Source organism: Sphingomonas sp. LT1P40 (genome assembly GCF_036663835.1).
Lineage (GTDB): Bacteria > Pseudomonadota > Alphaproteobacteria > Sphingomonadales > Sphingomonadaceae > Sphingomonas.
The window spans coordinates 1585088-1815773 of sequence record NZ_JAXOJT010000001.1; the positions used below are offsets into that span (position 1 = coordinate 1585088).

Below are 230686 nucleotides of genomic sequence, written 5' to 3' on the forward strand. Positions count from 1 at the left end.
CCTGCACTTGTCGCGCGTTTCGGTCCGCGTATCGTCATCTCCAGCTATGTCCCGGTCGGCAGCGAAGCCGACCCGACTGCCATCGCCTGGGAAGCCCGCGCGCGTGGCTGCACCATCGTTCTGCCGCATGTCACCAGCCGCGCTGATCCGGTCCGCTTCTTCGCATGGGAGCCGGGCCAGCCGCTGATCGACGGCCCGCTCGGCCTGCAACAACCCTCGCCCGACGCGGTCGAACTCGACCCCGAAATCGTCCTCACCCCGCTCCTCGCCTTTGACGCCGAACTCAACCGGCTGGGCCAAGGCGCTGGCCATTACGACCGCGTGTTCGAGCGTCTGCCGAATGCCTGGCGCATCGGTGTCGCCTGGTCGGTACAGCGCGTCGAATCCCTCACCACCGACAGCTGGGATGTGCCGCTCCAGGGAGTCGTTACCGAAGCCGCCGCCTATGGCGAGGCAGCGGCGTGAACCCGTCATGGCGCAAGCCCGTCGGCGCGCTCGGCATCGTCGCGCTGATCGTCATCTGGTGCGTCCTGATCGCCAGTTTCTCACAGACGATCGGCACTTGGCCGGTCCTGCTTCAGCTGCTGTTCTATGTCTTCACCGGGATCGTGTGGATCATGCCGCTAAAGCCGTTGCTACAATGGATGGAAACCGGCAGCTGGCGTCGCCCGCAATAACACGTTCGGTTGCGGTTCACCCGCCATCGGCTTAGCACGCCGCCATGCGTATCCTGTCCCTCGCAGCCTTGCTGCTCGCCACCGCCGCCGCGCCCGCTTTCGCCCAGTCGGTCGCCCCAATCCTGACCACGCCCGAGGCGAAAGACGTGTGGACCTATGCCCGCCCCGCTGAGGCGCGCGTCACCCATGTCGGCCTCGACCTGAATGTCGATTTTACGAGCAAGACGATCGGCGGCACCGCAACGCTCGACGTGCTGGCGGCGAAGGGTGCCAAGCAAATCATACTCGATACGCTCGACCTCGACATCGCCGCGATCACAGACGAACGCGGCGTGAAACTGGGCTGGTCGGTCGGCGCGAAAGACCCGCAGCTCGGCAGCCCGCTGACGATCGAACTCAACGGTGCGAAGAAAATCCGCATCGCCTATACCTCGAAGCCCGGTGCTCGCGCACTGCAATGGCTCGCGCCCGAACAGACCGACGGCAAGAAACTGCCCTATCTGTTCAGCCAGGGACAGGCGATCAACAACCGCAGCTGGATCCCGACACAGGACAGTCCTGGCATCCGTCAGACCTGGTCCGCATCAATCACCGTGCCGGACGGCTTTGTCGCGGTGATGAGCGGCGCGATGCGCGACGGCGAGCGGGGCGAATTGCTGCCCCATCAAAAGCGCCGTTTCCGCTTCAGCATGGACAAGCCGGTCCCGCCCTATCTGATCGCCATTGCGGTCGGCGACCTGAAGTTCAAACCGATCGGCCCACGTTCGGGCGTGTGGTCCGAACCCGGCCTGCTCGATGCAGCGGTCAGCGAATTCGCTGATGTCGAGAAGATGATCGATGCTGCACAGGCACTGTACGGTCCCTATCGCTGGGGCCGCTACGACATGCTCGTCCTGCCGCCCAGCTTCCCGTTCGGCGGCATGGAGAATCCCAACCTCACCTTCCTCACGCCCACGCTGCTGACCGGCGACCGCTCGAACACCGATGTCGTCGCGCATGAATTGGCGCATAGCTGGTCGGGCAACCTCGTCACCAACGCGACCTGGGCCGACAGCTGGCTGAACGAAGGCTTCACCACCTATTTCGAGACGCGGATCATGGAGGCGCTGTACGGCAAGGAGCGCGCCGCCATTTACGCCGACCTCGACTACACCGGCATGGTCCGCGACGTGAAGAACGCGGGTGGCGACGCGGCCAAATCGACCCGCCTTCACAGCGATCCGGGCAACAGCGCGGGCCAACTCGATTACCTCAAGGGCAGCACCTTCCTGCGCACCATCGAGACGGCTGTCGGCCGCGCCAAATGGGACGTGTATCTGCGCGGCTATTTCAACCGCCACGCCTTTCAGCCACAGACCAGCGCCGGGTTCCTTGTCGATATCCGCAAGCACCTCATCAAGGGCAACCGCGCGCTGGAGGCCAAGCTCCAGCTCGACCGCTGGGTGTATCAGCCCGGCATTCCATCAAACGCCATCCATGTGAAATCGGCCACGCTGGCCAAGGTCGATACCGCGCTCGCCGCGTTCAATGCAGGCGGCCCTGCCTCCGCCATCGATACCAATGGCTGGCAGACCCAGCAGTGGAAACGCCTGCTCGACGGCCTCCCCCGCCAGCAAACCGCCGCACGGTTGAAGGAACTGGACGACGCGCTAGGCCTCACGAAATCGACCAACGCCTATATCCAGTCGGCATGGTTCGATCTCGCCATCGCCAACCGCTACGATCCCATTATCCCCGCACTGGAAGTCTATCTCACCCGCGTCGGCCGCAACCTGCTCGTGACCCCGCTCTATCGCGGGCTGAAAGCACAGGGCGAATGGGGCGAGCCCATCGCCCGCCGCATTTTTTCAAAGGCAAAACCCGGATACCATCCGGTGACGGTCGGCGCGGTGACGAAGATCCTCGACGCAAAATAGTGCGTCTATAGCGTTATGACATCACACTGATTTCCGCGTCACCCCGCGCTTGACCCGGGGTCCCGCTAATGGCGACCGCCCGAAGAAGCGGGACCCCGGGTCAAGCCCGGGGTGACGGGGTTAAAGCTGAATCATCATGCCGTGAAGGGAAGGATGCGATGGATCAAACCACCCGCTTGCTCTTCGTCCGCCCGGTCAGGTGAAACAGCCGACACCGATCGCACCAATAGGCCCGCAAAGGCACGCTCGCCCGCACCGCAACCGCCAGCGCATCCGCCTCCGACCCGAACCGCGTCTTGCGCCGACAAACGCTCAGCCGCGTGCGCACATCACCTCACCGCGCTCCACGCCAGCCACAACCACCCGGCAATCAGCAATATCCCACCAATCGGCGTCACCGCCCCCAGCACACGCGGCCCACCCAGCGCCATCGCATAGAGCGTCCCCGCGAACAGCGCGCCGCCGGCAACAAACAGCCAGCCCGGCCCCTTCGCCCCCATCTGCGCCGCGACCAGCGCCGCCACCGCATGGATCAGCTGATACTGCCCGCCGGTCTTCAACCACTCCTGCGCCTCGCCCGACGCGCCATGCGCCCCGAACGCGCCCGCACCCACCGCAACCGCCCCCGACAGCGCCGCCAATATCGCCAGCCAGTTCATCGCATCCACTCCATCCATTCGGCCGCCTGCGTCACCATCAGCGCGATTCCGACCACCAATGCCGCGATACTGATCGTCAGCACCGCGCCCGCCAGCATGTCCTTCGCCGCCTTGATCTCCGGGTGCAGGCCGGGGTGGAGCAGATCGATCACCGCCTCCAGCGCCGAATTGATGAGTTCCAGCGCCAGCACCAGCGCGACCGTCACCGCGACCACTGCCCACCAGAGCGGATCGGGCCGCAGGATCAACAACGCCACCAGTGCGACCCCGGCTATCGCCATTTGCGTGCGGAAACTCGCCTCGCGTCGAAATCCGGCGCGCAACCCCGCCAGCGCAAAACCCAACCGCTCACGGAACGGACGGTTCTTCACCCCGCCCCCGTATCGCTCGCCGGTCGATCTGGCAGCGGTTCGGGCTGCTCGCGCCCTGCGCCGAAACGAAGGTCGGGCCGTGCCTGGATCTGCTCGCGCGCCGCCGTCAAACCACCTGCGTCCATCTGGATCTTCAGCCGCTCGCGGTCGCGCTGGCGATAGAGCGTCTCGGTGCGGTCGATCTCGTCCACATCGACGCCCACTTCGGCCATCGCCTGCCGCGCCATCGCAACTGCGGATTCCAGCACCTCGCGGAACACCCCGGCAACCGGGCCATTTTTCAGTTTCAGCACCGCGCGCCGATCGTAACAGCGCACGAAGATCGCCGCATTGGGGAACGCGGCATGCACCGACGCCATCAACTCACCACTCAACTGGTCTCCGTCGATGCAGAACAGGATCAGCTGCGCTTCGCCCGCCCCCGCCTGACGCAGCATCTCGATGCGCGTGCCGTCGCCATAATAGACCTTCGCACCGAACTGCCCGGCAATGTCGATCATCTCGATATCGGTGTCGATCAGCGTCACGCCGATCCCCTGTGCGGCCAGCATCTGCCCGACCGTCTGCCCGAACCGGCCATAGCCGACGATGAGCGCGCTCGACCCGTCGGACACCGGCCCTTCGCGCGTGCCGTCCGCCTCGACCGCCTCGGCGCGGAAGCGTTTGGTGAACATCATCAGGAACGGCGTGGTCGCCATCGACAGCGTGACGACGGCGCTGAACACGCTCACCGCCTCGGGCGCGATCAGCTGTGCCGCCTGCCCCTGCGCGAACAGCACAAAGGCGAATTCGCCGCCCTGGCTCAGCAACAAGCCCAGCGCCAGCGCCGACCGCCACGGCATGCGGAATGCGATGCCAAGGGCGGTAATCACCGCCGTCTTGGTGGCAATCAGCGCCATCGCCATACCAATGACGAAGATCGGCCGCTCGGCAATCGCGCCCAGGTCGAGCATCATGCCAACGGCAAGGAAAAACAGCCCCAGCAGGATCGAGCGGAACGGCTCGATATCCGCCTCGACCTCATGCCGGTACGGGCTGTCCGCCAGCATCACGCCCGCGATGAACGCCCCCAAGGCGGTCGACAGCCCCAATGTCTGCATCAGCGCCGAGGCTGCCACCACCGTGAACAGTCCGGCGAACACAAACAGCTCGCGCTCGCGCCAATGCCCGATCAGGCGGAACAAGGGGCGCAGGATATAGCGCCCCGCCAGCACCAGCCCGACGATAGCTCCCACCGTATAAAGCGCGAGTTGCCACCCTGACGGCCCACCTGCTTCCGCCGGATTGCGGCTCAGCACGGCGATGATCGTGATGAGCGGGACAATCGAAATGTCCTGAAACAACAGGTTCGAGAACGCCTTCTCACCGAATGGCGTGCGCAGCCGCCCGGCCGATTGCAGCATCGGCAGCACCTGCGCGGTCGAAGACAGCGCCAGCGGCAGCCCCAGCGCCAAAGCGGCAGCGATCGAGAAGTTCGCGCCGTATCCGATCACCACGCTCAGCGCGATTCCGCACAGCACGACCTGCGCCAGACCGAAGCCGAAGATATCCCGCTTCATCTGCCACAGCCGCGTCGGACTCAGCTCCAGCCCGACCAGAAACAGCAGCAACGCGATGCCCAGTTCGGCCACCGCCATCAGCTGCTCGCCCTCGCCCACCAGATTAAGCAGTTGCGGCCCGACCAGCGCACCCGCGACCAGAAAGCCCAGCACCGACCCCAGTCCCAGCCGCCGGAACAGCATCACGAAAAACAGGCCGAACCCGAGCAACGGCAGCCCGTTGGTCAGCAGGGAGAAGCCTTCATGCTCCATCAGGGTGCGCCCGTTTCGATCGGCTCGGGCGCGGTCGATATGTCGATCACCTGTCCCGCCCGCTTCGGCCGCACGAACGGTTCCGGCTGCGGCGTTGCGGTGTTGTTGCGGATCATCACGCGCCCTGCTTCCAGCCCGCCGAGCAATTCCAGTTCGCGCCGTTCCTCGTCACGCTGTCGCACATCGGCAACCGCGTCCGCCGCGTCGTCCTCGTCGAAACCCAGCCCCTCCAGCACCGCCTGCCCGAACGCCAGCGCGGACTCGAACGTCTCACGGATCTGATAATCGACCCCGGCCTTCACCAGCCGCAGCACATGGCCACGGTCATATGCGCGAACGTACAGCTTCGCCTGCGGGAACTCCGACTGGCACAGTTCCACGATGCGATCCGCCGCTTCCTGCTTGTCCACGCATACCAGAATGGCCTCAGCCCGATCCGCCCCCGATGCGCGCAACGTGTCCAGCCGCGTGCCGTCGCCATAATAGACCTTGAACCCGAACGTTCCCGCCACCTGGATCATCTCGACATCGGTCTCGATCACCGAAATATCGACGCCCCGCGCCAGCAGCGACTGGTTCACGACCTGTGAAAAACGCCCGAAACCGATCACCAGTACACGCGAATGCAGCCCTTCGGGTGTCTCGACGCCCTCCATCGATGGTGCTTTGCGGGGACGGTGCTTCATCGCCAGCAGCACGAGCGGGGTCAGCGCCATCGACAGGATCACGATGGCACCCATGATCGCCCCGATCCGCGCGTCGAACAGCCCCACGCCCAGCGCCGCCGCATAGAGGACGAACGCAAACTCGCCGCCCTGCGCGAACAGGGCCGCGCGGCTCAAACTCTCGTCATGCGACGCGCCGAACAGCCGCGCGACGGCGTAGATACCCGCCGCCTTGACCGCCATGAACGTTGCCACGCCCGCCAGCACCCAGCGCCACTCCGCCGCGACCACCGACAGGTCGAGCGACATGCCGACCGACAGGAAGAACAGTCCCAGCAAAATCCCGCGAAACGGCTCGACATCCGCCTCAAGCTGATGCCGGAACGTCGATTCAGACAGCAATACGCCTGCCAGAAACGCACCCATCGCCATCGACAGCCCGGCCCAGTCCATGAACAGTGCCGCGCCGAGCACCACCAGCAACGCCGCCGCCGTCATCACTTCGCGCGCGCCCGACCGCGCCAGAATGCGGAAGAACGGATCGAGCAGCCAGCGCCCCACCGCGATCGTCACGGCAATTGCGCCGATGCCGATGGCGATGCTTTCCCAGCCGCTGCGCGTCGCCTCACCGCCCACGCCGTTCAGCGCCGCCCAGAACGCGACCAGCGCCAGCAACGGAATGATCGCCAGATCCTCCAGCAACAGGATCGCCACCGCGCGCTGGCCCGAAGGTTCGACGGTCTCGCCCTCCTCCTCCAGCACCTGCATGATTACCGCGGTGGACGACAGCACGAACCCCATCGCGCCCACCGCCGCGACCACCGGGTCCAGCCCCGCCGCGATGCCCACGCCCGTCAGCAACGCCCCGCACGCCAGCACCTGCGCCGCGCCAAGGCCGAATATCGCCCGCCGCAGGCCCCATAATTTGGTCGGCCGCATCTCCAGCCCGATGACGAACAGGAACATGACCACGCCCAGTTCGGCGACGTGCAACAACGTCTCGGCATCATCGAACATGCCCAGCCCGAATGGCCCGATCGCCAGCCCGGCGGCGAGATAGCCCAGAATCGATCCGAGCCCCAGCTTGCGAAACACCGGCACTGCAACCACCGCCGCGCCCAGCAGCACGACCGCATGCCCCAGCTGAATCCCCCCCGCTTCGGCCATGTCAGATCGCCTCCCGCGTACGTGCTGCCTGCGCCGCGGCCTCAGCCACTGCCTCGAACCCCAATCGGATCGACGGATGCCGTGCGCTGTGCGGCAATGCAGGGGCGAATACCGCCAGCCCCGGCCAGTCCGGCGGGTTATCCCGCTCGCCCGCCAGCCACGCGCCGAGCCCATCGCAGACCACCGTAAGTTCCGTCGGCGATCGCCCGATCGCATGCGACGCCATCAGCGAAGCGGATGCCTGACCCAACGCACAGGCACGCACCAGCAGCCCGATCGCGCTGACCCTCCCGTCGGCATCGACGTTCACATCCACCGTCACCCGGCTCCCGCAAACCGGCGAGCGCGTCTCCACACTCGCCATCGGCGTAACCAGCCGCTCATGATGCGGGATCGACGCCGCCAGCCGCAGGATTTCGGTGTTATACAGCGGTGCGCTCATGTCCCGCAGATAGGAGGGCCAACGCCGTGGCGCGACCGAAAAATGCTGCGCCGCCGGAATGGATCACTTCGCCTTGGATTTGTCCTCACCAGCGGCATCGATGTCGGTCCGGTTCACCAGATCGGCCTCGCTCGACACATTCTCGAACACCGGCTCGCCGCGCCGCCGCCGATCGACGAACTCGGCGATGCTGGCCGACGTCGCGTTCAACAGCGGATAGCTGCGTGATTGCGTCATCCAGTCGGGTCGCTTCGCCGGACCACCGCTCACCGTATCCACCACCAGCGCAATCAACAGGAACACCAGGCTGACCAGAATCAACCCCTTCAGCGCCCCGAACCCGATCCCCAGCGCACGATCGACCGGCCCCAGCAAACCGCTGCGTGTGCGCGATCCGATCGCGTTCGCCACCAGCCGCCCGCCGAAATAGGTGATCCCGGCGATCAGCGCGAACGCCAGCACCGCCGCGCCCTGCACTGTCCCGACCGGCTCGGCCAGCATCGCGGCCACCGGCGTGTGCAGCACCCGCAGCGCCAGCACCACGAACAGCCACGCCATCAGCGACAGCACCTCGGTCACGAACCCGCGCAAAAATCCCATCACCGCCGCACCGCCCACGGCCAGCAGCACCAGAATGTCGATCGCGCTCAGTCCCATTGCTTCCGGCCCATGCTCTTCTCGTCTTCTTGCCCGTTCCGCTCATACCGCTCGCACGCCGCTTGTCGAAGCCCCGTTTTTCGTTAGAGCGACCCCGCGACCCGCTGGAGGGGAGGCCGCGCCTTCACGCCAATCGCAGGAACACCGCCATGACCGCCCCTCACCCCCTTCGCGGCACTGCGCTGTTCATGGTCGGGCTGGCGATGTTCGCATGCCTCGATGCGACCACCAAATATCTGACCGCCCATTACGACGTGCCGCTGATCGTCGCCGCACGCTATGGCGTTAACCTGTTGCTGATGGTCGCCCTGCTGGCGCCGCGCCATGGGCGCCAGATGCTGACGATCCAGCGCCCGCGCTGGGTGATCGTCCGCGCCCTGTCGCTGTCGGTGGCATCGGTCGCGATGGCGCTGGCGCTGCAACGCATGCCGGTGGCGGAGACCAGCGCGATCCTGTTCTTCGCGCCGGTCGTCGTCATCCTCGCGGCAGGTCCGCTGCTGGGTGAGCGCGTCGGCGCGGCAGCGCTGATCCCCGCAGCGCTCGGCTTTACCGGCGTCCTGCTGATCGTCCGTCCGGGCAGCGGCCTCGACCCGACCGGCATCCTGTTCGCGCTGATCGCAATGGCCGCGAACGCCACCTACCAGCTCTTGTCGCGACACCTGATCGCGACCGAACGCAACATCGCCTTGCTCTTCTACACCACGCTGACGGGCACGCTGATCTTCTGCGCGCTCGCCCCGTGGTTTCTCGGCCATCACACCCCCTCTGCGCTCGAACTGCTGCTGTTCTTCAGCCTCGGCGTCTATGGCGGCCTCGGCCACTTCCTGTTCACGGCCGCATTCCGCGAAACCTCCGCCTCCGTGCTGGCGCCGATGAACTATGTGCAATTGCTGTTCGTCGGTCTGCTCGGCTGGCTGGTTTTCGGCCAGCTACCCGACGCGATCAGCCTGCTCGGTATGGCGATCATCGCGGCGTCGGGGGTGATCGTCGCGTTTCGGACACGCAAGCCGCCCGTGAAGCGGTCGGTTTAGGCCAATCGCACCACTAATTTTTTATTTTTTACAGCCTGTTAGCACCTATCTCCTAAGCAAAACGGGTCAGGAGGCGTGTTGTGTCAACAGGGTGTCAGGGTTGTAGGTCACAGGCCGATTATTTCGATATCGCAATGGCATTCCAGCCCATCGTCGATATCGAAACCGGACGCGCTTTCGCTTACGAAGCGCTCGTGCGCGGGAGCAATGGCGAGGGCGCCGGCGAAGTCCTTGCGCGAGTAACACCCGACAATCGCTATGCGTTCGACCAGCAATGTCGGGTGGCTGCAATCGAAAATGCGGTGGCCGCCGGCATTCTCGACACCGACGCCCGGCTGTCGATCAACTTTCTGCCAAACGCCGTTTATTCGCCGCTCGCGTGTATTCAGCTGACGCTCAAGACCGCACGCGCAACCGGACTTCCGACCGACCGGCTGATCTTCGAATTCACCGAGAATGAGGAGATGGCGGACACCGACCACGTCCGCAATATCGTCGATTCCTACCGCAAAATGGGCTTCGGCACGGCGATCGACGATTTCGGTGCGGGCCATGCCGGTCTCGGGCTGCTGGCCAAGTTCCAGACCGACTATATCAAGCTCGACATGGAACTGGTGCGCGGGCTCGACGCCAGCATGCCGCGCCGCCTGATCGTCGAGGGCGTCCTGCGGATCGCGCAGTCGCTCGGTATCACGGTCATTGCTGAGGGGATCGAGACCGTCGGCGAATATGATGTGCTGCGCGCACTCGGTGTTCGATACATTCAGGGTTATCTGCTTGCCCGCCCCGGCTTCCGGACGTTGCCGGCTGTGACCATGCCCGACCGGAGCCTCGCCGCCGTCGCGTGAACTACCGTCCCAGCATGTAATCCACGAACCCGCCGAGATTACGGAACCCGGTCAGCGCCATCGTCCCCTCCTTCGCCTGGTGCGACGGCACCATCGCGCGTGTGAACCCCAGCTTCCCCGCTTCCTTCAGCCGCAACGCGCCATGCGCCACCGGGCGCACTTCGCCCGACAGCGCGATCTCGCCGAACACCACCGCATCCGCCGCCACCGGGCGCTCGGACAACGCCGAAATCAACGCCGCCGCCACCGCCAGATCCGCCGCCGGGTCCTGCACGCGATAGCCGCCCGCGATGTTCAGATAGACTTCGCTGGTCGAGAAGCTGAGGCCACAGCGCGCCTCCAGCACCGCCAGCGTCATCGCCAGCCGCCCGCTGTCCCAGCCGACCACTGCGCGCCGCGGCGTCGCGCCGCTGGCCAGCCGCACCACCAGCGCCTGAATCTCCACCAGCACCGGCCGCGTCCCCTCCAGCGCGGGAAACACCACCGTCCCCGTCACGCTCTCGTCGCGCGATGTCAGGAACAGCGACGACGGATTCCCCACCTCGCTCAGCCCGCCCGTTTCCATCGCAAACACGCCGATCTCGTCAGTCCCGCCAAAACGGTTCTTCACCGCACGCAGGATGCGATATTGATGGCTGCGCTCCCCCTCGAACGCCAGCACGGTATCGACCATATGCTCCAGCACGCGCGGCCCGGCCAGGCTCCCGTCCTTGGTGACATGCCCCACCAGCACCACCGCCGTCCCGCGTTCCTTGGCAAAGCGAATCAGCTCCTGTGCCGACGCCCGCACTTGGCTCACCGTCCCCGGCGCGCCCTCGATCAGGTCAGAATGCATCGTCTGGATCGAATCGATCACCAGCAGCCGGGGTGGCGAGGCCCCGCCCAACGTCGTCAAAATGTCCCGCACCGACGTCGCCGCGGCCAGCTGAACCGGTGCATTGCCCAGCCCCAGCCGCCGCGCGCGCAACCGCACCTGATCCGCCGCCTCCTCGCCGGAAACATAGGCAACGCCCATCCCCGCCAGCGCCATCTTCGCCGCCGCCTGCAACAGCAAGGTCGACTTGCCGATCCCCGGATCGCCGCCGATCAGCGTCGCCGACGCCTCGACAAACCCGCCACCCAGCGCCCGGTCCAGCTCTGCGATCCCCGTCGCCATCCGCGCGGGCAGAGGCACATCCGCGTCCAGCCCGGACATCGAAATCATCCGCCCGCCGCCTTGCAGATTATGCTTGGCCTGAAACACCGTGGTCACTGCCCCGGCATCCTCGACCAGCGTGTTCCATTCCCCGCAATCGGCGCACTGCCCCGCCCATTTCGACGAGACCGATCCGCATTGCTGACAGACATAGCGCTTCTGGGGTTTTGCCATGCGAAATGCCCTAGCAAACCCGGAACGATACGGGAACGTTATTTCGCATCCAGCCCCTTCTGCCAGCGATTTCGCAGTGCGGCCGGCCGATCCGGATAGCGCTCCTCCACGAACACCGCACCCTCGATCCGGTCAAGCCGGAACATCCGGAAATCCGCGCGCAGCTCGCACCACGCGAACACCACGCGCACCGCATCGCGATAACCGATCAGGAACGGCCACACCGTCCGCTGCGACCGCCGCCCGCCCTCGTCGCCATAGTCCAGATCGAGCTTCATCCCGCGCCGGCACCATAGCCGCAGCTGAGTCATGTCGATCCGCTCGACCAGTTCCTCGCCCCAGCGCGGCGACGTCGCCACCACCGGCTCCAGCACCAGCCCGCGCAAACTCTCGGGCACGGTCGCCGCCAGCTTGGCGATCAAGTCATCCGCCGCGCGTGACAAGACGCGGTCGCCTTGCGCCTTCACCCATTGCGCGCCCAGCACCGCCGCCTCGACCTCGTCGGTGGTCAGCATCAACGGCGGCAGATCGAATCCGCCCTCCAGCACATAGCCGATCCCCGCCTCGCCCCGGATCGGCACACGCTGCGCCATCAGCGTTGCGATGTCGCGATAGATGGTGCGCTTCGACGTCTCCAGTTCCTCGGCAATCGCGTCCGCAGTCACGGGTTTGCGGTGCCGCCGCAGCAACTGGATGATCTGGAACAGGCGGTCGGCGCGTCGCATGGAGGTTTCCTATCGCTATCTTTTCTCGACCTAGTGCCATGCTGCTGACACCATGTTGGCAGTAGGGTGGCAGTAGTCAAGTTCTCGACGGCGGCGACCAGCGTTGGCCGGACATGGAAAGGAACCTGACAATGCTCACCTTCTATCACGCCCCTCAAACCCGCTCGGGACGCACCATGTGGCTGCTCGAGGAGACCGGCCTCGATTACGAGACGCGCTATGTCACCATCCAGCATATGGACGGCCGCGGTGAGCGCGATGCTGCCAATGTCCACCCGGATGGCAAGGTGCCCGCAATTGTCCATGACGGCGCGCTGCTCGCCGAAAGCTACGCCATCGCCATCTACGTCACCGATCTCGCGCCGCAAGCGAACCTCGGTGCCCCGGTCGGCTCGCCCGAACGCGCCGCGTTCCTCACTTGGCTGGCTTGGGCCGCGACCGAGTTCGAGTCCGTCATCTTCGCCCGCCTCTATGGCGGTGGCGGCGATCCAAAGGCGTATGACGCCGTCGTCCGCCGCCTCGACGCCGCGCTCGCCAGCGGCACCTATCTGATGGGCGACCGTTTCACCGCCGTCGATATCATGATCGGCTCGACCCTTGCCTGGGCACGTCAGGCATTGCCCGAAAGCGCAGCACTCGACGCCTATCTCGCGCGCATTGCCGATCGTCCCGCGCATGCCGCCGCCTGTGAGAAGGACGCGCCAGCCCTCGCAGACGCCTGAACCCGGAGCGGCGAAGGGTTCAGCCCTTCGCCGTCACCTGCAACCCGCGCTGCACCGCCGGCCGCGCCAGACCGCGCTCAAGCCACGCCGCGACATTGCGGAAATCGTCGAACCCGACCAATTCGCGGGCCTCGTAAAAGCCTATCAGATTGCGTACCCAGCCAAGCGAAGCGATGTCGGCGATCGAATAATCGTCCACGATCCAGTCGCGCGCCTTCAGTCGCTCATCGAGAACCCCCAGCAACCGCCTGGATTCCCCGACATAGCGCTCCAGCGGCCGCTTATCCTCATACGCACGACCGGCGAATTTGTGGAAGAAACCCAGCTGCCCGAACATCGGCCCCAGCCCGCCCATCTGCCACATCACCCACGCGATCGTCTCGTACCGCTGCGCCGGATTGAGGAACTTGCCGGTCTTCTCGGCCAGATAGAGCAGGATCGCCCCGCTCTCGAACAACGCCAGCGGACGCCCATCCGGGCCGTCCGGGTCGATCATCGCAGGAATCTTGCCATTGGGATTCAAACTCAGGAATTCCGGCGTCTTCTGATCGTCGGTCGCAAAGTCGATCAGATGCGCCTCAAAGGGCAGTCCGGTCTCCTCCAGCATGATCCCCACCTTCACCCCGTTCGGTGTGGCGAGTGAGTAAAGCTGGATGCGATCGGGATGCTGCGCAGGCCAGCGCTGCGTGATGGGAAAATCGGACAGATCGGTCATGGCGCATCTCCGCAATTTACCGCGACATAGTAACGCCGTAATCGCTGCGCTATGGCCGCTCCGATGAATCCGACCGACCTCCGCGTCGCCCTGTTCAGCGGCAACTATAACTACGTGCGCGACGGAGCGAACCAGGCGCTGAACAAGCTTGTGCGACATTTGCTCGACGCCGGGGTGCAAGTCCGCGTCTATTCGCCCACGGTCGAAAAACCCGCCTTCGCGCCAACCGGCGATCTGGTCAGCGTCCCTGCCTTTGCCATGCCCGGCGGGCGCGGGGAGTATAAGGTCGCGTTCGGCTTGCCCAAGGCGCCGCGCGAGGATCTCGAGGCGTTCAAGCCCAACCTCGTCCATGTCTCCGCGCCCGAATTTCTCGGCCACGCCGCCGCCGCCTGGGCAAAAAAGAACGGCGTGCCGACGGTCGCCTCGCTGCACACGCGGTTCGAGACGTATCCGCGCTATTACCATATCGGCTTTGTCGAGCCATGGATGGTGCGCGGCCTGACCCGCTTCTACAACAAGTTCGACCGCGTCATGGTCCCCGGCAACTCGATCGCCGATCTGATTCGCGGCTGGGGCGTCACATCGCCGATCGGCATCTGGTCACGCGGCGTCGATCACGCGCGCTTCAATCCCGGCCGCCGCGACAATGAATGGCGCCGTGGCCTCGGCATCGCCGACGATGTGCCCGCAATCGGGTTTCTCGGCCGCCTCGTTCTGGAAAAAGGACTCGACATCTTCGCCGAAGTCGCACGCGAGCTTACGCGACGCGAAGTCCCCCACCGGATCATCGTGATCGGCGAAGGCCCCGCGCGCGACTGGTTCGCCGAACAGGTGCCCGACGCCATCTTCACAGGGTTCCAGACCGGCGACGATCTCGCGCGAGCCGTCGCGGGAATGGACGTGTTCTTCAACCCGTCGATCACCGAAACCTTCGGCAACGTGACCGCCGAAGCGATGGCGTGCGCCGTCCCGGTCGTTGCCGCGCGAGCAACCGGCGCGCTCGACCTGGTCGACGAAGGAGTCACCGGATTTCTCGTGCCGCCGCGCGACGTCAACGCCTATGCCGACGCCATCGAACGCCTCGCGCGCGACGCAGCGATGCGGCGCAGCTTCGGCGAAGCGGGCCACGCCAAGATGCAGCGCTATGTGTGGGAGAACATCAACCAGAAGGTGCTGGATGCGTATCTTGAGGTGATGGAAACCCGCTAAATCCTCTCCTGTTGGGGAGGATTTTCACACCCAAACGTAAACCAGCGCACCCTCTCGAAACGCAAACCGGTCGACATGCCGCTCGACCGCTCCCTTCAGTCCGTCCAGCTGGCCGGACACGCTCGCGTCGATCCGGATCGCCAGCGCAACGGGAAGCGCGTCGAACGTCACCACCGCATCGCCCGGCCAGTCCGCCCCGCGCGCATCTTTCGGGAACACCACCGTGCCATGCTCGGCGGTGAACTCGACCTTCAGATTGTGCGACCAGTGCTTGCACAATTGCTGAAGGTATTTGCTCGCGGACGATGTTGCCGCCGTCCCATTTGCCGATACCGCCATCACAGCCGTTCCACCTTGCGCGCCGCCTCGTCGATGAAGTCGGCCACCGCGTGCAGCGTCTCTTGCGACACTTCGCCGTCGCCCAGCCGGTGCTGGAGCACAGTACGCAGATTGCCCATCGCACGCCGCACCGGGCTACCGTCGCCGCGCGACCGCATCGTGCCGATCGCGGTGAGCCGCTCCATCAGCGCCTCGACCTCTTCCTCGCGCTCGGTCAAATGCGCCTGCCCCGCAGTCGTGATCGCAAACACCTTTTTGGCGTCGTCGCTCGCCTGCTCGGCGATCAGGCCCATATCGGCCAGCATCGTGATCGTGGGGTAAACCACGCCCGGGCTGGGCGCATAGGCACCGCCAGTGCGGGTCTCGATCTCGCGGATCAGGTCATAGCCATGGCGCGGCGATTCCTCGATCAGCTTCAGCAGCACCAGCCGCAACTCGTCCCCGCCGAACATGCGCCGCCGTCCGCCCCGGCCACCGCCGCCGCGTCCCTCGCCACGCACATCCCATTCGACCGTAAACGGTCCCCATTGGCGCTTTCCATGCGGGCCGAAATGCGCGCCGAACCCGCGATGATGATGATTTCCTCGAAACATTTTTATTCCTTCATATTCGTTTCTTGATGCGTCTAAGATATATCTTAAAAGAGATTGGTCAAGTGGGATTTGTGACTCAAAATGATCCTCCCCCGCCAGGGGGAGGTGGCGCCGAAGGCGACGGAGGGGGAGGGCGGCTGTGTATTCTAAGGCGTGAGGGCATCGCTGACCTCCCCCTCCGTCAGGCTACACCTGCCACCTCCCCCTGGCGGGGGAGGATTGAAGAGTCTTGCAATTGCCAGCGGCAGGGTTTTCACCTGCAACCTCCGATTGTGACCGGTGCGTCTTATTATTCCGCCACGCTGGCACACACAGCATATCACTTTGTCCAGGTCTTGTAAGACCCGCGAGGATTGAGGCGACACCACTTCCCTCCTATCTACCACCCATGCCCGACCTGTTCGGCGGCCTCGAATCCGCAACCTCGCCTCACGAAGCGCCCACCGACGGCCCCCTCGCCGATCGCCTCCGCCCCGCGCATCTCGCGGACGTCGTCGGACAAGATCATCTGACCGGCCCCGAAGGCGCAATCGGCCGCATGGTCGCGGCGGGGAAGCTCAGCTCGATCATCCTCTGGGGTCCGCCCGGCACCGGCAAAACCACCATCGCCCGTCTGCTCGCCGACGCCGTCGGCCTGCGCTTCGTCGCGATTAGCGCGGTCTTCTCCGGCGTCGCCGATCTCAAGAAAGTCTTCGCCGAATCCCGCGAACACGCCAAAGTCGGCAAAAAAACCCTGCTCTTCGTGGACGAAATCCACCGCTTCAACCGCTCGCAACAGGACGGCTTCCTGCCGTTCGTCGAGGACGGCACTGTCACCCTCGTCGGCGCAACCACCGAAAACCCGTCATTCGAACTGAACGCCGCGCTGCTATCCCGCGCGCAAGTCCTCATTCTGCGCCGCCTCGACCACCCGGCACTCACCCTCCTCCTCGACCGCGCCGAAGCCGTCGAGGATCGCCCGCTCCCCCTCACCGCCGAAGCCCGCGATGCCCTTGTCGCCAGCGCCGATGGCGATGGTCGTTTCCTGCTCAATCAGGCCGAAACCCTTTTTGCCGTCACCTTCCCCGAGCCACTCGACCCGGCCGCCCTAGGCGACTTTCTCCAGCGCCGAGTCGCGGTGTATGACAAGGACCGCGAGGGGCATTACAACCTCATCTCCGCGCTCCATAAATCGATCCGCGGCAGCGACCCGCAGGCTGCACTCTACTACCTCGCCCGAATGCTGACGGCGGGTGAGGAACCGCTCTACGTCCTGCGCCGCCTCGTCCGCGCCGCTGTTGAGGATATCGGCCTCGCCGACCCCAACGCTCTGGTCCAGTGCCTTGCCGCCAAGGACACCTATGAATTTCTCGGCAGTCCCGAGGGCGAACTCGCCATCGCGCAAGCCTGTCTCTACCTCGCCACCGCGCCCAAATCGAACGCCGCCTATGCCGCGCAAAAGGCCGCGTGGCGCACCGCAAAGGAAACCGGCTCGTTGATGCCGCCCCAGAACATCCTCAACGCCCCGACCAAGCTGATGAAGGACATCGGCTACGGCAAGGGTTACAGCTACGACCATGATGCCGAGGGCGGTTTCAGCGGCGACAATTACTGGCCCGACGAACTCCCGCCGCAGACCTTCTACACCCCCACCGACCGCGGCACCGAAAAGCGTATCGCCGAACGCATGGCGTGGTGGGACGAACGGCGGCGGGCGAAGGACGATGCAAGCTAAGGCCCGGAAACTTTGTCCTCCATCTGCGTTTCGGATGCTTCGTTTTGTAAGGAGTATCCCATGACCGACACCAGCCACGACATCCGCGCCCTGAACGGCCTGATCGCCACCACGATCGACAGCATCGATGGCTATACCGACGCCGCCAAGGACAGCGACAATCAGCGCCTCGTCCAGATGTTTACCGCCCGCGCAAGCGAGCGTCGCGGCGTCGCCACCTCTTTGCAGGCGGAAGTCTCGCGGCTTGGCGGCAACCCGGAGGATGACGGCACGATCCTCGCCGGTGCGCATCGCGCCTTTCTCGACCTGAAGGCCGCCGTCACCGGCAAGGACGACAAGGCGATCGTCAACGAAGTCGAGCGCGGCGAAGATCACATTAAAGCCAAGTTCGAGGATGCGCTGGAGGACAACGACCTCTCCGCGCAAACCAAATCGGCGATTGGCGCGGCCTGGGGCTCGGTCAAGGCCGGCCATGACGAGATGCGCGACCTTAAACACTCGATGGAGCGTTAAGCGACGAGGCCGGTGTCCGCGCGACACCGGCCCCTGACATCCGCATCGAAATGGGGCGCATCGAATGCCAGCGGCCAAGACCTTTGAACTGCTCACCCGCGCCGGTTTTGCTGCACGCGGCATCATGTACATTCTGATCGGCTATCTCGCGCTGCGGCTTGGTCGCACGGAGGATGGCGCGGGTGCGCTGGAGTGGATGAACAGTGGCGGCGGGCAGTTTGTGCTGATTGCAATGGCGATCGGTTTTCTCGCCTACGCGCTTTGGCGGCTTTCCGAGGCCGCGATTGACAGTGAGGGACATGGCAGCGACGCCAAGGGCATCGCCGTTCGGGTCGGCGGCGCGGTCTCCGGCGCGATCCACCTCAGTCTTGCCTGGCTCGCACTGAAGCTTGGCACGGGCGGGCATGGCGACGATGGCGACGCCGCCGAACAGGGCGCATCGACGGTCCTCGCGCTGCCGGGTGGCGAGCTGGCACTCGTGGTCGGCGCAGCAATCCTGCTGGCGACCGGCGCATATCAGATCGTCAAGGCAATCAAGCTGGGCTTTCTCAAACATATCGATCCTGCGGTCTCCGGCAAGTCCTGGATCACCTGGCTCGGTCGCGCCGGTTACCTCGCGCGCGGCGCTGTGTTCGTCGTGATGGCGCTTTTCCTGTGGCGCGCCAGCCGCCAGTCCAGCGCCGACGCGGCCGGCGGTATGGGTCAGGCGATGGACGTCATGCCAGCCAGCGCACAGATCGTCGTCGCAGCCGGGTTGCTGATGTTCGGCGTCTTCAGCCTCGTCGAGGCACGTTACCGCCGCATCAACGATCCCGATGTGGTCAAGCGGCTGAAGCGGTTTGCCGCGTAAGCGCTATCGCACCCGCCGCCAAATCTGAGTCTTGCACAACGGCACGAACACGCATCCGCGCACCTTCAGCACATCGGGCCCGACCGGCGTCAGCCGCGCCTGATAGGTCTTGCCGTCCTCGGCATTATAGATCGTGCCGCCCGACCAGACCGCGCCGTCCGCCATGAACCCGGACATCATCAGCAGGCCCTTGATCGGGCGCCCCCGCAACGCCGCATTGGCGTTTCTCGCATCTTTCAGGTCCGGATTACGCCGCAACTGCGCCGATGTGACGACACGCCCGCACAGTGACGCGCCGCAGCGCTTGATCTCGATCACCGCTTCATTGGTCGGGGCCTTCCACACCCCGACCGCCGATGCGCCACCCTGCGGTGCGACCAGCGCGAGCGCGATCGCCGGGGCCATCATCGATAGTGAAAGCATGGCCTACTCCTTCAACAGTCCAAGTCCGACTAACCTCAAATGCCGGGGCAGGTCGATGCCGCTCCCCGCCTTTCAATGTTGGATTTCATCTGCTTAACTCACCACGATGGCATTCCGACCCCAGAATTCAGATGATCCAGGCGGCGCGCGCGACCCCGGATCGCCCGCACGCCCGCACACCTGGTGGCGTGACCTTTGTGACTTTCCGATTTTTGGAACGCATTTCGCGGCGCTTCGACAACCATTTCGCAAAGTTGACAGTCCGGCCAAAACCGCTTCAAATCGTCAAGTCTGTCAAGCGCTCGCCGCCCTGACGCTGCTCGCGGCCCTTCCCGCCCTCGCCCAACAGCCAAAGCCGCCATCCACTCACGACCGTTCCATTGCCGCCGGCTACAAGGCGCTGACCCTGTGCAGCGGCATCTTCAACGGCGCGCGCACACAGGCTCAGGTCGAGGCGCTCGATCTCACCGGCATTTATCCCGAATATGACGCGATCGTGCCCACGCTGAAGGCTGAAGTCGATCGTGATTTTGGTGCCGTCAGCGTCGCTTACGACGACAAGATGCCACCGCGCCGCGCCGAATGGGGGCTTCACCGGGGCTGCACGATCCTGCCGCCCGGCGCGATCGACTGGCCGCGCTCCGGGGATGTCCGTCCACTCGGCTATCGTCCCGCGACGGACTTCCAAAAGCCCGATCCGCGCCTCTGGCCGCTTGGTGACGCCACACCACGCATCGCACCGGACCCGCGCCTGACGCAACTCACCACTGCCGCCTTCACCCCGCAATATGGCGCAAAGGCCCGCACCGTCAGTGTCCTCATCATGCAGGACGGCAAGCTGCTGGCCGAGCGTTACGGCAACGGCTTCGGCCCGTTTACCGCCAACCGCACATGGTCGGTCGCAAAGAGCATCGCCGGGACGCTCACCGGCATCGCCGTGAAACAGGGGCTGGCCGACCCCGCCGCTCCCGCCAACATCCCCGAATGGGGACCATGGCCACGCGGCGACCGCCGCCGCACGATCACGCTCGACAATCTCCTGCGAATGGGCAGTGGATTGCACAGCGCCACGGCGGGCAACCGCACCGACGCGGTCTATTTCGGCGGCACTCGCGTCACCGAGGAAACGACCGGCTGGCCACTCGAAACGCTGCCCGGCACCCGCTTCCGCTACGCCAACAACGATATCCTGCTCGCCACCCGTTCGCTGCGCGCCTCGCTCGGCGAAGACCGCTACCGCTGGTTTCCGCTGGAGGCGCTGTTCCGCCTGCTCGGCATGCGCCACACGGTCGCCGAGCAGGATGTCGGCGGCAACTATATCCTCTCGTCGCAAGTCTGGTCCACCGCCCGCGACCTCGCCCGGCTTGGCCAGTTCTGGCTGCAGGACGGCGTGTGGAATGGCCAGCGCCTCCTGCCCGAAGGATGGATGAAGACCATGACCACGCCCAGCGGTCCGCAGCCCCCCGGCGACGCCGGCTATGGCGCGACACTCTGGCTGCACGGACCGAAAACCGGCCTGCCCGAGGGCAGCTACGCCGCGCAGGGCAATCGTGGCCAATATATCGTCGTCATCCCCTCGGCGAAGCTGGTCATCGTCCGGCGCGGCGAAGACCCGGCTGGCGGCGGCGGGTTCGAGTTCACGAAGTTCGCGGCGGACGTGGTGAAGGCGCTGCAATGAATGACTGGGACGACGCCTGCGCCTGTGCCTTGTCGCTATCCGACGTCGAGATGGAGTTGTGGTGGGGAATCCCCTGCCCCAAGGTCAACGCCAAGGGCTTCATGTCCCCCGGCCGCGAACCCGGCAGTTTCGCGCTGTCGGTGACGAAGCCGGAGAAGGAAATTCTGCTCGAAACCGACCCCGAAACCTTCTGGCAGACCGATCACTACCGCAATTACCCGATGCTGCTCGTCCGCTTTGGCCGCGAGCGCGAACGGGTGGAGACCTATATCCAGCGCGCCTGGTGGGACCGGCTCAAGGCCGCACAGCGCAAGGCGTTCGGTGACCGACCCTGAACGTTTCACCCGCTTCGCCGCGATCGATTGGTCCGGCGCCAAGGGCAGCCGCCACCCCGGAATCGCACTGGCAGTCTGCGAGCGCGGCAGCGAAGCCCCACGCCTCGTCACCCCACCCGGCACCGCATGGTCGCGTGGCCAAATCCTCGAATGGGTTCGCGCCCAGTCCGCCACCCCCATCCTGATCGGCTTCGACTTCAGCTTCTCTGCCCCGTTCATTCAGCGCGGCGCACATCTCCCCGGCGAAACCACCACCGTCAGCGCCCGCGATCTGTGGGCCTTTGTCGACGCAAACAGCCCCGACCCCGATCTCGGTGCAGCCAGTTTCCTCGAAGCGCGGCGCGGTCGCCATTTCTATCTCGGCGCGGCGGATGGGCGGAAGGCGGATTTCCTTTACTGGCGAGCATGCGAAGTCGCGCATGACGGCAGCACCAAACCCTCGACCGTCTATGACGCAATCGGCGCGGCACAGGTCGCCAAGGCCAGCTTTGCCGGCATGCGCCTGCTCTACGCGCTTGATGGTCAGGTGCCGGTCTGGCCGTTCGACCCCATGCCGGAAACCGGCGCACTGGTGGTCGAAATCTACACGGCCATCGCCGCCCGCGCCGCTGGTCTGCCAAAGGGCCGCAGCAAAATCCGCGATGCCGCTGCCCTGGACACCGCCCTCGCCAAGCTAGGCTCCGAACCCCACGCCCCCCTCACCCGCTACACCGACCACGTCACCGACGCGATCCTCACCGCCGCCTGGCTCCGCGCGAACGCCGCCCGCGCCGATCTTTGGTCGCCGCGCGCCCTCACTCCAGAAATTGCGCAAACCGAGGGCTGGACCTTCGGCATACCATGAAGCTAAAGGCATGCCCGATCGCCGGTTTAGCTCAGTTGGTAGAGCGCCAGTTTTGTAAACTGGATGTCGTGGGTTCGATTCCTACAACCGGCACCATCCTTTTCCCCTCGCCTTTCGCCACCACTGCGTTAAGCATGGGCGATAATGACAACGCTATCAGGAGAGGGCCGTGGCCATTCCCGTCACTGAAATGAACTCGACCGCCCCAACTGGCGGCGAAGCGGGCACACAGGGCGTCAACGCCCCCGACCTTCAGGTTTTCGTCTTTGCGCTGTTTTTCATCTTCGGCGGCATCACGTCGCTGAACGACGTACTGATCCCGAAACTGAAAGAGCTGTTCACGCTCAACTATACCCAGGCGATGCTGATCCAGTTCTGCTTCTTCACGGCTTATCTGGTCATTGGCATTCCCGGCGCGAAGCTGGTCAAGAAGCTCGGCTATATGCGCGGCGCGGTCGCCGGTTTGGTGACGATGATCCTTGGCTGCCTGCTCTTCATTCCCGCCGCGCAGACCGCGACCTATGGTCTCTTCCTCGCAGCATTGTTCGTGCTGGCGAGCGGTGTGGTGATCGTTCAGGTCGTTGCCAACCCACTGATCTCGCTACTCGGCAAGCCCGAAACCGCGCATAGCCGCCTGACCTTTGCGCAGGCGTTCAACTCGCTCGGCACCACGGTCTTTCCGTTGGTCGGGGCTGCACTGATCCTCGGCAGCATCGCCGGGATCGAGGCCAAGGATCTGTCGGGTGCCGCGCTGGAAGCCTATCGCACCGCAGAGAGTCAGGCGATCGTCAACGGCTATCTCGGCATCGCTGCCGCGCTGGCGGTGGTCGCAATTGCAGTATGGCTGTTCCGCAACCGCCTAAAGGGCGAGCGGCACGAGGCGAGCCAAGGGTTTGCCGGGTTCGATCTGGTCAAGCGCCCGCGCTTCGGCTTCGGCGCGCTGTGCATCTTCCTCTATGTCGGCGCGGAAGTGTCGATTGGCTCGCTCATCATCAATTATCTCGCGCTCGACCGCGTATTGGGTCAGCCTGAATCGGTCGTCGGCTGGATGATCGCCCTTTATTGGGGCGGCGCGATGGTCGGGCGGTTTATCGGATCGGCGCTGATGCGCGTCATTAGTCCCGGCAAGCTCTTGGCCTTCGTTGCGGCGGGTGCGATCGCCTTGATCGTGATCTCCTCGAACACCAGCGGCACGACCGCTGCCTATTCGCTACTGGCGATCGGCCTGATGAACTCGATCATGTTCCCCACCATCTTCAGCCTCGCTTCCGAAAAGCTGGGCAGTCGCGCGGCGGACGGATCGGGGATCATCAACGTTGCCATCTTCGGCGGCGCGGTCATCCCGCTCGCCACCGGCGCGCTGGCCGACGCCACGGGCAGTCTCGCGCTTGCCTTCACGCTCCCGGCCATCTGCTACGCGATCATCGCTGGCTTCGGCTATTACGCCCGCCGTCCGGCGGTTGCGTGAAACCAAACAGGGCCGGCGAGTCGCCTCGCCGGCCCTGATCTATTCTTTGGTGCCCCTGGCCGGAATCGAACCAGCACTCCTTTCGGAATTCGATTTTGAGTCGAACGCGTCTACCAATTTCACCACAGGGGCACGCGAACGGCGCTGCTAGACGATCCGCTGGTCCGCCGCAAGATCGAACGCTGCCCGTTTGACAGGCCGCACCCCCGCCCCTATATCCGCCGCATTCCAGACGATCGGGAAATGATACGCCGTCGCGCAGCGCATCGAACGAATAGGTCGATTGGAGTTCATAGACGCTTGAGAGGCTGAGGCTTTCCCCGGACATCCGGTGGCTGGCGTTCGGCCCTTTTGCGTCTGTTCGCGTGCCTGCCCCGGCGGATACCGGGACGGATTTCAGGCTGAGAAGGCGAAAAACCTACATGGCGACCAAGGCAATTGACGCAGGCGTTTCGCGCGCCAGCTCGGGCGGCACCGCAAAGCGCCGCATCCGCAAAGTGTTCGGCGACATCCACGAAGTGGTACAGATGCCGAACCTGATCGAGGTTCAGCGCGAGAGCTACGAACAGTTCCTGCGTTCGGACCCGTCGATCGGCTATGTTTCGGGGCTCGAGAAGACGCTGCGCAGCGTGTTCCCGATCCGCGATTTCGCCGGCACTGCCGAACTCGATTTCGTCACCTACGAACTGGAGCATCCCAAGTTCGACGTCGAGGAATGCCGCCAGCGTGGCATCACCTATGCGGCGCCGATGCGCGTTACCCTTCGCCTGATCGTGTTCGAGGTCGATCCCGATACCGATGCCCGCTCGGTCCTCGATATCAAGGAGCAGGATGTCTATATGGGCGACATGCCCCTGATGACGGGCAACGGCACTTTCTTCATCAACGGCACAGAGCGTGTGATCGTGTCGCAGATGCACCGGTCGCCGGGCGTGCTGTTCGACCATGATCGCGGCAAGACCCACGCCAGCGGCAAGTATCTCTTCGCCGCCCGCGTGATCCCGTATCGCGGTTCGTGGCTCGATTTCGAGTTCGACGCGAAGGACATCGTCAACGTCCGTATCGACCGCAAGCGCAAGCTGCCGGTCACGACATTGCTCTATGCCCTCGGCCTGAACAGCGAGGACATTCTCAACCACTTCTACAACCGCGTGACCTTCGTCCGCGGTCAGGGTGGTTGGCAGATTCCGTTCGCGCCCGAGAATTGGCGCGGCGCGAAGCCGTCGTTCGACATCATCGACGCCAAGACCGGCGAAGTGGTGTTCCCGGCGGCGCAGAAGATCAGCCCGCGTGCCGCCAACAAGGCTGGCAAGGACGGTCTCGAGACGCTGCTGATCCCGACCGAGGAAATCTACAACCGCTACTCGGCCTATGATCTCATCAACGAGAAGACGGGCGAAATTTACATTGAGGCTGGCGACGAAGTCACCGCCGAGAATCTGGAACTCCTCGACAAGGCCGGGATCGATCGGATCGAGCTGCTCGACATCGATCATATCTCGACCGGTCCGTGGATTCGCAACACGCTCAAGGTCGACAAGGCCGAAGAGCGCGAGCAGGCGCTGAGCGACATCTATCGCGTCATGCGTCCCGGTGAGCCGCCAACGCTTGAGACGGCGGAGTCGCTGTTCGGCGGTCTGTTCTTCGATCCGGAGCGCTACGACCTGTCGGCCGTGGGCCGCGTCAAGCTCAATATGCGTCTCGACCTCGATGCCGAGGATACGGTGACGACACTGCGCACCGAGGATCTGCTGGCCGTCATCAAGACGCTGGTCGACCTGAAGGACGGCAAGGGCGAAGTCGACGACATCGACAACCTTGGCAACCGTCGCGTGCGTTCGGTCGGCGAGCTGCTGGAGAACCAGTATCGCGTCGGTCTGCTCCGCATGGAGCGTGCCGTTAAGGAGCGCATGTCGTCGGTCGACGTGTCGACGGTGATGCCGAACGACCTCATCAACGCCAAGCCCGCGGTTGCCGCGGTGCGCGAATTCTTCGGCTCGTCGCAGCTGTCGCAGTTCATGGATCAGACCAACCCGCTGTCCGAAGTCACCCACAAGCGTCGCGTGTCGGCGCTTGGACCGGGCGGTCTGACGCGTGAGCGCGCAGGCTTTGAAGTCCGCGACGTTCACCCGACGCATTATGGCCGCATCTGCCCGATCGAAACGCCGGAAGGCCCGAACATCGGACTCATCAACTCGCTCGCCAGCTTCTCGCGCGTCAACAAATATGGCTTCATCGAGACGCCGTATCGCAAGATCATCGACGGCAAGGTGACGAACGACGTCGTCTATCTGTCGGCGATGGAAGAAGCGAAGCACACGATCGCGCAGGCTTCCGCCGAACTCGACGGTGAAAACCGCTTTACCGAGGAGCTGGTGTCGTCGCGTCAGGCGGGCGAATTCCTGATGGCGCTGCCCGATCAGATCACGCTGATGGACGTTTCGCCAAAGCAGCTCGTCTCGGTCGCCGCATCGCTCATTCCATTCCTGGAAAACGATGACGCCAACCGCGCGCTGATGGGCTCGAACATGCAGCGTCAGGCGGTTCCACTCGTCCGGGCCGAGGCGCCGTTCGTTGGCACCGGCATGGAGGAAACGGTCGCCCGTGACTCCGGCGCCGCCATCGGCGCGCGTCGTGCGGGTATCGTCGATCAGGTCGATGCTTCGCGTATCGTCATTCGCGCCACGGGTGACGTGGATGCGACCGCCAGCGGCGTGGACATCTACACGCTGATGAAGTTCCAGCGCTCGAACCAGAACACCTGCATCAACCAGCGTCCGCTGGTGAAGGTCGGCGAAGTGGTCAATGCCGGCGACATCATCGCCGACGGCCCGTCGACCGAGTTCGGTGAGCTGGCACTGGGTCGCAACGCGCTCGTCGCGTTCATGCCCTGGAACGGCTACAATTATGAGGATTCGATCCTCATCAGTGAGCGTATCGTCAAGGACGACGTCTTCACCTCGATCCATATCGAGGAATTCGAAGTCATGGCGCGCGATACCAAGCTGGGGCCAGAGGACATCACCCGCGACATCCCGAACGTCGGTGAGGAAGCGCTCCGCAACCTCGACGAAGCGGGCATCGTGTACATTGGTGCCGAGGTCGAGCCGGGCGATATCCTCGCCGGCAAGATCACGCCAAAGGGTGAATCGCCGATGACGCCGGAGGAGAAGCTCCTCCGCGCCATCTTCGGTGAAAAGGCCTCGGACGTGCGCGATACGTCGCTGCGTCTGCCACCGGGCGTCGCCGGCACCGTCGTCGAAGTGCGCGTGTTCAATCGCCACGGCATCGACAAGGACGAGCGCGCGATGGCGATCGAGCGCGAGGAAATCGAGCGCCTGAAGAAGGATAGCGACGACGAGCGCAACATCCTGAACCGCGCGACCTGGTCGCGTCTGAAGGAAATGCTGCTCGGCCAGACCGCGACTGCGACGCCAAAGGGGCTGAAAAAGGGTGCCGTCATCGACGACGACCTGCTCGACAGCGTCGATCGTCACGAATGGTGGAAGTTCGCCGTGGCGGACGACACCATGCAGGGCAATCTGGAAGCGGTGAAGGGCCAGTATGACGAGGCCGTGAAGCGCATCAAGGACAAGTTCGACGATCGCCGCGAAAAGCTTGAGCGCGGTGATGAGCTGCCCCCGGGCGTGCTGAAGATGGTCAAAGTGTTCGTCGCGGTGAAGCGCAAGCTGCAGCCGGGCGACAAGATGGCCGGCCGCCACGGTAACAAGGGTGTGATCTCGCGCATCCTGCCAGCCGAGGACATGCCGTTCCTGGAGGACGGAACCCCGGTCGATATCGTGCTGAACCCGCTGGGCGTGCCTTCGCGCATGAACGTCGGACAGATTTTCGAGACGCATCTGGGCTGGGCTGCACGCAGCCTTGGCATGCAGGTCGCGGCTCAGCTTGAGGACTGGCGTGAAGCCAATCCGGACGCACAGGCGGGCGAAGTCCCGGCTGTGGTCAAGGATCGCCTCAAGGAGATCTATGGCGGCCATTACGCAGCGGACATCGAAGCACGCAGTGGCGAGCAGTTGTCCGAGCTGGTTCACAACATCCGCACCGGCGTCCCGATGGGTACACCTGTGTTCGACGGCGCACGCGAAAGCGACGTGACCGACATGCTGCAACTGGCGGGTCTCGACTCGTCGGGTCAGTCGGTGCTGTTCGACGGGCGCACCGGCGACACGTTCGACCGCAAGGTCACAGTGGGCATCATCTATATGCTGAAGCTGCATCACCTTGTGGACGACAAGATTCACGCACGGTCGATCGGTCCCTACTCGCTCGTCACGCAGCAGCCGCTGGGTGGCAAGGCGCAGTTCGGCGGACAGCGCTTTGGCGAGATGGAGGTCTGGGCACTCCAGGCCTATGGCGCGGCCTATACCTTGCAGGAAATGCTGACGGTGAAGTCCGATGACGTGATCGGGCGGACCAAGGTCTATGAGGCGATCGTCAAGGGTGACGACACGTTCGAGGCCGGCATTCCGGAGAGCTTCAACGTGCTCGTCAAGGAAATGCGCTCGCTGGGCCTCAACGTCGAACTCAAGAACGACGAACCGGGCTTCGACACCGACGGCGTCCAGATCGCGGCGGAGTAAATCAGTGTTGGCGTAGGGGAATTGGTAGACCCACCGGTCACAACCGGACGCTGGAAACAGGGTGTGGGTTCGAGTCCCACCGCCAACCACTGAATTGCTCGACCGAAGAAATTTCCCTCCAAGCGAGGAATTGAGAATGAACGAACTGACCAACTTCGCAAACCCGGTGGCAAAGCCGGAGACCTTCGACCAGATCCAGATCGGTATCGCGTCCCCGGACCGTATCCGCTCGTGGAGCTTCGGCGAGATCAAGAAGCCGGAAACCATCAACTATCGCACGTTCAAGCCCGAGCGTGACGGCCTGTTCTGCGCGCGCATCTTCGGTCCGATCAAGGATTACGAATGCCTGTGCGGCAAGTACAAGCGCATGAAGTACAAGGGCATCGTCTGCGAGAAGTGCGGCGTCGAGGTTACCGTCTCGAAGGTCCGCCGTGAGCGGATGGGCCATATCGAACTCGCCGCCCCCGTCGCGCACATCTGGTTCCTGAAGTCGCTGCCGTCGCGCATCGGCCTGTTGCTCGACATGCAGCTCAAGCAGCTTGAGCGCGTGCTGTATTTCGAATCGTACATCGTGACAGAGCCGGGCCTGACCCCGCTTGAGAAGTTCCAGCTCCTCACCGAGGACGAACTGCTCGACGCGCAGGACCAGTATGGCGAAGACGCCTTCTCCGCCGGCATCGGCGCGGAAGCGGTCAAGATCATGCTCATGGACCTCGACCTGGAGGGCGAGCGCAAGGAGCTGCTCGACGAACTGGCAGTCACCAAGTCCGAGCTGAAGCCAAAGAAGATCATCAAGCGGCTGAAGGTCGTCGAGAGCTTCATCGATTCGGGCAACCGCCCGGAGTGGATGATCCTCGACGTCGTGCCGGTCATTCCGCCCGAACTGCGCCCGCTGGTGCCGCTGGACGGTGGCCGTTTCGCAACGTCGGATCTGAACGATCTGTATCGCCGCGTGATCAACCGCAACAACCGCCTGAAGCGGCTGATGGAACTGCGCGCGCCGGACATCATCGTCCGCAACGAGAAGCGCATGTTGCAGGAAGCCGTCGACGCGCTGTTCGACAACGGTCGCCGCGGTCGCACGATCACCGGCGCCAACAAGCGTCCGCTGAAGTCGCTCTCCGACATGCTCAAGGGCAAACAGGGCCGCTTCCGCCAGAACCTTCTGGGCAAGCGAGTCGATTATTCGGGTCGTTCGGTCATCGTGACCGGGCCGGAATTGAAGCTGCATCAGTGCGGCCTGCCCAAGAAGATGGCACTCGAGCTGTTCAAGCCGTTCATCTACGCGCGCCTCGACGCCAAGGGCCTGAGCATGACGCTCAAGCAGGCGAAGAAGTGGGTCGAGAAGGAACGCAAGGAAGTCTGGGACATTCTGGATGAAGTCATCCGCGAGCATCCCGTCCTGCTGAACCGCGCGCCGACGCTCCACCGCCTCGGCATCCAAGCGTTCGAGCCGGTGCTGATCGAGGGCAAGGCGATTCAGCTTCACCCGCTCGTTTGCTCGGCCTTCAACGCCGATTTCGACGGTGATCAGATGGCCGTTCACGTCCCGCTGAGCCTCGAAGCCCAGCTGGAAGCGCGCGTGCTGATGATGTCGACCAACAACATCCTGTCGCCCGCGAACGGCAAGCCGATCATCGTGCCGTCGCAAGACATGGTGCTGGGACTCTATTATCTGTCGATGCTCAAGGAAGGCGAGCCGGGCGAGGGCATGATTATCGGCGATATGGCCGAAGTGCATCAGGCGCTCGAAGCCAAGGCGGTCACGCTCCACACCAAGATCACGACCCGCGTGAAGCAGGTCGATGCCGACGGTAACGAGTATTTCAAGCGCGTCGAAACCACGCCGGGCCGCATGCTGCTGGGCGAGAAATTGCCGCAGTCGCACCGCGTTCCCTATGAGACGATCAACCGCCTGCTGACCAAGAAAGACGTCGGCGACGTGATCGACGAGGTCTATCGTCACACCGGTCAGAAGGAGACCGTGCTGTTCGCCGACGGCATCATGACGCTCGGCTTCCAGCACGCGTTCAAGGCGGGCATTTCGTTCGGCAAGGACGACATGATCATCCCCGACGCGAAGGTACCTCTGGTCGATGAGACCAAGGCACTCGTTAAGGACTTCGAGCAGCAATATCAGGACGGCCTGATCACGCAGCAGGAGAAGTACAACAAGGTGATCGACGCCTGGAGCCGTTGCGGCGATCAGGTGGCGACGGCGATGATGGACGAGATTCGCTCGGTCAAGAAGCTGCCGAACGGTCGTGAAGCCGACATCAACTCGATCTACATGATGGCGCACTCCGGTGCGCGTGGCTCGCAGGCACAGATCAAGCAGCTGGCCGGTATGCGCGGCCTGATGGCCAAGCCGTCGGGCGAGATCATCGAGACGCCGATCATCTCGAACTTCAAGGAAGGCCTGACCGTCCTTGAGTATTTCAACTCCACCCACGGCGCCCGCAAGGGTCTCGCGGATACGGCGCTAAAGACGGCGAACTCGGGTTATCTCACCCGCCGTCTGGTCGATGTGTCGCAGGATTGCGTCGTCATGGAGCTGGATTGCGGCACCGAACGCGCGCTGGAAATGAAGGCGATCGTTCAGGGCGGTACCGTCATCGCCTCGCTGGGCGAGCGTATCCTGGGCCGCACCACGGCTGAGGATATCACCGATCCAAAGACTGGTGAGGTCGCCTTCCCGATCGGCACGTTGCTCGACGAAGCAATGATTACCCGGATCGAGGAGATCGGCATCCAGGGGATGAAAATCCGCTCGCCGCTGGTCTGCGAAGCCAAGATCGGCGTCTGCGCCAAATGCTATGGGCGCGATCTCGCCCGCGGTACGCCCGTCAACATCGGCGAAGCGGTCGGCGTCATCGCCGCCCAGTCGATCGGTGAGCCGGGCACGCAGCTGACCATGCGTACCTTCCACATCGGTGGTGCGGCGCAGCTCAACGAAACCTCGAACCTTGAAGCCCCGGTGGACGGCAAGGTCGAGTTCCGTGATCTGCGTGTAATCGTCGATCAGCGTGGCCGCCGCGTCGTGCTGGCACGCTCGGGCGAGCTGGCGATCCTCGACATGGATGGGCGCGAGCTGGCGGTGCATCGCATTCCTTACGGTGCGTACATCCTGTTCGACGACGGCCATGTCGTGACCAAGGGCGACCGTATGGCGGAATGGGATCCCTTTACCATGCCGCTGATCACCGAGACCGGCGGCGTCGTGAAGTATCAGGACCTGATCGACGGCAAGACGCTGACCGAACAGGCCGACGAAGCGACGGGCATCACCCAGCGCGTCGTCATCGAGAACCGGGGTGCTGCGGCGAAGAAGGAAGATCTTCGTCCCCGCCTGACTCTGCTCGACGATGCTTCGGGTGAAAGTGCGCGTTACATGCTCTCGCCGGGTGCAGTGCTGTCGGTGGAGGACGGTGCGACCGTTCAGGGCGGCGACGTCGTCGCCCGTGTCGCACGCGAATCCGCCAAGACCCGCGACATTACCGGTGGTCTGCCGCGCGTCGCCGAACTCTTCGAGGCGCGCAAGCCGAAGGAAAACGCGATCATCGCCAAGGTTTCCGGCCGCGTCGTGTTCGGCAAGGATTACAAGGCGAAGCGCAAGATCGGCATCCAGCCGGATGACGGCAGCGAGGTCGTGGAATATCTGGTGCCGAAGTCGAAGGTGATCGACGTTCAGGAAGGCGACTACGTCAAGCGTGGCGAGAACCTGATCGGCGGTTCGCCGGATCCGCACGACATTCTGGAAGTGCTCGGCATCGAGCCACTGGCGGAATATCTCGTGTCGGAAATCCAGGAAGTCTATCGACTCCAGGGCGTGAAGATCAACGACAAGCACATCGAGACGATCGTTCGTCAGATGCTGCAAAAGGTCGAGATCACCGACGCCGGCGACACCACCCTGCTCGCAGGCGAACAGGTGGATCGTGACGAGATGGACGAGACCAACGCCAAGCTCGAAAAGGGTCAGACCCCGGCACAGGGCAAGCCGATCCTGCTCGGCATCACCAAGGCGTCGCTGCAGACTCGCAGCTTCATCTCGGCGGCGTCGTTCCAGGAGACGACGCGTGTTCTGACGGAAGCTGCTGTTCAGGGTAAGCAAGATACCCTGATCGGTCTGAAGGAAAACGTCATCGTCGGCCGTCTCATCCCCGCCGGTACCGGCGCGGGCATGAACCGGATGCGCGTTGCCGCCTCCAGCCGTGATGCCGCGCTGCGCGTCCAGCAGCGTCGTCTGCAGGAAGTCCTCATCGCGCCAAACTCGGCCGCTGAGGAACGTGCCGCCGAACTGGCACAGGATCCGGTCGAGGCGATGGCCACCAGCGACGCGCTGGAGAAGGTCGAAGTCTCCGGCGACGGCAGCGATGCAGCTGCCGGTGAGTATCTGAACGAGAGCGAGTAAGCTTTCATCAGTCGCTCACGCTGACAAAGAAAAAGCCGCCGTCCGGGATACCGAGCGGCGGCTTTTTCGTGCCGATTGATCCTTATGGTATGATGGCATCATACTGATTTTCCCGGCACCCAGGGCTTGGCCCGGGGTGCCGCTTCTTCGAGCGGTCGCCAGAAGCGGCACCCTTGGGTCAAACCCAGGGTGACGGGGTTGGTTCAAGCTGAAGCTATTATGCCCTAGCTACGCGGTGCCTGTCGCCGGTAACTCAGCGCCTCTGCCACGTGAATCCGCCCCACCGACTCGGCCCCCGCCAAATCGGCAATCGTCCGTGCGACACGCAACACACGCGTATAGCCGCGTGCCGACATGCGCATCGCCTCTGCCGCCTGTGCCAGCAATTTCCGCCCCGCCTCGTCCGGCGTCGCGCTCGCGTCCAGCACCGGCCCATCCGCCTCGGCGTTCGTCCGCGCGCCCACATCGGCATAGCGCGCCGCTTGCACCGCCCGCGCCGCCGCCACGCGCGCCGCTACCTCCGCCGATCCCTCTGCGGGCGGGGGCAGCACCAGATCGGCGGCGGTGACCGGCTGCACTTCGACATGCAGGTCGATGCGGTCGAGCAGCGGCCCCGACACCTTCGCCTGATAATCCGCCGCACATTTGGGCGCTCGTGCGCACGCCAACGCCGGGTCACCCAGATGACCGCAGCGACACGGGTTCATCGCCGCAACCAGCTGCACCCGCGCTGGGAACGTCACATGCGCATTCGCCCGCGCCACGCTGACCACGCCAGCCTCCAGCGGCTGACGCAGCGAATCGAGCACGGCGCGCTGAAACTCCGGCAATTCGTCGAGGAACAGCACGCCCAGATGCGCCAGACTGACTTCACCCGGCTTCACCTTCAGCCCGCCCCCGGTCAGCGCCGCCATCGACGCCGAATGATGCGGGGAACGAAACGGCCGCGCGCGGGTCAGCCGTCCACCCTCCAGTGTGCCGGAAACGCTCGCAACCATCGACACCTCCAGCGCCTCGCTCGCATCCAGCGGCGGCAGGATGCCGGGCAAGCAACTCGCCAGCAGCGACTTGCCGGCACCGGGCGGTCCGACCATCAGCAGATTATGTCCGCCAGCCGCCGCGATCTCCAGCGCGCGCTTCGCCACTTCCTGACCCTTCACCTGACGCAAATCCGGGCCGAACGCGGGCGCTTCGACCTCGCCCGGTTCGGGCGCACCCAGCAATTGCTGGCCCTTCAGGTGATTGAGCAGCCCGATCAGGTCGGGTGCGGCCACCACGCCGGTCGTCCCTGCCCACGCGGCCTCCGCACCCTGGGCGGCGGGACAGATCAGTCCTTTGCCCTCACCCGCAGCATGCAGCGCGGCGAGCAGCACGCCGGGCGACGACGCGATGCGACCATCCAGCGCCAGCTCCCCCACCACCACATAGTCCGCCAGCGCCTCGGCATCGGTCACACCCATCGCCGCGAGCAACGCCAGCGCAATCGGCAGATCGAAATGCGACCCCTCCTTGGGCAGATCCGCTGGGGACAGGTTCAGTACGATGTGCTTGGGCGGCATGGCCAGGCCGATCGCGGCCATCGCCGCACGCACGCGCTCACGGCTTTCGCCCACCGCCTTGTCGGGTAGGCCCACGATCATGAATTTGGGCAGGCCGGGGACAAGGTTGCACTGCACCTCCACCGCGCGCGCTTCCAGCCCCAGATACGCCACCGTCGACACGCTCGCGACCATGTTTCCCCCTTTGTTCGCAGCCTAGCATGTGTTTGAAAAGGCGGAAGCGCGTTTTGGACCAAAGCCGCTTCTTGTATGGCCAACACACGCTTCCCAAATCGAACGAATGCGACGCCGACCCAATCCCGTTGTCCGAATTGCGCTCCTGACGGCAGGCATTTTGCTGCTGATCGCCGCACCGATCGCGTCCCCCCTGCCCGGCCCCGGCGGCACGATGCTGGCGGCGGCTGGCACCATCCTGATCCTGCGCAATTCCGCCTGGGCACGAAGCCGCTTCGTGCGGATCAAAGCGCGCTGGCCGCGAGTCGGCGCGTTCATTGACCGCATTCTCGTCCGCGCCAGCGCGAAACGACGCCGCGAACGCGCCAAACAGCTCGCCACGAATTGACTTGGGCGGCGACTTTGGCTAACGGCCCCCATCACGCGGTCGCCCATGTGGCGGCCCTTTTACGTTCTAGAATTCAGGGAATGACCGATGAAGCGGACTTTTCAGCCGAGCAACCTGGTGCGAGCGCGCCGGCATGGCTTCCGCACGCGCATGGCGACCCCCGGCGGCCGCAACATCATCCGCGCCCGCCGCGCCCGCGGTCGCAACAAGCTGAGCGCCTGAACGAAGGCGCTCTTGCGCGTCTGACGCAGCGCAAGGATTACCTCGCCGCCAACGCCGGAAAGCGCGCGCCCATGCCGGGTTTCGTGCTGCTCGTTCGCGCGCGCGGCGATGACGACGCAACGATGCGAATCGGCATCACCGTTTCCAAGAAGGTCGGCAACGCCGTCGTGCGCAACCGCATGAAGCGCCGCTTCCGCGAGCTGGCCCGCGCGATTTTGCCGGTCGAGGGTATCGCCGGTGCCGACCATGTCCTGATCGGCCGCAATTCGGGTATCGAGCGCGATTACGCAATGCTCAAGGCCGACCTCACCAACGCATTGAGTAAGCTCAAACGGTGATCGCCCGCGCCCTCATCCTCATCGCGCGCGGCTGGCAGCTTGGCCCGTCGCGCATCCTGCCGCCCAGCTGTCGCTATGCGCCCAGCTGTTCGGCCTATGCAATCGAGGCGCTCTCCCGCTATGGGGCGCTCAAAGGTGGATGGCTTGCGCTTCGGCGTATCCTTCGCTGCCATCCGTGGGGTGGGCATGGCTATGATCCCGTGCCCTGATTTCCTGAACCCCAATTGTCTGAACCGGGGACTGACGTGAAAGACGACCAGAAGAATTTCCTGCTGTTCGCCGTGCTTGCCGCGGCGCTGCTGTTCGGGTGGCCGATGGTCACCGGCTGGCTGTTCCCGACCGCCAGTCCCACGGTCACCGAGATCAAGGGTGGCGAGACCAAGGTCGTGCCGAACCCCGGTGCGGACCCCACCGCCGACAGCCCCGCCGCGATCCGCGACCGCAAGCTGGTCCTGTCCGAATCGCCGCGCGTCCAGATTGAGACGCCGACCGTGCGTGGCTCGATCAACCTGAAAGGCGCGCGCATCGACGACCTGGTGCTGGTCAAGCACAAGGAAACGATCAAGCCCGACAGCGACCCCATTCGCCTGCTCTCCCCTTCGGGCACGCGCGACGCCTATTTCGCGGGCTTCGGCTGGTCGGGCAACGGCATCACGGCGCCCCCCGCCGACACGGTGTGGAAGGCGAGCGGCACGCGCCTGACCCCCACCACCCCGGTTACGCTGACCGCCAGCAACGGCAGCCAGCGCTTCGTCATCGATCTGTCGATCGACGACGGTTATATGTTCACGATCCGCCAGCGCGTCGCCAATTTCGGCCAGCAGCCGATCAGCGCCGCCGGTTACGGCTATCTCTACCGCTATGGCCCGGGCAAGGATCACGACACCTGGACGATCCACGCGGGGCCAGTCGCATCCTATGACGGCAAGGTCGATTACAGCGTCAATTACGACACCGTGACCGGCGAGGGTGCCAAGCGCTTTGATGCGAAGGGTGGCTGGCTCGGCTATACCGACATTTACTGGCTGACCGCTTTGGTACCCGATCAGGGCATGCCGTCCGCGCTCAGCTTCCGTCCCGCCGCCAATGGCGCGACCCAGGCGCAGTTCGAGCCGACATCGGCGCGGCAGGTCGGACCGGGCCAGATGATGACACAGACCACGCGCTTCTTCGCGGGTGCCAAGGACATCAATCTGCTCGACAATTATGAGGAGCAGGGCGGAATCCACCAGTTCGGCAAGTCGATCGACTGGGGCTGGTTCGAGGTCTTCGAGAAGCCGATCTTCCACTATCTCAACTGGCTGTTCCGCATGATCGGCAATTTCGGCGTCGCGATCATCGCGCTGACGCTGACGGTGCGCCTGTTGCTGTTCCCAATCGCGCAGAAACAGTTCGCGTCGATGGCATCGATGCGCGCGCTTCAGCCCAAGATGAAGGCGCTGCAGGAACGCTACAAGGACGACAAGCCGCGCCAGCAGCAGGAAGTGATGAAGCTGTACAAGGACGAGAAGGTCAATCCGCTCGCGGGCTGCCTTCCCACCCTGCTCCAGATTCCGATCCTCTACGCGCTGTACAAGGTGCTGATGCTGTCGATCGAGATGCGGCATCAGCCGTTCGCATTGTGGCTGAAGGATCTGTCGTCACCCGATCCGCTGCACGTGCTCAACCTGTTCGGCCTGCTCGACTTCAACCCGCCCGCGTTCCTGGCGATCGGCGTGCTCCCGATCCTGCTCGGCGTATCGATGTGGGCGCAGTTCAAGCTGAACCCCGCTCCGATGGACGAGATGCAGAAGCAGATCTTCTCGATCATGCCATGGGTGCTGATGTTCGTGATGGCGCCGTTCGCCGCGGGTCTCCAGCTCTACTGGATCACCTCGAACCTGCTCACCATCGCGCAGCAGAAATGGCTCTACAGCCGCCACCCGGCGCTGAAGGAACCGGTGCCCGCGACAGGCACGACCAGCGCGAAGCCGCCCAAGAAGTGAGCGATTTCGATCCCGAAGCGATCGAGGCCGCGCGGAAAACCTTTGCCGGCCCCATTGCCTTTCTGAAATCCGCGCCGACGCTCCAATATATTCCGGATGCGTCGGTGCCGGAGGTGGCGTTTGCGGGTCGGTCGAACGTCGGCAAGTCGTCACTGCTCAACGCGCTGACCGGCCGCAACAGCCTTGCCCGGACGTCGAACACGCCGGGGCGGACGCAGGAGCTGAACTTCTTCGATGTCGGGGAGCCGCTGCGTTTTCGCCTGGTCGACATGCCGGGTTACGGTTTTGCCAAGGCACCCAAGGACATCGTCAAGAAATGGCGGTTCCTCATCAACGATTTCCTGCGCGGCCGCGACGTGCTGAAGCGCGTGCTGGTGCTGATCGATTCGCGCCACGGTATCAAGGACGTCGACCGTGAGATCATGGAAATGCTCGACGGGGCCGCGGTCAGCTATCGCATCGTCCTGACCAAGGCGGACAAGATCAAGTTGCCCGAACTCGCCGAAGTGGCCGCCGCGACCGAGGCCGAAGTCCGCAAGCGCCCCGCCGCGCATCCCGACATCCTGACGACGTCCAGCGAAAAGGGCGACGGCATCGCCGAACTGCGTGCCGCAGTGATCGAGGCGGTCAGCGTCTGAATCGCCGCGTCAGGCGGGGTTATGCTTCGCCAGAAACGCCTCCATCGCCTTCAGAAACTCCAGCCGGTCCTCGCTCCGGCTGAAATGATGGTCGGCTTGGGGCTGGACGATATAGGTCACGTCCTTGCCCGCGCTCTTCAGCCGTTGCGCCAGCAATTTCGACTGCACCGGCGGCACCACGCGGTCCTGCTCGCCATGCACCAGCAGCAGCGGAATCGAGAACTCACCCGGAAAATTGAGCGGCGACACACCTTTCAAATCGGGTGCCTGCGCGCGCAGCCAGTCGGACCGCGCGCCCGCGAACAGGAAATTGCTCGAATGTTTCATCATTCGGTTGAGGTCCGACACGCCGGCAAAGGATACTGCGCACCGGTATTTCTTGCCGTCACGCTGCGCCGCTCGAATCGCCGCATAGCCGCCGTATGACGCGCCGATCATGCATACCCGCGCCGGGTCGGCGAGCCCCTGCTGCGCCAGCGCCGTAACTGCATCGTCCAGATCGTCCTGCATGGCGAGACCCCATTGCCCCTTGCCCTTCTTGGCGAAGCCGGTGCCATAGCCTGACGAGCCGCGATAATTGGGCTGGATCACCGCATAGCCGCGATCGGCCAGGAATTGCGGCCACCAGTCCCAGCTTTCGGTGTCGCGCGCGAACGGGCCGCCGTGCGGCATCACGATCAGCGGCAGCTTGCCGGGCTTGCGCATCTTGCCGCCCGGAACGGTCAGCACCGCCGCGATCTCCAGGCCGTCGCGCGCCTTGTAGCGGATCGTGCGCACCGGGTGCATCCGCTTCATCCCGATCACGCTGTTATTGCCCGCGATGCGGATCATCGAATTGTCGGCCCGCCCGTACAGGAAATAGGCCCCCGGGGCGTCGGCTCCACCGATCAGGACGATCGCGCTTGACCGATCCCGGCTGACCGACACGATCCGCGCCTGCGCCCCCTTGACCAGTCCCGACACCGTCGTTTGCATCGCCACCATGTCGGGATCGAGCCAGCGGATTTCCGGCCGGTTCTCGTTCACATGGACGCCGGTCACGCCAAAACCGCTGGCGTCGCTGCGGATGCCCGCAATGTCGTAACCCTTGCTGGCGAACAGCTGCTTGCCGCGCTCCAGCGTCGCCAGATCGAGTTCGTACAGTGCAGAATAACCGCCCTCGTCATCATCGATCACCAGCGCCTTGCCGGCATCGCGCAGGAACAGCGCGGGGACGGTCAGCTTGTCGTCGCCGCGCCGCGCCTTGTCGATCGTTCGGAACATCACATTGTTCCGGTCACGATAAAGCAACCGCCGTGAGCGTCCGTCCTCGCTCATCCCGATACCCATGCGCACGGTGCCGGCACCATCGGCATACCATTCCATCACGCCCGGACGGCTGACTGCGATCATCCGCCGCTTTCCCGTCGTCAGGTCGATTTCGTCGACCTGCGGCCAGAACCCGACGTCGCTGGGATAAACTGACGTCTGATAGGCCAGCATCACCCGCGCCGATCCATCCCGCGCGGTCCAGATCACGTCGTCGCCCTTTTGCGCCACCTCACGCGTGGCAAGCCGAATGATCTTGCCACTGGCGGGATGGAAACCCAACGCGCGGGTGGCGTACCAGGTCTCCCCTGCAACCGGCACATTCTGGCCGATGCCGACCACCAGCCACTCGTCATTGACCCAGCGCCACCAGTTGAGATCCGCTTCGCCCGGGTTCAACAGCTTGGGCATCCCCTCCGGATCGGCCACGGTCATCACAGCGAAATACTGCTTGCCACGTATGGCAACCTTGGCGGCGATACGCGCGCCATCGGGCGACAGGTCCGGATCTTCCAGCTGCGGAACTTCGGCAAACACCTCGACCGGCAGTGGCGCGACGCCGGGAACGGGTGCCGTGCCGGTTTGCGGCGATGCCGCGCCGCTCGTCGCCAACCACAACAGCGACAGCCCCGGCCCCCAAAAACGCCGCATTCCTGTGTTCTCCCAGCCCCTTATCCGGCGATGTTGTCGTGAACATGGACGGATCGCAAGCGATTCGGCGGCGGTTGCCCCCGCCCCGTCGCACCGCTATCCCCGCGCCCATGCTCAAACTCATCATCGGCAACAAAGCCTATTCCTCCTGGTCCATGCGCGGCTGGCTCGCCTGCAAGCTGTCGGGTCTCCCGTTCGAGGAGGTGGTCGTGCCGCTCTACGACCAGGACTGGGATCAGCGACGCGAAGGCGAAGAGTTCGCACCCTCTTCTGGGAAAGTCCCGATCCTGTGGGATGGCGACGCCGTAGTGTGGGACAGCCTCGCCATCGTCGAATATCTCAACGAGAAGTCCGGCGGCGACAAATTCTGGCCGACCGACACCGCCGCGCGCGCCATGGCCCGATCGATGGCCGCCGAGATGCATTCCGGGTTCGCGGCGCTGCGCCGCAAGCACAGCATGAACATCCGTCAGGTCTACCCGCCCAAGGCCCCCGACGACGACGTCATGCACGATATTCAGCGGATCATGGAATTATGGGCACAGGCGCGCGCCCGCTATGGCGGTGGCGGCGAGTTCCTGTTCGGCGAATTCGGCGCGGCGGACGTGATGTTCGCGCCCGTCGTGACGCGCCTTGTCACCTACTCGCTCCCCGTGGCCCGCTTCGCCCCCGCCTATATGAATGCGGTGCTGCAACACCCCTTCATGCAGGACTGGATCGCCGGCGCACAGGAGGAGGAATGGGTGATCGAGCAGTTCGAGCAGACGCCCGCCTGAGCTTACCGTCCCGGCGGCCCCATCCAGTCGGTATCGCCGCCGATCGGATCGCCCGGCGGCACATTCGGGGCACGCGGACGTTCGGCGATCAGCTTCTCCAGCGCCTCGGGGTCCAACAGCTGACGCGAAAGCTGTGCCGCCCACGCGCGTTCATCGGCGTCGCCCTTCGTGCGGCCCAACGCCTGCGCGATATGGTGCACCCGGTCGCCCAGCAACGCCGCCGCCTCGGGCGACGTCCCGGTTCGCCGCGCCGCCTGCGCCATCGCCACGATCGCCCGCCATGCGATCCGCCGCGACAACGCATCGCCCCGCGCCGTCACCGCCCGCGCCTCGATCGCATCGAGCAGCTCCAAAACGCCGGGCATCGTCGGGTCGGCGGCATGCTGCAACTCCAGCCGCGCCAGCCGTTTCGATGCCAGCAATGTGTCCAGCACCAGCGCCGCCGCTGAATCCGCCGCCGCCAGCGGATCGAATACCGGCCCGCCCGCCGTCTCGAAAATCTCGATATCAAACTGACGATTACCGGTTCCATTGCGCGGAGCCGACAATAAAGGCGGCAGTGCCACTGGCAGACCTAACGCCTCAGGCGATATCGTCCGCAAGACCGCCGCGATCGCCGCGCGCTGCGCCGTCGCCGCGACCGGGGGTGACACTTCACGCCCGCCACCCGCAACGGCATAAGTGAAATCGACCCCGCCGATCGCTTTTGCCGCCGCGATCATCTGATAGCGATGGAGCAGATAGATCGGCACGAACCGCCGCCGCAGATTGGCGACGGGCTCGCCGGGCGCCAGATTAGCCAGCCCGAACCGGTCGATCGCGGCCCGCCGCACCGTCATCATCCGGTCCAGCTCGACCACCGCATCCGCGCCATCATCCCACAGCCCGGCCCAGGGCTGCGCCGTATCCGCGCGGCGGGCATTGTCGTCCTGCGTATAGCGCCACCCCGCCGCGACCATCGCCGCCGCCTTGGCATCGGGACTCGCTCCCCCATCGCCGTACAGCCAATCGACCGTCGCCACGTCCCACGCGCCCAGCCCGACTCCATAGGCATCGGACAGATCGGGCTTGCCATCGACCAGCCCGACGCGCGGCGCGGGATAGTCCATCACCGATGCGCGATCCTGTGTGCTCGCCGCGAAATTATGCGCGAAGCCGATCGAATGCCCTACCTCATGCGCCGCCAGTTGCCGCATTCGCGCGAGCGCCACCTGTGCCGGATCGTTCGGTCCGCCCTTGCCCGTCGTCGCGGTGCCGACCAGCCCCTGATAGATCTGGATGTCCTGCCGCATCCGTTCGGACCCCAGCACGACCATGCCGCGCACGATCTCGCCCGTGCGCGGATCCACAACCTGTTGGCCATAGGCCCAGCCGCGCGTCGCGCGATCGACCCAGTGAACCATGTTGTACCGCGCGTCGGCGGGGTCCGCGCCGTCCGGCAGCACGCGCGCCTGGAACGCATCGATATAGCCCGCCGCCTCGAATGCCTTCGCCCACCAGCCGACACCCTCGACCAGCGCGGTGCGCACCGGCTCGGGCGCGGCCCGGTCGATATAATAGACGATCGGCACCTTCACCCGCGACCGCGCCGCCGTCGGATCGACCTTTTCCAGCCGGTGCCGGTTGGCGAAATCGCGCACGACATCCTCGCCCAGCGGCGATCCGTAATCGACCGTCTGCGTGGCGAATCCGCCGACGCGCGTGTCGAAAATACGGGGCACGAATCCCGGCTCCGGCAGCGCGATGAAGCTGTGATGCACGCTCAGCGTTACGCGGCGCGGATCGGGGGCGATATTCTGCACTTCGTCCCCCGGCCGTTCGGACGAGAATGTCTGGACCGCATCGATCTCGAAATTGCGCGGAAACATCCTGGCCGACGCCGGATCGACCGCGGACAGGCCAGGCTCGATCTTGAACCCGCGCCCTGCCCCCTGCGGCCCGGTCCCGACGCCAAAACTGTCGTCCTCCTGCCCCAGCGCGCGGGCAATCCCCAGCACGTCGGTCGCCAGAAACGGCGCGATGTCGATCACGACCGACCCATCGGCCAGCGTCGCTGCGACATCGCCCATCCACGCGACCGACGTCGCAAAATCGGGCGAACGTGCGCCCGGGTTGTTCGGCGAGCGAAAGCGCGGATTCTCGAACTCGATGGCAACTTTCTTGCCGATGCGCCGGAACACCAGCATCTGCGTATTGCCGATCCGTCCTCGATCCAGTGAGGTGGGCGCAGCCCCCATGCCGGTGCGCATCACCGGGGTGTAGAGATAGCGCCCCGAAACGCCATCGGCGGCAGGCGGCGGCAGCGTCACCAGCACCCGACCGCCAGCCACATCGATATTCACACGCATCAGTCCGTTCTGCGCGACGGTGCCCTTGAGTGCCGCGGCAGGTGCCGCATCCTGTGCGTACGCGCCGCTAGCCAGCGCCAGCGCAATCGCCGCCGTCGAACGCAACAAATACCGCATCGAAATCCCCTGAAGTCTGGCGTTGCCCGATGATGACGCGGATCGAATGCGCGCGATAGGCCTATCCGCCGAACCCGCTCCCATCCTTCCGCCTGAACGCCTCACCGGGGATCAGGTGCATGTCGATATCGGGATAGTGGCACACCGTCACAGATGGCCGCCCGACCGCGACGAACACGCAATCCGCGTCGCTGCGGTTCTGTAGGCTATGGCCGTTGCCATCGCCCTTGGCGAACGCCGCGACGTCGCCCGGACGCATCACCGTCTCGCCACCGTCATCGATCAGCACCGCCTCACCCGCGAGCATCACGACCAGTTCGTCCTCGCCTTCATGCCAATGGCGCTGCGAAGACCATGCGCCGGGCTTCAGCACGACATGGCTCGCCCCGAAATCCTCCAGCCCTGCGGCCGGTGCCAGCCGGCGATACCAGCGCCCCTCCACCACCCCGGCATATTCGAGCGGATAGCCGGTCGCATTGGTCTGCGGGATTGTATCGAGGTCAAGCTTGGGCAATGGAGCCTCCGATTGCTGAACTGGAGCCGCTTGTGCCCGATGTCGTCGAACTGACCAAGGCGCTGATCGCCGCCGAAAGCATCACCCCGGCACAGGGCGCGGTGTTCGACGTGCTGGAGGCTGCGCTGACGCCGCTCGGCTTCGCGGTCGAGCGGTTTGTCACGGGCGAAGCGCCCGACGGCCCGGTCGAGAATATGCTCGCCGTCCGCACCGCCGGGCCGGGCCAGCATTTCGCCTTTGCCGGCCATCTCGACGTGGTGCCGCCGGGCGAAGGCTGGGCGTCGGGTGCCTTCACCCCCGAGATTCGCGGCGACCTGCTCTATGGACGCGGCGCAGTGGATATGAAGGGATCGATCGCCGCCTTCGCCGCCGCCGTGGCCCGCGTGCCCGCCAGTGGCACCGTCAGCTTCGTCATCACCGGCGACGAAGAAGGCCCCGCCACCTACGGCACCGTCGCGCTGATCGAGCGGATGCAGGCGCGCAACCTCATCCCCGATCTGTGCCTGGTCGGCGAACCCACCAGCGCACATCGGCTGGGCGACACGATCAAGATCGGGCGGCGCGGATCGACGGTGATCGATATCGAGGTGCCCGGGCTTCAGGGTCACGTCGCCTACCCCCAGCTTGCCGACAACCCGATCCCGCGCCTTATACGTGCGCTGGCGGAAATCGATGCCATCGTGCTGGACGAGGGCACCGACTGGTTTCAGCCATCGAATATAGAGGTGATCGACTTGGCCGTCGGCAACCCCGCGTCCAATGTGATCCCGGCCAAAGCGGCGGCGCGGATCAGCATCCGTTTCAACGACCGGCAACGTGGACAAGACCTGGTCGAGCAGATCGAGCGGATCGTCCTCGCTCACGCCGCCGCCGGAATCGTGCGCGGTCGCGTCTATGGAGAGGCGTTCCTGACCGAACCCGGCCCGCTCTCCGCGCTGATCGGCGATGCGATTGAATCGCGGATGGGCATTCGTCCCGAACTATCCACCAGCGGCGGCACGTCCGACGCCCGCTTCCTTTCACGCATCTGTCCGGTGGTCGAGTTCGGCCTGCTCAACGCGACGATGCACAAGCTGGACGAGGCGGTGGCGATCGCCGACCTTCATGACCTGACGGCAATCTATGAAGAGATTCTTCGCCGGGTCGGTTAGGCCCGCGCGCGCTCGTCCGGCATCCGCCGCGACCAGGTGAGGAAATCATCCTCTGCCATCGGCTGCGCGATCACATAGCCCTGTAGAATATCGCAGCCGATCACCCGCAGCACGTCGAGCTGCGCCTGCGTTTCGATCCCCTCGGCCACCACCTCGCAACCGATGCCATGAATCAGGCCGATCACCGCCTGCGCGATCGTCCGCGCCTCGGCATTGGTCGCTACATGCTCCACCAGACTCCGGTCCAGCTTGACCCGATCGAGCGGCAGGTCGCGCAGCCGTGCAAGGTTGGAATAGCCGGTTCCGAAATCATCGACCGCGATGCTTGCCCCGTCGGCGCGCAGCGCGGCGATGGCATCGATCACTTCGCTCGAACAATGCATCGCCAGCGTCTCGGTAATCTCCAGCTCCAGCAGCCGGGCCGGCGCGCCCGCTGCCCGCATCGCCTCTCGCAATCGACGGAAAAACGCGGCGTGGTCCAGCTGCCGCGGGCTGATATTCACCGCCAGCCGCTGTTCGATGCCGATCTGCCCCCAGCGCGCGATCGTCGCCGCGACATTCTCCACCACCCATTCGCCGATTTCGACGATCAGCCCGGTTTCCTCGGCACGCGCGATAAAGGTGCCGGGCAGGCACAGCCCGCGCTCGGGATGCTGCCAGCGCAGCAGCGCCTCGGCCGCCACGATCCGCCCGTCCGCAGCGCTCAGCTGCGGCTGATAGACCAAGGTAAACTGATCGCGCTCCACCGCGCCGCGCAAGTCCGACTCCAGCCGGGCACGTTCGGCGATTTCCTCCGCCAGCTGCTCGCTGAAGTGTTCGGCCCGCCCACGCCCATTGCCCTTGGCCTGGTACATTGCGGCATCCGCCGCCCGCATCAGATCGGTCAGCGTCGCGCCATGTTCCGGGCGCATCGCAATCCCTACCGACGCGCCGATGCAGACTTCCTGGTCCGCGAGATCGAACGGCTCGGACAATGCGAACAGGATGCCGCGCCCAATCCGGTCGGCGTCGCGGACATGGCCCAGCGTTGGAAAGAAGATGGTGAACTCGTCGCCCGACAGCCGCCCGATCAGCGGCGGCTGGGTATCGCCCTCCACCGCGAACCGGTCCGCCACGGCGCGCAGGCGATTGGCAACCATGCCCAACAGCTGGTCGCCCACCGCGTGACCCAGCGTATCGTTGACCGCCTTGAACCGGTCGAGGTCGATGAAGAACAATGCTGCCATCGCGTCGGGCGACAATTCGGTCAGCACGCGTTCGCAGTTGCGGCGGAAATGGGTGCGGTTGGGCAACGCCGTGACCGGGTCGAACAGCGCCAGCCGCTGCACGCTTTCCAGATTCGCGTGAAGCTGTCGGAACAGCCCATTCATCGCTTCCGCCAGCGGGGGCACGCATTCGGCCACTTCGGGCGGAATTTCACTTTCCAGATCGCCATTGGCGGCGCTGGTCAGCCGTTCGATCGCGGCATCGACCGCGGCGGCGGTGGAGGCAATCGTGCGCTCGGCATAGGCCCAGCACATCGCGGCACAGATGATCGCGGCGATCAGCGCGCGCGTCGCATTGGCGACCTCGAAATTACCGCGTGATGTCGCCGCCAACGCCAGGATGAACACGAACGCCCCGGCACAGATCGCAAAGGCGACCGCACGGCTCTTGAGCGAAAATCCGTTCATCGCGTGTGCGCGAACCCCCCTGAGCCCGCAAGGATGCGAGCCGTTCACAGCTTGATACGCCCGAAAGGGTTAAAAATTTCGGGAGGCGGGCGATCGTTGTCGTCGCAGAACGATATAGAGAGCGCCTTTCCCGCCATGACGTGGATGGGCGTTGCGCACGGCTGCTATTTGCCCCGCATGGCGCGACGCGCCGATCCAGTCGCCAACCGCCGCGCGGATTGCGCCGCGCGCATGCGGACGTTCCGATTCGGCACGAGGCGGATTGCCGGTGATGAGCAACAGCAGCCGGTCGCCACGCCGGATCGCGGCATCCAGCCCGTGATCGAGCAACGCATGCGCACTGGTCAGATTATGTCCGTGCAGGTCGATCGAGCTGTCCGGTGCCACCAGCCCGCGCGACAGGCGGCGGTCCCAGCCGCCGTCCAGCGTATCGGCGGGCGGTGGTGGCGGCTTGGGGGGCGGAACGCGCGCCGCCGGGACGCGCCCCTTGGGTTTCGGCAACACCATCGACGTGGCAACCGGCACAGGCCGTGCCGGGACCGGAACTGGCTTGATTGGCTTGGGCGGCTCGGGTCGCGCCATCGGCGTCACCGTCGCAATCACGCGCGCCCACAATGCCCGTTCCTCCGGCGTTATCGTCCCGGGCGGCTTCGCCACGATCCTAGTCGCCGTTGAGGCGCGCCAGCGTCCCCTTGGGCAGCAACAGCCAGGCGGTGCCGCGGGCCGCCATGCCGCCCGCAATCGCCCGCGCCTCGTCGCCCGCACCCCAGAAGGTGTCGAACCGGTTGGTGCCCTTGATCGCCCCGCCGGTGTCCTGCATCACCCACAGGCCGTTGGCATCCTGCCGGTCCATCGACAGGAATACGGGCGCGCCCATCGGCACGAATTTGGGGTCCCCCGCCACGCTGCCGCGACTCGTCACCGGCAACCCCATCGCACCCAGCGGCCCCGCGCCGGTCAACTCGCGGAAGAACACATAACTCTTGTTCTCGCGCATGATCGCACGGCCCTCCGCCGGATTGGCGCGCAGATAGGCCATCAGGCCCTGCATCGACGCCTGTCCGCGTTCCACCAGACCGCGATCGAGCATCAGCTTGCCGATGCCGGTATAATCGCGCCCGTTCTGACTAGCATAGCCGATCCGCATCACCGACCCGTCCGGCTGCCGCAATCGCCCGGAACCCTGAATTTGCAGAAAGAACAATTCGACCGGATCGGCCGCCCACGCGATCTCGAGCCCGCGCCCGCTCAGCGCACCCTGCTCAATTGCGGTACGGTCGTGATACGGCACGAAATCGGTGCCCTGAACCCGCCCGCGGACCGACCGCCCCTTCAGCGTGTCGGAAAATTTGCCCAGATCGACGTCGATCAGATCAGTGGGGCGGCCATAGACCGGCACTTCATAGCCCGGGCGGCGCGTGCGCGATCCGGCGATCTCCGGCTCGTAATAGCCGGTGGCAAAGGCCTTGCCGTCGGCGACCTGCACCGCCTCGAAATGCCGCGTGAAGAACTGCACCGCCTCGCGTTCCTGCGCAACGCGCGCCGCATCGCACGCCGCCCGCCAGTCCTCGCTGCGGGTCAATCCGCTGGCGTCGGTGCGCTTGACCAGGCTTGGACAGCTGACCTTGAATGCCGACAGCGCGCGCGCGGCACCGGCCATGGTAATCGGCAGTGACTGAATTGCGGGCCCGGCGCGCAGGCCCGAAACCGCCGCCGTCGCTGCCCCTGCGGGGGCGGCTGGGGCGGAGACGGGGGCGAGTGGTGTCGCCGCCACAGGCTGACGAACCGGGACCGAACTGCCCGGGCCGGAGGGAGCGGGGCGCACCGGATCGGGCCGCGAAGGCACCACGCCGGACGAACAGGCACTCAATAGCGCGGCGAGTGCCGCTACCCCCCAGGCGCGCATGCGTGCTTCCCCTCGATATGTCATCAATTCAGGCGTCGGCGATCACGCCTCGCCAGTCACGCTTCATCCGTATCGCTCAGCTTCCAATTGGGGTCGTCGCTGCGCAGATCGCGGCTGAACACCCACACGTCGTGCGTCTCGACCGCATCGCTCAGCGATCCGGCGATGACATTACAGTCCTTGTCGCGTGTGACAGCAGCGATGTCGGCGTCAAAGCGCACGGTGATCCGCGCGACCTTGTTCTCGACCGAAATGTCCGAGATCGCGGCACGTTCGATCGAAACCAGCCGGTTGTCCAGCGTCTCGCCCGCTGCTTCGCGGGCATCGATCGACGCGACGAAACTGTCGCGCACTTCCGCCTCGACCAGCCATTCCAGCGTTTCGCGGTCGCCCTTCCAGAACGCTTCCAGGATCATGCGATAGGCCGACTTCGCACCTTCGACGAACTGGGCGACATCGAACGCCGAATCGGCAGCGACGAGCGCGCGCAGACCGGTTTCGGCCCCCGCCTCGACATTGCGCGGGCCGATATCGCGGACTTCGGCCGGCATATCGATCGTGCGCGGCATCGGTGGCGCGCCGACGCGCTCCTCCGCCGGGCGCGGCAGCGGCTGTTCACGGCCGGTGCGCTTGCCCAGCACCGAATAAAGCCTCAGCGCCAGAAAGCCGGCAATAGCTGCGAACAGAACGACAAAAAACACGTTGGACACCTCGTTTCCACGTTCAACATAGGCAGGATATGCAGCCGATTCAAATCCTGCGTCATCGGCCCATGCGCCGCCCCGTTGAAACGGCGCACTGCCCCTGCTAGGCGCGGCGATCATTCAAACGCGGATTGCCGCGACAATATCCCAGATACAGAAGGACTTTTACGAAATGGACGAGCCGGAAAACGCAGGCCTGGGTGGCGAACCGCTGGCGAACGGCGCGGACACCGCCACGTCGGTTGGCGTGGTTTCGCAATATATCAAGGACTTCTCATTCGAGAATCCGAACGCCCCGGCGATCTATCAGGTTCAGGCCCAGCCCGCCTTCGATGTTCAGTTCAACATCGGTGCCGCCGAAGTCGCGCCCGACATCCATGAAGTGACCCTGAAGATCGATGTACGCGCGCAGATGGACACCCAGGTCGCCTTTATCGTCGACCTGTCCTATTCCGGCTTGTTCGCGGTCCGCAACATGCCCGACGAGCATCTCCAGCCCTTCCTGCTCGGCGAAGCACCGCGCTTGCTGTTCCCGTTCGCGCGCCGCGTGCTGGCCGATGCCGTCCGCGACGGCGGCTTCCCGCCACTGATGCTGGAGCCGATCGACTTTAACGGCCTCTATTACCAGCAGCTTGAGCAGGCACAGGGTGCTGGTGACCCGGCCGGGGAAATCGGCCAGGCGTAAGGTTCGTTTATAAGGTGCCGCTCCGGCCCGCTCCCCCACCCGGCCACCCAACGGCAGTGTATTCTATGGGTGGCCGGGTGGGGGAGCGGGCCGGAGCGGCGAATGCGCCGAAAGGCGCATTCCGGAAACAAGGGGCGATAATATGAACCTCGTCCGGGCACTCGGGTCGATCGGCGGGCTGACGCTCGCCAGCCGCGTGCTCGGGCTGGTCCGCGACTCGCTGTTCGCGCGCTATGTCGGGGCGAGCTTCGCCTCCGACGCCTTCCTCATCGCCTTCCGCCTGCCTAATTTGTTCCGCGCGCTGTTTGCAGAGGGCGCGTTCAGCGCCGCCTTCATCCCGATGTTTAGCCGCAAGGTCGGGGAAGCAGACGGCGATGTGAAGCCGGGCCTGCTCTTCGCCGAACAGGCACTGGCGGTCCTCCTCCCGATCCTGATCGTGATGACGGTGGCGATGGAAATCGCCGCCTTTCCGGTTGTCTGGGCGCTGTCGGGCGGGTTCAATGACATCACGCCCGATCAGTTCGCCTATGCGGTGACGCTGTCGCGGATCACCTTCCCGTACCTGCTTCTCATCAGCCTCGTCTCGCTGCTCGGCGGCATCCTCAACTCGCTCCAGAAATATTGGGTCAATGCCGCCGCACCGATCCTGCTCAACTTCACGTTGATCGCGGCTTTGCTGTTCTTCCACAATGACGATGTGTTGGTCACCGCGCGCAATCAGGCGATCGGCGTAACGGTGGCGGGCGCGCTCCAGCTGATCTGGCTGATCCTCGCCTGCCGCGCCAATGGCGTGAAGCTGCGATTGCGCCTGCCCCGCCTGACCCCCGACATGCGCAAATTGCTGTCGCTGATCGGCCCGGCGGCGGCTGGCGCGGGCGCGGTGCAGATCAACCTCGTCATTTCGACCGCGCTCGCCGCCAGCCTGCTGGCCGAGGGGTCGGTGTCGTACATCTATTACGCCGATCGCCTTAGCCAGCTGCCGCTCGGCCTTATCGGCATCGGTCTCGGCACCGTGCTGCTCCCCACGATCGCTCGCCAACTCGCCGGCGGCAAGGATGCGGAGGCGATGCACACCCAAAATCGCGGCACCGAACTCGCATTGTTCCTGACCCTCCCCGCCACCGCCGCGCTGGTGATTTGCGGTGCCCCGATTGTCGCCGCGCTGTTCCAGCATGGCGCGTTCACGCCGGAGGACACCGTGAAGACCGCGCACGCACTTGCCGCCTTCTCGGTCGGCCTGCCTGCCTATATTCTCGTAAAGGTGCTGACCCCCGGCTATTATGCTCGCTCCGACACCAAAACGCCGGTGCGCTACGCCACCATTTCAATCGCCGTAAATCTCGTCCTCAACCTCGCGCTGATCGTCCCGCTTGAGCATATGGGGCCACCCCTCGCCACCGCGATCGCCTCATGGGTCAATGTCGCCCTGCTCTACCGCACCCTCAAAAAGCGCGAGCATTTCACCGCCGATGCCCAGCTTTCACGCCGTGCCTGGCGGCTGGTCGGCGCAGCGGTGGCGATGGGCGGGGTGATGTTCTTCCTCAACGACCTGTTCACGCCATATATCGCCGGAACATGGTTGATCCGCACCTCGGCGATGTTGGTGCTGGTCGGCGCGGGCTGCATCGTTTACGCCGCCGCCTGTTTCGTGACCGGCGCAGTGCGGCTGAGCGAGTTGAAAGCGCTCGTCCGCCGCCGCGCCTGAATTTTGAGAGAAAACATGCGCGTCGTCTCCGGCATCAAGCCCACCGGCAACCTTCACCTCGGCAACTATCTCGGCGCGATCAAGCAATGGGTGGCGATGCAGGCCGATGTCGATGCGGCGGGCGGTGAGAGCATGTATTTCATCGCCGACCTTCACGCGCTGACCGACGCGGTGGATCCGCGCGGCGTGACGGATTCGACGTTTGAGGTGACGGCGGCGATGATCGCGTCCGGAATCGACCCTGCACGCTCGATCCTGTTCAACCAGGCCCGCGTCCCCGCGCACAGCGAGCTGACCTGGCTGCTCAACAATGTCGCGCGCGTCGGCTGGCTCAACCGCATGACCCAATTCAAGGATAAAGCGGGCAAAAACCGCGAAGGCGCCAGCGTCGGCCTATACGACTACCCCGTGCTGATGGCCGCCGACGTGCTGCTCTACGGCGCGACGCATGTGCCGGTCGGCGAAGACCAGAAACAGCATCTCGAGCTCGCCCGCGACATCGCCGCCAAGTTCAACACCGATTACGACGTCGATCTGCTGATTCAGCCCGAACCGCTGATCAGCAAGGCTGCTCCGCGCATCATGTCGCTGCGCGATGCGAACCAGAAGATGTCGAAGTCCAACCCGTCGGATCAGGCGCGCATCGACCTGATCGACAACGACGACGCCATCGCGCAGAAATTCCGCAAGGCGAAAACCGACCCCGGCAATCTGCCCGACAGCTTCGATGAGTTGAAGGAACGCCCGGAGGCGAAGAACCTCGTCACCATCTTCGCCGCGCTCTCGGATCGCAGCCCGGACGATGTCGTCGCCGAATATGCGGGGCAAGGTTTCGGCGCGTTCAAACCTGCCCTCGCCGACCTCGCGGTCGCCAAACTCGGCCCGATCCGCGACGAGATGGTCCGCCTCACCGCCGACCGCGCCGCCGTCGATGCCGAATTGCGCAAGGGCGCGGACAAGGCGATCGAACTGGCCGCCCCGTTGCTCCGCAAGGTGCAGGAAACGATGGGGTTGATGATCTAGGGTGCGTCCGGATGGGCATGGGCGTGGGCATATCCCGGCACCACGTCCACCATCGCCTCAATCTCCGCACCCACCCGGTCGATCGCGGCGATGATGCGGTCTTCCAGCGCATAATCGAACGGATCGCGCAGCAAAGGCTCGACCGCCGCCCCGCGCGACGGATCGGCCAGATACCACGCCACCGTCGCCGCCAGCGCCTCGCGTACCGGCACCAGCGCCACTCCCAGACATGCCAGCTTGCCCGTGTCCAGCACCTGATGCCCCGTCGCCAGCGGGAAGCGCGCATAGGGCCAAGCGGGCGACGCCATCGCCATCGGCAGCGACACCAGATCGACCTCACGCCCGCATGCCGCCGCGATCCCGCTGATCCACGCACGCAACGTCAGTGCCTCGTCATCCGCGCAGTTGAACGTCTCGCCCGCCGCCAGTTCGGGCCGATCCACTACCGCCAGCGCGATCCGCGCCGCATTCTCGTTGAACAGCGCACTGCGCACCAGAAATCCGCCCTCCGGGACCAGCACCCTTCGCCGCCCGTCGATCAGCCGCCGGATGATGCTCCACTCCGGCGCAGCGCCCTGTCGCGCTCCGTAAAGGCGGGGATAGCGCAGGATCGTCGCCGCAAAGTCGCCGCGCGCATGATGCTCGCGCACCGCCGCATCCGCCTCCACGATCCGCGCCCGAATTTGCCCACCGCCTCCAGCGGCGTTGCCTCGTCCACCGGCATCGCATCGTCATGATAGCGCAGCGGCAAATCGCGCAACGACATCGCCGCCCCATCGGGCCGGTGCATGCTCGCCGGGTCGAGCCAGCCGGGATAGGCACGCGTGCTGACCGCCACGAACTGCCCGGTGCGCCCCGCCAATGCCGCTGCGACCACCCGCAACCGCCCATATTGCGCCAGCGTGACGTCGAACGTCCGCCCGGCCAGCGCGGCCTCCAGCGGCTCGGCGAAATGTGGGTCGGCGACGATCCGCTGGACCGTGCCATCGAACACCGCCGGATGCCGCCCCGTGCTGAGCACGCTGACCGAAAACCCACGCGCCAGCAGTCCGTTGACCACCAATGGCCCGGTTGGCCCGGCTCCGCCGACCACCAATGCGCGCTTGCTCATGCTATCCCCTCACATGGGTGGCATGTAATCCGGATTTCAGATCGTTGTCATTACCAACGATTCAGAACCGCTGCTCGGCGTACATGCGGCAGACATCGTCCTTCCACTCGCCGCGATAGCGCTCCAGCAGCAACTCCGCCGGCACCTTCCCCGTCCGCACGATCTCACGCAGCGGATCGAGGAAGCCGCTCTCATTGTCCCCGGCCGAATTGAGCCGCGCCCGCGCACTCAATCCCCTGCCCGCAATGTCGATCACCTGCCGCGCGATATCGCGCAGCTTGCCACCGCCCGGCAACGGCGCATCGAGGCCCAGCTTCGGCACCGAATCCCGCAATAACTGCCGCCCGGCCATGTCCCAGTCTTTGACCAGATCCCACGCTGCATCCAGCGCGCCCTGGTTATACAATAGCCCGACCCACAATGCGGGCAACGCACAAATCCGGTTCCACGGCCCGCCATCCGCGCCGCGCATCTCCAGAAACGTCTTCAGCCGCACTTCTGGGAATGCGGTCGACAGATGATCCGCCCAATCGTCCATCGTCGGCTTTTCGCCCGGCAGAACGGACAACTCACCCTTCAGGAAATCGCGGAAATCGAGGCCAGCGGCGTCGATATATTTGCCGTCGCGATAAACGAAATACATTGGCACGTTCAGCGCGTAATCGGCGTAACGCTCATAGCCAAAGCCATTCTCGAACACGAACGGCAGAATCCCCGTGCGGTGCGGATCGGTGTCGGACCAGATATGGCTGCGATAGCTCAGAAATCCGTTGGGCTTCTTCTCGGTGAACGGCGAATTGGCGAACAACGCCGTCGCCAGCGGTTGCAGCGCCAGCCCAACGCGGAACTTCTGCACCATGTCGGCTTCGGACGAGTAATCGAGGTTCACCTGAATCGTGCAGGTGCGCAGCATCATGTCGAGGCCCATGCTGCCGACGCGCGGCATGTGGTTCAGCATGATCGCGTACCGCCCCTTGGGCATGATCGGCAGGTCGTCGCGCGCCTTGTCCGGCCACATGCCCAGCCCCAGGAATCCAATGCCGAGCTTCTCGCCGACCGCCTTCACCTGCTCCAGATGCCGCCCGGTCTCGGCACAGGTCTGGTGCAGATTTTCCAGCGGCGCGCCCGACAGTTCAAGCTGTCCGGCGGGTTCCAGGCTGACATTGCCGTCCGGCCCGGCCAGCGCAATGACCTTCCCGCCCTCCTCGATCGGCGTCCAGCCGAACTGGGTCAGTTCGGCCAGCAACTCACGGATGCCGCCCGGTTCGTCATAGGACGGCGCATGCAGATCCTTTGTCGAATAGACGAATTTCTCATGCTCGGTGCCGATCCGCCAGCGCTCGGCGGGCTTCTCGCCCCCGGCGAAATAATCGAGCAGCTGCTGACGGCTCTCGATAACGGGGGTGGGGGTGGCGGAGGCCGTTTTCGTGCTCATTTCGCGCCTTTACGCCCGAGAATTAAACCGCGCCAGCGGATATGGAAACGCCGGGGAAATGGTGAAAAATCACCAGTCCCCCGCCGCCGCCATCCACAACGTAACCGCCGCTGCCGCCGCCGTCTCCGCCCGCAGGATGCGCGGCCCCAGCGATATCCCGACTGCCCCCGGCACCGCCCGGATCGCATCGCGCTCATCGGCATCGAATCCTCCCTCCGGCCCCACCAATATCGCGCCCGGCCCACGGTGCGCAGTCATCGCCTCCAGCGCGGGCGCTCCGCCCGTCTCGTCCGCGAAAAACAACGCCCGCCCCTCGGGCCAGTCGCGCAGCAACGCCACCAGCTTCACCGGCTCGGCCAGCTCCGGCACCGCCGTCCGCCCGCATTGCTCCGACGCCTCGATCATGTGGCTACGCAGCCGCTCGCCGTTCAGCCGGTCCACCATTGTCCGCCGCGTCAGCACCGGCGCCAACCGCGCGACACCCAGTTCGCAGGCCTTTTCCGCGACCCAGTCCACCCGCCCCTTCTTGATCGGCGCGGCGCACAGCCACAAATCCGGCACCGCCTCGCGCTCCCGCAGCCGCTCGCGCACCTCCAGCGTCACGTCGCGCTTGCGCACATCGACCGCCACCGCCAGCCACTCGCCGGTCGCATCGTCGAACAGCTTCACCGGGTCGCCCGCCTTCAGCCGCATGACCGTCGCCAGATAATGGCCCTGCGGCCCGTCGATCCGCCGCATTTCGCCAGCCGCCAGCGCGGGTTCGACAAACAGCCGCGGCGTCGATTGCGGCGGCCAGGCGGGCGTGGCGATCATGTGCGTGACTCCGCATAGGCGACCCGCTCGGCCGCGCTCAGCGCCAGTTCGACCCGCGCCCCCGTCCGCGACGATCGCTCGCCGGCCTCAATTACCGCCATTACCGCCAGCGCCTCGACCCCGGGCACCGGGTTAGCGCCAACGCCCGAAATCGCATTGCGAATACCGGCATAATATCGCGTCTGATCGCCGCGCGCCGCCGCCAGCGTCCGCGAACCCGCACCATCGAATACCGTTACCGGATCGTCGCCGCGCCCCCACTCCGCGCTTCCGGGCGCAACGCCCGCGATTAATTGCGCCTCCTGCTGATCCAGCCACGCCTTCACCAACGAACCGCCAATCCCATGCACCGTGAACCGTGCCGTCCCGCCCGCCACCAGCATCGACCCGCACAGCATCACCCGCATCGGCCCATAACCCAGCACGACCTGCACCCAGTCGTCCGCCCCGCCACCGCGCTGAATCGCGATATCGCCGCTGACCCAATCGGGTAGCCCGAACAAACACAGAGCCTGATCCGCCAGATGCGGCCCCAGATCGAACCAGATGCCGCTCCCCGGCCCCGCCTTCTCCCGCCAGCGATCCCGCACCTCGGGCCGGAACCGGTCGAAATGCGATACGAACTGCGTCACCCGCCCGACAACGCCGTCCTCAATCGCCGCCTTCACCGACAGGAAATCGCTGTCCCAACGCCGGTTGTGAAACACGCTCAGTAAGCGCCCCGCCGTCTCCGCCTGTGCGATCAGCCCGCGCGCCTCGTCCAGCGTCACCGTGAACGGCTTGTCGACCACCACATGCTTCCCGGCCGCCAGTGCCGTTGAAGCAATCGGTGCATGGCTGTCGTTGGGCGAGGCCACCACGACCAGATCGACATCGTGCCGCGCTACCAGTGCAAAGGGATCGGCCTCGACCGCGACACCGGGCAGCACGCCATGCACGCGGGCCGCATCGCTCGACGAGACCGCAACAATCTCCATCCCTTCGACCGCGCCGATCAACGGCGCGTGAAAGGTCTGCGAAGCGAACCCGAAACCGACCAGGCCGACGCGAACCATGCGAACTCCCAACAAAACACTGTCCTACAAGGGTCCGGCTGTGGCAGCAGGAGTCGATGACGTCACCCGCTCTTTCCTCGCTGTCACCCTCCCGCATGACAAGCGTCAAATGCGTCAAGTCTGTCAACGACGCTCGCCACCGCGCCTATGTTTGACGCCGCCGAAATCGTCCCGGATACCGAGCATCGCGGGTTAGTCGGCCTGCTTCCCCGCGCCGCCCGCCCTTTCGCGTTGCTCGCCCGCTTCGATCGGCCGATCGGGTGGTGGCTGTTGTTCTGGCCGGGGGCGTGGGCAATCGCCCTTGCTGGCGGCGCGGTCGATCGCTGGGACATGATCCTGTGGTTCCTGCTCGGCGCCATCGCGATGCGCGGCGCGGGTTGCGTGTACAACGACATCGTCGACCGCGATCTCGACCGGCAGGTCGCCCGCACTCGCAGCCGCCCGCTCGCCAGCGGCGCGGTCAGTCTGAAGGCGGCGTGGATCTGGCTGGTATCGCTGTGCCTGATCGGCCTGATCGTGCTGCTGCAACTCAACCCGTTCGCCGCGGTCATCGCCCTCGCCAGCCTCGTGCTGGTTGCCGCCTACCCTTTCATGAAGCGGATCACCTGGTGGCCACAGGCATGGCTGGGCCTCGTCTTCTCCTGGGCCGCACTTGTTGGCGGAGCGGCAGTTACCAACTACCTGCCCGCGCCCGTGATCATGCTCTACCTCGGCTCGATATTCTGGGTGATCGGCTATGATACCATCTACGCGCTGCAGGATGTCGAGGACGACGCATTGGTAGGCGTGAGATCCTCAGCGCGACGACTGGGAGCTAATTTGCGTGTGGGTGTGGCCGCCTGCTACATGATCGCGCTGGCAATGTGGTGCGTCGCCTTCTGGGGAATGCGCCCCGACCTGCTGGCACTCGCCGCACTGATCCCGATGGCGCTCCATCTCGCCTGGCAGGTCGTCACGCTGGCCCCCGCCGACGGTTCCAACGCCCTCCACCGCTTTCGCTCCAACCGTAACGCGGGGTTTCTCATGTTCGCCGCCTGCTTCGTCGTGGGGACAACGGCCTTTTGACCTTCGACCCCGCAATACTTAGATCGCCGTCATGCTGACCCCCGATCAGGCGCGCGACCGCGTCACCGATGCTATCGCCCGCGCCGTCAAGGCCGGTGCCGACGCCGCCGACGCCGTGTTTTCCGGTGGCGAATCGCTGTCCGTCTCTGTCCGCCTTGGCGCATTGGAGGATGTCGATCGCGCGGAGAGCGGAGAACTCGGCCTGCGCGTCTTCACCGGCAAGCGTTCGGCCAGCGTCTCCACCACCGACCTCACCCCGGCCGCGCTCGACATTCTCGCCGAACGCGCCGTCGCGATGGCACGCGAAGCCCCCGAGGACGAATGGGCCGGCCTCGCGCCCGCCGACCGCCTGCTCCATGGCGACGTCCCGCACCTCGATCTGGACGATGGGCAACTCGGCGACCCAATTTCGCTGAAGGCCCGCGCCCTCGCCGCCGAAGATGCCGCCCGCGCCGTCCCCGGCGTCACCAACAGCGAGGGCGGCGGTGCGGGGGCCAGCCGCAGCATCTGGGCGCTCGCCACCAGTCACGGCTTCGCCGGAGCCTATGCCGTCACCAGCCACAGTGTCTCTGCCAGCGTGCTGGCGGGCGACACCGGCGCGATGGAGCGCGATTATGCCCATCACAACGCGCGCCACGCCCGCCACCTCGAAACACCCGAAGAAGTCGGCCAACGTGCAGGCGAGCGCGCCGTTGCCCGCCTGAATCCCGGCCGCGTCAAAAGCGGCCCGATGCCGGTCGTGCTCGACCCGCGCGTCGGATCCGGCATTCTCGGCCACCTCAGCGGCGCGATTTCGGGCAGTGCGATCACGCGGAAGACGAGCTTCCTGCTCGACGCGATGGGCACGCAGATTTTCGCCCCCGGCATCTCCGTCCGCGACGATCCCCACCGCCCGCACGGCCTGCGCTCGCGCCCGTTCGACGGCGAAGGCCTGCCCGTCTCGCCATGCGCATTGATTGAGGACGGGTTCCTCGAAACCTGGCTCCTCGACAGTGCATCTGCGCGGCAACTCGGGCTGGAGCCGACCGGCCATGCCAGTCGTGGCATCGGCGGCGCGCCCGGCGTCGGCCCCAGCAATTTATTCATGGAAAACGGCAAGCTGCCGGTCGAAACGCTGATCGCGGATATCGAATATGGCGTCCATATCACTGAATTGATTGGTCAGGGCGTCAATTTAGTCACCGGCGACTACAGCCGGGGCGCAGCTGGCTTCCTGATCGAAAAGGGCGAGATCACCGGCCCGGTGTCGGAATTTACGGTCGCTGGAACGCTCCAGTCGATGTTCCGCGAACTAACCCCCGCGAATGATCTCGAATTCCGCCACGGCATCAACGTGCCGACGCTGCGGATCGACGGGATGACGATCGCCAGTGGCTGATACCCTCGCCCGCGCCGTCAGCGAAATCGCTGCCGAGGCGGGGCGGCTGGCGCTCGCGCGATACGGAACCGACGTGCAGAAATGGGAAAAGTCACCCGACAATTTCGTGTGTGAAGTCGATCTGGCGGTCGATGAACTTCTCCGCACCCGCCTCTCGGCATTACTCCCCGAAGCCGGCTGGCTGTCGGAGGAAACCGCCGACGACCTATCCCGCCTCTCCGCCCCGCGCGTATGGGTAGTCGATCCGATCGACGGCACCCGCGATTACCTGCGCAAACGACCCGGCTGGGCCGTTTCTATCGCTTTGGTGGAAAAGGGTCAGCCGATCATTGGTGTCCTCGACGCACCGGTCCGGGAAGAACATTGGATCGCCGCGACCGGGCTAGGCGCAACCCGGAACGGCGTCCCCATCGCCGCGTCCGACCGAACCGTCCTGTCCGGTGCCCGCGTCCCCGCTGACGATCTGCCGAAAGTGGACCGCGACCTGTCAATGGTCGACAAACCCAATTCGATCGCGCTGCGCATGGCGATGGTCGCCGCAGGCGACGCCGATCTGCTCGCCACCTTCCGCTGGGGCAATGACTGGGACATCGCCGCCTCCACCCTGATTGCGCGCGAGGCGGGCGCAACGATCACCGATGCGTTGGGCAAGAAACTGCGCTTCAACACCCCGCGTGGCGAGAGTTTCGGTGTCCTCGTCACCGCGCCGGGAATCCATCAGGCCGCTGCCGAACGCCTCCGCCCTCGCGCCGTAACGGCACTGGGAAAACCCTAACCTTCGATCGTGTCATCACTGCGATATTTGACCTGCAAATACCGCCCGCGCGTCGCCAGCGCGTCCAGATCGCCCTGCGCCAGCTGTGCCGACATCTGCGCGATTTCCTCGTCGATCAGGCTCAGCCCCTGCACCAGTTGCCGGTCGGGCGACTGGCCGTAACGGTCCACCGCCCGCAGTTGATCCGGCACGCGCTGATACCCCTTCACCAGCTCCGGCAATTGCTCGCCCACCAGTTTGCGCACCTCGAACGCCGCCGGTTCACCCTCATTCAGCGTTTGCAACTGCATCGCCAGCGTATCCAGCTTTACACCGATCGAATCGAGTAACGGCATCGCCGCCCCCGGCAAGCTCGGCCGCTGCCGATCCAGCCACTCTTCGGTCTGCAATGGCAGCCGCGCCAGCGGTGCTTCGCCGAACTTCTCCGGCGCGACCTCGTCGCTCGCCGGCATCAGCCCGAAGAACAGCGTGGCCGCGATCATCAGCGCCATCACGATGAGCGCGCCTCCCATACCCAGCGGCACAAACCAGCCGAGCACCAGCGCCGCGACCAGAATCAGCCCGTCCGCCGCCGCGATGCGCCCGACGCGCTTCAGGATCTCGCCCTCACGCCGTTTCTTGGCGCGTGTGCTCAATGTCGTATAGCGTTCGCGGGAGCGGTTCAGGACCTCGTCCGCTCTGGCGATCTGATGGTCAATTTCGGTCGGCATCGCGGGTGCTTACAGCGCCTCCAGCTTGAACGTCTCGCCGCTGCCGGAAATCTGGTTCTGCGCCGCGCCCTCGGCCCGGGCGATATAGCCCTTCGACTTCTCGACTTCGTTCGACAGCACCCCGACGGTCGTCTTCATGCTGTCGAGCGCCTTCAACTTGAACGTGTCGATCGCATCCATCGTGTCATAGATATTCTGGAACGCGCGCTGCAGCGTCTCGATCGGGATCGTGCTGGCGGCGGCCTGCTCATGGATCATGCCGGTATTCTGCTTGAGCAGGTTGCCGGTCGAATCGATGATGTTCGCGGTCGTGGTGTTCAACGCGGTGATCTGGTCGAGCACCAGCCGCTGCGCGGTCAACGCCTGTGCCACCGTCACTGCCGTGCGTAACGCGCCGACGGTCGTGGTCGATGCGCGATCGACACCCTTCACCAGCTCGACATTGTTCTTCTTGACCAGATCCAGCGCCAGATAGCCCTGCACCGTTACCGCCATCTGCGTCAGCAGATCCTGCGTGCGCTGACGTGTGTAGAACAGCGCGGTTTCGCGGATCGCCTTAGCCTTCGCCGGATCGCTGTGATCCAGCTCATTGGCCTTGTCCTCAAGCCGCTGATCCATCTCTTTCGAGATATAGATCATCTGCTCCAGCCGGCCCATCGCCGCCCACAGATTCTGGCGCTCCACGTCGATCGCGGCATTGTCCATCAGCAATTCGTCCTTGCCCGACTGCATCCGCTTCAGGATCGAGGCGATGTGCGTCTGGCTGGACTGATAGCTGTCGAAATAATTGCGCAGCTTGTTGCCGAACGGGATGATGCCGAACAGCTTCTTCTTCTGCATCAGGTCCCCGCGCTTGCCCGGATCGAGGTCCTCGATCGTGCGGCGCAGTTCGGCCAGGTCGGTGCCGACGCCGGCATCCTTGTCCATCGCCCGCACCGGGCGGTCGAGGAAACGGTTGGACTGTCCGGCCGCGTCGCGGATCTCCTTCGATCCCATCGCAGTGATCGCATCGACGCGCTTGCCGAATTCGGGCGAGTTCACGTCCTGCGCGACAAGATCGTCGATGAAGGTCTCGACGCGCGTCATCAATTCGGTTTTCTTGCCTTCGTCGACCGGGACCAGCCCGGACATCTTCTCCGGCGCGCGCGCCTTCAGCGGTTCCGGTGCCGTCAGCACCAGATCATCGGTCTTCTCGGCAGTCACAGTCTCGGTCGCCATGCCCATCCTCCAGCGCCAGATTTCGGCGGTCGCCCCATAGATGAACGGGAACCGCGTGCGCTTCAAGTGTATCGCCAATATAATACACTTAGTTTAAGGTGCAACTGACAGCTTTTGTCGGAGGTCCCGCCGTGGCGACATGTTAATATAAGGCGGTTAGGAAAGGTGACATGGAACGCAGGCTCAGGATGATGATCGCGGGTTCGATTGCCGTGTGGGTGCCTGTCGCGTCAGCGTCGGAGGCCAGTGCGCCGGTCGTGGATTCGAGCAAACTTTATCGCCTGAAAACGTCCACGCCCGACACGCCTGGCAATGTTCGCTAGCCTGCTCGTCGGTCTCGCGCTGGCAGCTTCGCCGATGCCGCCGGGCGAGCGCGCCGCCTGTCACGACCGCTATGGCCAGCGCATCTGCACCACCCCCGCCCTCGCCCCGCTGCGCGCCGAAATCGCACAGAAATTCGCCGCCGTCCTCGCCACCGGGAACCGCAGCGCGACCTGGCAGGCGCGGCACGATGCGGTGCTGCGCGAGGTGAAAGGCGGCCGTGACTACGAGAGCAAGCGTCTGTCGGACGACGGCATCGCGCAGATCTTCCGCGACCATATCGCCGACCTCGACAAGGCGATCGAACAGGCCAAAGGCGTTCGTACGATGGTCAAGACGCCATCCGCCACCGGCGACATCTGCATGTCGAAATGGCTCGACCGCGGCTGTCGCGTTACCGCATCGGGCGTGTTGCGCGCAAAGGACGGGCGCAAAATCTATTGGCAGATGCAGGACGGCGCGTCTGGCCTGGACGGCATCGGCGCCGGTATCATCCTGTGGGCGGGCAGCGGCTATGGCACCGCCAAACTGATCGGTTATTCGTTCGACGGCGTTACCTACGAATCCCCGCGCATGACGGGCGACGGCATGATCTGGGTCCCGGGCCGGGTGATCGGCACGGGCAACGGCAATGCCGACCTGTTGTTCCGGTTCAACGCGGTAGCGGGATGGGGGGATATCGAACTCGAGAGCTGGTGGAGCACCCTGCCCGCCCGACTGCCGAAGGGCTTCGGCGTGTGGAAAGGCGTCGAATATGACTTCGAGGGACTCGCCGCGACCAGCAAGCTGTGGCGCGACAAGGATCCCAATTGCTGCCCCAGCGGCGGCGAGGTGATGCTCGATTTCGAGATCGAAGGTCGCAAACTGGTGCTGAACGACGTTCGCCCGGACATCGTCGAAAAATAGGCACCCGGCGCAAAGGATTGAGAACCCTTCCCGCATCGCACAAATTGCGCTAAGGGCGCGCCCGACCCGCACTCCTGCGGCATTCAGGATATCCTATGAACCTCCGCAACGTGGCGATTATCGCCCACGTCGATCATGGCAAGACCACGCTCGTCGACCAGCTCTTCCGCCAGTCCGGCACCTTCCGCGACAACCAGCGCATCGAAGAGCGCGCGATGGACTCGAACGACCTCGAAAAAGAGCGCGGAATTACGATTCTCGCCAAGTGCACCTCGGTCGAGTGGGAAGGCACCCGCATCAACATCGTCGATACGCCGGGCCACGCCGATTTCGGCGGTGAGGTCGAGCGCATCCTGTCGATGGTCGATGGCGTCATCCTGCTGGTCGACGCGTCGGAAGGCGCGATGCCGCAGACCAAGTTTGTGACCGGCAAGGCGCTGGCGCTGGGCCTGAAGCCGATCGTCGTCGTCAACAAGGTCGATCGCCCCGACGAGCGCATTCAGGAAGTGCTGGACGAAGTGTTCGACCTGTTCGTCAGTTTGGAAGCCAGCGACGAACAGCTTGATTTCCCAGTGCTTTATGCGTCGGGCCGCAACGGCTATGCCAATGAGAACGACTATACGCTGCGTGAGGGGACGCTGCGTCCGCTGTTCCAGAAGATCGTCGATCATGTGCCGCCGCCCTCGGCCGATCCGGACGGGCCGTTCAAGTTTCTGGTGACGCTGCTCGACCGCGACAACTTCCTCGGTCGCATCCTGACCGGTCTGGTCTTCTCCGGCTCGGTCAAGACCAATCAGGCGATCCATGCGCTGGATAATGACGGCAAGATCGTCGAGACCGGACGCGCATCGAAGATCATGACCTTCCGTGGCCTTGAGCGCGTGCCGACCGACGAGGCCAATGCCGGCGATATCATCAGCCTGGCCGGCCTGACCGTGGCGACCGTTTCCAACACCATCGCCGACCCGTCGGTGACGGAGCCGCTGCACGCACAGGCGATCGATCCGCCGACGCTGTCGATGCGCTTTGCCGTGAACGATTCGCCGATGGCGGGACGTGAGGGCAGCAAGGTGACGAGCCGCATGATCCGCGACCGTCTGGCCCGCGAAGCCGAATCGAACGTGGCGATCAAGGTGACCGAGAGCGACGACAAGGACAGCTTCGAAGTCGCCGGTCGCGGCGAGCTTCAGCTGGGCGTCCTCATCGAGACGATGCGCCGCGAAGGGTTCGAGCTCGGCATCAGCCGCCCGCGCGTGCTGTTCCGTGAGGACGAGGACGGCAAGAAGACCGAGCCGTACGAAACCGTCATCATCGACGTGGACGAGGAATATTCCGGCACGGTCGTCGAGAAGATGAACATCCGCAAGGCCGAGATGACCGACATGCGCCCTTCGGGCGGCGGCAAGACCCGCATCACGTTCAGCGCCCCGTCGCGTGGCATGATCGGCTATCACGGCGAATTCCTGTCGGACACACGCGGCACCGGCATCATGAACCGGCTGTTCGAGAAATACGGGCCGCACAAGGGCAAGATCGAGGGCCGCAAGAACGGCGTGCTGATCTCCAACGGTTCGGGCGAGGCCAATGCCTATGCGCTCGGCCCGCTGGAAGAGCGCGGCATCCTGATGGTCGGCGTCGGCGAGGCGCTGTACGAAGGCATGATCATCGGCGAAAACGCCAAGCCGGAAGACCTTGAGGTCAACCCGATGAAGTCGAAACAGCTGACCAACTTCCGCTCGACCGGCAAGGACGACGCGATCCGGCTGACCCCGGCATGGAAGCTGACGTTGGAACAGGCGATCGCCTATATCGACGATGATGAGATGGTCGAAGTGACGCCAAAGAACATCCGCCTGCGCAAGCGCTTCCTCGACCCGAACGAGCGCAAGAAGATGTCGCGGGCAAAGGCGGCGTAAGCCCTCCAAATCCGCTTTGAGATTGGGAAAACGCCGGGGGAAACTCCGGCGTTTTCTTTGTCTGCGCACGGTGACCGCCCCCGATTCGCCCCCCGAATCACAACGCTGGGTCCACGCCATCGGCATCGACCCACCGCATGATGCGCTCGAATCGCCCGTAGAAACGGCGGAGTCGGCCATGCTGTTCATCTGCGCGAAAGGTGCGCCTGAACAGTCACGCCGCAACAGATCGCGTATTGAGGAGTAAGCATATGCGTGTCGTTTCCGGAAATCCGAAAGCCGTTTTGGCGCTGGCCCTGCTGGCCGGGGCCGCGCCCGTGACGGCGCAGACGCAGGAACAGCCCCCCGCTGACGTGTCCATCTATGGATCGGCCCCGCCTGCGCCAGTGGCCGCCGAGATGACGCCGGGGCCGGAGATCAAGGGCATCATTTCCGCACGCCGCGACGACAAAATGCAGGTGACCACCCCCGACGGCAACAAGACGGTCGTCGCGGTGACCGACGCGACCCAGGTCAGGGGCAGCGGCGGCTTTCTGGGCCTTGGCCGCAGCAAGCTTGCCACCGACGCATTGCTCAACGGCCTGCCGGTGACGGTCAGGACGATGCAGGCGGGCGACACGCTGGTGGCGAGCCAGATCAAGGTGCAGAACAAGGACCTGAAGTTCGCGTCGATGATCCGCAACGGCACCGACCAGCGGTTCGAGGAACAGACCGCCGCGACCGATGCGCTGCGCAGCCGCGTGGGCGACATCGACCAGTATAACGTCAAGGGCACGACCAACGTGAACTTCGACACCGGCAAGGCGGTGCTGACGGCGCAGGCGAAGGCCGATCTGTGCGCCGCGGCGACCAGTGCCGAGGCGATGGACAACGCCGTGCTGCTGGTCGTCGGCTATACCGACGCAACGGGAAGCCAGGAATTCAATCAGACGCTGAGCGAAAAGCGCGCCAGCAGCGTCATCAATTATCTGCAACAGGCGTGCAAATGGAAACCCTATCGTGTGCTGACCCCCACCGGCATGGCCGAAGCCGATCCGCTGGCGGACAACGAAACGCCACAGGGCAAGGCACAGAACCGGCGCGTGGCGGTGAATGTGCTGGTGAGCAAGGCGGTGGACGGGTTGTGATGGGTTGCGCTTAGTCAGGAGTTTGACTAACTTCGCTTCATGACCGCCACCGTCAGTGTTCATGAAGCGAAAACGCACCTGTCCCGCCTGATCGAGCGCGTGCTCGCGGGCGAGGAGGTCGTGATTTCGCGCAACAAGGAGCCGGTGGTGCGGTTGGTGCGCGAGGCGCCGCCGAAGACGAACGTCCGACGCATTGGCACGATGAAGGGGCGGCTAGGTGAACTGAGCGACGAGGCCATGGCACCTTTGCCAGATGAATTTCTCGGTCTCGATCTGTGGGGTGGCAAGCCGCTTTGAGGGTGTTGCTGGACACGCACACCCTGTTCTGGATGCTGCGCGACGATCGGCGCCTTTCGCGCCGCGCCGCTACTGCTATCCAGAAGGCGGACGAGGTTCTGGTCAGCGCGGTCTCAGGCTATGAAATTTGTCTGAAGTACCGCCTGGGCAAGATGCCCGAAGCGGCGGCACTGGCCGAGGCATTCGAGGCGGAAGTCGCTCGCGCGGATTGCACTCAGCTGCCAGTTAAGCTTGATCACGCGGTCGCGGCGGGAAAACTGGACCTGTCCCATCGCGACCCGTTCGACCGGTTGCTGATCGCGCAGTCGCTGGTCGAGGGCGTGCCGCTGGTTTCGAACGAGACGCTGTTCGACGGGTATGGGGTGGAGCGGATTTGGTGAGGGATGCGATGCGCCTGTGGCGTAGAATTAGCGCTTAAGGAGCGCGCGCCAGCACCGTCATCAATTACTTTCAACAGGCGTGCGGCTGGAAACCCTATCGCGTGCTGACCTCCACCGGCATCTCCGAAGCCGACCCGCTGGCGGATAACGAGACGCCGCAGGGTGAGGCACAGAACCGGCGCGTGGCGGTGAATGTGCTGGTGAGCAAGGCGGTGGATGGGTTGTGATGGGTTCGGACTAAAACGTCCTTAGTCCGTCGGCTTAGATTGAAGTTGAAGAGCGCCGGGGGAAACTCTGGCGCTTTTATTTTCAGGTAAGCGGCTTGCGATGAGCGCCCTGTAATAGTTTATATCGTCCCCATGACAAACGACGAGCTTCCAACCTTCAACGATTTTCTCTCTCAGCTTTACACAATCCGAGACGATTCTGCTGCTCGGGCGAAAGCGCAGGCAAATGCCATTACCGCCCAAAATGCCGCGAGAGGGCTGCTGCGGTCAGGTGCCACGCTAAAGGCACTAGCTTCTCTAATCGAAACCGAGTTTGATAATTCGCTCACCGCAATTCTTACGCTTCTGCGGCATATCAAATCGGTGCGAACCATCGACTATCAGGCATGTCGAAACCAAGCCCTCTTGCAAGCTCGTGAATTAACAACCGTGCTGCGCGGAGCGACTGATCTCGAAAAATGGTTTAAAATGATCGGGCGAGGTTCTGCGACCGACATAATAGATAAACGTCTCGACATACTCCATCAGAAAACCGAATATCGCTTTCGGCAATTCGATGTTGGGCTAGATCAAGTTGGCGCGACGAAGAACGATACAATAACACCTACCACTACGCGCCTTCAACGGCGTCTCGATGATCGGCGCGCATGGTTCCAAAACGAGTGGTTTTTCAAATGGCACCATATAGGCGGCGATAAAATCGTCGAGATCGACCAGTTCAACGGTAAGAAAGCTTGCTACTCCGGGATCGCGTTCTTCGGCACTCCGCGCAACATTTACTGGGAATTGATTGCTCAAGGCGTGAGGAAGGAGATCATCGACCAGCTTGGTTGGGTTGAGGAATCCGTCAAAGGCTATGATCGAAGCGTTGCGATTCGGGCCATTGATCAGTGCGCAGGACTTCTAGCCAGCTTTGCAAGAAGCATCCGTCGTGAAGCAGTCGCCAAGGACCGTATCCTTCGTGGCGATGGCAGAACCTTCCCCGCCTCTGAGGATCTCGGCCGCTGGCATGGAACGACTGATGGAGAAGTTTTTGCCCAGGCAAAGGCTTTAAAGGCGGCGCTGTTTCCCACGACCGTTTCCGATCTTCACATCACGCAGTTATCGGCGTCGGGTGAGAACATGGATCGTGAAACACGATCATTTCAGGTCGCACTCTCCTTCGCTGGCGAACAGCGAGCATATGTTCGCAACGTCGCAACAGCCCTAGCAGCGCGACATATCTCGGTTTTCTATGATGAATTTGAATCAAACGCACTTTGGGGAAAAGACGGGGCCGAGCATTTTCATCAGATTTATTCAAGAGCCTCTCAATACGTCGTGATGTTTATCTCGGCTGATTATGTCCAGAAGGCTTGGACGCGGCAGGAACGACGGTCAGCCATCAGTCGGCAAATGAAAGATGACGCAGAATACATACTTCCTGTGCGATTCGATCATACCGAGGTGCCTGGTCTCCCTGACACGCTTCAGTACCTCCTCGCCGACCGCTTCACACCGGCAGAACTCGCTTTGGAAATCGCTAAGAAAATTGGCGTTCGGCCGACGATAGGCAAGGCCTCCGATGTTCCACCTCCAGCCTCAGGTTCAATGTCAGGCGAGGTGACGTTCGACTATAGCGCTTATAATGGCCGGTACATAATCGGGAGCGGAGCAACCACATTCGAAACCGCGTGGTCGAAAGCTAGTGATAAAAGCATCCATCTGATGAACGATCCACCGTCCATTCACGGCGTCGCGATCGCTCGCGGCGCAAAGAGTTTTGACGAGATTAGCGACGCATCGGATTATGATTTTACGTCTCGAGTGCGCACAGTAAAAACCGGCGAAATTGCGGTGCTGCGCAACTCAAACGACTTCTACGCTGCGGTTCAAATTATACACATTGAGGACGACAGCCGAGGCGCATCGAGCGATGCCCTAACTCTCCGCTATACGATTTTGCCAACGGGCGAGAAGAACTTCACCTTGCAGATGAGCGAAGCGACAATGGCGTAAAAAATGCACCGCGAGGCGCGGCACCTAAGAACAAAACAAAAACAAAATACTTTCCTACAACCCCCCCCCCTTGCCTACACCCTGATCGGTTGAGCGAATCGCATCGGAGGGAAGCATGCAGAACCGGGTTCCCGTGAAGCGCGAGGATCGTCCTGCGCTGCCTGACTTTGCGCCGGTCCCGCGCAAGACCAACCGCCATGACGGGTGGACGCCGGAGCGGCAGCGCGCGTTTATCGAGGCGCTGGCGGATACGGGGTCGGTCCGGCGGGCGGCCACGATGGTGAATATGTCGCAGGCGAACGCCTATACGCTGCGGCGGGCGGCGGGGGCGGAGAGCTTTCGCGCGGCGTGGGATGCGGCGCTGGACTATGGGCTGTTACGGCTGAAGGATATTGCGCCCCCCTGCCCCTCCCGCGAAAGCGGGAGGGGTTGAGTGAGGACTAGGTGTCGAACAGCCCCTCCTGCGCACCCGCTGGCGGGTTGAGGCCGAGATGCTTCCAGCCGGCCGCGTTGAGGCAGCGGCCGCGCGCGGTGCGGGCGATCAGGCCGATCTGGATCAGGTACGGTTCGATCACCTCCTCGACCGTGTCGCGCGGTTCGGACAGGCCGGCGGCGAGCGTCTCGACCCCGACCGGGCCACCGCGATAGATGTCCGCGATCATCATGAGGTAGCGCCGGTCCATCGCGTCGAGGCCGAGCGCGTCGACCTCCAGCCGGTTGAGCGCGGAGTCGGCGGCGCGGGCATCGACGGTGGCGACCCCGGCAACATTGGCGAAATCGCGGACCCGGCGCAGCAGCCGCCCGGCAATGCGTGGGGTTCCGCGTGAGCGTCGTGCAATCTCGGTCGCGCCATCGTCAGACACGTGCAGGTCGAGCAGCCCGGCGGCGCGGGTGACAACGCGTTGCAGTTCCTCGACGGTGTAGAATTGCAGGCGGACGGGGATGCCGAAACGGTCGCGCAGGGGGGTGGTGAGCAGCCCCTGCCGCGTGGTCGCGCCGACCAGGGTGAAGCGGGGCAAGTCGATGCGGACGCTGCGTGCGGACGGGCCTTCGCCGATCATCAGGTCGAGCGCGCGGTCCTCCATCGCGGGGTAGAGGACTTCCTCGACCGCGGGGGCGAGACGGTGGATTTCGTCGATGAACAGGACGTCGCCGTCCTCGAGATTGGTGAGCAACGCGGCAAGATCGCCCGACTTGGCGATGACCGGGCCGGAAGTGGCGCGGAAGCCGACGCCCATTTCGCGCGCGACGATCTGCGCCAGCGTGGTCTTGCCGAGGCCGGGCGGGCCGAAGAACAGGACATGGTCGAGCGCGTCGCCGCGTTGCTTGGCGGCGTCGATGAACACGCGGAGGTTGTCGCGGGCGGCGCGCTGGCCGACGAATTCCTCAAGGCTTTTGGGGCGGAGGGCAGCGTCGACGTCCTCCGGACGGCGGGCGGCGGTGAGGATGCGGTCGTCGGTCATCAGATGCAGTCCCCGGTATAGGCACACGCAAAGCCGAGCAGGTAGCCGAACAAGCCAAAAGACATGACCGGAATGTAGACCGCCGAGACCAGCAGGCGCCAAAATACCGGCCAGCGCTGAAGCCAGATCGGAATCAAGCCTGCCAACACGAACGAACCCAACATCCCCCAGCCGAAGTAGCGTGATCGTTCCAAGGCCTTGAATGAGATCAGACCAGCCGCATCAATCATCACGTATAAACTGACGAGCAACACCGGCACCGCTACGCTCACGAGCGACAGTATAGCCGATCTTAAAAACGGCCACTCCATTACAATTTTCCGTCATGCTGAACTTGTTTCAGCATCCACTTCGCCGCGCGCCCGGCGGCAACGGTTCCAGCCCCAGCCCCACCGCAAGGTCGATCCATTGCGGGTTGTCGGTTTCGATCAGATTGATTTTCCACTGCCGGTGCCAGCGCTTGAGCTGTTTCTCGCGGGCGATGGCTTCGGGCATCGTGGCGAAGAACTCGTAGCGGACGAGCATGTGGACGTGGTGGTTTGAGGTGAAGCCAGGAATCTCGCCGCTGCGGTGCTGATACAGACGTGCCAGCAGATACGCGGTTACGCCGATGTAGAGCGTGCCCATTGGCTGGCTGGCTAGGATATAGACGCAGGGTCGCTTGGGCATGGCTGCGCTTTCGGTGCAGGAGCCGTGGGGTTTGCGCGGGTGGCGCGGTGGATGCTGAAACGAGTTCAGCATGACGGTGGTAGTTGGGGTGGGGTTGGGGCGTCACTTCGCCGCCTTCCGCAGCGCGAGCCGGACCAGCGCGTCCAGCGTCGCCCCTGCCCCAAGCTCGTCGTTCGCGGCGTTCACCGCCATGCTCGCCTCGGCTGGTTTGAAGCCCAGGTTCATCAGCGCCGACACCGCGTCGTTCGCGGTGCTGCCCGCCGGGGCCGCCACGCCTGCGCCGCCACCGCCCAGCGCGATGCCGCCGGCCTTGTCCTTCAATTCGTTGACGATGCGTTGCGCCAGTTTCGGGCCGACGCCATTCGCCCGCGCGATCATGGCGGCGTCGGCGCGGGCGACGGCGGTTTGCGCTTCGGCGGGGGAGAGGATCGAGAGGATGGCGAGCGCGACCTTGGCCCCTACCCCCTGCACGCTGGTCAGCAGCTTGAACCAGTCGCGTTCCTCGGCAGACGCGAAGCCCATCAGGCGCATCGAGTCCTCGCTCACCAGCATTTCGGTGTGAATCGTGACGAAATCACCGACGCCGCCCAATGCCTCCAGCGTCTTGGCCGATGCGCCGACAAGATAGCCGACGCCGTTCACGTCGATCACTGCGTGGTCCGCCCCGGTGGCGGCGAGGTGGCCGTTGAGATGGGCGATCATGGCCGACACCTGTCAACTTCGATTGACAGTCTTGACGGAATCGCACGGTTGTCATGCGTGACAAGACTGCGTGCGTGTGGGGGTGTCCGGGGCTGGGTCAGGTCGCTGTTCACAGCCCGGTACATAAGCGGAACGGTGTGATGTAGGAAAGGGAAAAGGTCAGGGGATGCGGCGAGCGCTGGCCATGTGGTGCGCGTGGCAGATCGCGACCGCGAGTGCGTCGGCAGCGTCGGGGCCGTCGATCTTCGTGCCGGGGAGCAGGCGAGCGACCATCGCGTGGACTTGCGCCTTTTCCGCACTGCCGGTGCCGACGACGGATTTCTTGACCAGCCGCGCGGCATATTCGCCGACATCGATGCCGGTGCGTGCCGCCGCGCAGATGACGACGCCGCGCGCCTGGCCGAGCTTGAGGGTGGATTGGGGGTTGGCGTTGACGAAGACTTCCTCGACCGCGGCGGCGTCGGGGGCGTGGTCGGTGAGGAGCGCTGACAGCATTGCATCAAGATGCGCGAGGCGGCGCGGCAGCGTTGCGGCGCTGTCGGTCTTCAGGCGACCGTTGGCGAGGTGGGACAGGCGATTGCCCTCGGCGCGGATGAGGCCCCAGCCGGTGGTGCCAAGGCCGGGGTCGAGGCCGAGGATGATCAAAGCCGCAGGCCGAACCGCGGCCCGATCGTCGTCATGCCCAAATACAGCGCAACGGTGAGCGCGCAGCCCGCAAGCAGCGCGATCCAGAAACTGACGCCGCTGCGCAACAGCATCGGGATCAGCAGGAACATCGGCAGCGACGGCAGCACGTACCAGAAGGTCGCCTCCGCATGATGCGCCATGTTTTCCGCGTCTGGACGCCCGCTCCACAGCAGAATCATGCCCAGAATTGAAATCAGCGGCAGCGACGCAACCAGCGCCGCCATCGCGGGTTGGCGCTTACCGATTTCCGCGATCGCCACGATCAGCGCGCCGGACAGCAGCGCCTTGGCAATCAGCGCCCACATTATCCGAGCTTTTCCATCACCGCGTCGGAGACTTCGTAGTTCCCCCACACCGTCTGCACATCGTCGTCATCGTCGAGCGCGTCGATCAGCTTGAACAGGGTCGCGGCGTCGCCTTCGTCGACTTCGACCATCGTTTGCGGGCGCCAGGCGAGTTTTGCGCCTTCGGCTTCGCCCAGCACGGCTTCCAGCGCCTTGGCGACTTCGTGGAGGTCGCCATTCGCGGTCCAGATTTCGTGGCCATCCTCGGATGACGTGACGTCCTCGGCCCCGGCTTCCAGCGCCGCCTCGAACACCTTCTCGGCGTCGCCGACACTGGCAGGATAGTTGATCAGGCCGACGCGGTCGAAGGCGTGGCTGACCGAGCCGGACGCGCCGAGGTTGCCGCCATTTTTCGACACCGCCGTGCGGACGTTGGTGGCGGTGCGGTTGCGGTTGTCGCTCAGCGCTTCGATAATCAGGGACACGCCGCCAGGGCCAAAGCCCTCGTAACGGATTTCCTCGTAATTCTCCGCGTCGCCCTTGCTCGCCTTGTCGATCGCGCGCTGGATATTGTCCTTGGGCACCGACTGCGCCTTGGCCGCGTTGATCGCGGCGCGCAGGCGCGGGTTCATGTCGGGATCGGGCAGGCCCATCTTGGCCGCGACGGTGATTTCGCGGCTGAGCTTGCTGAACATGCCGGAGCGCTTCTTATCCTGCGCGCCCTTGCGGTGCATGATGTTCTTGAACTTGGAATGGCCTGCCATGGGTGGTCCCGTAAATTTGAATGCGCGTCTCTAGGACAGGGGCGGGTCGCGGTGCAATGCCTAGCCGCTGACCGTCACCGCCGTGCCGGAGGCGGAGACCATCAGCATCGATCCGTTCTTGCCGATCACCTCGTAATCGAAGTCGATGCCGATCACGCCGTTCGCACCCAGCGCCTGAGCCTCAGCCGACAGTTCGTCGAGCGCGGTCTTGCGGGCTTCCTTGAGCGGGCGTTCATAGCTGCCCGAACGCCCGCCGACGATGTCGCGGATGCCCGCAAACAGGTCGCGGAAGATGTTTGCCCCGATGATGACTTCCGCGGTCACGATGCCGTGATAGCGCGTGACCGTCTTGCCATCGAGTGTGGATGTCGTGGTCAGAATCATCTTTGGCCTCCCGGTTGGAAGGCCAAAGCTTACGCCATTCCGAGCGCCGCGCGATAGGTGTCGAGCAGCGCATCCTGCTCGTCGAGCTGGTGCTTCTCCATCTTTCGCAGGCGGATGATGGTGCGCATGATTTTCGCATCGAAACCGGTCGCCTTGGCCTCGCCATAGACATCCTTGATGTCGTCGGCGATGCCCTTCTTTTCCTCTTCCAGCCGCTCGATCCGCTCGATCAGAAGGCGCAGCTGCTCGGCCGAAATCGAGTCACTCATGGCTTGCTCCCAAATGGTAAAGCGGGGCGTCTAACGGCTGGGTCGGGCAGCGCAAGGGGCAGCCCTGAGCGATCTGTGGAAAGTGCGATGGATGCTCCCGATCAGGGTTTGCGCGGCTTGCGGCGTTCCATCGGTTCGCTCGGCTTGTAGCGTTCGGACAGCGCCTCCGCCTCGGCCGGGGCGATGCCTTCGCGGGTCAGTGCCTCGACCAGTGCGCGTTCGGGGGCGACCGCGATGTTCGGTACGACGCCGGTCCCTTCCCAACCGTCGCCGCCGGGGAAATAGCTGCGGCCGACGGGAATGAAGGCGCTGTAGCCGCCACCCAGCGGTGCGGTGCCGCCATAATGGCCCGCGCCCGCGGTGGTCGCGCCGATAAGCGTGGCGCGCTTCGTCCCCTTGAAGGCGGAGGCGAGATGCTCGGCGGCAGAGCCGGTGCGCGGCGAGGTCAAATAGTAGATTTTCGCCTTTGCCCAGGGCGATTGCGGCAAAGCGGGGACGACGCGATGCTCGGCGCGGTAATATTCCGCCGGCGCATCGACTTTGACCAGCGAGCGGAACGGCAACCCGCCCTGAGCCTCCGCGACCGAGGCGCGGGTGTCCATCGTCATCACCGCTTGCGCTTGGGTGAAGATGCGCGGGAACAGAATGTCCATCTCGTCCAGCCCGCCGCCGCGATGGGTGCGCGCGTCGATGATGAGGACCTTTGCCCCCGCATTCGTGTCGAGGAACGCGGCGAACGCCTTCAGCGTATCGGGCTGGCCGTAAAAGCCGTTGAAGCGGACAAAGGCGATGCCGGGGGCGATCATCCCCGCCTGCTCCATCGGCGGTGGCGGGAGCGGCACGTTGTCGACCTTTTGCTGGGTCGAGGGCGCGCCGACGCGCTGCGACTGCGGACCGCCGGGCGCGAACATGGCGAGGTGGCCGTCGGGGGCGACTCCCTGAAGATCGGCGGTGACTGCGGTGGCGAGCGCCTGCGCGTCGGTCGTGCCGTCATAGCCGCCCGCCGCCAGCTTGGTGCGCAGCGCGGCTGCGTAGCGCTTTGCCGTGTCGGGAAAGACGAAGTTCTTCTCCAGCTCGTCGGCGAAGGTGGCGATCGCCTTTTTCGCGGCGGCGGCGTCATAGGCCGGGGCGGCGGCGGGCGCGGGTGCGGGCGCTTTGGTCTGCGCCATCGCGAACGGGGTCAGCGCCGCCAGTGTCATCGCCGCGATAATCTCCTTACGCATCAAGTCTATCTCCGTTGAACATCACTAACGTGTTATACTTGACTAATACGCCTTTTGAAGTCGATTTTAACGGGCTATGTGCCTGAAATCGGCATTCTGGCGGGGTGATGCGACGGCGATGGGCAAGCTCGACGGATTCGATATCCAGCTCCTCAACCTTTTGCAGTCGGACGCGCTGGCGACCGCTGAAGCGCTGGCGGCGCAGGTCCCGCTGTCGGCATCGGCGGTGACGCGGCGGGTGCGACGGTTGCGCGGCGAGGGGTGGATCGCGGCGGACGTGGCGGTGGTGTCGCCCAGGCTCAGCGAGAAGCGGCTGCGCGCGCTGGTGACGGTGCAGGTGCACGAACATGCCGAGGAACGCGGCATTGCGGCGTTGCGCGAGCGGCTGGCGGCGGCGGACGAGGTGCAGATGATCCTCGACATTGCGGGCGCGGACGATCTGGCGGTGCTGGTGTCGGCACGCGACATGAACGATTACAATGCGCTGACCGCCCGGCTGCTGGAGAGTGATCCGGCGGTGCGGCGATACGAGACGAGCTTCGTCAAGCGGGTGCACAAGCAGGTGGCGAGCGTGCCGCTGAAGGATGGCGATCAGGAGAGGTAGGCGATGACGAGACGGAAATGGCTGACGCTGCCGGGACTGGCGCGGGGTGGCGATGTGGCGTTGCTGGCGGCGCGCGTGGCGGTCGGCGCGTTCCTGATCTGGGGGGTGTGGGACAATGTCGTCAGCGCCGATCGCATGGCCGAGTTTCGCGGGTTCCTGGCCGCCAAGGGGTTCGCCATGCCGGGGGTCATGGCACCGCTGTCGGTCTATGCGCAGTTTCTGGTCGGCGTGGCGTTCATTGCCGGATTCGCAACGCGCTGGGCCGGGCTGGTGTGCGCGTTCAACTTCGTCGTCGCGCTGGTGATGGTCGATGCGGCGCTCGGCATTCGCGCGGCATTTCCGGCGGCGGCCCTGGTGTTGTTCGGACTGATCTTTGCCACAATCGGCGCGGGGGGCATTTCGATCGATGGGGTAAGGCGGGGGCGGTAGCCATCCGGTGAGGGATGGCGCGAGTGACGGGGCTCGAACCCGCGACCTCCGGCGTGACAGGCCGGCGCTCTAACCAACTGAGCTACACCCGCAGAGCCGTAGTCCCGTGCGAGAGCGCGGCACCTAGACGGGCGGTTCGGGGCTGTCAACCGGCGTTTCGCGCCCCGCTTCGTGATTGTGCATCGGGCGCGGCGGCGGCGCGTTTCCGCCCGCGACCAGCGTGCCGTGCTCGAACAGGAAACCGGCGATATCGGGCTTGCCGGCAGCGTTCAGCACGGTCTGAATGATGATGAGCAGCGGCACCGCGAGCAGCGCCCCGGCGGTGCCCCAGACCCAGCCGAAAAAGCTCAATGAGACGAGGATCATGATCGGATTTATGGTCAGGCGGCGGCCGACGACCAGCGGGGTGATCAGATTCGCCTCGATCAGATGCATCCCCGCCATCAGCGCAGCGGGGAGCAGTGCCATCCACACATCGTTATAGGTCATCAGCCCGCCCATCGCGAGCAGCACCGCGGCGAAGATCGGGCCGAGATAGGGGATGTAGTTGAGCAAGGCGACGATCCCGCCCCACATCAGCGGGGTGGGCATGTCGATCGCCCACAGCGCCCCCGCGACGAGCAGCCCCAGCGTCACATTGATGATCGTGATCGTGCCGAGATAGGCCGAGGTATCGTCGACGACGTCCTGAATCACGCGCGCGGTCGCCATCGCGCCGCCGAAGCTGGTGCGGCTGGTAATCGCCTTGCGCCGCAACCGGGTCCAGCCGGAGAGGAAGAAGAAGATCACGAGGATGGCGAAGAACATCTCCAGAAACGCCGTCGGCGCCGAGGTGGCGGCGAATTCGAGGATCGAGCGCGGCGGTTCTGCCGCCGTCGCGGTCTGGCGGATCGGGCGCTGGGCGAATTCCTGAATCGTCTTGTTCACGAACGCTTCGAGGTTTGAATAGAAGTCGATCAGCGGCTTCACGTTCGACTGGATATTGTCGATCCGCTCCGGAATCACGGTCAGCCAGCCCCAGGCGGGCACGACGATCGACACGAGCGCGGCGTTGGCGGCGGTCAGGAACAGCAGCACGCAGATCAGCGACGCAAGCGGCGCGGGCACGCGATGCCGCTCCAGCCATTCCAGGATCGGGACCAGCGCGATGGCGATGACGATCGCGGCGGTCAGCGGCAGGAAAAAAGGTGACCCGGCCTGAAGCGCGAACGGGATCGCCAGCACCAGCCCGATGCCCGCCATCAGCGTGAGCGCGGCAAGCAGCCGGTCGCGGCGATTCTCGGCTTCGGTGTCTCCGGCCACGGGTGTGACCATCGGATGGCGCGGCGGCGACGGGGTCGAGACCGCCCCCTCCCCTGCATCCAACGGATCCCTGCTAATGCCGTCGGCCAATTGTCACCACCTCTCTCGCCGCCGACATTAGCGCGATTTGCGTCGCATGTAATCCCGGCTAACGTGTCCGGATGGGAGAGAAATTACTGGTCATCGACGAGGGCACCACGTCTACGCGGGCGATGTTGTTCGCACCGGATGGAACATGCTTGGCAAGCGAATCCGCCGAGCTGGAGCAGCAATATCCCGGTGCCGGGCTGGTCGAGCATGACGCCGCCGAAATCTGGGACAAGACGCTGCGATGCGCGCAGGCAATAGTCGATGCGGCGGGCGGCCCTGACCAGATCGCTGCGATCGGCATCACCAACCAGCGCGAGACGATCGTTTTCTGGGACAAGACCACGGGCGAACCATTGGCCCCCGCCATTGTGTGGCAGGACCGGCGCAGTGCCGCCATCTGCCGCGAATTGAAGGAGCGCGGCGAGGAAGCGGGGGTGCAGGCGCGGACGGGGTTGCTGCTCGATCCCTATTTCAGCGGAACCAAGATCAAATGGGCGATGGCCAATTGGCCGCAATTGCGCGCGGCGGGCGACAGGCTGGCGATCGGTACGATCGAGTCGTGGCTGGTGTGGAAGCTGACCGGCGGACTGCATGTCACCGACGCGACCAATGCTTCGCGCACGTTGTTGATGGGCCTGGGCAGTGGGGCGTGGAGCGACGGGTTGCTCGACCTGTTCGACTGCCCGCGCGACGCGCTGCCCGAGATTGTCGATTGCGCGGGCGAATTCGGGTTCACGACCTTGTTCGGCGGTCGGATTCCGATTTGCGGCCTGGCCGGCGACCAGCAATCGGCGACGATCGGTCAGGCCTGTCTGGCCAAGGGCGAGACCAAGGCGACGTTTGGGACCGGCGCGTTCGTGCTGACCAATGCCGGGACGTCGCAGCCGACATCGAAGCACCGGCTGTTATCGACGGTGCTGTGGCAATTGGCCGGGCGACGGACCTATGCGATCGAGGGATCGGTGTTCGTCGCGGGGAGCCTGATCCAGTGGCTGCGCGATTCGCTCGGGTTGATCGCACGGGCGGATGAGAGCGAAGGGCTGGCGCGGTCTTTGGCGACCAATGGCGGCGTCTATCTGGTACCCGCTTTGGCCGGGCTTGGCGCGCCGTGGTGGGAGCCGGAGGCGCGCGGATCGATCAGCGGCCTCAGCCTCGCCAGCACCCGCGCCCACATCGTCCGCGCCGCGCTGGAGGCGATGGCGCACCAGAGCCACGACCTGAAGACGGCGTTTGCGGCGGACGGGGCGGACTGGTCGCGGCTGCGCATCGACGGCGGCATGGTGGCAAACGACTGGATCGCACAGGATCTGGCGGATGTGCTGGATGTGAGGGTCGAGCGGCCCGCGTTCACGGAGACGACCGCGCTGGGGGCGGCGATGCTGGCGGGCGTGGGTTCGGGCATGTTTTCCGGGCTGGAGGACGCGGCGGCGATGCGGGGGAAGGTCGAGATGTTCGAGCCAGGGATGGCTATTGCAGTGCGGGATGCGCGGCTGAAGGGGTGGCGGGGGGCTGTGGGGGCTGTCGTGTCAGCCGTCGAATGATTGGAGCGTGCTGGAGATGAGGCCCCGCTCAAGGCCGGGGGGACGATAGGGGTTGCGATAAATTGAACGCTTCGCCCGTGCGACCGTTAGCCCCTGATGCCCACCCTCTCCTCACCCGAACCCTATATACTGTGGCTGACCGGCGCGGGGCTGTTGATTGCGCTGGTCGCATGGTTGCCGCTGGCGTTGAAGCGACTGCCATTGTCGATGCCGATTATCTGTATTCTGATCGGCGTCGGCATCTTCTCCATGTCGGAAATACCGTTTCGGCCACTACCGCTGAACCATCCCGACATCACCGAACGCCTTACCGAGCTGATCGTGATCATCGCGCTGATGGGTGCGGGATTGAAGCTCGATCGCGTGTTCAGCTGGCGCAAATGGCATGTCACCTGGCGGCTGCTGGCGATCACGATGCCGCTGACGATTGCGGCGATTACGTTGATCGGCGGTTGGGGGCTGGGCCTGTCATGGGTTGCCGCGCTGCTGCTCGGCGCGTGCCTCGCGCCGACCGATCCGGTGCTGGCGGCGGACGTGCAGGTCGGTGAGCCGCAGTCGGGGGAGGAGGATGAGGTCCGCTTTGGCCTTACGTCCGAGGCCGGACTGAACGACGGTCTGGCGTTTCCATTCGTCAATCTGGCGATCGCGCTGGGGCTGGCGGCGACGACGGGGGAGCCATGGGCGCGCGATTGGGTGCTGCACAGCGTGTTGTGGGAGGTCGGCATCGGCGTGGGCGGCGGCTGGCTGATCGGACGCGTGTTCGGTTGGCTGACCTTTCACGTCCCGGCAGAAAGCAAGCTGGCCAAGACCGGCGATGGGCTGATCGCGATTGCGGCGACGTTCGTGTCCTATGGCGCGACCGAGATGCTCGATTGTTATGGCTTTCTGGCGGTGTTCGTGACCGCACTCACATTGCGCCGCTCGCACCGCGATCATGAATTCAACCGCGAGATGCACGACATCACCGAGCAGATCGAGCGGCTGGGCATGATGGTCGTGCTGATCCTGTTCGGCGGGGCGCTGGTAGCGGGGCTGCTGGCACCGATCCGCTGGAGCGATGTTGGCGCCGCCATGGCGATCATTCTGATCGTCCGGCCGGCTGCCGGGATGATCGGGCTCACCCGGTTCCCCGCCACACTGTCCGAGAAATTCACGCTGGCCTTTTTCGGCATTCGCGGCGTCGGGTCGTTCTATTATCTGGCCTATGCGCTGAACCATGTGGAGCTGGTCGAGGGCGAGCGGCTATGGGCGATTACCGGGCTGGTCGCGTTGTTATCGATTCTGCTGCACGGTCTGACGGTCACGCCGGCGATGCGATTGCTCGACCGCAGCCATGGGCGCGATCCGGATGCGGAAAATACGGAAGAGCGGCCCGCCCCCGCCTAACTCACCGCCTCGTCGACGAATAGCACACCCAGTTCGCGCTTCATGATCTTGCCATTGGCATTCCTAGGCAGCGTTTCCTTGACGAAGCGGATCGCCACCGGCGTCTTGAAGATCGCCAGCCGTTCGCGGACCCATGCCTGCAATTCCGCCTCTGTCGCGGTCGTGCCCGGGGCGAGGTGGACGACGGCGGCGGGTTCCTCGCCCAACGTCTTGTGCGGAATGCCGATCAGCGCGCAATCGGTGACGGCGGGGTGGGAATAGAGGACGTCCTCGACCTCGGACGAATAGATATTTTCGCCGCCGCGGATGATCATGTCCTTGGCGCGGTCCACGATGTAGCAGAAACCTTCCTCGTCCAGCTTCGCCAGATCGCCGGTGCGGACCCAGCCTTGGACGAAGGTTTCCGCCGTCGCTTCGGGCTTGTTCCAATAGCCCTTCACCACCATCGGCCCGCGCGCCCACAATTCGCCGACCTGGCCCAGCGGGATTTCGGTCACGCCGTCATCGCCCATGATTTTCAGGTCGGCGGTCGCGACCGGCGGGCCGCAGCTGGTCGGGCGGTTGAGATAATCCTCCGACCCGTGGCTGGTGACCGTCGCCATCGTCTCGGTCATGCCCCAGCCGTTTGCGGGCAGCGCCCCGAATTCGGTATAGATGCGCTTGACCAGTTCCGGCGCGGACGGCGCGCCGCCATAGGAGATCGCCTCCAGGCTGGAGAGATCGTATTTGGCACGGTCGGGATGTTCGAGCAGCTGCCATGCGACCGTCGGCACGCCGCCGGTCGCGTTCACGCGCTCGCGCTGGATGATCTCCATCGCCTCGATCACGTCCCATTTGCGCATGAAGATGAGGGTGGAGCCGGACGCGATCGCACCCATCATGCCTGCACTGCAGGCGGTGACGTGGAACAGCGGAATGACGGTGAGCATCGATTTTGACACCGGCATGGTCGGGATTTCTTCCCCCCGGCGCAGCAGGGAACGCGCGGCGGAATAGCCGCCGGAGAGGATATTGGTACAGATGTTCCGGTGCGTGCCGAGCGCGCCCTTGGGATTGCCGGTGGTGCCGCTGGTGTAGAAGATCGTCGCATCGTCGTCCGGCAGCAGCGTCGGCTCGGCCGGGAACGGGATTTCGGGCAACGTCGCCCAATCGTGCGGGGTGCCGATCAAATCGTCGAGCTGGACCGATCCTTCGGGCGGGTCGGTGCGGCAGCGGCTGACCACCACCGTCTCCAGATCGGGCAGCGCGGCGAGGTGCGCCGCGATACGCCCGCAGCGCTCGCCATCGACGAACAGGATTTTGCTGCCCGAATCCTTCAGACCATATTCCAGCTCGCCGCCGGTCCACCACGCATTGAGCGGCACCAGAATCGCGCCGATGCTGGTCGCGGCGAAGAAGATCACCGGCCATTCGGGCAGGTTGCGCATGGCAAGCGCTACGCGGTCGCCCTTGCCCACGCCCATTTCTTTAAGCTTGGTCGCCAGATGTGCGACGGCACGATAGGTGGCGTCGAAACTGACGCGCTCATCCTCATGGATGGTGAACAGCTTCGGCCCATGCAGTCGGGCCGCTTGAATCAGGAACGCCAGTGTCGGCGGGCTGTTCTTCCACACCCGTGTCGGCACGCCGCGGATCGTCACCTCATCCATCTCGAAGCGTGCGCCGGGAGCGGTCAGCGCGGCCTTAGCCTCCGCCAGCGACAGTTTCGGCCAGGACGGGTCGAGCGGAATGATCGGTTCTGGGGTCACTGCGCTATCTCTCCAGCATTTTTACAATGTGCGGTTTGGCAATTTCGCCCTGCCGCTTTGCATGTTATTCTTGATTCATAGCGCGCCAAACGCAATAGGGAAGCGATGCTCGACCGAAAGCGCCGGAAGAAGGATTCGAATTAGGGGTATGGACGCCGCCACTTTCGCACCGCTCGCCGACAGCGGCTTCGACGCCAACCGGTTGAACGCGATTCCCGCCTATATCAAGGCGCGCTATCTCGACACCGGCAAGCTGCCGCATGCACAGTTGCTGATCGCGCGCCACGGCAAGATGGCGCATTTCAGTCATCAGGGTCCGGCGCGCGAGGGCGGCGCGGCGGTGGATGAAGGCTCGATCTTCCGAATCGCATCGATGACCAAGCCGGTCACGTCGATCGCGTTCATGCAATTGGTGGAGGCGGGCAAGGTCGCGCTCGATACGCCGGTGCATCACGTCCTGCCCGAGCTGAAGGGCGTCGGCGTTTACAATGGCGGCGGCGGCGGCGTGCCGTTCGTGACCAAGCCGACGAGCGAGCCGATGCGGATGGTGGACCTGCTCCGCCATACATCCGGCCTGACCTATGGCTTTCAGAATCGCGGCAATGTCGATGCGGCGTATCGCGAGGGCAAGATAGAGAGCTGGCACGGCAATCTCGACCTCGACGGGTTCGTCGCGGCGCTGGGCAAGCTGCCGCTGGAGTTTTCGCCGGGGGAGGCGTGGAATTATTCGGTGTCCACCGATGTGCTGGGCGCAGTGGTGGAGCGGGTGTCGGGCATGCCGCTCGACCTGTATTTCGCCGAGCATATCTTTGCGCCGCTGGGCATGACCGACACCGGCTTCATGGTGCCCGCCGACAAGATCGACCGGTTGACCGATTGCTGGACCTTCGGCCGCAGCGGGCGGGTAATGTATGACGAGGGCGCGAAGTCGGCGTGGGGCAAACGCCCGACCCTGCTCTCCGGCGGTGGCGGACTCGTTTCGACCGCGCTCGACTATCACCGGTTCTGCACGATGCTGTTGAATGGCGGCACGCTGGACGGGCAGCGCGTGATCGGGCGCAAGACGCTCGATCTGATGACGACCAATCACCTGCCCGGCGGCGGCGATCTGGCGGGCATGTCGCGGTCGCTGTTCAGCGAGGCGGCGAATGCCGGGACCGGGTTCGGGCTGGGCTTTGCCGTCAACATGGACGTCGCTCGGACGATGATCCCCGGCTCGACCGGTGAGTTTTACTGGGGCGGGATGTTTTCGACCGCCTTCTTTGTCGATCCCGTCGAACGGATCAGCATGGTTTTCATGACCCAGCTATCGCCATCGGGGCTTTATCCGATACGGCGGGAGCTCAAGACTCTCATCTATTCGGCGCTCGTCTGAAGCGCGCATTTCTGGAGAAACCTGTGTCCGTCATCACCACCGAACGTCAGGGCGACGTCCTTGTCATCACCTCCAACAACCCGCCGGTCAACGCGCTGGGCGCTGCGGTCCGTCAGGGGCTGGACGCCGCGATCAAGGAACTGAACGGCGACGACAGCCTGAAGGCGGCGGTAATCCGTTGCGACGGGCGCACCTTCTTTGCCGGAGCGGATATCACCGAATTCGGCAAGCCGATGCAGGAGCCGGGCTTGCCGACTTTGGTCGACGCGATCGAGGCGAGCGAGAAGCCGGTGGTTGCCGCCGTCCACGGCACTGCTCTTGGCGGCGGGTGCGAAGTCGCGTTGGCATGCCATTACCGCATTGCCGTGCCCTCGGCGAAATTCGGGCTGCCTGAGGTGAAGCTGGGCATCCTGCCCGGTGCGGGCGGGACGCAGCGGCTGCCGCGTGTCGCTGGCGTGAAGCTGGCGCTCGAAATGGCGGCCAAGGGCGATCCGATCTCGGCGAAGAATGCGCAGGCCGCAGGGCTGGTCGATCGTCTGGCGGGTGAGGACAGCCTGACCGCCGACGCTGTTGCCTACGCCAATGAAGTCGCCGACGCACGGCCCCTGCCGCGCGCCAGCGAAAAGCCGGTGCCGGTCGAGGACGGCGTGTTCGACGCCTTCCGCAAGGAGAACGCCAAGCGCTTCCGTGGCTTCGATGCACCGGCCGAAATCATCAGCGTGATCGAGGAAACCGCGTCCCTCCCCTATGCCGAGGGCGTTCAGCGCGAGCGCAATGGCTTCATGAAGCTGATCATGGGCACGCAGTCCGCCGCGATGCGCCACATCTTCTTTGCCGAGCGCAAGGCCGCCAAGATCGACGACGTGCCGGAGGGGACGCAGTTGCGCCCGATCAAGCGCGTCGGCGTGATCGGCGCGGGCACCATGGGCGGCGGCATTTCGATGAACTTCCTGTCCGCCGGAATCCCGGTGACGATCGTCGAGATGCAGCAGGAGGCGCTGGACCGCGGCACCGGCACGATCCGCAAGAATTACGAAGGGTCGGCGGCGAAGGGTCGTATCACCGGCGAGCAGGTCGAGGCGGCGATGGGCGCGCTCACCCCCACCCTCAGCCTGGATGATCTGGCCGATTGCGACCTGATCATCGAGGCGGTCTATGAGAATATGGACGTCAAGAAAGAGCTGTTCGGCAAGCTCGACAAGATCGCCAAGCCGGGCGCGATCCTGGCGTCGAACACCAGCTATCTGAATGTCGACGAGATCGCCGCCAGCACCTCGCGGCCCCAGGATGTCGTCGGCCTCCACTTCTTCTCGCCAGCCAACGTCATGAAGCTGCTGGAAATCGTACGGGGCGCGAAGACGGCGCATGACGTGCTGGCGACGGCGATGGACGTGGCGAAGAAGATCAAGAAGGTCGCGGTGGTCGCGGGCGTCTGTCACGGCTTTATCGGCAACCGCATGCTGATGCCGCGTCAGGTCGAGGCGATGAAGCTGTTGATGGAAGGCGCGACGCCGGAACAGGTCGATCGCGTCCATGTGCAGTTCGGCATGCCGATGGGACCGTTCCAGATGAGTGATCTGGCCGGGGTCGATATCGGCTGGCACCGCGATCCCACCCGCATCGAAAGCATCCGCGACGCGCTGGCCGCCGAGGGACGCTGGGGCCAGAAGAAGCAGGCTGGCTTCTATGACTATGACGAGAAGCGGAACCCGTCGCCGTCACCGCGCGTGGCGGAGATCATCGAGGAGTTCCGCGCCAAGAGCGGCGCGGTTCAGCACGACGTGACCGACGAGGAAGTGATCGAGCGCACGCTCTACACGCTGGTCAACGAAGGCGCGCTGATCCTGCAGGAGGGTATGGCCCAGCGCGCGTCGGACATCGATGTGGTGTGGATCTATGGCTATGGCTGGCCGGTCTATCGCGGTGGCCCGATGTTCTGGGCCGACACGGTCGGGCTGAAGACGATCGTCGCCGGGCTGGAGAAGCACGGCTTTGAGGTCGCACAATTGCTGCGCGAAAAGGCCGAAAAGGCCGAGCGCTTCAATGGCTGAGGCGGCCATCGCGGAGGCGCCGGTTTCGGTTGAGGCGCTGGGCTTCAAGTTCAATTTCTTCAAGCTGGTCGTCCGCGATCTGGACGCGATGATCGGGTTCTACTCCGCAACCTTCGGGTTCGCCGTGCAGCACCGGATCGCACTGCCAGGGCTGGAGGAAGTGATGCTGGTGCTGCCGGGTCAGACCTTCAACCTCGTCCTCTACCACCATACTGACGGGCGAGAGGTCACGGTCGGCAATGGCCACGGCCCGGTCGGCTTTATCACCCGCGATCTCGACGCTGCGCTGGCGCATGCGCTCGCCAACGGCGCGACGCCGTTGATGGGACCAGTCGATCTGCCCGGCATGCGGCTGGTATTCGTCCATGATCCGGAAGGGCATGAGGTGGAGATGATCCAGATCATGCGAGCACCCAAGGAACCGACATGACCGACGATCTGGAAACCTTCCGCGCTGAAACCCGCGAGTGGCTTGAGGCCAATGTTCCCGCATCGATGCGTGAGCCGGTGCGGGGTGAGGGCGATGCCAACTGGGGTGGGCGGAAAGCCGATTACAGCCGGAACCCGGACCAGAAATTGTACATGGATCGCATGGCCGCGCGCGGTTGGACCGTGCCGGACTGGCCGGTCGCCTATGGCGGTGGCGGGCTGTCCCCGGCGCAGGCCAAGATCGTCCGCGAGGAAATGGGGCGGATCAAGGCGCGCAACCCGCTCAACAGCTTCGGCATTTCGATGCTGGGCCCGGCGCTGCTGAAATACGGCACCGAGGAACAGAAGCTCGAGCATCTGCCCAAGATCGCGCGCGGCGAAATCCGGTGGTGCCAAGGCTATTCGGAGCCGAATGCGGGCAGCGACCTCGCCAGCCTCGCCGCCAGCGCCGAGGATGCAGGCGACCATTATATCGTCAACGGACAGAAGGTGTGGACCAGCTATGCCGACAAGGCCGACTGGATCTTCTGCCTCGTCCGCACGTCGAAGGAATCGAAACAGGGGGGCATTAGCTTCGTCCTGTTCGACATGGAATCGCCGGGTGTCTCGACCAAGCCGATCCTGTTGATTTCCGGCTATTCGCCCTTCTGCGAAACCTTCATGGACAATGTGAAGGTGCCCAAGGCGAACCGGGTCCACGAGGAGAATAAGGGCTGGGACGTCGCCAAATATCTGCTCGGCCATGAGCGCGAGATGATTTCGGGCATGGGACTGGCTGGCCCCGGCGGCAATCCGCTGATCGAGGGGGCGAAGGCCAGCGTCGGGCTGGACGATGACGGGCGGCTGAGCGACCCGATCCTGCGCGCTCAGCTGGCGCTGTTCGAGGTGCGGTCGAAAGCGTTCACGGCGATGTCGGAGCGGTTTCTGGACGAGTTGAAGGCCGGTCGCGCCCACCCCGCCCAGCCGAGCATGATGAAATATTACGGCACCGAGCTGAACAAGTCGCGCCACGAGCTGGTGATGGCGACCGGCGGGTCTGACGCGCTGGAATGGGAAAGCGAAGCATCGAACGGCGGGGCGAAGCCGCGTGCGTGGTTGCGGACCAAGGCGAACTCGATCGAGGGCGGTACGAGTGAGGTGCAGCTGAACATCATTGCCAAACGCATTCTCGAGCTCCCGTCCTGATCGTCACCCCCGCGAAAGCGGGGGCCCATCTCCCGCACCCCGGGAACTGGGCCGCAAAGTCAGGAGACGGGTCCCCGCTTCCGCGGGGATGACGACAGGAAGAAAATATGCCGCTCTACCTCAATGACGAACAGACCATGCTCCGCGATGCTGCGCAGCAATTTGTGGGTGAAGCCGCCCCGGTCGGCCATATGCGCGCGCTGCGGGATGCGAACGACGCGACCGGCTTTTCTCGCGACCTATGGAAGCAGTTCGCCGAAATGGGCTTTACCGGCATCCTGATCCCGGAGGCTGACGGCGGCCTTGGCCTCGGCCATGTCGAGGCGGGCGTCGTGCTGGAGGAGGTCGGGCGCAACCTCTCCCCCTCCCCGTTCCTCACCACCGCCATTGCTGCGGTCGAAGCCCTGAAAGGGACCGCGCATGGCGACCGTTGGTTTCCCGGCATCCTCGCGGGCGAGACCGTCGCGGCGCTGGCGATCGACGAGCGGGCCAAGCACGGTAATGCTGTCGGGATGCAGGCCGAACGCTCAGGCAATGGCTTCAAGCTCTCGGGCAAGAAACAGTTCGTCACGCACGGCCATGTCGCCGACCTGCTGATCGTCGCGGCGCGCACCGCCGGGTCGCCGGACGATGCCGATGGCGTCACTTTGTTCGCGGTGCCGAAGGATACGGCGGGTCTGACCACCGACCCGCAGCGGCTGGCAGATTCCAGCATTGCCGCGCGCGTGACGTTCGACGGCGTCGAACTGGATGCCGACGCCGTGATCGGCGATGTCGATGGCGGGCGCAGTGTCCTTTCCAAGCTGCTCAACGCGGGCCGCACCGGCGCGTCGGCGGAGATGCTCGGCGTCGGCGGCGGCGCGATGGACATGACCGTCGCCTATCTGAAAGAACGCAAGCAGTTCGGCGTCCTGATCGGCAGTTTCCAGGCGCTCCAGCACCGCGCGGCACACCTCTACGCCGAAATGGAAGTCGCGCGTGCTGCGGTGCTCAAGGCGCAGCAACTGCTCGATGCCGGGGATGCGAGGGCGGCCGAAGCGGTGTCGGTGGCCAAGGCTATGACCGGGCTTGCCGCGACCCTCGCCGTGCAGGAAGGCGTGCAGATGCATGGCGGCATCGGCATGACCGACGAATATGATATCGGTTTCTACATGAAGCGCGGACGCGTGCTGGCCGAGATGTTCGGCGACAGTAATTTCCACGCCAACGCGCTGGCGACGGCGGCGGGATATTGACCCTTCTAAGCCCCTCCCCTTCAGGGGAGGGGTTGGGGTGGGGCCTATCCTCTTGGCCACTGGTCTCGGTGAGACTGACAAGCCCCACCCCCAACCCCTCCCCTGAAGGGGAGGGGCTTAAGGAGTGAAAATGAGCGACGAATACAAACGCGCGGAGACGGCGGCGGGACAGGTCGCGCAACTGATCGACCTGCTCGATGTCGAGCGGATCGATGTCGATCTGTATCGCGGCGCGCGCCAGCCCGAGGGCGTCGGGCGCGTGTTCGGCGGACAGGTGATCGGACAGGCACTGCAGGCCGCGCAACGGTCGGTCGAGGACAAGGCCGCGCACTCGCTCCATGCCTATTTCATGCGGCCGGGGAACGAGGACCACCCGATCATCTATCGCGTGGTGCGCGATTATGACGGGGGCAGCTTCGCCAACCGCCGCGTGATCGCGCTGCAACAGGGGCAGCCGATCCTCAACATGATCGCGTCGTTCCATCGCACGGAAGAAGGACTGTCGCATCAGGACCCATTGCCCGACGTGCCGATGCCGGAGGATTTGCGTTCTGAACAAGAGATGCGCGACGAAATCCGCGACGAAGTGCCCGAGCGCTTTCGTCCGTTCTTCCTGCGCGCGAGACCGATCGAAATCCGACCCTGCTCCCCGCGCAACTGGTTCAAGCCAGCCAAGACCGAGCCGCAGCAATATAGCTGGTTCCGCGCCGCCGCGACGCTGCCTGACGATCCCGCGCTGCACCGCGCGATCCTGTCCTATGCCAGCGACATGATGCTGCTCGGGACCGCCACGTTGCCGCATGGGGTGAACTGGATGACCGGCAAGCTGCAATCGGCCAGCCTGGATCATGCGGTGTGGCTGCACGAACCGCTGCGTGCGGACGAATGGCTGCTCTATGCCACCGACAGCCCGTGGGCGGGGCATGCGCGCGGGTTCAACCGCGGGCGTATCTTCACCCGCGACGGGCGGCTGGTGGCGAGTGTCGCGCAGGAAGGGCTGATGCGGATTCGAGGGTAACGGGTTCGCGGGTTCCAAACCTTCTCCAGAGGGAGAAGGATACCGCAGCTTGGCAGCTTGCTGCCTAGCGGAGGTTGGATGAGGGGACGCCGCGTTATCGATAGGGTGATCCCCTCACCCAGCTCCGACTAAGGCCTTGCTTCGCAAGACCCAAGTCTGCGCAACCCTCTCCCGACGGGAGAGGAGACAGGCCCTTACCGCTTCCGCACCGTATAACTCGACGGCAGGAACAGAAACACCTCGGTCGGCCCGCCACGCGCCCATTCGACGGGACGGTCGAGGCCGGTGACATCGACGCCCGAACCAGTCCCGAACTTCGCGGCGGAAGCGGCGGCATCGGCGGCGATCAAATCGATGATCTGGCCGCGATACTGATCAGGATTGACCACCGACAGCGTCGGCTCACCCGAAATGCTGACCTGCGTCCGCCCAGCCTTGGCCACCGCTTCGACGAAGCGCGCGACCGTCGCCTTGGCGGTGGCGATATCCATGCCGGGGGTCAGCCGCACCTTGACCAGAAAAAACGTCTGGTCGGTATCGGGCCGACCGTCACCGGAGAAGCGCAGATTACCATATTCAGCGAGCGTCAGCGGCGTCAGGACATACTCGCCGATCGCCAGTTCGACTCCGGCCTTTGCCGCGCCGGCGATCATGTTGGCGATGGTCGCACGCAGATCGGCCTTGCGCGCCGTCGCGTCACGCGCGTCGCCGACCACGCGCACCGGCTGGACCGCGAAATCTGCGGTGCGTTTCAGGTTGATGATCGGGCGCGACGCCGCGATCACCCCGTTGCTGTAGCTGCCGTCCCCGCCGAAACCGCGCCGTTGCGCGGTGACGATCACTTCCTGCGCCAGCGCCGGCATCGCCAACGACAGCATCGTTCCGCCGATCAGCACTTTGGACAATAATCGCATTGTCACCCTCCCCGGATCAATCACGCGGCCGCACCTTTGCGTCCGACGGCAGGAACAAAAGCACCTCGGTCAGGCCGGCGCGTTTCCACTGGACGGGGCGATCCAGCCCCCCGACCTCGACGCCATAGCCGGTGCCAAAACGTCCGCTGGTCGCCAGCGTGTCCTTTGCTACCAGATCGATGATGCTACCGCGATATTGCTCGGGATTGACCACGCTCAGCGTGAGTTCGCTATAGGCCTTCATCTCGGCACGACCGACCGCTGGGACCGCTTTGATAAAGGTGTCGATCCGGGCGAGCGCCGCCTTGGCGTCGATGCCCGCTGCCAGCGGGACTTTGACCAGAAACTTGACCGCCTCACCGTCGACATCGCCTTCGTCGATTTCGTCGATCTTGAGGTTTTTATAGTTGCCGGCGGTGAGCGGCTCGACGACGATCTCGCCGCTGGCCAGTTGGACGCCCGATTTGGCGGACAGGTCGATCGCCTTGCGCATCATCGACTGAATCTCGCCATGCGCGGCGTCTTCGTCGATCGTGTCGCTTACCACGACGACCTGTTGCACCGCGAAGTCGGCGGTGCGGCGCAGCATCTGCGCGGCGGCGGGGGTGGAGACCACGATCTCGCGGACGCTGACGGGATCGCCATCGGGACTCAGGCGCCGCATCGCGGTGACGATGATCTCGCCATCACCACCATCCTGCGCGACGACGGGCATCGAGGTGGCCAGAACCGCGCATGCCGCCGCGCCGATGATCCAGTTGCGCATGCCTGCCCTCCCCTGCTTTCGCAGCGAAAATGCGGGGCTTTGGCGCGGCTGTCAAACAGCGGTTTTGCCGTATTCCTGACGGGTGACCGGATGGCTGGACGACAGGCCGCCATCGACCGCCAGCGCCTGTCCGTTGACGTAACTTGCGTCGTCGGACGCGAGGAACAGGGCGGCGCGCGCCAGTTCCTCCGCCTGTGCCCCGCGTCGCAACGGGTTGAGGCGGCCGACGCGGTCCATCTTCCCCGCCTCACGCGCATAGTCGAAGGTCGGTTTGGTCATGCCGGTTTCGGTCAGGCCAGGGCAGAGCGCGTTGACGCGGACGTTCGACCCGGCAAGCTGCTGTGCGGCAACGGCGGCGAGGTTGATGACGCCAGCTTTCGACGCCGAATAGGCCGGGCTGCCCGCGCCGGAACGGATGCCCGCGACGCTGGCGGTCAGGACAATCGCGCCGCCGCCACGCTCCGCGATTTTCGGCGCGCCGTGTTTGATCGCGAGCAATGGGCCGATCAGGTTTACGCGAAGCACCTCGGCGATCAATTCGGGCGAGGTGTCGAAGATATTGGCCATGCCGCCGGAAATCCCGGCATTGGCGAACAGGATGTCGAGGCCGCCATATTCCGCCACCGCAAGATCGATGGTGGCAATCACGTCGGCTTCACTGCCGGCATCCATGCGGATCGCCTTTGCCGTGCCGCCCGCATCGGCGATCAACCGCACGGTTTCGTCCGCGCCGTCGCTCTTGTCGGCGACGATCACCCGGCCCCCTTCGGCGGCGAACAGTATTGCGGCGGCGCGGCCGATGCCGGAGCCTGCACCGGTGACGATGATCGATTTGTCGATGAAGCGCGCCATCAGATCGTCACCCCGCCATCGACGACCATCGCCTGTCCGGTCATGTATGCCCCCGCCGGGGATGCGAGGTACACGACCGCCCCGGCGATATCCTCGGCCTCACCCAGACGGCGCAGCGGTGTGCCCTTGTTCACTCGCGCCTCCGCCTCCGGATTTTCCCACAGCGCACGTGCGAAATCGGTCTTGATCAGGCCCGGCGCGATGCAGTTCACCCGGACATTGTCGGGGCCGTATTCGACTGCGTAATTGCGGGCGAGCTGGAAGTCCGCCGCCTTCGATACGTTATACGCGCCGATCACCGGCGACCCGCGCAGGCCGCCGATCGAGGAGATGATGATGATCGCGCCATCGCGCCGCTCGCGCATTTCCGGCGCGGTCATCTGAATCAGCCAATGGTTGGAGACGATATTGTTGTCGAGGATCTTGCGGAACTGGTCATCGGCGATGTCGGCCAGCGGCCCGTAATAGGGGTTGGACGCGGCGTTGCAGACGAGGATGTCGATGCGCCCGAACCCGGCGCGGGTTTCGTTGACGAGCTTCTGGAGCGCCGCCTTGTCCGAAATGCTGGCCGCGACGGCGATCGCGGTGCCCTCGCCATGTTTCGCGTTGATCGCGGCAGCGACCTCGTCGCACGCATCCTGCTTTCGGCTTGAAATGACGACCTTCGCGCCATGATCCGCCAGTGCCTCGGCGGACGCCTTGCCGATCCCGCGCGAGGAGCCGGTGACGATGGCGACCTTGCCGGTCAGGTCGAACAATTTCATGTCTTACGCCCCCGCCTTCACCGCAAACGCCCACGCACTCGCCGCCAGCCCCGGCACCCGCGCCGCCGTCTCCTCAGCATGGGCGTTGCTGGCGTTGCCATCCAGCATGCGGCGCTTGATCCCCTGGACGATGCTCATCAGGCGGAACTGGCCGAAGGCGAAATACCAGTTGAGGTCGGGTATGCCGTCGCGCCCCGTCGCCGCGCAGTAACGCTCGACCATCTGCTCGACAGTTGGAATGCCCGTCTTGGGCCCGGTAATCCCTTCAATAGCCGACGCGCCATTGGCGGGGATCATCCAGTTGGTCAGGAGGTAGCTGAAATCCGCCATCGGATCGCCCAGCGTGGACAATTCCCAGTCGAGCACCGCTTTCACGCGCGGCGCATCGACGTCGAAGATCATGTTGTCGATGCGATAGTCGCCATGGACGATGCTGGTGCGCGTTTGCGGCGGCAATGTGCGCGGCAGCCATTCGATCAGCCGCTCGACATCGGGCAAATCGTCGGTCTGGGCGAGGCGGTACTGCTTGGTCCAGCGCCCCACCTGCCGCTCGAAATAGCTGCCGGGCTTGCCGTATTCCGCCAGCCCTGCTGCTGCGAAATCGGTGTTATGCAGTTCGGCCAGCCGGTCGCACATTTCGAAATAGATCGCGCTGCGCTGTTCCGGCGTCTTGTCAGGCAAGGCGCCGTCCCAGTAATTGACGCCTTCGACCCGCTCCATGATGTAGAAAGCGGAGCCGATGACGGCGTCGTCCTCGCACAGGCCATAGGGACGTGCGACGGGGAAGCCCGTGGGATGCAGCCCCGCGATCAGCCGATATTCGCGGTCCACCGCATGGGCCGAGGGCAGGATCGGCCCAAAGGGCTTGCGGCGCAGCACATAGGAACCGCTGGCGGCGTCGATGCGATAGGTGGGGTTCGATTGGCCGCCCGGAAACTTGGCGTAAGTCAAAGGCCCGACGAATCCCGCGACATTCGCCGCCATCCACGCGGTAAGCCGCCCGGTGTCGAGGTCGGTCACCGCCTCCATCGCACCCGCTTTCACGCTCATGCGAACTCGATCACGGATCGCACGGCATCGCCCTTGCGCAGATTGTCGAACGCATGGTTGATATCCTCCAGACGAATGCGCTCGGCGACCATGGTGTCGAGGTCGAGCACGCCATCCAGATACATCTGGACGAGACGCGGCAGGTCGATCGGGAACTGCATCGATCCGGCCAGCGACCCTTGCAATTTCTTGCCCGACAGGAAGGTCGGCCCGGGGATGCTGACCGACTGCCCCGGCGCGATCATGCCCAGGATCGTCGCGGTGCCGCCCCGGCGCAGCACGTTCCAGGCCATTTCCGCGCTGCTCGGCCGCCCGACCGCCTCGATCGCGTAATTCACCCCGCCATCGGTCAGCTTCAGCACCTGTTTGACCACATCGTCGGCCATCGCGTCATAGTCGTGCGTCGCGCCCAGCTTGCGCGCCAGCGCACGCTTTTCCGGCACCGGGTCGATCGCGACGATCTTGCCCGCGCCCGCGATCTTCGCGGCGTTGATCGCGGCTAGGCCGATGCCGCCGCAGCCGATTACTGCCACCGTGTCGCCGGGGATCACCTTGCTGTCGCGGAAAATCGACCCGGCCCCGGTCATCACCGCGCAGCCCAGCAACGCGGCGCGATCAAGCGGCATGTCCCTGCTGATTGCGACGCAGGCATTTTCGTGGACCAGCATCTGCTCGGCGAAGGCCGACAGGTTCAGGAAATGCGCGACCGGTGTGCCGTCGTTCAGCGACAGCTTCGGCGGCGCATCCTTCGGGCGTTTGGTCGATGAATCCACGCACAGCGACGGCCGCCCGGACACGCAAAACTCGCACGATCCACAAAATACGGTGAAGAAGGTGATGACATGGTCGCCCGGTCGCAATTTGGTGACATCGCTCCCCACCGCCTCGACCACGCCGGCCGCTTCGTGCCCCGGCACGGTCGGCATGACATGCGGATAGGCGCCATCGACGAAGTGCAGGTCCGACCGGCAAACCCCGCACGCGGCGGTGCGGATCAGCACTTCGCGCGGGCCGGGTTTCGACACCTGGATATCGTGGATTTCGAGGGGCCGATTGGCCTCGAACAGGACTGCCGCTTTCAACTTCCGCTCCCTTAACGCGCCGCCGCCATGTCGCCGCTCGACGGACGATCGATCTTATAGTCCCCATATTTGCCGAACTCGTTGCGTGCGACCGCCCGGTTGTGAACTTCGTCCGGCCCGTCGGCAAAGCGCAACGTGCGCATGCTCGCCCACGCACTCGCCAGCGGCGTATCGCCCGACACACCCGCGCCACCGAACGCCTGAATCGCGTCGTCCAGGATCTGCAGCGTCATGCGCGGCCCCATCGCCTTTATCATGGCGATTTCGAGCTGGGCCGATTTGTTGCCGGCCTTGTCCATCATGTCCGCCGCCTTCAGGCACAGCAGCCGCATCATCTCGAGATTGGAGCGCGCCTCCGCCACTCGCTGTTCCCAGATCGAATGGTCGGAAATGCGCTTGCCGAACGCGACGCGGCTGACCAGCCGCTTGCACATCGCCTCCAGCGCGTTTTCGGCCACCCCGATCGAGCGCATGCAATGGTGGATGCGCCCCGGCCCTAGCCGCCCCTGCGCGATCTCGAACCCGCGTCCCTCGCCCAGCAGCAGATTCTCCACCGGTACTCGGACATTGTCGAGCACGACCTCGCCATGGCCATGCGGCGCGTGATCATACCCGAAAACCGAAAGCATCCGCTCGACCTTCACGCCCGCCGCGTCCATCGGCACCAGAATCTGGCTTTGCTGCGAATGGCGCGACGCATCGGGATTGGTCTTGCCCATCACGATCAGCATCTGACAGCGCGGATCGCCCACCCCCGACGACCACCATTTGCGGCCGTTGATGACATATTCGTCGCCGTCGCGGACCATCGACGTCTGGATGTTGGTCGCGTCGGACGAGGCCACGTCCGGCTCGGTCATCAGAAATGCCGAGCGAATCTCGCCATTCATCAACGGGTTGAGCCAGCGGTCCTTCTGCTCGCGCGTGCCGTAACGATGCAGCACCTCCATATTGCCGGTGTCGGGTGCGGAGCAGTTGAACACCTCCGACGCCCAGCCCGCCTTCCCCATCTCCTCGGCACACAGTGCATATTCGAGGTTGGTGAGTTGCGTCCCCTCGAACTCGAAACTGTCGTCGACATGGCGCTGGCCCGAATGCGGCGGCATGAAGAAATTCCACAACCCCTGCGCCTTCGCCACCGGCTTCAATTCCTCGATCACCGGAATCACCTTCCAGCGCTCGCCTTCGCGGACCTGCGCAACATATTCGGGGGTGCGCGGCGCGATATGCTGGTCGATGAACCCGCGCACGCGATCGCGGAAATAGGTTTCCCGCTCGGTCAGCGTAAAGTCCATACAACCTCTCCTCAATCTGGCTCGTTTCGACTCGCCTAGACCATACCCAGTTTTCGGTAAAGTGCGTCGACCACCAAATTTCCGCCGCGTCACACTCGCAAACGCACAATATAGCTTTAGGACTGTTTCTTCGAATCAAAGCTGCTAGTCTGTTCCAATGGAAGCGGAAGAGGCGGTGCCAACCGAGGCGCGCGGGGAAACAAAACGGTTCAGGGCCAAGCGCGACGCGATCCTCGCGGCGGCGGCTGACGTCATCAACGAACAAAGCGCCAAGGGTATGACCTTTGCCGATGTGGCGCAGCGCGTCGGCCTCAATACCACCAGCGTTACCTATTATTTCAAGCGCAAGGAAGACCTTGCCGCCGCCTGTTTCGACGTCACGCTCGACCGGCTCGACGAGATGCTGGACGCGGCGCACAAGGAGAGGACGCCGGAGGCGCGCGTTGCCCGCTATATCGAAATCAACATGGAGCGGCTGGCGCAGATCCATCGCGGTGAAGAAAAGGCGTTCGCCATCCTCTCCGACCTGCGCGCCATGGAAGGCGAGATGCGCGCCCGACTGATGCAGCGCTGGCAACAGATTTTCCGCAAGACGCGCGCTTTGTGGGGCAATGACGGGACGCGGGCCGAGACCGATCTGCGCGGCGGGCGCGCGCATGTGCTGCTGGAGAATACCTTCTGGCTGCCCGCCTGGCTGGTGCGGTACGAACTCGACGAATATCCGCGCGTCGCGGCCCGGCTGATGGACGTATTCCGCAACGGCATCGCCGCCACGGATTCCGTCTGGCAGCCGCAGATGCTCGACCTGGTGCATGACGAGGCCGAGCCGGGGCGCGAGGCATTCCTGCTCGCCGCCACCCGCCTGATCAACGAACTCGGCTATCGCGGCGCGTCGGTGCAGAAGATCGCCAGCGAGTTGAACGTGACCAAGGGCAGCTTCTACCACCATCTCGATGCCAAGGACGAACTGGTGATCGAATGCTATCGCCGCAGCTTCGACATCATCGCCGATGCGCAGCGGCTGGCGGAGGAGACCGGCGGCAACCAGTGGCACCGGCTGACCAGCACGATCACGACGCTGCTCGACTTCCAGTTTTCACAGCGCGGGCCATTGCTGCGCACGACCGCGCTGTCCGGCCTGCCCCCGCGCGTCCGCACCGCGATGGTCGATCGCTCCAACCGCATCGCGCGCCGCTATGCGGGCATGCTGTCGGACGGCATCGCCGAGGGATCGATCCGCCCGATCGATCCGCTGGTGGCGAGCCAGACGATGATGGCGATGCAGAACGCCGCGTTCGACATGCGCAAATGGGCGGGCACGATGCCGCGCGACCGGGCGATCGCTTTCTACGCGTCGACCGTGGTGTTCGGGTTGTTCGACGATCGGGTGCTGGGGGGCTAGCTCCGCCCTAACGCAGTGCCAAGGTGCCGCCGCGACAGGTTTCCGATCCCGCAAAACGTTCACCCGAATCAGGGTGCAACACGCTTTCCAGATAGGTCAATCGCGCGCGCGATTGGCTCGCCATCGGATTGCTGCCGGCGTCCTGGCGCAAACGACCAAGGAGCTGTTGCGCAAGATTGCGCGGCTGATTCCAGTCCGGTGTCGTGACGCCATCGATTGGATCGGCCTTTGCAGCATCGGCCATCAACGCAATGAGCCGGTGCCGGGGAAATGCGTCGCCCAGCCGCCCCGACAGGCCAGTCCGGAAGAGGCGCTGCAATTGCGTGAACTGGTCTGCCCGGCCTAGTATCCGGCTCGCCAGCGGATTGCCCCGTGCGAATGCCAGTGTGCGGTCGCCGATCCCGTCAGCAATTACGGGAAACTCCCACGGCCCAACAGGCTCCACCCCGGCGCACGCCTCATCGTCGCATGGTTGTTCGCGCTCAAAGGCGATTTGCAGCATGAACCGCACAAAATGATCGCTGGAAGATCCCGCTGCCGATCGCGCAATGCTGGCGACGGTCATCGGATAGTCCTTCTCGCGCACACCGCTCCAGATTGCATAGGGCTGCGATTGATAGCGTGCGGTGTTGACCGGCGCAGCCTTTACGCAATTCAGAAACGCTTGCTGTCCTTCTGCAACTTGCGGTCGGCATTCCTTGATCCGCGCAACGAGCGACATGTCGAACCGTTGGGGGTCATGCGCGAAAATCGATGATACGGCGTCGCGCTCACGCCAGCGGTCCGCGAATGCCGTGTTGACGGCCAGGGCAAAGGGCGGTCCGCGATCATCCGCGAACATGCCGAGCGCATCGTCATCACCCGTGGCGGCGTTATAGACCGCCAGTTGGGTCGCAACGATCATCGACCACAAACTGCGTTCCGGCCATTCTCCGGTGGCGGCATCGACGAAGCGGTCCAATTCCATCATTTCACAGCCCAGCGCCGAGTCTACCAGGGCCGGATGGATGTGAACGCGTAGGATGCTGGGCATGAGCGGCCCCGACGTCATGGTCACGGTGGTCGGGCGCGCGTCCGCCGCATAGGCGAGCGCCTGCTGTACCATCTCACCGTCGAACTGCCCTACCGGTATTGCCTTACCGTTCTGGCGGAGGAAGATGTCGAACATCGGACCCTTGCTCGTCCATGTGATATCATCGACATTGATCTTACCATCACCTTGCGGATCGGTCCCGATCAGCACGCCACCCACGCGCACGGATCCGCGCAGGCGACTGAAGCTTCTGGACGCTGAGCCGGCACTTGCGGATCGTGTGCTTTTGCTCGCATCGCCGCCGCCGCCGATCCCGCCGCCGCCGCCACCGCCACCGCCTGCAGCAGCCTGCGCGATCGAAGGCGGCACGGGGACGCTAGACCCGTAGGATTTCGTTAGCGCACGACCCAATGGCGACTCGTTCAAGGCTTGGGCACGCCCGGGAAACAGGTCCTCATAGGAGCCGACTGATCCTTCGATTGCGCTGCGCAGGCTCTCGCTGCTGGAAACCATCGGACGCAGGTCTTCTACGGCGCGCGCCACCCGCGCCGTCGCCTGGGGCGGATCGCTGCGCTGCAATGTCGGGTGAAGATCGGCAGCAGTACTCGCGACGCGCTGTGCGTTGGCGTCCCCGTTCCTCAACAATGTGCGTGCCAGATCGGCTTCGCTTTGCATGAAGAATGCCGGAACCCGCGCGCCCTTTCGCACGCGGTCGATCGACGACGCGTAGTTCGTGCCGGCTTCGATATCGTTGAGGAAATCGGCGAGTTTGGATTGAAGCATCCGCGACGCGGCATCCTTGATCGCGCCCTTGGCCTCGCTTCCCATCCGGTCGATGCGCGCACGGTCAGCGGGATCAGGCAAGGCGCCGTCGATCGAGGCCGAAAGCGCTTCATCGAGGACGCCACCGAACATATCTCCAAGCGAAGCCGGTTGCCGAAATGACGCAAGCCCGGCCTCAAGACGCGCGCGAAACACGGGCGATGCATCCGCTTTCGCACGAATCCATTTCTCGATCCGGTTGACTGCCGTCTCGCCGCTATTGCTCTCGACCGACCGTCGCGCAACGAAGTCCCGAAATTCGCCATATTGCTGGCGAGCGGTTTCGGGCAGTGCGGTATCGCTCGCAAATGACATGCCGCGCATCGCAGATGCCCGCCCCGATGCGTTCTGCGCAAAATCGCGCAGAATCGTATCGCGGATGACGATCTCCTCGATCAATCGGTCCGCAGCTTGCAACCCCGCGGGTCGCACCGCCATCTCGGGATGGACGCGCGTAACTGACGAGCGCCAGTCCGGCGACGAAACCAGAGCGCGTGCGAATTGCCGGGCTGCAACATGATATGAACCGCTGGCACCCGCCTCTTCCTCGGCGGACACAACCGGCGGGCGGGCGGCGACCTGCTTTGCGACTTGCTTCAGGCTGTTCTGCGCATCCTGTTGCGTGCGAAACACCTGGATGTCGTTGATCGATCCCAACGCGGGGATAATGCCCTGATTGGCCAGTACCGGCGCGGTCACCCCCAGAACGAGGAAGCACGCGACCGCCGTCCCACCCCGTTTCAGCAGCTTGCTTGTCGAAGTGATCGTATTTTGCGCGCCCTTGCTGAACAATCCAAGGCGAAGCGCGCCCCAGAAGCCACCGGTCGCGGGTTCCTCCACCCGGACCTGGGTAAGGTCGATGCGTCGATCGACGTCCAGAAACGTATATTGCGTGACCATCGTGTCGCGCATGTCGAGCAATTGCTTCAGTTTGCCCTGACTTTCTGCATCAGGCATTTCGGCGAGTTGCGCCGCAACCCCGTCACAGGTCGAAATATTCTGCTCGATCTGCTGCATCTGCTCGGTCGGCGGAAGATCGAGATAGGCAGCATCATCCGCGAGAATTGTGTCGATCTGCCGCTTCCGCTCGCTGTCCAGCGAATCGGCGAGATTCGACCGTCGCATCCGCCACGCCATCCAGAAAATGGCAAGCAACGCCGTCCACAGCGCAAAGCCGCCGACAATGCTTTGCGCAGGGCCAATAATCTCGTTCACGCGCAGGACGAACCCATAGGTCGCATTCAACAGCGACGCGCCGAATACCGGCGCGATCAGCGTGAGCAAGCTCAACAAAACAAAAGCGATTACAAATACAAATAGCGCTATTTTCAGAAAATCCTCAACGGTCCTGAGTGCAGTTACAGTGCCTGCCCGGGCGTATTTGCGAAGTGTTCCGTCGGACTGCCATCGCTTCTCAGACGCGGGAATGATCAGGAACCGGAGTGCGGCGTAAATCGCGCCGATCAATAGCACCACAAACCAGAGTTTCATGCCTGCCCCCGCAACACTACTACCGGGGTACATTACCGGCTGTTTCCGCTGTTACAAGCGCACCAATTTATCCAATTCGGTCCGGCTGCTCATGTCGCAGCCTGTCGCTTCAACCACACTCCCGCGCGCCAGTAATGGAACAGCGCCCAAGGCGTTGCCGCGGCGAAGGTCAGCATCGCCATCCGCAACGCCTCGGCATCGCCATAGGTCGGCTTCAGCGCGTCGCTGATGACGCCGATCATCGTCGGGCCGAGGCCCAGGCCGATCAGGTTGATGACCAGCAACGTCACCGCCGCCCACAGCGCGCGCATGCGCAAGGGTGCCAGCCCCTGAATCAGCGCAAAGGTCGGGCCGAGATACGAGTTCACCAGCAATAGCGAGAACCAGTAGATCGGCACCGCCACCCACGGATCGGACGAGGCGAAGAACAGGAAGGAGAGCGGGAGTCCCACGCCCTTCATCGCCAGTACCAGCCATGCCTGACTGTGCAGCCCCCACCGCTCCGCCGCCTTGTTCGCCAGCCATCCGCCCATCACCGCCGATATCGTGCCGCAAATCGCGCCCACCGGGGCGACGATCGACGCGAGCTGAAGCTTGTCCATCCCGAGCGTGCGGATCAGGAAGCTGGGACCGAACGCGGTGTGGCCATAGCCGATCAGCGAGGTGATGGTGACGCCCATCACCAGATGCAGCGCGGCGCGATTGGCAAACAGCGTGCGGAAACCGGTGCCGAAGCTCGGCATGTCGCCATGCGTGTGCGTCTGCGTCTGCGTCTGCGTCTGCGACGGATCGGACAGCCCGCGACGCGGTTCGATCACAAACATCTTGATGATGATAGCGAGCAAGATGCCGGGGATACCGACCGCAAACATCGCCACACGCCAGCCGAAGAAATGCGCCAGCGTGCCGCCGATCATCGTGCCGCCCGCCGCACCCAGCACCACGCCCAGCGAATAGATGCCCATCGCCCCTGCGCGCTTTTCCGGCGGATAGAGATCGGCGATGATCGAATGGCTAGGCGGGCTCGATCCCGCCTCCCCGATCCCCACGCCGATCCGCGCGAGCAACAATTGCACGAAATTCTGTGCCAGCCCGCACACGGCGGTCATCGCGCTCCACAGGGTAAGTGCGATGGCGATGATGTTGACGCGATTGCCGCGATCGGCGAGTCGCGCGACCGGCAAGCCCAATGTCGCGTAGAAAATGGCGAAGGCGAAACCCGCGAGCAGGCCCAGCTGCGTGTCGCTCAGCAGCAATTCGGCCTTGATGTCCTCCTGCAGGATCGCAAGGATCTGCCGGTCCATATAGCTGAAGAAATAGGCGGCGGTGAGCAGGATCAGCGTCGCCGTCCGGCGCTTCATGGCGATCGCGTCGACCTGTGCGGTGTCGGGAGCAGGCGTTGTCGGCCCATCTATGCCGGAACTGCTCGCCATACGCACTTCACTCCATCACAAAAAAAGGAGGCTTCGCCGTGTTGTCGCACGACGAAGCCTCATTGGACACCAACCTCAGAATTTGGCGGCGACGCCAATTTTGAAGTTGCGGCCCAGCGGATTGCCGACGAACGGCTCGTAGTTGTAATCCTCCCGCGCGAACGGCGGATCCTGATCGAAGATGTTATAGACGCTGCCCGACAGGGTGACGCTGTCGGTGATGGCGAACTGGATGGTGAAATCGGCGCTGGTATAGCTTTCGATGTTCGCGCCGCCGGTCACGCGCGCGCCGCCCAGTGCCGCGTTCGGGCCATAGATGCCCGCCGCCGTCGTATCGGCGCGCTGATCGTACAGCCCGTCGATATAGGTCACGGTCAGCCGCGCATCGACCGGACCGCTGCCCAGCTCCAGATAGCCCTGCCCCTTCCACTCCGGCACGGGATAGAGCGTGGTCTGGTAATTGAGCAGCCCGACCCCGTCATAGCCCGCCTGAACCAAGGTGCCCGCGACCGAGATATCGCCGATGCGGTTCTGAAGCGTATAGGTCACGCTGCCGCCGATGCCGAAACGCGCGGCCCCGCCGAACATCTCGTTGTTACGATAGCCGACCGAGGCGTCGATGCCCTCGTTGGTGATCGACGCGCCGTTCTGCAACTCGGTGCGCACGCGCGAGATTGCCGTGCGCGTCGTCGCCGCCGTGCAGGGTCCGGTCGAGAAGGTGAAGCGCGCGGCCAGTGCGGCGTTGGTGGCACAGGTGTTGCCTGCACCCGCCGGGAACAGCGTGTTGACCATTGCGATCAGCGGATCGGTGACGATCACATCCTTCAGGTCATAGCGGTAATAATCGAGGCTGGCGGTAAACCCACCGGCGTTCAACAGAATGCCGCCGCCATAGTTGGTCGACGATTCCGGGATCAGATTGGGATTGCCGACCACGTCGATCGGGCGGAACGCGGTGTCGATGATCTGCAACGCGACCACGCCGTTGGTCGATACGTTGGCCAGGGTCGGCGCGCGGAAGGTGGTGCCGTATCCGCCGCGCAGTGCCAGCCAGTCGGTCACCTGCCAGCGTGCGCGAATCTGCGGATCGAAGGTCGAACCGATATTGCCGCCATAATCTTCGTAGCGCGCCGCCAGCTGGACGTTCAGCGTGTCGAGGATCGGCAGCTGCATTTCGCCATAGATGGCATAGACGCTGCCCGACAAAGACGAGTTGCGGTTGGTGCCTAGGAAGCCCAGTGCGCCGGTCGCCGGACGACCGCCCGAGCACGCCGCCGCATTGGTGTTTCCGTTGAGCGGGGATTCGCGGCACGGATTCTGCGCCAGATTGTTGGCTGCGCCATAGGTCGTGTCGATCGATTCACTGCGATATTGGCCGCCAATGCCGAATTGCACCTCGCCGCCGGGCAGCGAAAAGCCGGTGCCGCCGCTGATCGATCCTTCGACCACCGTCAGTTCGGTATCGACCTGGGTGAACGACTTGACGAAGAACCAGTCGGTCAGCACGGACGAATTTGCCGGCCCGTTCCCCTGGCTGTTGGTCGCGCCGGTCGCCGCGTTACGTGTCACCGCATTGCCGAACGGGTTGAACCACATGCACCCGTTCGCACCCGGCGTGCTGCCGGTGCAATTCGGCCCGCCGAAACCGAGCAGCGCACGCTGCACGCGATCGCCATAGGAATCGGTACCGTCGATGTAGCGATAATAGTTATGATAGGTGAAATTGAGGTTGTAGTTCAAATTCGCGCTGATCTCGCCGCGCAGTTCGGCGGTCGCGCGGAAGGATTCGCTCTTGCGCATGCCGCGCGACGAGCCCGGCTCGGTCTCGTCGTTCAGCGTCCCCGGATTGCCGCCAAGCAGGAACGGGCGGAACAACAGGGTCGGGAACAGAACGCCCGCCCCCGCCGGCGTGCCCGCATTGGCCGCACGATAGGCGACCAGACCGGGATTCTCGCTCGGCGCGAAAAAGCCGCTGCCGAACAGGGCGGCGAACGGCGCATAGGGCGTCCCCGCCGCCGCCACCGCCGATGGCGATTGCGTCAACAGATAGGATGGCGAGGTCAGATAGTGCGGCACGGTGGTGCGGCCGTACAGCAACGTCGTCTGGAACGTCATCGACGGCGTGATGTCGATCTCGACATCGACGAACGCCTGTCCGCGCTTTTCCAGCTCGACCAGATTGTCATAGACCGAATATTGGTTGGAACAGCGGGCGTCCGCGCCGACGAACCCGCCCAGCGAGGCGCAGGATGCGTCACCGACCACGCCGGTCACCGGCGATCCCGCCGCGCTCAGGAACAGGAAGTTGGCGGGGTTGCCGCCGCCGGTCCAGCCGCCCTGCGGATTTTCGGCATAGGGCCGGATCGCCCAGTCGCGTTCCTTCGCCATCAGCTGACCGCGCTTCTGAAAGCCCGCGGCGAACAGCACACGCAGATTCTCGCCGACATGGCCATAGCTGAGCGACAGATCGACATCGCCATCCGAGCCGTCGATGAACTTGTAGCTGGCCGCACCCTGAAAGCCGCGCTGATTGGTGCGCGTGATGAAGTTGACCACGCCCGCAATCGCTTCGGAACCATAGGTCGCCGCCGCGCCGTCCTTCAGGATTTCGACGCGTCCCAGCGCCGCCGATGGCAGCATGTTGATATCGACCGAGGGGACGCCGTTACCCGACGTGGCCAGCCGTTTCGAGTTGAGCAGTACCAAAGTGCGCTGCGGGCTGAGGCCGCGCAGATTGACCGTGGCAATGCCCTCGGCACCCTGCGACCGGCTGTCGAACTGGTTGGAATCGCCCAGCGACGCGCTCGATGTCGGCAGCGCCTTGACCAGTTCCAGCGTCGACGGATTGCCCTGTTTCGACAGTTCCTCGGCACCGATCACGTCGACCGGCAGCGCCGCATCCTCGGGCGTGCCCGCGATGATCGAACCGGTAATGACGATTTCGCTCTCACCGTCCTGTGCATAAGCCGGCGAGGCCACCCCGATCGCCAGCGCCGAGAATCCGCACGCCACCAATAGCTGCTTCTTCATAGATCCCACTCCCGTTTGGCCGGAACACTCTATCGTTTCCATACCGCAAACTCGAATAGATCGATTCTCGGGCCATCGGTCAAGTCAACAAAACCGTTGCGAATTGCCACCTATCCTCACCTGAGGCATATATGTCACCGGGGGTTGCGGCCATATGGGGGTATGTTGAACGAAGGTTCGAAAATCTGATTTGACGACTCGTTGCCGACGGCGGTTTGTGGTGGCCCTCAAAAGAGGAAACCACGGGCGCGCCGTCAGAGCGGACAGGCCGCTAACGACCCGATGGAGGACTGCATTCCCTCTCCCGTCGGGAGAGGGTTGCGCAGACTAGGTTCGCGTTCTTCACGCGGCTCTAGTCGGAGCTGGGTGAGGGGATCACCCCATCGAGAGCGCGGGGTCCCCTCATCCAACCTCCGCTAGGCAGCAAGCTGCCAAGCTGCGGTATCCTTCTCCCTCTGGAGAAGGTTTGGCACGCTCGCATTCCACCAATATCCGCCGCTAATTGTGCTTCCGATTTTGCAGGGTTCATCGGTTGCAACAACCTCGCGGACAGATTTGCTAAAGCATGGGGCTAATTACTGGCCTTCAAAACCCGCCCAACCGCGCAAACCGGTCGCGGTGATACGCGGTATTCCCCCATTGCTGCTCCAATACGCGCATCCGTTTCAGGACGAACCCGGCGTCATATTCATCGGTCATACCGATGCCGCCGTGGAGCTGGATCAGTTCGCGGCTCATCAGATGGCCGACCTCATTGGCCTTGCCCTTGGCCAGCGATGCGGCCTGGCGCGTATCCGCTCCGCTGTCGATTGCCGCCAAGCCCACCTCGACGACCGACCGCATTACCTCGATCTCGCTGAACAGGTTCGCCATGCGGTGCTGGATCGCCTGGAACGTCGCCAGCACCTGTCCGAACTGCACGCGCTGTTTCAGATAGGCCAACGTCGTGTCGAATGACTGTCCGGCCATGCCCAACATTTCCGCTGAGGTCAGGATCGCGGCGCGGTCGAGCACCTTGTCCAGCAGCGCATCGCCGCCATCCGCCAGCCTGTCCGCCCCCGCGCCGTCGAACGCGACATCGGCATGGCTGCGGAAATCGACCAGATGGCGGCGCGTTACGGTGACGCCCGCCCCGGCCTCGACCAGATACAGGCCGTCGCTCGCGGCGACCACGAACAGCCCCGCACTGTCGCCCTCGGCCACGAACGCCTTGGCCCCGGACAGCGTGCCGCCCTCGACCTTCGCGGCGATCCCCGCCGGATCGTGGCGCGGCCCTTCGTCCACCGCCAGCGTCGCCACCAGTTCACCACTGGCGATACGCGGCAGATACTTCGCCTTCTGCGCGTCGCTCCCGCCCAGCAAAATCGCCGATGCGGCCGCCGCCGACACCGCCAGCGGGCTGGCCGTCATCGTCTTGGCCAGCTCCTCGATCACCAGCCCCAGGCTCAGCCAGCCGAAATCGCTGCCGCCATGCGCCTCGGGGATGATGATCCCGGTCCAGCCCATTTCGGCCATCGTCGAATATGCGCCCGCGTCGAACCCGGCGGCGGTGTCGGCATCGCGCACCTTGCGCCACGCGTTTACCGGACTCTCGTTCGTCGCCCAATCGCGCGCCATGTCGCGCAGCATCGTCTGTTCTTCGGTCAGAACGGCCATTGTAGATTCCCTCGTCGTCCTCCGCTCCCCCGTCATCCCAGCGAAAGCTGGGATCTCCTACCGCGAGGGAAACGCTCAGTGCCACCAGACCCCAGCTTTCGCTGGGGTGACGGCTATTGATGATCCAGCATCCGCAGTATCTGCTTGGCGATCACGTTGTTCTGGATCTCGGTCGATCCGCCGTAGATTGTCGTCGCCTTGCCGAACAGCCAGCCGCGCACGCCCTGCAACTCGGCGGCGGAGAAGCCTTCGCCCTCCCAGCCCAGCCCTTGCATCCCCTGAATCTCGATCATCAGCTCGGCGCGTTCCTGCCCCAGCTTGGTGCCGACCGTTTTCAGGATCGAGGAGACTTCGGACACCCCGCCGACCGCCTTCGATTCCGCCTGAACCCGCATCGCGGTCAACAGGAACGCGCGCCAGTCCATCTCGAACTTGGCGATCCGTGCTCGCAAATCCGGATCGGCGATGCGGCCCTCCGCATCCGAACCGACATATTTCTTGGCCATGTCCGACAACGACGGCCCACCCATGCGGAACGCAGACCCGCCGCCCGACAAATTGGTCCGCTCATGCTGGAGCAGCCTTTTGCCGATCGTCCAGCCCTGCCCCTCCGCGCCGACGCGGTTTTCCTTGGGCACCTTCACATCGGTGAAGAAGGTTTCGCAGAAGGGCGACATGCCGGAAATCATCTGGATCGGCTTCACCTCGACCCCGGGCGCATCCATGTCCATCAGCAGGAAGGTGATGCCGCCCTGTTTCTGGGTCTTGTCGGTGCGGACGAGGCAGAAGCATTTGTCGGCCCATTGGCCGCCCGACGTCCACGTCTTCTGGCCGTTGACGAGATAATGGTCGCCTTTGTCCTCGGCGAAGGTCTGAAGATTGGCGAGGTCGGATCCGGCATTGGGTTCCGAATAGCCTTGGCACCACCGGACTTCGGCCCTGGCGATCGCCGGGATATGCTCGCGTTTCTGTTCCTCGCTGCCATATTCCAGCAAGGTCGGGCCGAACATCATCACGCCCATGCCGCCGATCGGGTTCCATGCGCCGATACGGCCCATTTCTTCCTGCAATATCTTGGCCTCGGCACGGCTCAGCCCGCCGCCGCCATATTCGCGCGGCCAGGTCGGGACGCCCCAGCCCTTGTCGCCCATCGCGCGCCGCCACGCATCCTGTTCGGGGGACAGCTCGCCCGGCCCCTCGACCGCGGACATCGCATTGTCCTTGCCCTTCAGCGATGCGGGGAAGTTCTGCGCCAGCCATTCGCGCACTTCGGCGCGAAATGCGTCGATGCCGGTTGCCGCCACGGGTTCAGCCACGGTTGCCATTTTCTCTCCTTACCGGAGCGATTGCGCCGCTCCGTCCATATTTTGAATGTGCGGTATGGCGGGCGTCGCGTCAATCCGGATTCAGCGGCCGGGGCCGCCCAGCGCCGCATTGTCCATTTCGCGCGCCTTCGCCTCCGCTTCGCGCGCCCGCAAGGCGGCGACATTTTCCTCATGCTTCGCCTGGGTGATCGGATAGAAAATCAGGAACAGCGCGCCGAGCGTCCACAGCCCGATCGACATCGGGATATAGTGGAAGGCTAGGCTCTGGATCATCGCGTCGGTCACCTGGCCCGGTGCAGGCTTGTCGGGAAAATCGGACCAGACCAACAGCTTGCCCGCGAGGAAGATGCCGACCGCAGTGGAGCATTGCTGCATGAAGCTGGCGGCGGCGAAGAACGTCCCCGCCTCGTGCCGCCCGGTCTTTAGCGCGCTATCCTCGACCACATCCGCCAGCATCGAAGATGTGTTGATGAGGCTGATTGCGACCATCGCGCCATAGACCGCACCGATCACGAACAGCGTGGGCACCAGCCGGGGATCGCCCGGCACGAAGAACAGGTCATTCGCCGCCAGGAACAGCGGCGAAAGGCCGATTGCGACGCCCAGCACCGCGAAGATCATCGAGCTGGTTCGCTTGCCCACCCAGCGCGACATCACCGGGGCGAGCGGCGCGGCGAGCGTGGCGGCGACCAGGCTGTCGATCGTCAGGATCGCCATTTGCGCGGCGTTGACCTTGAACAGATAGGTCAGAAAAAACAGCTGCGTCGCGCTGTAAAGGCCGATGGCGGAGTATTTGAGCACGCCGAAGCCGAAGATCGACAGGAAGGCGCGGTTCTTCAGTGCCCCGCCCATCTCACGCAGATGCGTCATCAGCGGCATCGGTTCGCTGCGCACCACCGCCTGACGCAGATACGGGATGCGGTTGTGCGTGCCGAGCCCGCAGAGCAGGATTGCTACGACGATGGTCAGCGCACCGGCGATGGCGAACCCGGAATAGCCCGCCGGATTGAGCTGGCCGCGCGGATAGGCGGCGGTCGCGGCGAAGAAGGTCAGCAGGCAGATCGTCGTGAAACCGTATGTCCCGGCATAGCCGAACCACCAGCGCAGCCCGAACAGCTTGGTGCGCTCACCATAATCCTCGGTCATTTCCGGGGTCATCGCCGATGTGTTGATCTCGAACGCGCTAATGCACACGCGCGTCATCGCGGCGGTGGCGAAGATCCACAGGCCGGTCTGGAGGTCGCTCATTCCGCTGGGCGGAAACCATGCCAGCAAGAAGAAGAAGCCGGTCGGGATCGCCGAGCCATAAATGAACGGATGCCGCCGTCCCCAGCGGCTGCGCGTATTGTCCGACCAGCGCCCGATCAGCGGATCGGCAACCGCGTCGATAATCAGCGTGCAGGCGACGGCGGTAGCGACGATGGAGGCGGAAATGCCGATGATCTGGCTATAAAAGAATAGCAGATAGCTGGTGAAGGCGGCGTTCTTGACCCCGTTGGCGATGGCTCCGGCACCATAAGTGACGCGCGTTCCGAACGTGATCGGCGGAATTTCAGCCGCACCATCCGCCACCGTCGCCATCCACATCCTCCGCCGCTGATTTTTGGAAGATGCGGTATGGATGACGACAGGTCAAGCATCCGGTTGATATTCGTGCCCAACTGGAACATGCCGTCAGCGAAGTTCGGAATCGCCGGGGGGCAGGCATGACATTCGCACACCGCGCAGTTCCCATAGCGTTAGCTGCGGTTCTGATCGACTCGATCGGTTTCGGCATCGTGCTGCCCGTCCTTCCGACCCTCATTGTCGAGCTGACCGGACAGAGTGTGGCGGAGGCGACGCGTACCGGCGGATGGCTGTTGATCGTGTTCGCGCTCGCGCATTTCTTTGCCGGGCCGATCCTGGGCAATCTGGGCGACCGTTATGGCCGCCGCCCGGTGCTGCTTGCGGCGATGCTCATCTTTGCGATCGACTACGCGCTGATGGCGTTCGCGCCGACGATCGCGTGGCTGTTTGCCGGAAGGCTGATCGCGGGGATTGCGGGGGCGGTCTATGGTCCCGCCAATGCGGTGCTGGCGGACGTCACCCCGCCCGAGAAACGTGGTGCGACATTCGGGCTGATGGGCGCGGCGTTCGGGATCGGCTTTATCATTGGCCCGGCGATCGGCGGGCTGCTGGCGGATTTCGGGCCGCGCACGCCGTTCATGGTCGCAGCGGCGCTGGCGGCGGGCAATGCGTTCTGGATTTCGATCTGGTTGCCGGAGACACTGGCATCGGAGAATCGCCGCAAATTCGAGTGGCGCCGCGCCAATCCGCTGGGTGCGTTCAAGCCGTTGCTGGGACTGAAGGGGGCAATGCCGCTGCTGGTCGTCATGTTCATCTGGCAGCTGGCGCATCAGGTCTATCCCGCGACCTGGGCCTTCTACGCCGAACTTGCGCATGGCTGGGATAGCAAGGCGATCGGCTGGTCGCTCGCGGCATCGGGCGCCGCCATGGCGCTGTCACAGATTTTCCTGACCGGGCGCGCGATTGCCGCCTTGGGGGAGACGCGGACCGTACTGATCGGCCTGATCGTCGGGACGCTGGTCTATTTCGGCTATGCGTTCGCCACAGAGGGGTGGCAGGTGTACGCGTTGCTGACGATCGGGGCACTTCAGGCGCTCGCCTATCCGTCGATCAATGCGCTGCTTAGCCGGATGGTCGATGCGTCGAACCAGGGGGCATTGCAGGGCGGCATGGCAAGTCTTGCCAGCATCGCCGCGATTCTGGGGCCGCTCAGCCTGACGCAGACGCTCGCCACGGGCGCGGAACGCGGGTTTCCGGGTGCGGCGTTCCTGCTGGCGTCGGCGCTGACAAGCGTCGCGGTGGTGATCGTTGTGGTGTTCTTGCTGCGGCATCGCACCGACCTGCCGGACCCGGTTGCGTGAGCGACGCGCAACCCCATCTGTCGGCTGTAAACCGATGGAGACACCTGCGATGATCGACCTGTTCTACTGGCCCACCCCGAACGGCCACAAGATCACGCTGTTTCTGGAAGAGGCCGGCACCCCCTATGCGATCCACCCCGTCAACATCGGGCAGGGCGACCAGTTCAAGCCCGATTTCCTGAAGATCGGCCCCAACAACCGCATGCCCGCGATTGTCGACACCGCCCCCGCCGATGGCGGCGAGCCGGTCAGCGTGTTCGAGAGCGGCGCGATCCTGATCTACCTCGCGCTGAAGGAGGGCAAATTCTATGGCGACAGCCCGCGTGAACGCACCGACATATTGCAATGGCTGATGTGGCAGATGGGGGGCTTGGGGCCGATGGCCGGGCAGAACCATCATTTTAACCGCTATGCGCCCGAGCCGATTCCCTATGCGCAGAAGCGCTATATCGACGAGACCAACCGGCTGTACGGCGTGCTCGACCGGCAACTGGCGGGCAGGCCGTTCGTCGCGGGGGAGCATTACTCGATTGCCGACATGGCGATCTATCCGTGGATCGTGCCGTACGAGGCACAGAGCCAGAATCTGGACGATTTCCCGCATGTGAAGCGCTGGTTCGAGGCGGTCGGTGCGCGCCCGGCGACAGTGCGGGCCTATGCCAAGGGCGAGGAAATCCGGCCCAGCAATGTGACGATGACGGATGAGCAGAAGAAGATACTGTTCGGACAAACGGCGAAGCGCGATTAGGGCACAAGCCAGCGGGCACCACGGAGGAACGCGCAATGCGCAGGCGGAACATGCTGGGAATGACCGGGATCGTATCGGCAACCCTGCTGACAGGTGCCGCCCCGGCGACGGTGCCGCGCCGCGATTTGACCGCGCGAGTGCGACAGGTGGTCGATCTGTATGGAGCCGCATGGAACGCCGGTGACATGGCCGCGATGGCCGCACTCTACACACCCGATGTCCACTGGGTGAATATCGTCGGCATGCACTGGCAGGGCCGTGAGGAAGTCGATTACGCCCACCGCGCATTGTTCGAGAACACCTTCAAAGGCGTCACCCAGACGATGGAGGAAATCGAGTCGGTAACGCCGATGCCGGGCGGCGGGGCAATCGCGGTGGTGCGCTGGGCCGTTGCGGAATATCGCACCCCGTCCGGTCAGGTTAGTCCGGCCAGCCGGACCCGGATGTCGCTGACGCTGTTGCCCAAGGGCGATCGATTGCTGATCGCGCATGGTGCGAATATCCAGATTGTCGAGGGCGCGCAGCGATCGGACCCGGTTCGACAACGGCGCGAACGCAAGAAGTAGCGTTACGCAACCGGGGTTGCCGCGCCCTGTGATCGGCAGCGGTCGGAGCAATATTTCACACTGTCCCAGTCACGCGCCCATTTCTTGCGCCAGGCAAACGGGCGGGCGCAGGCGACGCAGATCTTGGTCGGCAGGGTGAGCTTCTTGTGCGCCACCTCACCCCTTCCCCGGCCTTCTCGACAGCCCCACATCCAGATGCGCCCCCGCATCCAGCAACAGCGTCTCGCCGGTAATTACCCGGCTGGCGGGATCGAGTAGGTTGACGACCGGCCCGGCGATATCCTCAGCATGCGGGGCCATCGCCATCGGGGTCTGGCTGGCGATGAACGCCTCGAACTTTTCGAATGCTTCCTGTGGCATGCGCTCGCTGAACCAGCCGGTGCCGACATAGCCGGGGGCGACGGCGTTGACGCGGATCGCCGGGGCCAGCACGCGGGCGAGGCTTTTGGTCATCGTAATCAGCGCGCCCTTTGACGCGGCATAGGCGACCGACGATCCGTTGCCGAACACGCCCGCGACCGATGCGATGCTGACGACCGCGCTCGCTGGGCCTTCGCGCATCGCGGGCGCGCAGGCGCGGATCATCTGAAACGGGGCTATGGTGTTGAGGCGGTAGATGTCGATGAAATCATCGGCGTTCAACGCGTCCATATCCTCATGATTGGCGAACTTGGTCTTGCCCGAATTATTGACCAGCAGGTCGATCCGCCCGAACGCATCGAGCGCGGCGGCGGCCAGTGCGCTGCACTGCGCGTCGTCAGCGATATCAGCCTGAACCGCGATTGATCCATTGCCGACCTCCGCCGCCAATGCCTCGGCGGCATCGCGGCTGCTGGCATAGTTGATGACGCAACGCACCCCGCGCGACCCCAGTTTCCGCACGACCGCGGCGCCGATCCCGGTGCCGCCGCCGGTGACGATCGCCGTCATTCCGTCCATCGCGTCGCTCATGCGGCGCTGCTCGGGCGGGCGGTGACACGGCGGTGCCAGTCGTTCAGGCGCGCCAGCTCCTCGGGCACGCTCAGCCCGATGAAGGTGCCGAAATCGATCGTGGTCAGCAGCAGGATATCGGCCATCGTATAATGCTCGCCCACAATGAACGGCGTCTCGCCCAGCGCAGTGTCGCACATCGTCAGCGCGCGCTCCACCAGAACGCGGTTGCTCTCGCCGAAATCCTTATATTGATGCGGCATCACGCGCGCGGTGAAGGGATGGGTATGGACCCAGATCATGCCGGTCGGCACCATCAGCCGCAACTCGATCCGCCGGTTCCACATTTCGACGCGGGCGACGTCGATCGGGTCCCGTCCGAACATCGGCGGTTCGGGGTGCAGCGCTTCCAGATAGCGGCAGATCGCAACGCTCTCGGTCAGCACCGTGCCGCAGTCCAGCTTCAGCGACGGCGTCTGGCCAAGCGGGTTGATTGCGCGATACGCCTCGCTCTTGTGCTCGCCCTTCAGGATCGACACGTCCTCGCGCGGCAGGTCGACCCCCTTCTCCGCGGCGAAGATGCGCACGCGGCGCGGATTGGGGGCTGGCATGGTCGAATCGTAGAAGATCATCGGCCTCTCCTGATCGTTTTTAGAAGATCGCGTATGGCAGCGCGCGGCGGTTTCGCCTAGCAGTTCATCCGAATCGAGGAGAGAGGATGCCCACCGCGCGCGAAATGCTGGCCGAGCCGTTCGGCACGTTGCCTGACCTGATCGCTGCCCATGCGCGCGAGCGGGGCGACAAGATCGCGCTGATTCATGGCGATAGTGCCCTGACCTATGCGGCGCTGAATATGCGGATGGACCGGATTGCCGCCGCGCTGCAACGCGCGGGGACGGTGCAACGACAGGCGGTGGCAATCGTCGGGGGCATGTCGGTTGATTACGCGGCGGTGTTTCTGGGCGCGATCCGTGCCGGGGCAGTCCCTGCGCCGATCGCGCCATCATCGACCGGCGATCAGATGGCAGCGATGATCGCGGATTGCGGCGCGAATGTCGTGTTTCTGGATGCCGACGCCGCCGCGACGCTGGGCGACCGGGTGGTGACGGCGCAGCGGGTGATGCTGGACAGCAGCGGGCTCGACGCCTTTCTGGAGGATGCAGGCACGCCGACGCCGGTTACGATCCAACCCGACGACCCGTTCAATATCATCTATTCCAGCGGCACCACCGGCACGCCCAAGGGCATCGTCCAGCCGCACGCGATGCGCTGGGCGCATATCGCGCGCAATGAAGCCGCCGGGTTTGGCGATGCGGTGACGATGGTGGCGACACCGCTTTACTCCAATACGACATTGGTCAGCTTCATTCCGACGCTGGCCTGGGGTGGCACGGCGGTTCTGCTCGGCAAGTTCGATGCGCGCGGTTTCCTCGAAGCCGCCGCGAAGCACCGCGCGACTCATGCGATGCTGGTGCCGGTGCAGTATCAACGGATCATGGGCGTGCCGGATTTCAATCGGTTCGACCTGTCGAGCTTTCGCCTGAAGACCTGTACCAGCGCGCCATTTTCCGCCGCGCTGAAGGCCGATATCGTCGCGCGCTGGCCCGGCTTGCTGGTGGAATATTATGGGATGACCGAGGGCGGCGGCACCTGTCTGCTTGTCGCCAACCACTATCCGGACAAGCTGCATACGGTGGGCATGCCGGTCCCCGGCCACGACATTCGCCTGATCGACGATGACGGGCGCGAAGTGGCTCAGGGCGAGATGGGCGAGGTGGTCGGCCGCAGTCCGGCGATGATGAGCGGCTATCACGGGCGCCAGCAGGCGAGCAGCGACGCCGAATGGTTCGATGCCGAGGGCAATCGTTACATTCGCCATGGCGATGTCGGGCGGTTCGACGCGGATGGGTTTCTGACACTGCTGGACCGAAAGAAGGACCTGATAATCTCGGGCGGGTTCAACATCTATCCCAGCGACCTGGAGGCCGAACTGGCGCAGCACCCGGGCGTGCGCGATTGCGCGGTGATCGGCGTGCCTTCGGAGCAATGGGGCGAAACGCCGGTGGCCTTCTATGTTCCCGCCGACAGCATTGCGGCGGACGAGATTCTGGGCGCGGTCAACGCCACGTTGGGGCGGACACAGCGATTGACCGCGTTGCTCCCGATCGACGAATTGCCGCGCAGCGCGATCGGCAAGGTGCTGAAACGCGAACTGCGCGATTTGTACACGGAGGCCGTAGCGGCATGACCTCACTTCCTGATCTGCTGGCCCAGGCACAGCGCACAGAGACTGGGTTCACGACCGAGATTCCGGCGAACTGGTTGCAAGGGCGCACCGCTTATGGCGGGCTTTCGGCCGCACTGGCGCTGGCGGCGGCGAAGCAGATCGAGCCGGATCTGCCCCCGCTGCGGTCGGCGCAGGTGGCGTTTATCGGCCCGCTGGCGGGGGCGGTGACAGTGACCGCGACCAAGCTGCGGCGCGGGCGGAATGCCGCGTTCATTCAGGCGGATATTGTGTCGGAGGCGGGCCTCGGCCTGCGCACGACGTTCGTGTTCATGAACGCGCTGGAATCGGCGATCGACCATGATGCGACCGCAGCCGCACAGCATGCGCCGCCGCCGACGGACGCCGAACTTTACACCGGCCCGAAGGAATTCTTCACCGGCAATTTCAACTTCTTCGATCTGAAGGACGATGCCCGCCCGACCGAATGGCTGCGCTGGGGGCGGTTGATTGAGCGCGAGGGGCTGGACCCGGAGGTCGAGATGATGGTGATGGGCGACGCGCTGCCGCCCGCCGCATTCCGGCTGTTCCAGAAAATGACGCCGCTGTCGTCGCTGACCTGGATCATAAACATCCTCACCCCCGCCGCGACGACGCGTGACGGGTGGTGGCTGCTCAACGCCGCGACCGATAGCGCGCGGAACGGCTATTCGAGCCAGTCGATGCGAATGTGGAACGCGGACGGCACGCTGGTCGCCGACGGAATGCAGGGCGTCGCGATTTTTGGTTGAGGGCGGCGCCGGCCCGCTTTTTGATACAATTTGCGACACTTTTTCGGTCGGCTGACACAGGGTTGCGACAGGCAACGGTCAGAAGGGCACCACAGCAGCGGCGCTCTTGGCCGCAGCAACGGGAGCCCGCACATGAAAAATCTTCTCACTGCCACCGCGATCGGCGCGATGCTGACCGCCGGCGTCGCCATCGCCATGCAGACCGCCCCCGCCACGCCAGCGAAGCAGCCGGTCAGCAAAGCGACGATGCTCGCCCGTGCCGACGCGCGCTTCGACGCGATGGACACTAACAAGGACGGCCAGCTGAGCGTCGACGAGCGCAAGGCCGGTATGGAAAAGGCACGCGCCGCGATGGCGGAGCGCAAAGGCGGCGAAATGTCTGACTTCATGCCCGGTCGTCGCGGCGGCGGCGGTATGGGCGAACGCATGATGGGCCGCGCCGACACCAATGGCGACGGCATGATTAGCAAGGCCGAGAACCGCGCGACGGTCGAGGCGCGTTTTGCCCGGATGGACGCCGACAAGGACGGCTCAATCGAAGCCGGCGAAGGCCGCAAGGCTATCGGCAAAAAAAGCTGGGGCAAGCGCGGCGAAGGTCGTGAGGGCAAGCGCGGCATGCGCGCCGGCCGTGGCCCCGGTGGTGGCGGCATGATGATGGCCGATGCCGACAAGGATGGCGTCATCACCCGCGCCGAGTTCGACGCCCAGTCGGCGCAGCGCTTCGCCAAGCTCGACGCCAACGCCGACGGTCGCCTGACCGCCGAAGAACTTCGCGCGGGTCGCCCGCAGCGCGGACCCACGCCGTCACCGGCCCCTGCCCCCCAGGGCGAGTGACGGTCATGTCGGGCGGGTTTTACGACCTCCTCCGTGCCCGCCCGGCACTTCCCGCACGCGATGAATCTGCTACGCCCATGGAGATGACCGGAGAAACCCCGCATTTGCTGCTCGTCGACGACGAGCGTTCGATCCGCGAACCGCTGGCGCAATATCTGACCAAGCAGGGTTTTCGCGTGACGCAAGTCGGCGATGCCGAAGCGGCGCGCGCCCGGATTCAGGCCTATGCCATCGACCTGATCGTGCTCGACATCATGATGCCGGGCGAGGACGGGTTGAGTCTCTGCCGCCATATCCGCGCGACCAGCGAAACCCCCGTCATCCTGCTCACCGCGCGTAGCGAAGAGACCGACCGGATCGTCGGGCTGGAAATGGGCGCCGACGATTATGTCGTGAAGCCATTTTCTCCCCGCGAACTGGCCGCCCGGATCAAGGTCGTGCTGCGCCGGATGCAGGCAGGCGGCACGCGGCAGCATGCACCGGAAAGCGGCAGCTATGCCTTTTCGGGCTGGGTTCTGAAGACCGGCGAGCGTGCGCTGGTGGACCGGGAAGGCGTGTCGGTGCCGCTCTCCACTGGTGAATACAGCCTTCTCCTTGCGCTGGTGATGCGCCCGCGCGCCGTGCTGACGCGCGACCAGCTGCTGGATTTGACTCAGGGCCGTGAAGCCGCAGCGTTCGACCGTGCGATCGACAATCAGGTCAGCCGGTTGCGCAAGAAGATCGAGCCGGATGCCAAGAACCCCACTCTCATCAAGACGGTGTGGGGCGGCGGCTATACGCTGGCGAGCGACGTGACCCGCCTGTGAGCATGTGGCTGTGAGGCGCTTTGCCCCCAAGAGCCTGACCGGCCAGATCGCGCTGCTTGTGGCGCTGGCGCTGTTCGTGGCGCAGGCGATCAATTTCGGGCTGTTGCTGCGCGAGCGGCGGTCGGTGCGCTATGGCGAGATCACCGCGCCCGCGATCACCCGCGTCGTCGATGCGGCCGAGCGGCTGCGCGATGGGCGCTTTCGCGATCCCGAGGGGCGCGAGCGTCCGCGCGGACGACTGCGGCTGGAAGCGGCAAATCCGATCGAGGCGGGCCTGAAACCGAATGTCGAAGTGGAGGATGGCATCCGCGCCGCGATGCGCGAGGCCAACCTGCCGGTCGGGCGCATCGTCACCGGCATCCGGCCGATCTCCGCCACCGATGGCCGGTTCGCGCGGATGAACGCGCTGAAGGCCGAACGGATGAAGCGGCTGGGGGGCGAATTGCTGGTCGCGGTGGAGATACCGGGAAGGGGCTGGCTGTCGCTCACCTCGGGCTGGCCACGCAATGACGGATCGCTGATCTGGCGACTGATCGCACAGACACTAATCCTGTATGCGGTGGTGCTGATCCCGGTGCTGTGGGTGGGTCATCGCGTCGCCCGCCCGCTACGAAAACTGGCGGTGGCGGCGCGCGAGTTCAATCCAGGCGGAGCGAACGAGCCGGTCGAGGAACGCGGCCCCGGCGACGTCCGCGCGGTGATCGCCGCCTACAACACGCTGAGCCAGCGCGTGACCGCGATGCTGGACGAGAAGGACCAGATGCTCGGCGCGATCGGGCACGATCTGCGCACCCCGCTGGCCGCGCTTCGCGTGCGGATCGAATCGGTCGAGGACGACGAGGATCGCGCGCGCATGGCGGACACGATCGACGAGATGAACAGCACGCTCGACGACATTTTGTCGCTAGCCCGGCTGGGCCGCCCGAGCGAGGCACCGACCGAGACCGACGTATCGGCGTTGATCGACGCAGTGGTCGATGATTTCCGCGATCTGGGCCATGCCGTGGACTATGAGGACGGCCATCGCATCATCATGCGCATCCGCCCGTCGCTGATGCGGCGCGCGGTGCGCAATCTGATCGAGAATGCGGTGAAATATGGCGGCGGCGTCGCCGAGGTGCGGCTGTTGCCGTGCACGGACGGCGTGCAGATCGAAGTCGCCGATCGCGGCCCCGGCATCCCGCCCGAACAGATCGCGGCGGTGTTCGACCCCTTCACCCGACTCGATCCGTCGCGTAATCGCACCACGGGCGGTGTCGGCCTGGGTCTCACGCTGGCCCGCGCAATCGTGCGCGAGGCGGGCGGCGACATATCGCTGGCGAACCGCGATGGCGGCGGGCTGGCCGCGACGATCACGCTGCCGAAGCGGTGACAGGGCGACGGCAGCGCGCTAAGTTCACGCGATGAGCGAATTACCCTTGGAAACACCGGAAGATCAGGCGGAAGCGGCGGAAAAGCGGGCAACCCGTCGCCGCTGGCTGACGATTGGCGAACTGGTCGCCGTGGCTGGGCTGGTGATTGCAGGCCTGACATGGTGGAACAATTATCAGGACCGCCGTGACGCCGCCGCAGACAAGGAAACGGCGCGGCTGGCCGAAAAAGCGGAAGCAACGGCGGCGCGCCACCGTGTGACGCTGGTCACCACGGGTGCGGACTCCGACGGGATTGAGTTCAAAGCACAGGCCGGCTGCGCGCTTCAAACCAGCGACATCGCTTTTCCCAGCGCGCTCGGCGTCGAGCCTAAGAATACCGTCATCACGCACCGCATCGAAGCGGAGTGGATCGCGAAAACAATGCTGAAGCTGACCGATGGCGGCGCGGACGCACGAGAAGGTCGTCTACCCGTTTTGATCGATGCGATGTGCACCGATGAGAATGGCAACCGCGAGGAAACGGCGATCTATGACTTGTTGTGGCGCACCGAGGCTGGCGGATTGATCGGCGGCAGGTCGTTCAAGTTGCGCGGGCTTGTCCGGCGGCAATCGGGCGGCGACCAGCGCCGCCTCGATGCCATGTGGAAGGGGGTTTGATCCCCCTTCCAGCTTATTAGCCGACAATCTCTTCAGGCTTGAAGAAATAGGCGATCTCGATCGCGGCATTCTCGTCGCTGTCCGAACCATGGACCGAATTGGCCTCGATCGACTCGGCGATTTCCTTGCGGATCGTGCCGGGCTCGGCGTTCGCCGGGTTGGTCGCGCCCATGATGTCGCGGTTGCGCTGCATGGCGTTCTCGCCTTCCAGCACCTGAACCACGACCGGGCCGGAGATCATGAACTCGACCAGTTCGCCAAAGAACGGGCGTTCCTTGTGGACGGCATAAAAGCCCTCGGCCTGTTCGCGGCTCATGTGGATACGCTTGGACGCGACGATGCGCAGACCTGCGTCCTCCAGCATCTTGGTGACCGCGCCGGTCAGGTTGCGGCGGGTTGCATCGGGCTTGATGATCGAAAACGTGCGGGTCGCGGCCATGGCCTACGGCTCCTGTATTTGGTGTTGCGGGAAAGTCGCGGCCCTTTAGTCTGCGCGCCGGGGCGATGCAAGCGGGGGACTTGTGACGATAGCGGGACGGATGGCGGCACTGGGCGCGCGGGTGCGCGGCGGCGAGCGGCGGCAGAAATTCGTGCGCGAGGTGGGCAGCGTCGTGCTGGGCGTGCTGATCGCACTGGGCCTGGGCGCGATCGCCACCGAAATCGGCTGGTGGGTCGAAGTTCGCGGCGCGCGGCATGCGATGGCGGGCGAACTGGGCGAGCTGATCGGTCAGGGCGAGGAGCGCGTGACGATCGACGACTGTGTCGAGCGCCGGCTGGACGAACTGGCCGGGATCGTGCGCAATGCGGAAAAAGCGGGTCGGCTGCCTCCCATTGGCATGATCGGGTCGCCGCCCCATCGCACCTGGCCGATGGGCGTGTGGCAAAGCACGTTGACCGCGCAGACGGCCGCGCATCTTGATCGCGAACTGCTCGACAATTATTCGACTGCCTACGACTTTGCCGCGCGGATAAGCACGATGCAGGAGCGGGAATTGTTGATCTGGACCAGCCTCTACGCACTGTCGGGGCCGGGCCGAACCTTCACTCCCGAAGAGGCGCGCGAGCTGCGCCAGACGATTTCGGAGGCACGCTTCGCCAACCGCCTCATCGGAATGAGTGGCGTCCGCATGAAACAGGTCACGATCCATTACGGACTGGGCTATGACAGGGATGAGGCGGCCCTTTACGGTGCGTCCCCGGCGTCGGATTTCAGCATCTGCAAACCGATAAAGCCCGAAATTCCGGCGGATTACGGCGCCGCGCCGCTGATGAATGCGACGCAGAGCGTTCTCAACGATCCGCTCACGCGCTATTTAGGCAGGGCTAAGCGCAAATGAACGGCACGAGCCCCGCACGACGGATCTGGGCCCTGTCGGAACGCCGCCGCAAGTTTGCCCGCGAAGTCGGCAGCGTCGTGCTCGGCGTGCTGATCGCGCTGGCGGCGGCTGAGGCGGTGGAATGGCTGCGCTGGCAATGGCGTGTCCAACGCAGCTTTGAAGCGGTCAAAGAGGAACTGGCGCAAAGCCGGTCTTATCTGCTGGAGCGACGCAGTTATCAGCCCTGCCTTGAACGGCGCATCGCGGCGATCGGCGCGATCTTGGCGGACGCGCGCCAAACCGGGCGATTGCCCGCGATCGAAAATGTTGGACGACCGGGTATGCGGCCCATCGTGCGCACCGCTTTCGATGTCGCGACTGGCGAAGGCGTATTGCTCCATACGAGCCGCCAAACCGCCGCCGCCTATAGCGACGTCTACGTTCTGGCCATCGACGCCTACCAGGAACAGATTGCAGCAGAGCAGGAGGCATGGATGGTCCTTGGCCTGCTGAATCAAGACGGAGGCCCCGTGTCGGACGACCTGCTGGCGACATTGCTGGAGGCATGGGCGCGTGCCAGGGAACGCGGCGATTGGACCGGCCTCATCGCGCAACAGGGGTCCGACGCGATCGGCGAACTCGGTGTCGGCTATTGGACTGTTAATGGCAGCCTTGCCGAAGCGATAACGGAAGTAGAGGAACTTAATCGCAAGCGTGAAGTGTGCAAACCCATGCTGGTGGATGGCAAACCGTTCCGGCCAGCGAGATAAGTTTTACGCCGCCTGCCCCCAGCGGCCATTCTCGTCCTGCTTGAAATAGCGCCGGTCAAGGCCGTCGCGGTCGGCCAATGCTTTCCACGCCGTCCGCGCCTCGACGATGCGGTCGGCGTCGAAGAAGTGGAAGGCGCGGTCGAAGGTCAATGCCTCTTCCCGCCAAATGCCGTCGATCAGCGCGACGAAGCGTGCGCCGTTGGCCGCTTCCACCGCCTCGCCGATCAGCACCGGCTGGATCGCGTCGTCACCCGTCCCCGCCTGAGCGTGCGGCAGGAAGCTTTCGGCCTGCCACGTCCACATCGAATGATCGATCCGCGCGCGCTGCGTCGCGTCGCCCGACACGACCAGCAGCCGCCCGCCGCTCTCCACCACTTTCACCGCGATGCCGGGCAAGGCGCGCTCGACCGGGGTTATGGTGAGGTGGTAGAAATCGACCTGCAAGCTCAGCCCTCGAAATTGTCGCGGACGAAGCGGTCGAGCAGGCGCACGCCGAAGCCGGTCGCGCCCTTGTCGAACGTGCTGCCGGGCTTGTCTGCCCACACCATGCCCGCGATGTCGAGATGCGCCCAGCGCACGCCCGGGTCGATGAAGCGCTGAAGAAACTGTGCCGCCGTGATCGAACCCGCACCGCGCGGCCCGGCATTCTTGACGTCGGCGATTGGGCTGTCGATCAGCTTGTTATAGGCGTCGCCCAGCGGGAAGCGCCACAACGGGTCGCCGGTGGCGCGGCCCGCCGCAAGCAGTTCTTCGGCGAGGCCATCGTCATTGGCGAACAGGCCACCATGCTCGCTGCCCAGCGCAATAATCATCGCGCCGGTCAGCGTGGCGAGATCGACGATGGTCTTTGCCTTGAAGGTCTGCTGCGTCCAGGTCAGCGCGTCACACAACACCAGCCGCCCCTCAGCATCGGTGTTGATGATCTCGATCGTCTGGCCCGACATCGAGGTCACGACGTCGCCCGGACGCTGCGCATTGCCGTCAGGCATGTTTTCGACCAGCCCGCACACCCCGACGACGTTCGCCTTCGCCTTGCGCGTCGCCAGCGCCTTCATCGCGCCCGCGACTGCGCCCGCGCCGCCCATGTCCCACTTCATGTCTTCCATGCCGGCCGCCGGCTTGATCGAGATGCCGCCGGTGTCGAACGTCACCCCCTTGCCGACGAACGCCACATCCACATCCCCGGCACCCTTGCCATTCCAGCGCATTGCCAGGATGCGGCCTTCCTTGACCGAGCCCTGTGCCACGCCGAGCAGCGCGCCCATGCCGAGTGCTTCCATCTGGGCCCGGTCGAGCACGGTGATCTCGACACCCAGCTCGGCCAGATGCTGGCAGCGTTCGACGAAGCTTTCGGGATAGATCACGTTTGGTGGCTCGGACACGAGCGTGCGGGTCAGTTCGAGACCGCCGGTCACCGCCAGCGCCTCGGCCCAAGCCGCTTCGCTGCCTTCCGGCACGTTCACCAGCACGATTTCGTCGAGCGTCGGCTTCTGCTTCTCGCTCAATTTGGTGCGGTAGAGATCGAAGCGCCAGCCGCGCTGCACCGTCGCCGCCGCGAACCGCGCCACGGCACGGGGCGAAGGCGCACCGCCGAGGCTGGCGAAATCTACAGCGATCGAGGTGACGCCCGTGGTCAGGAACCGTGCGGTCAGCGCGCCACCCGCGCGCTCGTAATCCGTCTCGCCACCCGCGCCGACGCCGAGCAGCAGCACGCGGTTCGCACCATCCGCACCGGGGACGAAAATCTCCGCGATCGATCCCGCTTCACCCTCGAACCGCCCGGCCTTCGCCGCGCCGCGTGCCAGCGCGAGCGTCGCGTCGTCCAGGGTGCCGGCCGGCATGCGGTCCAGCCCGTCCTTTTCGACCGGCAGCGCGATGACGGTGGCGTCGGCGGGACGGGCGGCGGCGAATGTTACGTGCATGAAACTTCCTGTGGTCGTTTGGGGGCTGATTCCGGCCTCTCTAGGCCAGTGTAGGACGAACGGCAAAGGCGAGCGATTGCGAAGCCAGACGCGGGGTGCAATAGGGCGAAAGCCGCCCGGTCGCGCGGTCCAAGATTTTCGGCGTGTATAAGGGGTTGGTACGAACGTGACGCGCAAGGCTCTGCTGCTCGCCGGGATGCTGCCGTTCGCGCTGTGCCTCGCGCCCGCTGCTGCCGCGACCGGTTCGCAGGATCTGCAGGATCGCCCGGTCGAGGCACCGCCGCCGTCCGAAACGCCGCTGCCCGACGACCCCGACCAGATTCAATTCTCCGCCGATGGCGCAGAATATGATTCGACCGGCGACGTCGTCACGGTCAACGGCGATGTGCGCATGTTCCGCGACGGCAACCGGCTGCGCGCGGACAAGGTGCTGTGGAACCGCAAGACCGGTCAGGTGATGGCGACCGGCAATATCGCGGTGACCAATCCCGAAGGCGACACCGCCTATGGCGACAGTATCGAACTGACCGATTCGCTGAAGGACGGCGTAATCCAGAACATGCTGGTCGTGCTGGAGCAGGGCGGGCGGCTGGCCGCGGAGAAGGGCACGCGCAGCGAGGACGGTATCATCCGCGTCGATCGCGCCGCCTATACGCCGTGCGTCGTGGTCGATGCGAGCAACTGCCCCAAGGAGCCGTCGTGGAAGATCACGGCGGTGCGCGTCGTGTACGATCCGGCGAAGAAGCGCATCCGCTACACCGGCGCGCGGGTATCGTTGTTCGGCTTTGCCACGCTGCCGTTGCCGGTGTTCAGCCATGCGATCGGCAGCGACAATGCCAGCGGTCTGCTTGCCCCGGCGCTGCGTTACGACGCGGTCAACGGGTTCGAGGTTGCCCTGCCCTATTTCTTCAGCCTCGCCCCCAACCGCGACCTGACGGTCACGCCGCATATCTTCTCCGGTGCGCTGCCGATGCTTCAGGCGGATTATCGGCATTTGCTGGCAAAGGGGGCGTTCCGCGTCACCGGCTATGGCACGTACAGCCGCCGTAGCGACGATTTCGTCTCGCCCACCCCTGGCGTATCGAGCGAGACCGCATTTCGCGGCTATATCGACGCCGCCGGACGCTATCAGTTCGACCCCAACTGGAGCGCCAGCGCGTCGATCCGGCTGGCCAGCGACCGCACCTTCCTGCGCCGCTACGACATTTCCAGCGACGACCGGCTGCGCAACAATGTCCGGATCGAGCGGATCGATCAGGATTCCTATTTCTCGATCAACGCATGGGCAGTCCAAACCTTGCGCCCGACCGAGAGCCAGGGGTTGCAGCCGATCGCCTTTCCCGAGATCGATTACCGGCGGCGCTTCGGGCAGAATCTGGTCGCGGGCGGCCGGTTCGAGCTTCAAGTCAACAGTCTGGCGATCGGTCGCGCGAGCGGGCAGGACACGCAGCGCGCGTTTGCCTCGCTGCGCTACGATGTCCGGCGGCTGACATCGTGGGGACAGGAGATCACGCTCACCGCTTATGGTCGCGGCGACCTGTACAATACGAACGATACGCTGGCGACCACCGTAGCCAGCTATCGCGGGCTGGAGGGGTTTCAGGCGCGCGCCATCGGCGCGCTCGCGCTCGACATCAAATGGCCGCTGATCGGCGAGGCGTTCGGCGGGACTCAGCGGATCACGCCGCGTTTCCAGATCGTCGCCGCGCCGCGGGTCGAGAATATCGATGTGCCGAACGAAGATGCGCGCTCGGTCGATCTGGAGGATTCAAACCTCTTCGCGCTCAACCGCTTTCCCGGTTACGACCGGTTCGAGGATTCGACGCGGTTCACCTTCGGCATAGACTACGCGCTGTATTTGCCCGGTTTCTCGATCGAGGCGAATGTCGGGCAGAGCTATCGCCTGAACTCGCGTCCCTCGCTCCTGCCCAACGGCACCGGGTTGGACGGGCGGCTGTCCGACGTCGTCGGGCGCACCGTTGTGCGTTACGGCGATTTCGTGAGCTTCACGCACCGCTATCGCGTGGACAAGGATAATTTCGCAATTCGCCGCAACGAGATCGATGCGACGGTCGGGTCGCGCAAGACCTATGCGATGGTCGGCTATCTGCGGCTGAACCGGAATATCGGTTTCGCGCTGGAGGATTTGCAGGACCGCGAAGAGGCGCGCGTCGGCGGGCGGGTTCAGGTCGCGCGCTTCTGGTCCGTGTTCGGATCGACGGTGATCGATCTGACCGATCAGGAAGAGGATCCGGCCTCGCTCGCCGACGGCTTCGATCCGATCCGCCACCGGCTGGGCGTGGAATATGAGGATGATTGCCTGCGGCTGGGCCTGACCTGGCGGCGCGATTATCAGACGACGGGCGATGCGCGGCGCGGTAACAGCTTTCTGTTGACGCTGGCGCTGAAGAATCTCGGTCGCTAGCTTGCTCGGGGCTGGCACCGCAACAAAACAGACAGTAAGCCCCAGTTCAGGCACAATTGGCGATTAGACGCCGCGATATTCCTTGAGAAAAGTGGTTCAGGTACAGGTGAAGATGACTTTGAAGGTCGCTAGTTTCTGCCGCGCGGCAGTTTTGATTCTCGGTATCGCAGCAAGCGCGACCCTCGCCGCCCAGACGGTGGGCGACAGCGAGGTTCCGTCCACCGCGAACCTGAACCTGCCGCAAAATCTCCAGATTTTCGGCAAGGTCGATCCCAATGTCCGCAAGCCCACGGCGATCGTGAACGGCTATGTCGTCACGCGCACCGATGTGGAGCACCGGTTCCGCCTGTTCATCGCGCTCAACCAGCTGCGTCTGACCGAGCCGGAGCAGGACCAGTTGCGCCTGCAGGTGCTGCGCCTGTTGACCGACGAATCGATCCAGATTCAGGAAGCCAAGGCAAACGAGATCACGATTCCGTCGGACCAGATCGATCGCAGCTTTGCCTCGATTTCCGGTCGATACCAACGCACGCCCGACCAGATGCGCCTGTGGTTGCGCGAAGTCGGCTCGTCCGAACGCTCGTTCAAGCGCCAGATTGAGGGCGAGCTGGCGTGGCAGCGCCTGATCGCGCGCAAGATCACGCCGTTCACCAATGTCAGCGACGAAGAGGTCAAGGGAATCATCGACCGCCTCGAAGCGTCGAAGGGGACCGAGGAGTTCCACCTGCGCGAAATCTATCTGTCGGCGACGCCGGAGCGGTCGGGCGAAGTGTTCGCGTCGATGCAGCAGATGATCCAGCAGATGCAGCAGGGTCGCCCGTTCGAATATTTCGCGCGTTTCTCCGAAGCGACGACGCGCGCGCAGGGCGGCGATCTAGGCTGGGTACGCGCGCCGATGCTGCCGGGTCCGCTCGCCACCGCCACCCAGCAGATGCAGGTCGGCCAGGTCGCCGGTCCGATCGAAGTACCGGGCGGCTTCTCGATCCTGTATCTGGTCGACAAGCGCCAGATTCTGACCGCCGATCCGCGCGACGCCAAGCTTAGCCTGCGTCAGCTGACGGTAAAATTCCCGGCGGGAACAACCCAGGCACAGGCACAGGGCAAGGCGGCGGAATTCGCCAAGGTCCTGCAATCGACCGCCGGTTGTGGCGCGGTCGGCGAAGCGGCCAAGACACTGGGTGCCGAAGTCGTCGACAACGACGCGGTGCGTGCCCGCGATCTGCCTCCGCAGCTTCAGGAGATCGTCCTGAAGCTTCAAATCGGTCAAGCAACGCCGCCGTTCGGATCGCCGCAGGAAGGCGTTCGCTCGCTCGTCCTGTGTGGTCGTGACGACGCGCAGACAGCCAACCTGCCATCCGCCGAAGATGTTCGCGGTGGGGTCGAGGAACAGCGCACCAATCTTCGCGCCCAGCGGCTGTTGCGCGACCTGCGCCGCGACGCGATCGTCGAGTATCGGTGAGGCAGTGACCGTGACGACCCGCCCGCTCGCGGTAGCGATGGGCGATCCGGCGGGGATCGGGCCGGAAATCGTCGCCAAGGCGTGGGCGAACCGCGACCTGCATTCGCTCGAACCCTTTTTCGCGGTCGGCGATCCGCGCGCAGTCGCGGCGGTGTGGGACGGCCCGGTCGCGTTGATCGGCAGCCCCGATGAGGCGCGCGCCGCATTCGCAGACGCGCTGCCGATATTGGCCGTCGCCGGATCGGCCGAGATCGTCCCCGGCACCCCAGACGTGGAGGGCGCGCGATCGGCGCTCAGCAGTCTGGAACTGGCAACCGGCCTAACCCGATCGGGTGCGTCCGGCGGACTGGTCACCGGGCCGGTGTCGAAGGCGGAGCTGTACCGCATCGGCTTCACCCATCCGGGGCAGACCGAATTCGTTGCGGAACGCTGTGGCATCGCTCGCGAAAATGCGGTGATGATGCTGGCCGGACCGACGCTCCGGGTCGTGCCGGTGACGACGCACATCGCCTTCGCTGACGTGGCAGCGGCGCTGTCGATCGAGCTGATCGTCGCCAAAGCCCGCGTCACCGCGCGCGGCCTGACCCGCAATTTCGGGATCGACGCACCCCGCCTCGCCTTTGCCGGGCTCAATCCGCATGCCGGTGAAGGCGGTGCGATCGGGCGCGAGGAAATCGATATCATCGAACCCGCGATCCGCCAGTTGCAGGCGGAGGGGATCGACGCGGTCGGGCCGTTCGCCGCCGACACGATGTTCCACGCCCGCGCGCGCGCGACCTATGACGTTGCGATCTGTCTTTATCACGATCAGGCGCTGATCCCGCTCAAGGCGCTGCATTTCGACGAGGGTGTCAACATGACGCTGGGGCTGCCGATCGTGCGTACCTCGCCCGATCACGGCACCGCGTTCGGCATCGCCGGACAGGATCGGGCCGAGCCGGGCGCGATGATCGCCGCGATCCGCATGGCGGCCCTGTGTGCCGGGCATCGTGCGTCCGGTGCGGGAGCCGAGTGACCGACCTTCCCCCCTTACGCGATGTCATCAAGCGCCACGGACTCACTGCCAGCAAGGCGCTGGGCCAGAACTTCCTGTTCGACGGGCAATTGCTTGGGCGCATCGCCCGCGTTCCGGGCGATCTGACGGGACAGGAAGTATTCGAGGTCGGCCCCGGCCCCGGTGGCCTGACTCGCGCATTGCTTCAGGCGGGGGCGAAGGTAACGGCGGTGGAACGCGACCGCCGCTGCATCCCCGCACTCGCCGAACTGGGTGAGGCATTTCCGGGCATGCTCAGCGTGATCGAGGGCGATGCGCTGGCGATCGACGCACCGGCGCTGTTTGCGGGGCGACCGCATATCGTTTCCAACCTGCCCTATAATGTCGGCACCGCGCTGACGGTCGGCTGGCTGTCGGCAGACTGGCAACCATGGTGGGCGAGCCTGACGCTGATGTTCCAGAAGGAAGTCGCCGAACGCATCGTCGCCGCGACGGGCAGCGATCATTACGGGCGGCTGGCGGTGCTGGCGCAGTGGCGCAGTAGCGCGAAGATCGCGATGCCGGTGCATCGCAGCGCGTTCACGCCGCCGCCGAAAGTCATGTCGGCGGTGGTGCACATCGTACCGGGTGACGAGCCGGCAGGCGTTCGCGTCGAAACGCTGGCGCAACTGACCGCCGCCGCATTTGGGCAGCGGCGCAAGATGTTGCGGCAGAGTTTGAAGGCCATGCCGGGGGCGGTCGAAGCGGCGGAGCGCGTGGGAATCGATCTGACGCGGCGCGCGGAAACCGTCAGCGTGGACGAGTTTGTGGCGCTGGCACGGATGCTGTCGGTTTAGGGGAACGTCGGAACATCGACCGGCGGAACTCCCCTCCCTGGAAGGGAGAGGAGACGGCGCACGACCGCTCAGCCGTTAGTTCTTCTTCTCAGCCGCCTTGGGCGGTGGCACGACCTGCGCCGTGGCGGTCACGGGTGGCCCCTTGGCGATTGCCGCCGCCAGCTGCGTCGCATCCGCGCATGTGCCGCACAGCGTCTTCACGCGCGCGAGATTCTCCTTCGCCCGCTCGACCGCGCCCTTTTGCACCATCGCCTCGCCCTGTCCGCGCAATGCCGCGACGTCGTTCGGCTCCAGCGTCAGTGCTTCACGGTAAAAGCGGATTGCCTTGCCCGGCAGGCCCTGCGCCCGCGCAATTTCCGCCAGCACCAGATAGGCTGGACGGTTGCGCGGATCGACCGCCAATGCGCTTTCGATCAAATCGTTCGCACCGTCGAGATTACCCGCAGCACGCGCCGCCTTGCCCTTGTCCAGCAACGCAATCGACCGCGCATCGACCTGATCGTCGGCGCGTTGGCCGTAAAGCGAGGTCGAAACGCTAAGCAGCGCCAGCGCGGCGGCAGCGGAGACGAGGGTAATACGCATGAACCTCTCCAGAGTAAGCGCGCCCACCGCTATCACGCACGCACCAGCCGCGCGACAAAAAAGCCGTCGGTCGAAGCTGCAAGCGGGGTCAGGCGCATGCCCGGTCCATGCGGCGTGCCAAACGGGATCGCAAGCGGGGCGGCAGACCAGCCGGGATGGCGCGACAGGAACGCCGCCGCCTGCCCCGCCCCCTCGGCATCCAGCAGCGAGCAGACGACATGCACAACCGCACCGCCCGGCTTCACCAGCAGCGCCGCGACGTCGAGCAAGCGCGCCTGTGTCTCCGCGAGCTTCTCCAGCCGCGCCGGGGTCAGCCGCCACCGCGCCTCAGGATTACGCCGCCACGTGCCGGTGCCGGAGCATGGCGCATCGACGAGCACGACATCCGCCGTGCCGATCCAGTCGGCCAGCGGGTCGCGTTCCTTGCCCGGATCGAGCAACCGCGTCTCGACGATGACCGCCCCGGCGCGGTCGGCGCGTGGGGTGAGGCGGGACAGGCGGCTGCGGTCGGTGTCGGTGGCGAGGATTTCCCCCCGATTTTCCATCGCCGCTGCCAGCGCCAGCGTCTTGCCGCCACCGCCCGCACACAGATCGACCACGCGCATACTCGGAGCAGCCCCGGCGGCGAGCGCAACGATCTGGCTGCCCGCGTCCTGCACCTCGACCCAGCCCTCCTGAAAAATCTCGGTGCTTTCGATGGACGTGTCGGGTGGCAGGCGCAGGCCGTTCGGCAGGCCGTCGATCGGCGTCGCGTCCGGCAGCACCGCGACGATCTGCGCCACATCGGTTTTCAGCGTGTTGACGCGCAAGTCGAGCGGGGCGCGGCCCAGCAATGCCGCCGCCTCCTGCTTGTCGATGCCCGATGCGGTCAGCGCCTTGAGCAGCCACCCCGGCGCGACACCAGCTTTCGCCTTCGGCTCGTCATCGGTGATGATCGCGGGGCCGTAGTTCGATCCGTCGAAACTCGGGGCAATGTCGGGCTGTGCCTTTGCCACCGCCAGAATCGCCGCGCGACCGTTGGCCGGTCGCTCACCGCACAGGCGGATCGCGTCGTAGATCAGCGTTCGGATCGCGCGGCGGTCCTTCGACCCGGCATAGCGGCGCGCGGCAAACCCGCGCGCGATCAGCGTATCCGCCGCCGGCCCGGAATCGCGGGCGGCGACGATGATCTGGTCGAGCAGCTCGATCGCCGCCTGGGTGCGGGCAGCGGGGGTCATCGGATTTGATCTGAAAGGGTCATGTCCGCGCCGCTGTAGAGAAGTGCCGCCCCGCACGATAGCGCCGTCATGCGTTTAGGGTCTGTTTGGAAACGCGCCGTCGCGCGTTTCGCCGCACCGGCCCGCTCCCCCACCCGGCCACCCATCGAGTGTACTGTGTGGGTGGCCGGGTGGGGGAGCGGGCCGGTGCGGCCTCAAAATGCGCTCTTTCGCGCAGTTTCAAACGGACTCTTACCGTCGATCAGGCCCGAACCGGGGCCGGGTCCGTTCGACGATGTCATAGTCGATACGGATCTGAACCCATTCGCCGACGCGGGACTGGCCACCGACGCGCGGTGGACGAACCTGGAACTGCCATGCTGCGGCGAGGACGGAGCGCATGATTTTCGACCCCTCGGGATATTCGGCAATGCCATAGCAGTCGTCGACGCGGAAATTCGCCACGGTGCGGCAGTTAATCAGCCCCCAGCCGGGCCCGGTGGCAGCAGACAGATAGCCGTTCAACTCGCTTGGATACGGTTCCCGGTACCAGGATGCGGCGTAAAGCGGCTCACCCTTTGGCCCGCGCCCCTCGATCCGGCGCGAGTCCCCCGGCATCGGCCCCGGATTGGGCGGCCCCGCAACTGCGCGCGGCGCGGTGGATCGGCGTGGCAGGCTCGCGATATCGGGCACGCTGCTCAGCGGCATCTCGAGCAGCGGCTTGGTTGGGACCGGCGGCGGATCGGCGGGACGCGGTATAACTTCCGATGGCGCAGGTGGCGCGTCGGCGGGTTTCGGCGCCGTTGCGGTGCGCGCGGTCGGCGCCGCCTTGGTTACTTCCTCCGCTTTCGGCTCAGGCTCCGGACTGACGCCAAAGGTGCTCAACGGCACCACCTTCTCTTCCTTGCGCAAAATGGTCGGTGCCAGCGTCAGCAACAAAAGCAGCGCGAGAAGGAACTCGATCACCAGCGCAAGGAAGATCGCAATCGCGCGCGGCCCGAACCGCTCACGAATCCGTTCACGCAGCGACAGGTGCGCAGTGGGGGCGAATTCGGACAACGAACCTCGGCATGAACAGGCGCGGGAGAGCGAGTCGCCGAATATGAGCGCAATGCGTCGAAAACAAGGTCGAGGGGCAGGCGCGTGTCGCAGGCGATCGCGCCAATATGTCTAGACAAATATCCGCGGCAAAAGGCGGCGCGAAACGCGCGCTTCACTTTTGCGGCGATCTGCGCTATACAGTCATCGCTGACGTCGCCTGCGACGGATATTTGGGCCTCCGGGCTCCTCTTTGTCCCTTTCTTGCCTCACCGAAGCCGGGATGCGCCGCTGTTGGCGCATGCCCGTCATACATGGGACAAAGGATACCCATCATGATCACCGGAACCGTAAAATTCTTCAATCCTGACAAGGGCTATGGCTTCATCGCACCGGAAGACGGCAGCGGCGACGCGTTCGTGCACATCTCGGCTGTCGAGCGTGCGGGCATGAACACCCTCGATAAGGACCAGCGCGTTTCGTACGAGCTGGAAACCGATCGTCGTGGCAAGACCTCGGCTGTCAACCTTCAGAGCGCATAAGCGCTAAAACAGATTGGGGGGTGTCCGAAAGGGCGCCCCCTTTTCTTGCCCCCCTCTTGCGACCGGAGATTTCCATGTCCAGAGCGATCAATATCAACGCAACACCAGAACATGTGACCGCCACCTGCGCCAAGCGCAACGTGCCGATCAGCGCGATCGAGAGCCTGTCTTCAGGCGGAACGCGTGTTGTCATGAACAACATGGATGATACGGCGATCATCACCAAGGCCTATGGGTCGAAGGTCATCACCGGTACAGTAACCCGCGCACGGACCCGTTTGGGTCAGCCGTAAGCGGCAGGAGAACGAACATATGGCAGCGTATAAAGAACCGAGTTTCAACGAACGTACGGCACTCGCCGCAAAAGCTCGGGAAAAGGCCCTTGCCAAACTAAAGGCGAAACCGCCGATCGACCCCGCTGAAGTGGCCGCACGCGCCGCCCGGGCCGCCGAACGCGAAGCCGCCGCCGCCGAAAAGCGCGAAGCCGTCAAGCGTGCGCGCGAAGAAGCCGCCGAAGCCAAGCGCATCGCCGCAGAGGAAGCCGCCGAAGCCAAGGCTGCGGCCGAACGCGCTGCATCGTCGATGCCGGTCATCGACGCCGCTGCGCTGGAATCCGCGCGCAAGGCTGCACGCGACGCGCGTTACGCTGCGCGGAAGAATCGGAAGAAGTAATCGTCAGGCCGCTGCGTCGGTTAAGACTATGATGACTTCAGCTTGAACAAACTTCGTCACCCCGGGCTTGACCCGGGGTCCCGCTTCTTCGACCGGTGGTCATTAGCGGGACCCCGGGTCAAGCCCGGGGTGACGGGGAAATCGGTGTAATGTTATCGCGCCATAAAGCGCCGCCCTCACCCTACCGCGTCGGGTAATTCGGTGCTTCCCGCGTGATCGTGACGTCATGCACATGGCTCTCACGCAGTCCGGCCCCCGTGATCCGCACGAAGCGTCCCTTCTTTTGCAAGTCGGGGATCGTCGCCGATCCGGTATAGCCCATCGCCGCCTTGATCCCGCCGACCAGCTGGTGGATCACGTCGCGCGCCGGTCCCTTGAATGCGACCTGCCCTTCGATCCCCTCGGGCACCAGTTTCAGCTGATCCTTGATATCGCCCTGGAAATAACGGTCGGCGGAGCCGCGGCCCATCGCGCCGACCGAACCCATGCCGCGATACGACTTGTACGCCCGCCCCTGATACAGGAACGTCTCGCCCGGCGCTTCCTCGGTCCCGGCCAGCAGCGATCCGACCATGCAGGTCGATGCCCCCGCCGCCAGCGCCTTGGCCAGATCGCCCGAGGTGCGCAGGCCCCCATCGGCGATCACCGGCACGCCCGACTTGGCGGCTTCGTTCGCCGCATCCATCACGGCGGTGAGCTGCGGCACGCCGACACCGGCGACGACGCGCGTCGTGCAGATCGATCCCGGACCGATGCCGACCTTCACCCCGTCCGCACCCGCGCCGATCAACGACTTGGTCGCCTCTCCGGTCGCCACATTGCCCGCGATGACCTGGACACGGTTGGACAGCTTCTTCACCCGCTCCACCGCGCGCGCGACATCCTTGTTATGGCCATGCGCGGTGTCGATCACGATCAGGTCGACCTCGGCATCGACCAACGCCTCGGTCCGCTCGAACCCCTTGTCACCGACGGTCGTCGCCGCCGCGACGCACAGGCGGCCGGTGCCGTCCTTGGTCGCGTTGGGATAATTGACCGCCTTCTCGATATCCTTGACCGTGATCAGGCCGACGCAGCGATAGGCCTCATCCACAACCAGCAGCTTCTCGATCCGCCGTGCATGGAGCAGGCGCCGAGCCTCCTCCTGCCCCACCCCGACCGAGACGGTCGCGAGGTTCTCGTGCGTCATCAGCTCGCTGACCGGCTGGCGCGGGTTCTCGGCGAAGCGGACGTCGCGGTTGGTGAGGATGCCGACCAGCTTGCCGCCATCCTCGGTCACCGGAATGCCGCTGATCTTGTGGCGGGTCATCAACGCCTGTGCCTCGGCCAGCGTGCCGGTGGCGCGGATCGTGATCGGATTGACCACCATTCCACTCTCGAAGCGCTTGACCAGCCGCACCGCTTCGACCTGCTCATGCACCTCCATGTTGCGGTGGAGCACGCCCATCCCGCCCAGCTGCGCCATGACGATCGCCATGTCCGCCTCGGTCACCGTGTCCATCGCCGACGACAGGATCGGGATGCTGAGCGCCAGTGACTTGGTCACATAGGTGCTGGTATCCGCCATGCTCGGTAGCACCTCGGACTCCCCCGGATAAAGCAGGACGTCATCGAAGGTTAGGCCGAGGGGGATATCCATAGGTGCGCCACTGTCCTGAGTCGGAGGTTGGCGTGCCATGTAACCGCGAGGGGTGGAATGCGCTAGGGGGCGGGAGAAGTTGCCGGCATATGGCGGGCAAGGCGCGCCTCCAGCAATCTGATCAAATCCGGGTCCATGAACTCGTAATCGTCCGGGATATCGAGGCAGACGATACGCTTGTCCTTCAGCGATGGCCGAAACCGTTTCTGCAGCTTGTTGCGATGCTGACGCTCCATCACAAAGATGGTGTCCGCCCACTCGATCAGTTCGGGCGTGATCGGATTTTCGGCGTCATGGTTCATCCCTGCCGAGCTTACCTCAATCCCGTCGCGGCTTGAAAATATCTGCTCGGCAGTCGGACTTCGCAGCCGGTTCTGGCTGCAGACGAAGAGATAGCGCTTCAAGCCCCAGTCCCTGCCCGCGCCAGCAACGCTTTCGCCTGATCGACGTGCATCTCCTCGATCATTGCGTCCTTATATCGCTCAGCCCCGCCGCTCGCCGCCGCGATCAGCGCGCGCGCCTCCTCCAGTTCCGCCTCGGTCGGATCGAACGCCGCGCGGGCGATGTCGATCTGGTTCGGGTGGATCAGCGATTTGCCGTCGAAGCCCAGCAAGCGCCCCTCGGCGCATTCCGCCGCGAGTCCCTCGGCATCGTCCAGCCGATTGAACACCCCGTCCAGCGCCCAGATCTCCCGCCCGCGCGCCGCCAGCACGACCAGCTGCAGCGCCAGCGCCATTTGCGCGCGGCCAGCAGCGGGCGGCAGCTTCAGCGATGCGGCAAGGTCGTTGGTCCCCACGATCAGTCCCGCCATCTGCGTGCCCCAACCGCTTGATTCCACGCTGGCGATCGTGCCGACATTCATCACCCCCGCAGCGGTTTCGATCATCGCCAGAACCGGCTTTCCCGAGCGATAGCCGGCCTTGATCACCGTATCGGCCTTTTCGACCTTTGGGACGATGACATGGGTCGCGGCGGATCGCTTTACCGCCTTCAGATCCGCTTTATGGTGATCGCTGTCCTCGGCGTTCACGCGGATGCCGACGGGGCGGTCGCCGAACATCCCCGCCGCCGCCTTTGCCGCCTCCCGCGCGGCCTCCTTGTCCTCGGCCTTCACCGCATCCTCCAGATCGAGGATAATCATGTCCGCCGCCAGCCCGCGCGCCTTTTCGATCGCGCGCGGGTTGGATGCGGGCAGGAACAACGCGGTGCGCGGGGCGGCGTAAATGACTTTGCTCATTCCCGCTCTATGCTAGGATCGGGCGGATAATTCGAGGGGATATGGCATGGAACTCACGATCGGCGCATTCTTCATCGGGATGCTGCTCGTGCTGATGTACCTGTTCGCCAGCATCAAGATCGTGCGGCAGGGCTATCACTACACGATCGAGCATTTCGGCCGCTTCACCACCGTCGCGCAGCCGGGGTTCAACCTCTACCCCGCATTCTTCTATCGCGTCGGCCGCAAGGTGAACATGATGGAGCAGGTGATCGACATTCCGGGTCAGGAAATCATCACCAAGGACAATGCGATGATCTCCACCGACGGGGTGGTGTTCTTCCAGGTGCTGGATGCCGCCAAGGCCGCTTACGAGGTCAGCGACCTCTATGTGGCGCTGCTTCAGCTGACGACGACGAATTTGCGCACGGTGATGGGCAGCATGGACCTCGACGAAACGCTGTCGAAGCGTGATGAGATCAACGCCCGCCTGCTCAATGTGGTAGATCACGCGACGACACCGTGGGGCGTGAAGATCACCCGCGTCGAGATCAAGGACATCCGCCCGCCCGCCGACATCGTCAACGCGATGGGTCGCCAAATGAAGGCCGAGCGTGAAAAGCGCGCCAACATCCTCGAAGCCGAGGGTTCGCGCGCATCCGAAATCCTGCGCGCCGAGGGCCAGAAACAGGCCCGCATCCTGGAGGCCGAGGGTCGCAAGGAATCTGCCTTCCGCGACTCCGAAGCGCGCGAACGCGCCGCCGAGGCCGAAGCCAAGGCGACCGAACTGGTCAGCAACGCGGTCGAGGCCGGATCGGGCCAGGCACTCAATTACTTCATCGCACAGAAATATGTCGAAGCGGTCGGCAAATTCGCAACGTCGCCCAATGCCAAGACGATCCTGTTCCCGGTCGAGGCGACGCAGCTGATCGGCACGCTGGGCGGCATCGGCGAGCTGGCGCGGGAGGCGCTGGGCAACAACCGCACCGATCCCCCCGCCCCAACCAAGCCTGCCCGCGTGCAATCACCCTTCAAGCAGACGCAGGAGGGCGAATGAACTGGAGCGAACAGGCCGGTTTCATCTGGCTGATCGTCGCGGCGCTGTTCGCGATTTGCGAACTGCTGCTGCCCGGCGTCTATCTCACCTTCCTCGCGCTGGGTGCGGCGGCGACCGGCGTGCTGGCGATCTTCTTTCCCGAACTCGGCTCGATCGGCCAGTTCATCAGCTTCGCCGCCTGGTCCACGGTGGCGGTCGCGGTCGGAAAACGCTGGTATGGTGCCAACCCCGTGCCGAGCAGCGACCCCGACCTCAACAATCGCGCCGCCCGCATGATCGGGCAGTCTGTGACGGTGGTCGATGCGATTGCCGACGGCACTGGCCGGGTGCGCGTGGGCGATGGCGAATGGCCAGCGCAGGGACCGGACGTAGCCGCCGGTGAGAAGGCGCGCATCGTCGAAGTGCGCGGGGGGGTGGTGGTCGTCGAGGTGGTGAAGGCGATAACAGAATGACCTTGTGGGGGCTGTTGCCGATGCTTGCGCTGCTCGCGCTTGGGCAGCAGCCGCCGACATCTCCCGCTGCTAGTCCCGATAGCGGCTATTTCCCGCCTGATCTTGTCAGCCCGGCATGCGCGCGGGGCAAGGCAAAGCCCGTCAGTGATTTCAGCAAGTCATGGTATTCGCAGCAGTTGAAGGCAGCGAATGAACCCTCGCTTTTGACGCCCTCGAAATCGGGTGCCGTGACACTCCGCTTCACTTGGCTGCGTTCATTTCATGCGCCGGTGTTCGTCCGCGTCGAAGGCTGGGGTTCGTCGAAGCAGCGTCTTGTGGCGACTGAATTGGCCGGACGGGGAGGCTATTCACCGGGGCCGCTCAGCCGGCGGATCGAACGTAAGCTAACCCGGGCAGAGGTCGCCGCGTTGAGCCAACTCTGGTCGCGTGCGGATCCTTTCACACACGCGTCACCTCCCTGCATCTCCCAAATGGATGGAGCGCAATGGATCATCGAGACCGGCGGTGCCAACGGATATCGCTTTATTGACAGGCAGAGCCCCGATGCGGGTCCGGTGCGGGAGGTCGGGCTGGCCCTTCTCACGCTGACCGGATGGGATGTCGGCGCCGTTTATTGATCCGGCTCGTCAGCGCGGATTTGCCGAGTTGAACGCCCTCTCGTAGAGACGGATTGTCATCACCTCCCTGTTGTTCGGAGTTCCCATGCATCCCACCCGCCGCCAGTTTCTCGCCTCCACCACCACGCTGGCGACGCTGCCGCTCCTTCCCGGCTGTGCCTTTGGCCAGACCGCGTCGCCCGGCGATGCAGCGGCGGAAAAGCTGCTCGCCGCGTCGGCCGAACAATTGCTGATCGATGTGCCCGAAAGCGCAACGCAGCTGGGGATCGACAAGGGCGAGCGCGCACATCTACGCTCGGCGCTGGAAAATCGCAGCATCGCGGGCAAGGAAAAGGTCGCCGCCGGCCTGCGCGCGCGCGTCGCCGAACTCAAGGCACTTGACCCGAAATCGCTCAGCCCGGTGATGCAAACCAATGTCGATGCCGTGCGCACCGCGTTCGAGAACGCGATCGACGGCTTTGCTTTCGGTTATGGCGATGTCGCGGTCGGCGGGTGGCGCAACGCACCTTATGTCGTCGTGCAGAATGTCGGCGGCTATCTCGACACGCCGCGCTTCCTAGATAACGAGCATAAGGTCGAGAAAACCGCCGACGCCGCCAGCTGGCTCACGCGCTTCGACGCCTATGCCGGACAGCTGGATGGCGAGACCGAGCGGTTAAAGATCGCTCATGACAAGGGCGTCATCGCCCCCGATTTCCTGCTCGACAAATGCCTGAAGCAAATCGCGCTGACCCGCGGCAGCGATGCCGGCAAGTGGGAGATCGTCAGCAACTTCACCAACCAATATGTCGTCAGCGGGACCGAAGCGGCGGAGGCGGCGAAGATCGCGGCGGGCAAGATCGCCCCCGCGCTGGAACGCCAGATCGAGGAGTTGAAGCGCCATCGCGCCAAGGCGACCAGCGACGCGGGCGTGTGGAAATTCCCGGATGGCGAGGCCTATTACGCCTGGGCCTTGCACGCAGCGACCACCACGACGCTGACGCCGGATCAGGTCCACAAGACGGGTCTGGAGGAGCTGAAAATGCTCCAGTCGGAGATGGACGTCATCCTAAAGAAGGAAGGGTTCAGCAAGGGCACCGTCGGCGAGCGCATGACTGCGTTGGGCAAGGACGAGCGCTACCTCTATCCGGACAATGATGCGGGCCGCGCCGAAATCCTCGCCTATATGACCAAGACGATTCAGGACATGCGCGCGAAGATGCCACAGGCGTTTCACACGCTGGTGAAGGGCAATGTCGAGGTGAAACGCCTGCCACTGGCCGAGGAGCCGGGGGCACCGGGTGCCTATGGCGGCGCGGGGGCGATCGACGGATCGACGCCGGGCCGGGTGTGGCTGAACCTGCGCACCACGCATCTGCACAGCAAGTTCGGCCTCGCCACCCTCGCCTATCACGAAGGCATCCCCGGCCATGCGTGGCAGGGCGAATATACGTTCAAGCTCCCGCTGGTCCGCTCGCTGCTCTCGTTCAACGCCTATACCGAGGGCTGGGCGCTCTATGCCGAACAGCTTGGCGCGGAGCTGGGTGCCTATGCCGAAAGCCCGGTCGGGCGGCTGGGCTATCTCCAGTCCCTCGCCTTCCGCGCGTGCCGACTGGTAGTGGACACCGGGCTGCATTCCAAGAAATGGACCCGCGCGCAGGCGATCGACTGGTTCGCCACGTCCAACGGATCGTCGGTCGAGGAAGTCAGCGGCGAGGTCGATCGTTACTGCTCATGGCCGGGTCAGGCGTGCGGCTACAAGCTGGGCCACACCCAGATCAACACGCTGCGCACCAAGACGCAAAAGGCGCTGGGCAGCCGTTACGATTTCAGGGCGTTCAACGACGCCGTGGTACTGGGCGGCAGCGTCCCGCTGACCGTGCTGGAGCATGTCATCGACCGCCATATCGCGGCGCGGAAGGCGTAATACACCACCGTCACCCCCGCCTTCGCGGGGGTGACGGGGTAGGGTTCGGCTACGCCAGCCCCGCCAGCCGCAGTGCCACCCCCGCACCCGCCGCCAGCGCCAGCACCGTGAACACCCCAAGCTTCAACCGAAACACCGCGACGATCGCCGCCAGCGTCAGCACCGCCGTCCACGGATCGATGCTCGTCAGCACCGGCAGGTCGAACCGCACCGGCCCCGCCACCACCGGCACGACTTGCCGGAACACGGCGTGAATCGCGAACCACAAGGCAAGGTTCAGGATCACCCCCACCACCGCCGCCGTGATCGCCGACAGCGCGCCCGCCAGCGCTGCATTCCCGCGCATCCGCTCGATGAACGGCGCGCCCAGAAATATCCACAGGAAGCATGGCGCGAACGTCACCCAGGTCGCCAGCAGCCCGCCCAGCGTCCCCGCCATCAGCGGCGACAGTATCCCCGGATCGCGATACGCGCCGAGAAAGCCGACGAATTGCAGCACCATGATGAGCGGCCCCGGCGTTGTTTCCGCCATGCCCAGCCCGTCGAGCATCTCGCCCGGTTTCAGCCAGCCATAATTTTCCACCGCCTGCTGCGCGACATAGGCGAGCACGGCATAGGCCCCGCCGAACGTCACCATCGCCATCTTGGCAAAGAAGATCGCGATCTGGCTGAAGACATGATCGGGGCCGAACGCGATCAGCAATGCGGCGATCGGCAACAGCCACAACGCCAGCCACAAACTGACGTCGAACAACACGCCCCGCCAGCGCGGCCGCGCATGATCGGGCAGGTCCGCGCCCAGCAGCGTATCGGCATCGGCGACGCCCGCCCCGCCGCCACCATGCCCGCCGCCAGCAAAGGCATGGCTTCCGCGACGCCCCGCCAGCCACCCGATCACCGCCGCGCCCAGCACGATCACCGGGAACGGTACGTCCAGAAAAAAGATCAGCAGGAACGCCGCCGCCGCGAGCAACTTCGCCGCGTTGGACTTCAGCGCGCGCCCGCCGATGCGGATCACCGCTTGCAACACGATCGCCAGCACCGCCGCCTTCAGCCCCAGGAACAGGCCCGCGACCACGCCGCTGGTGCCGTACAGAACATAGATCCAGCTCAGCGCCATGATCGCCACCGCACCGGGCAGGATGAAAAGGCCGCCCGCGATCAGCCCGCCGACGCGCTTGTGCAGCAGCCAGCCGATATAGGTCGCCAGCTGCTGCGCCTCCGGCCCCGGCAACAGCATGCAGAAATTGAGCGCGTGGAGGAAGCGCTGCTCCCCGATCCAGCGCTTCTCGTCGACCAGGATGCGATGCATCACCGCGATCTGTCCGGCCGGGCCGCCGAACGACAGCGCCGCGATCCGCAGCCACACCCGCGTCGCCTCGCCCAGCGAGACCGGTGCCACCGCGCTCACGCCTTGGCTCCGCGCGGCTGGTGCGAGGTCCAGTCATGCTTCTCGTCGCGCGCATCGCGCGCCCAGCGGAACAGCGCGTCATACATCGCCATCCCCGCCTCCAGCTGCACATGATCGTCGGCATGCAGCCGCGACAGGCCGAGCGATATGGCGAGCAACCCCGCCGCTTCCGGTGCGATATCGGGCCGTGCGGTGTCAGCACCCCGCACGATCGGCGCGAGTGCCTCCAGCGCCGCGATCGCGGACAGGCCCAACCCGTCGATCATCGCATCGAAGGTGCAGAGATCGCCTTCATGCGTCCAGCGCACGCCTTCTCCCACCACGTCGAACGCCGCCGCGCCCGTCTCGGCCGCCACCGCCGCGACTTCGCCGGGCGCGACGAACAGGATCACGGCATGGGGATCGACGAAGCGGCGGATCAGCCACGGACAGGCGATACGATCGACCTTCGGACGGCTGCGCGTGACCCACAGGGTCCGGTCCGCGCCGTCGCGCACCAGCGCCGCCTCCGGCACCAGCGGCAGTCCCGCCGCCGCCCATCCGGCATGTCCCCCCTCCAGTGCCTCGGCAGCGATGCCATCGTACCGCAACCGCGCGGCAGCGGCGTGCGCCGCCGCGCCGCCAGTCTCGTCGATCACCACCGCGCGCCCTTCGCCGGGCAAACGGCGCGTCGCACCGGGGATGCGCGCGTCGGCACCGGGCGCGCGCACGTCGATCAGCGACGGCGCGGCGGGCGTGCCAATCAGGCGGGCAAGCGTAGTTGGGGATATGGTGTCTGGTGCAGGCATGGTGCGTCCTTGAAGATCGTTCGGACGCGACACTTTGGCTGACGCCTCATGGGGAGATCGCTGGTCCCCATCGGCCGTGAATGGCCGCGCCGCCCGCTTGCTGTCAAGCGGGCGGCACTAAAAGCCTTACTTCTTGCCGAAGAAGCCGGACGCCAGCCCGGTGAGGTCGTTGAGCGGATTGCCGTCACCGTCGCGGTCGAGCATGCCCATGATGCCGCCCGCGCCGTCCTGCTGGATCATGCCCGCAAATTTGCCGAGCGAGCCTTCGCCGCCGATCTGCGCGATCAGTTCTTGCACCTTGTCGATCGGCAGGCCGGTGGCCGCTGCGGTCCCTTCGGCGGTGTCGCCTTGCATCTGATGCTGCTGCGCCAGCGACTGGATCGCCGATTCGACATGCTCGGGCGACAGGCCGACCTTCGCCGCCAAGTTGGTGACGGTCGCGTTTCCAGACACTTGACCGAGAATGCTGTCGAGTATGCTCATATCGCCGTTCCTTCGCTGGAAAGTTCGGCGATCAGGCTATCCGATGGGATGCTGTACGTCGAGACGCGCGATCACTTGCGCCAGCCCGGCATCGTCGCGGATCGCCGCATCGATCGGGCGCGCGTCGAGCGTGTCGTCATGCGTGTTGAGGAACGCTGCCACCGCCGCACTGTCGCGCAGCCGCTCCCACGCGATCGTGGCGATGCGTCCCTGTCGCGCAACGGCGTCGGGCGACAGCCGGGGCGTGTCGAACTTGCGACGGAACTGCCGCGTGCGTGGCTTTTCGGTCTCCGAAACCTCGGCCCCGATGGGCTCGGAGGTACCCGGTACTGCGCTGTCGGGCTCGTCGCTCAAGCCGCTGCCACCATCGGCGTGCCGGCCGAACCGAGCGTCACCTGAAGATCGCGGATCCGGCTGGCATAGCCATGCGCCAGATCGCGGTGCGCGCGGCGCGACGAGACACAGGCGGCCGCATCATAACGCATCAGCGAAACCTGATGGCGGTATAGCAAATAGTTGATGTCCATCGACAATCTTCCCGTATCGTAAGCGGGAGCATGTCGAATCTCTCAGCCACCGGCGCCTACGGAATGGATTGCCGGTCGGTGACTGGCATATAGGGGATCGCGCCGAAATTGCCAGCCGCGTCACGGCAATGGCGCAAGATCGGGCGCAACGAATGCACGTCGCGCGGCGACCGAGAACAGCAACTCACGGCTGTAAAAGCGCAACGGCCAGTCCCGCCGCCCGACCTCACCCGCCAGCAACGCATTGACCCGCGCCACCAGCCCGGGCTCCAGCGTTTGCCGTAAAAACCAGCGCACGCCGGCGACATAGGCATGCGTGATCGTATCGTGATAGCCCTGATTGTCGTCATTCACCCCGCCGACACTCGCATTATAGGCCGAGATGATCCCGCCGATCTGCGCATCCACATCGATATCGGGCCGCTCGCTCAGCAGCCACAGGCACGACGCCAGATGCGCCTCATGCGTCCATTCGACGCGCGGTAGGGTGCGCGCGAGCAACCCCTCGCCGACATGGGCGACGGCGTGGTCGTCGGGGAAGAGGCGGATAGAATGGTCGGTCATCGATCGGGCTTTCTCATGGGAGACCCGATCGATGACCGGGCAATTCAGGCGGCTATCCTGTTTCTCGGTGCCGCTTGCCGCACACCTTCGTCGACATGCTCGGCGAATTGCGCGAAATTGGCGACGAATTCGTCGACCAGTTTCGCGGCGGTCACATCATATTCGGCCTTGTTCGCCCAGGCCGCGCGTGGATCGAGCATGTCGGGATCGACGCCCGCCACTTCGACCGGCACCATGAACCCGAAATTGGGATCGCGGCGGAATTCGGCATTGTTCAGGCTGCCGTCCAGCGCGGCGTTGAGCAGCGCACGGGTCACGCGGATCGGCATGCGCCTGATCCCCGGCATCGTCGCCTTGCCCCCGCTCCAACCGGTGTTGACCAGCCAGCAATCCACCCCACCCTTGGCGATGCGCGACTTGAGCAAATTGCCATAGACCGACGGGTGGCGCGGCATGAACGGTGCGCCGAAACAGGTCGAGAAAGTCGCCGACGGTTCGGTCACGCCAATCTCGGTCCCGGCGACGCGCGCGGTGTAGCCCGACAGGAAGTGATACATCGCCTGTTCCGGCGTCAGCTTGGCGATCGGCGGGAGCACGCCATAGGCGTCGGCGGTCAGAAAGATGATGTTGTGCGGTACCGGGCCAAGATTCTTTTCCGACGTGTTCGGGATGAATTCCAGCGGGTAGGAACCGCGGCTGTTCTCGGCGAGCGTATTGTCGTCGAAATCCAGCTCCCGCGTAATCTCGTCCATCACGACATTTTCCAGCACCGTGCCGAACCGCTTAGTGGTGGCGAAAATCTCCGGCTCGGCCTCCGCCGACAGGTTGATCATCTTGGCATAGCAGCCGCCCTCGAAATTGAAGACCGCGGTGTCCGACCAGCCATGTTCGTCATCGCCGATCAGCGTGCGGCTGGCATCGGCCGACAGCGTGGTCTTGCCGGTGCCGGACAGGCCGAAGAACACCGCCGTGTCGCCGTTCGGACCGATATTGGCCGAACAGTGCATCGGCATTATGCCGTCGACCGGCAACAGGTAGTTGAGCAGGCCGAACACACTCTTCTTCATCTCGCCGGCATAGGCGGTGCCGCCGATCAGGATCAGCTTCTCGGTGAAATTGACCGCGATCACCGTCTCGCTGCGGCAGCCGTGTTTCGCTGGATCGGCGCGGAAGCTGGGCAGGTCGATGATGGTATATTGGTGCTCGAATCCGGCCAGTTCGCTCTCCTCCGGGCGGACGAGCAAGGTGCGAATGAACTGGCTGTGCCACGCGAATTCGGTGACAACGCGCACATTGACGCGGTGCTCGGGCTGCGACCCGCCGTACAGATCCTGCACGAACAGCGTGTCCTTCGTCCCCAGATGCGCGATGAAATCGGCCTTCAGCGCGGCGAAATGATCGGGTGTCATGCCGCGATTGGTATCGCCCCACCATACGCTGTTCTCGGTTTCGGCATCGCGGACGATGAACTTGTCCTTTGCGCTGCGCCCGGTGTGCTTGCCGGTTTCGACGACCAACGGACCGTCCTTGGCCAGCCGTCCCTCCCCGCGCTTCAGCGCAAGCTCGACCAGTTGCGCGGGCAACAGGTTCCAGTGAACGGCGGTGTCGTTGGACACGCGCAGCGCGTCGAGGCCGATCGTCGGCGTGCGGTCAGTCATTTCCATCTCCCCACCTGCCACACTTCCAAAAAAGGTTTGTGACATAGCAATCTCATCTCATGAGTCTCGCATAGGCACCCGTGAAATGAGGGGTCAATGGCAGTAACCGGTGTCACAAACCGCGCTAACCGATTCAATTCCATAGACAACGTTGACGTGTCACGCTCTGGGGCAAGTATTGATCGCGCGATGAATTTGACGGGTGCATCCTTGGCCGATTCGCAACGGTCAGCCGCATGGTTGAGCCTTGTCGCGCATTCGGCTAGTCCCGGCCCATGACCGCAACGATTGCGCTGGTCGATGACGACCGCAACATCCTGACCTCAGTGTCGATCGCGTTGCAGGCGGAGGGCTTCGTCACCCGTGTCTATTCGGATGGCGAGGCCGCGCTGAAGGCGTTGCTTGACAATGCCCCCGACCTCGCCGTGCTCGACATCAAGATGCCGAAGATGGACGGGCTGGAACTGCTCCGCCGGTTGCGTGAGAAAAGCGCGATCCCGGTGATCTTCCTGACCAGCAAGGACGACGAGCTGGACGAGGCGCTGGGTCTGGCGATGGGCGCGGACGATTATATCGCCAAGCCGTTCAGCCAGCGGCTGCTGATCGCGCGCATCCGCGCGATCCTGCGCCGGACTGAAGCGCTGGCCGTGCCCGTTGGCGAAGAATCGGGTGAGGAGCCGCAGCCTATACTCGAACGTGGTGCGCTGACGATGGACCCGGCGCGGCACAAGGTGACATGGAAAGGCGACAATGTGACGCTGACCGTCACCGAGTTCATGATCCTCGAAACGCTCGCCCAGCGCCCCGGCATCGTCAAGACGCGCAACCAGTTGATGGATGCGGCGTATCAGGACGACATTTACGTCGATGACCGCACCATCGACAGCCATATCAAACGCGTGCGCCGCAAATTCCGGCAGGTCGATCCCGTGTTCGACGCCATCGAGACACTTTATGGCGCCGGATACCGATTCTCCGAAGAGTGAGCGCGAACTCGCGCTCCGCTGGTCCGCACGGCTCAGCCTCACGCCGCGTATCCTGGCGGTCAACATCTTCGCGCTGGCGATGCTGGCGGGGGGGTTCTTCTATCTCGACAGTTTTCGCGCGCGGATCGTCGATGACAAGGTCGAACAGGCGGCACGCGAGGCGCGGCTGATCGCGCAGGCGGTGGCAATCACGCCGCCCGCCGACCGCAACGCCATGGTCTTGCGCATCGCCAGTGAAGCAGGCGTGCGGATACGGCTGTATGACCGCAACGGCCGCCTGACACTCGACACCCGCGCATTGGGGCTCAACAATGTCGTGTTGCGCGATCCGGACAAGGATCCGTGGAACCAGAGCGCCGCGCGCTTTCTGGACGCCATCATCGATACCGTGGCGGGTGCCGATCGCGCACCGCAATTCCGCGAGCGTGCGGCGGACAAGGGCCGCGACTGGCCCGATCTGGCGACGACGCTGCGCACCGGCGAAGCGAGCGCCAGCGTGTGGCGCGCGCCGGATCGCACCCCGGTCATCACCGCTGCTGCGCCCTATGGCCCGGAAGGCGCGGTGTTCACCACCGACAATGCCCGCGACATCACGCAAACCGTGCGGATCGAACGCTTTCGCCTGAGCGTCGTGCTGGCGGTGGTGATGGGCCTGTCGATCTTCCTTTCGCTATTCCTTGCCCGCACCATCGTCCGCCCGCTGCGCCGCCTCGCCCGCGCCGCCGTCCGCGTGCGGCTGGGGCGTGCGCGCGAAGTCGTCGTGCCGCGCCTGCCGGAACGGCGCGACGAGATCGGGCTGCTTGCGCGATCGCTGTCCGACATGAGCCTCGCGCTGCGCGCGCGCATCGACGCGACTGAGGCGTTTGCGGCCGACCTGACGCATGAACTCAAAAACCCGCTTGCCTCGCTGCGTTCCGCGGTCGAGAGCCTGACCAGCGTGCGCGATCCCGAATTGCAGGAGCGCCTGCTCGCCATCGTGCGCGACGATGTCCACCGGCTCGACCGGCTTATCAGCGATATTTCGGAGGCGTCGCGCCTCGACGCGCAGCTCAGCCGCGCGCATTTCGACCCCGTCGATCTGGCGGCGATGCTCGACGGGTTGATCGGGCAACGCATCGAACGCGGCGTGGAACGTGGCGTCCGTTTGCGCTTCGACCGCCCGAACGGCGCGATCCCGCGCGTGATGGGCGAAGGTGCCCGGCTGGAGCGCGTGTTCGAGAATCTAATCGAAAACGCCATCTCCTTTTCCCCCGACGATGGCCTCGTCACCCTCGCGCTCACTACCGATGACGAGATGATCGAAATCCGTGTCGAGGATGAAGGGCCGGGCGTGCCGGAAGAAGCGCGCGAAGCGGTGTTCCGCCGCTTCCATTCGGTGCGACCGGAGGGCGAAGCGTTCGGACGGCATTCGGGGCTGGGGCTTGCCATCGCGCGCACCATCGTCGAAGGCCATCAGGGCATGATCGGCGTCGAATCGCGGGAAGACCGGATGCGCGGCGCGCGCTTCGTGGTCCACCTTCCGCTGGTTCAGCCAAGCTAAGCCGGAGTATCGCGTTGGCTGAAATTTCCTCCGAAACCCTGCATGCATCCTGCGTTGCGATCGACGGTCGCGCCGTGTTGATCGAGGGGCGATCGGGCGAGGGCAAGTCCGATCTGGCGCTGCGGCTGATCGATCGCGGCGCGGTGCTGGTGTCCGACGACTACACCATCTGCACACGCTCGAACGGCGTCCTTCACGGCACGCCGCCGATGAATATCGCGGGCAAGATCGAGGTGCGCGGCATCGGCCTGATCGACATGCCGCACGAGCCGCGCGCGCCGATCGCGTTGTTCGTCACCATCCTCGAAACCCCGCCGCGCATGCCCGAGGGGCCGCGCAAACGCCGCATCGCGGGCGTCGATATCCCCGAAGTCGCGCTCGCCGCGCTCGAACCCTCGGCCCCGATCAAGGTCGAACTCGCGCTGCGGCACTTCAACGGGCCTACAGCGTGAGCAAGAGGGCCAAACAAATCCTGCTCGTCACCGGCATGTCCGGCGCGGGCAAGTCCACCGTGTTACGCACGCTGGAGGATCTGGGGTGGGAGGTGGTAGACAACCTGCCGCTCCTGTTGCTCAACCGCCTGCTCGACACCGACCCGCCCGAGGGTGACGGCGACGACCGCCCGCTGGCGATCGGCATCGGCACGCGCACCCGCGCCTTCGACGCCGACAGCATCGTGCGCCGCATCAAGAAACTGCGCGACGACCGCGGTTACGATCTCGGCACGCTATACCTCGATTGCGCCGGTGCCGAACTCGAACGCCGCTACAGCGAGACGCGCCGTCGCCACCCGCTGGCGCAGGATCGTCCGGCCGGCGACGGCATCGCGCGCGAACGTGAGCTGCTCGAACCGCTACGCCGCTGGGCCAACCGGCTGATCGACACCACGAACCTGTCCGGCAACGAGCTGGCGCAGAAAATTCGCGCGACGTTTTCCGGTCCGGGCCTTGGTGAACCCACCCTGTCGGTGATGTCGTTCGGCTTTGCGCGCGGCCTGCCCGCCAATGCCGATCTGGTGTTCGACATGCGTTTCCTGCGCAATCCGCACTGGGTCGATTCGCTGCGTCCCGGCACCGGCAAGGACAAGGACGTCGCCGATTATGTCGCCGGCGACCCGGCTTATGCCGATGCAGTCAGACGGATCGAGGAGCTGCTCGTGACGCTGATCCCGCGTTACCGTGCGGAGGGGAAATCCTATGTTACCATCGCCTTTGGCTGTACCGGGGGGAGACACCGGTCGGTGCATGTCGCCGGGCGCGTCGCGGCACGGTTGCGCGATGCCGGATTTTCGCCCACGGTGGCGCATCGTGACTTGCAGACCGCGCCGCAGGACTCGCTAGAAGGCCCGCCGGCTGCAAGATGAACCGCATGGGACAAGTTTTGGAATGATCGGTCTGGTACTCGTGACGCACGGGCGGCTCGCGGAAGAGTTCGTCGTCGCGATGGAGCATGTGGTCGGCAAGCAGGAGCGCATTGCCACCATCTCGATCGGCCCCGAGGACGATATGGAGGGTCGGCGCGCCGACATCGCCGCAGCCATCGCCGAAGTCGATGCCGGGCGCGGCGTGATCGTGCTGACCGACCTGTTCGGCGGTACGCCCTCGAACCTCGCCATCTCGCTGATGGACGCGGGCAAGGTCGAGGTGATTGCGGGCATTAACCTGCCCATGCTGATCCGGCTGGGCGGCGCACGCAAGACGATGAAGGTCGCCGAAGCCGTCGCCGCTGCGCGCGAGGCGGGCCGTAAATACATCACCGTCGCATCCGAAGTTTTGGGGGAGGCCGCCGCTTGAGTCGTACCAGTCGCACCGTCCTGATCGGCAACCGCCGCGGCCTGCATGCCCGCGCCAGCGCCAAATTCGTCACCCTCGCCTCGACTCAGCCGGTCGAACTGACCGTGGAGAAGGACGGTAATTCGGTCACCGGCACGTCGATCATGGGCCTGATGATGCTGGGCGCGGCGATGGGCGACACGATCACGATCAGCGCGGCAGGCGACGGCGCCGAAGCTGCGGTGCTGACGCTGGTCGAACTGGTCGAGGACCGGTTTGGGGAGGATTGAGTCTGCCAACCTTTGTCGCTATGTGTATCAAATGCCAGAAGGATACACATCATGCGCACCAACATTGTAATCGACGACGAGTTGATGGCCAAGGCCATGGAGGCTTCCGGCGCTAAAACGAAGCGTGAGGCGGTAGAGGAAGCGCTCCGCACGATGATCCGGTTTCACAATCAGCAGGAAATCAGAAAGTATCGCGGCAAACTCACATCGTGGGAAGGTGACCTTGAGACGATGCGTCTCGACTGATGATCCTTGTCGATTCCAGCATCTGGATTGATTATTTTCGCGGGTCTGTGACCGCGCATACCGATCAGCTTGATCGCATGCTGGATACGAAGGACCTGGCCGTCGGCGACCTCATCCTGACGGAGGTGCTTCGCGGCTTTACGAGTGATCTGGAGTTCGAGAAGGCACGGCGTCTGATGATCCGCCAACCATCGGTGGTGATTGGTGGATCGCAGGTCGCCTTGAAGGCGGCCCAGAACTTCCGCTCGCTGCGCCGTCGCGGCATCACCATTCGCAAGACCATCGACACGCTGATCGCCACGCGTTGCATCGTCGACAACATCCCACTGCTCTATTCCGACCGCGACTTCGATCCGTTCGTCGAACATCTTGGACTCATGCCTTGCCCCGCGAAATAACCGCCTTCTCCAACCCGCTGGTCAAGCGCGTCCGCTCGCTCCGCGACAAGAAGCATCGCCGCGACGAGGGGCTGTTTCTGGCCGAGGGTCTGCGCATCCTGACCGAGGCGCGCGAGACGGGCATCCTTCCAGACTATCTGTTCTTCGCCAAAGGGCATGAGACCCACGAACTCGCCGCTGCCCTGATCGCCGAGACCGAGGCAGCGGGGGGTGAGGCGATTGCGACCGATGCCGACATCCTCTCCAAACTATCGGGCAAGGACAATCCCGGTGCCGTCGTCGGCGTCTATCGCGAGTTTCCGACCGATCTTGCGCGGCTTGACCGCAGCACCGCGCCGATCTGGCTGGTCGCGGAGCGGCTGCGCGATCCCGGCAATCTCGGCACCATCCTGCGCACCGCAGATGCCGTTGGCGCGGGCGGGCTGATCCTGATCGACCAGTGCGTCGATCCATTCAGCGTCGAGGCTGTGCGCGCCAGCATGGGGGCATTGTTCACCATCCCCATCGCCCGCGCGCCATGGGAGGAATTCCACGACTGGCTCCGCGCCGGTCCCGGCCAGTTGGTCGGCCTCGCATTGGAAGGCGCCGTGGACTATCGCACGCCTGACTTTGCCGCACCGGTATTCCTGCTCACCGGCAACGAGGCACAGGGGCTGCCGTCCGCTTATGCCGAAGCGTGCGACGTCCGCGTGAAAATCCCGATGCTGGGCAAGGCCGACAGCCTCAACGCCGCCGTCGCCACGGCGGTCATGGCCTATGCCGTGCTCGACCGAATCCGTCGGTAGTTCGTTCTCTAAAACCGTTGCACATCGGCAACAGGCTCAGCCCAGACTCGAAACGCGATCGGAACAAAACCCGATTCCGCGCGTCGAAAGGAGCAAGTCTGGAGACGAAACGATGTATTACGACAAGACCCCCTTCACCGCCGTCAACAGCGGTTATCGCGTGGCCTTTCGCCCCGGCGAGCAGAATGTATGCCCCGGCTGCGGCCAATCGCACTGGATGATCGGACGGATGACGGCCGAGTGCGCCTTCTGCGCCACCGCATTGCCAATCAACACCGGCGGCACGTTCGGCGCAGGCCTGTTCCGCGTCAGCCACAAGCCGCAACCCTTCGCGCCGCTCGCGGCATAGCGCTTTGCGCGGAGGCGGTTTGACCGCCGCCTCCGCCGCGCTATTGCGCCCTTATGACCGGCGCACCCCTTACCCTTTACAATTCACTCACGCGTAGCCTCGAACCGTTCGAGCCGATCGACCCCGACAAGGGCGCGCGCGTCTATTCCTGCGGCCCGACCGTGTATAGCGACCCGCATCTCGGCAACCTGCGCGCCTATGTCTTTACCGACACGCTGAGCCGCGTGCTGCGCTGGAAGGGTCACAAGCTCACCCACGTTCTCAACATCACCGATGTCGGCCATCTGACGTCCGACGCCGACGCGGGCGAGGACAAGATGGAGGCGGCGGCGAAGCAGCGCGGGCAGAGCGCGTGGGACATTTCGCGTCATTACGCCGATGTCTTCCGCCGCAATCTGCGCGACCTCAACATCCGCACGCCCGACCACATGCCGCTCGCCACCGATTACGTCGCAAAGATGATCGCGTTTGCGGAGGGCTTTGCCGAGGCCAATTGCTACCAGCTCGACAGCGGCCTCTATTTCGACAGCACCAGCGTCCCCGACTACGGCAAGCTCTCCGGCAGTCAGGACGACGAGCGCGAAGGCCGGATCGAAAGCGTCGACGGCAAGCGCCACCCACAGGATTTCGCGATCTGGCGCACCACCCCGGCGGGTGAGACGCGACAGATGGAATGGGATTCCCCTTGGGGTCGCGGCGCACCCGGCTGGCACCTGGAATGCTCGGTGATGAGCGCGGAACTGCTCGGCCTGCCGTTCGACATCCATACCGGCGGTATCGACCACCGCGAAATCCACCATGTGAACGAGATCGCACAGAATCAGGCGCATTGCGGCTGTGGCGACAGCGGTGCGCGTTTCTGGATGCACAACAACTTTCTCGTTGATCGCGGCGGGAAAATGTCGAAGTCAAAGGGCGGCATCGCCACGCTCGATGCGCTGGTGGCAAAAGGCGTGCATCCGCTGGCCTACCGCCTGATGTGCCTCAGCGCGCATTACCGCAGCGAGTTGGAATTCAGCACAGAAAACCTCACGGCCGCGCTCACCCGCCTGCGCCGCCTCGTTCTTGCTGCCGAGAAATTCCGCAACGCCGAAGGTATGGGCGCTGGCGATGCCGGCAACTATCTCGAACGCCTCGACGCCGCCGTGTCCGACGATCTCAACACGCCCCGGGCACTGCCGGCGCTTGAGGAACTGCTCGCAGACAAGCAACTCGGCACGGAAGCACGACTGATCGCTCTCGCCCAGTTCGGCGAAGTTCTCGGGCTCGACCTACTCGACCTCACCCGCGCCGACCTGCGCGTCCGCCCCGCCGACGCGCTGGTGACCGAGACCGAGATCGAAGCCCGTCTGACCGAACGCAGGGAAGCCCGCGCGGCAAAGGACTTCGCCCGGTCCGACGCAATCCGCGACGAATTACTGGGCGCGGGGGTCGAGGTGATGGACGGCGATCCGCTGGGCTGGGACTGGCGGATCGAGCTATGAAAGCCGTCCTCCCCGCCCTCGCCCGTCCGCTGATCGAACCGGGCCTGCCGCCGGAAATTCAGGCTCATTGGTTTACCAGCCGTGAGGAGGCCATCGCCCTCATCACCGATGCCGACATCGCCTGGGTCGATATGCAGCGCCCCGGATGGACCGGCGAGATCGCCGCGCAGGGCGAGCGCCTCAAATGGCTCTCCACCATCTATGCCGGGATCGACGCGTTCGACACCGGCCTGCTGCGCCAGCGCGGCACGATCCTGACCAATGGCGTCGGCATCAACGCGCTCGCCGTCGCCGAATATGCGGTGATGGGCGTGCTGACCGCCGCCAAGCGCTTCGACCAGGTCGTGCGCGCGCAGGACCGCCGCGAATGGCTGACCGACGCGCCGGGCAAGGTCGAACTGTTCGAGACCAGAGCGCTGATCGTCGGATATGGCACCATTGGGCGGATGATCGGCGATCGGCTCGCCGCGTTCGGCGTCGATGTTACCGGCGTCACCCGATCGGGCCGCGACGGCACGCTGACGCCCGACGAGTGGCGAGCACGGATCGGCGATTACAACTGGATCGTCCTCGCCGCCCCCTCCACCGCCGAAACCGCCACCCTTTTCGGCGCGGACGAAATCGCGGCGATGAAATCCGGTGCATGGCTCATCAACGTCGCGCGCGGTGACATGGTGGATCAGGCCGCGCTGATGGAAGCGCTGACCAAACGACGCATCGGCGGCGCGTTCCTCGACGTCACCGACCCCGAACCGATGCCCGCCGATCATCCGTTATGGACCACCCCCAACTGCATCGTCACCATGCACCTCTCCGGCCGTTCACAGACGAAGATGTTCATGCGCGCCGCCGCCCTGTTCCTCGACAATGCCCGCGCGTTCGTCGCCGGAAACCCCATGACCAACATCGTCGATCTCGACGCGGGCTACTGACGCCGCTAGTCCCCATCCATGATCCTCGTCATCGACAATTACGACAGCTTCACCTGGAACCTCGTCCATTATCTGATGGACCTGGGCGCGGAGGTGAAGGTCGTGCGCAACGACGCCCTCACCGCGCGTGAAGCGATCGAAAGCAATGCACAGGCGTTCCTGCTATCGCCCGGCCCGTGCACCCCGAACGAGGCGGGGATCAGCCTCGACCTCGTCGCTGCCTGTGCCGATGTCGGCAAGCCGCTGCTCGGCGTGTGCCTCGGCCACCAGTCGATCGGCCAGCATTTCGGGGGCCAGGTCGTTCGCGGCGGCCTGATGCACGGCAAGACCAGCCCGATCAGCCATGACGGCACTGGCCTGTTCACGGACCTGCCCAGCCCGTTCACCGCCACCCGCTATCACTCGCTGATCGTCACCGACATTCCTGACGAACTCGTGGTCAACGCCACTGCCGACGATGGCAGCGTCATGGCCTTCCGCCACGTCACGCTGCCGATCCATAGCGTCCAGTTCCATCCCGAAAGCATCGCCACCGAACATGGCCACGCGATGCTGGCGAACTTCCTGAATCTCGCCGGAATCGGAGCAAAAACGCTCGCCTGACACCACGGACGATAGAGGCCATTAACCCCTCTGCTTTAGCACTTTCCTCGATATGCAGGGTCGATACTGCCGAGCCGGCTTCACAGAGGATTTTATGGGCGCATCGGTTATCCGCGACGATCTTCCCCACCGCACACCGCGTCAGCAGGTGTTGCTGGGTGCGGAGATTTGCGGATTTGGCGGCGGCACCCCGACCAGGCATCGCATCAAGGATTTGTCGATGACCGGCGCACGCATCGACCGCGCGGGGATGCTGAAATCCGGCTCGACCGTCCTGGTCTCGGTCGGCACGCTCCAGGCGGTCGGCGCGACCGTGGTGTGGGTCAAGGATGACGTCGCCGGGCTGCGCTTCGTCGAAGCGATCGACCCAGATGCCGCTCGCTCGAAAACGATCCTGCCCTCAGCCAGTCAGCCGGACCTGGCCATGAAACCGGTCGTCATCGAACAGCCACGCGCGAGCGCCGGGTGGATCAGGGATATGCGGAACCGTCATTTGTAACACAGGTCTGCTTGGGAGCGACCACAGCAGGATTTGCTCGACTCGCCGCCGCCGCGCCGGAATAGAGGCGCGGTGACCCGCTTCAGCCGCCTGCCCGACCCCGCCACGCCGCTCGCCCGCGAAGCCGCGGCACAGGCGTTCGCCGACATTCTCGACGGCACCGCGCCGGAGGCGGAGATCGAGGCATTTCTCATCGCCCTGTCCGATCGCGGCGAAACCAGCATCGAAATCGCCGAAGCGGCACGAGCGATGCGCGCGCGGCTGATCCCCGTAAATGCCCCCGCCAATGCCATCGACGTGTGCGGCACTGGCGGTGACGGCCACCACACGCTCAACGTTTCCACCGCCGTCGCCATCGTCGTCGCAGCCAGTGGCGTGCCGGTCGCCAAGCACGGCAACCGCGCGGCATCTTCCAAATCGGGCGCGGCGGACACGCTCGAAGCGCTCGGCCTCGACCTCGACCGCGCGACCGCCAACGCCGAGGCCCACCTGGACGACCTTGGCATCGCCTTCCTCTTCGCGGCGAAATATCACCCGGCGCTGGGCCGCATCGCGCCGATCCGCAAACGCATCGGACGGCGCACGATTTTCAACCTGATGGGTCCGCTCGCCAATCCGGCGCGCGTCAGCCGCCAGCTGATCGGTATCGCCCGGCCCGACTACGCCCCCATCTATGCCGAGGCGTTGGAGCAGCTTGGCGTGACCGGCGCGGCGGTGGTCGCGGGCGAAGAGGGACTCGACGAACTCTCGCCCGAGGGGGCCAGCCTCATCGTCAGCATCGGCGATGTCAGCCTGCCGCCCCGCATCACGCCGGACGACGCGGGGCTGCAACGCCACCCGCTCACCGCGCTTCGCGGCGGCGATGCACAGGAGAACGCCGCCGCGCTGCGCCGCCTGCTCATGGGCGAACGCGGCGCCTATCGTGACGCCGTCCTGCTCAACGCCGCCGCCGCCCTCGTCGTCGCTGGCGAGGCGATCGACCTGCGTGAGGGCGCGGAGGAGGCCGCCGAGACGATCGACAAGGGGCTTGCCAACGCCCTGCTCGACTGCTGGATCGCGGCGGCATGAACACGCTCGACAAGATCCTCGGCGTAAAGCGCGACGAGGTGGCGGCCCGCAAGGCCGCAACCCCGCTCTCCGCGCTGTCCGAACGCGCGTTCGCGCAAACACCGCCGCGTGGTTTCCGCGCCGCGCTCGATGCCAAAGCCGCGACCGGCTACGGCCTGATCGCGGAGATCAAGAAGGCCAGCCCGTCCAAGGGCCTGATCCGCGCCGATTTCGACCCCGCCGCACATGCCCGCGCCTACGCGGCGGGTGGTGCCGCCTGCCTCTCCGTCCTCACCGATGCCGAGTTCTTTCAGGGGCATGAGGATTATCTCATCGCTGCCCGCGCCACCTGCAACCTGCCCGTCCTGCGCAAGGATTTCATGGTCGATCCATGGCAGGTGATCGAGGCGCGCAGCATTGGGGCCGACGCGATCCTCATCATCGTCGCCGCGCTCGACGACACCCAGATGGCGGAGATCGAGGACGCCGCCATCGGCCTCGGCATGGACGTACTCGTCGAGGTCCATGACGCAGACGAGCTCGACCGCGCCCTCGCGCTCAAATCCCGCCTGATCGGAGTCAACAACCGCAACCTCAAGGACTTCAGCGTCTCGTTCGACCGCACCTATGAACTGGTCGGCAGCGCGCCCGCCGGTTGCACCTTCGTCGCCGAATCCGGCCTCACCACCCGCGCCGATCTCGACGCGATGGCCAAACACGGCGTCCGTTGTTTCCTGATCGGCGAGGCGCTGATGCGGCAGCAGGATGTCGAGGCCGCAACGTGGGCGATGATCGGGTGACCGACCTCACCCATCTCGACGAAACCGGGGCCGCGCGCATGGTCGATGTCGGCGCCAAGGCGGAGACGCAGCGTCAGGCCATCGCCACCGGCCGCATCGCCATGTCGCCGGAAGCCGCCAGCGCGATCCGCGACGGGCTGGTCAAGAAAGGCGACGTTCTCGCCGTCGCGCGCGTCGCCGGCATCATGGCGGCGAAGAAGACCGCCGACCTCATCCCGCTGTGCCACCCGCTCGCGCTGACCAAAATCACGCTCGACCTGACTCCCGACACAACCGGCGTCACCGCCACCGCCACCGTCGCGCTGACCGGGCGCACCGGCGTTGAGATGGAGGCGCTCACCGCCGTCTCGGTTGCGCTGCTCACAGTCTACGACATGGCGAAAGCGCTCGACAAAGCCATGACGATCACCGGCATCCGCCTGCTGGAAAAGACCGGCGGCAAGTCCGGCGCCTGGACCGCCTGAACGATGCACCGCGCGACACCCCTCACCGGCCTCGCGCTTGCCCTGTTCCATGCAACGCCCGCCGCCGCCACCTGGACCATCGTCGCCGTCGATCCAAAGACCGGCGAGGTGGGCAGTGCAGGTGCCTCGTGCACGCCGTTCGTGGCGGGGGTCGTTCGCCTCGTGCCCGCTCGCGGCGCGATCGTCGCCCAGGCCGCGAGCAACATGCAGGCCAAGGCGGATGGCGCCGCGATGATCGCCGACGGCAAGGACGCCGCCACGGTCGTCGCCGCGATCAGCGACCGTCGCTACGACACCAGCGCGCCGGAACAGCAATATGGCGTCGTAACCCTTGCGGCGAACGGCCGGCCCTCCGCCGCCGCCTTTACCGGTGGCGAGACCGCCGAGGTGCGCGGCCACCTGACCGCCCGCGGTGTCGCCGTTCAGGGCAACATGCTCGTCAGCCGGGCCGTCCTGACCGCGACCCTCGCCGCCTGGCGCGCCGCCGAACGACGTGGTTTGCGGATGGCCGAACGCCTCCTTCTCGCACTCGAGGCGGGCTCGCGCGCAGGCGGTGATGCACGGTGTGGCGTCAAGACCGCGCAATCCGCCTATCTGGGCGTGGCGAAGCCCGACGATGCGCCGGATCGCCTCAGCCTGCGCATCGTGGTGTCGACAGCGCGCGAGGATTCCACGAACCCCGTCAGCGAAGTGCGCCGTCGCTTCGACAAGGGTGGTTAATCCTGCCTCCACCGCAAAAGCTTAACGATTGTTGACACCTGCAACCCCATTGTTCCCCAACATCTGGGGGCAAAATGACCAATCCGGCACGTTCGGCGATCTTTTCGCTTTCAACCGATCTCGACTCCCCCTCCCCCCCGGGCGCGGCTGACGAAGCCGCGCCCGCGCTGCTTCGGTTGGCCGATGGCGACCAGGATTGCTTCGTCCATCGCATCACCTCCACCACCGCGACGCTCACCGTCACCGGCCCCGTCGACCACAATGCGCGAGCGACGATCGAGCTCCCCTTCGGCCTCAGCGCAGAGGGCGCAATCACCGGTCACGATCCCGCCGCGCTTGCATTTCGCTTCGACACGCCGGTCGATGTCGTCGGCGCACTCGCCCGTTGTCTCGCCGCGCAGACCGCCGATCAGCGCCAGATGCCGCGTATCGAATTGCGTCAGCGGCTGTGCGTCCGCCATTCGGGCCAAGTCGACTTCGCCTGGACCCGCAACCTTTCCCCTGCCGGCATCGGGGTCGAAACCCGCGCCGCGCTCACCCCCGGCGAGCTGGTCGAGATCACGCTCGACGGGCTGCGCCCGATCCAGGGCGAAGTCCGCTGGATCGAACGCGGTCAGGCCGGCATCGCCTTTGGCGAGGAAATGGGCTGGCAGTTGCTCATGCCATGGCTGCGCAAGATCGCCACCGGCCGCCCGACGCCCGCCGCCGAATCCACCCCCTCGACGCTCGGCGCGGTCAAGAATGCGTTGCGCCTCGACATCGCCACCCATGTCCGTTCGGGCGTCAGCTGGTGGAATGCCCAGCTCAACACGCTCAGCAGCGGTCTGGTCGAGTTCGAGAGCGCGACCGAATTCACGCCGCTGTCGTCGCTGTGGCTCTCGCTCCCGGAAATCGGCGGCTGGCCGATCCGCGTGCTCGAATGCCATGGCGCCCGGCACGTCGCCGAATTCCGCGTGCCGCTGCGCCCGCACGAAATGGCCCTGCTGGCGGAGACGACGCGGGGGCGGTGAGACGCCAGAACCAGTAGCGTCGGCCCTTTCGCTTCGGCATGATGCACCCGCATACCCGGGGGCCGCCATGTCATTGAATGAGTTTATCCTTGCTTTCATCGGCGTCATCATCGGGCTTGGCGTAGCCGATCTGCTGACCAGCTTTCACAAGCTGCTGCGCGCAGGATCGCGCGTGAAATGGGATTGGCTGACGCTCTTCTACGCGGTGCTGATGCTCTATTCGATGATCGTTTTCTGGTGGTGGCAATTCGGCTATCCCGGTGCGGGTCGGACGCTGACCACCGCGGACTTTCTGCCGAAATTTGTGTTCCTCGCGATCAGTTTCCTGATGGTCGCCGCTGCGTTGCCCGACGATCTGCCGGAGGAAGGCGTGATCGACATGCGCGCCTTCTACCTCGCGTCGCTGCGCCATCGCTGGGGTTTGACCGCCGCCAGCCTCATAATGTCGAGCGGCACAAGCGCCTATTATATCGTGGGGGCGGCTCGCTGGGACCGATTGCCGGGGCAGGCATTGGTGCTGGGCAGCGTCATCCTGGCGTTGCTCGCAACCCGGATTCGCTCGATCTGGTTTCAGGTGCTGGCAATCGGGTGGATTTTTGGCGTGACAAGTTGGTTCAACATGTTCCGTCCGATCGGCCCCTGATACGATGCCCCCCCTCCTCTCCGTCGCCGAAGCCCAGCGCCGCCTCCTTGCGCTCGCCCGACCCGTGGCGACCGAACGTGTCGCCCTGCGCAATGCCGCCAGCCGCTGGGCCGCCACGCCCGTCACCGCGCTGCGCACCCAACCCGAACTGCCGCTCTCCGCGATGGACGGCTATGCGATCCGCTTCGCCGATATGCCCGGCCCGTGGCAGGTGATCGGCGAGAGCGCCGCCGGTCGTCCCTTCGCCGCGTCCATCGCCGCGCATCAGGCAGTCCGTATCTTCACCGGAGCCGCGCTCCCGCCCGATGCCGACACGGTGCTGGTGCAGGAAGAAGCGCTGCGCGATGCCAATCTGCTGATCCTGAACGGCGAAGGTCCGGACCATGCCGGTCGCAACGTCCGCCCGGCGGGTCTCGACTTCACGCAAACCGAAACCCTGATCGAACCCGGCGATCGCCTCACCCCCGCGCGCATCGCACTCGCCGCCATTGCCGGACACGCAAGACTACCCGTCCGCCGCCGCGTCCGCATCGCCATTGCCGCCACCGGCGACGAACTCCGCCCGCATGGCGAGCCGCTCGCCCCCGGCCAACTCCATGAGAGCAACGGCGTCATGCTTGCCGCGCTGCTTGCCGACCTGCCGGTCGAGATTATCGACCTCGGCATCCTGCCCGACCGCCACGAAGCGCTTGCCTCCGCCTTTGCCGCCGTCACCGCCGACATCCTGGTCACCACCGGTGGCGCATCGGTCGGCGATCATGATCTGGTCCGTCCCGCACTCGAAGCCGCCCGGACCCAAATCGACTTCTGGCGCATCGCGCTGCGCCCCGGCAAGCCGATGATGGCCGGACGCATGCGCGATACCGTGGTCCTGGGCCTGCCCGGCAACCCCGTTTCGGCGTTTGTCACCGCATTTGTGTTCGTACGCCCGCTGGTCGCACACCTCTCGGGTGCAGCGGACCCGCTGCCCCGAACCACCCGCGCGATTCTCGGTGAGCCGCTTCCGGCCAACGGCCCGCGCGCCGATTATCTGCGCGCCGCCCACCGCGACGGTTGCGTCGTCGCGGCGGCGATCCAGGAAAGCTCGATGCTCCGTACCTTGGCCCGCGCCGACTGCCTGATCGTCCGCGCGCCCCACGCCCCGGCGGCGGTTTCAGGCGACTCGGTGGAAATCCTGCATCTCGCTTGACACAAGCGAAGAACAAGGCGTAAACGTTCCGCGTCTGTTCTGGAACAAGGGAACGTCCGATGCTTACCCGCAAGCAGCATGAGCTGATCTGCTTCATCGCCGATCGTCTGAACGACAGCGGCGTGTCCCCCTCGTTCGAGGAGATGAAGGAGGCGCTCGACCTCAAGTCGAAGTCCGGCGTCCACCGCCTGATCTCGGCATTGGAGGAACGCGGCTTCCTCCGCCGCTTGCCCAACCGCGCCCGCGCGCTCGAAGTGCTGAAGATGCCCGAGCGTGCCGATGCGAAGAAGGCGGCACCGACATTGGTGGCAAAGGACAATGTCGTGGCGCTGACCCGTCCGGCTGCGCGGCCCGCCAACGACGTGATCGAAATCCCGCTCCACGGCCGCATCGCCGCCGGTGTGCCGATCGAGGCGATGGAGGGATCGACCATGCTCCCGGTCCCCGCCGCGTTGCTCGGATCGGGCGAACATTATGCGCTCGAAGTCGCCGGTGACTCGATGGTCGAGGCCGGGATTTTCGACGGCGATTATGCCCTCATCCGCCGTCAGGAAACAGCCCGCGACGGTGAGATCGTCGTGGCGCTGATCGAGGATAGCGAAGCGACGCTCAAATATTTCCGCAACGAAGGCAGCATGGTGAGGCTCGACCCCGCCAACCGCGCCTACGACCCCCAGCGCTATCGCCCCGATCAGGTGCGTGTGCAGGGCAAGCTCGCCGGATTGCTGCGCCGCTATTGATCTTCTTAGCCCCTCCCCTTCAGGGGAGGGGTTGGGGTGGGGCCTGTCAGCACAGGCCCACGTCAGCGAAGTGTCTAGGAGACCCAAATGACCATCGCCGGTGGCTGTCACTGCGGCGCGATCCGCTACCAACTTACCGGTGAACCGCTCCACGGCGGTCAGGCGCTGTGCCATTGTTCCGATTGCCGCCGCGCATCGGGCGCGCCGATGGTCGGCTGGGCGATGTATCCCGAGGATGCGCTGACCGTCACCCAGGGCAGCCCGCGCGAATATGCCTCGTCCGACCATGGCCGCCGCTGGTTCTGCGAAACCTGCGGCACCGGCCTCATCTACCGCAACGACCAGAATCTCCCGGGCCTTGTCGACATCCAGGCCGCGACCCTCGACGACCCCGACACAGTGGCCGCGGTCGCCCATATCCAGACCGCCGAACGTGTCGGCTGGATGAAGAACGCGCACGATCTGCCCGAGTTTTCGCGCTTTCCGGGAATGGAATGACCGCCGCCACAAGTGCGGAAGTCATATCATTCTATAACGTGACGACATCACTGATTTTCTCGTCACCCCGAGCTTGACCCGGGGTCCCGCTTTTTCGACCGGTCGCCATTAGCGGGACCCCGGGTCAAGCCCGGGGTGACGGTCGTTAGTTCAAGCTGAAGTCATCATGCTTCAGCTGCGGAGCGCGGCCTGCGTCGTCTCTACTGTGGACGATCCCAGCAGGGCGGGTTCGCGCAGCCATAGATGCCGTCCTCCCCGCCAACGCGCGGTGTCTTGCGCTGGGCATCCTCCCGCGCCTTTGCGTCGCGCCGGTCCTGCTCCTCGCGGGCACGCGCGTTTCCGCCGGATCCGCCGCCGCCATCGTCGCCGCCCCCGGCGCTGGGCGCATAGCCGTCTCTACCCGACACGCCTGAACTCGAACTCGAACTCGACGACGCGACCGCCGCGACAACGACAAGCCCGACCAGCGCCGCGATCGCCGCACCCTGACCCGGTGTGCGCAGCCCCCGGCACCCGATCAGCGTGTCCTGAAACTCGATGCAGGAGAATTTTCCGTCGGCCACCCGCACCCGCACATGCCCGCGCGCGCCGCCGACATAGGAAAAATCGGCATTGAGCTGATAGATCGAGGTGCTGAGCGTCGTGACCCGCGCGTTGCGAATGCTTCCGCGTGCATATTCATTGATCGCCCAGCCGCGCGAATCCGCTGCCACCAGTTGATCGAGATACTGGTTGATCCGGCCCCAATCGGGCGCCGCCGGGCGGGCGACGGTCCGCGCCGCCACAGTCGGAACCGGCGCAGCGGGAACGGTCCGCGTCGGTGCCGCCGCCCATCGCTGTTGCCATACGGGCCGAACCGCAAGCCGCGCGGTCTGGTTCATCCGCCGATATCCCGCGCTCGCGTCCAGATAGACGATGTTCACCGGCGCGCCCGAATAATATTGCGACACCTCTGTATCGAAATCGCGGAACGTGTCGGATCGCGTGAAATAGCGGTCCTCCACCGCGATGACGATATCGCCGCGTTGAAGCCCGGTGAACGGACTATTCCGCGCATCCCTCACCTTGAACCCTGCGACCCCGTCGCCGTAGCGATAGACGGCGGTCTCGAAATCGGCACCGATCGAGCCGATGTCGTCATCATCGGCAGTCGTCACCTGTGGCGACGCCAGCACCGGCAATGAAACCACCGGCATGGCCAGTAACGACGCCGCTGCAAGCAGATGCGAAATCCCGCGCATTTCCATACCCCCAAGAATCACGCCGCGATCGCCCCATTTCGACTTCACAAAGATTCCGCTCCATTGGAAATATAGCAACGATTTATTTGCGCGGCGCAGAACGGCAACCGCGTCTCACCGCTCTCGCTTCGTCACCGGCTTCGGCGGCATCACCCTCTCCGGCGTCAGCCACGGATGCGCCGCCCCCGCCCGCCGCACCGTCCGGACCTCCGGCGTCGCCGATAACGTGATCGCCACCCCGCCGGTTTCCTGCAAAAACAGCCGGTCCAGCTTCAGCCATTTCGGCACGCACCCCGGTGGCAATCGCCGGTCCGCCACCACGATATCGGCGGAGCGACACACGTCCATCATCTCGCGCCACGGCACCAGATATCCGCTGCGGGTCGCCGCGATCCGCCAGCGCCGCCCGTCGCGCTCGACCTCGATCACGCACAGATCCGGGCTGCATTTCACGCCGTCCTGCTCCGACAAGGGCGGCAGTTCGGCGTCCACGCCGCCATTCTCGCTCATCATCGAACGCACATAGTCACCCGCCCGATCCCGCAGCAGCGCCACATTGCCGCCCCCCGTGCGCAGCGCCAGATGCCGCCCGTCCCCCGTCACCAGCAAGTCCGGCATCGGCGTCGTCAGCGCCCACACCGCTCCAACCAGCATCGGCGCAAACCCCAGCAGCCGCACTCGGGTCTTCCACAAGGCAAACCAGATCCCGCCCGCCACCATCAGCGCATAGGCACCCCCGGGCATCCCCGGCAGCATCGCCAGCGCCCCTGGCGCGTTCGCGGCGGTATGGGCGATCCACAGCAACAGCTTCAGCCCTTGCTCCGCCGCCCACCAGAATGGCGCACCCAGCCCCACCGCATCGAACGCCAGTCCCGCCGCCTCGAACGGCATCACGACAAACGTCGTCAGCGGAATCGCCACGATGTTCGCCAGCGCCCCGTACAGCCCCGATTTGTGGAAATGATACAATGCGATCGGCGTCAGCGCGATCTCGACGACCAAGCCGGTCAGCAGCAGCGACGCCACCCCACGCCCAAACCGCCGCCCGAACCTCTCCTCACGCCGCTCAAACCAACCGCGTACCGTGCGGCTCTCGTACAAGGCAACGATCGCCGTCACCGCTGCGAAACTCATCTGAAAACTCGGCCCCATCAGCGCCTCGGGCCATAGCAGCAATACCACCAGCGCGCCGAACGCAACCAGCCTGAGCGTGATCGCCTCGCGCCCCAGCATCATCGCCGCCAGCACCAGCAATGCGGCGATGCACGACCGCACCGTCGGCACCTCTGCCCCCGTCAGCAGCGTATAGCCAACCGCCGTTACTCCCGCCACGCCCGCCGCGATCACCGGCAACGGCCAGCGCAACGCCAGCGTCGGGCTGAGCGCCAGCAGCCGCAGCACCAGCAACATCGTCGCCCCGACCACCGCCGTCACATGCAACCCGCTGACCGAAAGCAGATGCGCGAGCCCCGACCGCCGCAATGCCTCCGCATCTTCCTCGGATATCGCCCCGCGATCCCCCGTCACCAGTGACGCCGCAATGCCGCCAGCACTCCCTTCGACCCGCGACTGGACATGCGCCGTCAACCGCTCGCGCAGCCCGCTTTTCGCCTGACCCGGCGACACGATCTCGACGGGCGCAAACCCTCGCCCCGTTGCCCCCAGTCCATCGAACCACGCCACCCGCTCGAAATCATACGCGCCCGGCACAGCGGGTGGCGCGGGCGGCATCAGCCGCGCCCGCAACTTCACCAATGCCCCACGTGTCAAACCCTCGGGCACATCCCTCATCGCCAGATTGACCCGCACCAATCGCGGCAATCCCGCCCCTGCATCGGGCGCAATCCGCACGCGCATCAGTTCGCGCGCGGGCAACGGCTCGACCCGTTCGACCTTGCCGTGAAATTCCACGATCGCCGCTCGTTCCAGCACCGGTGCCGCAATCCGCTCCGCCCGCCACCACACCAAAGCACAGCCGATCGCCACCAGACCCGCCGCCAGTGTCACCACCCGCGCTGCGCGTCTGCCATCGCTTACCGCAATCCCGGCGACCGCCAGCGCCAGCCCGCCCAGCACCACCGCACCCCAGCGGCTGGCATCGGGCAGCGCGAACCATAGGCCGATGCCCACGCCGAGCATCACCGGTACCCACAGCACCAGCTGCCCGCGTTCTGCTTCCAGCCAGCGCTCAAGCCGCTCGCCGACGCGCCAGCGCCCCGCGATTTGAAGCAGGCTGAACCCCGTGCTACGGGCGCTCGCGGCGGTACTGGCCATCACGCATCAGCTTGGGAGTAAGCGCGGTTGAGCGCAACATCTGAACCCGGAACCGGGTCCATCGTCACGCGCTTCGCCCCGTCGCCGACGGGGTTTCTGCACATTGGCGGTGCGCGCACCGCCTTGTTCAACTGGCTGTTCGCCCGTCACCATGGCGGCCAGTTCCTGCTGCGGATCGAGGATACCGATCGCGCTCGCTCTACCGAACCGGCAATTGCCGCGATTCTCGACGGCATGCGCTGGCTCGGCCTCGATTGGGATGGCGACGAAGTCTATCAGTTCGCCCGCGCCGATCGCCATGCCGAGGTCGCGCGCGCGATGCTCGCCAGCGGCCACGCCTATCGCTGCTGGATGAGCCAGGACGAGATCGCCGCCCAGCGCGCCGAGGCACAGGCCGCGAAAACCCCCTATCGCATCCGCAGCCCGTGGCGCGACCGCACCGACGGCCCGCTCGACCAGCCGCACGTCGTCCGCATCCGCGCCGAACGCGACGGCGCCACGACGATCATCGACAAGGTCCAGGGCGAGGTTACCGTCCAGAATGCCGAGCTGGACGATATGGTCCTGCTCCGTTCGGACGGCACGCCGACCTATATGCTCGCAGTCGTCGTGGACGATCACGACATGGGCGTCACCCACGTCATTCGCGGGGACGACCACCTCAACAACGCCTTTCGCCAGCTCACGATCATTCGTGCGATGCAGTGGCCGGAGCCGATCTACGCGCACATCCCGCTGATCCACGGTGCGGACGGATCGAAACTGTCGAAGCGCCACGGCGCACTTGGCGTCGATTCCTACCGCGACGAACTCGGCGTGCTACCCGAAGCGCTGTTCAACCACCTTCTCCGCCTCGGCTGGGGGCATGGCGATGACGAGTTTATCAGCCGCGAACAGGCAATCGAGTGGTTCGGGCTGGAGGGTGTCGGCAAAAGCGCGTCGCGCTTCGACCTGAAGAAGCTCGACAACATCAACGGCCATTACATCCGCGCCGCCGACGATACGCGACTCGCGGACCTCGCCGCCCCGTTTCTGCCCTCCCCACCCACGCCCGAACAGCGCGAACTTCTGCAACGCAGCATGCCCGCACTCAAGCCACGCGCCGCGAATTTGCGAGAGATTGCCGAGGGCGCAGCCTTTCTGTTTCGCACGCGCCCACTGGAAATGGACGCGGACGCAGCAACTCTGCTAGAGGGCGATGCGAAGGCTATCCTTCATTCCGTTCACGTCGCACTTGACGCGCTCGCGGACTGGAATACGGAGACGCTCGAAGCGGCGGTACGCCAGGTGGCGGAGACGGCCGGGGTCAAATTGGGGGTGGTCGCACAACCGCTCCGCGCGGCGCTCACCGGGCGCCGCACGTCCCCCGGCATCTACGACGTCCTCGCCCTGTTGGGGCGTGAGGAAAGCCTGGGCCGGATCGGCGATCAGATGACGGCCCCTGCCGGTTCCGGCGCTGCGGGCTGAAGCAAAAGGAAGACGAATATGACCGACTCCACCCTCCCGATCGGCGATAAAACCTATCCGGTACGTCAGGGTAGCGTCGGTCCGGAAGTCGTCGATATCCGCAAATTCTATGCGCAGTCGGGCATGTTCACTTACGACCCCGGCTTCACCTCGACCGCATCGTGCGAGAGCGGCCTGACCTATATCGATGGCGATCAGGGCATCCTGCTGCATCGCGGCTATCCGATCGACCAGCTCGCCGAGAAGTCGAGCTTCATGGAGGTCGCGTACCTGCTGCTGAACGGCGAACTGCCCAGCAGCCAGGAATTCGAGAAGTTCAACTACACGATCAGCCGCCACACCATGCTGCACGAGCAGTTGGCGACCTTCTACCGCGGTTTCCGCCGCGATGCGCACCCGATGGCGATCATGTGCGGCGTCGTCGGCGCGCTTTCGGCCTTCTACCACGACTCGACCGACATCTCTGACCCGCATCAGCGCATGGTCGCCAGCCACCGGCTGATCGCCAAGATGCCGACGATCGCGGCGATGGCGTATAAATATTCGGTTGGTCAGCCGTTCCTCTATCCCGACAACAACCTGTCCTACACCGGCAATTTCCTGCGCATGACGTTCGGCGTGCCGGCCGAGGATTATGTCGTCGATCCGGTGATCGAATCAGCGATGGACAAGATCTTCATCCTCCATGCCGACCATGAACAGAACGCCTCGACCTCGACCGTGCGGCTTGCCGGTTCGTCGGGCGCCAATCCGTTCGCGTGCATCGCCGCCGGCATCGCCTGTCTGTGGGGTCCGGCGCATGGCGGCGCCAACGAAGCCGCGCTCAACATGCTTCGCGAGATCGGCCGGCCCGAGCGCATCCCCGAGTACATCGCCCGCGCCAAGAACAAGGACGATCCGTTCCGCCTGATGGGCTTCGGCCATCGCGTATATAAGAATTTCGACCCGCGCGCGAAGGTGCTCAGCCAGGCGGCGACCGAAGTCCTCGACAAGCTCGGCATCAGCGACCCCGTCCTCGACACCGCACGCGAATTGGAACGGATCGCGCTCAGCGACCCCTATTTCATCGACAAGAAACTCTACCCGAACGTCGATTTCTACTCCGGCGTGATCCTGTCGGCGATCGGCTTCCCGACGACGATGTTCACCGTCCTGTTCGCGCTTGCCCGCACCGTCGGCTGGGTCGCGCAATGGAACGAAATGATCTCGGACCCGGACCAGAAGATCGGTCGCCCGCGTCAGCTCTACACCGGTCCGGTGCAGCGCGATTATATCGGACTCGACCAGCGCTGACACGATCATGCGGCGGACCATCCTGACCCTTGTTGGCACTGCAGCGATTCTGATGGGATTGCTGTGGGTCGCGCAGGGGCTGGGATGGGTCAACTGGCCGACGGAGAGCTTCATGATCGCCGACCGGCAATGGGCGATCCGGGGCGCCGTACTGGCAGCAGTCGGCGCGATCACGCTGCTAGTGGTGCGGCGCAGCTAGATTTGTTCAGGTCCGCGCGTCGAGTTCCTTGACCAGCTTCTTAGGCGCCTGCGCCCGATAGCTTTCCTCGATCCACTCGCGGAGCTGATTCGTGTCGGGAATCGCGGCGTCATCTGGCGCAAAGGTAACCCAGCCGCTCTTGCCCAATCCGTACCCGGTCGGCCCGGCAAACGGCAGGTCCAGCGCGACCTCGCCGGTATAGCGCAACTTCACTGACATCTGGAACGAATCGCCGGTGGACAGATAGGCAAAGGTCTTGTCGTTGACCGCCAGGTCCGCATGGTCGGGCCACGGTGCCTTGATATGCGCACCGGGCAACGTCAGCCCCCATGCGCGCAATTCATCGATGATCTTTCGCGCCCTTGTCATCCCCGCAGCATATCACCGCACGGCCACAGCCGGAAATCAGTCGTCCCGCCCCGGCAGCGTCAGCACGAACCGAGCACCCTGTCCCGGTGCGCTGTCCACGGTAATATCCCCGCCCATCGCCCGCGCCAGTCGCCGGGCGATGTAGAGGCCCAACCCGCTGCCCCCCGGTTCCATCGGATCGACGCGACCGAACTTCTCGAAAATCTTGCCCTGATCGTCGCTGGCGATGCCTTTGCCCTGGTCGGCGACGATGACGCAGCCAAGACCGCCCTCGCGCTCGATCCGGATCCATACCGATCCGCCCGGCGGCGAATAGCGCACGGCGTTGCCGATCAGATTGACCATGATCTGGAGCACGCGGCGGAATTCGCCGGTCACCGGCATCCGCTCATCGGCCTTGGGCTTGTCGATCCGCACGTCGGCCTCGCTCGCGCGCACCGCCAGCAGTCCGGCGGCACGGCGCGCGACATCGGCCAGGTCGATCGATTCGGGTTCAACCTCGAAATCGTCGCGCTCGATCGCGCTCAGATCGGCAAGGTCGTCGACCAGCGACAGCAGATGCCGTCCGGCGCTGGCGATATCCCCGGCATATTCGGCGTAATCCGCCCGCAACGGCCCATCGACCTGCGCGCTGATGCTGTCGGCATTGGCGATGATCCGGCTGAGCGGCGTGCGCAATGCGCGGTCCAGCCGCTGGCCGAATTCGGTGGTGAACACCGCTTCGGGCACCGGCTCCGGCGCGACGGTGACATCGTCCGCCGGGTCGATCATCTCGGCCGCACCGGTAAAGCCCGCAAACCGCCCCTGCGCGTCGATACGCGGGCTGGCCGACAGCCGCACGCGCTTGCCCGTGCCACGCAGTTCCGCCGCCTGCCCCGCAAACTGCGTCTGCTCCGCCGCCCCGCTCAGGATCGGCAAAGCGCCGTCCGCATCCGCCTCCAGCGCGAACAGCAATGTCAGTGGCTGCCCCAGCATCGCCCCGGCATCGAACCCGTGCCGCGCGCCTGCCTCGATCGACAGATGCGTGATCCGCATCGCCGCATCGGTTTCCCACACCCAGTCGGCCTCGGCGCGCAGGAAATCGGTCTCGCGGCCTTCATCCGCCACCGCGCGCCACGCGGCACGCGGGCGCCAGCCGCTGACTTCCAGCCGCACGCCGTCGCTATCCGGCTCGGCGCGGACCCACAAATCGATATCGTCCTCACCGTCCGCCGCGACGATGTTGCGGGAGACGGCAATGCCCAGCCGCTGTGCCAGCCGCACGATCGACGCGATCTGCGGCACCGCGATCGGTTCGCCCGGCTTGCCACCGGCGCGTGAATTGAGGTCGGCCAGCCGCGCCTCGGCATGCACCAGCCGCCCGTCGGGGCCGATGCGCCCCATCGCAATCGGCAGATGCGGGTCGATCGCGTTCACGGCACCTGCTCCAGCGCCAGCAATGCCGCGCGGTAATCGGAAGGCAGTTTCAGCGAAGCCAGCGCATCGCGCGCCGCTTCGACATCAACCGCCATGATCGTATCGAGCAAATCGGCAAACGCCTCCAGATCGCGGCGCGGATCGGCTTCGGTCAACGCCACGCCCAGCCGCGCGATGTCCGCCCGCTCGAACCCCAGCGCGCGCAGCGCCACCCACAGCCGCCCGCTTGTCGTGTCGAACGCGATATCGCGCGCCGCCGCATAATCGACGCCCAGCGCATGCGCGAGCAACGCCGCGAACAATGTCACGCGCCGGTCGCCCAGCGCCTCGGTCATCAGCCCTGCCAATTCCCCCGGCTGCGCGGCAATCGCGCCCGCCAGCCGCATCACTGCCGCCTCCAGCCGGTCACCCTCGTCATGCGCCGCCAGGCTGCGTTGCGCCGCATCGGCCAGCGCGCGATCCAGTGCGGCGCGCGATCCTTCGACGCTCGCACCCTTGGCCCGCAATGCCGCCGCCACCCACCACACCAGCTTGTGATGCAATTCCGCCGGCAAATCGGTCTGCGCCAGCGACCCGCTGTCGGGCATGCTGCGCCGTCGGCTTTCGGCGATCAGCACCGCCATCGCGCTTTGCGCGAGCACCCGGTCGGGATGCTGGACGAAGCGGTTGATAAGACTGGGTCGCTCGGGCTCGTCGGACGCCTGCACCTGCATACCGGTCGCCAGCAATTCCTGCCGCACGCGCGCAATCAGTTCGCCGATCAGTTCGACATCGCGCAGCAGTCCGGACGCGCTCAACGCGGCAAAAACCCCGCCCTCGGCCTCCAGCGCATCGGCCAGCGCCACTTCGCCCTGCCCGCGCAGCAACCGCGCGCCATGCCCGCGAATCTCGCCCTCGACCGTCTCGATCAGTGCGCGCAACAACCGCGACAGCGCCACCCGCGTGCGCTCGTCCAGCCGACCGTTTTCGGGCAGGAAAAAATCGTCGATCCCCGTCGCCAGCCCGCGATACGCGGCCACGTCCGCCGCCGCGGCATGCGCGAACAGCGTGATGGCACCCTCGGGGACGCCCTCGTTCGTGTCGACAAGTGGGTCGGACATGGTCACCGGACTAGCGGAAGCGTCGTTAATACCAGCCTAAGGCTTTTCCCGTTTGCTCTCAACCGCCGCCGCCAGCGTGACGAATGCATAGATCGCAACCGCCGCCAGCCCCCAGCTCACTCGTCCGGCGCACGCAAAGGGGGCAACCAGCAACAAATACCCCGCCGGGCTACCCCACCAGCGCCGCACCACCGCCTGACTACGCTCCGCGATCAACGTCGCGGCAACCGTCACCAGCGCAAGGATCGCCCCGTCAAACGTCGTATCGGCGCGCGACTCGGTAATGCCCAGCGCCAGAATCACCGCGACCGCCGTCACCGCGATCAAATGCTCCTGCACCGCCGCGCGTTTGTCCTCGCCACGCAGCGCCGACAGCGCCGCCCCGGTCGCCAGCGCCGCCACGCCGGGAATCGCCACCGCTGCACCCCAGGCAAAACCCGCCGCGATCAGGCCGACGGCGGCACCACCCAGCACCACACCGCCCAGCGTGAGCAACCACCCCGGCACGGCCTTCTCGACCACCTTCGGCAATGCCAGCCGCGCTGCCCGCGTGAACACATGCCGATCGGCCCAACTCGTCCGCCGCTCGGTCAGCGCTGCCAATACGGCGTTGCTGCGGCTGGCGAGCGACGCGCCCTCGCGCTCCACCCCATGCCCGGCGCGCACCGCACTGGCGGGCAGCACGATCTGCTCCGCCCCCGCCTGCACGATCGCGCGCAACAGCGTGGACTGGAAATCATAGTCCGCCGGAAACGCCGCGATATCCGCGATCCGCTGCGCCGGTGCGCGCGCCACCCCGGCCCAGCAATTGCGCGCATCGATCCGCTCCAGCGACGCGGACGGCTCCTGCGTCACCATGATCGCGTCGCCGCCCTCCGCCGCCATCCGGTCGACGACGTCGTCGGTGGTGACCAACCCATCGGCCAGCACGACGAAGCTCGACAGTGGATGCGCCTTCGCCGCCGCCTCCTCCGCCGATCGCACGACATCGACGGGCACGCCGCGCTTCGCCGCCCGGCTCACCGCGCCCAGCAGCGCCGGCGTCACGCGCGTGACGGCGACCAGAATATGCCCCGCCCCGGCCCCGACCAGCAGCCGCGCCTGATACTCGAGCAGCGTCATGCCCCCGAACGGCAGCGTCGCCGCCAGCGTCCCGGGCTTGTCGCCTGCATCCTCCGTCGCAAAAATGAGCCCCGCCAACATGGCTCAAGCGGTTAGGCCAAAGTCAGTAGCGAAGGAAGGGCCGCCGCACATCTTCCCACGCCGCCTCGTCCGGCCGCGTCACCGCATCCAGATCGCCCGCTACCGCCGCCGCATCATCCACCCACTCGCGCAATCCCGGCCCGCCATTGATCACGTCGATCGCCAGCTTGCCGAACTCATACTCATAGGGGAAATCGCGCCACAGATCGTAATCGGGATACAGCGCCCGGATCGCCTTGAACCCCGCCGCCTGCACCCGCCATGGGCGGAACGCGGCATGGTCATAGCCCGACCCCTCGGCATGGATGAACACGCCGTGGCACAATTCGCCGACATGCTTGTGAAAGGTCGGCTGAAACCACAAATCCCGCAACGTGCAGCCCGTCAGCCACTCGGGCGCGATCCGCCGCATGTCGGCGATCACCGCCTTGGCATCGATATCCGGCGCGCCGAACAGCTCCAACGCGCGCGTCGTCCCGCGGCCTTCGGACAGATTCGTCCCCTCCAGCATCACCGTGCCCGCATAGCCGCGCGCCATATTTACGTTCGCCGCATTCGGACTGGGATTGATCCACACCCGATCGACCGGCCAGCCGAATCCTGGCGCAGCATCGGGCTCCCACCCCTCCATCTCGATCACGCGATAATCGACGTTCAGCTTGAACTGGTCGATGAACCACGCGCCCATCTCGCCCAGCGTCATCCCGTGCCGCATCGGCATCGGCCCCGCACCGACAAAGCTCTCCCAGCCGGACAGCAAGGTCAGCCCCTCGACCGGACGCCCTGCCGGATTGGGCCGGTCGAGCACCCACACCGCCTTGCCATGCGCAGCGGCCGCCTCCAGCATATAGAGCAACGTCGTGACATAGGTGTAGATGCGGCATCCCAGATCCTGAAGATCGATCAGCACCACGTCGAACGTATGCATCGACTGCCCGGTCGGACGCCGCACTTCGCCATACAGGCTGAACACCGGCATCCCGTAAGTGGGATCGGTATAGTCCGGCGACTCCATCATATTGTCCTGCAAGTCGCCGCGCACGCCATGCTGCGGCCCGAACATCGCGGACACATTCACCCCCGCCGCGACCAGCGCATCGACGCTGTGCGTCAAATCCGCCGTCACCGACGCCGGATGCGCGAGCAGCGCGACGCGACGTCCCTTAAGTTGATCCAGAAGCGCGGGGTCGGCGAGCAGCCGGTCGATACCGAAGTTCATGCGACGCGAGGTGCGGGAATCGAAAGCGCGAAGCAAGCGTCATGGTGGAAATCGGGTCCCCCGTCCGGATGCGCCAGCGCCCAATAGGATTTGCTCCCGTCCGCTTCCTCGATCACTGCATTCAGCGCCACGCGCCAGTCGCCTTCCGGCAAGTCTGAAAGCGACAGCGCCACGGTCCAGCTATCTCCGTCCCGCGCGATCGCCGGTGCCGCCGTGACCGCCATATCGCGCATTCCCGCACGATAGCCGTCGAACGCATAGGCGGCCCAGCGGGTGGAAGGCGAGAAGTTGAATTCGACATAGGCGTCCCCCCCATCCGGCTTGATGAACAGCTCGAAACACGTCGTCCGCCACAATTCGTCGGTGCGCTCCGGCACCGCGATCGTCGGCAAGCGCAGCGCCGCTGCCCCGGCGACCTCGAACCGCAATCGATCGGGCGCGAATGTGACGTGCACTCGGCCGACCGCGACGGGCGGCGCGTCGGAATGGGGAATCAGGTCGAACTGCATGTGTTTCACCTCACACAAATTGTGCTAACGGCGCGACGCAATGACCGAATACGCATCCGCCCTGCTCCGCCTGTTGTCCGACCGTGGATATATCCACCAGGTCACCGACGCCACTGCGCTGGATGCGCTGGCGAACAAACAGGTCGTGCCCGGCTATATCGGCTTCGACCCCACCGCCCCGTCGCTCCACGTCGGCAGTCTGGTTCAAATCATGCTGCTGCGCCGCCTCCAGCAATCGGGCCACAAGCCCATCGTCCTGATGGGCGGCGGCACCGGCAAGGTCGGCGATCCCAGCTTCAAGGACGAAGCCCGCAAGCTGATGACGACGGAGACGATCGCCAGCAACATCGCATCGATCAAGACGGTGTTCGAAAAGTTCCTGACCTTCGGGGACGGCCCGACCGACGCGATCATGCTCGACAATGCGACGTGGCTCGACGCGCTCGAATATCTTCCCTTCCTGCGCGATTACGGCCAGCATTTCTCGGTCAACCGCATGCTCAGCTTCGACTCCGTCAAACTGCGGCTCGACCGCGAACAATCGCTGTCGTTCCTCGAATTCAACTACATGATCCTTCAGGCATACGACTTCCTCGAACTCAATCGTCGCCACGCCTGCCGCCTGCAAATGGGCGGGTCGGATCAATGGGGCAACATCGTCAACGGCATCGAACTCTCGCGCCGTGCCGACGGTGCGGAGGTCTATGGCGTCACCACCCCCCTGATCACCACGGCGGACGGCGGCAAGATGGGCAAGACCATGTCGGGCGCGGTGTGGCTGAACGAGGATCAGCTGTCGCATTTCGATTACTGGCAATTCTGGCGCAATACCGACGACCGCGACGTCGGCAAGTTCCTGCGCCTGTTCACCGACCTGCCGCTGGACGAGATCGCCCGCCTCGAAGCACTCGAAGGCGCGGAGATTAACGAGGCCAAGAAAATCCTCGCCACCGAAGCCACCGCCATGTGCCGGGGCCGCGATGCCGCCGAGGCTGCGGCGGAAACCGCACGGAAAACCTTTGAGGAAGGCGCGTCGGGCGAATCGCTCCCGACCTTCGCGGCCTCAGGCGAAATCAGTGTCGTGGACGCCCTGATCGGCCTCGGCTTCGCCGCGTCGAAGGGTGAGGCCCGCCGCCTCATCAAGGGCGGCGGCGCACGCGTCGCGGGCGAAAAAATCGAAGACGAAACGGCAACGATCAACGTCAGCGCGGACCCGGTGCGGGTCTCGGCGGGAAAGAAGCATCACGGACTGCTGACCCCGGCATAAGGGTTTCGCTAACCAGTTCGCTTGCGGTCGCGTTTACGCCCGCGCTTTACCCCTTTCCTTACAGGGACTTGGGGAATGAGTGCGTGACCTATCAGTTCGCAAATCTCGCGGGTGCCGCCACGACCGACCGGCGCGTAAACGAACGCGATGAAATCCATTACCGCGCCCGCGCGTTCGGCCCGGATGCCCAACCGCGCAACCTGTTGATCGTCAACCTGTCCCCGCACGGCCTGATGGCGCGCTGCGACACCGAATTTCAGGTCGGCGATCGGCTGCGCGTGATGCTCCCGGTGGTCGGCGTCGCGGTCGCTGAAGTCCGCTGGTGCCTGGGTGGACGGCTCGGCACGCAATTCGACAGCGCGATCGACCTGGCCAGCTATTACGAGCTGATCGCGGTGCTGATGAAGAAGTGAGTGTTTGCTCACACAAAGGCACGAAGGCACGAAATTAGAAGAAGAGATTTCGCGCAAAGACGCAAAGACGCAAAGATTTTTCGCTTGCCGCGCCAGCGGCCTTCAATCGCACTGGCAGGCAATCAACGAGTCGAATTTAGGACGCTTCGCGTCGGTCCCTTTTCTTTGCGCCTTTGCGCCTTTGCGTCTTTGCGCGATCAAACCCTTCTTACTTCTCCTTTTCGTGCCTTTGTGCCTTCGTGTGAAACAAAAAAAGCCCTAACCAGCCCGCAACAACCCCACCGCCGCATCCCGCTCGAACAGATACAGCGCCACCCGCGCCGCCTGCCCCCGCGCGCCCTCCAGCCCGCCATCGCGATCGACCAGCAACCGCGCATCGGCATTTGCCGCCCCGATCAGCTCGGCGAACTTCTCCGGCGGCGCGAGGCGAAACATCTGCTCCCCCGATTGCCGCGTGCCCAGCATTTCGCCCGCCCCGCGCAGCCGCAGATCCTCCTCCGCGATCCGGAACCCGTCATTCGTCTCGCGCATCAGCGCCAGCCGCGCACGCGCCGTCTCGCTCAACGTCCCCCCGCGCAGCAAAACGCACACCGATCGCCCGCCCCCACGCCCGACCCGCCCGCGCAACTGGTGCAGCTGCGCCAGCCCAAACCGGTCCGCCGCCTCGATCACGATCAGCGTCGCGTTGGGCACATCCACCCCCACCTCGATCACCGTCGTCGCCACCAGCACGCCCAGTTCGCCAGCCGAAAAGCGCGCCATCACCGCGTCCTTCTCCGGCCCCTTCATCCGCCCATGCACCAGCCCCACGCGATCCCCGAACCGCGCGTATAGCGCCGCCGCCCGCGCTTCGGCGGCGGCAAGGTCGGTCTTCTCGCTCTCCTCGACCAGCGGGCATACCCAATAGGCTTGCCCCCCGTTCGACAAATGCCGCGCCAGCCCGTCCACCACTTCCGCCAACCGATCCTCGCTGATCACGCTCGTCTCGATCGGCATCCGCCCCGGCGGCATTTCGTCCAGCTGGCTGACGTCCATCTCGCCATGCGTCGCCAGTTGCAGCGTGCGCGGGATCGGCGTCGCGGTCATTACCAGCAGATGCGGCGCGACCTTCGCCTTGGCCTGCAACATCATCCGCTCAGCCACGCCGAAACGATGCTGCTCATCCACGACTACCAGCCCCAGATCGTGGTAATCGACCCCCTGCTGAAAGATCGCGTGCGTGCCGATCAATATGTCGATCGACCCATCCGCCAGCCCCATCAGCGTCGCCTCGCGTACCCGCCCCTTGTCGCGCCCGGTCAGGATTGCGACGTTCACGCCCAGCCCGGAAAACAGCCGCTGCAACGTCACGAAATGCTGTCGCGCCAAAATCTCGGTCGGGGCCAGCAACGCCCCCTGCGCTCCCGCCTCGACCGCGATCAGCAGCGCCATCGCCGCGACCAGTGTCTTGCCCGACCCGACATCCCCTTGCAGCAACCGCAGCATCGGCCGCGACTGCGCCATGTCGCCTTCGATCTCGCCGATCGTCCGCGACTGCGCGGCCGTCAGCGAATAAGGCAACTGCAACCTATCGCGCAGTGGCCCGTCGCCCGCCAGCGCCCGCCCCTTCTTCCCTCGCGCCGCGCCGCGCACCAGCATCAGCGCCAGCTGGTTCGCAAACACTTCGTCATAGGCCAGCCGATCCCTCGCGCGGGTATCCGCCGGATCGGCATGAATCCCCGCCAGCGCCACGCGCCAGTCCGGCCAGCCATGCTTCGCCTTCAAACTCGGCTCGATCCACTCCGGCAGTTCCGGTGCGCGCTCGATCGCCTGCGCTGCCAGCGCCGCCAGCCGCTTCGACGTCATGCCTTCCGACAGCGGATACACCGCCTCCCGCCCACTGCCCGGTTCAACATCCGCCAGCGCCACCACCTCGGGCCGCACGATCTGCAATTCCTGCCCATATTGGTCCAGCCGCCCCGAAACCCAGCGCGCCTCGTTCAACGGCAACAATTTCCGCGCCCACCCCGAATTGCCGCCAAAGAATACCAGGGTCACATAATTGCCCTTGGCATCCACCGCATTCACCCGCGCCGGTGCCCGCGAACTCCCGCCCATGCGATATTCCACCGGCGTCAGCGTGATCGCGATCGTTCGCCCGACATCCGCCTGATCAAGCTCCTCGCGCGGCAGCCGGTCGATGAACCCGGTCGGCAAATGAAATGCCACATCCACGACCTTCGCCAGCCCCAGCCGTTCCAGCGGCTTGGCCAGCGCCGCCCCCACGCCTTTCAGCGCGCTGATCTCGGCAAACAATGGATTGAGGATGTCGGGTCGCATGGCTATTGGCTGCCTACACCCAAGCCGACTGCGCATTCCAGCGCTGTCGGCCAATTTTCGTTGGAAATCATGGACCGCGACATCCGCCTCAAACGTCTCCGCTTCCGCGCCTGGCATCGCGGCGTCAAGGAAGCCGACCTGATGATCGGCGGATTCTTCGACGCGCACCACATCGCCTGGAACGACGCGGAGATCGAGCTGTTCGAGGCACTGCTGGAGGAACAGGATGTCGACATCATGGCCTGGGCAATGGGCGTGCAAACGGTGCCGCCCGAATATCAAGGGACCATCATGGCCGCGCTGAAGACGCTCAACTACGTGCCGATTTCGAAATGACGGATAGTGGCATTGAGTTTGTAGTCGAGGATGTCTTCGCCCTGAGGGGGTCCATTATCGCGACCTGCAACGTTCCGGAAAGTATGTGGCCGCATTTCGAGACCTTCGTCGGAGAGATGCTGCTGACCGCACCCGACGGAACATCGCGAGCGGTTCAAATCCAAGAAGCCAGTCTCTTCACGCACTGCTTTGAGGGTGAGCGAGGCGGCGGCTTCTTATTCGCCAACGATATGACGCCCCGAGATGTGCCTTTAAAATCCATCATTCGAAGAGCCTGATGCCAGATCTCAACCGCATCCTCACTGCCCCCGGCCCGCTGACCCTGTCGGGCGTTCCCGCCGGCTTCCTCCCCTGGCTGCTGGCCGATCTCGCGCGCGCCTCGTCCACCGGCGCAGTCTATATCGCCCCGGACGACGCCGCGATGCGCGCCGTCGCCTCCACCGCGACCTTCTTCGCCCCCGATCTCGACATCATCCAGTTCCCCGCCTGGGACTGCCTCCCCTATGACCGCGCCAGCCCGACCTTACGCATCATGGCCGAGCGCATGGCCGCGCTGCACCAGCTCCAGACCAAGGCCACCAAGCCCCGCCTCATCCTCACCACCGTCAACGCAGCCAGCCAGCGCACCCTCACCCCCTTCCGCGTCCGTCAGCTCACCGCCCGCCTCGCCCCCGGCGAACGCATCGCGCTCGACAAGCTCGCCGTGCTGCTGTCCGCCAATGGCTATGTCCGCACCGACACCGTCCATGACGCGGGCGAGTTCGCCGTGCGTGGCGGCCTGGTCGATCTCTTCCCCACCGGCAGCGAACATGGGCTGCGGCTCGACTTCTTCGGCGACGAGATCGAAAGCGTGCGCACCTTCGACCCCGCCGATCAGCGCACCACCGGGCGGGTGGACGGCTTCACCCTCCTCCCCGCCAGCGAAGCCCTGCTCGACGAAGACACGATCAAGCGTTTCCGCGCCCGCTACCGCGAGAAGTTCGGCGCGACCGCGACCGGCGACCCGCTGTATCAGGCGATCAGCGACGGCCGCCGCCTCGCCGGCATGGAACATTGGCTCCCGCTGTTCGAAGAGCGGATGGAGACGTTCTTCGACCACCTCCCCGACTCCGCCGTCATCGTCCGCGACGCGGGCGACGCCGCTGCGGCAGAGTCCCGGTTCGAGGGGATTGCCGATTATCAGGCCAACCGCGTCCGCGCTCAGTCGACTGACGCCGGCAGCTACCGTCCGCTCGGCACCGACCAACTCTACCTCCTCCCCGACGAATGGGAACAGCGCCTGAAAGCGGCGAAAGCCCACCTCGCCACCCCCTTCCACGAACCCGAATCCGCTACCGTCCTCGACTTCAACGTCGACGGTCCCCGCGACTTCGCCCCCGAACGCGCCAGCGGCACCAACATCTACGAAGCCGTCGCCGACCACCTCGCCAAGCTGCGCAAGGCGGGCAAGAAGCCGATCCTCGCCAGCTATTCCACCGGCTCGCGCGAACGCCTGTCCGGCCTGCTCGCTGACCACGGCCTGACCGGCGCAAGCCAGGCCGACACTTGGCAGCAAGCCTTGGGCTTCGCGGACAAGGGCATCGCCCTCATCGTCCTCCCGCTCGACCACGGCTTCGCCGCGCCCGACGTCGCGCTGCTCACCGAACAGGACATGCTCGGCGACCGCCTCGTCCGCCGCAACAAGCGCAAGAAATCCACCGACGCTTTCCTCGCCGAACTCGCCAGCCTCACCCCCGGCGACCTCGTCGTCCACGCCGAACACGGCATCGGGCGTTACGAAGGCCTCACGCAAATCCCGGTGCAAAAGGCACCGCACGACTGCGTCGCCCTCTCCTATGCCGGCGGCGACAAGCTCTACGTCCCGGTCGAGAACCTCGAGGTCCTCTCGCGCTACGGCTCCTCCGAAGAAGGCGCATCGCTCGACAAGCTCGGCGGCGAAGCATGGCAGCGCCGCAAGTCGAAGATGAAGGAGCGCATCCGCGAGATCGCGGGTGAACTTATCGCCACCGCCGCCGCGCGCGCCGTCCGCCCTGGCGAAGTCATCGAAATCGACCCCGGCGCCTACCCCGCCTTTGTCGATCGCTTCCCGTTCAGCGAGACCGACGATCAGGAACGCGCCATCGGCGAAACGCTCGAAGACCTGTCCGCCGGCAAACCGATGGACCGGCTCGTCGTCGGCGATGTCGGCTTCGGCAAGACCGAGGTGGCTCTCCGCGCCGCCTTCGTCGCGGCGATGGCGGGCAAACAGGTCGCCATCGTCTGCCCCACCACGCTTCTCGCGCGTCAGCATTACACCAACTTCGTCGCCCGGTTCGAAGGCTTCCCGATCAAGATCGGCCGCCTCTCCCGCCTCGTCCCCGCCGCCGAGGCCAAGACCACCAAGGAGGGCGTCGCCGACGGCACGCTCGATATCCTCATCGGCACCCACGCCGTGCTGGCCAAGGGGCTTGAGTTCAAACGCCTCGGCCTCGTGGTGGTGGACGAGGAACAGCGGTTCGGCGTCACGCACAAGGAACGGCTGAAGGGATTGAAGGCCGACGTCCACGTCCTCACCCTCACCGCCACGCCCATCCCGCGCACGCTGCAAATGGCGATGTCGGGCCTGCGCGAGCTCAGCGTGATCCAGACCCCGCCGGTCGATCGCCTGGCGGTGCGCACCTATGTCATGCCGTGGGATCCCATCGTCCTCCGTGAAGCCCTGCTGCGCGAACATTATCGCGGCGGCCAGTCCTTTTTCGTCACCCCGCGCATCGCCGACCTGCCCGACATCGAGAAGTTCCTGCGTGAGGAAGTGCCGGAGGTCCGCTACGTCGTCGCCCACGGCCAGATGGCGCCGACCGAGGTCGAGGAGCGCATGTCCGCCTTCTACGACAAGAAATACGAAGTGCTCGTCTCCACCTCGATCATCGAAAGCGGCATCGACATCCCGTCCGCCAACACGATGATCGTCAACCGCGCCGACAAATTCGGCCTGGCCCAGCTCTATCAGCTGCGCGGTCGCGTCGGCCGCGCCAAGACCCGCGCCTATGCCTATATGACCACCGCACCCCAGCGGATGATGACCGAGTCTGCCGAAAAGCGCCTGAAAGTCCTGTCCGACCTCGAATCGCTCGGCGCCGGATTCCAGCTCGCCAGCCACGATCTCGACATTCGCGGCGCGGGCAACCTGCTCGGCGACGAACAGTCCGGCCATATCCGGGAAGTCGGCTTCGAACTCTATCAGTCGATGCTGGAGGAAGCGATCATGGACGCCAAGGCCGGCGGCATCGCCAACCGCCCGCGCGACCTGTCACCCCAGATCACCGTCGATGCGCCGATCATGATCCCGGAAAAATTCGTCCCCGACCTCGACCTGCGCATGGGCCTCTACCGCCGCCTGAACGAAGTCGAGGACAAGAACGGCATCGAATCCTTCGCCGCCGAACTGATCGACCGCTTCGGCAAACTGCCTGAGGAGACCGAAAACCTCCTGTTGCTGATCGAGACCAAGCTAAACGCCAAGACCGCCTGCATCGCCAAGATCGACGTCGGGCCAAAGGGCGCGCTTGTCACCTTCCACGAGGACAACTTCCCGAATGTCGACGGGTTGCTCGCCTATGTCGCCAAGCTGGACGGCACCGCGAAACTGCGCCCGGACATGAAGCTGGTGGTCGCGCGGGCATGGGCGACGCCAAGGGCGCGGTTGAACGCAGCGCTGCAGATTTCGCGGGGGCTGGCAAAGGCGGCGGGGTGAGGGGTAGTTTCGCGTCTTGATTGGCCGGTTGCTGACTGCTGTCGGCATAGTCGAAGGCACTGACCGTTGAACGACTGGGTTAGAGCGTATCGTCAATAAGAATTCTGAAGTTCGGCTGTGTCCCAAGCTCGCGCATACGCATCTCCAGTTTAGACCGGACAATCCTAAGGAGCACCTTTGGCCGCTCTTCGGTCAAGTCAATCTTGAGGCTATTGCCCGACAGCTTGTCCATAGCGACGATGGTGAACCTAGCCTCAATCGCATCCTCCACGGCCAGTCGCCAAAGCCACTTGTGTGGTACTGTCTCACGAGTCATCGTCTCGCCCGGCTGCTTTTGCTCGTTCCACTTGTTCCGTAGCGGATAGCCCTGCGCGATATAGTGCTGCGCCCAGTTTGTTTCCGAAACGAAGGACGTGATGGCATCATCGACGCGTTCTATAATCCGGAACCGAGGCACACTTCCGCGCCGCATGATGTCGTACATCAGGCCTTCCACATAGCTCGTCGGACGCACTGTTGCAGTGCCTGCCTCGCGCAACCGGCGGTCCACTCGCGACGCGAAGTCCTTCGACTGGCCTACATAACAGATGAGCGTATTGAACTCGCCGACGTAGTCGGGCGTCGTGGGATCGTGGATTGCATAGGTGACCCACCCCTTTTTTTCGCCCTCAAGCTTCGCTCTATCTCTCTCGCGATCAACTGCTGCACGAAACTGTGGATCCTGCCAATAGCGAGTGAAGCGTTTCACTGGAGCAAGATGCGCGACTGAGAGAAGCTGCGCAATACCCGGGGGGCATTCGGCAACCTTCTCGGCAACTAGCACCATACGTAAACCGCCGACCTACGAAACAGCTAGGCAGCAGAATCTACAAATGTTTTGTAGCGTCATTATTTCAATTCAGTGTCTTAGAACAATCATGATAAGCTAGGCTGATCGGGGGAGAGCGTCGCGATGCCTGACAAAACAAACCGCCTTAATATCTACCTTATCAAGAATGATCCGCAGATTGTTAAGTTTGTGAAGGACGGCGTTGCCGAGACTCAACTGAGCGACGGCAGCATGTTCTACGGCAAAGACTCTTTTGTGCGACAACCTGACTGGGTAGGAGATTTTTTCGGAGTAGAACTTACCGGAAAATTTGATTTCAAAACTACTAGTAGCCGCGGTCTTCTCATTAAAGAGGGAACGTGGAATGGGGAAACCCGCAAATTCGGGGTAACATTCGGTAGCGGACGCTTTTTCCTCGAAGACGGCGTTCTCGAAGAGCGCTTTGGCATGAAGGTGGTGCTCAATAGCGTCGCAAGTGACAGCTTGAGAAGCGTCGATCGCACTGTCCTAGGGTCTTCCCCTCGACAGAGCCGCGAGCAGACCAGTCGGGAGAGCGAGACGTCGAGCTTCGGGATCGACATCGAGCAAGACTTACTAAATGGCGTAACTGGTCGGTCCAACGACGCGCGCTTTGGACGAGTGATATCCGGGCGAGACGCGCTTTCTGTGTCCGTGAAAGTTGATTTCGCTAACCTCGCCCCGCTTCTTTCGGCTTGCGTCGAAAAATACAAAAGCAATGCCTACGAGACCGACTTCAAATGGATCGACCAAATCCGCGACATACGGAATCCGGTTCGAGTTACTGAGCTAAATAAGTGGCTGGTTACAAAGATGGCAGCAGCGGAAATTGAGAGCATCTGGTTGGCGCCGCCGGAAATTGTCGATTGGGTCAAGATTAAGGGCTTCAAATATGGCGCGCCAAAGCGCGGAACGTTGCACGATGATTTAGAAATGGCGGATTTTTTGGCTTCCTTAGACGGGAAGGCTGTCACTCTTGATGTGCTGAAAGGGAGGCTCGTTCACGCCATCGCGGTAGATGATGACGAGTCGATTGAGCACTGGTCGGTGTACCGCTGTATCTATGCCGAAGCACCAATGGGCGCGAACGTCTGCGTACTGAATAACGGTAAATGGTATGAGATAGCAGGGAATTATACTCAGGAAGTACAGCAAGATTTTCAAAATATGCCGGAATCTGCGATCGCGCTGCCTAACTACGCCCATGAAAGCGAAGGCGCCTATAATATTGCCATAGCGAAGGAGATGGCGGGAGCTGTCAGCTTTGATGCGGACATGATTCCGCATGGTGGTGGCCATAGCAAAATCGAGTTTTGTGACATTTTCACGACGGCGAACCAGCTCGTACATATCAAGCGATACAGTGGATCAGCCACCCTTAGTCACCTATTCAATCAGGGTGTTGTAGCAGGCGAACTCTTTGCTTCAGTCGCAGCGTTTCGGGACAAGGTGAACGCTAAGTTACCTCCCGCACGGAAATTCGCTGATACCCAAGCGCGCCCTAAAGTCGAAGATTTTGAGATTATTTTTGGGATTATCATGCCGCCGGGACGGGTGTTCGATATTCCATTTTTTAGCAAAGTAGGTTTGCGAAACGCCAGCCGCCGCCTTCGGGGCTACGGGTACAAAGTTACGAAGCGGGGCATCGCGTCTGATCCACCAGGCGGAAATGACCCCTAGGAACGACCTGAACGCAACAGCGCTTCTGGGTGGACTTCGCGATCAGACAGGGTCAGCTGTTGGGGCGCTCACCTGCCGCGCCCCCTTGCAATGTTGGAGTTCATTTGCTCCCCTCGACCGGTCGAACCCCGACCGCTCTTTGACCCTGTCGATCGCACCGCCGAAGGGCCTCCCGGACCCATCGCGCAAAGTTGACAACCGTAACCCCAAACCCCGCATATGCGTCAACTTCGTCAACCGCACCCGCCCCGTCACCCCGGCCTTGAGCCGGGGTCCGGCTTCCTCGCTCGGGTGACCCACACCACCGCGCCAACACCACCGACCCGGCGAAACCGCGCCCCATGACAACCGATCAAAGTTGACACCCCACCGTCCAAACCACGCAATTGTGTCAAGACTGTCAACCGCTCCCACCTTGACTTCCGGCAGCACTCCTGCCATATCCCCGCCCAGCGAGGCGTTATGCAGCGTGATCGGTCGTGCGCGGGAAACCCGCACGCCCCGGCTCCGCCTCGGTTGATTACAGGCTCCCCTGTCACGCGGGTTGTCACCCCTGGGTCCCATCAAAGTATCACTTTGATGGGGTTCGTTGACCCCGCCTCCGTGCGCGCTTTCGGCGTGCGCGTCGGCTTTATTACAAAGAAGATTCCATTGACGAAATTCGCACATCTCGGCCTGTCCGAGACCACTTTGGCTGCGCTCGCGACCAAGGGTTATACCGAAGCGACCCCGATTCAGGCGCAGTCGATCCCGTCGCTGCTCGAAGGGCGCGACCTGCTCGGCATCGCCCAGACCGGCACCGGCAAGACCGCCGCGTTCATGCTCCCCTCGATCGACCGCCTGATCGCTAGCGGAAAGCGTCCGCAGCCGCGCGGTTGCCGGATGCTCGTCCTCGCCCCGACCCGCGAACTGGCCAGCCAGATCGCCGAGAGCGCGCGTGACTACAGCAAGGGCAGCAAGCTCAGCGTCACGACGCTGTTCGGCGGCACCTCGATCCACAAGAACAAGACCGATCTTGCCCGCGGCGTCGACATCGTCGTCGCCACCCCCGGTCGCCTCGTCGACCTGATCGACCAATGCTATGCGATCCTGCTCGGCATCGAGATCCTGGTGCTCGACGAAGCCGACCAGATGATGGACCTGGGCTTTATCCACGCCCTCAAGCGCATCGTCCGCGAGCTGCCGTCGCAGCGCCAGACGCTGTTCTTCAGCGCCACCATGCCAAAGACGATCCGCGAGCTGGCCGGTCAGTTCATCAAGAACCCGGTCGAAGTGAAGGTGACCCCGGTCGCCACCACCGCCGAGCGCGTCGAGCAGACGGTGACCTTCGTCAATCAGGCGGAAAAGCAGTCGCTGCTCACCATCGCCCTGCGTGACGAAGCGGTCGAGCGTGCACTGGTCTTCACCCGCACCAAGCATGGCGCCGACCGCGTCGTGAAGCTGCTCGCGGCCAGCGGTGTCCCCGCCAACGCGATCCACGGTAACAAGAGCCAGCCGCAGCGCGAGCGGGCTTTGGCCGAGTTCAAGGCGGGCAAGGTCAAGGTGCTGGTCGCCACCGACATCGCCGCACGCGGCATCGACGTGTCGGGCGTCAGCCACGTGTTCAACTTCGAACTGCCCAACGTGCCGGACCAGTACGTCCACCGCATTGGCCGCACCGCCCGCGCCGGCGCCAGCGGCCTCGCCGTCAGCTATTGCGCCGATGACGAGCGTCCGTACCTGCGCGATATCGAGAAGCTGATCCGCCAAAAGGTCACCGTCGTGCCATTGCCGGAAGGGTTCCTCGCCGAATCCGCCCGGATCAAGGCGACGCGCGGCCCCATTCCGGTCAGCCGCGACGAGCAGAACGGCCGTCATGGCCGCACGATGCAGGACCGCAACGCCAGCTATCGCCAGGGCCAGAAGCAGCGCGACCCCCGCGCCAATCCGGTCGGCGGCGATCGTCCACGCGGCGACCGCCAGACGCTGGGCACTGCGGCCCCCCGTGCTGAGGGCGACGCGCCACGCCATTACGGCCCACGCAAAAAGACCTGGTCCGCCCGCCCCGCCGGTCAGGGCGGCAAGGGCAGCACCAGCGGCGCCCGTCAGGGCGGCAACCGCTAAGGATCAACGACGCGGCGTTCGCGCCGCGTCGTCCTCCTGCGCCGCGATCAGCCGGTCGACCCGCTCCAGCCCGGTCGTCGCCTCATTGTTCCCCCGCCCGATCAGCGGCGCGGCGCGGCGATAATATTCGCGCGCACGCGGGAAATCCCCCGCCGCCTCCGCACACAGCCCCAAATCGAACGTGATCGAGGGATGGTTCGGTGCCTGCGCATCCATCACGCCCCACGCCGCGCATGCTGCGCGTAAATCACGCTGCGTCTGCTTGACGATATCCTTGAACGGTCGGTTGAGCGGCTTGGGCAAGCCCTTGGGGCTCTCCCGAAACCGGATGTTGTAGGTCTCCACTGTCGGCGCGATATCGCGGCGGACATCGTCCGCAATCGCCAGCACCATCCCGCGAATCGCCTCCTCCGCCGTCCGCGGCGGATTTTGTCCCCGGCACCAGCTCGTCTCGTCGCGCCTCGGTTTGCCGGTCGAATAGACCACCCGCCCATCATCCCGCCGCGCCAGCCGCAGATCGGCGGTCACGTTGACGACACGCCGGGTGCAGTCGATCTCGACCTCTTCTTCCTTCAGGCACTTGCCGCTGTCCTTGCCGCCCTCGCGCTCGACGCACTTCTTCTCTTTGCGCTTGAATCGGCTTTCCTGAACCCCGCTCGTTACATTGCCACTCAGCACGCCATCGGCATCGCCGCCACGCCCGCCGACGATATCGAAATGCGGCTTACCTTCTATATCCGGCCGCGACAGCGCGCGCTCGATCGCCATTTCCAGCTGCGGCCCGTCCTGCCCCGAAAACCGCCCGATCCGCAGCGACTCCAGCAGCGCCGCTTCCCGATAGGGTGCCGCGAACTTCCCCGTCATCCGCACCGCCTCGGCTCGTGCCGGCATCGCTGCTGCAACACCCGCTAGCACAGCCATTGCCCAAGGAATGCGCCGATTCGCCAATTTCATGTCAGCCCCCTGAAAATCCCGGCACCATCCTAGCCAAGCAATCACCGGGGACAAGCTATGGAGTCGCGTTCTGCCTGCCAGCCGGGTTGCATCCCCCGCCCCCCTTTGCTAGTCGCGCGCCAACCCATCGGGGCTGCCTCATCGGCGCGCCCCTTTTTCGCATGGGGCCATTTTCGAGACTCCGAAGAGGAAGCACGCATCCGTGGATAATTCCGGCGGTATTCAGGCCAGCCTAAGTGGGCGCTACGCGACTGCGTTGTTTGAATTGGCGCGCGACGGCGGGTCGATCGACACCGTCGAATCGAGCCTGTCCACGGTCAAGCGTGCGCTGGCCGAATCGGCTGACTTCGCGTCGCTGACATCCAGCCCGCTGATCGGTCGCAACGATGCCGCACGCGGTGTGGCGGCGGCGGCGAAGGTGCTGGGCCTCGATGCGACCACCAGCAACTTCCTCGGCGTGCTCGCGCAGAATCGCCGTCTGAACGCGCTCCCCGCCGTCATCGCCGCCTTCCGCGCGCTGGCCGCGAACCATCGCGGCGAGATGAGCGCAGAAGTCGTTTCGGCACATCCGCTTTCCACCGATCAGATCGACGGGCTGAAGGCGCAATTGCGCCAGCGCGTCGGTCGTGACGTCACTGTCGACCTTTCGGTCGATCCCTCGCTCCTGGGCGGCCTGGTCGTGAAGATCGGCTCCCAGATGATCGATTCGTCGATCAAGACTCGTCTGAACTCCCTCGCGCACGCGATGAAAGGCTGAAGGCTAAGACAATGGATATCCGCGCCGCAGAAATCTCGAAGGTCATCAAGGACCAGATCGCCAATTTCGGCACCGAAGCAGAGGTCAGCGAGACCGGCCAGGTGCTCAGCGTCGGTGACGGCATCGCGCGCGTCCACGGCCTCGACAACGTCCAGGCGGGCGAAATGGTCGAGTTCGCCAACGGCGTGCAGGGCATGGCCCTGAACCTCGAAGCCGACAATGTCGGCGTCGTGATCTTCGGCTCCGACGCCGAGATCAAGGAAGGCGACGTCGTCAAGCGGACCGGCACCATCGTGGACGTTCCCGTTGGCAAGGGGCTGCTCGGCCGCGTCGTGGACGGCCTCGGCAACCCGATCGACGGCAAGGGCCCGATCGTCTCCGACCAGCGCTCGCGCGTCGAAGTCAAAGCGCCCGGCATCATCCCGCGCAAGTCGGTGCATGAGCCCGTGCAGACGGGCCTGAAGGCGATCGACGCCCTCGTCCCCGTTGGCCGCGGCCAGCGCGAACTGATCATCGGCGATCGCCAGACCGGCAAGTCGGCCGTCGCGATCGACACCTTCATCAATCAGAAGTCGGTCAATGCTGGCGATGACGAGAGCAAGAAGCTCTATTGCGTCTATGTCGCTGTCGGTCAGAAGCGTTCGACCGTCGCTCAGCTGGTCAAGACGCTCGAAGAGAATGGCGCGATGGAGTATTCCATCGTCGTCGCCGCGACCGCGTCGGAGCCTGCCCCGCTGCAGTTCCTCGCGCCCTATACCGGCACCGCGATGGGCGAGTATTTCCGCGACAATGGCATGCACGCACTGATCGTGTTCGACGATCTGTCCAAGCAGGCCGTCGCCTATCGTCAGATGTCGCTGCTGCTGCGTCGCCCTCCGGGCCGCGAAGCCTATCCCGGCGACGTTTTCTATCTCCACAGCCGCCTGCTGGAGCGTGCCGCGAAGCTGAACGATGCCAATGGCAACGGCTCGCTGACCGCACTGCCGATCATCGAAACGCAGGCAGGCGACGTGTCGGCCTATATTCCGACCAACGTGATCTCGATCACCGACGGCCAGATTTTCCTTGAAACCGACCTGTTCTTCGCGGGCATTCGTCCGGCGATCAACGTCGGCCTGTCGGTCAGCCGCGTGGGTTCGGCGGCACAGACCAAGGCGATGAAGAAGGTCGCCGGCTCGATCAAGCTGGAGCTGGCGCAATATCGTGAAATGGCGGCGTTCGCGCAGTTCGGCTCCGACCTCGATGCCTCGACCCAGAAGCTGCTGAACCGTGGTGCGCGTTTGACCGAGCTGCTCAAGCAGCCGCAGTTCAGCCCGCTGCCGTTCGAGGAGCAGACGGTTTCGATCTTCGCGGGCACACAGGGTTATATCGACGCTGTGCCGGTCAACGACGTGGTTCGCTACGAGCAGGCGATGCTCTCGGAAATGCGGTCGAAGCACGCCGATATCCTCACATCGATCCGCGACAGCAAGGATCTGGGCGATGATGTCCGTGCGAAGCTCAAGGACGCGCTCGAAGCGTTCAGCAAGACCTTCGCTTAATCACTGATAACCGTCACCCCGGCGCAAGCCGGGGTCTCGTGCGGTAAGGGAAGACATGGCCTCTCTCAAGGCACTCAAGGTTCGGATCAACTCGGTCAAATCGACCCAGAAGATCACCAAGGCGATGAAGATGGTCGCCGCTGCGAAACTGCGCCGTGCGCAGGAGGCGGCGGAGGCCGGTCGTCCCTATGCGCAGCGCCTCGAAAGCGTCGTCGCCAGCCTCGCCTCCAAGGTGACGGTCAGTGAATCCTCGCCGAAACTGCTCGCGGGCACCGGCAAGGATCAGGTCCACCTGTTCGTCGTCGCCACGTCGGACAAGGGCCTGGCTGGCGCGTTCAACACCAACATCGCCCGCCTCGCGCGCAAGCGCGCCGGTGAGATGATCGCCGAGGGCAAGACGGTGAAATTCTACACCATCGGTCGCAAGGGCCGCGCGGTGCTGAACCGGCTCTATCCGAAAGACTTCATCCACTCGATCGAACCCGGCGATCTGGGCAAGCTCGCCTTTGCCGATGCGCGCGGTTACGCCGAGGATCTCGTCGCCCGTTATGAAGCCGGTGAGTTCGACGTCGCGCACCTGTTCTATTCGAACTTCAAGTCAGTGATGACGCAGGAGCCGACCGAGCAGCAGATCATTCCGGTCGCGCCGACCTCGGTTCCCGAGGGCAAGCCGACAAGCCAGGCCGCTCCCGCCGCCGTGATCTACGAACCGGACGAGGAAGCAATCCTCGCCGACCTGTTGCCGCGCAACGTCGCGATCCAGCTGTTCCGCGCGATGCGCGAGAACGCCGCGTCGGAGCAAGGCAGCAAGATGACGGCAATGGATAATGCCACGCGCAACGCGGGTGACATGATCAAGCGCCTGAACATCCAGTATAATCGCACCCGCCAGGCCGCGATCACGACCGAGCTGGTCGAGATCATCTCGGGCGCGGAAGCCCTGTAATATGCGCGCCGCGTTCCTCCTTCTCCCGGCGATCGCCATGCTCGCGGGCTGCAATGCGCAGCCTGCCGCGCCGACGATTGCCGAGCAGGAAGCAGCGCTGCGCAACGAGGCTGCCGATCTGAAGGGCTGGGACCGCGTGTTCGGCGTGCCATCGGAGACTATGGCTAAACTCAACCAGTTCGGCTTCCGCCTCGGTGCTTATGAAAAGGCCGCCACTGGCTTCGCAGCCAAGGGCGCGGCAATTACGCTGTCGCAGTCGGACGCGAAAAATCCCAATCGCGGCACGGTCGATGTGACCGGCATGGACCCAGCGGCGATCGACCGCATCGTCTTTACGCTGCCGGTCACCGACGAGGCCAATGCCGATACCGCGAAAAAGCGGCTGGCCGACATCGTCAGCGCCTTTCTGTTTCAATATGGCATCAAGGGTGCGGGCGCGCTCGACGCCCTGGCGAAGGAGCAGGCCGCAGATGGCATGATCGACGCTGCCCCCTTTGCGATCGCCGTCACCGGCGACACCCCACGCCGCATCACCGTGACGCTTCAGCGCCCCACGACCTCCGACGAACCGGCTCCCGCAGCCGGCAACACCCAACAACCCTGATCGCAGCATACGCCAAGCAAGGACAAGAGACATGGCATCCGCAGCCCCCATCGCAGAAAAGCCCGCCCGCAAGCCGCGCGCGCCCAAGGCCACATCCGGCACGCCGACCGCAGCAGCACCCGTGACCGGTGCCGCCACCGGTCGCATCAGCCAGATCATCGGCGCGGTCGTCGATGTCAGCTTCGACGGTGAGCTTCCCGCGATCCTGTCGGCGCTCGAAACCGACAATAACGGCAACCGCCTCGTCCTTGAGGTCGCCCAGCACCTCGGCGAGAGTACGGTTCGCACGATCGCGATGGACGCAACCGAGGGTCTGACCCGCGGTCAGGCCGTTCGCGCCACCGGTTCGCAGATCCGCGTTCCCGTCGGCCCGGCAACGCTCGGTCGCATCCTCAACGTCATCGGTGAGCCGATCGACGAGCGCGGCCCGGTGAATGCCGAGACGACGATGCCGATCCACGCCGACGCGCCGTTGTTCGTCGATCAGTCGACCGAAAGCTCGATCCTGGTCACCGGCATCAAGGTCATCGACTTGCTCGCCCCTTATGCAAAGGGCGGCAAGATCGGCCTGTTCGGCGGCGCCGGCGTGGGCAAGACCGTGCTTATCCAGGAACTCATCAACAACATCGCCAAGGGCCATGGCGGCACCTCGGTGTTCGCGGGCGTCGGTGAGCGCACGCGTGAAGGCAACGATCTCTACCACGAGTTCCTCGACGCAGGCGTCATCGCCAAGGATGCCGACGGCAATCCGCAGTCGGAAGGCTCGAAGGTCGCCCTCGTATTCGGCCAGATGAACGAGCCTCCCGGTGCACGCGCTCGTGTTGCGCTGTCGGGCCTGACGATCGCCGAGTATTTCCGCGATGTCGAAGGGCAGGACGTGCTGTTCTTCGTCGACAACATCTTCCGTTTCACCCAGGCGGGCGCGGAAGTGTCCGCGCTGCTCGGCCGTATTCCATCGGCCGTGGGCTATCAGCCGACCCTGTCGACCGACATGGGCGCCCTGCAGGAGCGCATCACCTCGACCAACAAGGGTTCGATTACGTCGGTTCAGGCCGTGTACGTCCCTGCGGACGATCTCACCGATCCGGCCCCTGCAACGTCGTTCGCTCACTTGGATGCGACGACCGTTCTCAATCGCGCAATTTCGGAGCTGGGCATCTATCCGGCAGTCGATCCACTCGACTCCACCAGCCGCGTGCTTGAGCCACGTGTCGTCGGCCAGGAGCATTACGAAACCGCCCGCGCCGTCCAATCGACGCTTCAGAAGTACAAGTCGCTTCAGGACATCATCGCGATCCTTGGCATGGACGAGCTGTCGGAAGAGGATAAGCTGACCGTCTCGCGCGCGCGCAAGATTCAAAAGTTCTTGTCGCAGCCGTTCCACGTCGCCGAAGTCTTCACCGGCATCCCCGGCGCGTTCGTGCAGATCGAGGACACGATCAAGTCGTTCGCGGCTGTGGTCAAAGGCGATTACGACCACCTCCCCGAAAACGCCTTCTACATGGTCGGCGGCATCGATGACGTGATCGCCAAGGCCCAGAAGCTGGCCGCCGACGCGTAACTTTCTCTCTAGCCCTCTCCCGCCTTCACGGGAGAGGGCATAGGATCAGACCGGACATGCTGAACTTTGAACTTGTCACCCCTGAACGCCTCGTTCGCTCCGAGGAGGTCCATATGGTCGTCGTTCCCGGCACCGAGGGCGACTTCGGCGTGCTGGAGGGCCATGCCCCGCTGATGTCCACTGTCCGCGACGGCAATATCGAAATCTACAAGAGCTCGATGAGCGAAACGCCCCAGCTGATCCGCATCGAAGGCGGCTTTGCCGAGGTCAACGAACGCGGTCTGACGGTGCTGGCCGAAAAGGCGGAATAACGCTCCTTAGCCGGAGACAAAAAGGCCGCGGGAGCGATCCCGCGGCCTTTTTGTTTCGATCCGCCCTCACCCTTTCCGATACGTCATCGTCGTCGCCCATGCCTGCGGGTTCCCGCGCTCGATCTTCAGTTCGTCGCCCGTCCGCGTGAAGCGCAACCGCGCCATCCCGACCTTGGTCTTCATCTCGAAGGTCACGCTCTGCCCCTCCCGCGAAACCTCCGTAAAATTGCTCGGTGGCACCGACGGCAAGGTGACGCTGAGCGTCGAAGCCGCACCATCGCCGTCGGTAAACGCCAGGTCGGCCGCCGCGCCCTTCATCGTCTCGCCCTGCCCTTCTTCACGGCACGCGATGCCGATCTTGGTCATACCGCACTTCATCTCCAGCGCATCGGTGCGCCAGATGCCGTCCAGCCAGTCGAGCCGTGGGGCAACCGCCGCCTGCGCAGGCACAGCGGCCGGCATCGCGTCGGCGGCAAGGCCGACCGGAGTCATGAACATCGTGAAAAGCGACAGAAAGAATGTGAACATCGGTGACCCCTGTTGAATTGCGATGCGGCCACCTCACAGGATCGCCGCACAGCATCCACGGTCAGGATCGGTCAGTCCGCCTTGCGCAACCGCCAGCGCATCGCCTCGCTGCCATCCGCCAGCGAGATTTCCGCGATCATCCCGTCGCCATCCGCGCGATAGTGAATCCGCTGCGGGTAATCATGCGCGGCATTGACGAAGGTCACGCCCTCGCCGCCCGGGACGGCGCGAAACGCCACCGGCGGCTTGCCTCCGGGCTGGGCGAAATACACCGGCGTCGTGCCATCCATCGCAATCCGCAGAAACTCGAACCCCACGGTCTCGTCCCCCTTCACCGTCTGCGACGTTCCCAGCATCGTGCCGCCCGCCCCACGCTGCCATTGCTCGCAGGTCTGGCCCTGCGGTCCGTCCTCCCCGCACCAGCGTCCGGCAAGCCAGTCGGGCAGCCCGGACCCGTCACTGGCGGACACCGGCACCGCAAGCATCGAAAGCGCAAACATCAACCGGATCATCATTCGTCCTCCCATCTGCGCCCGGATACCGCAGGCCGCCGCCGCTGGCTTGAACGGATGCGACATGCGATGCCGGTCTCATGGACTATGCCGAAACCCCGCTGCCGCCGGAACTGGACGGCCTCGTCGCCGCGATCTGGACGATGTCGGCCGCCGGTAACGAGTGGGTCGATTACGAGGCAGTGCCGGACGGCTGTATCGAACTGATCCGGCGGCATTCGGGACGCTCGATCTGGCGCAGCGAGCAGCCGTCGTTGTTTGTCACCGGCCTCGCGCTCACCCCTGCCCGGCTGCGCTTCAGCGCCGATGCGCGATTCACCGCGATCAAGCTGTGGCCATGGGCATGGCACATGATCGGCCGCACGCCCTGCCCCGGTTTCGTCGATAACTGGCGGCCGCTGGCGGAGGACGATCCACTTGCGGCGTTGCTTCCCGAGGCTGGCGTCGCCATGCCACGCCTGACCGCCGCATTCGACGGCATCCGACCCCCGCCGATCGCCGCGATCCGCACTGCCGACAGCGTCGCGGCACTTGCCCGCAGCACCGGCCTCTCGCCGCGTCAGCTGCAACGCTTGTTCGCGCGCGAAACCGGCATGCCGCCGCGCAGCTATTTGCGGCTGCTGCGCTTTCGGGAGGCGATGGCGATGCTGCAATCGCCTGACACCCCACTCGCCGACACCGCCGCCGCGACCGGCTATGCCGATCAGGCGCATATGACGCGCGAGTTCGGGTCGCTTGCGGGCATGCCGCCCGGGACGGCCCGCAGACGCGCCAAGGGTCCGTTCGTCTAGGCCGTTCGCAACTCGTTAACCCTGTTGGTGCAGCAAGCGGGGATGGCGCAGGGGGCCACGATCAGCACCGAAGTTCCGGGCGTGCGCCGCTTAGGCGTGTCGCATCCGCTGGTGGTGGCCGCCTTCCTCGCCATCGTCGCCTTCATTTTGCGTGCGCCGCAATTCGGCAACCCCGTCGCCGGGTTCGACGAACAACTCTATCTGCTGATCGGCGAGCGCATGTGGGACGGTGCGATCCCCTATCTCGATCTGTGGGACCGCAAGCCACCCGGCCTGTTCGCGCTGTTCGCCGCGATGAGCGCGTTCGGCAACGGCCTGATCGTGTCGCAAATCATCGCCACGCTGTTCGCCGCCGCGACCGCGTGGATTGTCTTTCATCTCGCGGCGAAGCGCACCGCGACTCTGCCCGCGATCCTCGCGGCATTCGTCTATCTCGTGTTTCTGCGACAGCTTGCGGGACAGACGACGCAGACGCCGGTGTTCTACAATTTGTTCCTCGGCGTCGCCGCGCTCGCGATTCTGCACGTCGCCCGCAACCCGCGCGACATCCGCTTCAGCGCCGCCGCGATGCTGCTGTGCGGCCTCGCCATTCAGCTCAAGCCAACTGCCGCGATCGAGGGCGCATGGTTCGGCCTGTTCCTGCTCGCCCTTCACTGGCGCGCGGGACTGAAGCCGCCCGCCATCGCCGCCCGCGCCGCGCTCTACATCGTCGCGGGCCTCCTCCCCAGCCTGATCGCCGCCGCCGCCTATGCGCGCATCGGTGCGTTCGATGCCTTCTGGTTCGCCAATGTCGAATCGATCCTGTTGCGGCAGGAGAGCTTCAACGCGCTCGCCGCCGAGCAACTGCTGGTCACGCTCATCCGCGGCGGCCCCGCGCTCGCGGTCGGTCTTGCCGGTCTCGTACTCGCCCTGCGCGCCGACCGCAGCGCCTCGACGATCCTGCTCACCGGATGGGCCACCGTCGCCATTATCGAAGTCGCCATCCTCGGTTCCTTCTGGCCGCATTATCTTCTGCCAGTGCTGCTCCCGCTCAGCATCCTCGCGGCGCATGTTCTCGCACGCGGCTGGATCGGCCTCGCCGTGTTTGCGGTCGTCGCCGCCCCGCCGCTTGTCTCGACCCTTACCCGCGACGCCGCTGTCTCACGCATGGAGACTGCCCGCGCCCACGACATCGCCGCCGCCATTCCAGCAGAGGTCCGCGACCAGTGCCTGTTCGTCTATGAAGGCTTCACCGCACTCTATTCGCTGACCCACGCCTGCCCTGTCACCCGCTACGTTTTCACCGATCATCTGCGCTCCTCGCGCGACGGCCCCGCACTCGGCGTTGATCCGCATGCCGAACTCGCCCGCGCGCTCGCCCGCCGTCCCCTTGCCATCGTCACGCTGCAAAATTCGCCGTGGCAGATGCGCAATGTCGCCAACGATCGGCTGATCGCAGAGACCTTGGCGCGCGATTACCGGCTGGAGGCCAGCTTTCAGGACATCGATCCCGACCAACCGAACACCCGGCATCAGATCTGGGTGCGGCGATGAAGCATCCGCGCCTGACGGTGGCGGCGATCCTGCTAACCGTCGCAATTGTGTTGCGCGCGCCGCAATTCGGCAACCCGATCGCCGGGCTGGACGAGCAATATTACCTGCTTGTCGGCACCCGCATCTGGGACGGTGCGATCCCCTATGTCGATCTATGGGACCGCAAGCCCGCCGGGCTGTTCGGCCTGTTCGCACTCATTGCCGCGCTCCCCGGCAACGGCATTGTGGCGGCACAGATCGTCGCCACCCTGTTCGCCGCCGCCACCGCCTTCACCGTCGCGCTGATCGCGCGCCGCTGGGCCGGCTGGGTTCCGGCGACGATGGTCGGCATCTTTTACCTCGCGGGCCTGAACGAGCTGTGGGGTGAGACCACGCAGACACCCGTCTTCTACAACCTGCCGCTTGCACTCGCCGCGCTGCTCACTTTGTCGGCCCCCGATCCCACCGAACCCGCGCAACGCCGCCGCGCGATTGCCGCGATGCTGCACGCTGGGGTCGCTATCCAGCTCAAAACCAACGCGGTGTTCGAGGGTGCGTTCTTCGGAATCTGGCTGCTTGTACAGGCGTGGCACAGCACCCGCTCGCCTGTCGCAGTCGCGCGGGTCGCTATGCCCCTGCTCATCGCCGGGGCCACGCCCACCCTCATCGCCATAACCATCTTCGCCGCGCTCGGCCATTTTGACGCGTGGTGGCAGGCCAACATTCTCTCGGTTCTGGCCAAGGGCGCATCGCAAGACGCCGCCGCCTTCGCGCACCTGCGCGACACGCTCGTCCTCACCGCCCCCATCGTCCTGCTCGCGCTGCTCGGCCTGTGGTCGCGCACGAAACGCTTCACCGTCTGGCCCCCCGAGACTGCCTTCCTGCTCGGCTGGTGCGCCATCGCCATAATCGATCTGATCGCGATCGGCGGCTATTTCCCGCATTATGCCCTGCCGCTGCTGCTCGCCGCCAGCCCACTGATCGCACACGCCTTCGCCATCCGCCGCGTCGGGCCGATCCTGTTCGTCCTCGCCATGCTCTGGCCGCTCGCCCATGCCGCGATCAACCTGCGCATCGCCGCCACCGATCGCGCCAATGCCGCAACCGTCCTCGCCGCCCTCCCCGCCGATGTCAGCACGCAATGCCTGTACATCCACGAAGGGCCAGTCGCCTATTACCAGTTGACCGACGCCTGCCTCGCCACACGCTACGCCTTCACCGCGCACCTCAGCTCCAGCCGCGAATCCCGCTCGCTCGGCGTCGACCCACAAACTGAACTCAGCGCCATCGCCGCGCGCCGCCCTGGCACGATCCTCACCCTCTCCGGCTCGACCTGGATCGACCGCAACCTGACCGCCGAAGCGACGCTGCTCAGCGCGATCCGCCCGCATTACCGCCCGGTCGCCTGTCTGCCGCACCACCATCACGAACCCGACGCCCGCCTCGTAGTTTGGCGCCGCAACGATCTGGCAGGATCAACCGCAACCATAAATCCATCCTGCAATGGTTAGGACATTGTCAAAGCTTCGCCCTTATCGATGCATTCTTCGACCATTGGGGGTGAAGGCGTGAGCGCATTCGGACGTCGTAGCGGACCTGGAGCATCGGCAGGGCGGCCAGCCTTTGGCGTCGCGCGTCCGATGCAGGGCGGCGCGTCGGCTCGCCCGTCCGACGCTGCGGGTGGCGAACAGTTTCCGCCGCTCCACGACGTTCCCTTGCCCGGTGCGATTCAGGGTGAACCGGAAAGCGGCGATCCCAATGCGAGCATGGGCAGCATGTCCAACAGCGATGCGATGCAGCGCCTCGCCGATCGTCAAGCCGCCCCCGCCGATTCGGGCTCGTCACGCAACGAGGGCTTCGAGGCGTCGATCCACCGCATCAAGGAACAGGTGCTCCCGCGCCTGCTCGAACGCGTCGATCCCGAGGCCGCCGCTACCCTGAACAAGGATGAGCTGGCCGAGGAATTCCGCCCGATCATCGGCGAAGTGCTCGCCGAGCTGAAGTTGACGCTCAACCGCCGCGAACAGTTCGCGCTGGAAAAAGTGCTGGTCGACGAGTTGCTCGGTCTCGGCCCGTTGGAAGAATTGCTGTCCGACAGCGCGATCAGCGACATCATGGTCAACGGCCCCGACCAGACCTTTATCGAGCGCAAGGGCAAGCTCGAACTCGCCAACATCCAGTTCCGCGACGAGGAGCATCTGTTCCAGATCGCCCAGCGCATCTGCAACTCGGTCGGTCGCCGCGTCGATCAGACCACCCCGCTCGCCGACGCCCGCCTCAAGGACGGCTCGCGCGTCAACGTGATCGTGCCGCCGCTGAGCCTCAAGGGCACCGCGATCTCGATCCGTAAATTCTCCGACAAGCCGATCACGCTCGACATGATGGCAGGCTTCGGTTCGATGTCGACCAAGATGGCGACGGTGCTCAAGATCGCCGGCGCGTGCCGCTTCAACGTCGTCATCTCGGGCGGTACCGGTTCAGGCAAAACCACGATGCTCAACGCGCTGTCGAAGATGATCGATCCGGGCGAGCGCGTGCTGACGATCGAGGACGCGGCGGAACTCAAGCTGCAACAGCCGCATTGGCTGCCGCTCGAAACCCGTCCGCCGAACCTGGAGGGTCAGGGCGAAATCACCATCCGCGATCTGGTCAAGAACGCGCTGCGTATGCGCCCGGATCGCATCATCCTCGGCGAAATTCGCGGGTCGGAGTGTTTCGATCTGCTCTCCGCGATGAACACCGGCCATGACGGATCGATGTGCACGCTCCACTCCAACTCCCCGCGCGAATGCCTCGGCCGTATGGAAAACATGGTCATGATGGGCGACATCAAGATTCCGAAGGAAGCGATCAGCCGCCAGATCGCCGACTCGGTCGACCTGATCGTTCAGGTGAAGCGCCTGCGCGACGGTTCGCGCCGCGTCACCAACATCACCGAAGTGATCGGCATGGAAGGCCCGGTGATCGTGACGCAGGAGCTGTTCAAATTCGAATATATGGATGAGAGCGCCGACGGAAAGATCATCGGCGAATACCGCTCGATGGGCCTGCGTCCCTATACGCTGGAAAAGGCGCGCTCGTTCGGTTTCGACAATGCGCTCTTGGAAGCGTGTTTGTAAAAATTCCGGTAACGGGACATTAACCATGCCCGCAACTGCTGGCGGAGTTGGCGCCGCCGTCTAGCCTGGGGTCGATGGATGTCCGCGCACCGATGACCCTGTTTCTCGCCCTGCTCGCGCTGGTCACACCGGTCGATCGCGTCCGCGCAGCACCACCCGTCTCGACCCTCGCCACCGACACCGAAGCCCGCTGGGTCCCGTTCGAGCTGACGCCAGGCAACCAGATCCGCTTCCGCACGCTGCTCAACGGCCGCTGGGTCGATGCCATCCTCGATACCGGCGTCAGCGACAGCGCCGTCTCCGCCCGCTTCGCACGCTCAGCAGGCATGAAACCGCTCGTCTCCGGGCGAGCGGATGCCATCGGCGGCAGCGTCTCGCTCAGCTGGACATCGCTGCAACGCGTCGAGGTCGGCGGCTTGGTCCGCACCGGCGGGCGCATTGCCATTATCGATGCCGATCCGCGCGTCACCGGGTCCGCGCCGGTCGATCTGTTCGTCGGATCGGACCTGCTCGCCGCACACGCACTCGAAATCGACTATGATGCCCAGCGTTTCCGGCTGCTGCTCTCTGGTCGCATGCCGTTTCGCGGCGTCACCGCGCCACTCTCGCTTGCTGATCGCACGGGTCTGTATCTCAGCGAACTCAATCTGGGCGGGCGGCGGCATCGCGCGGTGATCGTCGATACCGGCGACGGCAGCATGGTGACGCTGACCCGCAGCGCCTGGCGCGGCAGCGAGCGCGAAGCTGGCCCCGTCACCACCGCAATCGCCTATGGTCTGGGCGGCATGGTGGAGACCGAGGTTGCGATCCTGCCCACCCTCCGCCTCGCATCGCTGACCGCGCGCGATGTCGAGCTGCGCGTCGAACCCGATACCGGCTTTTCGGGCCGCAAGGGCGCGGCGGGCCGCATCGGCAGCGGCCTGTTGCGGCGGCACCGCGTGCTGCTCGATCCCGGCGCGGGCCGCATGATCCTCGCCCCCGCCGCCCGCGCCGACTGGCCGGTGTCGCGTTCCACCAGCGGGCTGATGCTGGCGCAGGAGGGGCCCCGGCTGCGCGTCCTGCATGTCATGCGTGGCAGTCCGGCGGCGGCCGCTGGCTGGCGCGCGGGTGCTGAAATCTGCGGCATCGACGGTAGCGCGATTCCTGCGCTCTACACCGGCAGTGCGCTGGCAAGCTGGTCGATCGGCATCCCCGGCCGCACTGTCCGCCTTAGCCTGTGCGACGGCGCCGAACGCAATCTGACGCTGGCGCGCTTTTACTAGCCTTTGATCGCAAGTGCCGCAGTGACGACCGCCAGCAACACCGCCATCACCTGAATCAGCGTCCACGGCATCCAGCCCACGCGGTCGAGGTCGGCACGCTTGCTTCGCCGCCAGTCGGCAAAGCCGCTGCCCGCCGCCACCGCCACGAACGCGCCAACTCCAATCCACAACGGCACTTGCATCGCCCGTCACTCCGCTTCACCACAGGCGCAATAATCAGAGAGGAACCCTGATGCGCTATACCCTGCCCGTCTTTGCCGTCGTCGCCACCGCCGCAATCGGCGCTGCTGCCATCGGCGCGCCCCAGATGGGTGTCGTCAGTGCCGATTTGAAGGCAGCCGTCGCCGCTCCCACCCGCACGCCCGCCAACATCGCACGCGACAAATACCGCCACCCCGCCGAAACGCTTGCCTTTTTCGGGGTGAGGCCGACCGATACGGTGGTCGAACTCTGGCCCGGTGGCGGCTGGTACACCGAAATTCTCGCGCCCTATCTCAAAAAAGGCGGCACGCTGTACGCCGCCGCACCGTGGCCGAACGGGGTGAAGGGCGTCCAGACCAAACAGGCGCAGGACGCCGCGACCTATGGCGCGGTCAAACTCGCCGCATTCCCCGCAAAGGAAGGTGAAACCGGCGTACCCGCGGGCAGCGCGGACAAGGTGCTCACTTTCCGCAACATCCATAACTGGAAAATGGGTGCCGAGGACCGCAGCGCCGAAGCCTTCAAACAGATTTTCGCCATGCTGAAGCCCGGCGGCACGCTCGGCATCGTCGAGCACCGCCTGCCCGAAACCGCCGATGCCGCCCTCGAGAAGAACAGCGGCTATCTCAAAGTATCGACCGTGCGCAAACTCGCCGAGGATGCGGGCTTCCGCTTCGTCGCAGCGTCGGAGATCAATGCCAATCCAAAGGACACGACCGACTATCCCAAGGGCGTCTGGACGCTCCCGCCCAACTACGCCGAAAAGGATGTCGATCGCGCTAAATACGAAGCGATCGGCGAAAGCGACCGCATGACGCTCAAGTTCCGCAAGCCAAACCCGAGCGTCAGGGGCGGGTAAGGCTAACATCATCCTGTTTGGCGAAAGTCATCCAAGCCAAAGGCGATCAAATGAAGATAGATCGACCTGGTGGTTATGCTATTCTCCCTGACGGGGGGAAATACTATGCGCCGGCTGATTTTCTGTTTCGACGGAACGTGGAACAAGATTGACGGAACGTACCCGACTAACGTCGCGCGAGTCGCGCAGTCGGTCAGCCGGTATGATGGCGATGTTTCCCAGATAATCTATTATGATGAAGGCGTAGGAACGACCACAACCGAACGATGGACAGGCGGGGTTTTTGGCCACGGATTGATCGAAAAGATCATCGAGGCCTATCATTTCCTGATCATCAACTACGAACCGGGTGATGACATCTACGTGTTCGGATTCTCTCGTGGTGCGTTTGCTGCGCGATCCTTCGTCGGGCTGATCAGAAATTGCGGAATTATGTCGCGCCGCTCGCTGACCCATATCAGGGCGGCGATTGATCTCTATATCAGTCGCGATGACAATGCATCGCCCGGTTCAGAGAGATCACGCACCTTCCGGCTGAAGCATTGTCCGAAACTTTGCCTGCCCGGCGACCTGGAGTGGCGGGAGAGGGCCTATCCCGAACATGTCTCGGATGACCTGATCCAACTTCGCATCGCCTATCTCGGCGTCTGGGATACGGTCGGCGCTCTGGGCATTCCAAGGCATCTGAAGTGGCTGACATTCCTCAATCGCAAGTTCATGTTCCACGACACCAAATTATCCGGCTTCGTTAAACGAGCACGGCACGCGGTCTCTACCGACGAACGCCGGCGTTCGTTCGAGCCATCATTGTGGACGAATCTCGACGATCTGAACGAATTCAGCCCCAAATCGCGACCCTATGAACAACAATTCTTTCCAGGCACGCACGCTGCTGTCGGTGGGGGCGGACCGGTTCGGGGATTATCGGATGCCGCGCTGGAATGGATCGTCAAAGGCGCCCGTGATAGCGGTCTGGCCTTCGATCGAGACGATCAGTCCCCAATTTTCAGCTTGTTGCCGGATCATCGTGCGCAGTTGTTCAATGCCATCGGCAAGACGCGCTGGTCCTTGTCTGATCGGTTGATGGGCGTCGGTCTTCGCGACCGCTCGTTTCCCGAAATGGATCGATATGCGATCCATCCCGTCGTCGCGCGACGCTATCATACGCCCGCCGATCAACTCCCCGAAAAGGCACTCTATCGCCCGCCTTCACTGCGTGCGTTCTGGAAAGCGCTCGAAGAGATAGGAGAGCAGCAGGCCGAGTTGCTGGCTGAACGACGGATCGAACTGAAAAGTGCCGGCGACGATCGGGCGCTTAGCGTGCCGGCTCGCGTGCGACGCTACGTTATTCAAAAAGGGGATACGTTGCTTAGCGTGGCGGAAACGCAAATGGGTTCGGTCGCAGATGCCGAAATCTTGGGAATCCATAATCGCAATGTCGGATTGCTGTTCGAGGACGATCTTCTGTACGTTGGTAGTGAACTGGAAATCCCGGAATATGGTCCTCCCCCGCAACCCGCCCCTCCGCCCGAGACCCCGGCACCGCCCACTGCGGTGACGTAACGATCCATTCAAACTCGCTGCGTGACCGGTCGGTATTGGATCGATGACCACCTCAGTCCTTGTGAACGACCCCGGCGCGCATCACGAAGCCGACCGATTTCAGCACCTTCACATCGCTCAGCGGATCGCCTGCCACCGCGATGATGTCCGCGCTCTTGCCGACCTCGATGCTGCCGACCTCCTTGCTCAGTCCCAACAGGTCCGCAGCGTTCACCGTCGCCGCAGCGATCGCCTGGGTCGGGGTCATGCCGTGCTTGACCATCAGCTCGAACTCGTCGGCATTGCGGCCGTGCTTGGACACCCCCGCGTCGGTGCCGAACGCGATCTTCACGCCCGCCGGCACTGCCTTTTCCAGCGCCTTGCCGGTGATCGAGATGCGCCAGTCGATTTTCGCGCGCACGGCGGGTGGATAGGCATTCGCGTCTTTGGCGATCCGCTCCAGATAGCCGTTCACGGTCGACAGCGTCGGCACATAATAGGCGCCGGTTTTCTTGAACAAAGCGATGCTCTCATCGTCGATGAGCGTGCCATGCTCGATCGAGTCCGCCCCCGCGCGCAGCGCCACCGCGATCCCGTCCGCGCCGTGCGCATGGACCGCAACCTTCTTGCCATAAAGGTGCGCTGTTTCGACCACCGCCCTCGCCTCATCGTCGAACATCTGCTTGGCCAGCCCAGCACCGATACGACTGTTGACCCCGCCGGTGGTGGCGATCTTAATGACATCCGCCCCGCGCCCGATTTGCGTGCGCACCGCCTTGCGACACGCGTCAGGCCCGTCGCACAGATTCTCGGTGCCGAAATGCGAATGCAGGTCGTCGGCGATGCCCAGCCGCCGGTCCATATGACCCGATGTCGTCGAGATCGCACTGCCGGCATCCACGATCCGCGGCCCGGCCACCCATCCGCGCGAAATCGCCTCCCGCAATGCCAGCGTTGCGCCGCCATCGCCCAGATTGCGAACGGTGGTGAAACCCGCCATCAACGTCTTGCGCGCGTTCCACAGCGCCTCGTAAGCGCCCAGCTGCTTGCTCTCGGTGAACTCGGCCAACAGCCCTTCCTGCCCCGCGCGATCCGAACTCAGATGGACATGGCTGTCGATCAGCCCGGGCAGCACCGTCCGGTCCTTCAGATCGATGACCGGCGCCTCGCCCAGTGGGGTCACATGCCCGTCATAGACGCCGACGATCCGGTCGCCGCGGATCGCGATCGTGCTCGCCCCGCGCGGTGCCTGCCCCGGTCGATCGATCAGCTTTCCCGCATGAATGTAGCGATCGACCGGGGCCGTCTGGGCAAGCGCGGTCCCGCCCAGCATCAGCGCGGCGGTGAATGCGGTCAATCTCTTCATATCGCTCCCCAATATCGTTCGGGGAAGGCTAGGATGCTCAGCCCAGCTTGTCGATCTTGTCCTGAAGTCCGGCAAGTTGCGCCTTCAACGCGGCGATCTCGTCATCCTTGCTCGCCTCTGGCGCGGCGCTGCTGCCGGGTGCGCCCGGCTTGAACGCCTTGGTCGCCGCCTCGAACATTTCCATGTTGCGCTTGGCCATTTCGGCGAAAGGCGAGTTGGCGAACGCGCCCTCGACCGCCGATTTGAACTGCGCCTGATTGCGGCGGAAACTGTCCATCGACGCTTCCAGATAACCCGGCACCACCGCCTGCATCGAATCGCCATAAAGCGAGATCAGCTGGCGCAGGAAATTGACGGGAAGCAGCGTCTGGCCGCGCGCTTCCTCTTCCATGATAATCTGCGTCAGCACATTATGCGTGATGTCATCCTCGGTCTTCGCATCGATGACCTTGAAATCGCGGCCTTCGCGCGTCATCGCCGCCAGATGGTCGAGCGTGATGTAGGACGAGGTTTCAGTGTTGTAGAGACGCCGGTTGGCGTATTTCTTGATAATGACCGGGCCGTCCGGATTTGCGGTCTTTTTCATGCTGGCCCCCAAAGGTGTTTGAGATGCCCCTAACATCTTTCGATACCGCACCGCAACACGGGCCGCGCCCCCTGCCCCTGTTCCTAGACCTGTTGCGCAGCGAAACCGCAGCATCGCCGGAACGCCGCGCCGCCGCGCTGGCCGGACTGGCAGCATATCAGGCGGCACGCCGCCCGCGCCCGCGCCGCCCGATGCCCGCGGTAGCGCAGGCGGGCCGCGCGACCCTGCGCGACTATGGGGGCAGTGGCCCACCCGTCATATTTGTGCCCTCGCTCATCAACCCGCCACTGATCCTCGACATGCCCTATCGCCGTTCGCTGCTGCGCTGGCTGTCGCGTCAGGGGGTGCGTCCGCTGCTGGTCAACTGGGGCACACCAACGCCGCACGACCGGGCGCAGGACGTTGCGCAGCATATCGAGGACCTGCTGATTCCGCTGCTGCGCAGCATCGGCGAGCCAGCCGCTTTGGTCGGCTATTGCCTGGGGGGCACGATGGCGATGGCAGCGGCTGCGGCGACTCCGGTGCGCGGCCTCGTCCTGATCGCCACCCCGTGGCACTTCAGCGGCTTCGGCTCGAAAGCACTCGAGCGCATCGACACGCTGTGGAATGCGGCCCAGCCGACCTGCGAAGCACTCGGCCTTGTGCCGATGGAGGTGCTTCAGTCCGGCTTCTGGCAACTCGACCCCGCGCGCACGATCCTCAAATACGAACGCTTCGCCCGACTCGATCCCGCCAGCGCGCAAGCCAAGTCGTTCGTTGCGATGGAGGATTGGGCCAATGCCGGTGCGCCGCTCACCTATGCGGCGGGGCGACAGGTGTTCGACGACATGTTCTCAACCGACCTGCCCGGAACTGGACGCTGGAAAGTCGCCGGCACGAACATCGACCCCGCCTTGTTATCCTGCCCGAAAATCGAGTTCGTCTCGCTTACCGACCGCATCGTCCCCGCCGCCAGCGCCGCCGACCTGCCCGATCGCCGCGATCTTCGCCTCGGTCATGTCGGCATGGTCGTCGGGTCGTCCGCCCGAGCCGCGCTGTGGCGACCGCTCGCCCACTGGCTAACCGCTCTTCCCGCGACTAGATAACGCCCAAACAACAGGAGTCGTATTATGACTGAAGTCGTCATCACCGCAGCCAAGCGCACCGCCGTCGGCAGCTTCCTCGGCGCATTCGCCAACGTGCCTGCGCACGAACTCGGCCGCGTCGCGATCGAGGCTGCGCTGGAACAGGCGGGCGTGAAAGGTGAGGACGTTTCCGAAGTCATATTGGGTCAGGTGCTGACCGCCGCGCAGGGTCAGAACCCCGCGCGTCAGGCATCGATGGCGGCGGGTGTGCCAAAGGAGGTGCCCGCATGGGGCATCAACCAGGTCTGCGGATCGGGTCTGCGCGCCGTCGCGCTCGCGGCCCAGGCGATCCAGACCGGCGATGCTACCATCGTCGTTGCGGGCGGTCAGGAATCGATGTCGCTCTCGGCGCACGCGCAATCGATGCGCGCTGGCACCAAGATGGGTGATGTCGGCCTGGTCGATACGATGATCAAGGACGGCCTGACCGACGTGTTCAACGGCTATCACATGGGCATCACCGCCGAAAATCTGGCCGAGCAATATCAGGTCACGCGCGGCGAACAGGACGCGTTCGCGGTCCGCTCGCAAAACCTCGCCGAAGCCGCACGGTCGGCGGGCAAGTTCAAGGACGAGATCGCCCCGGTGACGATTCCGGGCCGCAAGGGCGACACGATCGTCGATCAGGACGAATATATCCGCGCCGGTGCGACGCTGGACGGAATCAGCGGCCTGCGCCCCGCCTTCAAGAAGGACGGCAGCGTCACCGCCGCCAATGCATCGGGCCTCAACGACGGTGCGGCAGCGCTCGTCATCATGAGCCGCGAGGAGGCCGAGAAGCGCGGCAGCACGGTTCTGGGCACGATCAAGAGCTGGGCCACGGCGGGCGTCGATCCGTCGGTGATGGGCATTGGCCCCGTGCCCGCAACGAAGAAGGCGTTGGCTAAGGCCGGCTGGACCGTCGCCGACCTAGACCTGATCGAAGCGAACGAAGCGTTCGCGGCACAGGCGCTGTCGGTCGGCAAGGAGCTCGGCTTCGACCCCGACAAGGTCAACGTCAATGGCGGCGCGATCGCGATCGGCCACCCGATCGGTGCCAGTGGCGCGCGCGTGCTCACGACGCTGTTGTACGAGATGCAGCGCCGCGACGCAAAGAAGGGGCTTGCCACACTTTGCATCGGCGGCGGCATGGGCATCGCGCTCTGCGTCGAGCGCTGAAACGGCGCCAGCGTAACGACCCGGTGAGACGATGCGGCGCCGCCGCATCGTCTCATCGGATACTGTAACTATTGTGCAACAGCTAATTTATTGATGCAGGATGAACGGGCGTAAGGCTCGCAATCCGCTCCCCGCATTGTTAGGGCAGCCTGTCCAACCTTGACGGGGGTCCCTCAGAATGAACGTGAATCGTTTCTTTGCCGCGACAGCGCTCGCGACTTCTCTCCTCCTTGTTCCTGCCGTCGCGCAGGCACAGACGACACCAGCCGACGAAACCACGGCTGCTGAAAAAGACGACGAAGATATTGTCGTCGTCGGCTCGCGCATCCGCCGCGATGAATTCAACACCGCCGATCCGATCCAGGTGATTACGCGCGAAGACGCCACGCAGGCGGGCTTCAACTCCACTGCTGATTTGCTGCAGAGCACTGCCGTCACCGGCGGCAGCGCGCAGATCAACAACGCATTCGGCGGTTTCGTGACCGCAGGCGGCCCCGGCGCGAACACGCTGTCGCTGCGCGGCCTGGGTGCAACCCGCACGCTGGTGCTGCTCAACGGTCGCCGCGTTTCGCCGGCCGGTTCGCGTGGTCAGGTCGGCTCGGCCGATCTCAACGTGCTGCCGAGCGCAGCGCTCGATCGCGTTGAAATCCTGAACACCGGCGCATCGTCGATCTACGGTTCGGACGCGATCGCGGGCGTCGTCAACCTGGTGACTCGCACCAACGTCGACGGCATCATCCTCGAAGGTCAGGTCAACGTTCCTGAAGTCGGCGCTGGCGTTGCCCATCGTCTGGCGGCCGTATTCGGCACTTCGGGCGATCGCTGGAACTTCATGGGGTCGGTTGAATATTACAACCGCGGCCGCCTGACGATCGGTGATGTCGATTTCACGCAGTGCCAGCAGAGCCTTCGCCGTACCAACGCAACGGCGCCACTGGGTTCGGCCGACTTTATCGATCCGCGTACCGGCCAGTCGAAATGCTATCCGACCGGCGTGACCGGTGAGAGCGGCGTTACGGTCAATACGATCGGTACGCCGGACATCTCCAGCTTGCTGGTCGATCGCGCGCTCGGTGTGCCGGCTGCTTATGCCGGCGTCTGCAACCGCTATCGTCCCGATGCGACGGCTGGTGGCGCAGTCCCCGGTTACGAGTGCGTCGGTGGCGGCACGCTCAACCTGAACGTGCGCGACACCTTCACGCCTGCCCTGCTGCGCAACGACCTGATCTCGCCTGCCGAAATCTACACCGGTTTCATCCAGGGCGCATACGAGCTCGACGCGCTTGGCGGCATGGAAATCTACGCTGAATTGCTGGCCAACCGCCGCAAGTCGTCGCAGCTCCAGAACCGTCAGTTCACGATCGATTACGCACTCGGCAGCCCGCTGATCCCTGCGAACCTGCAGTTCCCGACACAGTTCCTGCCAGCCCAGGCTGGCGGCATCACCGGCACCACCCCAATCGGCATTCGCGTGTTCGCCGACTATGGCAATTACGAGAACCGTCAGACCGTCGATTTCGTCAAGGGCGTGGTCGGTGCACGCGGCACGCTGTTCGGCGACTGGCGCTATGACGCCTACGCCATGAAGAGCTGGTCGGACGCCGAATACACCACCGACCTCATCATCACGAGCAAGCTGGCACAGAGCCTTGACGTTGTTCCGGCAGCGGGTGGCGGCTTCGCATGCCGCAACACGCTGGGCGGCTGCGTCGCGGCACCGGCAATCACCCCGGGCCTGGTTGCTGGCAACTTCCCGGCAAACTGGTTCAACTATGTGGTTGAGCCGGTCACGGGCGTCACGAAATATCGTGAGCGCGTGCTGAACTTCACCGTCGACGGTCCGCTGTTCCAGCTGCCCGGCGGCATGGTTCAGGTTGCCATGGGCGTCGAGCAGCGCGAAGCAAGCATCGACGATACGCCGAGCCCGCGCTCGGTTGGCGGCGATCTCTACAGCTTTACCTCGTCGAGCATCACCCGCGGGTCGGATTCGGTTTGGGAAGTGTTCGGTGAGCTCGAAGTTCCGTTGCTCGCAGACATCCCCGGCATCCATCGCCTGACCTTCAACGGTTCGGCACGCTATACCGACTATCGTTCCTATGGCGGCCAGACGACCTACAAGGTCGGCGGTCTCTATGCCCCGGTCGAGTTCTTCTCGTTCCGCGGCAGCTACGGCACGTCGTACCGCGCGCCTGCGCTGTTCGAGCAGTTCTTGGGTTCGACCAGTGGTTTCCAGTCGCAGAACAACGACGTCTGCAACAACTATGGCAACCTGACGGCCGGTTCCAACCGGGCCGTCAACTGCGCCTCGCTCGGCCTCCCGGCCACCTTCCAGGCGACCACGGGCATCCGTGTGAACCAGCAGGGCGGCGCGGCGACGGGTCTCAGCGCGGAAACGTCGAAGAACCTGACCTTCGGCGGCGTGCTCAACGCCAAGATGGGCAGCCTCGGCAATCTCTCCTTCGCGGTCGATTATTTCGACATCAAGGTCGAGAATGGCGTGTCGCAGCTCGGCTTCGCCACGATCCTGGCTCAGTGCTATGACAGCGCGCCGGCCGATTTCACCGCGAACCAGGGCACCTGCTCGCTGATCCAGCGTACCACGACCTCGCCGTTCGGCCTGACCGTGACGCAGGGCTATGTGAACATCTCGAACTCGGTGGTTAAGGGCATCGACTTCAACGCGCGCTACAACGTGCCGGTGTTCAACGGTCAGTTCCGTCTGAACGCGCAGGTCACGAAGTTCGACGAGCGTTACTCGCAGACGCTGCCGACCGACACGATCCGGAATTCGATCAAGACGCTGAACAACCCGGAATGGACCGGCACGTTCGACGCCTCGTTCACGCTGGACAAGTGGAACCTGCGTTACGGCGTGGAGTGGATCGACGGGACCAACACCCCGGCATCGTTCCTCGGCACGACCCAGGCGGTCATCGACACCTATGACTTCAAGGCGGAGGATTATTTCCTGCACACGCTGTCGATGCAGTATCGCGGTGAGAAGTTCGGCATGACGCTGGGTGTCCGCAACCTGCTCGACGCCAGCCTGCCGACGGTTTCGTCGGGGTCTTACAACCGCATCGGCAACGTGCCGTTGTACAGCGGTTACGACTATGTCGGGCGTCAGTTCTTCGTGAACGTGACGACTGCCTTCTGATCGAACGGCGCGCCCTTCGGGACGCGCCGGACGATCCGGTTGGATACAGAAAAGCCGGCGGTCTCCTGTGAGACCGCCGGCTTTTTCGTTGTCAGCGTTGAAGCGCGCTTAGCGCTGGCTGGTTTTCACCCGCTCATAGGGTACGAACTCACCCAACATGACGAACCCGCTCCACATGCGTGAGCTTCGGTCGATCAGATCGACCTTGTCAACGTTGCACAGCTGGCTGCCATAGATTTTGGTCAACAGGATATCGTCGTCATCCAGCTGATCGGCACCACCGCGCGGGCGATTCACGTAAAGTTTCGATCCGCTGCGATACACGATCGCGGTCTTGTCGATGACGGTGCTGTTATCCATCGCAAAGGTCGGCAGGCACTTGACCGGCGTGCCAGCGACGCGTCCCTCCAGCATCTTCGCCAGCTCGGCCTCGCCCTTCGGATAAGCTTTGTCCTGGGCAATCGCGGCACCGGGCAGCGCCAGCAACGCGAGAGAGGCTGCGGTTAGCAAGGCACGCATGGGATTTCTCCAATCTGATTGTTGGAGAGATGGTGGCAGATCGCGCCTTTCGCAATGCTGAACCGCTTGCCGCTTCAGTGCCAAATCCGGTCGAACCGCGCACCCAGACCGGTAATCAGCTCATATTGCGACAAGCCCGATAGCGTCGCCGCTTCCGGCAACGCATAATCCATTGCCACCCAGTCGCCCTCCGCGAGATCGGGTGCGGCGCTCACGTCCAGCGCGGTCAGGTCCATCGACACCCGCCCGATCACCGGCACCGCGACGCCGCCGACCCGTCCGCCGCCCTTGTCCGAGAAGCAACGCAGATAACCATCGGCATAGCCCAGATTGACCACCGCGACCTCGGTATCGATAGCCGCAGTCCAAGTCGCATTATAGCCGACGCTCTGCCCCGCCTGCACCAGACGCCGCTGCAACACCTGTACCTCGGGCGTCACCACCTGCCCGATCCGGCCGGCAAACGCCGCCGCCTGCACCCCGCCGTAAAGCGAGATCCCCGGCCGCGTCAGGTCAAAGGCATAATCCCGCCCCAGCGCGATTCCCGCCGAATTGGCCAGGCTCATGCGTCGCGCCAATGTGCACCCTGCCAGCGCCGCGAGCGCATCCCGCTGGACCCGGTTTAGCGGGGCATCTTCATCCGCGCTGGCCAGATGGCTCATCAGTGTTTCGATATTCAGCCCGTCGAGCAGCCCTGCCGCGACATCCTCCGGCTGAATGCCCAGCCGGTTCATGCCGGTGTCGACCATCACGTCGCATGGCCCCCCGCCAGCCTCGCGCCAGCGCCGCACCTGCTGAACGCTGTTCAGCACCGGACGTGCGGTCGTCGATGCCAGTGCGGCAGCCAGATCCTCCGCCCGCACCCCGTGCAACACCGAAACCGCAACGCCCCGATCGGTCAACGCCGCCGCCTCGTTCCACGTCGCCACGAAAAAATCCCGGCATCCCGCTTCGGCTAGTCGCCGCACCACTTCATGCGCGCCAAGTCCGTAACCATCGGCCTTCACCGCCGCGCCGCACGCCGCAGCACCGCTCATGGCAGCGAGCGCCCGCCAGTTGCCGACAAGCGCATCGCCATCGAGGCGCAGACGAAGGGGGGACGAAATCATGCCGCCCGGTTAGTCTCGCAAGGCCCGGCCTGCAATCAGGCTTCCTTGTACAGGTCGCTTTCCTTGAGGAAGAAGATCGTCACCACCAGCGCCATCGCGACGACCCACCAAGTGTACCACAGCCCCGAATAGGGATCGCCGCTCTTCGCCACCATATATTGGCTGATGAGCGGCAGGAATCCGCCGAAATAGCCGGTGCCGATATGATAGGGAATCGACATCGAGCTATAGCGGATGCGGGGTGGAAACAGCTCGGTCAGCAATGCCGCGACCGGGCCGTATGTCGCCCCCGACAGCGCCGCCAGCGCCATCACCGCGATCAGGATCAGCAGGATATTGTCCCAGCTCGGCACCACCTTGTCGAGCGAATAGCCCGCGTCGGACAATGCCTTGTCGATATCGACCGACGTGTTCGACACCACCGGCACCCCGCCGATCGACACCGACGCCGACGGCGTATATTCTTTGGTGTAGGGGATGCCCTTCTTCGACAGATAATCGAGCAACTGCCCACATGTATCGGCCTGCTGCGCCGCAAACGGGTCATAGGCGCAATCCGGGCCGGACACGATGACGGGCGCGCGGTCCGCCGCATTGGCCAGCCCCGGATTGGCGGCATGTCCCATCGCCCAGAATAACGGAAACAACATCAGCAGCGTGAAACCGTAACCGATGATAATCGGCTTCTTACGCCCGATCCGGTCGGACAATTTGCCGAACAGGATGAACCAGAACAGCCCGGCCAGCGCGCCGCCGCCAGCGAGCAATTGCGCCGTCACCGGCTCCACCCGCATCGCCCCCTGCAGGAACGACAGGACCGAGAAGGTCGCGGTGTACCAGATCACCGTCAATCCCGCCGCGATCCCGAACAGCGCGACGAACAGCCGCTTGAGATTGCCGGGATAGGTAAAGCTCTCGACCAGCGGGTTTTTCGACGTCTCGCCCGCCGCCTTCATCGCCTTGAACACGGGGCTCTCGTTCAGCTTGACCCGCATGTAGAGCGAGATCGCGAGCAGCGCGATCGAGAACAGGAACGGCAGTCGCCAGCCCCATGCGTCCCACGCCCCGCCCGGCAGCATCCCGCGCGTCGTCAGCACCACGATCAGGCTGAGGACGAACCCGCCGCCCACGCTCGCCTGAATGAAACTGGTGTGATAGCCGGCCTGTCCCGGCGGCGAATGTTCGGACACATAGATCGCCGCCCCGCCATATTCGCCGCCGAGCGCCAGCCCCTGAAGGATGCGCAGCGCAATGACGATCACCGGCGCGGCCATCCCGATCGAGGCGTAGGACGGCACCAGCCCGACCCCCGCCGTCGCCACGCCCATCAACGTGATCGTGACGAGGAAGGTATATTTACGCCCGAGCTTGTCGCCCAGATAACCGAACAGCACCGCGCCCAAGGGCCGGAACCCGAAACCGACGGCGAACCCCGCCCACGCATATAGCGCCTCCATCACCGGATTGCCGGTGGCAAAGAAGGTGCGCCCGATGATCCCCGATGCCGCCAGCGTGCCGTAAATGAAGAAATCGTACCATTCGAACACGGTACCCAGCGACGACGCTGTGACCACCTGCCGCATTTCCGCCTTGCTCGGCTCACGCGGCACTGCCGCTTCGTCTGCTGTGCTCGCCATTCAGAATTCCCCAACCCCGTTTCGCACAGGGTTTAACGAGTCGGTTGGGGTCGGCAAGAGGGCGGCCCCTTTCTGGTCGCCGCGTTACGCGATAGGGGGACACGATGATCCGACTTTCCGGCCTCTCCCTTCCCCTCGATCACCCGCCCGAAGCGATCGCGCCGGCCATCTGCGCGCGGCTGGGCATCGACGCCGCCGATCTGCGATCATGGACCGTGTTCAAACGCGGCAACGATGCACGAAAACGAACCGCTATCATGCTGGTTTACACGTTCGACATCGCATTGAATGACGAGGCCACCGTCCTGGCACGTTTAACGGGGGACAAGGACGTCCGCCCGACCCCCGACATGACCTACACGCCGCCCGTGATCGCACCGGGCGACTGGTCGGGCCTTCGCCCGGTCGTGGTCGGGGCAGGCCCGTGCGGCCTGTTCGCGGGTCTGATCCTCGCGCAAATGGGGTTCCGCCCGATCATCCTCGATCGCGGCAAGATCGTGCGCGAGCGAACCAAGGACACCTGGGGCTTGTGGCGCAAGGCCGTGCTCAACCCCGACAGCAACGTCCAGTTCGGCGAAGGCGGTGCCGGCACCTTCTCGGACGGCAAGCTGTACTGCCGTGTGAAAGACCCCCGCTTCCTCGGTCGCAAGGTGCTGGAAGAGTTCGTGAAAGCGGGCGCGCCCGACGACATATTGTGGGAAGCGCACCCGCATATCGGCACCTTCCGCCTCGTCACGATGGTCGAGAGCATGCGCCGCAGCATCGAGGCGCTCGGCGGCGAATATCGCTGGCAGACGCGGGTCGATGAGATCGAAAGGGATGCCAGCGGGCTGCGCGGCCTGTACCTGAGTGACGGCAGCTTCCTCGAAGCCGACCATATCGTCCTCGCGGTCGGCCACAGCGCCCGCCCCACCTTTGAAATGCTCCACCGGCGCGGCGTGCATATCGAGGCGAAACCCTTCTCGATCGGCGTCCGCATCGAACATCCGCAAAGCTGGGTCGATCAGGCCCGCTACGGCAAATGCGCGGGCCACCCGGACTTGGGGGCCGCCGCCTATAGCCTCGCCCATCACGCCGCGAACGAGCGCACCGTGTACAGCTTCTGCATGTGCCCCGGCGGTCGCGTCGTCGCCGCTGCCAGCGAACCGGGTCGCGTCGTCACCAACGGCATGAGCCAATATTCGCGTGCGGAATTCAACGCCAATTCCGGTCTCGTCGTCGGCATCGACCCCGCCCGCGATTATCCGGACGGGCCGCTGGCGGGGATCGAATTCCAGCGCCACTGGGAAAGCCTCGCCTACACCGCAGGTGGCTCCAACTACCACGCCCCCGGCCAGCGCGTCGGCGATTTCCTCGCCGCGCGCGCGTCCACCACCCTCGGCGAAGTCATTCCCAGCTACAAACCCGGCGTGACGATGACCGACCTGTCCGCCTGCCTCCCCGCCTTCGCCATCGAAGCGATCCGCGAAGCTCTCCCCGTTTTCGGTCGCCAGATTTCCCGCTACGACCATCCCGATGCGGTGATGACCGGGGTGGAGACCCGCACCTCCAGCCCGATCCGCATCACGCGCGGCAAGGATTTTCAAAGCCTCAACACCCCCCGCCTGTTCCCGGCTGGCGAAGGCGCGGGTTACGCCGGTGGCATCCTTTCGGCAGCGATCGACGGGATCAAGGTGGCGGAAGCGGTGGCCGCAAGTCTGGTGGCGGCACGCTGACCATATTGCCGCGTCGCGCGTGCGGACAAAGTCCACGCCGCGCGAACCTGCCCCGCAAAGATCGGGCGGTATTTGCGGATTTCGGCCTGTGCGCCGCTGGTAAATCCGGTGAACGACCCGACCCGCTCCATCGCCCCCGCCTCCGCCTCGCGCAGATAGGCGCGCGCCAGTGCCGCCGATCGCTCCTTTGCGTGCAGGCTGTGTCCCAATGCCGTGGCGGTCATGATTCGCTCCGGATGGGTCAGCGGGTAGGCACGCCAGATCATCAGCGCGCGCTCGAAATGCCGCACGGCATCGGAAAACCGGTTCTGTACGAACAGACTACCACCCAGATTCTGGTGGCTGATCGCAATGTGCGGATGCCCGCGAGGCAAGCCCGCTCGCCGCATCGACAAAGCCCGCTTATGCAGCCGCGCCGCCTCCGCATGCTTGCCCTGTGAACTCAAATTGGCGGCAACTTTGCTATAGCTTGCCGCGATGGCCAGATGCCCCTTCGGCAACGACGCCATACGGATGGCCAGCCCCGTGCGCAGCAACGGTTCCGCCTCGGCTTCACGCCCCTGCGCGTCGAGGCTGGGCGCCAGATTATGATAGGCCGAACCGATTTGATAATGCCCTGTGGGCAATTCCTTCTCGTACATTGCCAATGCGGCACGAAACAGCGGCTCGGCCTCGCCATGCCGGTCCTGTCGACTCAAATTGCTCGCCAGACCGTCATAGGCGGTGGCAATGTTGATATGCCCGGCCGGAAACGCCCCCTCGGTAAACGCAAGCGCGCGGCGGTACAGCGGCTCGCCCTCGGCATAGCGGCCCTGTTCGTCCAGGTTCAGCGCGAGGTTGCGGTATCCCGCCGCGACATGCGGATGCCCCGCGGGAAACGCCGCTTCCGTCATCGCCAGCGATCGACGGAACAGCGGCTCCGCCTCGGCGAAGCGACCCAGCAGGTTCAGATTATAGGCCAGATTGTTGAGGCTCGCCGCGATATCCGGATGGCCCGCCGGAAGCGCCGCCTCCCGCATCGCCGGCGCGCGACGATGCAGCAGTTCGGAATCGGCGAAGCGGCCCTGAAAATTAAGACTATAGGCCAGATTGCTATAGCTCGCCGCGATGTCGGGGTGGCCAGCGGGCAGCGCCGCTTCGCGCATCGTCAGCGCCCTTCGATACAGGGCTTCGGCCTCAGCGAACTTCCCCAGCGGGTTCAGCGCACCCGCCAGGCTATTGAGGCTCGTCGCGATATCGGGATGTCCGGCGGGCAACGCCGCCTCACGCAGCGCCAGTGCCTTGCGCAACAGCGGTTCGGCGGCGCGGTGGTCCGCCATATTGGTCAGGCTGACTCCCAGGCTGTTATACGCTGTGGCGATGTGGGGATGTCCGGCGGGCAATGTTTTCTCCGCCAGTTCGACCGCGCGCCGACCATAGGTGATACCCGCGCGCGCATCGCCCGCAGCGTCCGCGATCGTCGACAAACCCGCGATCAGATCGAGGCATTCGTCCCCGACCGGCTTGGTCGCCTCACACGCCGTCAACTGCTCGCGCAGACCGGCCAGCGACGCCGCGTAATCGCCCCGCTGAAACGCCGCATAAACCGGCTCCCCCACGCGCCAGCGATCGGCGGCCATAGCTGTGCCGCTCACAAGCAGCGCCGCGAGGGCAAGCAACAGGCGAGTCGGCCACATCGCCGGATGCTAGAATGATTCGATCGCGGAACGAAACTGACATCGTCAGGGTAATTCGCTTGCGCTTCGTCGATGATTCGATATTTCGACGATTATGGAATCATTTATTGATGAAAACGCAGTAGCCGCCCTCGCCGCGCTGGCGCATGATCACCGCCTCGCGCTGTTCCGCCTGCTGATTCAGGCCGGACCCGATGGCATGGCGGCGGGAGTAATCGCGGAGAAGCTCGACGTCCCGGCCTCCTCGCTGTCCTTCCACCTCGCCCATCTCAATCGCGCGGGACTGGTTACGCAGACGCGGCAGGGCCGTTCGCTGATCTACGCCGCCGACTATGCCGCGATGAACCGGCTGGTCGGCTATCTCATGGAAAATTGCTGCGGCGGCGCGGACTGCACCCCACCCCCTCCCCTTTGCCGCGATTGAAGGAACATCGCATGTCCACGCCCATCGACATCGTCATCTACCACAACCCCAATTGCGGCACTTCGCGCAACACGCTGGCAATGATCCGCAACGCCGGGATCGAGCCGCATGTGGTGGAATATCTGAAGACGCCACCATCGCGCGAACTGCTCGTCCAGCTTATCCAGCGCGCGGGCATCGCGCCGCGCGACCTGTTGCGGGAAAAGGGCACGCCCTTTGCCGAACTCGGCCTTGGCGACGCATCACTTTCGGACGACGCATTGGTCGAAGCGATGATGGCGCATCCGATCCTCATCAACCGCCCGCTGGTCGTGTCCCCGCTCGGCGTGAAGCTGTGCCGACCGTCCGAAGCCGTGCTCGACTTGCTGCCAACCCCGCAACAGGCCTCCTTCGCCAAGGAAGATGGCGAACAGGTCATCGACAGCGCCGGTCAGCGCATCGCCTGATGCTGGCGGCGCTTGCGATCTTCGCCGTCACGATCGCGCTCGTCATCTGGCAGCCGCGCGGTCTCGGCATCGGCTGGAGCGCGCTGGGCGGGGCGGCCGTCGCTTTGCTGGTCGGCGTCGTCTCGCTGGCGGACGTGCCGGTGGTGTGGGGCATCGTGTGGAACGCGACCGCCACCTTCGTTGCGATCATCATCGTCAGCCTGTTGCTGGACGAAGCGGGTTTTTTTGAGTGGGCGGCGCTGCATGTCGCGCGCTGGGGCGGCGGGAACGGTCGAACGCTGTTCGTCCTGATCGTGTTGCTCGGCGCGGCGGTGTCGGCGCTGTTCGCCAATGACGGCGCGGCACTGATCCTGACGCCAATCGTCATCGCGATGCTGCGCGCGCTGGGCTATGGCGATCGGGCAACGCTGGCGTTCGTCATGGCGGCGGGGTTCATCGCCGATACCGCCAGCCTGCCGCTGATCGTCTCCAACCTCGTCAACATCGTCTCGGCCGACTTCTTCAGCATCGGTTTTGCCGACTATGCTTCAGTGATGGTGCCGGTCGATCTGGCGTCGATCGCAGCGACACTGGGCGTGCTGCTGCTGTTCTTCCGTCGCGACATTCCCGCGCGCTATGACGTCGCACAGCTTCGCGCGCCCGTCGACGCGATCCGCGATGCTGCTACCTTCAAGGCGGGCTGGATCGTCCTTGCCGCACTGCTCGCCGGCTTCTTCCTGCTCGAACCGCTGGGCGTGCCGGTCAGCGCCGTCGCGGCCGCCGGTGCCGCCCTGCTGCTCGTGATCGCCGCACGCGGCCATGTGATCGAAACGCGTAAGGTCATGCGCGGTGCGCCGTGGCAGGTCGTGATCTTCTCGCTCGGCATGTATCTGGTCGTCTATGGGCTGCGCAACGCGGGCCTGACCGACCATCTGGCGATCTTGCTCGATGCCTCTGCGCAGGGCGGCATATGGGGTGCCGCGTTCGGCACCGGCGTCATCGCCGCCTTGCTGTCATCGGTGATGAACAACATGCCGACGGTTCTGGTCGGCGCGCTGTCGATCGAAGCCACGCAAGCCAGCGGCGCGGTCCGGGAAGCGATGATCTACGCGAATGTCATCGGATGCGATCTCGGCCCAAAGATCACGCCGATCGGTTCGCTTGCGACGTTGCTGTGGCTCCACGTGCTCGGGCAAAAGGGCATTCGTATCGGCTGGGGCTATTATTTCCGGGTCGGCGTGACGCTGACGGTCCCGGTGTTGCTGGTGACCCTCGCCGCGCTCGCCATCCGCCTCAGCCTTTGAAACACCCGACCTCGACAGGATTCCCCTGATGCCCTTGCGCCAACTCTCCGAACCCGACCACCTGCCGGCGCTCGATCCTCGCTACGTCCTCGAACGCCCAGCACTCGGGCTCGGGGCGGGCGACCCGCCGCCGCGTATCCTGTTGCTTTACGGATCGTTGCGCGAGCGCTCTTTTTCGCGGCTCTGCGTCGAGGAAGCCGCGCGTCTGCTCCGGTCCTTCGGCGCGGAAACTCGCATCTTCGACCCTTCCACGCTGCCGCTGCCCGATCAGCATGTCGGCGACGACCACCCGGCGGTGCACGAACTGCGCGAGCTGTCGATGTGGTCGGAGGGTCACGTCTGGTGCAGCCCCGAGCGTCACGGCCAGATCACCGGCATCATGAAGCTTCAGATCGACCATCTGCCGCTCGCCTATAAGGGGTTGCGACCCACCCAGGGCCGCACGCTCGCGGTGATGCAGGTCAGTGCCGGATCGCAAAGCTTCAACAGCGTCAACACGCTGCGCATCCTCGGCCGCTGGATGCGCATGGTGACCATTCCCAACCAGTCGTCGGTGGCAAAAGCCTATGACGAGTTCGACGCCGCCGGACGCATGAAGTCATCCAGCTATTACGACCGCATCGTCGATGTGATGGAGGAGCTTGTCCGCTTCACCGTCCTGATGCGCCCGCACGCGGCCCAGTTGGTCGATCGCTATTCGGAACGCAAGGAACGCGACCACCCCGTCGAAAAGCCGGTCGACAGCGCTGGCCTTGCGTCCCTCAGTCCAGATTCGGCCGCAGATACCGCGTCGCCAGCTCCAGACTGATCCCCCGCCGCGCCGCATAATCCTCCAGCTGGTCCGGCCCCACTCGGGCCACGCCGAAATACTCAGCCTGCGGGTGCCCGAAATAAAAGCCCGACACCGCCGCCGTCGGCAGCATCGCAAAGCTTTCGGTCAGCGTGATGCCGGTCGCCTTGTGCGCGTCCAGCATCTTGAACAGGATCGGTTTCAGGCTGTGTTCGGGACAGGCGGGATAGCCGGGTGCCGGGCGGATGCCGCGATATTGTTCCTTGATGATCGCCTCGTTGGTCAGCTGCTCGCCCTCGGCATAGCCCCACAGGGCGGTGCGCACATAATGATGCAGGCGCTCGGCAAACGCCTCGGCCAGACGATCGGCCAGCGCCTTCAGCAAGATGTCCGAATAATCGTCAATCCCCGCCTTGAACCGCGCCAAATGCGGCTCGATCCCGTGGATCGACACCGCGAACCCACCGATCCAGTCGCCGTCGCGGTCGATGAAATCGGCGAGACACATATTCGCCCGCCCTTCGCGCTTCTGAATCTGCTGGCGCAGCATCGGCAGCGTGAAATGCGTCTCATCCTCGACATGGACGATGATGTCGTCGCCCTGTCGGCGACACGGCCACAGGCCGGTCACACCGCGCGCGGTCAGCCACTTTTCGTCGATGATTTTGTCGAGCATCGCCTGTGCGTCGGCGAACAGCGACGTCGCGCTCTCGCCCACCACCTTGTCGGTCAGGATCGCCGGATAATTGCCCGCCAGCTCCCACGCGCGAAAGAACGGCGTCCAGTCGATGTAATTGCGCAGATCCTTCAAATCCCAGTCGGGAAAGGTGTGGACGCCCGGCATGCGGGGCTTGCCCGGCTTCAGGCTCATGTCCGCGTCGAATGCGTTGTCGCGCGCCTTGTCGATCGGGACCAGTTCGCTCTGCCCCTTGTTCGCGCGCGCGACGCGAACCGCCTCATATTCCGCCGCGACCTTGACCACATAATCGTCGCGGATCGTGTCGCTCACCAACGTTGTCGCCACGCCCACCGCGCGGCTCGCGTCCAGCACATGAACGATCGGCCCGTCATAGGCCGGTGAAATGCGCAGCGCGGTGTGCACCTTCGACGTCGTCGCCCCGCCGATCAGCAGCGGCATGGTCATGCCCGCGCGCTTCATCTCCTCGGCTACCGTCACCATCTCGTCCAGCGACGGGGTGATCAGGCCGGACAGCCCGATCATGTCGGCGTCATTCTCATTCGCCGATTCCAGGATTTTCGACCACGGCACCATCACGCCCAGATCGACCACCTCGAACCCGTTGCACTGCAACACCACGCCGACGATGTTCTTGCCGATATCATGCACGTCGCCCTTGACGGTCGCCATGATGATCTTGCCCTTGCCCTTCGCGCCCGGTTCCTTCGCCGCCTCGATATAGGGCAGCAGATGCGCCACCGCCTTCTTCATCACCCGCGCAGATTTCACCACCTGCGGCAGGAACATCTTGCCTGATCCGAACAGGTCGCCGACGACATTCATCCCGTCCATCAACGGCCCCTCGATCACCTCGATCGGGCGCGCGAACGCCAGCCGGCATTCCTCGGTATCCTCGACGACATGCGCGTCGATGCCCTTGACCAACGCATGTTCCAGCCGCTTGGCGACGTCCCAGCCGCGCCACTCCGCCGCCTGCTTCTCCGCCACCGCATCGGTGCCGCGATACTTCTCCGCCAGCGCGACCAGCCGGTCGCCCGCTTCGGCATCCTTGTTGAGGATGACATCCTCAACCGCGGTGCGCAGCGTCGGTTCGATCTGGTCGTAAATGTCCAGCTGCCCGGCATTGACGATCGCCATGTCCATGCCCGCCGGGATGGCATAGTAGAGGAACACCGAGTGCATCGCCTTGCGAACGGCCTCGTTGCCGCGAAAGCTGAAGCTCAGGTTCGACAGCCCGCCGCTGATGTGCACATGCGGACAGCGCGCCTTGATCTCCCTGCACGCCTCGATGAAATCGACGCCGTAATTGTTATGCTCCTCGATCCCCGTCGCCACCGCGAACACATTGGGGTCGAAGATGATGTCCTCGGGCGGAAAGCCGATGCCGACGAGGAGGTTATAGGCCCGCTCGCAAATCTCGACCTTGCGTTCCTTGGTGTCGGCCTGCCCGACCTCGTCGAACGCCATCACCACGACCGCCGCGCCATAGGCCATGCACTTGCGCGCATGTTCAAGGAACTGGTCTACGCCTTCCTTCATGCTGATCGAGTTCACAATCGGCTTGCCGGACACGCACTTCAGCCCGGCTTCGATCACGTCCCATTTCGACGAGTCCACCATCACCGGAATGCGCGCAATATCCGGTTCGGCCTGGATCAGCTTCAGGAACGTCGTCATCGCCTCGTGCGCGTCGAGCAACCCCTCGTCCATATTGACGTCGAGCACCTGCGCCCCCGCCTCGACCTGCTGCAACGCGACCTCGACGGCGGCCGCATAGTCCCCCGCCATCACCAGCTTTTTGAAGCGGGCGGAGCCGGTGACATTGGTACGCTCGCCGATATTGACGAAGCTGGTGGAGGAGGCGGTGGTCATCTTAATTCCCGTCATCCCGGCGAAAGCCGGGATCTTTCAAAACTAGGCGTGCGCTCGTGGCGAGAGACCCCGGCTTTCGCCGGGGCGACGGTCATGCCGCCATGGTGAACGGTTCCAGCCCGGCCAGCCGCGTCCGCACTTCCGGCACCGCAATCGCCCGCGCCGGCAAACCCGCCACTGCGTCCGCGATCGCCTTGATATGCGCGGGCGTCGAACCACAGCATCCGCCCAGCACGTTGACCTGTCCGGCATCGGCCCATTCCTTGACCAGCCCCGCCGTCGTCACCGGCATCTCGTCATATTCGCCAAGCTCGTTAGGCAGACCGGCGTTCGGATAAACCATGATCAGCGTGTCGCACAGCGCCGACAGCGTCTTCACATGCGGCCGCAGCTGCTCCGCCCCGAACGAGCAGTTCAGCCCGATCGTGATCGGCTTGGCATGCCGCACCGCATGCCAGAACGCCTCCACCGTGTGGCCCGACAGGTTGCGCCCGGACAGGTCGGTCAGTGTCATCGACATCATGATCGGCAAGTCGCGGCCCAGCGCCTCGCCCGCCTCGATCGCCGCCTTGATCCCGGCCTTGGCGTTCAGCGTGTCGAACACCGTCTCGATCAGGATGAAGTCCGCCCCACCCTCGACCAGCGCGTCGATCTGGTCTCGATACACGTCCTTCAGATAGTCGAACTCGATCTCGCGATAGCCCGGATCGTTGACGTCGGGCGACAGCGACAATGTCTTGTTGGTCGGCCCGATCGCGCCGGCAACAAAGCGTGGGCGGCCGTCCTTCGCGGCGAATTCATCCGCCAGCCGCCGCGCAATCTGCGCCGACGCAACGTTGATGTCCCTGACCAGATGCTCGGCGCCATAATCGGCCTGACTGATCAAGTTTGCCGAAAAGGTGTTGGTCGAAACGATGTCCGACCCGGCTTCCAGATATTCGCGCGTGATCGTCTCCGGCACCTCGGGCTTGGTCAGCGCGAGGATGTCGTTGTTGCCCTTCTGGTCGTGGCTCAGGCCAAGGTCGCCGGCATAGTCCGCCTCCGACAGCTTCCAGTTCTGGATCTCGGTCCCGAACGCGCCGTCGGTAATCAGGATACGCTTGGCCGCTTCGGCCAACAGCATCTCGCGAATGCTCACGCCGCCTTCTCCTGTGCGGGATTGGTGGGCCGCACCCCCAACAGGTGACAGATCGCGTAGCTCAGCTCGGCCCGGTTCAGCGTGTAGAAGTGAAACTGCCGCACCCCGCCCGCATAGAGTTTCCGGCACAATTCCGCCGCCAGCGTCGCGGACACCAGCTGCCGCGCAGCCGGTCGATCGTCCAGCCCATCGAACAGCCGTTCCATCCATGCCGGCACGTCCGTCCCACACATCGCCGACATCTTCTTGACCGCGGCAAAGCTCATCACCGGCATGATCCCCGGCACGATCTCCGCATCGATCCCCGCACCCGCCGCCGCATCGCGGAAGCGGAAAAACGTATCCGGCTCGAAAAAGAACTGCGTGATCGCGCGGTTCGCACCGGCGTCGATCTTGCGCTTCAAATTGTCCAGATCATGCGCGGCATCGGGCGAATCCGGATGACATTCGGGATAGGCCGCCACCGAAATCTCAAACGGGTGCAGGCGGCGCAACCCCGCCACCAGATCGGCGGCATTGGCATAGCCGCCAACAGGCGACTGGAACTTCGCCCCCGCCACCGGCGGATCGCCGCGCAGCGCCACGATATGCCGCACGCCCGCCGCCCAATATTCCTCCGCAACCGCGTCGATTTCCTCGCGCGTCGCCTCGACACAGGTCAGATGCGCCGCCGCCGCAATCGGGGTCTCGCGCGCGATCCGCGCCACCGTGTTGTGCGTCCGCTCGCGCGTCGTCCCGCCCGCACCATAGGTCACCGACACGAACCGCGGGTTCAGCGGAGACAGCGTCTGGACCGATTCCCACAACGTCTCTTCCATCTTTTCGGTCTTGGGCGGGAAGAATTCGAACGACAGGTCGATATCGCCCGCGACGTCCGCGAACAGCGGCGGAGCCAGCGGGTCCACTCGATTACTCATGCTGCCTTCACCTCACCCAAAGTCTCGCCGGCCTTGCGCGCCAGCCATAATTTCACGGTCAATTCGCCACCCTTCAGCGTCTCGGTGCGTACCGGTGCGAGCCCTGCGGCCTCGAACCAGCCCAGCATCTGCTCATCCGAAAAGCCCAGCCGCACATGCCCCTCACGCAGCCGCAATTCCTCCCGGTCGTGCGGCGCGAAGTCCGCGATCAGCAGCCGCCCGCCGTCACCCAGCACGCGTCCGGCTTCGCGGATCGCCGCCCCCGGCTGCTGCGCGAAGTGCAGCACGTGATGCAGGATCGCCGCGTCCGCCTCACCGTCCGCCATCGGCAGCGCGTAGAGGTCCGCCTGCCGCAGCTCGGCATTGCCCAGCCCGCGCTCCGCCAGCTTGGCCCGTGCCAGCCGCAGCATTTCCGAAGACCGGTCGATGCCCAAAGCGCGTTCGGCGCGCGGCGCGAACAGTTCCAGCATCCGCCCGGTCCCGGTGCCGATATCGATCAGCCGATCAATCGGCACATCCCCCAGCGCGGACGCCATCGCCGCCTCGACCTGTTCCTCGGCAACGTGCAGCGAACGGATCGCGTCCCATTCGCCAGCATGGCCCTCGAACCATTCCGCCGCCGCCGCCGCGCGATCCGCACGTACCGCCGCCAGCCGCGCGGTATCGGCGACGGTCCAGTGATCCGCCTCCTGCCCGCCCCATGCGTCCAGCGCCGCCAGCACCGGCTTCACCCGCCCGGCCTCGCCAAGCGCCACGAACACCCAGCTGCCCTCCTTGCGCCGCTCGGCCAGGCCGGCATCGCACAGGATCTTCACATGGCGCGACACGCGCGGCTGACTCTGCCCCAGCACTTGCGCCAGTTCGCCGACCGACAGCTCCATCGTTCGCAGCAACGCAAGGATACGCAGCCGGGTCGAGTCCGCCAAAGCACGGAAGGTTTCGAGCGCGATCTTCATCTCGCTTATAGATATAAAGATATCTTTATATCACGTCAACGCGAGTGTGATGGCGGCATAATGACTTAACTTTGAACCTACCCCGTCACCCCGGGCTTGACCCGGGGTCCCGCTAATGGCGACCGGTCGAAGAAGCGGGACCCCGGGTCAAGCCCGGGGTGACGAGAATCAGTAATGTCATCGCGCTATGAACGATACAGCCTCGACGCCCGCCCTCACCCAACCCTCTCCCGCGAAAGCGGGAGGGGGGCTAGAAGGCTCACGCCGCCCGCGCTTCCTCCACGATCGGCACCAGCGCGGCCAAAAACTGCCGCGCACTCGCCTCCCACGTAAAACTGCGACCATAGGTGGCACAGGCATCACGATCGCGCGTCAACGCCGCTGCAATCGCCACATCCAGATCGTCGTCCATCGCGCCCGTTTCCGGCGTCAGGATATCGACCGGACCGGTCACAGGATAGGCAGCGACCGGCGTCCCGCACGCCAGCGCCTCGATCATCACCAGCCCGAACGTGTCGGTCTTGCTGGGAAACACGAACACATCGGCGGCGGCATAGGCGCTCGCCAGTTCGGTTGCGAACAACGGCCCCAAAAACCGCACCGCCGGATATTTCGCCTCCAGCGATGCGCGCGCCGGACCGTCGCCGACCACCACCTTCGTTCCCGGATGCGACGACGCCAGAAACGCCTCCAGATTCTTCTCGACCGCGACCCGCCCGACATAGAGCTGCACCGGCCCGTCCAGCCCTGCCATCGCCGGATGCGGCTCCAGGCCGGGGCGGAAATTGGCCAGATCGACCCCGCGCCCCCAGTCCCGCACCTGCGTCAGCCCATGCTTGACCAGTGCTTCGCGGATCGAGTTGGTCGAGGCCAGGATCGACTGGGCGGGCGCATGAAACCAGCGGATATAGCGCCACACCCATTCCGCCGGCACGCCCGAACGCGCCTCGACATAGTCCGGAAACTGCGTGTGATAGGCAGTGGTAAACGGAAAATCATGTTTCAGGCACCAGCGCCGCGCCGCCACGCAGATCGGCCCCTCGGTCGCCAGATGCACGGCATGCGGCTGAAATTCGTCGAACATCGCGCCGATGGTGGATGTCCGCACCATGGCCAGCCGGATCTCGGGATAGGTCGGACACGGCACCGAGTAAAATCGCTCGGGCGATATCACCAGCACCTTGTGGCCCTGCGCCTCCAGCACCCGCCGCACCGATTGCAGCGTCCGCACGACGCCATTCACCTGGGGCTCCCAGGCGTCGGTTACGATCGCGATCCGCACCTTCGGTTCAATCAAGCAGCTGCCAGCGCCTCGACCCTGTCCGGGACGTGGGGCTCGCGGCGTGCGATCTCATCGGCCCAGTGGAGGATTTCCATCCGGCCATCGTAATGCTCGACCAGCGCGGTGCAACCCTCCACCCAGTCGCCGTCATTATAATATTCGATCCCGTCGATCTCGCGCATCTCGGCGGTGTGGATATGCCCCGCGATCACGCCATCCACGCCCCGCGCCCCGGCTTCGCGCGCAACGATTTCCTCGAAGCTGCTGATGAATTCGACCGCGTTCTTCACCTTCTGCTTGGCGTGCTTGCTCAGCGACCAATAGGGCAACCCGCGCCAGGTGCGGTATTTGTTGCACCAGCGGTTCAGCGCCATGACTGCGGTGTAGGCGGCGTCGCCCAGATGCGCGAGCCAGCGGTGCGACATGGTGATCGCGTCGAATTCGTCGCCGTGCAGCACCAGCAGACGGCGGCCATCGGCGGTCTCGTGGATCGCCTGTCGCTTGATCTCGACCCCGCCAAAGCTCAGCCCGCTGAACTGCCGGAAAATCTCGTCGTGATTGCCGGGGATGTAGATCACCCGCGTGTCACGCTTGGCGCGCTTCAACAGCCGCCACACGATGTCATTATGCGCGGCGGGCCAGTAGAATTTCTTCTTCAACTGCCACCCGTCGATGATGTCGCCGACCAGATACAGCGTGTCGCTGTCGACATGGTCGAGGAAGTCGATCAGCATCTCGGCATTGCAGCCGCGTGTGCCCAGATGGATGTCGGAAATCCAGATGGTGCGGAACTGCTGCCGTCCGCCGACCACCCGT

Annotated in this window: 220 protein-coding genes, 4 tRNA genes and 1 pseudogene (2 of these 225 cut by a window edge); 126 read left to right on the top strand and 99 right to left on the bottom strand. The window is 64.6% G+C overall.

Annotation, left to right across the window (positions count from 1 at the left end; genetic code table 11):
* The 3 genes in view from U1702_RS07890 to U1702_RS07900 are tightly spaced (at most 44 nt apart) and all read left to right on the top strand, a layout consistent with a single transcriptional unit that may run on beyond the window.
* Positions 1-465 carry the 3' portion of a 5-formyltetrahydrofolate cyclo-ligase gene (locus U1702_RS07890; RefSeq protein WP_332723470.1) on the top strand. The gene continues 90 nt to the left of window position 1, outside the view, so only the last 465 of its 555 coding nucleotides appear in the window; the start codon falls outside the window, past its left edge; it ends in the stop codon at positions 463-465.
* Positions 462-677, top strand: coding sequence for a DUF2842 domain-containing protein (locus U1702_RS07895; RefSeq protein ID WP_332723471.1), 216 nt, complete (start codon positions 462-464; stop codon positions 675-677). The genes U1702_RS07890 and U1702_RS07895 overlap by 4 nt, the downstream gene beginning before the upstream one ends.
* Before the next feature lie 44 nt (positions 678-721).
* The gene (locus U1702_RS07900; RefSeq protein WP_332723472.1) at positions 722-2593 is read left to right on the top strand and encodes a M1 family metallopeptidase; all 1872 of its coding nucleotides are present in this window, start codon (positions 722-724) and stop codon (positions 2591-2593) included.
* A gap of 329 nt (positions 2594-2922) precedes the next feature.
* Here U1702_RS07900 and U1702_RS07905 read toward each other — a convergent pair whose 3' ends face one another.
* From U1702_RS07905 to U1702_RS07930, 6 genes are all read right to left on the bottom strand, one after another.
* A complete protein-coding gene (locus U1702_RS07905) occupies positions 2923-3252 on the bottom strand; it encodes a DUF423 domain-containing protein (RefSeq protein WP_332723473.1) in 330 nt (109 codons plus the stop codon).
* Entirely contained in the window at positions 3249-3623 is a 375-nt protein-coding gene (locus U1702_RS07910) for a diacylglycerol kinase (RefSeq protein ID WP_332723474.1), read from the bottom strand. Before U1702_RS07910 ends, U1702_RS07905 begins: the two co-directional genes overlap by 4 nt.
* A complete protein-coding gene (locus U1702_RS07915; RefSeq protein ID WP_332723475.1) occupies positions 3620-5434 on the bottom strand; it encodes a cation:proton antiporter domain-containing protein in 1815 nt (604 codons plus the stop codon). The genes U1702_RS07910 and U1702_RS07915 overlap by 4 nt, the downstream gene beginning before the upstream one ends.
* On the bottom strand, positions 5434-7266 hold the full coding sequence (locus U1702_RS07920) for a monovalent cation:proton antiporter-2 (CPA2) family protein (RefSeq protein WP_332723476.1): 1833 nt from the start codon (positions 7264-7266) through the stop codon (positions 5434-5436). Before U1702_RS07920 ends, U1702_RS07915 begins: the two co-directional genes overlap by 1 nt.
* Before the next feature lies 1 nt (position 7267).
* Positions 7268-7708 carry an iron-sulfur cluster assembly scaffold protein gene (locus U1702_RS07925; RefSeq protein WP_332723477.1) on the bottom strand — a complete coding sequence of 147 codons (441 nt, stop codon included), beginning with the start codon at positions 7706-7708 and terminating at the stop codon, positions 7268-7270.
* 63 nt (positions 7709-7771) lie between these two features.
* A complete protein-coding gene (locus U1702_RS07930) occupies positions 7772-8365 on the bottom strand; it encodes a CvpA family protein (RefSeq protein ID WP_332723478.1) in 594 nt (197 codons plus the stop codon).
* A 149-nt stretch (positions 8366-8514) separates the two neighbouring features.
* Here U1702_RS07930 and U1702_RS07935 point away from each other — a divergent pair, with 149 nt between their 5' ends.
* Entirely contained in the window at positions 8515-9396 is an 882-nt protein-coding gene (locus U1702_RS07935) for a DMT family transporter (protein WP_332723479.1), read from the top strand.
* Between the two features lie 134 nt (positions 9397-9530).
* A complete protein-coding gene (locus U1702_RS07940; protein WP_332723480.1) occupies positions 9531-10244 on the top strand; it encodes an EAL domain-containing protein in 714 nt (237 codons plus the stop codon).
* Between the two features lies 1 nt (position 10245).
* Here U1702_RS07940 and radA read toward each other — a convergent pair whose 3' ends face one another.
* On the bottom strand, positions 10246-11613 hold the full coding sequence (gene radA, locus U1702_RS07945; protein ID WP_332723481.1) for a DNA repair protein RadA: 1368 nt from the start codon (positions 11611-11613) through the stop codon (positions 10246-10248).
* 38 nt (positions 11614-11651) lie between these two features.
* Positions 11652-12338: a helix-turn-helix transcriptional regulator gene (locus U1702_RS07950; protein ID WP_332723482.1), complete on the bottom strand. Its 687-nt coding sequence runs from the start codon at positions 12336-12338 to the stop codon at positions 11652-11654.
* Positions 12339-12469: 131 nt separating this feature from the next.
* Between U1702_RS07950 and U1702_RS07955 the strand changes: the two genes are divergently transcribed.
* Positions 12470-13060 (top strand): glutathione S-transferase family protein, encoded by a 591-nt coding sequence (locus U1702_RS07955; protein ID WP_332723483.1) that lies wholly within the window; start codon positions 12470-12472, stop codon positions 13058-13060.
* A gap of 19 nt (positions 13061-13079) precedes the next feature.
* Here the strand turns inward: U1702_RS07955 and U1702_RS07960 are convergent, their stop codons facing one another.
* Positions 13080-13775: a glutathione S-transferase N-terminal domain-containing protein gene (locus U1702_RS07960; RefSeq protein WP_332723484.1), complete on the bottom strand. Its 696-nt coding sequence runs from the start codon at positions 13773-13775 to the stop codon at positions 13080-13082.
* A 63-nt stretch (positions 13776-13838) separates the two neighbouring features.
* On the opposite strand from U1702_RS07960, the gene U1702_RS07965 reads away from it, so the two are divergent.
* Positions 13839-14984 carry a glycosyltransferase family 4 protein gene (locus tag U1702_RS07965; RefSeq protein ID WP_332724644.1) on the top strand — a complete coding sequence of 382 codons (1146 nt, stop codon included), beginning with the start codon at positions 13839-13841 and terminating at the stop codon, positions 14982-14984.
* A gap of 24 nt (positions 14985-15008) precedes the next feature.
* On the opposite strand, the gene U1702_RS07970 is transcribed toward U1702_RS07965, so the two are convergent.
* On the bottom strand, positions 15009-15323 hold the full coding sequence (locus tag U1702_RS07970) for a DUF2218 domain-containing protein (RefSeq protein ID WP_332723485.1): 315 nt from the start codon (positions 15321-15323) through the stop codon (positions 15009-15011).
* A complete protein-coding gene (locus U1702_RS07975; RefSeq protein WP_332723486.1) occupies positions 15323-15916 on the bottom strand; it encodes a PadR family transcriptional regulator in 594 nt (197 codons plus the stop codon). The genes U1702_RS07970 and U1702_RS07975 overlap by 1 nt, the downstream gene beginning before the upstream one ends.
* Positions 15917-16304: 388 nt before the next feature.
* On the opposite strand from U1702_RS07975, the gene U1702_RS07980 reads away from it, so the two are divergent.
* The 3 genes from U1702_RS07980 (at position 16305) to U1702_RS07990 (ending at position 18993) form a co-directional block, all read left to right on the top strand.
* Positions 16305-17630, top strand: coding sequence for a replication-associated recombination protein A (locus tag U1702_RS07980; protein WP_332723487.1), 1326 nt, complete (start codon positions 16305-16307; stop codon positions 17628-17630).
* Between the two features lie 60 nt (positions 17631-17690).
* Positions 17691-18143 carry a PA2169 family four-helix-bundle protein gene (locus U1702_RS07985; protein WP_332723488.1) on the top strand — a complete coding sequence of 151 codons (453 nt, stop codon included), beginning with the start codon at positions 17691-17693 and terminating at the stop codon, positions 18141-18143.
* A gap of 64 nt (positions 18144-18207) precedes the next feature.
* Entirely contained in the window at positions 18208-18993 is a 786-nt protein-coding gene (locus U1702_RS07990) for a DUF1206 domain-containing protein (protein ID WP_332723489.1), read from the top strand.
* Positions 18994-18996: 3 nt separating this feature from the next.
* Here the strand turns inward: U1702_RS07990 and U1702_RS07995 are convergent, their stop codons facing one another.
* A complete protein-coding gene (locus U1702_RS07995; protein WP_332723490.1) occupies positions 18997-19416 on the bottom strand; it encodes a DUF2147 domain-containing protein in 420 nt (139 codons plus the stop codon).
* A gap of 106 nt (positions 19417-19522) precedes the next feature.
* Here U1702_RS07995 and U1702_RS08000 point away from each other — a divergent pair, with 106 nt between their 5' ends.
* From U1702_RS08000 to U1702_RS08020, 5 genes are all read left to right on the top strand, one after another.
* Entirely contained in the window at positions 19523-21094 is a 1572-nt protein-coding gene (locus U1702_RS08000; protein ID WP_332723491.1) for a serine hydrolase domain-containing protein, read from the top strand.
* The gene (locus U1702_RS08005; protein WP_332723492.1) at positions 21091-21429 is read left to right on the top strand and encodes a hypothetical protein; all 339 of its coding nucleotides are present in this window, start codon (positions 21091-21093) and stop codon (positions 21427-21429) included. Before U1702_RS08000 ends, U1702_RS08005 begins: the two co-directional genes overlap by 4 nt.
* Entirely contained in the window at positions 21416-22273 is an 858-nt protein-coding gene (locus U1702_RS08010; RefSeq protein WP_332723493.1) for a hypothetical protein, read from the top strand. The genes U1702_RS08005 and U1702_RS08010 overlap by 14 nt, the downstream gene beginning before the upstream one ends.
* Before the next feature lie 20 nt (positions 22274-22293).
* Positions 22294-22369 (top strand) — tRNA-Thr (locus tag U1702_RS08015).
* A gap of 94 nt (positions 22370-22463) precedes the next feature.
* A complete protein-coding gene (locus tag U1702_RS08020) occupies positions 22464-23741 on the top strand; it encodes a sugar MFS transporter (protein WP_332724646.1) in 1278 nt (425 codons plus the stop codon).
* A gap of 47 nt (positions 23742-23788) precedes the next feature.
* Here U1702_RS08020 and U1702_RS08025 read toward each other — a convergent pair.
* A tRNA-Leu gene (locus U1702_RS08025) sits at positions 23789-23873 on the bottom strand.
* 290 nt (positions 23874-24163) lie between these two features.
* Between U1702_RS08025 and rpoB the strand changes: the two genes are divergently transcribed.
* From rpoB to rpoC, 3 genes are all read left to right on the top strand, one after another.
* Entirely contained in the window at positions 24164-28342 is a 4179-nt protein-coding gene (rpoB, locus tag U1702_RS08030) for a DNA-directed RNA polymerase subunit beta (RefSeq protein WP_332723494.1), read from the top strand.
* A 6-nt stretch (positions 28343-28348) separates the two neighbouring features.
* Positions 28349-28430: transfer RNA gene (locus U1702_RS08035), tRNA-OTHER, on the top strand.
* Between the two features lie 48 nt (positions 28431-28478).
* Positions 28479-32756: a DNA-directed RNA polymerase subunit beta' gene (gene rpoC / locus U1702_RS08040; protein ID WP_332723495.1), complete on the top strand. Its 4278-nt coding sequence runs from the start codon at positions 28479-28481 to the stop codon at positions 32754-32756.
* Between the two features lie 224 nt (positions 32757-32980).
* On the opposite strand, the gene U1702_RS08045 is transcribed toward rpoC, so the two are convergent.
* Positions 32981-34489, bottom strand: coding sequence for a YifB family Mg chelatase-like AAA ATPase (locus tag U1702_RS08045; protein ID WP_332723496.1), 1509 nt, complete (start codon positions 34487-34489; stop codon positions 32981-32983).
* 106 nt (positions 34490-34595) lie between these two features.
* Here U1702_RS08045 and U1702_RS08050 point away from each other — a divergent pair, with 106 nt between their 5' ends.
* The 6 genes from U1702_RS08050 to yihA all read left to right on the top strand — a co-directional run bounded on the left by U1702_RS08050 (position 34596) and on the right by yihA (position 38060).
* Entirely contained in the window at positions 34596-34877 is a 282-nt protein-coding gene (locus U1702_RS08050) for a hypothetical protein (RefSeq protein ID WP_332723497.1), read from the top strand.
* Positions 34878-34964: 87 nt separating this feature from the next.
* Positions 34965-35099: a 50S ribosomal protein L34 gene (gene rpmH, locus U1702_RS08055; RefSeq protein ID WP_332724648.1), complete on the top strand. Its 135-nt coding sequence runs from the start codon at positions 34965-34967 to the stop codon at positions 35097-35099.
* Positions 35100-35170: 71 nt separating this feature from the next.
* A complete protein-coding gene (gene rnpA, locus U1702_RS08060) occupies positions 35171-35437 on the top strand; it encodes a ribonuclease P protein component (RefSeq protein WP_443026811.1) in 267 nt (88 codons plus the stop codon).
* Positions 35434-35646: a membrane protein insertion efficiency factor YidD gene (gene yidD, locus U1702_RS08065; protein WP_332723498.1), complete on the top strand. Its 213-nt coding sequence runs from the start codon at positions 35434-35436 to the stop codon at positions 35644-35646. Before rnpA ends, yidD begins: the two co-directional genes overlap by 4 nt.
* 36 nt (positions 35647-35682) lie before the next feature.
* A complete protein-coding gene (yidC, locus tag U1702_RS08070) occupies positions 35683-37422 on the top strand; it encodes a membrane protein insertase YidC (RefSeq protein WP_332723499.1) in 1740 nt (579 codons plus the stop codon).
* A complete protein-coding gene (yihA, locus tag U1702_RS08075; protein WP_332723500.1) occupies positions 37419-38060 on the top strand; it encodes a ribosome biogenesis GTP-binding protein YihA/YsxC in 642 nt (213 codons plus the stop codon). The genes yidC and yihA overlap by 4 nt, the downstream gene beginning before the upstream one ends.
* 9 nt (positions 38061-38069) lie before the next feature.
* Here the strand turns inward: yihA and U1702_RS08080 are convergent, their stop codons facing one another.
* Entirely contained in the window at positions 38070-40019 is a 1950-nt protein-coding gene (locus tag U1702_RS08080; protein WP_332723501.1) for an alpha/beta hydrolase family protein, read from the bottom strand.
* A 110-nt stretch (positions 40020-40129) separates the two neighbouring features.
* Between U1702_RS08080 and U1702_RS08085 the strand changes: the two genes are divergently transcribed.
* Positions 40130-40795 (top strand): glutathione S-transferase, encoded by a 666-nt coding sequence (locus U1702_RS08085; protein WP_332723502.1) that lies wholly within the window; start codon positions 40130-40132, stop codon positions 40793-40795.
* Positions 40796-40797: 2 nt separating this feature from the next.
* Here the strand turns inward: U1702_RS08085 and U1702_RS08090 are convergent, their stop codons facing one another.
* Together U1702_RS08090 and U1702_RS08095 are read right to left on the bottom strand one after the other, a co-directional pair.
* Complete coding sequence (locus U1702_RS08090) at positions 40798-43260, bottom strand: zinc-dependent metalloprotease (RefSeq protein WP_332723503.1); 2463 nt, start codon at positions 43258-43260, stop codon at positions 40798-40800.
* A 61-nt stretch (positions 43261-43321) separates the two neighbouring features.
* Complete coding sequence (locus U1702_RS08095; protein ID WP_332723504.1) at positions 43322-43774, bottom strand: cupin domain-containing protein; 453 nt, start codon at positions 43772-43774, stop codon at positions 43322-43324.
* Between U1702_RS08095 and dapE the strand changes: the two genes are divergently transcribed.
* Complete coding sequence (dapE, locus tag U1702_RS08100; RefSeq protein ID WP_332723505.1) at positions 43774-44925, top strand: succinyl-diaminopimelate desuccinylase; 1152 nt, start codon at positions 43774-43776, stop codon at positions 44923-44925. The genes U1702_RS08095 and dapE overlap by 1 nt on opposite strands.
* Here dapE and U1702_RS08105 read toward each other — a convergent pair.
* The 4 genes from U1702_RS08105 to U1702_RS08120 all read right to left on the bottom strand — a co-directional run bounded on the left by U1702_RS08105 (position 44922) and on the right by U1702_RS08120 (position 49205).
* Positions 44922-46598 carry a putative bifunctional diguanylate cyclase/phosphodiesterase gene (locus U1702_RS08105; RefSeq protein ID WP_332723506.1) on the bottom strand — a complete coding sequence of 559 codons (1677 nt, stop codon included), beginning with the start codon at positions 46596-46598 and terminating at the stop codon, positions 44922-44924. The genes dapE and U1702_RS08105 overlap by 4 nt on opposite strands.
* A gap of 69 nt (positions 46599-46667) precedes the next feature.
* On the bottom strand, positions 46668-47180 hold the full coding sequence (locus tag U1702_RS08110) for a Smr/MutS family protein (protein WP_332724652.1): 513 nt from the start codon (positions 47178-47180) through the stop codon (positions 46668-46670).
* A gap of 79 nt (positions 47181-47259) precedes the next feature.
* Positions 47260-48504, bottom strand: coding sequence for a murein transglycosylase A (mltA, locus tag U1702_RS08115; RefSeq protein WP_332723507.1), 1245 nt, complete (start codon positions 48502-48504; stop codon positions 47260-47262).
* Between the two features lie 56 nt (positions 48505-48560).
* A complete protein-coding gene (locus U1702_RS08120) occupies positions 48561-49205 on the bottom strand; it encodes a Tim44/TimA family putative adaptor protein (protein WP_332723508.1) in 645 nt (214 codons plus the stop codon).
* A 175-nt stretch (positions 49206-49380) separates the two neighbouring features.
* On the opposite strand from U1702_RS08120, the gene secB reads away from it, so the two are divergent.
* From secB to trpS, 3 genes are all read left to right on the top strand, one after another.
* Positions 49381-49893 carry a protein-export chaperone SecB gene (gene secB / locus U1702_RS08125; protein WP_332723509.1) on the top strand — a complete coding sequence of 171 codons (513 nt, stop codon included), beginning with the start codon at positions 49381-49383 and terminating at the stop codon, positions 49891-49893.
* A gap of 142 nt (positions 49894-50035) precedes the next feature.
* Complete coding sequence (murJ, locus tag U1702_RS08130) at positions 50036-51598, top strand: murein biosynthesis integral membrane protein MurJ (RefSeq protein WP_332723510.1); 1563 nt, start codon at positions 50036-50038, stop codon at positions 51596-51598.
* Between the two features lie 15 nt (positions 51599-51613).
* Positions 51614-52621, top strand: coding sequence for a tryptophan--tRNA ligase (trpS, locus tag U1702_RS08135; RefSeq protein ID WP_332723511.1), 1008 nt, complete (start codon positions 51614-51616; stop codon positions 52619-52621).
* On the opposite strand, the gene U1702_RS08140 is transcribed toward trpS, so the two are convergent.
* The 5 genes from U1702_RS08140 to U1702_RS08160 form a co-directional block, all read right to left on the bottom strand.
* Positions 52618-53271 carry an NAD-dependent epimerase/dehydratase family protein gene (locus U1702_RS08140; protein WP_332723512.1) on the bottom strand — a complete coding sequence of 218 codons (654 nt, stop codon included), beginning with the start codon at positions 53269-53271 and terminating at the stop codon, positions 52618-52620. The genes trpS and U1702_RS08140 overlap by 4 nt on opposite strands.
* Positions 53160-53732: a Rossmann-fold NAD(P)-binding domain-containing protein gene (locus tag U1702_RS08145; protein ID WP_332723513.1), complete on the bottom strand. Its 573-nt coding sequence runs from the start codon at positions 53730-53732 to the stop codon at positions 53160-53162. The genes U1702_RS08140 and U1702_RS08145 overlap by 112 nt, the downstream gene beginning before the upstream one ends.
* A 61-nt stretch (positions 53733-53793) precedes the next feature.
* Positions 53794-55167, bottom strand: a complete 1374-nt coding sequence (locus U1702_RS08150) for a glutamate--cysteine ligase (protein ID WP_332723514.1) — start codon at positions 55165-55167, stop codon at positions 53794-53796.
* Between the two features lie 69 nt (positions 55168-55236).
* Positions 55237-55980 (bottom strand): 16S rRNA (uracil(1498)-N(3))-methyltransferase, encoded by a 744-nt coding sequence (locus U1702_RS08155; protein WP_332723515.1) that lies wholly within the window; start codon positions 55978-55980, stop codon positions 55237-55239.
* Positions 55977-57035: an oxidoreductase gene (locus U1702_RS08160; RefSeq protein WP_332723516.1), complete on the bottom strand. Its 1059-nt coding sequence runs from the start codon at positions 57033-57035 to the stop codon at positions 55977-55979. The genes U1702_RS08155 and U1702_RS08160 overlap by 4 nt, the downstream gene beginning before the upstream one ends.
* Before the next feature lie 147 nt (positions 57036-57182).
* Here U1702_RS08160 and ubiA point away from each other — a divergent pair, with 147 nt between their 5' ends.
* Genes ubiA through U1702_RS08175 form a run of 3 tightly spaced genes read left to right on the top strand, consistent with a single transcriptional unit; the run spans position 57183 to position 60253 of the window.
* Positions 57183-58100 (top strand): 4-hydroxybenzoate octaprenyltransferase, encoded by a 918-nt coding sequence (gene ubiA, locus U1702_RS08165; RefSeq protein ID WP_332723517.1) that lies wholly within the window; start codon positions 57183-57185, stop codon positions 58098-58100.
* A gap of 31 nt (positions 58101-58131) precedes the next feature.
* Positions 58132-59478, top strand: coding sequence for a TldD/PmbA family protein (locus U1702_RS08170; protein ID WP_332723518.1), 1347 nt, complete (start codon positions 58132-58134; stop codon positions 59476-59478).
* Positions 59471-60253: a 3'(2'),5'-bisphosphate nucleotidase CysQ gene (locus U1702_RS08175; RefSeq protein WP_332723519.1), complete on the top strand. Its 783-nt coding sequence runs from the start codon at positions 59471-59473 to the stop codon at positions 60251-60253. The genes U1702_RS08170 and U1702_RS08175 overlap by 8 nt, the downstream gene beginning before the upstream one ends.
* On the opposite strand, the gene U1702_RS08180 is transcribed toward U1702_RS08175, so the two are convergent.
* Positions 60250-60963, bottom strand: a complete 714-nt coding sequence (locus U1702_RS08180) for a hypothetical protein (protein ID WP_332723520.1) — start codon at positions 60961-60963, stop codon at positions 60250-60252. The two genes, U1702_RS08175 and U1702_RS08180, sit on opposite strands and share 4 nt — an antisense overlap.
* Positions 60964-60972: 9 nt before the next feature.
* Positions 60973-62181, bottom strand: a complete 1209-nt coding sequence (locus U1702_RS08185) for a toxic anion resistance protein (RefSeq protein ID WP_332723521.1) — start codon at positions 62179-62181, stop codon at positions 60973-60975.
* Positions 62182-62493: 312 nt separating this feature from the next.
* Here U1702_RS08185 and U1702_RS08190 point away from each other — a divergent pair, with 312 nt between their 5' ends.
* From U1702_RS08190 to U1702_RS08225, 8 genes and pseudogenes are all read left to right on the top strand, one after another.
* Positions 62494-63408, top strand: coding sequence for a hypothetical protein (locus U1702_RS08190; RefSeq protein ID WP_332723522.1), 915 nt, complete (start codon positions 62494-62496; stop codon positions 63406-63408).
* 95 nt (positions 63409-63503) lie between these two features.
* Positions 63504-65324 carry a translational GTPase TypA gene (gene typA, locus U1702_RS08195; RefSeq protein ID WP_332723523.1) on the top strand — a complete coding sequence of 607 codons (1821 nt, stop codon included), beginning with the start codon at positions 63504-63506 and terminating at the stop codon, positions 65322-65324.
* Positions 65325-65575: 251 nt separating this feature from the next.
* Positions 65576-66451 (top strand): OmpA family protein, encoded by an 876-nt coding sequence (locus U1702_RS08200; protein ID WP_332723524.1) that lies wholly within the window; start codon positions 65576-65578, stop codon positions 66449-66451.
* 39 nt (positions 66452-66490) lie between these two features.
* The gene (locus U1702_RS08205) at positions 66491-66748 is read left to right on the top strand and encodes a type II toxin-antitoxin system Phd/YefM family antitoxin (RefSeq protein ID WP_332723525.1); all 258 of its coding nucleotides are present in this window, start codon (positions 66491-66493) and stop codon (positions 66746-66748) included.
* Between the two features lie 2 nt (positions 66749-66750).
* The gene (locus U1702_RS08210; RefSeq protein ID WP_332724654.1) at positions 66751-67128 is read left to right on the top strand and encodes a type II toxin-antitoxin system VapC family toxin; all 378 of its coding nucleotides are present in this window, start codon (positions 66751-66753) and stop codon (positions 67126-67128) included.
* A 44-nt stretch (positions 67129-67172) separates the two neighbouring features.
* A pseudogene (locus tag U1702_RS08215) lies at positions 67173-67355 on the top strand (OmpA family protein); the annotation flags it as partial.
* 132 nt (positions 67356-67487) lie between these two features.
* Positions 67488-69353, top strand: a complete 1866-nt coding sequence (locus tag U1702_RS08220; protein ID WP_332723526.1) for a toll/interleukin-1 receptor domain-containing protein — start codon at positions 67488-67490, stop codon at positions 69351-69353.
* A gap of 115 nt (positions 69354-69468) precedes the next feature.
* Entirely contained in the window at positions 69469-69786 is a 318-nt protein-coding gene (locus U1702_RS08225; RefSeq protein WP_332723527.1) for a hypothetical protein, read from the top strand.
* A 7-nt stretch (positions 69787-69793) separates the two neighbouring features.
* Here the strand turns inward: U1702_RS08225 and ruvB are convergent, their stop codons facing one another.
* The 10 genes from ruvB to U1702_RS08275 form a co-directional block, all read right to left on the bottom strand.
* Positions 69794-70816, bottom strand: coding sequence for a Holliday junction branch migration DNA helicase RuvB (gene ruvB, locus U1702_RS08230; protein WP_332723528.1), 1023 nt, complete (start codon positions 70814-70816; stop codon positions 69794-69796).
* A complete protein-coding gene (locus U1702_RS08235; protein ID WP_332723529.1) occupies positions 70816-71127 on the bottom strand; it encodes a hypothetical protein in 312 nt (103 codons plus the stop codon). Before U1702_RS08235 ends, ruvB begins: the two co-directional genes overlap by 1 nt.
* Before the next feature lie 28 nt (positions 71128-71155).
* Positions 71156-71485: a GIY-YIG nuclease family protein gene (locus U1702_RS08240; protein WP_332723530.1), complete on the bottom strand. Its 330-nt coding sequence runs from the start codon at positions 71483-71485 to the stop codon at positions 71156-71158.
* 102 nt (positions 71486-71587) lie between these two features.
* Positions 71588-72187 carry a Holliday junction branch migration protein RuvA gene (ruvA, locus tag U1702_RS08245; RefSeq protein WP_332723531.1) on the bottom strand — a complete coding sequence of 200 codons (600 nt, stop codon included), beginning with the start codon at positions 72185-72187 and terminating at the stop codon, positions 71588-71590.
* Positions 72188-72346: 159 nt separating this feature from the next.
* The gene (ruvC, locus tag U1702_RS08250) at positions 72347-72832 is read right to left on the bottom strand and encodes a crossover junction endodeoxyribonuclease RuvC (protein ID WP_332723532.1); all 486 of its coding nucleotides are present in this window, start codon (positions 72830-72832) and stop codon (positions 72347-72349) included.
* Complete coding sequence (locus tag U1702_RS08255) at positions 72829-73179, bottom strand: DUF3147 family protein (protein WP_332723533.1); 351 nt, start codon at positions 73177-73179, stop codon at positions 72829-72831. The genes ruvC and U1702_RS08255 overlap by 4 nt, the downstream gene beginning before the upstream one ends.
* Positions 73179-73922, bottom strand: coding sequence for a YebC/PmpR family DNA-binding transcriptional regulator (locus U1702_RS08260; RefSeq protein ID WP_332723534.1), 744 nt, complete (start codon positions 73920-73922; stop codon positions 73179-73181). The genes U1702_RS08255 and U1702_RS08260 overlap by 1 nt, the downstream gene beginning before the upstream one ends.
* Positions 73923-73982: 60 nt before the next feature.
* Positions 73983-74306, bottom strand: coding sequence for a heavy metal-binding domain-containing protein (locus U1702_RS08265; RefSeq protein ID WP_332723535.1), 324 nt, complete (start codon positions 74304-74306; stop codon positions 73983-73985).
* A 29-nt stretch (positions 74307-74335) separates the two neighbouring features.
* Positions 74336-74575: a DUF2312 domain-containing protein gene (locus U1702_RS08270; protein ID WP_332723536.1), complete on the bottom strand. Its 240-nt coding sequence runs from the start codon at positions 74573-74575 to the stop codon at positions 74336-74338.
* A gap of 101 nt (positions 74576-74676) precedes the next feature.
* On the bottom strand, positions 74677-75798 hold the full coding sequence (locus U1702_RS08275) for a S41 family peptidase (RefSeq protein ID WP_332723537.1): 1122 nt from the start codon (positions 75796-75798) through the stop codon (positions 74677-74679).
* 76 nt (positions 75799-75874) lie between these two features.
* Between U1702_RS08275 and U1702_RS08280 the strand changes: the two genes are divergently transcribed.
* Complete coding sequence (locus tag U1702_RS08280; protein ID WP_332723538.1) at positions 75875-76402, top strand: Lrp/AsnC family transcriptional regulator; 528 nt, start codon at positions 75875-75877, stop codon at positions 76400-76402.
* Positions 76403-76405: 3 nt separating this feature from the next.
* Complete coding sequence (locus tag U1702_RS08285; RefSeq protein WP_332723539.1) at positions 76406-76831, top strand: DoxX family protein; 426 nt, start codon at positions 76406-76408, stop codon at positions 76829-76831.
* Between the two features lie 15 nt (positions 76832-76846).
* On the opposite strand, the gene U1702_RS08290 is transcribed toward U1702_RS08285, so the two are convergent.
* Together U1702_RS08290 and U1702_RS08295 are read right to left on the bottom strand one after the other, a co-directional pair.
* Positions 76847-76923: transfer RNA gene (locus U1702_RS08290), tRNA-Asp, on the bottom strand.
* Between the two features lie 31 nt (positions 76924-76954).
* On the bottom strand, positions 76955-78145 hold the full coding sequence (locus U1702_RS08295) for an AI-2E family transporter (protein ID WP_443026812.1): 1191 nt from the start codon (positions 78143-78145) through the stop codon (positions 76955-76957).
* Positions 78146-78294: 149 nt separating this feature from the next.
* Between U1702_RS08295 and U1702_RS08300 the strand changes: the two genes are divergently transcribed.
* Positions 78295-79764: an FGGY family carbohydrate kinase gene (locus U1702_RS08300; RefSeq protein ID WP_332723540.1), complete on the top strand. Its 1470-nt coding sequence runs from the start codon at positions 78295-78297 to the stop codon at positions 79762-79764.
* Between the two features lie 96 nt (positions 79765-79860).
* Positions 79861-81150, top strand: a complete 1290-nt coding sequence (locus U1702_RS08305) for a cation:proton antiporter (protein ID WP_332723541.1) — start codon at positions 79861-79863, stop codon at positions 81148-81150.
* On the opposite strand, the gene U1702_RS08310 is transcribed toward U1702_RS08305, so the two are convergent.
* Positions 81147-82898: a class I adenylate-forming enzyme family protein gene (locus U1702_RS08310; protein WP_332723542.1), complete on the bottom strand. Its 1752-nt coding sequence runs from the start codon at positions 82896-82898 to the stop codon at positions 81147-81149. The two genes, U1702_RS08305 and U1702_RS08310, sit on opposite strands and share 4 nt — an antisense overlap.
* A gap of 148 nt (positions 82899-83046) precedes the next feature.
* On the opposite strand from U1702_RS08310, the gene U1702_RS08315 reads away from it, so the two are divergent.
* The 6 genes from U1702_RS08315 to U1702_RS08340 all read left to right on the top strand — a co-directional run bounded on the left by U1702_RS08315 (position 83047) and on the right by U1702_RS08340 (position 90191).
* Entirely contained in the window at positions 83047-84273 is a 1227-nt protein-coding gene (locus U1702_RS08315; RefSeq protein WP_332723543.1) for a serine hydrolase domain-containing protein, read from the top strand.
* A gap of 23 nt (positions 84274-84296) precedes the next feature.
* The gene (locus tag U1702_RS08320; protein ID WP_332723544.1) at positions 84297-86324 is read left to right on the top strand and encodes a 3-hydroxyacyl-CoA dehydrogenase NAD-binding domain-containing protein; all 2028 of its coding nucleotides are present in this window, start codon (positions 84297-84299) and stop codon (positions 86322-86324) included.
* Positions 86317-86754 carry a VOC family protein gene (locus U1702_RS08325; RefSeq protein WP_332723545.1) on the top strand — a complete coding sequence of 146 codons (438 nt, stop codon included), beginning with the start codon at positions 86317-86319 and terminating at the stop codon, positions 86752-86754. The genes U1702_RS08320 and U1702_RS08325 overlap by 8 nt, the downstream gene beginning before the upstream one ends.
* The gene (locus U1702_RS08330) at positions 86751-87938 is read left to right on the top strand and encodes an acyl-CoA dehydrogenase family protein (protein ID WP_332723546.1); all 1188 of its coding nucleotides are present in this window, start codon (positions 86751-86753) and stop codon (positions 87936-87938) included. Before U1702_RS08325 ends, U1702_RS08330 begins: the two co-directional genes overlap by 4 nt.
* A 107-nt stretch (positions 87939-88045) precedes the next feature.
* Positions 88046-89173 carry an acyl-CoA dehydrogenase family protein gene (locus U1702_RS08335; RefSeq protein WP_332723547.1) on the top strand — a complete coding sequence of 376 codons (1128 nt, stop codon included), beginning with the start codon at positions 88046-88048 and terminating at the stop codon, positions 89171-89173.
* A 130-nt stretch (positions 89174-89303) separates the two neighbouring features.
* Positions 89304-90191: an acyl-CoA thioesterase gene (locus U1702_RS08340; protein WP_332723548.1), complete on the top strand. Its 888-nt coding sequence runs from the start codon at positions 89304-89306 to the stop codon at positions 90189-90191.
* 194 nt (positions 90192-90385) lie between these two features.
* On the opposite strand, the gene U1702_RS08345 is transcribed toward U1702_RS08340, so the two are convergent.
* From U1702_RS08345 to U1702_RS08375, 7 genes are read right to left on the bottom strand one after another with little or no spacing between them, the layout of a single operon-like run.
* Positions 90386-91105, bottom strand: a complete 720-nt coding sequence (locus U1702_RS08345) for a TonB-dependent receptor (protein WP_332723549.1) — start codon at positions 91103-91105, stop codon at positions 90386-90388.
* A 16-nt stretch (positions 91106-91121) separates the two neighbouring features.
* On the bottom strand, positions 91122-91871 hold the full coding sequence (locus U1702_RS08350; RefSeq protein WP_332723550.1) for a TonB-dependent receptor: 750 nt from the start codon (positions 91869-91871) through the stop codon (positions 91122-91124).
* A gap of 51 nt (positions 91872-91922) precedes the next feature.
* Entirely contained in the window at positions 91923-92723 is an 801-nt protein-coding gene (locus U1702_RS08355) for an SDR family NAD(P)-dependent oxidoreductase (protein WP_332723551.1), read from the bottom strand.
* Positions 92723-93487, bottom strand: coding sequence for an SDR family oxidoreductase (locus U1702_RS08360; RefSeq protein WP_332723552.1), 765 nt, complete (start codon positions 93485-93487; stop codon positions 92723-92725). Before U1702_RS08360 ends, U1702_RS08355 begins: the two co-directional genes overlap by 1 nt.
* Positions 93488-93490: 3 nt before the next feature.
* Positions 93491-94537 (bottom strand): phosphotransferase family protein, encoded by a 1047-nt coding sequence (locus U1702_RS08365; RefSeq protein ID WP_332723553.1) that lies wholly within the window; start codon positions 94535-94537, stop codon positions 93491-93493.
* Positions 94534-95619: a Zn-dependent alcohol dehydrogenase gene (locus U1702_RS08370; RefSeq protein WP_332723554.1), complete on the bottom strand. Its 1086-nt coding sequence runs from the start codon at positions 95617-95619 to the stop codon at positions 94534-94536. Before U1702_RS08370 ends, U1702_RS08365 begins: the two co-directional genes overlap by 4 nt.
* An 11-nt stretch (positions 95620-95630) precedes the next feature.
* A complete protein-coding gene (locus U1702_RS08375) occupies positions 95631-96914 on the bottom strand; it encodes an acyl-CoA dehydrogenase family protein (protein ID WP_332723555.1) in 1284 nt (427 codons plus the stop codon).
* Between the two features lie 157 nt (positions 96915-97071).
* On the opposite strand from U1702_RS08375, the gene U1702_RS08380 reads away from it, so the two are divergent.
* On the top strand, positions 97072-98316 hold the full coding sequence (locus U1702_RS08380; RefSeq protein WP_332723556.1) for a TetR/AcrR family transcriptional regulator: 1245 nt from the start codon (positions 97072-97074) through the stop codon (positions 98314-98316).
* Between the two features lie 7 nt (positions 98317-98323).
* Here the strand turns inward: U1702_RS08380 and U1702_RS08385 are convergent, their stop codons facing one another.
* The 6 genes from U1702_RS08385 to U1702_RS08410 all read right to left on the bottom strand — a co-directional run bounded on the left by U1702_RS08385 (position 98324) and on the right by U1702_RS08410 (position 110687).
* On the bottom strand, positions 98324-101461 hold the full coding sequence (locus U1702_RS08385; protein WP_332723557.1) for a hypothetical protein: 3138 nt from the start codon (positions 101459-101461) through the stop codon (positions 98324-98326).
* Between the two features lie 290 nt (positions 101462-101751).
* On the bottom strand, positions 101752-103095 hold the full coding sequence (locus U1702_RS08390; RefSeq protein ID WP_332723558.1) for a spinster family MFS transporter: 1344 nt from the start codon (positions 103093-103095) through the stop codon (positions 101752-101754).
* 75 nt (positions 103096-103170) lie between these two features.
* Positions 103171-106125: a TonB-dependent receptor domain-containing protein gene (locus tag U1702_RS08395; protein ID WP_332723559.1), complete on the bottom strand. Its 2955-nt coding sequence runs from the start codon at positions 106123-106125 to the stop codon at positions 103171-103173.
* Between the two features lie 585 nt (positions 106126-106710).
* Positions 106711-107781 (bottom strand): acyl-CoA dehydrogenase family protein, encoded by a 1071-nt coding sequence (locus U1702_RS08400; protein WP_332723560.1) that lies wholly within the window; start codon positions 107779-107781, stop codon positions 106711-106713.
* 113 nt (positions 107782-107894) lie between these two features.
* Positions 107895-109106, bottom strand: a complete 1212-nt coding sequence (locus U1702_RS08405; RefSeq protein WP_332723561.1) for an acyl-CoA dehydrogenase family protein — start codon at positions 109104-109106, stop codon at positions 107895-107897.
* Positions 109107-109187: 81 nt separating this feature from the next.
* Positions 109188-110687 carry an MFS transporter gene (locus U1702_RS08410; RefSeq protein WP_332723562.1) on the bottom strand — a complete coding sequence of 500 codons (1500 nt, stop codon included), beginning with the start codon at positions 110685-110687 and terminating at the stop codon, positions 109188-109190.
* Between the two features lie 125 nt (positions 110688-110812).
* Between U1702_RS08410 and U1702_RS08415 the strand changes: the two genes are divergently transcribed.
* Genes U1702_RS08415 through U1702_RS08425 form a run of 3 tightly spaced genes read left to right on the top strand, consistent with a single transcriptional unit; the run spans position 110813 to position 113347 of the window.
* Positions 110813-112033 carry a TCR/Tet family MFS transporter gene (locus U1702_RS08415; RefSeq protein ID WP_332723563.1) on the top strand — a complete coding sequence of 407 codons (1221 nt, stop codon included), beginning with the start codon at positions 110813-110815 and terminating at the stop codon, positions 112031-112033.
* A gap of 49 nt (positions 112034-112082) precedes the next feature.
* A complete protein-coding gene (locus tag U1702_RS08420; protein ID WP_332723564.1) occupies positions 112083-112781 on the top strand; it encodes a glutathione binding-like protein in 699 nt (232 codons plus the stop codon).
* A gap of 35 nt (positions 112782-112816) precedes the next feature.
* The gene (locus U1702_RS08425) at positions 112817-113347 is read left to right on the top strand and encodes an SgcJ/EcaC family oxidoreductase (protein WP_332723565.1); all 531 of its coding nucleotides are present in this window, start codon (positions 112817-112819) and stop codon (positions 113345-113347) included.
* Between the two features lie 2 nt (positions 113348-113349).
* On the opposite strand, the gene U1702_RS08430 is transcribed toward U1702_RS08425, so the two are convergent.
* The 3 genes from U1702_RS08430 to U1702_RS08440 are packed head-to-tail and all read right to left on the bottom strand — an operon-like array spanning position 113350 to position 114909.
* Positions 113350-113502, bottom strand: coding sequence for a DUF2256 domain-containing protein (locus U1702_RS08430; protein WP_443026813.1), 153 nt, complete (start codon positions 113500-113502; stop codon positions 113350-113352).
* Between the two features lies 1 nt (position 113503).
* Complete coding sequence (locus tag U1702_RS08435) at positions 113504-114298, bottom strand: SDR family NAD(P)-dependent oxidoreductase (RefSeq protein ID WP_332723567.1); 795 nt, start codon at positions 114296-114298, stop codon at positions 113504-113506.
* A complete protein-coding gene (locus U1702_RS08440) occupies positions 114295-114909 on the bottom strand; it encodes a glutathione S-transferase family protein (protein WP_332723568.1) in 615 nt (204 codons plus the stop codon). Before U1702_RS08440 ends, U1702_RS08435 begins: the two co-directional genes overlap by 4 nt.
* An 86-nt stretch (positions 114910-114995) precedes the next feature.
* Between U1702_RS08440 and U1702_RS08445 the strand changes: the two genes are divergently transcribed.
* The 6 genes from U1702_RS08445 (at position 114996) to U1702_RS08470 (ending at position 120962) form a co-directional block, all read left to right on the top strand.
* Positions 114996-116525, top strand: coding sequence for a class I adenylate-forming enzyme family protein (locus U1702_RS08445; protein ID WP_332723569.1), 1530 nt, complete (start codon positions 114996-114998; stop codon positions 116523-116525).
* Positions 116522-117292, top strand: a complete 771-nt coding sequence (locus tag U1702_RS08450; RefSeq protein ID WP_332723570.1) for a thioesterase family protein — start codon at positions 116522-116524, stop codon at positions 117290-117292. The genes U1702_RS08445 and U1702_RS08450 overlap by 4 nt, the downstream gene beginning before the upstream one ends.
* A 132-nt stretch (positions 117293-117424) precedes the next feature.
* Positions 117425-118126 (top strand): EF-hand domain-containing protein, encoded by a 702-nt coding sequence (locus tag U1702_RS08455; protein WP_332723571.1) that lies wholly within the window; start codon positions 117425-117427, stop codon positions 118124-118126.
* 83 nt (positions 118127-118209) lie between these two features.
* A complete protein-coding gene (locus tag U1702_RS08460; protein WP_332723572.1) occupies positions 118210-118932 on the top strand; it encodes a response regulator in 723 nt (240 codons plus the stop codon).
* A gap of 10 nt (positions 118933-118942) precedes the next feature.
* Complete coding sequence (locus tag U1702_RS08465; RefSeq protein WP_332723573.1) at positions 118943-120304, top strand: sensor histidine kinase; 1362 nt, start codon at positions 118943-118945, stop codon at positions 120302-120304.
* Positions 120305-120335: 31 nt separating this feature from the next.
* Positions 120336-120962: a hypothetical protein gene (locus U1702_RS08470; RefSeq protein WP_332723574.1), complete on the top strand. Its 627-nt coding sequence runs from the start codon at positions 120336-120338 to the stop codon at positions 120960-120962.
* 16 nt (positions 120963-120978) lie between these two features.
* Here U1702_RS08470 and ndk read toward each other — a convergent pair whose 3' ends face one another.
* Positions 120979-121401: a nucleoside-diphosphate kinase gene (gene ndk, locus U1702_RS08475; protein ID WP_332723575.1), complete on the bottom strand. Its 423-nt coding sequence runs from the start codon at positions 121399-121401 to the stop codon at positions 120979-120981.
* Between the two features lie 100 nt (positions 121402-121501).
* Here ndk and U1702_RS08480 point away from each other — a divergent pair, with 100 nt between their 5' ends.
* Together U1702_RS08480 and U1702_RS08485 are read left to right on the top strand one after the other, a co-directional pair.
* The gene (locus U1702_RS08480; RefSeq protein WP_332723576.1) at positions 121502-122299 is read left to right on the top strand and encodes a hypothetical protein; all 798 of its coding nucleotides are present in this window, start codon (positions 121502-121504) and stop codon (positions 122297-122299) included.
* Complete coding sequence (locus U1702_RS08485; protein ID WP_332723577.1) at positions 122296-123048, top strand: hypothetical protein; 753 nt, start codon at positions 122296-122298, stop codon at positions 123046-123048. The genes U1702_RS08480 and U1702_RS08485 overlap by 4 nt, the downstream gene beginning before the upstream one ends.
* A 3-nt stretch (positions 123049-123051) precedes the next feature.
* Here U1702_RS08485 and U1702_RS08490 read toward each other — a convergent pair whose 3' ends face one another.
* Both U1702_RS08490 and U1702_RS08495 read right to left on the bottom strand, forming a co-directional pair.
* Positions 123052-123492, bottom strand: coding sequence for a DNA polymerase III subunit chi (locus U1702_RS08490; RefSeq protein WP_332723578.1), 441 nt, complete (start codon positions 123490-123492; stop codon positions 123052-123054).
* A 2-nt stretch (positions 123493-123494) separates the two neighbouring features.
* Entirely contained in the window at positions 123495-124970 is a 1476-nt protein-coding gene (locus tag U1702_RS08495) for a leucyl aminopeptidase (RefSeq protein WP_332723579.1), read from the bottom strand.
* Positions 124971-125166: 196 nt separating this feature from the next.
* On the opposite strand from U1702_RS08495, the gene U1702_RS08500 reads away from it, so the two are divergent.
* The 4 genes from U1702_RS08500 (at position 125167) to rsmA (ending at position 130684) form a co-directional block, all read left to right on the top strand.
* Positions 125167-127395: an LPS-assembly protein LptD gene (locus tag U1702_RS08500; RefSeq protein WP_332724658.1), complete on the top strand. Its 2229-nt coding sequence runs from the start codon at positions 125167-125169 to the stop codon at positions 127393-127395.
* 112 nt (positions 127396-127507) lie between these two features.
* Positions 127508-128854: a peptidylprolyl isomerase gene (locus U1702_RS08505; protein WP_332723580.1), complete on the top strand. Its 1347-nt coding sequence runs from the start codon at positions 127508-127510 to the stop codon at positions 128852-128854.
* A 4-nt stretch (positions 128855-128858) separates the two neighbouring features.
* A complete protein-coding gene (pdxA, locus tag U1702_RS08510; protein WP_443026814.1) occupies positions 128859-129869 on the top strand; it encodes a 4-hydroxythreonine-4-phosphate dehydrogenase PdxA in 1011 nt (336 codons plus the stop codon).
* Entirely contained in the window at positions 129866-130684 is an 819-nt protein-coding gene (gene rsmA, locus U1702_RS08515; protein WP_332723582.1) for a 16S rRNA (adenine(1518)-N(6)/adenine(1519)-N(6))-dimethyltransferase RsmA, read from the top strand. Before pdxA ends, rsmA begins: the two co-directional genes overlap by 4 nt.
* 75 nt (positions 130685-130759) lie before the next feature.
* On the opposite strand, the gene U1702_RS08520 is transcribed toward rsmA, so the two are convergent.
* The 3 genes from U1702_RS08520 to U1702_RS08530 all read right to left on the bottom strand — a co-directional run bounded on the left by U1702_RS08520 (position 130760) and on the right by U1702_RS08530 (position 133521).
* On the bottom strand, positions 130760-131266 hold the full coding sequence (locus tag U1702_RS08520; RefSeq protein WP_332723583.1) for a tetratricopeptide repeat protein: 507 nt from the start codon (positions 131264-131266) through the stop codon (positions 130760-130762).
* 32 nt (positions 131267-131298) lie between these two features.
* Positions 131299-132483 carry an RsmB/NOP family class I SAM-dependent RNA methyltransferase gene (locus tag U1702_RS08525; protein ID WP_332723584.1) on the bottom strand — a complete coding sequence of 395 codons (1185 nt, stop codon included), beginning with the start codon at positions 132481-132483 and terminating at the stop codon, positions 131299-131301.
* A 231-nt stretch (positions 132484-132714) separates the two neighbouring features.
* Positions 132715-133521, bottom strand: a complete 807-nt coding sequence (locus U1702_RS08530; protein ID WP_332723585.1) for a hypothetical protein — start codon at positions 133519-133521, stop codon at positions 132715-132717.
* Between the two features lie 314 nt (positions 133522-133835).
* Between U1702_RS08530 and U1702_RS08535 the strand changes: the two genes are divergently transcribed.
* The 3 genes from U1702_RS08535 to U1702_RS08545 all read left to right on the top strand — a co-directional run bounded on the left by U1702_RS08535 (position 133836) and on the right by U1702_RS08545 (position 134714).
* Complete coding sequence (locus U1702_RS08535; protein ID WP_332723586.1) at positions 133836-134042, top strand: cold-shock protein; 207 nt, start codon at positions 133836-133838, stop codon at positions 134040-134042.
* 74 nt (positions 134043-134116) lie between these two features.
* Positions 134117-134335, top strand: a complete 219-nt coding sequence (locus tag U1702_RS08540; RefSeq protein ID WP_332723587.1) for a hypothetical protein — start codon at positions 134117-134119, stop codon at positions 134333-134335.
* Positions 134336-134354: 19 nt separating this feature from the next.
* The gene (locus U1702_RS08545) at positions 134355-134714 is read left to right on the top strand and encodes a DUF6481 family protein (protein ID WP_332723588.1); all 360 of its coding nucleotides are present in this window, start codon (positions 134355-134357) and stop codon (positions 134712-134714) included.
* Positions 134715-134895: 181 nt separating this feature from the next.
* Here the strand turns inward: U1702_RS08545 and guaB are convergent, their stop codons facing one another.
* From guaB to U1702_RS08560, 3 genes are all read right to left on the bottom strand, one after another.
* Entirely contained in the window at positions 134896-136353 is a 1458-nt protein-coding gene (gene guaB / locus U1702_RS08550; protein ID WP_332723589.1) for an IMP dehydrogenase, read from the bottom strand.
* Between the two features lie 62 nt (positions 136354-136415).
* Positions 136416-136757: a low molecular weight protein tyrosine phosphatase family protein gene (locus tag U1702_RS08555; protein WP_332723590.1), complete on the bottom strand. Its 342-nt coding sequence runs from the start codon at positions 136755-136757 to the stop codon at positions 136416-136418.
* The gene (locus U1702_RS08560; RefSeq protein WP_332723591.1) at positions 136754-137590 is read right to left on the bottom strand and encodes an HpcH/HpaI aldolase/citrate lyase family protein; all 837 of its coding nucleotides are present in this window, start codon (positions 137588-137590) and stop codon (positions 136754-136756) included. The genes U1702_RS08555 and U1702_RS08560 overlap by 4 nt, the downstream gene beginning before the upstream one ends.
* A 46-nt stretch (positions 137591-137636) precedes the next feature.
* Here U1702_RS08560 and U1702_RS08565 point away from each other — a divergent pair, with 46 nt between their 5' ends.
* From U1702_RS08565 to U1702_RS08580, 4 genes are all read left to right on the top strand, one after another.
* Positions 137637-138626 (top strand): SPFH domain-containing protein, encoded by a 990-nt coding sequence (locus U1702_RS08565; RefSeq protein ID WP_332723592.1) that lies wholly within the window; start codon positions 137637-137639, stop codon positions 138624-138626.
* A complete protein-coding gene (locus U1702_RS08570; RefSeq protein WP_332723593.1) occupies positions 138623-139078 on the top strand; it encodes an NfeD family protein in 456 nt (151 codons plus the stop codon). Before U1702_RS08565 ends, U1702_RS08570 begins: the two co-directional genes overlap by 4 nt.
* The gene (locus tag U1702_RS08575; protein WP_332723594.1) at positions 139075-139695 is read left to right on the top strand and encodes a hypothetical protein; all 621 of its coding nucleotides are present in this window, start codon (positions 139075-139077) and stop codon (positions 139693-139695) included. Before U1702_RS08570 ends, U1702_RS08575 begins: the two co-directional genes overlap by 4 nt.
* 85 nt (positions 139696-139780) lie before the next feature.
* Complete coding sequence (locus U1702_RS08580) at positions 139781-141601, top strand: DUF885 domain-containing protein (protein ID WP_332724660.1); 1821 nt, start codon at positions 139781-139783, stop codon at positions 141599-141601.
* Between the two features lie 49 nt (positions 141602-141650).
* On the opposite strand, the gene chrA is transcribed toward U1702_RS08580, so the two are convergent.
* The 7 genes from chrA to U1702_RS08615 form a co-directional block, all read right to left on the bottom strand.
* On the bottom strand, positions 141651-143012 hold the full coding sequence (gene chrA / locus U1702_RS08585) for a chromate efflux transporter (RefSeq protein WP_332723595.1): 1362 nt from the start codon (positions 143010-143012) through the stop codon (positions 141651-141653).
* Positions 143009-143800: a chromate resistance protein ChrB domain-containing protein gene (locus U1702_RS08590; protein WP_332723596.1), complete on the bottom strand. Its 792-nt coding sequence runs from the start codon at positions 143798-143800 to the stop codon at positions 143009-143011. The genes chrA and U1702_RS08590 overlap by 4 nt, the downstream gene beginning before the upstream one ends.
* A gap of 126 nt (positions 143801-143926) precedes the next feature.
* Positions 143927-144283 (bottom strand): hypothetical protein, encoded by a 357-nt coding sequence (locus U1702_RS08595; RefSeq protein ID WP_332723597.1) that lies wholly within the window; start codon positions 144281-144283, stop codon positions 143927-143929.
* 36 nt (positions 144284-144319) lie between these two features.
* Complete coding sequence (locus U1702_RS08600) at positions 144320-144637, bottom strand: hypothetical protein (RefSeq protein ID WP_332723598.1); 318 nt, start codon at positions 144635-144637, stop codon at positions 144320-144322.
* A complete protein-coding gene (locus tag U1702_RS08605; protein ID WP_332723599.1) occupies positions 144634-144810 on the bottom strand; it encodes a hypothetical protein in 177 nt (58 codons plus the stop codon). The genes U1702_RS08600 and U1702_RS08605 overlap by 4 nt, the downstream gene beginning before the upstream one ends.
* A gap of 120 nt (positions 144811-144930) precedes the next feature.
* Positions 144931-145374 carry a hypothetical protein gene (locus tag U1702_RS08610; protein WP_332723600.1) on the bottom strand — a complete coding sequence of 148 codons (444 nt, stop codon included), beginning with the start codon at positions 145372-145374 and terminating at the stop codon, positions 144931-144933.
* 44 nt (positions 145375-145418) lie between these two features.
* Positions 145419-147032 (bottom strand): phosphoenolpyruvate carboxykinase, encoded by a 1614-nt coding sequence (locus tag U1702_RS08615; protein ID WP_332723601.1) that lies wholly within the window; start codon positions 147030-147032, stop codon positions 145419-145421.
* Between the two features lie 275 nt (positions 147033-147307).
* Between U1702_RS08615 and U1702_RS08620 the strand changes: the two genes are divergently transcribed.
* The 23 genes from U1702_RS08620 to U1702_RS08730 all read left to right on the top strand — a co-directional run bounded on the left by U1702_RS08620 (position 147308) and on the right by U1702_RS08730 (position 164027).
* Complete coding sequence (locus tag U1702_RS08620) at positions 147308-148018, top strand: response regulator transcription factor (RefSeq protein WP_332723602.1); 711 nt, start codon at positions 147308-147310, stop codon at positions 148016-148018.
* On the top strand, positions 147987-149558 hold the full coding sequence (locus U1702_RS08625; protein WP_332723603.1) for a stimulus-sensing domain-containing protein: 1572 nt from the start codon (positions 147987-147989) through the stop codon (positions 149556-149558). Before U1702_RS08620 ends, U1702_RS08625 begins: the two co-directional genes overlap by 32 nt.
* 8 nt (positions 149559-149566) lie before the next feature.
* Positions 149567-150010 carry an HPr kinase/phosphorylase gene (locus U1702_RS08630; protein ID WP_332724662.1) on the top strand — a complete coding sequence of 148 codons (444 nt, stop codon included), beginning with the start codon at positions 149567-149569 and terminating at the stop codon, positions 150008-150010.
* A complete protein-coding gene (rapZ, locus tag U1702_RS08635; RefSeq protein ID WP_332723604.1) occupies positions 150007-150921 on the top strand; it encodes an RNase adapter RapZ in 915 nt (304 codons plus the stop codon). The genes U1702_RS08630 and rapZ overlap by 4 nt, the downstream gene beginning before the upstream one ends.
* A 22-nt stretch (positions 150922-150943) precedes the next feature.
* Entirely contained in the window at positions 150944-151351 is a 408-nt protein-coding gene (locus U1702_RS08640; RefSeq protein ID WP_332723605.1) for a PTS sugar transporter subunit IIA, read from the top strand.
* The gene (locus U1702_RS08645; RefSeq protein ID WP_332723606.1) at positions 151348-151620 is read left to right on the top strand and encodes an HPr family phosphocarrier protein; all 273 of its coding nucleotides are present in this window, start codon (positions 151348-151350) and stop codon (positions 151618-151620) included. The genes U1702_RS08640 and U1702_RS08645 overlap by 4 nt, the downstream gene beginning before the upstream one ends.
* A gap of 51 nt (positions 151621-151671) precedes the next feature.
* Positions 151672-151866 carry a type II toxin-antitoxin system VapB family antitoxin gene (locus U1702_RS08650; protein WP_332723607.1) on the top strand — a complete coding sequence of 65 codons (195 nt, stop codon included), beginning with the start codon at positions 151672-151674 and terminating at the stop codon, positions 151864-151866.
* Positions 151866-152264, top strand: coding sequence for a type II toxin-antitoxin system VapC family toxin (gene vapC, locus U1702_RS08655; RefSeq protein ID WP_332723608.1), 399 nt, complete (start codon positions 151866-151868; stop codon positions 152262-152264). Before U1702_RS08650 ends, vapC begins: the two co-directional genes overlap by 1 nt.
* Positions 152249-153049 (top strand): TrmH family RNA methyltransferase, encoded by an 801-nt coding sequence (locus U1702_RS08660; protein WP_332723609.1) that lies wholly within the window; start codon positions 152249-152251, stop codon positions 153047-153049. The genes vapC and U1702_RS08660 overlap by 16 nt, the downstream gene beginning before the upstream one ends.
* Before the next feature lie 112 nt (positions 153050-153161).
* Positions 153162-153398 carry a hypothetical protein gene (locus U1702_RS08665; RefSeq protein ID WP_332723610.1) on the top strand — a complete coding sequence of 79 codons (237 nt, stop codon included), beginning with the start codon at positions 153162-153164 and terminating at the stop codon, positions 153396-153398.
* Between the two features lie 53 nt (positions 153399-153451).
* A complete protein-coding gene (cysS, locus tag U1702_RS08670) occupies positions 153452-154882 on the top strand; it encodes a cysteine--tRNA ligase (protein ID WP_332723611.1) in 1431 nt (476 codons plus the stop codon).
* Entirely contained in the window at positions 154879-155814 is a 936-nt protein-coding gene (locus U1702_RS08675; protein WP_332723612.1) for a D-2-hydroxyacid dehydrogenase, read from the top strand. The genes cysS and U1702_RS08675 overlap by 4 nt, the downstream gene beginning before the upstream one ends.
* A gap of 18 nt (positions 155815-155832) precedes the next feature.
* Positions 155833-156417, top strand: a complete 585-nt coding sequence (locus U1702_RS08680) for an anthranilate synthase component II (RefSeq protein WP_332723613.1) — start codon at positions 155833-155835, stop codon at positions 156415-156417.
* A gap of 94 nt (positions 156418-156511) precedes the next feature.
* Positions 156512-156916, top strand: a complete 405-nt coding sequence (locus tag U1702_RS08685) for a PilZ domain-containing protein (protein WP_332723614.1) — start codon at positions 156512-156514, stop codon at positions 156914-156916.
* Between the two features lie 72 nt (positions 156917-156988).
* A complete protein-coding gene (trpD, locus tag U1702_RS08690) occupies positions 156989-157984 on the top strand; it encodes an anthranilate phosphoribosyltransferase (protein WP_332723615.1) in 996 nt (331 codons plus the stop codon).
* On the top strand, positions 157981-158763 hold the full coding sequence (gene trpC, locus U1702_RS08695; protein ID WP_332723616.1) for an indole-3-glycerol phosphate synthase TrpC: 783 nt from the start codon (positions 157981-157983) through the stop codon (positions 158761-158763). Before trpD ends, trpC begins: the two co-directional genes overlap by 4 nt.
* Entirely contained in the window at positions 158760-159227 is a 468-nt protein-coding gene (moaC, locus tag U1702_RS08700; RefSeq protein ID WP_332723617.1) for a cyclic pyranopterin monophosphate synthase MoaC, read from the top strand. Before trpC ends, moaC begins: the two co-directional genes overlap by 4 nt.
* A gap of 3 nt (positions 159228-159230) precedes the next feature.
* Positions 159231-159947: a DUF1028 domain-containing protein gene (locus U1702_RS08705; protein ID WP_332723618.1), complete on the top strand. Its 717-nt coding sequence runs from the start codon at positions 159231-159233 to the stop codon at positions 159945-159947.
* Positions 159948-160021: 74 nt separating this feature from the next.
* Positions 160022-160957: a PilZ domain-containing protein gene (locus U1702_RS08710; RefSeq protein WP_332723619.1), complete on the top strand. Its 936-nt coding sequence runs from the start codon at positions 160022-160024 to the stop codon at positions 160955-160957.
* 67 nt (positions 160958-161024) lie between these two features.
* Complete coding sequence (locus U1702_RS08715) at positions 161025-161600, top strand: hypothetical protein (protein ID WP_332723620.1); 576 nt, start codon at positions 161025-161027, stop codon at positions 161598-161600.
* A gap of 4 nt (positions 161601-161604) precedes the next feature.
* Positions 161605-162789: a molybdopterin molybdotransferase MoeA gene (locus U1702_RS08720; RefSeq protein ID WP_332723621.1), complete on the top strand. Its 1185-nt coding sequence runs from the start codon at positions 161605-161607 to the stop codon at positions 162787-162789.
* A 59-nt stretch (positions 162790-162848) separates the two neighbouring features.
* Complete coding sequence (gene lexA / locus U1702_RS08725) at positions 162849-163529, top strand: transcriptional repressor LexA (RefSeq protein WP_332723622.1); 681 nt, start codon at positions 162849-162851, stop codon at positions 163527-163529.
* 87 nt (positions 163530-163616) lie between these two features.
* Positions 163617-164027, top strand: a complete 411-nt coding sequence (locus tag U1702_RS08730) for a GFA family protein (protein WP_332723623.1) — start codon at positions 163617-163619, stop codon at positions 164025-164027.
* A gap of 200 nt (positions 164028-164227) precedes the next feature.
* On the opposite strand, the gene U1702_RS08735 is transcribed toward U1702_RS08730, so the two are convergent.
* Together U1702_RS08735 and U1702_RS08740 are read right to left on the bottom strand one after the other, a co-directional pair.
* The gene (locus tag U1702_RS08735; protein WP_332723624.1) at positions 164228-165268 is read right to left on the bottom strand and encodes a hypothetical protein; all 1041 of its coding nucleotides are present in this window, start codon (positions 165266-165268) and stop codon (positions 164228-164230) included.
* Positions 165269-165382: 114 nt separating this feature from the next.
* The gene (locus U1702_RS08740; protein ID WP_332723625.1) at positions 165383-167542 is read right to left on the bottom strand and encodes a ComEC/Rec2 family competence protein; all 2160 of its coding nucleotides are present in this window, start codon (positions 167540-167542) and stop codon (positions 165383-165385) included.
* Between the two features lie 27 nt (positions 167543-167569).
* Here U1702_RS08740 and gltX point away from each other — a divergent pair, with 27 nt between their 5' ends.
* The 3 genes from gltX to U1702_RS08755 are packed head-to-tail and all read left to right on the top strand — an operon-like array spanning position 167570 to position 170501.
* Positions 167570-169009 carry a glutamate--tRNA ligase gene (gltX, locus tag U1702_RS08745; protein WP_332723626.1) on the top strand — a complete coding sequence of 480 codons (1440 nt, stop codon included), beginning with the start codon at positions 167570-167572 and terminating at the stop codon, positions 169007-169009.
* An 18-nt stretch (positions 169010-169027) separates the two neighbouring features.
* Positions 169028-170302, top strand: coding sequence for a citrate synthase (gene gltA / locus U1702_RS08750; protein WP_332723627.1), 1275 nt, complete (start codon positions 169028-169030; stop codon positions 170300-170302).
* 7 nt (positions 170303-170309) lie between these two features.
* On the top strand, positions 170310-170501 hold the full coding sequence (locus U1702_RS08755) for a hypothetical protein (RefSeq protein ID WP_332723628.1): 192 nt from the start codon (positions 170310-170312) through the stop codon (positions 170499-170501).
* Positions 170502-170507: 6 nt separating this feature from the next.
* Here U1702_RS08755 and U1702_RS08760 read toward each other — a convergent pair whose 3' ends face one another.
* Genes U1702_RS08760 through U1702_RS08785 form a run of 6 tightly spaced genes read right to left on the bottom strand, consistent with a single transcriptional unit; the run spans position 170508 to position 176317 of the window.
* Positions 170508-170870 carry an MmcQ/YjbR family DNA-binding protein gene (locus U1702_RS08760; RefSeq protein ID WP_332723629.1) on the bottom strand — a complete coding sequence of 121 codons (363 nt, stop codon included), beginning with the start codon at positions 170868-170870 and terminating at the stop codon, positions 170508-170510.
* Between the two features lie 36 nt (positions 170871-170906).
* On the bottom strand, positions 170907-172286 hold the full coding sequence (locus U1702_RS08765; RefSeq protein WP_443026815.1) for a sensor histidine kinase: 1380 nt from the start codon (positions 172284-172286) through the stop codon (positions 170907-170909).
* Entirely contained in the window at positions 172283-173386 is a 1104-nt protein-coding gene (locus U1702_RS08770) for a DUF2336 domain-containing protein (protein ID WP_332723630.1), read from the bottom strand. The genes U1702_RS08765 and U1702_RS08770 overlap by 4 nt, the downstream gene beginning before the upstream one ends.
* 36 nt (positions 173387-173422) lie before the next feature.
* On the bottom strand, positions 173423-174589 hold the full coding sequence (locus U1702_RS08775; protein WP_332723631.1) for a hypothetical protein: 1167 nt from the start codon (positions 174587-174589) through the stop codon (positions 173423-173425).
* Between the two features lie 22 nt (positions 174590-174611).
* On the bottom strand, positions 174612-175808 hold the full coding sequence (locus U1702_RS08780; RefSeq protein WP_332723632.1) for an exo-beta-N-acetylmuramidase NamZ family protein: 1197 nt from the start codon (positions 175806-175808) through the stop codon (positions 174612-174614).
* Positions 175805-176317, bottom strand: a complete 513-nt coding sequence (locus U1702_RS08785; protein WP_332723633.1) for a DOMON-like domain-containing protein — start codon at positions 176315-176317, stop codon at positions 175805-175807. The genes U1702_RS08780 and U1702_RS08785 overlap by 4 nt, the downstream gene beginning before the upstream one ends.
* A 40-nt stretch (positions 176318-176357) precedes the next feature.
* On the opposite strand from U1702_RS08785, the gene tyrS reads away from it, so the two are divergent.
* Together tyrS and U1702_RS08795 are read left to right on the top strand one after the other, a co-directional pair.
* Entirely contained in the window at positions 176358-177584 is a 1227-nt protein-coding gene (tyrS, locus tag U1702_RS08790) for a tyrosine--tRNA ligase (protein WP_332723634.1), read from the top strand.
* A gap of 83 nt (positions 177585-177667) precedes the next feature.
* Positions 177668-177997 carry a PilZ domain-containing protein gene (locus tag U1702_RS08795; RefSeq protein ID WP_332723635.1) on the top strand — a complete coding sequence of 110 codons (330 nt, stop codon included), beginning with the start codon at positions 177668-177670 and terminating at the stop codon, positions 177995-177997.
* A gap of 258 nt (positions 177998-178255) precedes the next feature.
* Here U1702_RS08795 and recG read toward each other — a convergent pair whose 3' ends face one another.
* Positions 178256-180316 carry an ATP-dependent DNA helicase RecG gene (recG, locus tag U1702_RS08800; protein ID WP_332723636.1) on the bottom strand — a complete coding sequence of 687 codons (2061 nt, stop codon included), beginning with the start codon at positions 180314-180316 and terminating at the stop codon, positions 178256-178258.
* 69 nt (positions 180317-180385) lie between these two features.
* Here recG and U1702_RS08805 point away from each other — a divergent pair, with 69 nt between their 5' ends.
* Together U1702_RS08805 and mfd are read left to right on the top strand one after the other, a co-directional pair.
* Positions 180386-180652, top strand: a complete 267-nt coding sequence (locus tag U1702_RS08805; RefSeq protein WP_332723637.1) for an FAD assembly factor SdhE — start codon at positions 180386-180388, stop codon at positions 180650-180652.
* Positions 180653-180929: 277 nt separating this feature from the next.
* The gene (gene mfd, locus U1702_RS08810; RefSeq protein ID WP_332723638.1) at positions 180930-184385 is read left to right on the top strand and encodes a transcription-repair coupling factor; all 3456 of its coding nucleotides are present in this window, start codon (positions 180930-180932) and stop codon (positions 184383-184385) included.
* 79 nt (positions 184386-184464) lie between these two features.
* Here the strand turns inward: mfd and U1702_RS08815 are convergent, their stop codons facing one another.
* Entirely contained in the window at positions 184465-185133 is a 669-nt protein-coding gene (locus tag U1702_RS08815; protein ID WP_332723639.1) for a hypothetical protein, read from the bottom strand.
* Between the two features lie 204 nt (positions 185134-185337).
* On the opposite strand from U1702_RS08815, the gene U1702_RS08820 reads away from it, so the two are divergent.
* Both U1702_RS08820 and U1702_RS08825 read left to right on the top strand, forming a co-directional pair.
* A complete protein-coding gene (locus U1702_RS08820) occupies positions 185338-186912 on the top strand; it encodes a TIGR04141 family sporadically distributed protein (protein ID WP_332723640.1) in 1575 nt (524 codons plus the stop codon).
* A 579-nt stretch (positions 186913-187491) separates the two neighbouring features.
* A complete protein-coding gene (locus U1702_RS08825; protein WP_332723641.1) occupies positions 187492-189015 on the top strand; it encodes a DEAD/DEAH box helicase in 1524 nt (507 codons plus the stop codon).
* A 3-nt stretch (positions 189016-189018) separates the two neighbouring features.
* Here the strand turns inward: U1702_RS08825 and U1702_RS08830 are convergent, their stop codons facing one another.
* Positions 189019-189906, bottom strand: coding sequence for a tetratricopeptide repeat protein (locus tag U1702_RS08830; protein ID WP_332723642.1), 888 nt, complete (start codon positions 189904-189906; stop codon positions 189019-189021).
* Positions 189907-190171: 265 nt separating this feature from the next.
* On the opposite strand from U1702_RS08830, the gene U1702_RS08835 reads away from it, so the two are divergent.
* From U1702_RS08835 to U1702_RS08860, 6 genes are read left to right on the top strand one after another with little or no spacing between them, the layout of a single operon-like run.
* The gene (locus tag U1702_RS08835; RefSeq protein WP_332723643.1) at positions 190172-190726 is read left to right on the top strand and encodes a F0F1 ATP synthase subunit delta; all 555 of its coding nucleotides are present in this window, start codon (positions 190172-190174) and stop codon (positions 190724-190726) included.
* Between the two features lie 11 nt (positions 190727-190737).
* Positions 190738-192267 carry a F0F1 ATP synthase subunit alpha gene (atpA, locus tag U1702_RS08840; protein WP_332723644.1) on the top strand — a complete coding sequence of 510 codons (1530 nt, stop codon included), beginning with the start codon at positions 190738-190740 and terminating at the stop codon, positions 192265-192267.
* 55 nt (positions 192268-192322) lie between these two features.
* The gene (locus tag U1702_RS08845) at positions 192323-193213 is read left to right on the top strand and encodes a F0F1 ATP synthase subunit gamma (protein WP_332723645.1); all 891 of its coding nucleotides are present in this window, start codon (positions 192323-192325) and stop codon (positions 193211-193213) included.
* Between the two features lies 1 nt (position 193214).
* The gene (locus U1702_RS08850) at positions 193215-193817 is read left to right on the top strand and encodes a hypothetical protein (RefSeq protein ID WP_332723646.1); all 603 of its coding nucleotides are present in this window, start codon (positions 193215-193217) and stop codon (positions 193815-193817) included.
* 31 nt (positions 193818-193848) lie between these two features.
* Complete coding sequence (atpD, locus tag U1702_RS08855) at positions 193849-195378, top strand: F0F1 ATP synthase subunit beta (protein ID WP_332723647.1); 1530 nt, start codon at positions 193849-193851, stop codon at positions 195376-195378.
* Positions 195379-195434: 56 nt separating this feature from the next.
* Positions 195435-195689 carry an ATP synthase F1 subunit epsilon gene (locus U1702_RS08860; protein ID WP_332723648.1) on the top strand — a complete coding sequence of 85 codons (255 nt, stop codon included), beginning with the start codon at positions 195435-195437 and terminating at the stop codon, positions 195687-195689.
* Between the two features lie 66 nt (positions 195690-195755).
* On the opposite strand, the gene U1702_RS08865 is transcribed toward U1702_RS08860, so the two are convergent.
* Both U1702_RS08865 and U1702_RS08870 read right to left on the bottom strand, forming a co-directional pair.
* Complete coding sequence (locus tag U1702_RS08865) at positions 195756-196217, bottom strand: hypothetical protein (protein ID WP_332723649.1); 462 nt, start codon at positions 196215-196217, stop codon at positions 195756-195758.
* 71 nt (positions 196218-196288) lie between these two features.
* Positions 196289-196732, bottom strand: a complete 444-nt coding sequence (locus U1702_RS08870; RefSeq protein WP_332723650.1) for a DUF6265 family protein — start codon at positions 196730-196732, stop codon at positions 196289-196291.
* A gap of 77 nt (positions 196733-196809) precedes the next feature.
* On the opposite strand from U1702_RS08870, the gene U1702_RS08875 reads away from it, so the two are divergent.
* The 5 genes from U1702_RS08875 (at position 196810) to U1702_RS08895 (ending at position 203413) form a co-directional block, all read left to right on the top strand.
* On the top strand, positions 196810-197520 hold the full coding sequence (locus U1702_RS08875) for a helix-turn-helix domain-containing protein (protein WP_332723651.1): 711 nt from the start codon (positions 196810-196812) through the stop codon (positions 197518-197520).
* Positions 197521-197562: 42 nt separating this feature from the next.
* Positions 197563-199053 carry an ArnT family glycosyltransferase gene (locus U1702_RS08880; RefSeq protein ID WP_332723652.1) on the top strand — a complete coding sequence of 497 codons (1491 nt, stop codon included), beginning with the start codon at positions 197563-197565 and terminating at the stop codon, positions 199051-199053.
* On the top strand, positions 199050-200543 hold the full coding sequence (locus U1702_RS08885) for a hypothetical protein (RefSeq protein ID WP_332723653.1): 1494 nt from the start codon (positions 199050-199052) through the stop codon (positions 200541-200543). Before U1702_RS08880 ends, U1702_RS08885 begins: the two co-directional genes overlap by 4 nt.
* A gap of 57 nt (positions 200544-200600) precedes the next feature.
* A complete protein-coding gene (locus U1702_RS08890; RefSeq protein WP_332723654.1) occupies positions 200601-202151 on the top strand; it encodes a TadA family conjugal transfer-associated ATPase in 1551 nt (516 codons plus the stop codon).
* 74 nt (positions 202152-202225) lie between these two features.
* Positions 202226-203413 (top strand): aspartyl protease family protein, encoded by a 1188-nt coding sequence (locus U1702_RS08895; RefSeq protein WP_332723655.1) that lies wholly within the window; start codon positions 202226-202228, stop codon positions 203411-203413.
* Here the strand turns inward: U1702_RS08895 and U1702_RS08900 are convergent.
* The gene (locus U1702_RS08900) at positions 203410-203589 is read right to left on the bottom strand and encodes a hypothetical protein (protein ID WP_332723656.1); all 180 of its coding nucleotides are present in this window, start codon (positions 203587-203589) and stop codon (positions 203410-203412) included. The genes U1702_RS08895 and U1702_RS08900 overlap by 4 nt on opposite strands.
* A 56-nt stretch (positions 203590-203645) precedes the next feature.
* Between U1702_RS08900 and U1702_RS08905 the strand changes: the two genes are divergently transcribed.
* Together U1702_RS08905 and U1702_RS08910 are read left to right on the top strand one after the other, a co-directional pair.
* Complete coding sequence (locus U1702_RS08905; RefSeq protein ID WP_332723657.1) at positions 203646-204473, top strand: class I SAM-dependent methyltransferase; 828 nt, start codon at positions 203646-203648, stop codon at positions 204471-204473.
* Positions 204474-204578: 105 nt separating this feature from the next.
* On the top strand, positions 204579-206036 hold the full coding sequence (locus tag U1702_RS08910; protein WP_332723658.1) for a T6SS phospholipase effector Tle1-like catalytic domain-containing protein: 1458 nt from the start codon (positions 204579-204581) through the stop codon (positions 206034-206036).
* 52 nt (positions 206037-206088) lie between these two features.
* Here U1702_RS08910 and U1702_RS08915 read toward each other — a convergent pair whose 3' ends face one another.
* Positions 206089-207381 (bottom strand): metal-dependent hydrolase family protein, encoded by a 1293-nt coding sequence (locus U1702_RS08915; protein WP_332723659.1) that lies wholly within the window; start codon positions 207379-207381, stop codon positions 206089-206091.
* Positions 207382-207418: 37 nt separating this feature from the next.
* On the bottom strand, positions 207419-207967 hold the full coding sequence (gene phaR / locus U1702_RS08920; RefSeq protein ID WP_332723660.1) for a polyhydroxyalkanoate synthesis repressor PhaR: 549 nt from the start codon (positions 207965-207967) through the stop codon (positions 207419-207421).
* Positions 207968-207990: 23 nt separating this feature from the next.
* On the opposite strand from phaR, the gene U1702_RS08925 reads away from it, so the two are divergent.
* The 3 genes from U1702_RS08925 (at position 207991) to U1702_RS08935 (ending at position 213406) form a co-directional block, all read left to right on the top strand.
* Positions 207991-209052, top strand: a complete 1062-nt coding sequence (locus U1702_RS08925; RefSeq protein ID WP_332723661.1) for an alpha/beta fold hydrolase — start codon at positions 207991-207993, stop codon at positions 209050-209052.
* 24 nt (positions 209053-209076) lie between these two features.
* Complete coding sequence (locus U1702_RS08930) at positions 209077-210249, top strand: acetyl-CoA C-acetyltransferase (RefSeq protein WP_332723662.1); 1173 nt, start codon at positions 209077-209079, stop codon at positions 210247-210249.
* Between the two features lie 178 nt (positions 210250-210427).
* The gene (locus U1702_RS08935) at positions 210428-213406 is read left to right on the top strand and encodes a TonB-dependent receptor plug domain-containing protein (protein WP_332723663.1); all 2979 of its coding nucleotides are present in this window, start codon (positions 210428-210430) and stop codon (positions 213404-213406) included.
* A 108-nt stretch (positions 213407-213514) separates the two neighbouring features.
* Here U1702_RS08935 and U1702_RS08940 read toward each other — a convergent pair whose 3' ends face one another.
* From U1702_RS08940 to U1702_RS08950, 3 genes are all read right to left on the bottom strand, one after another.
* Complete coding sequence (locus tag U1702_RS08940; RefSeq protein WP_332723664.1) at positions 213515-213925, bottom strand: hypothetical protein; 411 nt, start codon at positions 213923-213925, stop codon at positions 213515-213517.
* A gap of 74 nt (positions 213926-213999) precedes the next feature.
* Positions 214000-215034 carry an alanine racemase gene (alr, locus tag U1702_RS08945; protein WP_332723665.1) on the bottom strand — a complete coding sequence of 345 codons (1035 nt, stop codon included), beginning with the start codon at positions 215032-215034 and terminating at the stop codon, positions 214000-214002.
* 35 nt (positions 215035-215069) lie between these two features.
* On the bottom strand, positions 215070-216671 hold the full coding sequence (locus U1702_RS08950) for an MFS transporter (protein ID WP_332723666.1): 1602 nt from the start codon (positions 216669-216671) through the stop codon (positions 215070-215072).
* Positions 216672-216775: 104 nt separating this feature from the next.
* Between U1702_RS08950 and U1702_RS08955 the strand changes: the two genes are divergently transcribed.
* Positions 216776-218386 (top strand): NAD(P)/FAD-dependent oxidoreductase, encoded by a 1611-nt coding sequence (locus U1702_RS08955; protein ID WP_332723667.1) that lies wholly within the window; start codon positions 216776-216778, stop codon positions 218384-218386.
* Here the strand turns inward: U1702_RS08955 and U1702_RS08960 are convergent.
* Positions 218302-220005 carry a tetratricopeptide repeat protein gene (locus U1702_RS08960; RefSeq protein WP_332723668.1) on the bottom strand — a complete coding sequence of 568 codons (1704 nt, stop codon included), beginning with the start codon at positions 220003-220005 and terminating at the stop codon, positions 218302-218304. The genes U1702_RS08955 and U1702_RS08960 overlap by 85 nt on opposite strands.
* Before the next feature lie 151 nt (positions 220006-220156).
* On the opposite strand from U1702_RS08960, the gene U1702_RS08965 reads away from it, so the two are divergent.
* Genes U1702_RS08965 through arsH form a run of 4 tightly spaced genes read left to right on the top strand, consistent with a single transcriptional unit; the run spans position 220157 to position 223023 of the window.
* Entirely contained in the window at positions 220157-220486 is a 330-nt protein-coding gene (locus U1702_RS08965) for an ArsR/SmtB family transcription factor (protein WP_332723669.1), read from the top strand.
* A gap of 11 nt (positions 220487-220497) precedes the next feature.
* On the top strand, positions 220498-220932 hold the full coding sequence (arsC, locus tag U1702_RS08970; protein WP_332723670.1) for an arsenate reductase (glutaredoxin): 435 nt from the start codon (positions 220498-220500) through the stop codon (positions 220930-220932).
* Positions 220932-222215 (top strand): arsenic transporter, encoded by a 1284-nt coding sequence (locus U1702_RS08975; protein WP_332723671.1) that lies wholly within the window; start codon positions 220932-220934, stop codon positions 222213-222215. The genes arsC and U1702_RS08975 overlap by 1 nt, the downstream gene beginning before the upstream one ends.
* A 28-nt stretch (positions 222216-222243) precedes the next feature.
* Positions 222244-223023: an arsenical resistance protein ArsH gene (arsH, locus tag U1702_RS08980; RefSeq protein WP_332723672.1), complete on the top strand. Its 780-nt coding sequence runs from the start codon at positions 222244-222246 to the stop codon at positions 223021-223023.
* Here arsH and metH read toward each other — a convergent pair.
* The 6 genes from metH to U1702_RS09010 form a co-directional block, all read right to left on the bottom strand.
* Positions 222977-225577, bottom strand: coding sequence for a methionine synthase (gene metH, locus U1702_RS08985; RefSeq protein ID WP_332724666.1), 2601 nt, complete (start codon positions 225575-225577; stop codon positions 222977-222979). The genes arsH and metH overlap by 47 nt on opposite strands.
* Positions 225578-225668: 91 nt before the next feature.
* The gene (locus U1702_RS08990) at positions 225669-226715 is read right to left on the bottom strand and encodes a homocysteine S-methyltransferase family protein (RefSeq protein ID WP_332723673.1); all 1047 of its coding nucleotides are present in this window, start codon (positions 226713-226715) and stop codon (positions 225669-225671) included.
* Positions 226712-227632 carry a methylenetetrahydrofolate reductase gene (gene metF / locus U1702_RS08995; RefSeq protein WP_332723674.1) on the bottom strand — a complete coding sequence of 307 codons (921 nt, stop codon included), beginning with the start codon at positions 227630-227632 and terminating at the stop codon, positions 226712-226714. The genes U1702_RS08990 and metF overlap by 4 nt, the downstream gene beginning before the upstream one ends.
* Positions 227629-228588 carry an ArsR/SmtB family transcription factor gene (locus U1702_RS09000; RefSeq protein WP_332723675.1) on the bottom strand — a complete coding sequence of 320 codons (960 nt, stop codon included), beginning with the start codon at positions 228586-228588 and terminating at the stop codon, positions 227629-227631. The genes metF and U1702_RS09000 overlap by 4 nt, the downstream gene beginning before the upstream one ends.
* Positions 228589-228847: 259 nt before the next feature.
* The gene (locus tag U1702_RS09005) at positions 228848-229870 is read right to left on the bottom strand and encodes a glycosyltransferase family 4 protein (protein ID WP_332723676.1); all 1023 of its coding nucleotides are present in this window, start codon (positions 229868-229870) and stop codon (positions 228848-228850) included.
* A gap of 11 nt (positions 229871-229881) precedes the next feature.
* Positions 229882-230686: the 3' portion of a UDP-2,3-diacylglucosamine diphosphatase gene (locus tag U1702_RS09010; RefSeq protein ID WP_332723677.1), read on the bottom strand. 83 nt of this gene lie beyond the right edge of the window; 805 of the gene's 888 nt are visible here — the last part of the coding sequence; the start codon falls outside the window, past its right edge — the gene reads right to left on this strand; the stop codon is at positions 229882-229884.

Excerpts from the sequence above, each read along its gene's own strand:
- U1702_RS07900 (WP_332723472.1), top strand. The coding sequence starts at position 722 with ATGCGTATCCTGTCCCTCGCAGCCTTGCTGCTCGCCACCGCCGCCGCG.
- U1702_RS07905 (WP_332723473.1), bottom strand. The coding sequence starts at position 3,252 with ATGAACTGGCTGGCGATATTGGCGGCGCTGTCGGGGGCGGTTGCGGTG.
- U1702_RS07915 (WP_332723475.1), bottom strand. The coding sequence starts at position 5,434 with ATGGAGCATGAAGGCTTCTCCCTGCTGACCAACGGGCTGCCGTTGCTC.
- U1702_RS07920 (WP_332723476.1), bottom strand. The coding sequence starts at position 7,266 with ATGGCCGAAGCGGGGGGGATTCAGCTGGGGCATGCGGTCGTGCTGCTG.
- U1702_RS07925 (WP_332723477.1), bottom strand. The coding sequence starts at position 7,708 with ATGAGCGCACCGCTGTATAACACCGAAATCCTGCGGCTGGCGGCGTCG.
- U1702_RS07930 (WP_332723478.1), bottom strand. The coding sequence starts at position 8,365 with ATGGGACTGAGCGCGATCGACATTCTGGTGCTGCTGGCCGTGGGCGGT.
- U1702_RS07935 (WP_332723479.1), top strand. The coding sequence starts at position 8,515 with ATGACCGCCCCTCACCCCCTTCGCGGCACTGCGCTGTTCATGGTCGGG.
- U1702_RS07940 (WP_332723480.1), top strand. The coding sequence starts at position 9,531 with ATGGCATTCCAGCCCATCGTCGATATCGAAACCGGACGCGCTTTCGCT.
- radA (WP_332723481.1), bottom strand. The coding sequence starts at position 11,613 with ATGGCAAAACCCCAGAAGCGCTATGTCTGTCAGCAATGCGGATCGGTC.
- U1702_RS07950 (WP_332723482.1), bottom strand. The coding sequence starts at position 12,338 with ATGCGACGCGCCGACCGCCTGTTCCAGATCATCCAGTTGCTGCGGCGG.
- U1702_RS07955 (WP_332723483.1), top strand. The coding sequence starts at position 12,470 with ATGCTCACCTTCTATCACGCCCCTCAAACCCGCTCGGGACGCACCATG.
- U1702_RS07960 (WP_332723484.1), bottom strand. The coding sequence starts at position 13,775 with ATGACCGATCTGTCCGATTTTCCCATCACGCAGCGCTGGCCTGCGCAG.
- U1702_RS07965 (WP_332724644.1), top strand. The coding sequence starts at position 13,839 with ATGAATCCGACCGACCTCCGCGTCGCCCTGTTCAGCGGCAACTATAAC.
- U1702_RS07970 (WP_332723485.1), bottom strand. The coding sequence starts at position 15,323 with ATGGCGGTATCGGCAAATGGGACGGCGGCAACATCGTCCGCGAGCAAA.
- U1702_RS07975 (WP_332723486.1), bottom strand. The coding sequence starts at position 15,916 with ATGTTTCGAGGAAATCATCATCATCGCGGGTTCGGCGCGCATTTCGGC.
- U1702_RS07980 (WP_332723487.1), top strand. The coding sequence starts at position 16,305 with ATGCCCGACCTGTTCGGCGGCCTCGAATCCGCAACCTCGCCTCACGAA.
- U1702_RS07985 (WP_332723488.1), top strand. The coding sequence starts at position 17,691 with ATGACCGACACCAGCCACGACATCCGCGCCCTGAACGGCCTGATCGCC.
- U1702_RS07990 (WP_332723489.1), top strand. The coding sequence starts at position 18,208 with ATGCCAGCGGCCAAGACCTTTGAACTGCTCACCCGCGCCGGTTTTGCT.
- U1702_RS07995 (WP_332723490.1), bottom strand. The coding sequence starts at position 19,416 with ATGCTTTCACTATCGATGATGGCCCCGGCGATCGCGCTCGCGCTGGTC.
- U1702_RS08000 (WP_332723491.1), top strand. The coding sequence starts at position 19,523 with ATGGCATTCCGACCCCAGAATTCAGATGATCCAGGCGGCGCGCGCGAC.
- U1702_RS08005 (WP_332723492.1), top strand. The coding sequence starts at position 21,091 with ATGAATGACTGGGACGACGCCTGCGCCTGTGCCTTGTCGCTATCCGAC.
- U1702_RS08020 (WP_332724646.1), top strand. The coding sequence starts at position 22,464 with ATGAACTCGACCGCCCCAACTGGCGGCGAAGCGGGCACACAGGGCGTC.
- rpoB (WP_332723494.1), top strand. The coding sequence starts at position 24,164 with ATGGCGACCAAGGCAATTGACGCAGGCGTTTCGCGCGCCAGCTCGGGC.
- rpoC (WP_332723495.1), top strand. The coding sequence starts at position 28,479 with ATGAACGAACTGACCAACTTCGCAAACCCGGTGGCAAAGCCGGAGACC.
- U1702_RS08045 (WP_332723496.1), bottom strand. The coding sequence starts at position 34,489 with ATGGTCGCGAGCGTGTCGACGGTGGCGTATCTGGGGCTGGAAGCGCGC.
- U1702_RS08050 (WP_332723497.1), top strand. The coding sequence starts at position 34,596 with ATGCGACGCCGACCCAATCCCGTTGTCCGAATTGCGCTCCTGACGGCA.
- rpmH (WP_332724648.1), top strand. The coding sequence starts at position 34,965 with ATGAAGCGGACTTTTCAGCCGAGCAACCTGGTGCGAGCGCGCCGGCAT.
- rnpA (WP_443026811.1), top strand. The coding sequence starts at position 35,171 with ATGCCGGGTTTCGTGCTGCTCGTTCGCGCGCGCGGCGATGACGACGCA.
- U1702_RS08080 (WP_332723501.1), bottom strand. The coding sequence starts at position 40,019 with ATGCGGCGTTTTTGGGGGCCGGGGCTGTCGCTGTTGTGGTTGGCGACG.
- U1702_RS08085 (WP_332723502.1), top strand. The coding sequence starts at position 40,130 with ATGCTCAAACTCATCATCGGCAACAAAGCCTATTCCTCCTGGTCCATG.
- U1702_RS08090 (WP_332723503.1), bottom strand. The coding sequence starts at position 43,260 with ATGCGGTATTTGTTGCGTTCGACGGCGGCGATTGCGCTGGCGCTGGCT.
- dapE (WP_332723505.1), top strand. The coding sequence starts at position 43,774 with ATGGAGCCTCCGATTGCTGAACTGGAGCCGCTTGTGCCCGATGTCGTC.
- U1702_RS08105 (WP_332723506.1), bottom strand. The coding sequence starts at position 46,598 with ATGAACGGATTTTCGCTCAAGAGCCGTGCGGTCGCCTTTGCGATCTGT.
- U1702_RS08110 (WP_332724652.1), bottom strand. The coding sequence starts at position 47,180 with ATGGCGCGACCCGAGCCGCCCAAGCCAATCAAGCCAGTTCCGGTCCCG.
- mltA (WP_332723507.1), bottom strand. The coding sequence starts at position 48,504 with ATGCGCGCCTGGGGGGTAGCGGCACTCGCCGCGCTATTGAGTGCCTGT.
- secB (WP_332723509.1), top strand. The coding sequence starts at position 49,381 with ATGGACGAGCCGGAAAACGCAGGCCTGGGTGGCGAACCGCTGGCGAAC.
- murJ (WP_332723510.1), top strand. The coding sequence starts at position 50,036 with ATGAACCTCGTCCGGGCACTCGGGTCGATCGGCGGGCTGACGCTCGCC.
- trpS (WP_332723511.1), top strand. The coding sequence starts at position 51,614 with ATGCGCGTCGTCTCCGGCATCAAGCCCACCGGCAACCTTCACCTCGGC.
- U1702_RS08145 (WP_332723513.1), bottom strand. The coding sequence starts at position 53,732 with ATGAGCAAGCGCGCATTGGTGGTCGGCGGAGCCGGGCCAACCGGGCCA.
- U1702_RS08150 (WP_332723514.1), bottom strand. The coding sequence starts at position 55,167 with ATGAGCACGAAAACGGCCTCCGCCACCCCCACCCCCGTTATCGAGAGC.
- U1702_RS08155 (WP_332723515.1), bottom strand. The coding sequence starts at position 55,980 with ATGATCGCCACGCCCGCCTGGCCGCCGCAATCGACGCCGCGGCTGTTT.
- U1702_RS08160 (WP_332723516.1), bottom strand. The coding sequence starts at position 57,035 with ATGGTTCGCGTCGGCCTGGTCGGTTTCGGGTTCGCTTCGCAGACCTTT.
- ubiA (WP_332723517.1), top strand. The coding sequence starts at position 57,183 with ATGTTTGACGCCGCCGAAATCGTCCCGGATACCGAGCATCGCGGGTTA.
- U1702_RS08170 (WP_332723518.1), top strand. The coding sequence starts at position 58,132 with ATGCTGACCCCCGATCAGGCGCGCGACCGCGTCACCGATGCTATCGCC.
- U1702_RS08180 (WP_332723520.1), bottom strand. The coding sequence starts at position 60,963 with ATGCCGACCGAAATTGACCATCAGATCGCCAGAGCGGACGAGGTCCTG.
- U1702_RS08185 (WP_332723521.1), bottom strand. The coding sequence starts at position 62,181 with ATGGCGACCGAGACTGTGACTGCCGAGAAGACCGATGATCTGGTGCTG.
- U1702_RS08190 (WP_332723522.1), top strand. The coding sequence starts at position 62,494 with ATGTTCGCTAGCCTGCTCGTCGGTCTCGCGCTGGCAGCTTCGCCGATG.
- typA (WP_332723523.1), top strand. The coding sequence starts at position 63,504 with ATGAACCTCCGCAACGTGGCGATTATCGCCCACGTCGATCATGGCAAG.
- U1702_RS08200 (WP_332723524.1), top strand. The coding sequence starts at position 65,576 with ATGCGTGTCGTTTCCGGAAATCCGAAAGCCGTTTTGGCGCTGGCCCTG.
- U1702_RS08205 (WP_332723525.1), top strand. The coding sequence starts at position 66,491 with ATGACCGCCACCGTCAGTGTTCATGAAGCGAAAACGCACCTGTCCCGC.
- U1702_RS08220 (WP_332723526.1), top strand. The coding sequence starts at position 67,488 with ATGACAAACGACGAGCTTCCAACCTTCAACGATTTTCTCTCTCAGCTT.
- U1702_RS08225 (WP_332723527.1), top strand. The coding sequence starts at position 69,469 with ATGCAGAACCGGGTTCCCGTGAAGCGCGAGGATCGTCCTGCGCTGCCT.
- ruvB (WP_332723528.1), bottom strand. The coding sequence starts at position 70,816 with ATGACCGACGACCGCATCCTCACCGCCGCCCGCCGTCCGGAGGACGTC.
- U1702_RS08235 (WP_332723529.1), bottom strand. The coding sequence starts at position 71,127 with ATGGAGTGGCCGTTTTTAAGATCGGCTATACTGTCGCTCGTGAGCGTA.
- U1702_RS08240 (WP_332723530.1), bottom strand. The coding sequence starts at position 71,485 with ATGCCCAAGCGACCCTGCGTCTATATCCTAGCCAGCCAGCCAATGGGC.
- ruvA (WP_332723531.1), bottom strand. The coding sequence starts at position 72,187 with ATGATCGCCCATCTCAACGGCCACCTCGCCGCCACCGGGGCGGACCAC.
- U1702_RS08255 (WP_332723533.1), bottom strand. The coding sequence starts at position 73,179 with ATGTGGGCGCTGATTGCCAAGGCGCTGCTGTCCGGCGCGCTGATCGTG.
- U1702_RS08260 (WP_332723534.1), bottom strand. The coding sequence starts at position 73,922 with ATGGCAGGCCATTCCAAGTTCAAGAACATCATGCACCGCAAGGGCGCG.
- U1702_RS08265 (WP_332723535.1), bottom strand. The coding sequence starts at position 74,306 with ATGATTCTGACCACGACATCCACACTCGATGGCAAGACGGTCACGCGC.
- U1702_RS08270 (WP_332723536.1), bottom strand. The coding sequence starts at position 74,575 with ATGAGTGACTCGATTTCGGCCGAGCAGCTGCGCCTTCTGATCGAGCGG.
- U1702_RS08275 (WP_332723537.1), bottom strand. The coding sequence starts at position 75,798 with ATGCGTAAGGAGATTATCGCGGCGATGACACTGGCGGCGCTGACCCCG.
- U1702_RS08280 (WP_332723538.1), top strand. The coding sequence starts at position 75,875 with ATGTGCCTGAAATCGGCATTCTGGCGGGGTGATGCGACGGCGATGGGC.
- U1702_RS08285 (WP_332723539.1), top strand. The coding sequence starts at position 76,406 with ATGACGAGACGGAAATGGCTGACGCTGCCGGGACTGGCGCGGGGTGGC.
- U1702_RS08295 (WP_443026812.1), bottom strand. The coding sequence starts at position 78,145 with ATGGTCACACCCGTGGCCGGAGACACCGAAGCCGAGAATCGCCGCGAC.
- U1702_RS08300 (WP_332723540.1), top strand. The coding sequence starts at position 78,295 with ATGGGAGAGAAATTACTGGTCATCGACGAGGGCACCACGTCTACGCGG.
- U1702_RS08305 (WP_332723541.1), top strand. The coding sequence starts at position 79,861 with ATGCCCACCCTCTCCTCACCCGAACCCTATATACTGTGGCTGACCGGC.
- U1702_RS08315 (WP_332723543.1), top strand. The coding sequence starts at position 83,047 with ATGGACGCCGCCACTTTCGCACCGCTCGCCGACAGCGGCTTCGACGCC.
- U1702_RS08325 (WP_332723545.1), top strand. The coding sequence starts at position 86,317 with ATGGCTGAGGCGGCCATCGCGGAGGCGCCGGTTTCGGTTGAGGCGCTG.
- U1702_RS08330 (WP_332723546.1), top strand. The coding sequence starts at position 86,751 with ATGACCGACGATCTGGAAACCTTCCGCGCTGAAACCCGCGAGTGGCTT.
- U1702_RS08335 (WP_332723547.1), top strand. The coding sequence starts at position 88,046 with ATGCCGCTCTACCTCAATGACGAACAGACCATGCTCCGCGATGCTGCG.
- U1702_RS08340 (WP_332723548.1), top strand. The coding sequence starts at position 89,304 with ATGAGCGACGAATACAAACGCGCGGAGACGGCGGCGGGACAGGTCGCG.
- U1702_RS08345 (WP_332723549.1), bottom strand. The coding sequence starts at position 91,105 with ATGCGATTATTGTCCAAAGTGCTGATCGGCGGAACGATGCTGTCGTTG.
- U1702_RS08350 (WP_332723550.1), bottom strand. The coding sequence starts at position 91,871 with ATGCGCAACTGGATCATCGGCGCGGCGGCATGCGCGGTTCTGGCCACC.
- U1702_RS08355 (WP_332723551.1), bottom strand. The coding sequence starts at position 92,723 with ATGGCGCGCTTCATCGACAAATCGATCATCGTCACCGGTGCAGGCTCC.
- U1702_RS08360 (WP_332723552.1), bottom strand. The coding sequence starts at position 93,487 with ATGAAATTGTTCGACCTGACCGGCAAGGTCGCCATCGTCACCGGCTCC.
- U1702_RS08365 (WP_332723553.1), bottom strand. The coding sequence starts at position 94,537 with ATGAGCGTGAAAGCGGGTGCGATGGAGGCGGTGACCGACCTCGACACC.
- U1702_RS08375 (WP_332723555.1), bottom strand. The coding sequence starts at position 96,914 with ATGGACTTTACGCTGACCGAGCGGGAAACCTATTTCCGCGATCGCGTG.
- U1702_RS08380 (WP_332723556.1), top strand. The coding sequence starts at position 97,072 with ATGGAAGCGGAAGAGGCGGTGCCAACCGAGGCGCGCGGGGAAACAAAA.
- U1702_RS08390 (WP_332723558.1), bottom strand. The coding sequence starts at position 103,095 with ATGGCGAGCAGTTCCGGCATAGATGGGCCGACAACGCCTGCTCCCGAC.
- U1702_RS08395 (WP_332723559.1), bottom strand. The coding sequence starts at position 106,125 with ATGAAGAAGCAGCTATTGGTGGCGTGCGGATTCTCGGCGCTGGCGATC.
- U1702_RS08400 (WP_332723560.1), bottom strand. The coding sequence starts at position 107,781 with ATGGCCGTTCTGACCGAAGAACAGACGATGCTGCGCGACATGGCGCGC.
- U1702_RS08405 (WP_332723561.1), bottom strand. The coding sequence starts at position 109,106 with ATGGCAACCGTGGCTGAACCCGTGGCGGCAACCGGCATCGACGCATTT.
- U1702_RS08410 (WP_332723562.1), bottom strand. The coding sequence starts at position 110,687 with ATGGCGACGGTGGCGGATGGTGCGGCTGAAATTCCGCCGATCACGTTC.
- U1702_RS08415 (WP_332723563.1), top strand. The coding sequence starts at position 110,813 with ATGACATTCGCACACCGCGCAGTTCCCATAGCGTTAGCTGCGGTTCTG.
- U1702_RS08420 (WP_332723564.1), top strand. The coding sequence starts at position 112,083 with ATGATCGACCTGTTCTACTGGCCCACCCCGAACGGCCACAAGATCACG.
- U1702_RS08425 (WP_332723565.1), top strand. The coding sequence starts at position 112,817 with ATGCGCAGGCGGAACATGCTGGGAATGACCGGGATCGTATCGGCAACC.
- U1702_RS08435 (WP_332723567.1), bottom strand. The coding sequence starts at position 114,298 with ATGAGCGACGCGATGGACGGAATGACGGCGATCGTCACCGGCGGCGGC.
- U1702_RS08440 (WP_332723568.1), bottom strand. The coding sequence starts at position 114,909 with ATGATCTTCTACGATTCGACCATGCCAGCCCCCAATCCGCGCCGCGTG.
- U1702_RS08445 (WP_332723569.1), top strand. The coding sequence starts at position 114,996 with ATGCCCACCGCGCGCGAAATGCTGGCCGAGCCGTTCGGCACGTTGCCT.
- U1702_RS08450 (WP_332723570.1), top strand. The coding sequence starts at position 116,522 with ATGACCTCACTTCCTGATCTGCTGGCCCAGGCACAGCGCACAGAGACT.
- U1702_RS08455 (WP_332723571.1), top strand. The coding sequence starts at position 117,425 with ATGAAAAATCTTCTCACTGCCACCGCGATCGGCGCGATGCTGACCGCC.
- U1702_RS08460 (WP_332723572.1), top strand. The coding sequence starts at position 118,210 with ATGACCGGAGAAACCCCGCATTTGCTGCTCGTCGACGACGAGCGTTCG.
- U1702_RS08470 (WP_332723574.1), top strand. The coding sequence starts at position 120,336 with ATGAGCGAATTACCCTTGGAAACACCGGAAGATCAGGCGGAAGCGGCG.
- ndk (WP_332723575.1), bottom strand. The coding sequence starts at position 121,401 with ATGGCCGCGACCCGCACGTTTTCGATCATCAAGCCCGATGCAACCCGC.
- U1702_RS08480 (WP_332723576.1), top strand. The coding sequence starts at position 121,502 with ATGGCGGCACTGGGCGCGCGGGTGCGCGGCGGCGAGCGGCGGCAGAAA.
- U1702_RS08485 (WP_332723577.1), top strand. The coding sequence starts at position 122,296 with ATGAACGGCACGAGCCCCGCACGACGGATCTGGGCCCTGTCGGAACGC.
- U1702_RS08495 (WP_332723579.1), bottom strand. The coding sequence starts at position 124,970 with ATGCACGTAACATTCGCCGCCGCCCGTCCCGCCGACGCCACCGTCATC.
- U1702_RS08500 (WP_332724658.1), top strand. The coding sequence starts at position 125,167 with ATGCTGCCGTTCGCGCTGTGCCTCGCGCCCGCTGCTGCCGCGACCGGT.
- U1702_RS08505 (WP_332723580.1), top strand. The coding sequence starts at position 127,508 with ATGACTTTGAAGGTCGCTAGTTTCTGCCGCGCGGCAGTTTTGATTCTC.
- U1702_RS08520 (WP_332723583.1), bottom strand. The coding sequence starts at position 131,266 with ATGCGTATTACCCTCGTCTCCGCTGCCGCCGCGCTGGCGCTGCTTAGC.
- U1702_RS08525 (WP_332723584.1), bottom strand. The coding sequence starts at position 132,483 with ATGACCCCCGCTGCCCGCACCCAGGCGGCGATCGAGCTGCTCGACCAG.
- U1702_RS08535 (WP_332723586.1), top strand. The coding sequence starts at position 133,836 with ATGATCACCGGAACCGTAAAATTCTTCAATCCTGACAAGGGCTATGGC.
- U1702_RS08540 (WP_332723587.1), top strand. The coding sequence starts at position 134,117 with ATGTCCAGAGCGATCAATATCAACGCAACACCAGAACATGTGACCGCC.
- U1702_RS08545 (WP_332723588.1), top strand. The coding sequence starts at position 134,355 with ATGGCAGCGTATAAAGAACCGAGTTTCAACGAACGTACGGCACTCGCC.
- guaB (WP_332723589.1), bottom strand. The coding sequence starts at position 136,353 with ATGGATATCCCCCTCGGCCTAACCTTCGATGACGTCCTGCTTTATCCG.
- U1702_RS08560 (WP_332723591.1), bottom strand. The coding sequence starts at position 137,590 with ATGAGCAAAGTCATTTACGCCGCCCCGCGCACCGCGTTGTTCCTGCCC.
- U1702_RS08565 (WP_332723592.1), top strand. The coding sequence starts at position 137,637 with ATGGAACTCACGATCGGCGCATTCTTCATCGGGATGCTGCTCGTGCTG.
- U1702_RS08570 (WP_332723593.1), top strand. The coding sequence starts at position 138,623 with ATGAACTGGAGCGAACAGGCCGGTTTCATCTGGCTGATCGTCGCGGCG.
- U1702_RS08575 (WP_332723594.1), top strand. The coding sequence starts at position 139,075 with ATGACCTTGTGGGGGCTGTTGCCGATGCTTGCGCTGCTCGCGCTTGGG.
- U1702_RS08580 (WP_332724660.1), top strand. The coding sequence starts at position 139,781 with ATGCATCCCACCCGCCGCCAGTTTCTCGCCTCCACCACCACGCTGGCG.
- U1702_RS08590 (WP_332723596.1), bottom strand. The coding sequence starts at position 143,800 with ATGCCTGCACCAGACACCATATCCCCAACTACGCTTGCCCGCCTGATT.
- U1702_RS08595 (WP_332723597.1), bottom strand. The coding sequence starts at position 144,283 with ATGAGCATACTCGACAGCATTCTCGGTCAAGTGTCTGGAAACGCGACC.
- U1702_RS08605 (WP_332723599.1), bottom strand. The coding sequence starts at position 144,810 with ATGGACATCAACTATTTGCTATACCGCCATCAGGTTTCGCTGATGCGT.
- U1702_RS08610 (WP_332723600.1), bottom strand. The coding sequence starts at position 145,374 with ATGACCGACCATTCTATCCGCCTCTTCCCCGACGACCACGCCGTCGCC.
- U1702_RS08615 (WP_332723601.1), bottom strand. The coding sequence starts at position 147,032 with ATGACTGACCGCACGCCGACGATCGGCCTCGACGCGCTGCGCGTGTCC.
- U1702_RS08620 (WP_332723602.1), top strand. The coding sequence starts at position 147,308 with ATGACCGCAACGATTGCGCTGGTCGATGACGACCGCAACATCCTGACC.
- U1702_RS08625 (WP_332723603.1), top strand. The coding sequence starts at position 147,987 with ATGGCGCCGGATACCGATTCTCCGAAGAGTGAGCGCGAACTCGCGCTC.
- U1702_RS08640 (WP_332723605.1), top strand. The coding sequence starts at position 150,944 with ATGATCGGTCTGGTACTCGTGACGCACGGGCGGCTCGCGGAAGAGTTC.
- U1702_RS08650 (WP_332723607.1), top strand. The coding sequence starts at position 151,672 with ATGCGCACCAACATTGTAATCGACGACGAGTTGATGGCCAAGGCCATG.
- vapC (WP_332723608.1), top strand. The coding sequence starts at position 151,866 with ATGATCCTTGTCGATTCCAGCATCTGGATTGATTATTTTCGCGGGTCT.
- U1702_RS08665 (WP_332723610.1), top strand. The coding sequence starts at position 153,162 with ATGTATTACGACAAGACCCCCTTCACCGCCGTCAACAGCGGTTATCGC.
- cysS (WP_332723611.1), top strand. The coding sequence starts at position 153,452 with ATGACCGGCGCACCCCTTACCCTTTACAATTCACTCACGCGTAGCCTC.
- U1702_RS08675 (WP_332723612.1), top strand. The coding sequence starts at position 154,879 with ATGAAAGCCGTCCTCCCCGCCCTCGCCCGTCCGCTGATCGAACCGGGC.
- U1702_RS08680 (WP_332723613.1), top strand. The coding sequence starts at position 155,833 with ATGATCCTCGTCATCGACAATTACGACAGCTTCACCTGGAACCTCGTC.
- U1702_RS08685 (WP_332723614.1), top strand. The coding sequence starts at position 156,512 with ATGGGCGCATCGGTTATCCGCGACGATCTTCCCCACCGCACACCGCGT.
- trpC (WP_332723616.1), top strand. The coding sequence starts at position 157,981 with ATGAACACGCTCGACAAGATCCTCGGCGTAAAGCGCGACGAGGTGGCG.
- U1702_RS08705 (WP_332723618.1), top strand. The coding sequence starts at position 159,231 with ATGCACCGCGCGACACCCCTCACCGGCCTCGCGCTTGCCCTGTTCCAT.
- U1702_RS08710 (WP_332723619.1), top strand. The coding sequence starts at position 160,022 with ATGACCAATCCGGCACGTTCGGCGATCTTTTCGCTTTCAACCGATCTC.
- U1702_RS08715 (WP_332723620.1), top strand. The coding sequence starts at position 161,025 with ATGTCATTGAATGAGTTTATCCTTGCTTTCATCGGCGTCATCATCGGG.
- U1702_RS08720 (WP_332723621.1), top strand. The coding sequence starts at position 161,605 with ATGCCCCCCCTCCTCTCCGTCGCCGAAGCCCAGCGCCGCCTCCTTGCG.
- lexA (WP_332723622.1), top strand. The coding sequence starts at position 162,849 with ATGCTTACCCGCAAGCAGCATGAGCTGATCTGCTTCATCGCCGATCGT.
- U1702_RS08730 (WP_332723623.1), top strand. The coding sequence starts at position 163,617 with ATGACCATCGCCGGTGGCTGTCACTGCGGCGCGATCCGCTACCAACTT.
- U1702_RS08735 (WP_332723624.1), bottom strand. The coding sequence starts at position 165,268 with ATGCGCGGGATTTCGCATCTGCTTGCAGCGGCGTCGTTACTGGCCATG.
- U1702_RS08740 (WP_332723625.1), bottom strand. The coding sequence starts at position 167,542 with ATGGCCAGTACCGCCGCGAGCGCCCGTAGCACGGGGTTCAGCCTGCTT.
- gltA (WP_332723627.1), top strand. The coding sequence starts at position 169,028 with ATGACCGACTCCACCCTCCCGATCGGCGATAAAACCTATCCGGTACGT.
- U1702_RS08755 (WP_332723628.1), top strand. The coding sequence starts at position 170,310 with ATGCGGCGGACCATCCTGACCCTTGTTGGCACTGCAGCGATTCTGATG.
- U1702_RS08760 (WP_332723629.1), bottom strand. The coding sequence starts at position 170,870 with ATGACAAGGGCGCGAAAGATCATCGATGAATTGCGCGCATGGGGGCTG.
- U1702_RS08770 (WP_332723630.1), bottom strand. The coding sequence starts at position 173,386 with ATGTCCGACCCACTTGTCGACACGAACGAGGGCGTCCCCGAGGGTGCC.
- U1702_RS08775 (WP_332723631.1), bottom strand. The coding sequence starts at position 174,589 with ATGTTGGCGGGGCTCATTTTTGCGACGGAGGATGCAGGCGACAAGCCC.
- U1702_RS08780 (WP_332723632.1), bottom strand. The coding sequence starts at position 175,808 with ATGAACTTCGGTATCGACCGGCTGCTCGCCGACCCCGCGCTTCTGGAT.
- U1702_RS08785 (WP_332723633.1), bottom strand. The coding sequence starts at position 176,317 with ATGCAGTTCGACCTGATTCCCCATTCCGACGCGCCGCCCGTCGCGGTC.
- tyrS (WP_332723634.1), top strand. The coding sequence starts at position 176,358 with ATGACCGAATACGCATCCGCCCTGCTCCGCCTGTTGTCCGACCGTGGA.
- recG (WP_332723636.1), bottom strand. The coding sequence starts at position 180,316 with ATGCGACCCGACATCCTCAATCCATTGTTTGCCGAGATCAGCGCGCTG.
- U1702_RS08805 (WP_332723637.1), top strand. The coding sequence starts at position 180,386 with ATGGACCGCGACATCCGCCTCAAACGTCTCCGCTTCCGCGCCTGGCAT.
- mfd (WP_332723638.1), top strand. The coding sequence starts at position 180,930 with ATGCCAGATCTCAACCGCATCCTCACTGCCCCCGGCCCGCTGACCCTG.
- U1702_RS08820 (WP_332723640.1), top strand. The coding sequence starts at position 185,338 with ATGCCTGACAAAACAAACCGCCTTAATATCTACCTTATCAAGAATGAT.
- U1702_RS08825 (WP_332723641.1), top strand. The coding sequence starts at position 187,492 with ATGGGGTTCGTTGACCCCGCCTCCGTGCGCGCTTTCGGCGTGCGCGTC.
- U1702_RS08830 (WP_332723642.1), bottom strand. The coding sequence starts at position 189,906 with ATGCCGGCACGAGCCGAGGCGGTGCGGATGACGGGGAAGTTCGCGGCA.
- atpA (WP_332723644.1), top strand. The coding sequence starts at position 190,738 with ATGGATATCCGCGCCGCAGAAATCTCGAAGGTCATCAAGGACCAGATC.
- U1702_RS08845 (WP_332723645.1), top strand. The coding sequence starts at position 192,323 with ATGGCCTCTCTCAAGGCACTCAAGGTTCGGATCAACTCGGTCAAATCG.
- U1702_RS08850 (WP_332723646.1), top strand. The coding sequence starts at position 193,215 with ATGCGCGCCGCGTTCCTCCTTCTCCCGGCGATCGCCATGCTCGCGGGC.
- atpD (WP_332723647.1), top strand. The coding sequence starts at position 193,849 with ATGGCATCCGCAGCCCCCATCGCAGAAAAGCCCGCCCGCAAGCCGCGC.
- U1702_RS08860 (WP_332723648.1), top strand. The coding sequence starts at position 195,435 with ATGCTGAACTTTGAACTTGTCACCCCTGAACGCCTCGTTCGCTCCGAG.
- U1702_RS08865 (WP_332723649.1), bottom strand. The coding sequence starts at position 196,217 with ATGTTCACATTCTTTCTGTCGCTTTTCACGATGTTCATGACTCCGGTC.
- U1702_RS08870 (WP_332723650.1), bottom strand. The coding sequence starts at position 196,732 with ATGATGATCCGGTTGATGTTTGCGCTTTCGATGCTTGCGGTGCCGGTG.
- U1702_RS08875 (WP_332723651.1), top strand. The coding sequence starts at position 196,810 with ATGGACTATGCCGAAACCCCGCTGCCGCCGGAACTGGACGGCCTCGTC.
- U1702_RS08880 (WP_332723652.1), top strand. The coding sequence starts at position 197,563 with ATGGCGCAGGGGGCCACGATCAGCACCGAAGTTCCGGGCGTGCGCCGC.
- U1702_RS08885 (WP_332723653.1), top strand. The coding sequence starts at position 199,050 with ATGAAGCATCCGCGCCTGACGGTGGCGGCGATCCTGCTAACCGTCGCA.
- U1702_RS08895 (WP_332723655.1), top strand. The coding sequence starts at position 202,226 with ATGGATGTCCGCGCACCGATGACCCTGTTTCTCGCCCTGCTCGCGCTG.
- U1702_RS08905 (WP_332723657.1), top strand. The coding sequence starts at position 203,646 with ATGCGCTATACCCTGCCCGTCTTTGCCGTCGTCGCCACCGCCGCAATC.
- U1702_RS08910 (WP_332723658.1), top strand. The coding sequence starts at position 204,579 with ATGCGCCGGCTGATTTTCTGTTTCGACGGAACGTGGAACAAGATTGAC.
- U1702_RS08915 (WP_332723659.1), bottom strand. The coding sequence starts at position 207,381 with ATGAAGAGATTGACCGCATTCACCGCCGCGCTGATGCTGGGCGGGACC.
- phaR (WP_332723660.1), bottom strand. The coding sequence starts at position 207,967 with ATGAAAAAGACCGCAAATCCGGACGGCCCGGTCATTATCAAGAAATAC.
- U1702_RS08925 (WP_332723661.1), top strand. The coding sequence starts at position 207,991 with ATGCCCCTAACATCTTTCGATACCGCACCGCAACACGGGCCGCGCCCC.
- U1702_RS08930 (WP_332723662.1), top strand. The coding sequence starts at position 209,077 with ATGACTGAAGTCGTCATCACCGCAGCCAAGCGCACCGCCGTCGGCAGC.
- U1702_RS08935 (WP_332723663.1), top strand. The coding sequence starts at position 210,428 with ATGAACGTGAATCGTTTCTTTGCCGCGACAGCGCTCGCGACTTCTCTC.
- U1702_RS08940 (WP_332723664.1), bottom strand. The coding sequence starts at position 213,925 with ATGCGTGCCTTGCTAACCGCAGCCTCTCTCGCGTTGCTGGCGCTGCCC.
- alr (WP_332723665.1), bottom strand. The coding sequence starts at position 215,034 with ATGATTTCGTCCCCCCTTCGTCTGCGCCTCGATGGCGATGCGCTTGTC.
- U1702_RS08950 (WP_332723666.1), bottom strand. The coding sequence starts at position 216,671 with ATGGCGAGCACAGCAGACGAAGCGGCAGTGCCGCGTGAGCCGAGCAAG.
- U1702_RS08955 (WP_332723667.1), top strand. The coding sequence starts at position 216,776 with ATGATCCGACTTTCCGGCCTCTCCCTTCCCCTCGATCACCCGCCCGAA.
- U1702_RS08960 (WP_332723668.1), bottom strand. The coding sequence starts at position 220,005 with ATGGCCGCCGATCGCTGGCGCGTGGGGGAGCCGGTTTATGCGGCGTTT.
- U1702_RS08965 (WP_332723669.1), top strand. The coding sequence starts at position 220,157 with ATGGAATCATTTATTGATGAAAACGCAGTAGCCGCCCTCGCCGCGCTG.
- arsC (WP_332723670.1), top strand. The coding sequence starts at position 220,498 with ATGTCCACGCCCATCGACATCGTCATCTACCACAACCCCAATTGCGGC.
- U1702_RS08975 (WP_332723671.1), top strand. The coding sequence starts at position 220,932 with ATGCTGGCGGCGCTTGCGATCTTCGCCGTCACGATCGCGCTCGTCATC.
- arsH (WP_332723672.1), top strand. The coding sequence starts at position 222,244 with ATGCCCTTGCGCCAACTCTCCGAACCCGACCACCTGCCGGCGCTCGAT.
- metH (WP_332724666.1), bottom strand. The coding sequence starts at position 225,577 with ATGACCACCGCCTCCTCCACCAGCTTCGTCAATATCGGCGAGCGTACC.
- metF (WP_332723674.1), bottom strand. The coding sequence starts at position 227,632 with ATGAGTAATCGAGTGGACCCGCTGGCTCCGCCGCTGTTCGCGGACGTC.
- U1702_RS09000 (WP_332723675.1), bottom strand. The coding sequence starts at position 228,588 with ATGAAGATCGCGCTCGAAACCTTCCGTGCTTTGGCGGACTCGACCCGG.